Raw genomic sequence first — 226,675 nt, 5'->3', positions numbered from 1 at the left:
GCACCGTGCGCTACCTTGGCATCGAAGTCGACGATGCGATCGAGATTGCGGAGAAGATTGACATCTGACGGCCGCTTCACCTCCAAGAGCGGGCCTGGTCGGCGATGGCACAGGGGACGCCGACCATCGGCGGCACGATGGCAGCTATTGGGACCAATCGTTCATCGTTCACTTTGGACAAGAGGCGCGCTGAGCGTCAGACGCGCGCGTCTGCTACCGGGAGCGCTCATCACTCGCTTTGACAGCTGAGCTGTGCTGAGCGACACTGAGGTCCGGCATTGCGTAGCAAACGCGCGCTTCTGAACGGTTACCCAGTGGTGTGCGAAGGCCCCTCGCGTGCGCGAGGGATCCCGCGTCCAGTTCTAGCGCCGGTCGGGTGCTGGCCAAAAAAGAAGACTAAATCGCTTCCGATGTACGCGTTGCTGAGTACGCGGCGATGCTGAACTCTCGACGTTATCGCCGCCGGGATTTTTTCCTTCCGTCGTCTTCATCGTCACCATCATCGAGCTCAGTTGCCCGGAGCACCTGATGGTCGTAGGGCAGCCTATCCATCTTCTCGATAGCGACCTTGATGGGATGATCAGGATCGTCGAGGTAAGTGGACGTCCCAGCGTCTAGATCGAGCGTAAATTCCCTGCCGTCGTCGACGTATGCGCGCTCTCGGTTCGGCTCCTTAGCTTGAAATGCGTTTTCCCGCGAGGCGACGGCAAGATCCAGCGCATCCGCTGCCTCAACGAGCTGGGTGACAGCCTCTGCAACTTTCGGATCACGCGTCTTGAGCCTGTCCAGCGTCGCGTTTAGGCCAAGTTCCTGGATCGAATCGACAATCTCCGACACTGCCTCATGGTCCGGCGCTTTATCGACGGCCTTGGCGAGACTCGCCCGCGCTTGGCGGTAGCGTGCGTGCGCATCATTGCAGGCGGCATGAAGTTGGCTTAGGTCATTATCGGCCATTTCAAATCCGGATTCGCTATGTCTGCTACCGACAGTAATGATGGCAAGAAGCGCGGAACACAAGCGGCGGGCGCCGGCGACGAGAAGCGTAAACGACTCTGCAAAACCAGAGAAGCAGCCGACTATTTGAAACTCAGTCCGCGGACGCTGGAGGATTTGCGCTTCAAGGGTGGCGGTCCTCCCTATTACCGTTTGGGGTCAGGGCGGCGGGGACTTGTCGTGTATGACGAGGCTGACTTGAACAGCTGGCTTGAGATGCGCAAGCGTGATTAAGCGGCTGAGCCTCCTCCGTCATGATCGCTTCGATCGGCCGCGCACTCGAAAGCTATCGGTATGAGGGTGGTGGCCCCGTCTACCTCGGGCGTCGATGGCACAGAAAAATCCAGTATCGGACGATCTGAACGAGTGGCTTGAACGACCGAAAAAACAGGCTCGCGAAAATGTCAGTTACGGTGAGCTACGGCGGCGCACGTTGATCTGCGGCTGTATTCTGATCGCAAAAACAAGAGATTGCGGTCCTAAGCTGTGATGCTCATGCTTTTTGCCATGAGCAAACCGCTTGCCCGATCAGGTCACGTCAGCATCGAGGAACTCGAGGCCTATCGAGTTTTCGCTGCATACATCGTGAGCGAGTTCGGCGAGCAGTACATCGGCGTGCTCGACCGCATCGAGCAGGAGCTGGAGAAGGCACGGCGCGAAGACCCCCTGGCAAGGGCGCGCCGCGTACTGCAAGAGGCAAGCGGGCAGGCTCAGATGTGTGAGGGCAATCGCTTGAAGGCCATTTCGTCCAGCCAGTAGAGGGTGTCTTCCAAAGTTGGCTGGCCATATTTGGGGCGGTTGCCTTTGTGGCCCATCAAGTACGCGTCGACGTCGTCGAGGCAGCGCACCTTCCTCAAGCGGTCCTTGAACGAGTGACGGAGTGAATAGAGCGTCTCGCCGTTCGGCAGTAGCTTATTTTCCCGAAGGAACTTGTTGACCGTGGCCGACACGACATCCGCCTTGTCGTGATAGGTGGGAAAGCCTTCGGGCTGCGCGCGCATCGCCATCAAAGCCACGCCCACGAGCGGAATATCTCGCTCCGACTGATCCGTCTTAAGTTGGCGCCCGTCCGGTCGGATGCGGATGTGCGGGATTTTGTGGTCGAGGATGATGGTCGTCTTGTTGAGGTTGCAAGCCTCCGTGATGCGAACGCCGGTTTCCACCATGAGGTAGAGAATTCGGCGTGCTTCATGGTTGAGACCGTCGAGGCTGCCAGTTGCAAGAAGGTGGTCTTGGATGAAGGCAGGAGCGAATGCGGTGCGGGATTTGGTTTTTTGCCCGAGAAGCCTCAGACCTTGGAAAATATGGGCAAGTTCCAGCCTGTGATGGTCGCTGACGGCCTTCAGCATTGCTGAAATGCGGCCGAAGTTTCTGTTGCATGTGTAAACGTCCACCGCGCCGGTCATGGCTCTGGCCTTCCAATGGTCGCGGAAGGCCATGGCGTGCTGGCGCGTCAGCTGATGGAGCGGAAGGTCGTCGCCGATGATCTCTTTGAAGAGCGCCAGCGCGGTGTCGCGTTCCTGGCGCCATCTCTTGCGTTGGCGGGGCGACTTCTGGAGAAGTTCGGTTTCCACCACCGAAGTGTACTCATCGACAAGCTGTGAAAGCATGATGGCCGGGCGCGAGGCGCCGCCGAGCATGGCTGTCACGGTATCTGAGCGCGTATCCTGTTTCAGGATGCTTAGTCGGTGGATGAGGTCTTGTAGCGGAAGCTGGATGACTTCGTGACGCTCCTTGTAGGGCAGCCCGTGGCCAGTGGTGATCTGGACGGTTCGCGCGAACTGCTCTCGATCGTCGAGGGGTTCATTGGCCAGTGACCGCCACCGCGCATCCAGTTCATCACTCAGGCGCTGCACGGCAGCCCTGGCGGCAATGCCGCGGGGATCATCGGCTATGGCGATGGTGGTGCTGAGGAGGACGACTGAACGCTTGTCGAGGTGACGGTAGCGTTTCGGGACCTTCCTTGCGAGGTACCAATAGCCGCGCCGCTTATGGGGCGCGAGCAGCCGGGCGCGGGGCATGAAAATGTGATCCGGTTGTGCTGCAGGTTGGGTAACGGGTTAGGTCAGCAACGCAGCAAAACGCCCCGGAATCACCGTAGGATAGCAATTCACTCCATAAATACAACGTCGTGAGGGAAAGTCGGGTGGTGCCCAGAAGAGGACTCGAACCTCCACGCCTCGCGGCGCTGCTACCTGAAAGCAGTGCGTCTACCAATTCCGCCATCTGGGCACGGAGGCGATCAGTTAGAGAGCGTTGGGCCGCTTGTCAATTCTTCCTCGTGCGGCCGCGCGCATCCTTCACAGGGAAGGTACCCCTCGTGTATCGGTAGGGGCACTGCGGCCCTATGCGGGGGCCCGGTTTTCGGGAGGCATCTGGGATGGCGGATCGACTCGACGATCGGGGACTGGCAACAGTTTTCGGCGGCTCCGGGTTCGTAGGGCGGTATGCGGTCACGGCGCTGGCCAAACAGGGCTGGCGGGTGCGCGCGGCCGAGCGGCGGCCTGATCTTGCTGGATTCCTGCAAACGGCCGGTTTTGTGGGCCAGGTGGCCCCGGTGCAGGCCAACGTGCGCTTTCCAGATTCGGTGGCCCGGGCCGTTGCCGGCGCCAAGCTGGTCGTCAACGCCGTGGGCGTGCTGAGCAGCAGCGGGGCGCAGACTTTCAAGGCTGTGCACGTGGATGGGCCGCGGGCCATCGCCAGGGCGGCGCGTGAGGCCGGTGCCACGAAGCTCGTACATATCTCGGCGATTGGCGCCGATGCCCATGGCAGCTCGCGGTATGCGCGCACCAAGGCCGAGGGCGAGGCTGCGGTGCTCGAAGAATTTCCCGACGCCATCATCATTCGGCCGTCGGTGGTGTTCGGTCCGGAGGACGAATTCTTCAACCGGTTCGCGGCGATGGCGCGGATGTCGCCGCTGCTGCCGCTGATTGGGGGCGGGCGGACGCTGTTTCAGCCGGTGTTCGTCGGGGATCTGGGAGCGGCGGTCGCCAACATCGCAGATGGGGCAGGCAAGCCGGGTACAATCTATGAGGCGGGGGGCCCCGAGGTGCTGTCGTTCCGCGAATTGCTGGACCTGACGCAACAGTGGAGCGGGCGTGATCGCGGCTATCTGCGCATGCCGTTCTGGATGGCGAAGCTGCAGGCACTGCTCACGTGGCCGCTGCCGAACGCGCTGCGCCCCGTCACCTACGACCAGGTGCTGCTGCTGCAGAAGGACAACGTCGTCAGCGATGAGGCAAAGAGCGAGAAGCGTACGCTCGCCGAGATTGGGATCCCGGCGCCGCATGGGATCGGTGCCATCGTGCCGGCGTACCTCGAGCGGTTCCAGGCGCGCGGTCAGTTCGCGAGCTATCGGACTTGATTGTTTGGTGACACGAGCGGTGAGCGGCGTTGCTCGCGGCTGGTGCCGAACAAGTTGAGAGCCGCGCCATACGGCGCGGGTATTCTTGCGCTGCCGATTCACGGCCTCGCTGATAGGCGCTCGGGCGATCGGAGCGCAGGCGCCTTGCCGCCGGACGGCGGCCAAGAGTGACTGCCCCGGCAACAAAAAAGGCTCCGGTGGGTGCCGGAGCCTTGCATCAATCGATCAGCTCGTAGTGTCAGTGGACGCTGGCGATCTCAAGATCGTCGTCGATGGCGTGGCCGACTGCGGCCTGGCGCGTATCGGTCAGCGCCAGGGGCGTACCGTCGGCTGAATGCAACGAGAACAGGTTGATCCCCTTCGGCAGTCCTTCGATGGCCGGAAACATACGGCTGGCCTCTTCCGAGGTGAGGATCTTGATGTAGGCGACAGCGCCGTCGCCGAGCGTCGCCAGCTCGTGCTCGGTCATGACGCTGCGAGATGCCAAGGTCTTATCGAATTCGGTCATGACGCAACTCCCTTCTCGTTGCCGGGCCCTGCTCCTGCCGAGCCAAATCGGAGTTGGAGCTCTCGGCACCCGGGGAATGCCCCGCTGGCAGAAACGCACAGTGGAGCCAGTCCTTTCCATATGCAACGCTGAGGCACGCTAATTTCTGTCGCGTATCTCGATCGTGCGAACCAGCCGTTCAGGTTCCAGGCGCTTCAAGTCGATGGAGAGAAGCCCATCGGCCAGATCGGCGGATTTTACCTCGATTCCCTCGGCAAGGACGAATGTGCGCGAGAATTGGCGCGCCGCGATGCCGCGATGGAGGTAGTTTTTAGTCTTTTCCTCGACCTGACGCCCGCGAACGATGAGCTGGTTATCGGTCAGCGTGATCTCGAGCTGGTCCCGGGTGAAACCGGCGACTGCCAAAGTGATTCGCAGGGTCTCGGACTCGCCGTTCAGCGGCTCGATGCGCTCGATATTGTAGGGGGGGTAGCCATCGCCTGCGCCCTTGGTGACGCGATCGATCTGACGCTCGATCTCCTCAAAACCCAGGAGCAGCGGGCTGGAAAGCATAGAAATCCGTGACATCGAACGACGGTCCTTCCCTAAGCGACCTTCAATGTAACGCGGAGCCTCTTAACTCTGAGGCCTCCACCGGTCCGGCCTCAATGCGAGCGCCGGTTAACAAGAGAACATATGGGCGACAGAGGGGGAGCGTTCAAGCGGGTCGGAGGGCCACTCGGAGACCCGTTCCTGGCTCAGGAGATGAACACGATGTCATTTGACATGAGGGGGCCGAGCCCGAAGATGACGGCAGGATCACTAACTCGCCGGGGCGCGTGAAGCTTCGGTTCAGCGCCTGACCCACTCGTCCAGGATCAACACCGGGGTTTTATCGATGCTCAAGCTCGGCGCAAGCCGTCTGGCACCCTATGTAATGGCCATGCTCATGCTCGCAACCGCTCCTCACTCTGCTTCTGCCGAACCACGCGCCACCGAGTTCAAGCTTTCCAACGGCATGGAAGTGGTGGTCATTCCCGACCATCGCGCGCCGGTCGTTACGCATATGGTCTGGTACAAGGTCGGAGCAGCCGATGAGCCGCACGGCGTTTCGGGCATCGCGCACTTCCTCGAGCATCTGATGTTCAAGTCGACCGACAAGATCGCGGTCGGCGAGTTCTCGAAGATCATTTCCCGCCTCGGCGGCCAGGACAACGCCTTCACCGGGCAAGATGTGACCGCGTATCACCAGCGCATCTCCAAGGATCAGCTCAAGACGCTGATGGAGATGGAAGCCGACCGCATGACGCATCTGCGTCTCACCAACGACGAGGTTGCGACCGAGCGGCAGGTGATCATCGAGGAGCGCCGCTCGCGCATCGACAACAATCCGACCGCGCGGCTCGACGAGCAGATGAATGCCGCCCTGTACCTCTCGCATCCGTACGGCGTGCCGGTGATCGGCTGGGCCCACGAGATGGCGAAGCTGTCGCGTGACGATGCGCTGCGCTTCTACAAGCGTTATTACGCGCCCAACAATGCGATCCTGGTCGTTGCCGGCGATGTAACGCCGGAAGAGGTGAAGCGCCTGGCCGAAGAAACCTACGGCAAGCTTCCCGCCAATCCGGAAGTCGAGACGCGTTCGCGTCCACAAGAACCGCCGCATGTCGCGCCGCGCCGCATCACGCTGAAAGATCCGCGCGCGGGCAATGCTTCGTTCCATCGCTACTACATCACGCCAAGCTACGTTACGGCAAAGCCGGGCGATGCGGAGGCGCTGGACCTGCTGATGAAGATCCTTGCCGATGGCTCGACGAGCCGCCTCTATCGTAAGCTCGTCGTGGAGGACAAGCTCGCGGCGACGACCGGCGGCGACTATTCCGGCGCCAGCCTCGATAGCGGTGCGATCTCGCTTTATGCGGTTGCCAGCAACGGCGACCTGAAGGCGGTCGAGGACGATGTCGATGCGGTGCTGAACGAGGTGCGCAAGAATGGCGTCACCGAGCTCGAACTCGAGCGCGCAAAGAAGGCGCTCACCGCCAGCTACATCTACAGCAGCGACAACCAGGCGAGCCTGGCACGGCGTTATGGCTGGTCGGTCGCTATCGGACGCACCATCGATCAGGTCGAGGATTGGCCGGCCGCCATCGTGAAGGTGACGCCGGAGGATGTGAAACGCGTGGCGAACGAGTATCTCGACGCGCACAGCTCCGTGACCGGCTGGCTGCTGCCTGAGGCTGATGACAGCAACGGTGCCGGCGAGCAGGTTTCCCAGCCTGTCGTGCACACGCGCTCCTGATCCCGCAATGCGAGGAGACTATGATATGGTCGCAGCCCGTTCCCTGCGCACGTCGATGCATGCCGTTCTCGGACGGTTGAGCGTCGCTTCTCTGGCGGTTCTCTCCGTCGCCTTTCTCGCCACTTTGAGCACGACTGCAAACGCTATGAAGATTCAGACCGTGAAGAGCCCGGGCGGTATCGAAGCCTGGCTGGTGGAAGAGCACGCAGTACCGATGATGGCGATGCGCTTCGCCTTCGATGGCGGCAGCTCCCAGGATCCCGCGGGCAAAGAGGGCGTTGCTAACTTCGTGACGGCGATGCTGGACGAGGGCGCAGGCGATCTCAAATCGCAGGATTTTCAGGAGCGTATGGAGGATCTCTCCATGCGCATGAACTACGAAGAGGCGAAGGACGCGTTCTACGGTAACTTCGAGACACTGACCGAAAATCGCGACGAGTCCGCCAAGCTTCTGAAGCTGGCGCTGACCAAGCCGCGCTTCGACGACGATGCGGTTGAGCGTATCCGTCAGCAGCTGCTGGCTTCGCTCGCCTATGCCAAGCGCGATCCCGACAAGGTGGCCCAGAACGAGTGGTACGCCGTCGCGTTCGCCGGACATCCCTATGCACGGCCGTCGAACGGCACCGAGGAGACCGTCGCCAAGATGACGGGCGCGGACCTCGAAGCCTATCGCAAGCGGGTGTTCGCGAAGGACAAGCTGAAGGTGGTTGCTGTCGGCGACATCACGCCCGAGCAGTTCGGCAAATTGCTGGATGAAGTGTTCGGCGATCTCCCGGCGAAGGCGGACCTGCTGCCGGTGGCGAAGACGGATCCGGTGCATGGCGGTCGGCAGACGGTGGTCGATATGGATGTGCCGCAGTCCGTCGCGGTGTTCGGCCTCGGCGCCATGCCGCGCAAGGATCCGGACTTCATGGCGGCGTTCGTGCTCAACCAGATCATCGGTGGCGGCGGATTTGCGTCGAAGCTGATGGAGGAAGTGCGCGAGAAGCGCGGGCTCGCCTACTCGGTCTACACCTACGTCTATCCCTATCAGCACACCTCGATCTTTTCGGGCGGCGTTGCCACGCGCAACGACATGATGGGGCAGTCGCTCGATATCATCCGCGAGGAATTGCAGAAGATGGCGAACGGCGAGCTCAGCCAGACTGATCTCGACAACGCCAAGAGCTATCTGATCGGCTCGTATCCGCTGCGTTTCGACACCAACGCGAAGATCGCCTCGCAGCTTCTCGGGCTGCAGATGGACGGCTTCGGGCCGGAGTACGTCGATAATCGCAATGCGATGGTCGCGGCAGTGACGCTCGATGATCTGAAGCGCGTTGCCAAGCGGCTGCTGGACACCAATGACCTGATCGTCACCGTGGTCGGTAAGCCTGCCCTGCAGCAGGCGAAGAAGGGCTAGCGCCGGGTTTGCCCTGGTCTGAACCGGGATGAGAAACTCGATTGTGGCCGCTCGCGCAGTGCGCTGGCGGCCACACTTGTTTATGGGCGCGATACCGGTTCAGCGGATCGGCTTCTTGGCGCGCTCGATCGCTTCGACAATGAGGCGGCGGGCCTCGCCTGAATCGCCCCAGTGATCGATCTTCACCCACTTGCTCGGCTCGAGATCCTTGTAGTGGCCGAAGAAGTGCTCGATCTGCTGAACGCTGATCTGCGGGAGGTCGGTGTAGTTGGCGACCTTGTCGTAGCGCATCGTCAGTTTGCTGCTGGGCACGGCAATGATCTTCTCGTCGCCGCCGCCCTCATCCTGCATCACGAGGACGCCAACAGGGCGGCAGTTGATGACTGCACCGGGGACGATTGCGCGCGTGTTGCAGACGAGGACATCGATCGGGTCGCCATCGCTCGACAGCGTGTGCGGCACGAACCCGTAGTTCCCGGGGTAGCGCATCGGCGTGTAGAGGAAGCGGTCGACAAACAGCGTGCCCGAGGCCTTATCGAGCTCGTATTTGATGGGCTCTCCACCTACGGGCACCTCGATCACAACGTTGATGTCGAGGGGCGGATTCTTTCCGATCGGAATAGCGTCGAGCCGCATGTGGTCTCCAGGTTGGTGCAGGACTTTCCCCGCTCGGGGGCATTTGGCGCGGAGAATTGGACAAATTTCGCGTGTTTGGAAAGCTGCACGCCGGTCGCATGCAGCTAATTGATGAATGCCGGGTGCCTAGCTCTTGGCCTTTGGTCGCACAGGGGATTGGGAAAAACGGGGATGAGTGGCCCCTAAGGGCCGCCCGCCGCCGAATCGCGGGGTAGGTTGGCCCCAACAGGAGGCACCCTAGCATGGCGATCCGCCAGCTATCCCCAGAAACGATCAATCGCATCGCGGCCGGCGAGGTCGTCGAGCGGCCGGCTAGTGTCGTCAAGGAACTGGTCGAGAACGCGCTCGACGCAGGGGCCAGCGAAATCGATGTCGTGGCGGCGTCCGGCGGGCTGGCGCTGATCCGCGTTACCGACGACGGTGGCGGCATGCCGGCTGACGACTTGAACCTCGCGGTGGAGCGGCACGCCACCTCGAAGCTCTCCGACGAGGACTTGTTCTCGGTGCGCACGCTCGGCTTTCGCGGCGAGGCGCTGCCTTCCATCGGGTCGATTGCGCGACTGACGATCCTATCGCGCGCGCGCGGCGCGGCTGATGCGTTCGCCATCGGGGTGGATCGCGGCGCGAAAAGCGCGGTGCGGCCGGCGGCGGGGAATGCCGGGACGACCGTCGAAGTGCGCGATCTTTTTTCCAGTGTGCCGGCGCGGCTCAAATTCATGAAGTCGGAGCGTGCCGAGAACCAAGCGATGGGCGAGGTCGTGAAGCGACTCGCCATGGCACATCCGACGGTCGGCTTCACGCTGACGACGGGCGAACGTACAGGGCTCAGGTTTCCGCGCGAGGCGGCGGGAGATGACGGCTTGCTGCAACGGCTCGGGCGCATCATGGGGCGCGAGTTCATGGCAGACGCCGTTCCGGTGGAAGCCGAGCGCGACGGGCTTTCGGTGCGCGGCTTCGCAGGATTGCCGACGCTGCATCGCCCGGATGCGGCGCAACAGTTCCTGTTCGTCAACGGCCGACCGGTGAAAGACAAGCTGCTGGTCGGCGCAGTGCGCGCGGCCTACGGCGATCTCATTCCGCGCGGGCGCCATCCTCTGTTGGCGTTGTTCGTCGCGCTGCCGCCGGAGGAAGTCGACGTCAACGTGCATCCGGCGAAGGTGGAAGTGCGGTTTCGCGATGCGGGGCGGGTGCGCTCGCTGTTGATCAACGCGCTGGCTGCATCGCTGCACATTGCGGGGCATCGCGCGGCGGCGGCGAACGGTGTTGCGGCACTTGACGAGCTGCGCCCCAACATCGTGCCGTTCGAGCGGCCGCGGCCTACCTATTACGCGGCTCCGCGTCCGTCGGGCATGCCATTCGGGCTCGCCGAAGCGATGCAGGCGCCGCTTGATGTCGCTGATGCGCCGAGTGCGGACACGCGGGCGTTTACCGCGCCGATGGTCGAGGAGCTGCAGGACCGGCCGCTGGGCGCGGCGCGGGCGCAGCTGCACGAGAATTACATTGTCACGCAGACACGCGATGGCATCGTCATCGTCGATCAGCACGCGGCGCATGAGCGGCTCGTCTACGAACGGCTGAAGAAAATGCTGAGCGAGGGCGGCGTGGCGCGGCAAGGACTGCTGGTGCCGGTGGTCGTCGACCTCGGTGCCGACGAGGCGGCGGCGGTCGCCGAGACGGCGGACGAGCTTGCCGAGCTTGGCCTCGTCGTCGAGGCGTTCGGTGCGGGTGCGGTGATCGTGCGCGAGGTGCCGGTGCTGCTGGGCAAAGGTGACGTGACGACGCTGGTGAAGGATATCGCGGCAGATATCCAGCGCGAGGGGACGAGCAGTGCACTGCGGGAGCGGCTGATGTCGGTGGTGGCGACGATCGCCTGTCACGGCAGCGTGCGCTCGGGGCGACGGCTGACGCCGGACGAGATGAATGCGCTGCTGCGCGACATGGAAGCCACGCCCTACTCGGGTCAATGCAACCACGGGCGCCCGACCTACGTGGAGCTGAAGCTCAACGACATCGAGAAGCTGTTTGGCCGGCGATGATGTGGCGGTTTCGTCACCTGGGGGCGGCTGCGAGATTGGTCTGGCGGCATTCGCCACCAAGGTTGCGATAGTGGTTGCTGCGGATGCCCGCTTCCACCGGCCAGATGCCGGCCGTGCCGAGCTTCAGTCCATAGAGCACGATGCGCTCGCCGCCGTCCGGCGACGTGATCATAGGCTTGCCGTCGTCATCTAGGCTATAGCTCCAGGCAGGGCGATCATCGCCCGCGAAGTTCGTGCGTGTGCCGTTTTCGGCGACGATAGCGCGCTCATAGAAGCGGGGCGCTTCGTTCTCAGAAACAGTGACGTCGAAGTAGTAGGAGACCACGGCGTGCGTGCGCATCATGTCGTGGAAGGCGCAGTCGAGCGACGGCGCAAGGGTATGCTCCTCCGGCATTTCTGCCTCGTGGACTTCCTCGATCAGCGGCGGTGTGGCGGCCGGGCTGACAATATGCATCGCGCCCAGGCCTGCCAGCCCCACGACCGCGATGCCGACTAGGATGAGCAGAATGGATCGGCCGGATGGGGATCTGCCAGAAGGGCGCGCATTCATCGAGCGGCTCCGGTTATTGATTATCGCAGCGCATAAAATGCTGATCGCCGCATCGGATCAACGCCCGAGAGTGGCAATCTTTCTACCGTTGTTTGGGAGATCGAGCCTTGTTTGGTGGCCCGGTTGTGCCCGGCTCGGCCGGCCTCTAGCGAGGGGGCTGCGCCTCTCATTATGCGTGGCGATGCAACTCTTTATGGATTTCCGCGGCAAATCATTGTTATAGCCTCTCAGGCCTATACTGCGTCGCTGCCCGTGCGCCGGGACAAAGTGCTGCTGGTGCGATCGACAAGAACCGGCTAGTAGGCGTGCGAATCACGAAATTCTTGGCAGCCTGCTGCGGCAGCTCCGCTTCCTGGAGCCGCAGGCCGTTCCCGCTCCTCCTTTCGAAAAGCAATTCCAATCATGACCTTCACGTCCGCTCACCCCGCCCTCGGCCGCGCCCTTGCTGCGCGCGGATACGCTGTGCCCACGGCCGTGCAGCTCGCTGTGCTCGAGGAGGACAAGGCTGGGCGCGACCTGCTGGTGTCCGCGCAAACCGGTTCGGGCAAGACGGTGGCGTTCGGCCTCGCCATTGCGCCAACGCTGCTGGGTGATGCAGAGCGGTTGCCTCCGGCTGCCGAGCCGATGGCGCTGATCATCGCGCCGACGCGCGAACTTGCGATGCAGGTGCAGCGCGAGCTCGACTGGCTATACAAGGATACCGGCGCGCGGGTTGTTACCTGCGTCGGCGGGATGGACGTCCGGGCTGAGGCGCGGCAGCTCAATCTGGGTGCCCATATCGTGGTGGGGACGCCGGGGCGCCTGCGCGATCACCTCGAACGTCAGCGCCTTGATCTCAGCAAGCTCGTGGCTGTGGTGCTGGACGAAGCGGACGAGATGCTGGATCTCGGCTTTCGTGAAGACTTGGAGTTCATCCTCGACGCGACCCCGGAAGGGCGGCAAACGCTGCTGTTCTCGGCGACCATGCCGCGCGAGATCGAAACGCTTGCGGGCCGGTATCAGCGCGATGCTGCGCGCATCGAGACGCTGCGGCGGAACGAGCAGCACGCCGATATCGAGTATCGCGCGATCCGTGTGGCGCCGAGAGACGTGGAGCATGCCGTCGTCAACGTGATGCGGCTGCACGAAACGCGGGCGACGCTGGTGTTCTGCGCGACGCGCGAAGCCGTGAAGCGGATGCACATGCGGCTTGTCGAGCGCGGCTTCTCGGCCGTGGCGCTGTCTGGCGAGCTGACGCAGAGCGAGCGCACGCATGCGCTGCAGGCGCTGCGCGATGGCCGTGCGAAGGTACTGGTGGCGACCGACGTGGCAGCGCGCGGGCTCGATCTGCCGGAGCTGGCGCTGGTCATTCATGCGGATTTGCCGAACGACGCCGAGACGCTGCTGCACCGCTCGGGGCGCACGGGGCGCGCGGGCAACAAGGGTATCTGCACGCTGATCGTGCCGTTCAATCGCCGGCGCAAGGCGGATGCATTGCTGGGCGCAGCGAAGCTGAAGGTGACGTGGGAGGAGGCGCCGACGGCGGAGCAGATCCATGCGCGCGATCAGGAAAGGTTTCTTTCCAGTCCGCTGTTCACCGATGCGGCAAGCGATGAAGACGTGAAGCTTGTCGATGCGCTCAAAGCCGGGCGCAGCGCGGACGAGATTGCGCTGGCGCTGGTGCGCATGCATCGGGCTCAGTTGCCCGAGCCGGAGGACATCGCAGAGGATACGGGGCCGCCACCGCGGCGTGATGATCGGCAGCGCGCGCCGCGTGAAAGTTTCCGGGAGCGGGGCGAGCGCCGGTTCGGCGACAGGGAACGCGGTGACAGCGCACGTGGCGATGATGAGCGCCGCACGCGCGCGGTAAAGGATCATGGGCGGGACATGGTATGGTTCCGCGTCGACATAGGGCGCGAGCGCAATGCCGATCCGCGCTGGCTTTTGCCGCTGCTGTGCCGTGCCGGCGATGTGACGAAGTCCGAGATCGGCGCGATTCGCATCTTTGACCGCGATACACGGTTCCAGATCGCTGCAGAGTTTGCCGACAAGTTCGCCGACGCTGCGAGCGACATGAAGCCCAACGAAGGGCGCATCACGCGCCTCGGTGCGTCGATGGGCGATGATGCAGGTGCTGCGGGGCGTGCTGATGCTGGGCCGCGTGAACGCACATTCCGCGAACGTGCGCCGCGCGAGCGTGGGCCGCGCGCATTCGAAAAGCGGAATGGACCGTCTGGGGATCGAGAGCATCGCGGGCCGCGTGCACCTAAAGAGGGAACTGCGGAGCACAAACCGAGATGGGCCAAGAACGGCGAGCGCTCTTTCGAGCGTTCCGAGCGCTCCGGTGAGCGACCTGCCGAGCGGTCGTCGAAGGATCGGCCGCCGCCGCGCGAGCGCTCAGGTGAGCGGTTCGGCGCAAAGGCCGAGGGACACAGCAAGCCGAAGTGGCAGGACAACAAGAAAAAGAAGCCCGGCGGCTTCATTCATCCCAAGGGCGATGAGCCGAGGCGTCATCGCAAGGGGCCGCGGCCGCAGGGCGACAACCATGGTCACGGGGCTGGACGTGGACACGCGGCCGCGGGCGCGCACAAGCCGGCAAAGCCAGCGTTCAAGAAGAAGCATCGCGAGGGCCCGAAGGCGTGAAGCGCAGCCTCGCCTGAGAGCTATTGATGGCTCTCAGTGCATCGCTTCAGCTCACCTTCAAGTTCGGCGATGCGATCGCGAAGCTGCTGCAACGCGGCCTCCGCGGCCTCGATTGGGACGAGCTGCGGGATATGCTGCGGGCAGTTACGATCCCACGCCTCGATCGTGAACAGAATGACCCTTTCGGCCTTGGCATTTCCGCTTGGCGGGCGCATTTGCGCGAGCAAGTCCGCATCGCCTTCGATGATGCGCGCGGTACCCCAGAGCTTCACTCTCCGGCGGTGTGCGTAGTCCATGATGAAGATGAAGGCGCGCGGGTTTTCTGCCAGATTGCCGGCCGTGATGTACTGCCGGTTGCCGGCGAGATCAGCAAAGCCGAGCGTGCGGTCATCGACGATCTTCAAGAATCCCGATGGGCCGCCCCGGTGCTGGATATAGGGCTGACCGGCCGCGCTCGCCGTGCCCAGATAGAATGAGCGCGTGGTCGACACAATCGCGGCGAGGTCGGGCGTGATCGTGGTTGGCCAGCCGCGCGAGCGCTCCATGGCCTCGTACTGATGGCGGGAGCCGCGGCGTGACTGCTCGGCTTTTACGGCAGGCGTGAATGCGATGTCGGATGCAGGGTGGCGGTTCATCTCGCACCTCGTCGGATGTGCGCTGAGATCAAATTGCCGGCATGCCGATGAAGCCCGGCAATGCCTTGATGCGGTCGACCCAGGCCTTGATCGCTGGGAAGTTATCGAGGGGGACGCCACCCTCGTGGCCGAGGGCCACGTAGGGCATGCAGGCGATATCGGCGATGGTCGGTCTGCCGAGGACGAGCCACGACTGACCCGTCAAATGTGTTTCCATGAGAGCGAGGATGCGTTGGGCCTTGTCGCGGGCCGCCGCGACGTCGAGCGCGTAACCGAATTTGTCGTGCAGGCGCGCGTCACCCGGGCCGCGAGCAATCTCGTTCTCAGCGGTCAACAGCCATTCGCAGACGCGCGATAACCCCACGGCATCCGTCGGCAGCCAATTTTCGCCGCCCCACTTGCGCGCCATGTAGACGAGGATGGCCTGACTATCGCGCAGCACCACGTCGCCGTCCTGCAGGATGGGGATTTCGCCTCGCGGGTTGAGGTCGCTCAAAGGCGGTCGCTTGTGCTCTCCGGCGAGGAAGTCGACCGGGATGATCTGCAGCGGAACGCCCAGAAGGCTGGCGAACAGGCGCACCTTGTAGCAATTGCCCGAGAGCTCGAGGTCGTAAAGCTTTGCCGCCATGGTTTTGGTGTCCTTTGCCGGGAATTGATGCCGGAGACAGACAGACTCCCGCATCGCGGCATCTTCTGCTAGTCAGAAAGATCAGCAAACATGCTTCCGTTTTTCGGAAGGATAAGATGGACCGACTTCGCGCCATGGCCGCCTTCGTAGCGGTAACGGAAGCAGGAAGCTTGTCGGCTGCGGCACGCGCGCTGGGGGAGCCGCTTACGAACATCAGCCGGATGCTGGCTCAACTCGAGGCCCACCTCGGGTGCGCGCTGCTGCATCGGTCGTCGCGGCATATGGTGGTCACACCTGCGGGCAGCGAGTACTTGGAGACTTGCCGGAGTGTTCTGGAAAGCGTCGCAGCGGCGGAGCGGCGCATTGCCGGACAGGTGGACGAGCTTTCGGGCGACCTGGCGATTACGGCCCCGGTTCTATTCGGCCGAATGTTTGTGGTGCCGCTGCTCGCACGCTTCTTGGCTGACTATCCGCGTATCGACGCGCGGCTTCTGCTCGTCGATCGCGTCGTAGAAATTGCAGAAGAGGGCATCGACATAGCGGTGCGCATCGGCGAATTGCCGGACTCGGCACTTCTGGCGACGCGAGTTGGCTCGTTGCGTCTGGTAGCCTGCGCGGCGCCAGCGTATTTGGAACGAAGCGGTACGCCAGCAATGCCTTCCGAACTGACGCGGCACGACTGCGTGACGTTTGCCAATCTGCCCGGCGGGACTCGCTGGATCTTCCGAAGCCGTCGGAACGGCCGCAAAGCCGTGCGCGTGCGCTCGCGGCTGTCCGTCAACACGGCGGATGCAGCCGTCGCAGCGGCCATCGCCGGAGTGGGGATCACGCGTGTTCTCTCCTACCAGGCCGAGGAGGCGCTGAAGGCAGGCAAGCTTGTGCCCGTGCTGGAGCGTTTCGAGGACACAGCTGTCCCGGTGCATCTCGTGTACGGGGCAGCCCGCTCAAGCAATGCACGGGTGCGCGCCTTCGTGAAGTTCGCCGCCGGAGAGTTGCGGCTGTTGCCCGAGACTTCGTCGGGCAAACAAGCGAGAAGGAAACTCAGCCCTTCTTGAGGATCAGCGTCAGCCCGCGCAGCGAGCTGTTGAAGAACTGGATCTCGACGATCTGGCGATCGTTCATCACGATCACGTCCATGTTGGCAGTGAGGTCGCCGCCCTTTACGGAAATGCGGAAGCCGCGCTGGGTGACTTCGCCTTTGAGGTCGCCGCCGAGATTGTAGACCAGCTCGTTCCAGGTGCCGGTGAGCCGCCCCTGGTTGGCGATGACGTTGCTCTTGACCTCAACCTTGCCGCCCGATGAGGCGCAGCGGATGTTCTGGCGCAGCTCCTTGCCGGCGCCTTCGACGAAGTAGGTGGCGCGGCACTTCACGCTTTCGACCTTGCCTTCGCTCATGCCAATCCGTCCCTCGCCAACCCAGCGGCCGGCGAGTTCCTTGAATGGGGCATCCTTTTGCACGGGCGCGGGGCGCGGTTCTTCCGTGGCGCTGCCGCTCTGTTCGGGTGCCGACTCTTCGCCCGACTCGATGATCGCGTCCGCATCACCGGCCCGCGCGGGATCGTCGTCCTGGGCGAGGGCTGGGGGGCAGCAAAGCAGGATGGCGGCAAGGGCAAAATAGGCAAGCTTCATGTTCGACCGTGCGGTTGCTTCGTCCGGCGCGCATTTCCCACAGCACCCCGGGTGAGGTCGAATGTCGTTGCGATTGCTGACAATTCCTAGTGCGGCGGGGACACACGCTTACCCACTTAGCACGCTAGCTGCGACAAATCTTGACTTTGGTCACCCAGAAATAAAACGCGCCGGCGGTCAGGCTACTGACGGCCAGCGCGCGCAGGGCGGGTGCTTCAGGCGACGCGGGCGTCGGCAGCCATGGCCTGCGGTCCGCGTGGGGGCGGACCAATGCGATCCAACTCGTCGAACTCGTCCTCGGTGAAGACGCGGGAGCGGGTAAGGAAGCGCAGCCCTTCGGGGGATTCGATCGAGAAGCCGGAGCCCCGGCCAGGAACAGCGTCGATGATCAGCTGGGTGTGCTGCCAATATTCGAACTGGGGGCCCGAGATGTAGAGTGGACAGCCCGCGATGGCGCCAAGGTAGACGTCGCGTTCGCCGATCTTGAACTCGCCGCGCGGGTAGCACATCGGTGCGCTGCCATCGCAGCAGCCGCCGGACTGGTGGAACAACAGCGGCCCATGCTGGGCGATGAGCTTTTCGATCAGCGCCGTGGCTTCGGGGGTGACTTTCACTCGCTCGACCATTGCGTTTCTCCGGGCTGTTGCCGCCTTATGTGGGGATCGCGCCTTGTGATGGTACCACGACCGCAAATATATCGGCCAATGCTGCGAGGGCGCCGGTGTGCACGGCCTCAGCCGAGAGGGTGCCGCCGAGCGGGTTGGGAAGCGCGCGGGTGGCCGTGGCACCGGCGACGACGGTCGGGCGGTAGCCGTGGTTGAACGCGGCTCTCGCGGTCGAGTTCACGCAGATGTGCGTCATGAAGCCGGCGAGCACGAGATCGGCGACGCCCAGCTTCTTCAGTTCGGCGTCGAGGTTCGTCTGCTCGAAGGAGCTCGGATATGCCTTGACGATGACGGTCTCACCGGCCTTCGGAGCAACGATGTCGGCAATGGCTCCGATTTCGGCGCGCACGTCGTAGGGGGTGCCCGGGCCGGCGTCGTGCTGGATGTGGATAACCGGCGTGCGGTTGTCGCGGGCGCGCTGCAACAGGGCGGCGCACTCCTTCAGTGCAGGCTCGACGCCTTCGAGCTGCATGATGCCTTCGCGATAGGTGTTCTGGCAGTCAATGAGGACAAGGGCCGACTTCGACAGCGGCGCCGGCGCATCTGGCAGGGCGAGCAGGGCGCGCAAAGTGGGGCGGGCTTCGGTCATTTCTCGTTTCTCCCGGTTTATTGTTGTTGCCGATAGCAAAGCAGCGCGGCAGTTGAATGCCGCGCTGCAAGCTTCAGTGCGTTATGGCGCCTGATAGTGCGTGTAGATCAGAAGAAGCCGAGCGCTTTCGCGCTGTAGCTCTGCAGGACGTTCTTCGTCTGCTGATAGTGGTCGAGCATCATCTTGTGCGTCTCGCGGCCGATGCCCGACTGCTTGTAGCCACCGAAAGCGGCGTGTGCCGGGTAGAGGTGGTAGCAGTTGGTCCAAACGCGGCCGGCCTTGATGCCGCGACCCATGCGGTAGCAGGTGTTGGCATCGCGCGACCACACGCCAGAGCCGAGGCCATAGAGCGTGTCGTTGGCGATGGCGAGCGCCTCAGCTTCGGTCTTGAACTTCGTGACCGACAGTACCGGTCCGAAGATCTCTTCCTGGAAGATGCGCATCTTGTTGTGGCCTTCGAACACGGTCGGCTCGACGTAGAAGCCGTTTTCGAGTCCGGAGTGCTGAGCGCGCTTGCCGCCGGTGAGCAGCTTGGCGCCTTCGCCCTGGCCGATGTTGATGTAGGCAAGGATCTTCTCGAGCTGGTCGGAAGAAGCCTGGGCGCCAACCATCGTGTTCGGGTCGAGCGGGCTGCCGAGCACGATCTTCTTCACGCGCTCGACGGCGCGTTCGATGAAGGCGTCGTAGATGCTCTCCTGCACGAGTGCGCGCGAGGGGCAGGTGCAGACTTCGCCCTGGTTGAGGGCGAACATGGTGAAGCCTTCGAGAGCCTTGTCGAAGAAGTCGTCGTCCTCGTTGAAGACGTCGGCGAAGAAGATGTTCGGCGACTTGCCGCCGAGTTCCAGCGTCACCGGGATGAGGTTCTCGGAGGCGTACTGCATGATGAGGCGGCCGGTGGTCGTCTCACCCGTGAAGGCGATCTTGGCGATGCGCGGGTTCTGGGCCAGAGGCTTGCCGGCCTCGACGCCGAAGCCATTGACGATGTTGAGCACGCCGGGCGGAAGCAGGTCGCCGACCAGCTCGATCAGGGCCATCACGGAGAACGGCGTCTGCTCGGCAGGCTTGAGGACGACGCAGTTGCCGGCCGCGAGGGCGGGCGCCAGCTTCCAGACCGCCATGAGGATCGGGAAGTTCCAGGGGATGATCTGGCCGACGACGCCGAGCGGTTCGTGGTAGTGGTAGGCAATCGTCGTTTCGTCGATTTCGGAGAGCGCGCCTTCCTGGGCACGGATGCAGCCAGCGAAGTAGCGGAAGTGGTCGACGGCGAGCGGAAGGTCGGCTGCCATGGTCTCGCGGATCGGCTTGCCGTTGTCGATGGTCTCGACAGTGGCGAGCGCCGCCAGGTTGGCTTCCATGCGGTCGGCGATGCGGTTGAGGACTGCGGCGCGCTCGGCGGGAGCGGTCTTGCCCCACTTCTCGGCGGCGGCATGGGCGGCGTCGAGCGCCTTCTCGATGTCCTCAGCGGTGGAGCGGGCGATCTCGTTGATGATTTCCCCAGAGATCGGGGTACGGTTCTCGAAGTACTGGCCCTTGGTCGGGGGCACCCACTGACCGCCGATGTAGTTATCGTAGCGGTTGCGAATCTTGATGGTCTGTCCGACACGTGCCAGAGCGGCGGACGGAGTTTCTGGCTTCACGATCAGCTGCATGAGTGTAGTCCTCCCAGGGGGGATGAATGACCCTATTTTTTGTGGCCTGGACGTTACTCCATGTATCGCGGCGACCAAATACGTAGGCGTATTGGAAATTAGTGCAAACGGATCGTTGACGGTATTTGACGTCGATCACAGGAATGGGCTGGCGCCGACCACTACGGGCGTGTAGCCGGCGGCTTGGGCGCGGATATGACAAGGAAAGTTTCAGGGCCGGAGATCGAGCGGGTTATCCAGCTTCTGGGCAGATTGCCGGGGCTCGGGCCACGTTCGGCGCGCAAGGCGGCGCTGGCGCTCATCAAGCGGCGCAACGATCTGCTCGTGCCGCTCGCCGAGGCTCTGACGGATGCGGTGGCGAAGATCGTCGAATGCTCCAACTGTGGAAATCTCGATACCGTTTCGCCCTGTAGCATCTGCCAGGACCCCCGCCGGGATCGCTCGCTGATCGTGGTTGTGGAGGAGGTGGGCGATCTGTGGGCGCTGGAGCGTGCCGGGGTCGTCAACGGGCTCTATCACGTCCTGGGTGGACACCTGTCGCCGCTCGACGGCATCGGCCCCGACCGGCTCAACATAGCGAAACTGATAGAGAGGGCGGCGGCCGAGGGCGAGGCGAAAGAGATCGTGCTGGCGTTGAACGCCACCGTGGAGGGGCAGTCGACGGCTCACTATTTGACCGAACAGCTGGCCCCGACGGGGATCGTCGTCTCGCGGCTTGCCCAGGGTGTGCCGGTTGGCGGCGAGCTGGACTACCTCGACGAGGGCACGCTTGCTGCGGCAATCAAGTCACGGCGGCGGATGTAGTTCACCACGTCGAAGCATGTGATTGGCGACGCTGCAATAAAAGCGGTGATAAGCTCGAGATTGAGGGCGCTCCTCGATTTAACTCATTTGATTGCCTGATTATATTCGCCGATTGCTGGACAAGGGGAGCGCTGAGGCCAGCTGGGCGTCGATGGCGCGTGCCGGGGGCATTATGAGCGAGCGTGATGCGGAACATCAGGTTGCGGGTGAATGGCGCTCGCGTCTGTTGGAACTCCCGCGGTTCAACAAACGCATCATCCTCATATCTTTTGACTTCTTGTTGCTGACGCTGGCGCTGTGGATTGCGTTGTCGATCCGCTACAACGCAGCATTCGTTCCAACGTCGTGGCCGAACACGCTGGCTCTCATCGCTGGCCCTGCCATTTCGGTGGCGACGTTCGCGGCGTTCGGGCTCTACAGATTTGTCACCCGGTATCTCGGCTATCGCGGTCATACGCGGATCATCGGCTGCATATGGCTGTCGGTGCTGATCTGGTCGCTGGTGGTGTTCATGTCCGGTCAGCTCGGTGTGCCGCGCTCGGTGGTGCTGGGCTACGGTGTGCTGGCGTCTCTGCTGATCGCCGGCAGCCGCGAAGTGGCGGCGATGATTCTCGAGAGCGCCGGTGTGTCGCTTGCGGATCTTCCGGTCAGCGTCGAGCGTAAGCCGGTCATCATCTTTGGCGCCGGGCAACTGGGCGTGCAGCTGCTCGAAGCGCTGCGCCGGAGCCACAATCGCAATGTCGTCGCCTTCGTCGATACCGAGCCGTCTCTGTGGCGGCAGTACATTTCCGGTGTGAAGGTGCACCGTCCCGACAGACTAGCGGGTCTCATCGAGCGGCATCAGGTGAGCGAGATCCTGGTGGCGCTTCCCGATGACCGGCGCCGCGAGCGTCGGCGGGTGTTGAAAGACTTACAGGCGCATCCCGTCGAGGTGCTGATCCTGCCGGGCGTCGAGGATGTCACGTCGGGACGTATCAGCGTGACGGATCTGCGTCCGGTCGATGTGAACGACCTTCTCGGGCGTGACAAAGTCCCTCCCCACGGGGAACTGCTCAACCGCAAGACGCTGGGCAAGTCGGTGCTGGTGACGGGCGCGGGCGGCTCGATCGGATCGGAGCTGGTGCGGCAGATTCTGCGCAATGGTCCGCGGCGGCTGGTGCTGCTCGATGTTTCGGAAGCTGCGCTCTACCGCATCGAAGACGAGATTCAAGAAACGGTGAAGACGTTGCGGCCCGATATGCCGCGTCCGGAAATCATCGGTGTGCTCGGCACGGTGCTCGATCAGCCGCTGCTGCGCGAGGTGATCTTGGGCAACGAGATCGAGGTCATCTACCACGCGGCGGCGTACAAGCACGTTCCCATCGTCGAACAGAACCCGGTCTATGGGTTGCGCAACAACACGCTCGGTACGGCAGTGCTGGTCGAGTGCGCGAAGGCGGCTGGTGTCGAGCTGGTGGTTCTGATCTCGACCGACAAGGCCGTGCGCCCGACGAACGTGATGGGTGCCAGCAAGCGACTTGCGGAGCTGGTACTGCAGGCGGCGGCCGCGAACGGCGGCCCGACCATTTTCACGATGGTTCGCTTCGGCAATGTGCTCGACAGCTCGGGTTCGGTGGTGAAGAAGTTCCGCCGGCAGATCCGTTCGGGCGGGCCGGTGACGGTTACGCACCCCGAGATCATTCGCTATTTCATGTCTATTCCCGAAGCGGCGGAGCTCGTCATCCAGGCCGGCGCCATGGCGGAAGGTGGCGACGTGTTCGTGCTCGACATGGGCGAGCCGGTGCGGATCGACGATCTGGCGCGCCTGATGGTGCGGTTGTCGGGTTTCGATGTGCGGAGCGCGGAAAACCCCGATGGCGATATTGCCATCACGTACACGGGCCTGAGGTCGGGCGAGAAGCTCTATGAGGAGCTGCTGATCGGTGCCAACACCAAGGCGACCGAACACCCCCGCATCTGGCGCTCGGACGAGCCGTTCTTGCCGGCAGAGGAACTGGAGAAAGAGCTGGTGAGACTGAAGGCGGCACTCGACGTTCGCGACTATGCGGCTATGCAGGCGGTGCTGCTGCGCACGGTCGAGGGCTATACGGTGAAGGGTACGGAAGAGCCGAGCGAGGCGACCGACAGGCCTGCCGCCTCGTGGACGCCGCCGACACGGACGCTGCACTAACATGGCAGTTGTCGCTCCTCAGTCGTCTCCAGCGGTGCAGCGCATCGCGTTCGTGGGCCCGTCGGGCTCAGCGATGCGGCAGTGGCGTGAACTGCTGTTTGCGGATGTGATCACGCGCGGCCATCGCGTGCTGGCGATTGCGCCTGAGTTTGCCAGTGTTGATCTGGCATCACTCGATGAGATCGGAGCCGAGCACGCGCTGATGGCGCCGGAGTCGCATGGCCCGAAGCTATTCGCGGACTGGAAGGCGATCGGCGCGCTGAAGGCGACGCTGGCGGAGTGGGCGCCAGATGTCGTTGTCACCTTCGGGGGGCAGATGATGGTGCACGGGGCGCTGGCCGCGAAGGGGATTGGCGCTGGGCGCATCGTCGCCGTGGTCGATGGATTGCCCGAGCACCGCTTCGCGGGGGCGCTCGCCGCCGACGAAATGCCGGCGTGGCGGTATGGGCAGGCGCTACGCGCCGCGCACCAAGCCGTGTTTCACAATCGGGACGACCTGGCGCTGCTAAAAAAGCTGGGGCTCGTTCCCGCTTCGCTGCCGACGATCGTGGTGCCTGGCAGCGGCGTCGACCTTGAGCGCAACGCGTCCTTGCCGTTGCCACCACTCGATCACGGCCTCGTGTTTCTCATGATCGGCGGGCTCGATCGTCGGCGCGGCGTGATGGAATACTGTGCGGCGGCGGCGAAGCTGAGGGAGCGCTCGCCGACGTCACGCTTTCTGCTCGCGGTGACTCCCGACGAGGGTGCGCAAGCGATCGACATCGCCGAGCTGCAGCGTAGCCCGGATGTGGAGTTCCTCGGCCTTGCGGAGGAAGAGGGCGAGTTGCTGACGGAGGCGCATGTCTTCGTCTATCCGGGTTATGCCGAAGGCATGCCGCAGCCGATCTTGCGCGCCTTGGCTGCGGGGCGTCCGGTGCTGGTGGCAGATGCGGCGGGCTGCCGCGAGGCCGTCGATACGCGCGTCAACGGATGCCTGGTCGAGCCACGCAATCCGGGTGCGCTGGCTGACGCGATGGAAAGTTTCTTGCGCCGGCCGGATCTCATTCCGGCGATGGCGCGCGCCAGCCGGGCCAAGGCGGAGCGCTTCGAGAGCGTTGCCGGCGTGCGCGGGAAGCTGCTGCAAATACTGCAGCTGGCATAACTTCAAAAAACTCGGCTTCAAAGACTGGCGTAGAGCCGATAGCTGAGCCTGGGCTGGCAGAACGAGACTGCGCAGTCGACCAGCATGTCGGAGCGGATCGCCTGGCGCCCGATGAGCATGCGGGAGGTCATGTGTTCGCGGTTGGTGAGCGTCACTTCGATCGGCCAGGTGCGGGGGCCGAGACAGAGGTTGGTCTCGATGACATAGCGGAGTTCGCTCACACCGTTTGAGCTCATTACTTCGCGGCGATCGATGATGTCGGCGACGGCCTCAACCTCGAGATCAGTGCTGCGATTGGGGCGGACTCGGAAGCGGACCTTGGGTTTGCGAGATGATCCGAAGGGCTCGATCAAGGTGGTGCTAAGCGCCGAAGTCTTAGCCCCAGTGTCGATCTTTGCCTTGAGCGCCGGCAAGCCCAGGTCAGGCAGAGCGACCCACTCCTGCCAGCCGACAATCAGGCGTGAAGCATCTCTGAGCACGGCGGTCAAATTCCCGACCAAGCCTGTAATATAGGATCGATGTTAGCGCCTTCCTCGGCGTTTCGCATCAGTTCCATTGACGCGGAAAGAGTAGCGCGCAAGCTTAGTGTAAAAATCTTCGCAATCGGGGAGCGGCGCAAGGGTGGCTCCGCTCCGTGGCCAGGGGGATGAAGAATGGTTCGAAGGCTCGTGCTCACCGTTGTGCTCGCTGCCGCGTGCCCGTTTGCGGTCCAGACGAGGGCGCTGGCACTCGATCCATCGGTGACCGGTCCCAACGCGGGCGATGTGCCCGCGGACCCCACCCCGGACGGGGGCGCGACGGCTGATCCCGGAAGCGGGGCAGCCGAGCCGGCCATGCCCGATCCCGGCGACGTCGAAGGCGAGCCATATCCGCCGGACGGCGTCACCGATCCCAACGTCACCTATCCGACCGATGGGCCTGGCGAAGAGCAGGGGGAGGCGGGGGCGAAGGCGCCCGATGGAGCCCCCAAAAATGCTGCCGCCGCCGGAGAGCAGCCCGACTGAACCTGCGACTCTCCCCGCGGCTGCGGGGCAATTGACCGGGACTGCGTACTTTCTTATTTCAGAGCGATGGCCAAACTTCCTATCGTCACGCTCCCAGACCCGATCTTGCGCAAGATATCGGCCCCCGTCGATCGCATCGACGATGCGGCGCGCAAGCTTGCCGACGACATGCTGGAGACGATGTACGACGCGCCGGGTGTCGGGCTGGCGGCGATCCAAGTGGCTGAGCCCATTCGCCTTGTCGTGATCGACGTTGCGGATGAGGAAGACGGGCGCCAGCCGCTCGTGTTCTTCAATCCCGAGATCGTCGAGCTGGGTCCGCAGACTCGTGTGCACGAGGAAGGCTGCCTTTCGATTCCCGATGTCCGGGTGGAGATCGAGCGCCCTTCGACGCTGACGCTGCGCTATCTCGATCGCGACGGAAAGCAGTGCGAGCTCGAGGCCGATGGGCTGCTCGCGACGGCCATTCAGCACGAGGTCAATCACCTCGACGGCAAACTGATCATCGATTTCCTGTCGTCGCTCAAACGTGACATGGTCGTGCGCAAGTTCAAGAAGTTGGCGCGCACAAACTCGCTCTAGTTCAGCATCTCAATCGCTTTCAGCTCCGGCGGTAGCCATGACCCTGCGCATCGTTTTCATGGGAACGCCGGACTTTTCCGTGCCGACGCTGGCCGAGATCATCGGCGCGGGACATGAGGTGGTCGCCGCGTATTCGCAGCCGCCGCGCGCTGCTGGACGCGGCATGGCCGAGCGCAAATCGCCCGTGCACACGTTCGCCGAGTCGGCAGGCATTCCGGTGCTGACACCGACAAGCTTCAAGGGCGAGGCCGAGCGAGAGGCATTCGCCGCGCATGAGGCCGATGCCGCGGTGGTTGTCGCTTACGGACTGCTGCTGCCGGCGGCGGTGCTCGATGCGCCACGCCTGGGCTGTTACAACCTGCATGCGTCGGCGTTGCCGCGCTGGCGCGGCGCAGCGCCTATTCAGCGCGCGATCATGGCCGGGGATACCGAGACCGCGGTGATGGCGATGCGCATGGAGGTCGGCCTCGACACAGGTCCGGTATGCCTCGGCGAGCGGGTCGAGATCGGTGCCGATCAGACCGCCGGCGAATTGCATGACGTTCTAGCGCAGCGCGGGTCGACGTTGATGGCGCGGGCGCTGTCGGCGCTGGAGCGCGGGTCGCTGGATTGTCAGCCGCAGCCTGAAGACGGCGTCACCTACGCGCGGAAGATCGAAAAGGCGGAAGCCCGCATCGACTTCGGTGCCGATGCCGCCGGCGTGCACAATATGATCCGCGGGCTGTCGCCGTTCCCGGGGGCGTGGTTCGAGATCGGGCCGGAGGGCCGGCGCGAACGCATCAAGGTGCTACGCGCGGTGCTGGCGAAGGGACAGGGGGCGCCGGGTGAGGTGCTCGACGACAAGCTGACAATCGCTTGCGGGAGCGGCGCAGTGCGGCTCACCGAACTGCAGCGCGCAGGCAAGAAGCCGATGCTGGCCGAAGAGGTGCTGCGCGGCTTTGCTGTTCCTGCCGGCACCCGCCTCTAGGGACATCCGGCTCGCAGTCAGACGGTCACGAGTTCCTGGTGGCCGAAGCCTTTCGAGTAGTCGAGCACGGAAATGACGCTGGGCGTGACGCGGAAGATGGCTGTGTTTGCCTGGTCATCGGCCGACATTCCGGCGAGCTGGGGAAACTTCGCAAGAAACAGCGACTGGACTTTTGCGAGTTCCTCGGAATCTGAAACGCGCGCGGCGATGCCGCCGAGAGAAATCCCCTCGATCTCATTCCAATTGGCGTGGTCGGTATCGATCGCGGCGGAGACACGCGCGTCGCGGGCGATATTGACGGCTTTCTGAGAGCCGATGCCGCAGCCGAAATAGATGATCAGCCCATCGCTGGCGTAGCCGACGGTGGTCGCCTGCGGGTACCCGTCAGGACGGAGGGTCGCGTGGGTCATGTTGTTGTGGCGGGCGAGAATGCTGAGGATCTTTTCGCGCAGCTGCGGGGGCAAGGGCGTCCTCCTATGGCTGTCGCCTATGAAGCCGCAGAGTTCGCTCGTTATCCTTGATGGGCATCAATCGGGGACGCGTAGTTGACCAGCCGGTAAGTTATGCCGTTAACATTTCGTTAGTAATAGCGGTCCGGCAAAGGGTTGGCGTATGCGGTTCAGAGCGGCTCTGATTGGTCTTTTTGTTGCCGGGTCCGGAGGCGCCGTCCTGGCGCAGAGCGCGCATACAACCCGCATCGAGACGCGTCCCTACTACGGGGCGGTGGTCACCATCGAAAATGGCGTGCGGGTCTGGCGTCCGGTGCCGCCGACGACGCATATGATCATCAACCCCGATGGCGCGACGCCGCTGAGCATCGGGGTCGGCACCTCTGCCGTCGCGGTGCCGCAAACCGATGGCGGCTCCAGCCGCTGAGGCGTGCAGCAGGGTTATTGGGTGCGATGTCCTGTTGAGCGCAATGCCCTGGCCGGATAGGGAAGGGCGACGCGCACAGCAGCGTGCAGCAGCTAACGGCCCTCATGCCTCGCTATCGCATCACCATCGAATATGACGGCACGCCGTTCTGCGGCTGGCAGCGCCAGCCCGACGCTGCGTCGGTGCAAAGCACTCTGGAGGATGCGCTCGGGCGCTTCACGGGCGCCAGCGTGAGCGTGCGCGGCGCGGGGCGAACCGATGCCGGCGTGCATGCTCTGGGGCAGGTCGCGCACTTCGATCTGGAGAAGGTGTGGGAGCCCTTCAAGGTTCGCGAGGCACTGAATTATCATATGCGCCCGGCGCCGGTTTCAGTGCTCGACTGCGAAGAGGTCAGCGACGACTTCGATGCGCGGTTCAGCGCGTGCGCGCGGCACTACCGGTTTCGCATCCTGTCGCGGCGCGCGCCGCCGGCGCTCGATCGCAACCGCGTGTGGTGGTTGCCAATGGCGCTCGATGCGCGCGCGATGCACGAAGCGGCGCAGTATCTGGTGGGGCGGCACGACTTCACGACGTTTCGCGCAGCGCAGTGTCAGGCGAAGTCGGCGCTGAAGACGCTGGATAGGCTGGACGTGTCGCGGTGGGGCGATGAGATCGTTATCGAGGCCTCGGCACGCTCGTTTCTGCACAATCAGGTGCGCTCGATGGTCGGAAGCCTGAAGCTGGTCGGCGAAGGCAAGTGGCGGCCGCGCGATCTTGATGATGCGCTGAAGGCATGCGACCGCGCTCGGTGCGGACCAGTGTCGCCGCCGGGCGGGCTTTATCTGGTGCGGGTCGATTACGCAGAGCGCGGCGCCGAGCTGATGACGGAGCCCGACGCCGACGAGGAGTAGACCTACTCGATCATCGAGAGGAATTCCTGGCGCGTTGTCGGGTTGTCGCGGAAGCACCCGAGCATGCGCGAGGTGACGAGGTCTGTGCCCGGCTTCATGATGCCGCGCGCAGTCATGCAGAAGTGCTCGGCCTTGAGGACGACGGCGACACCCTGGGGCTGCAGCACTGCGTCGATCGCGTTGGCGATCTGCGCGGTCATCTTCTCCTGAATCTGAAGCCGCTTGGCGTAAACCTCCACGACCCGAGCCAGCTTTGAGATGCCGACGACGCGCCCATTAGGAATGTAGGCGACCCAGGCGCGACCGATAATCGGCGCCATGTGGTGTTCGCAGTGGCTTTCAAAGCGGATGCCGCGCAGCACGATCATCTCGTCGTAGCCGGCAGTTTCCTCAAAGGTGGTGGAGAGGATCTCTTCGGGATCCTCGTGATAGCCGCGGAAGTACTCCTCGAAAGCCTTGGTGACACGCTTGGGCGTATCGCGCAGACCGTCGCGGTCCGGATTTTCGCCGGTCCAGAGCAGGATGGTGCGTACCGCTTCCTCTACTTCGGAGCGGCTGGGGCGGTCATGTTGATCCACGAGGGAGTCTTTGTGCTTTTTTTGCAAGGTAAGCTCTTGGTGTTGGCGGCTCTTAGGCGTTTGCGGCGCGGGTGGCAAGACAACACCCTGTGGCGACAGGGCGCAACTCCCGGAGACTACGTGGAGGCGAAACTTTGCCTCGTTCCCTCATATGGGGCGTTTGGGCCGCAATCGGAAGCTGGCCCGACGGGCTATGCAACCTGTGCTGGAGGGCAAGTGGCATCGGAATGCCACTTGGGGAGCAAATTTGCGAGGTGACCTGCCGCAGCCACAGTCGGGGCCAGGGACATGCGCTAAAGTGTGTGCATGGCACATATTCGCATTCTGCTGCTGGCCTCAGTCGCCGCCAGCGTCATCTTAGGCGCCGATATCGCAGCGGCTGGCCCGCTCATCGACGAGCTGAAACTCGGCGTGCTGTGGCACGATGTGCCAGGCCTGTGGAGCGGTTTCCAGGCCGAGCCCAACTCTGCTGATATCAACGTCGAGGCGCTGCTGTCGCCGTCCGTCGCATTTCTGGGTGGAACGATCCGACCGGCAATCGGCGGTTCGATCTCGACCGTCGGGGCTACCAGCGATGGCTATATCGATGCGCGCTGGCAATACGAGACGCCGAGCGGCATTTTCTTCGGCCTTGGCCTTGGTGCTGCGGTGCACAATGGGCAGCTGAAGCTCGAGGACTGGGACCGCAAGGCGCTCGGCTCGCGCGTGCTGTTCCATATCCCTGCCGAAGTCGGATACCGGTTCGACGATCACAATAGCCTGTCGGTCTACTTCGAACACATGTCGAACGCTTATACGGTGTCGCCGAACGAGGGGATGGACCGACTAGGTGTCCGATATGGATACCGGTTCTGAACTGACCCGCCTCAGACCCAACTGACAAATTCATTCCTGAACTGCCAAGTGTTCACTTGTTGTCGCGGTTGCGAATCGCCGAGCTTGCAACGACTCGGGGAAACGGGGGCGACAATGGACGGGAAGCAGTTGCGGTGGCGGTGGGCCACTATTGCTGTTCTTGGGTCTGCATTAGCCGGCGGCGCTAGTGCAGACGGCTATCAAGCTGTGAAGACGGCTGAGCCATTGCCCATCGTTAAAGGTGTGGAGGTCGAAGTCGGCCTTGGCATCATGCAGGGCGAGGCGAACGAGTTCGTCTATCGCCGCGACGGCTCGAGGCTCAGCCAGCTCGTTTGGGCGTTTGACAACAATCTGGTGTTCAAGGGCGGCGTCGCGGTACGGCCGTGGAACTGGCTCGCGGTCGGCGCGCGCTTCGTGACCAACGTCACCGACGGCTCCACGATGGATGACTATGATTGGTACAGGCCGAGCGAGCCGGACTATGCCGATTGCCCAAACGGCTACTGTCATTCGCATCACCCGGACACGACACTTGAATCCTATCTTTCGGTCGATGCCTACGCCGCGGCCACATTCTATCGCACGCAGTCGATCGCGCTGACTGCGCTGGCCGGCTACAAGCGTGATAGCCAGTCATGGCAAGCCATGGATGGTCCGAGCAATTACACGTCCTTCACGCCTGGACGGTTGTCGATCAGCTACGATCAGGTGTGGGAGGCGCCTTACCTCGGCGCTCAATTCAACGGCGAATGGGGACGCTGGGCGCTGCAGGGGCGCGTCATCGGATCCTGGTGGGCACAGGGGCAAGACGAGGACGACCATCATCTGCGAACGCTGCTCTTCACTGAGAAGTTCGGCGAGAGCAACATGATCGGCGCCAACGCGCACCTTGGATACCGGCTGACGGAAAACCTTCTATTGAAGGCGGAATACGACCTGCAGCAGTGGCAGCTCGGCAAAGGCCCCTCGGCCGACGTCAACTATACAACCGGCACTGAACGCTACCGCGGCTGGAACGCGGGGGGCGGCGAGAGCATCACCCAGACGATCTTCATGGGTGCGGCGCTGGAATACTGACGCCATAGTGAAAGGTGCGAATTACAACGAAATCTCTATGGCATTCGTTTCAATTGTCAGCGCTTCGCGAGCGGAACTTTAGGGGTTGTCAGCCTATGTTTTGCGCATCGGACGGTGGCACGTTCGGGGCGCTTGGGAGACAGGCGTTCGAGAAGTGACAGGTAGCTTTTTGGTGGAGTTGAAACGTCATGTCGACCTCTAAGATCATCGCAATCATTGCTGCTTCCAGCATGCTGGGCGCTCTTTCTTTCGCACCGGCTTTCGCCGAGTCGATCCCGCAGGAAGAAGCTGACCAGTACAGCGGTTCGGCCCAGCCGGACGTTGATGCCGGTGCTTCGCGCGGTCCCGACCGCTCGATCGTCGATCAGGAGCAGAACCAGTTCGGCAACAACCCGGCTCCGGACCTCGGCCCTGAGCTGCAGGAAAAGGGCGGCGAGAGCCTCCCGCAGATGGAAGAGCAGGGCATCCCTGGCGGCGACCGCTAATCCGGCACTCCGTTGAGTTGACTACGGCCGCCGTGGCGATGAGCCCGGCGGCCGTTTCGCGTTCGTCGCCTGCGTGGGCCGGCCGCGGCAGCTGGGGATCGAGGCGCGTGCTATGGTGCTGAAAAGCCAATCAGATCGGTCATAATTTCTAGGCGGCCACGTTCCAAGCGGGGGCAGCGCGTTTTGCGCCTTGCCAGACTGCTCCGCGCCGATTACACCGGCAGCGCTCTTGCTGTCCGCCGTGGCGGGCCAGGGTCATCCAATCGCTGCGGTAGCTCAGTGGTAGAGCACTCCCTTGGTAAGGGAGAGGTCGAGAGTTCAATCCTCTCTCGCAGCACCATATCTCCGAAGCACGAAGCGGTTCGCTCGGGGACTTGCAGGTGCACGGCGTTAAGCGGCCGCTAACGGCTCCGCCCCCGCCCCCATAACTTGAACCGTGGCAGGTGGTCGCCATGCACCCATCGGCAAGAAAACTTTCGCGGCCGATGTATGCGGTTGTCGCAACGCTCGTCGCAGCATTGGCTTGGCTCTGTGCAGGCGAGGCGGCCGCATCGCCGGCAGCGGAGCGCATCGCCGACACCATCGTATCGGCGCGCCAAGAAAAACATGCGTTCGACGTCCCGCGTGCGACCGCGGTGGTGCGGCTGTCGGCGGCGATCGGGCGGGACGCGGGCAAGGTTCCTTCAGCTCCAGAGCACTCTGGAATTGAACCCGGCTGGTACGTCGTGCTTTGCGACGTTTCAGGTGAGCAGACCGCCACATCGATTGACGCACGCGTTGAATGCGTGATGCCGGGGTGTCGTGCCCGGGCGCCCCCGCGCGGCTAAGCAACCGCCTTACTCAATTCACACTCGATCCAGCCCTAGCCTGCGGGACGATCCTGCACGCACGGGCTTGCTGTAGCACGTCGCCGGCTCCGTGAGCCGCGCGCGATATGCAGGACTCTGCAATGTTCTTCATTCCCGACTTCAAAGGCTTCGACTTCTTTCCGCACGGCACGCGGATCAACTTCATGCGCGTCAAAGGACTGTCATTGGCGCTGTCGTTGATCTGCATGGTTGCATCCTTGCTCGCCATGGCGGTCTTGGGCTTCAACTACGGCGTCGACTTCAAAGGCGGCACAGTGATCGAAGTGCAGTCGCTCGACGGGCCGGCTGACATTCCGGATCTGCGCGGCAAGCTCGGTGAGCTTGGCCTGGGAAGCGTGCAGATTCAGGCCTTCAGCGAGCATGACGTCTTGATCCGCGTTGAGACGCAGCCGGGCGGCGAGGCGGAACAACAGGCGGCCATGCACGCCATCATCGATGTGCTCGGCCCGGGGTTCGAGCAGCGGCGCGTTGAAGTGGTGGGACCGGCGGTGTCGGGGGAGTTGCGGCGGAACGGCATCCTGGCGGTGTTCGGTTCGCTCATTGCCATCGTGCTTTACGTGTGGGTGCGCTTCGACTGGCAGTTCGCATTCGGAGCGATCGTTGCGCTCGTGCACGACGTGCTGCTGGTCGCCGGCATCTTCGCGCTGTTTCAGTTGGAATTCGATCTTTCGATCGTGGCGGCGCTACTGACGGTGCTGGGTTATTCGGTGAATGACACGGTCGTTGTCTCTGACCGCATCAGAGAGAATTTGCGGCGCTACAAAAAGATGGAGATCAACGATCTGATCAACACCTCGATCAACGAGACAATCTCGCGAACCGTTCTGACTGGTGCGACGACGTTGGCGGCATTGATTGCGCTGTTGCTGTTCGGCGGCGATGTCCTTTTCAACTTCTCGCTGGCTATGGTGCTGGGCGTCGTGATCGGCACCTATTCGTCGGTCTTCCTCGCGGCGCCGCTGCTGGGCTATCTCGGCGTGCGACGTGACGGCCTTGCGTCCCGTGATGCGGCGCCGGCGGGCGAGAGAGCAGAAACGAAGAAAATCGAGCGCGTCGGCTGACGGGAGGGGGCAGCACGTCCGGCGCGATACCCTCGGCGCTGACAGCAGGCGCCGAGGGGCGGCGGTGCTGCGGATGATCGACGCCGGCGCGCGGGCGCCGTTCACGGGGGCGCCGCTGACGCTCGACACGGCGATGAGTGATCTAAATTCCAAGAAGATCGAGGCCCTTCCGTCAGTGGTGGAGGCCGTTACTTCCCAGGGGCAAGTTATTAGCGCCCCATGCAACCGTTGTTCACAAGTAAATAACAGGCGGCTGTTGAGCGATTCACTGCCTCTTCGTAAGGCTTTTTAGCCTTGGGGAGCGCAGCACATGACAAGCAACGTCGGGTCCATCGTCGTGCGGAGTATTCCGGGCACACGATCCGTGACGGCAGCATGTCTTCTATTGTCAGCGTCTGTCCAGGGGGCGATGGCTGGCGGGTTCGGCATAGAGCAGTCCGCCTATTACCAAGGCATGTCGTTTGCGGGAGCCGCAGCGGGCGGTCCGAGCTTGACATCCATTGCGTGGAATCCGGCAACTGCAAGTTTCGCCGGCAAGGGGCTCGAGTTCGAGTCGAGCTACACCGTGGTCCTGATGTCCGCGGGGCTCACCGTCACCAATCCCCAGGACCAACTCGTCACCGGACAAGCTGACACCGACATCGGTCGCAATGCCATCGTGGGCGCGAGCTTTGCCACATGGCGTCTCGATAGCAAGACGGTGTTGGCCTTGAGCCTTACCGCGCCGTTCGGGTTGGGAACGAAGGTTCAGGATGCCGACTGGGTGGGGCGGTATCAGGGGCTGACGACGGAAGTCTTCAATCTCAGTGCGGCGCCCATCATTTCCTATGAGATCGCGCCGGGGCTCAACGTGGCGGCGGGTTTGCAGGTCAACTACTTCGACCTGAAGCGGCAAACGGCAGATACGCCTTTCGGCACTGCCGCTCTGAGGGCTGACGATTTCGGTCTTGGATACGTTCTGGGCATCAACTATGCGCCGACGTCATGGACATTGATCGGGCTCGGCTTTCGGTCCGCAGTCGATCACACCGTCAAGGGGCATCTTACACTGACGGGGCTTGACGAAGCGCCCATTAAGGCATCGCTGACTCTGCCAGAGATGCTGTCACTGGGTGTGCGCCAGTCGATCTCGCCAACGACGCGGCTTCTGGCGGAAGTGGAATGGGTAAACTGGAGCCGGCTGGGTGTCGTACCCATTGAGCTTCAGGGCGCATTCCTCGGGTCGCCGTCTGGCGCGACCGCGTCGACTCTCGATTTCAATTGGCGCGACGGCTGGCTGTTCGCGCTCGGCGGCGAATACGATTGGTCGCGGTCCATCACTCTGCGGACAGGTGTCGCCTACGAGATTTCCCCGGTCGACGGTCCAAAGACGCGCCTGGTGCAGGATCCGGACAGCAATCGTGTGTGGGCGAGCATCGGCGCCTCATACATGATCAGCCCATCGACGCGCTGGGATGTTTCCTACAGTCACGTGTTCTTCGAGGACAACGCCCCGTTCGATCGCACCGGCGCGTCGACGCAGTTCGCGACGCCGTCGCTGCTCGGGACTGCCGACGTCAGGATGGATGTGCTCTCGTTCGGCTTCAAAACCGTGTGGGGTGCAGACGAATCTCCGTCTGCCTTGAAATAGCGCAGAAGCGCTTCATGAACGTCGCGCCGCATTAAGACGCTGGGGCGTTGGGGTCGCTGACGAGATCTCTTCGTTCTGCGCACGAGTGGTCCGGATCCGATGACGCGATCGTGAAACGCGCAGGTGCGTCGAAAACCCCTTTGTTTGCGGGATGTTTTCGTCGTTCGGGAATGAAGTGCAATTCGATAAGGCGAACATTGCTTATGCCAGCGGGAATGCCTCCACTGGCAGCAGACGCAGGCATTTCATACGCTTTGGGTGCCACGCTTTGCGGCCGGGCGCCGAGATGACCGTTACCTTCATTTAGGGTCTTCTGGGCGCCTGGCCGCTTCTTTTTTTGCGTGCGTGCTTCGCTGGAAGCAGCCGAAAAGCTCGCGGTTTACGGCATATTTCAATCCCTCGATGCCCGTCGAGCGCTGCCATTTCTGGCAACGCGGCATGCTCAATCAAGACATTGTGAAGGGGAAAAAATTGTCGATTGCGGCGGGAAGTCATCCCCTATCGGGGGGTAAACGCGGCAACTAATGTCAAAACGCCGCGCTACCTGAGCGGGAGTGAATTGGCCAGGCTTCTGGTCGCGAGAGTCTCTCCGCATTTTTCAAGTCGCAGTCCACGGGCATGCGGCTGGGGGTGGAGCTGCTGGACGAGCTGAATGCTGCAACGGAGGCCATCGAGCCTGCGAACAGCGGAGCTTTGCTCGCCGCAGTTCATCGGGAAGCGCGAATAAGCGTGGATACGGAGGAAGCGCAATGCATATCACGAGGAAAGGGGCCATCCGCCTAGTCGGCGGAGTGATGGCCGCCTTGATCGGACTTGCCGCACCCGGCATGGCCAACGAGGAAATCGAGAAGCGGGCTCAAGACCCGAACACTTGGCCGGCGCCAGGCCGCGACAACAAGCTGACGCGTCACAGCCCGCTGAAGGACATCAGCACCGACAACGTCGGCAAGCTGCAGATGATCTGGTCGCAGTCGACCGGCGCACTGCGCGGACACGAAGGCCAGCCGCTGTTCATCGAAGACGTCGGCGGCAAGCCGATGATGTTCTTCATCTCCGGCTGCCCCAACATGGCTCAGTGCAACATTGCGCAGGGTCTCGATCTGACGGATCCAGACAACCCGAAGCAGGTCTGGAACTACGTGAAGAAGGACGACCGCGATGAATCGGCCGTGCCGCGCGCATGCTGCGACACTGTCAATCGTGGTGCTTCCTACGCTGATGGCAAGCTCGTTTACGGCACGCTCGATGGCTACGTGATCGCCCTCGACGCGCAGACGGGCAAGGAAGCCTGGGTCGTCAAGCACGCTTATCCCGAGCATGGCGAGACCATCACTTCGGCTCCGCTGATCGCTGAGAACCTCGTCATCATCGGCTTCGGCGGCGACGAGTTCGCAGCCCGCGGCCGCGTGACGGCGTACGATCTCAAGGATGGCAAGAAGGTTTGGGACTGCCATTCGACCGGTTCGGACAAAGACGTGTGCCTCACGCCGGACACCAACAAGGCCAACCCGCACTACGGCACCTATGGCCAGGATCTCGGCATCAAGGGCTTCCCCGGCGAAGACTGGAAGATCGGCGGCGGTTCTGCTTGGGGCTGGTACAGCTATGACCCAGACCTGAAGCTCGTCTACTACTCGACCGGCAACCCCGGTCTGTGGAGCCCGGCCTATCGCTGCCCGGACAAGAGCCACGAGGAGTGCAACGACGGCACCCACGACAACAAGTGGTCGATGACGATCTTCGCTCGCAAGGTCGACACCGGCGAGGCCGTCTGGGCGTACCAGATGACTCCGTTCGACCAGTGGGACTATGACGGCGTCAACGAGAACATCCTGGTCGACATGAAGGTCGACGGGAAGGATCACAAGGCGCTGGTTCACTTCGATCGTAACGGCTTTGCCTACGTTCTCGACCGTGCGGACGGCACGCTGCTGCGCGCCAACAAGTACGTCACCGTGGATTGGGCCGAGAAGATCGACCTGAAGACCGGTCGTCCGATCAAGGTGCGCGAGCACTCTCCGCTCGAGCGTGGCCGCAACGTCTCTGCCTGCCCGTCTGCAATGGGCGGCAAAGACCAGCAGCCTTGTGCGGTCGATCCGAAGGATCCGGCCAAGTTCTACTGCCCCACCAACAACTGGTGCATGGAACTGGAGCCGCAGGAGCGCACGCACACGCAGCAGGGCACGGTGTACGTGTTCGCCAACGTGTACATGTATCCCGAGAAGCCTGGCACGACGGGCAAGATCAAGAAGTTCGACGTGCTGACGGGCAAGGCGGACTGGGAGATCCCGGATCCGTATCCGAACTGGGGTGGCACGATGGTCACCGACGGCGGCCTGATGTTCTACGGCTCGCTCGGTGGTGACTTCCGCGCTGTCGACCGCAAGTCGGGCAAGATCCTTTGGCACCGCAAGCTTGCCTCGGGCATGATCGGCAACCCGATCACCTACAAGGTCAAGGGCAAGCAGTACGTATCGATCCTCGTCGGCATCGGCGGCTGGATCGGCGTGCCGGTGACCGCAGGTCTCGATCTCGACGACAAGTTCGGCGCGATCGGTGCAACCGCGATGACCAAGGCTGCCAACCTGGACAAGATCCCGCAGGCGGGCACCTTGTTCACCTTCCGCGTCATGGACTGACGCCAGTGACAGTGACGGCGCTCCTGCTGAAAGGCAGGGGCGCTGTTGTCACGCGCGGGCTGCGCTCACGACAGGCGCTATCCGCACATCCTTTGGAATGACCGGACAGTCATGGAAAGTCGCGTGGTGAAGAGTGCCCGAGCCTTGCTGCTCGCTGCTGTCGTGGCGTCGGCGTTTATCGTACCCGCGCAAGCGGCCCGAGACGCAGAGAAGGAATACGACGAGCTGACGGCGGCGGAGAAGACCGCTGCCAAACGCGCCGGCAAGGAGATGTTCGAGAAAAAGACGCTGGGCAAGCTCAACGTCTGTGCCGATCCCGGCAACATGCCGTTCTCGAACATCGCGCGCGAAGGCTATCAGAACAAAATTGCCGAGGTGATCGCCAAGGCGATGGGGGCTGACCTCATCTATTTCTGGCGGCCGTACCTGGAGCGCGGACTGACGCGCGAGACGTTCGAAACCAACATGTGCGATGTGCTGCTGGACCTTCCAGCCGATTATGCACTCGCGCTGACCACCTTCCCGATCTATCGCACCGCCTACGTGTTCGCCTATCGCGCGGACCGTGGTTACGATTTCAAAGGTTTCGACGATCCCAAGCTCAAGGATCTGAAAATCGGCGTGTTCCAGACATCGGGCGTGCGCGAGGTGCTGACCAAGCGCGGACTTGCTCCAAACCTGAAGCTGCACACGCTCAGTCATAATGCCGACCTGCAACCTGAGAACCAGCCGTGGCGGCAGGTGCAGGACGTGGTCGACGGCAAGCTCGATGTTGCGGCGGTGTGGGGGCCGTTCGCCGGTTGGGTGCAGAAGATGCGCGGCGAGCCGATCGTCGTGCAACCGGTGAACTTGTGGGAAGACTACATCCCGCTCGAGTTCGATCTTTCGATCGGTGTGCGCAAGCGCGACGCGAAGCTGAAATACGCGCTCGAATATGCGCTGGAGGCGACGAAGCCGGAGATCGAAAAGATCCTCACCGACTATGGCGTTCCGCTGGTTCAGTGCAGCCGCTGCCTCATACAAGGGACGCTGCCGGCGCACGGCGGCTATACGGTGCTGCCAAATTCCGTGTTCGCGCCCAAGCCCGAGAAGGCAACGCCCGATCAGGTGGTAACTCAGGAAAAGGTCGAGCACTGGCTGGACGAGGGGGCGGACCCCACGCAGGAACTCGCCAACGCGGTGCTTGCGGCCGACGTTGCGCGCATCAAGTTTCTGGTCTCGAAAGGGGCGGATATCAATGCGCGGGATCCGCAAGGTTATGCGCCGGTGCATACCGCGGCGCGCAACCGGCATCCAGAGCTGATCTCCGCGCTTGCCGATCTCGGTGCCGATCTCAATGCCCCTGATAGCGACGGCATGACGCCGCTCATTCACGCCGCCATGCGCAATCACGTGCCGACCGTGAAGATGCTGCTTGAGCGCGGTGCGGACATCGAGCGCGCGAATGCGCAGGGCTATTCGCCACTGGCGCTGTCGATTGCCGAGAACAAATTCGAGGTGGCGAAGGCGCTGATGGAGGCTGGTGCTGCCATCGACAAGCCGGCCGGGCCGGAGGGGCTGACGCCGCTGATGGTGGCGGTGAGCCAGGTCTCTCCCGGCGAAGGCGGCATCTTTCTGCCGGGCAGCACCAGGCCCATCGACGTTGCGCGCGAGTTGATCACCCGTGGTGCCAACGTCAATGCGCAGACAGAGCACGGTGTCACGCCGCTGATGATCGCGGCTGCGCGCAACGTGACGCCGATGATCGGACTGCTTTTGCAGTCGAAGGCCGATCCGGCGATGAAATCGAAGGAAGGAAAGACCGCACTTCAAATCGCCGAACAGAACGGTTCAGAGCAGGCGGCGAAGGCGCTGCGCGTGATCGGAAGGGTCGGTGAAGGGGGCAGTAACTAGTGCGCGGTCGCGATGGCCTGCTGACGGTGGGAAGGTCCAAGGCGGATGGCAGGTACTTTGCCTGCGCCCTACTTCGCAAGTTTGGAAGCCAAGGCGGCTTTTATTCGATCCCTTATTGGCTTGATGCGAAGACGAAATTAGTAACCGCCGGCAGCGTGGCGCCAATCGACCGACTGCACGGCGGCGAAGACAAAGCGGCAGCAGAACCGCGATGCGATGTCGGCAACGTTGCCTACGACATCGTCGACTGAAGTTTGGGGAAACAGAACAGGGACTCTCAATGCAAAGGTTAGTTCGCATAGTGGCGGCTGCACTGGCGCTCGGTGTTGTCGTCGCTTACGTCAATCCGATTTCCGCGGCTGACACTTCAGCTCCGCCGGTTCCTCCGAAGCAGGCCGAAGGCGCTGCGCCCGAGCCGCTTGCGATGGACGAGCTCAAGAAGCCGATGAAGCCATTGGACCGCGTTGCCATGGCTCCGAAGGGTACGCTGAAGAACCCCTATACCGACAATGCCGAGGCGATCGCCGAGGGCAAGAAGCTCTTCTTTGGCAAGAGCTGCAACGGTTGCCATGGCGGTGGTGGCGGCGGCGGCATGTGTCCGCCACTGACGAACACGGTTTGGGTGTACGGCGATGACGACGACACGCTGTTTCGTCTGATCTCGCTGGGCTCGGATGATCTCAAAAAGGCCGGCTATCACCGCAAGGGCACCGAAGGCGTGGTGGGTCCGATGCCTGCGTTCGGCGAGCTGATCGACGAAGATCAACAGGTCTGGAAGATCATCGCCTGGATCCGCACTCTGTTCAAAGGCGGCCCCGAGCGGCGGCACTGGTAACAAGCGCTGCGCAGGTCCGCCTTCTTGCGCGGGCCTGCGCGCGAACCTGTGATTTGACCCGTCGGCGCGGGGATGGCTTACAGGGGTTATGAGAGGTTATAACATATCATGAAAATGCCTCCCTCGACCCTCTACCGATTGCTGTGCGGATGTCTCGTTGCCATGGCGTTGTGCATCGGCTCGGACCTGCGCCTCGCGAAGGCCGAGCTGAAAGCTGGCGAGCAAACGCCGGCTTTGACGACGACGATCGTCTATCTGACGAAGGATTATCAGGAGCCACCTCCGCTCTCGCTGGTCGATAAGGAGGTCAAGGACAAGGGCATCCAGGGCGCGCGTATTGCGCTCGATGAGGACAATCGCACGGGGCGGCTGCTCGGCCAGCACTATGACCTCATGGAGGTTCTGCTCGGCAAGGATGCGAGCCCGGTCGAGAAGGCGAAGGAGCTTCTTGCCGCGGGGCAACGGATCATCGTTGCCGATCTGGAGAGCGCCGATCTTCTGGCCGTTGCCGATCTGCCGGAAGCGAGCAACGCGCTGATCTTCGATGTGCGCACAAGCGATGACGTGCTGCGGCAGGAGCAGTGCCGTGCGAACATTTTTCACGTCCCGCCGAACTGGGCGATGCGCGCCGACGCGCTGGCGCAATACCTGATGTGGAAGAAGTGGCGGCATTGGGTGCTGATCGTCGGCAAGTCGCCGGCGGATGAGGGATATGCCGCTGCGATACGCCGGGCGGCGAAGCGGTTCGGCGCCAAGATCGTGGCCGAGCGTCCATACGTGTTCGAAGCCGGCTCGCGACGCACCGATACGGGGCATCAGCAGATTCAAACGCAGATGCCGATGCTGACTCAGGGCGTCCCGGATCATGACGTCATCATCGTCGCGGACGAGTCGGATGTCTTCGGCGATTATCTGCTGTTCCGTACGGCGGAGCCGCGGCCGGTTGCCGGCACGCACGGCCTTGTTGCAGTCGCGTGGCACCGCGCGTTCGAGGAGTACGCGGGAACGCAAATGCAGAACCGCTTCGAACGCAAGGCAGGCCGCATCATGACGGAGCGTGACTATACGGCGTGGCTTGCGGTGCGCATCGTCGGCGAAGCGGTGACGCGCACCGGTAAAAATTCGCCCGACGTGCTGCGCGACTACATCCTGTCGGAAAAGTTCGAGGTGGCCGGCTTCAAGGGCCAGGGCATGAACTTCCGTTCCTGGGACCTGCAATTGCGGCAGCCGCTCTTGATCGCCGGGCCGCGGGCGCTGGTGTCGATCTCGCCGCAGGAGGGCTTCCTGCATCCGAAGTATCTGACCGATACGCTGGGCTTCGATCAGCCTGAAACGAAGTGCCGGTTAACGGCCAAGCACTGACAGGGGAGGAGTATCATGCGCAGGCTTCTCGTGACGCTCGTTCTGCCGTGCGCGCTTTGTGCGCCGGCGATGGCGGACACCATCTTCATCAGCAACGAGAAGGACAACACTGTCACCGTTCTCGACAGCGACAGCCTCAAGGTGGTGAAGACGATTCCGACCGGCAAGAGGCCGCGTGGCATCGCCATTACGCCAGACTTCAAGGAAGTGCTGGTTTGCGCTGGCGATGACGACCGGCTCGACGTGATCGACACGACGACGCTGGAAGTGGTGCGCACGATGGATACGGGCCCCGATCCGGAATTGCTCGACGTCGACCACAAGGGCGAGCGGATATACGTCGCCAACGAAGATGATGGCTACGTCACGGTGCTCGAGCGTGCGACCGGCAAGGTGCTGGCGGAAATCGAGGTTGGCGTCGAGCCGGAAGGCATGTCGGTTTCCCCGGACGACAAGCTCGTTGCGGCAACGTCCGAAGCGACGAGCATGGCGCACATCATCGATACGACGAACTTCGAGGTGAAGGCGAACATCCTCGTCGACACGCGGCCGCGCGTTGCCATGTTCACGCATGACGGCAAGCATGTCTGGGTGTCGGCGGAGATCGGCGGCACGGTGGCGGTGATCGATGCGGACACGTTCAAGATCGTCAAGAAACTGCACTTCGAGATCCCAGGCGTGCGACCAGAGCTGATCCAGCCGATGGGCATCATATTTTCTAAAGACGGCAAGCGGGCTTTCGTCGCCATCGGGCGCGCGAACCGCATCGCGGTGATCGACACGTCAACGTACGAGACGACGGGCTACATCCTAACCGGGCAGCGGCCGTGGCACATGGCGTTGTCGCCGGACGGAAAGAAGCTCTATTCGGCGAACGGGCTCACCAACGACCTGACAGTGATCGACATCGAGACGCTGAAGGCGGAGAAGTCGGTGCCGGTGGGCCGGCTGCCGTGGGGCGTCGTGGTCAAGCCCGCTTCGGCTGGCTAAAAAAAAGGAGCGGCGCTCAAGGCCGCTCCGATCCGTCTGCTGTGGCTTCGCTTACTGCACCATCAGCTTGGTGCCATCGGTGCCCATGGCCTCGCCGGCCTTTAGCTCGCCGCAGGACTCACCAAGGTACTTTCCCTTCTGCTCGATCAGGCGCTTGATCGAAATAGACTGGGCTTGGTGAATGCCCGACGTCGTCGAGTCGATCTTGACGTCGAAGGCGTTCTGAAAGTCGCCGCTCATCTCGGTGCGGCTGTCCACGTCGCGACCGTTCATTTTGCAGGTCGCGTCGATCACGACTTTGTCGCCGTCTTTCTTGATCTCGTACTTGGAGCAATGCTGGGCGTGCTCGGCGCTGCTGGCTGCTGCGGTGTTGCGTTCCATGTCGGCGTCGATGCAGATCGTCAGCGTCTGTTCGTGCTTCTTGCCGCCCTCTTCCATGACGGTGACCTGCTCCCACTTGCCGGCCTTGCGCAGCGGCAAGCTGACATCTGCCGCCATCGCCGAGGCGGTGGTCACGCCAAGGCAGACGGTCGACGCGAGAATTACAGCGGTACGCTTCATCGTTTCCCCTCACTGTTATGTTGTTGCGGTCATATTCAATGGGTGGGAACTCATGGCAAGCCACGTTGGCTCGCGTGCCGCGGTGCTCACGCGATGTTGATGTGTTGATCCGCTAAGTCTTTGTTGAGGCGGGAATTTATCGGATCGGCGGCGGGAAAAACGCCCGCTCCTTGTTGAAGGGGTCACGCCCGGGCGATATCGTCGATACAGCGATTGCGAGGCTCGAGGCGGAGAGGGGAGCGCCGACACATCATGACCGACGGGGAGCGCAAGAAGGGCGGCGGCAACAATCGCGCTGCGCGTCTGGAAGCTGAGCTGCGGGCGAACCTCAAGAAGCGCAAAGAGCAGGCGCGTGCACGATCGCGAACGACGCAGGCCGGAAAATCAGAGTGCGGTGTCGGCGGCACTGCTGCAAATGAGAGCACGGAATAGGCCCGGCTGCTCGACGGCGTGGATGGCAACTTTGATGCACCTCGGCAGGCCGCTGATTTGCATCACGAGTGGGCTCTCGGAGAATCGGACGCTATTGCGCACAACCATCGCGATCTTCGGCCCCGAAGTGATGGATGGTTTTCAGTGTAGAGCGCAGTGACGCAAGTCAGAAACCGCGGAGGTTTGTGCGCTGTATACTGGAGAATACACCGTACGGAAAAATTCACATCTCGTGCGTCAAGTCGTGTTCGGACAGGGCCACTGCTATAGTGCCGTGGGCGAGAGGAGGCACACTTGAGCGAAGCGTCCAAAAAGACCAAGCGAGTGACCCCGCGCACGGCTGTGAAAGCCATCCCGAAGGCGAAGCGGAAGTCAGAGCGAGCATTTCCGCGCGTACGCATTCTTATCGGCGATGGCATGGTGCTCGGGCCCGGCAAGGTGGACCTTCTCGAGGCGATCGGGCGGACGGGCTCGATCTCGGCTGCGGGGCGGGAACTGGGCATGTCCTATCGCCGCGCCTGGCTGCTCGTTGACGCTCTCAACCATATGTTCCCCGATCAACTCGTCAGCGCGGCTCCCGGAGGCGCGAAGGGTGGGGGAGCCAAGCTCACCGACTACGGCCGGGGGGTGGCAGCGGCGTATAGGCGCGTCGAGGCCAAGGCGCGGGTGGCGATGCGCGAAGAGCTCGCCCCTTTCAACGTGAAGGTCGATCAGGACTGAGCCAAAAGAATGCCGCGCTCTGCCCTTACTTGAGGCTCGCGCGAAGGCATTAACCGTGCGAACAGGTGCACGCGGTAAGGTCGCGGGCTGCGGCCCGCCAGCCGGCGAGTATTTGCGTCACACTTGCTGGCAGAGGCGCGAAGCGCTTAATCATTCATTTGAGGTTGCCGGTACCATCCGGCGCATGAGGGGCACATCGAATGGATCGCATCAGGATCGTCGGCGGCGAGAAGCTCAACGGCAGCATTCCGATTTCAGGCGCCAAGAACGCCGCTCTGCCGCTGATGATCGCCAGCTTGCTGACGCCCGATCGCCTGACGCTGAAGAACGTTCCCAATCTGGCTGACGTCAACCTGTTGGCGCGCATCCTGCGCAATCACGGTGTCGACCTCGCCGTGGACGGAAAGCGTCCGGGCCCGGCTCAGCACATCGGTGAGACGTTCCACCTTTCTGCGCGGGATATCGTCGATACGGTCGCCCCCTACGAGATGGTGAGCCGCATGCGCGCCAGCTTCTGGGTGCTGGGGCCGCTGCTTGCCCGCTGCGGGCAGGCGAAGGTGTCGTTGCCTGGCGGCTGCGCGATCGGCACGCGCCCGGTGGACCTGCATCTCATGGGCCTCAAGGAGCTCGGGGCGGAGATCGAAATTGAGGCCGGCTACGTGCTTGCAAAGGCCAAGGGCGGCGGGTTGCGCGGTGGCCGCGTGGTGTTCCCGAAGGTTTCGGTCGGTGCCACGCACAACGTGCTGCTGGCGTCGGCGCTGGCGCGCGGCGAGACGGTGATCGAGAACGCGGCGCGCGAGCCTGAGATCGGCGACGTTGCCGAGTGCCTCGTCAAAATGGGCGCGAAGATCGAAGGCATCGGCACGTCGACGCTGCACATTCAAGGCGCGGATCGTCTCGAAGGCGCGGTGCATTCTGTACTGGCCGACCGCATCGAGACGGGCACGTTCGCCATGGCCGTGGCGGCGACGGGCGGTGACGTGACGCTGGAAGGCGCGCGTCCGGAGCTGCTGAAGACGGCGCTCGACACGCTCGCCAAGACAGGCGTCGAGATACTCACGACCAATAGCGGCATCCGCATCAAACGCAACGGGCACGGGATTGAGCCGGTGTCGGTTGAGACGCAGCCGTTCCCAGGCTTCCCCACCGACCTGCAGGCCCAGTTCATGGCGTTGATGACCATGTCGAAGGGTACCAGCGTCATTCGCGAGACGATCTTCGAGAACCGCTTCATGCATGTGCAGGAATTGGCGCGACTGGGCGCCGATATCCAGCTGCACGGTGATACGGCTACTGTGAAGGGCGTCAAAGGGCTCACAGGCGCGCCCGTAATGGCGACGGACCTGCGCGCATCGGTTTCGCTGGTCATCGCGGCGCTGATGGCCGACGGCGAGACGATGATCAATCGCGTCTATCATCTCGATCGCGGTTTCGAGCAGCTCGAGCAGAAGCTGTCGCGCTGCGGCGCGCAGATCGAAAGACTGACGGGCTGATCTAAAGGCTTTCTGACACGAGTGGAGAGAGGCTTGTCGTGCGGCGCTCGCCGAGCGAGCTGTTGGCCGCGCCACTTGGCGCGGGGCGCCTTGCGCCCTGGCCGCTTCGCGGCGTCGTCTTGGACGAGTGGCGCGCCAAGAGGTTCTCGGGCGGTCGGAGCGACGGTGCTGGGCGCCCTTGGCGCCTTGCCGCTTCGCGGCCGAGGGGGGCGGTTCGGGTTCTCTACCCGTTTGACAGCGGGTTCTCGTGCTGCGTAACGCGGGGAACAGCGGGGCTCAGCGCAGCCGCGTATCAACTCCATCAGGCAACAACGCATTGATGGAGTGCTCCGATGAAAATCTTTCTCACTGCCGCAATCGTCACGGCCCTCCTGACCTGGGCCGGCACTTCCGTCGTCTTCGCCAAGGGCGGCGGCAAGGAATTTTATTCGCAGGATTACCAGTTCAATCAGCCGATGAAGGGCTACGAGGGGCAGGCCGGTAACTACTACTGCTCCTACCAGCGGCTGCCGAACCGCGTGTGCACCACGGATGGTAGCGGCAACGAGCGCTGCCGCGTGAAGGGCTGGACGCTGCGCCAGTACTGCTACTGACAATCCCGTCGGCGCGTTGCGGGCATCTCAGCTCCATCCCGCTCATGCGCTTGCAAGGCGAGCCTCGGTTTCGACCGGGGCTCGTTCTTTTTGCGCTGCCGCTATTTCTCCCCGGTTTGGGCTTATTCGCGTGGTTGTTTCCGACGGAACGGCCGGCGGTGTTTCGTTCCCCTAGTCATAAGCCGGGACGGCGAAATGATTACGAGCGAAGACATAATGCAGACGCAAATTCTCAAGGTCGCCATGATGGCCGCATTGCTGGCCTGTGCGATCGGTATCGCGGCCTTTGCACGCGGCGCGTACGAGTTTTCTCTGCGCACAGCGGCTATCGATTCAGTCGGAGCAGCCACGCGCTGAGCACTATCGGGCTAGGCGCGGCAGGCGCATTGTCCCTCCCCTGAAGGCCGTTTTGGCGTGTCTGTTAGCCTGTCGGGCGCCTGCGCAACTCGTCTGTGGCCCCTGCGGCATTCCCTCTACCCGGACAGGCTGGTTGCGTGGCCGCGGCTCGGCCGCTATCAACGCCTTGAAAGTTCGTGGCCAAAAAGGCTCACCAGCGGCCCCAGGGACACCGACATGGAAGATCTGAAGCTGATCGCCCTCGATCCGGAGGACCTAAAGGTCCTGTCCTGCCACTTGCAGGATGCGGTGGTGCGCGTCGGCGATATGGCTTTCATCAAGTCGGAGATGCGGTTTGCGGCGATTGCCAATCGTTTCGACTGGGAGGGCGCGGCCAAGGCCGGGGTCAACCAGCGCCGGCGGACGGGACTGCGCTTCGAGCGGGTGAAGGCTGCGCGGGTGCAAGGCTTCGACCTCAAGCAGAAGGACCATGCCCTAGCACTCCTGGCGGTGACATTCGAAGCAGGCGATGAGCCCTCGGGCGCCGTGATACTGCACTTTGCCGGCGGCGCGGCGGTTCGGCTCGAGGTGGAGTGCATCGAGTCCGAGCTGCGCGATTTAGGGTCGGCGTGGATAACGAGCAGCAGGCCGGCACACGCCATCGACGAATAACTGGAATTTCTCAAGGAGACGGCCGCTGGCGGCCGATGATGACTATGCCCAAGCGGCTGCAAACGCGCGATCCCGGCTTCGAGGCGGCATTTGCCGCGTTTCTCGGTGAGAAGCGCGAGGCCTCGCAGGATGTCGGGGATGCCGTAGCGGGCATTCTTGCCGATGTGCGCGCGCGCGGCGATGAAGCCCTGATCGATCTGTCGAAGAAGTTCGACCGCGTGGATCTGGGCAAGATGGGTCTGCGTGTCAGCAAGGCCGAGGTGGAACAGGCGCGCGCGGCGTGCTCGCAGGAGACGCTCGATGCGCTGCAGGTGGCGGCGGATCGCATCGCCGAGCATCACGAGCGTCAGATGCCGATCAACGAGCGCTATACCGATGCGATCGGCGTCGAACTCGGCTGGCGCTGGACGGCGGTGGAGTCGGTCGGGCTCTATGTCCCGGGCGGTCTTGCCTCGTATCCCAGCTCCGTGCTGATGAATGCCATCCCGGCGAAGGTTGCTGGCGTGCCGCGCATCGTGATGGTGGTGCCATCGCCGAACGGCGAGCTGAACCCGCTCGTGCTGGCAGCGGCGGAGCTTGCCGGCATCGAAGAAATCTATCGTGTGGGTGGTGCGCAGGCCGTCGGCGCGCTCGCTTACGGCACTGAGACGATTGCCCCGGTGGTGAAGATCGTCGGGCCGGGCAATGCTTACGTGGCGGCTGCGAAGCGGCTGGTATTCGGCACGGTCGGTATCGACAGCATCGCCGGCCCGTCGGAAGTGCTGGTGATCGCCGACAAACACAACAATCCCGAATGGATTGCCGCTGATCTATTGGCGCAGGCCGAGCACGATACGGCAGCGCAATCGATCCTGATGACGGATGACGCCGAGTTCGGGCGTGCTGTCGAGGCGGCAGTGCAAAGGCAGTTGCAGACATTGCCGCGCGGGAACATCGCGGGTGAGAGCTGGAATGTGTACGGTGCCATCATCGAGCTTTCGTCGCTGGCGGAAGCGCCCGCGCTGGCAGACCGGATCGCGGCGGAGCATCTCGAAATCGCAACGCAGAACTCGGAAGACCTGAGCAACAAGATCCGCAACGCGGGTGCGATCTTCCTCGGATCGCGCACGCCGGAGATGATCGGCGACTATATCGCCGGGTCCAACCACGTGCTGCCGACTTCGCGCACGGCTCGGTTCTCGTCTGGTCTCGGCGTGCTCGACTTCATGAAGCGCACCTCGCTGTTGAGGCTCGACGCGAAGTCGCTTGCTGCGCTGGCGCCTGCCGCCATGGCTCTCGCCCGTGCAGAAGGACTTGAAGCCCACCGGCTTTCGGCCGACATTCGCCTTAATACGCCGCCTGGTCCCTAGATCATGAGTGAAGCCGAAGCCCCGGCTAAAATGTCGAAGTCTCGCCTCGTCGCGATCACGCTCGACGAAAAATCGACGGCTACCTCGAACTCGAACATCGAGCACGAGCGCGAGGTGGCGATCTTCGACATCCTGGAGGGCAACTCGTTTGCCATCGACGGTCGCGAGGACGGGCCATACAAGCTGAACCTCGGCTTGTCCGAGGACCGGCTTGTGCTGCAAGTGACCGATGAGGGGGATGCTCCGGTCGTCACGCATATGCTGTCGCTGACGCCGCTGAAGCGCATCATGAAGGACTACTTCATGATCTGCGAGAGCTACTACGAAGCGATCCGCACGTCGCCGCCCTCGCGCATCCAGGCCATCGACATGGGCCGGCGCGGGCTGCACGACGAAGGCAGCCGCACGCTGCTCGAGCGTCTGTCGGGGAAGATCACGGTCGATCTCGACACGGCTCGCCGCCTTTTCACTCTGATCTGCGCGCTGCACTGGAAGGGGTAGCGCCATGTCTCGCGACGTCGCGAGCGTCTCGGGCGGTGAGGTGCGGGAGACCCCGCCGGCCGGTGCGCCGCCACCTGTGGGTGAGCTACCGGGCGCCGTCCTCTTCGCCTGCACGCAAAATGCCGTCCGCTCGGTGATGGCGGCGGCGATCCTGCGTCACCTCGCCGGCAACAGAGCGTATGTGGCTTCGGCGGGCGTGCGCGCAGGGGAGACCGATCCGTTCGTGACCGCGGTGATGGACGAGATCGGCATCGATGTGTCGAAGCATACACCCAATACGTTGAAGGAGCTGCACGACACCTCGTTCGATCTGATCGTGACGCTGTCGCCGGAAGCGCATCACCAGGCGCTGGAGTTGACGCGGACGATGGCGGTGGATGTCGAATACTGGCCTACGCTCGATGCGACGGTGACCGCTGATCAGGGCAGCCGCGAGCAGGTGCTGGCGCAATACCGCGGCGTGCGCGATCAGTTGTTCGATCGCATCAGGAAGCGGTTCGGGTTTGACGGCGGCCCATCGGTGTGAACACCGGGCTCGATAGCGGATCATCCGGGCGGCGTTCGCCGACCAGGAACCAGGCTTCCTGAGAGCCGATGCCCTTGATGTCGATTGCCTCGCGCGCTTCGTAAATGAAGCCCTCGCCGAGTTTCGAACGGCACTGCGGGCAGATGAGGATGCGGCCGGGTATCGACTGGCCTTCGAGGCGGCTCGCCAGATTTACCGGGTCACCCCAGACGTCGTAGCTGAACTTCTTGGTGCCGATAACGCCGGCCATCACCGGCCCGGACGCCATGCCGATGCGCAGGGCGATGGGGAGGCCGTTCTCGGTGCGCAGGCGCTCGACGGTCGCCAGCATGTCGAGACCCATGCGGGCGAGACGCGGGGCGTGATCGGGGACGGGCTCGGGAAGCCCCGCCACGACCATATAGGCATCGCCGATGGTCTTGATCTTTTCGACGCCGTGATTGACCGCGAGGGCGTCGAACTCGGAGACGATGCGGCCGAGCATGTCGACGGTGGCGTGTGCGCCGAGGCTGCGGGCGATGGCGACGAAGCCGGAAATGTCGGCGAACATGACCGAGGCATCGTCGATGGAGTCGGCGATGACGGCGTTGGGAGTTGCCTTGAGGCGCTCAACGATGGAGTCAGGCAGCACGTTGCGCAGCACTGCGTCGGTCTCGGCCTTGGCCTGCTCGGCGAGACTGAAGGCGTAGTAGACCGAGGCGGCGATGAGCGCGAACGTGGTGATGGCGCCCTGCGTGTAAAGGGAATCCATAACCGCCTGCTGATCGGCGGTGACTGGGCCCGCGATGGGGAACGCGTACCAGACGTAGAGATGCAGCACGACGGCGAGGATGATGACGCCGGCGACCAGCCAGATGCGCTCGAGGCCGAAGATGACGAACGCGGCGGCCGCGGCGATGAGATATTGCAGGTGGCCGCCGCCTTCGCGGCTGAAAAAGGCGGCGAAACCGATGAGAGCTGCATATTCGACGGCGACGAGCAGAAGGCCGCCAGCGATGTCGTTGATGCGATGTGCGAAGGGCACCAGAAGCACGAGCGCGACGATCGCCAGATTGAGGTGCACCATCGGCGCGAAGCGGTCGTAATCGGTCAGCGCCTGCTGGATCGCGTAAAGCAGCGTCGTCGCCGCGATCAGGTAGCACATGACGTTTAGGATCTTGAGGCGCGGGCGGATGTTCGGTGGATGGCCCGCGGTGCCGGCGGCGGCGAGGCGGCGGCCGAAGAGGCGTAGCTGCTTGACGAATGCGTTGTCGAGAAGCGGGCGAAGCAGGCGCGCGAGAAACGCGCGAAGCGCCAATAGCGCGCTCAACGCCAAACGGCAAACGGCTCCCATTCGGGCGCACAGGCGTGCGAAGCCCGATGGGTGATCAGACCGATCTCGATCCGATGGGTGCGTCATTGCTATTCTGCGCCGGCTATCGCCTGCAGTTCCTCAAGATCGCAGATAATGCGCGATCCGTTGCGCTCGAGCGCGCCGCTCTGTTCGAGCATGGATAATGCGGTGTTCACCTTCGGCCGGCTTGCACCAATGAGAAGCGCCAGCTCGCTTTGCGACATGGGCAAATCGATGGTGACGCGGCCCTCTTCGAGGTCGGGTGCCTTGGTTCGCGCGGCGGCGAGGAAGAAACGCGCGAGACGGCCTTCGATCGGGTAGAGCGCGATGCCCTCCAGCTGCTGGTCGGCGTCGCGGATGCGCGCGCACAGAAACTTGACGGCGGCTTCGGCGACGGGCGGCTCCGTTTCCATCAGGCGCTTGAAAGCCGGCTTGGAAAGGCTGAGCGCGGACACCTTGCCGACGGCGGTTGCGTCGGCAGAGCGCGGCCCTCCATCCAGCATGGCGATCTCGCCGAAGATGGATCCGGGCTCGGCATGGGCGAACGAGAGTTCGCGGCCTTCCGCGGTCAGCACGGAGATGCGCACGCGGCCGGAGACGACGAGGTAAATTTCGCGGCCGGCGTCGCCTCTGGCGAATATCACCTGACCGGGGTCAAACGTGACCTCGCGCATCTCGTCGGCAATGGTGCGACGCTCTGCTTCGTCCAGCGAGCCGAAAAGCGGCGTGCGGCCGAGAAGTTCGACAATCGCAGACTTGGCAATCATGTTAGAAGCCCTTGTGGCCCCGTCGCCGGGCGATTTATCCAGGAATGGGCGACCTCTGGCAACGGCGGATTGGCCACTTGCTTTTCAGGCGCCGCCTTTGCAATGTCAGAGTGTCCCGTAGCAATGCGTCAGCAACTGAGATGCAGTTCATGGCTCCCATTTGGCAGAGCCGGGCATTGCCGCCAGTATCCATCGTAACAGCCCATCTTTTCCAGCCTTAATCCGCAAGGTGACGTCGCGATGATCGCCAAGGCCGCTTTCCTTACCGCGCTTAACCGGACCGATACGCCACGGCGGGAGACGCTGCGGCGGGAGCTGGCCCGGCAGAACGCCGGACAATCGGCCGATGCGGCGCGCCCGACGCTGGTGCTGGCCAGCGCCAGCCCGCGGCGGCTGATGCTGCTGGCACAGGTGGGGGTGGAGCCGGACGCGCTGCGGCCGTCGTCGATCGATGAATCGGCGCGCCGGGGCGAGATGCCTCGCGCCTATGCCGCACGCATTGCCCGCGCCAAGGCGGAGACGGCGCGCGACCAGATCGCCAACGACAAGGACATCGCCTCCGCCTACGTTCTGGCGGCGGATACCGTGGTGGCGGTGGGGCGGCGCATCCTGATGAAGCCGTCGAACATCGAAGAGGCGGCCAACTGCCTGCAGCTTCTGTCGGGGCGCGCGCATCGCGTGCTGACCAGCGTCTGCCTGATCACGCCGGATGACCGCGTGCGCCACAAGATCGTCGACACGCGCGTGCGCTTCAAACATCTGTCGCGCGAGGAGATCGAAGCCTACATCGCGTCGCGCGAATGGCGTGGCAAGGCGGGCGGCTATGCCATCCAGGGGCTGGCCGGTTCGTTCGTGCAGAAGATCGTCGGATCTTACACCAGCGTCGTCGGGCTGCCGCTGACCGAGGTTGTGACGATGCTGGCGGGCGAGGGCTTCCCGATCCATTTCGCATGGGTGCGCGCGGCGGAACTCGACCCGACCTGACCCTAAGTGGAGTGATGCGTTTCGATGGCGGGTGAGGATCCCAAACCGAAAGGCTATAGCCGCTGCCCGATCTGCGGCGAGCCCACCGACATGGCCTATCGCCCGTTCTGCTCGAAGCGCTGCCGCGACGTCGATCTGGCGCGCTGGCTGGGTGATGGCTATGCAATCGCGGGCGGGGCGGCCGATGCCGACGAGGATGGCGAGGACGCAGCCGCGGCGGGTGGGCGCGGGGGCGCCTCCGAGGGCGATGACGACCTGCCTTAGGCCTTGAAATCCCGGGCTGAAAGTCGCTTTGGAAAGAGCTGCGTTATGCGCTGGACAGGCGGCAGAGCGCTCACTATAACGGCCGGGCTCTGGGCTTGATGGTCCATCGTTCGGAGCGTTGCCCAGGTAGCTCAGTTGGTAGAGCACGTGACTGAAAATCACGGTGTCGGTGGTTCAATTCCGCCCCTGGGCACCACTTCCTTCCGATAACCATCAGTATTCTAGACGGTGGCAGGCTCAACTGTTCGAGGTTGAGAGCGACTGTATGTGGCCGAGAGGTTTATCTCGCTCGCGTGCAGCAAGGGGTGAGAGGCGGAGCCCGCCTACTGTGAATTTTCAAAATTGCGGGCAGAAAATCGTACGCAGCCATAGTTGAGCCTATATGGAATGCGCAATCTGTGTACGGATCGCCTTGGGGAAGACCTAGACAGGACTGACGCGGCCAATCGGAGCTAGAAGCGGGCGGCACGAGTTGCTCGCAGCCCATTGTGTTGTGCCTGGAGCGTCTCCCTGTGCGTTTGAAGATCGAGAAGCTTTCTCTTGAAATCTATGATCTGCGCTGGTGGCACATCGTGCTAGCGGCCGTTCTTGTCGTCGTCGTCAGATGGCTGGCCTAAGGCGAAGCACCGTGTCCGCCCTACCCAATGGATCGCATCAAGGTAGATTTGCCTCCGTAGGGACTCCCGCAGTGTCATCTGCTGTGGGGACAGATGAATAACATGCCCAGACGGCAGGACTACGACCTGAAGCGCGGGTGGGGGTAAGCTGTCCATCGGTAAAACCTCTCTAGAGCTAAGAGCCAATAGAGACAGAAAACAGAAGCTAACGGATTTTCGTGCTCAAATGATTTTTGTTCTAAGGGAATCTTCTCATGGCCACCGAAGAACTCTGGCAAGAAAAAGTCGGCTTTCTGCTATTGGGTTGGGCGCTGGGCACAATCAGCCCAATGATAGCTGATTTTATCACGAAGGGCCAAGCTCGACGGAAGTTGAAAACGGCGCTACGCACAGAGCTCGAGGAACTTCGGTATCGACTGGCAATCACTGTACACCAGGTGAATACCTCGCTTGGAACCATAAACAAAAGCACGCCTAGAGTGGTTTCAGCACATAGTTTCCAGATACGAGGGCGCGCAAAAAAGCGCAAAGCTCCCCGAAATTATGGCCAAGCTGTCGGCCCTGTCTGACACGGAGATTTCGACGCTCGCGCAACACGGAGCGGCGCCACCGGACGTGGGCCTATCAATGAAAACCAATGCGGCGCCACTACTGGAAGCTAGCCTAGAGCACATTTCGTCTTTCAACGTCGATTTGCAGGCACAGCTTCTGCAAGTTCGAGCATTCCTTTCTATGTTCAACGAGGAAGTGGAGCAATCCCGATTCTATTTTAAGCTCACATTCGATCCCGACATTACCGGAGAAGCGCGCATTAGAGTGGAGCAATGCCTGAGGGACAGCTACAAGAATGCGGCGTCAAGGGCTAGAGTCTTAACTGACCACATTGGCGCAATTAAATGGTAGTCGCGCGGACCACAAATGCGGTCCGGTCAGCCGGGTGCTGAGCCCGCCTCACCCGAAGATTTTTTCGCCGGCGACCCAGGTCTGAGAGACCTTGATGTCCATGATCGCGTCGGGTGCGACTTTGAACGGGTCCTGCTCGAGCAGAACCAGATCAGCTTCCTTTCCCGCTTCCAAGGTGCCGATGCGATCGCCCTGGCCGATCTGGATGGCGGCCTGCGAGGTGATGGCCTTGATCGCGTCCTCAACTGAGATGGCCTGGTCGGGGCCGACGACGGAGTTGTCGACGATGCAGCGGCGGGTGACGGCCGTCTGCACGAGACGCAGGGGCCCGAGCGGAGAGCATGGGCCATCGGTGTGCAGTGTGAACGGCAGCCCATCGGCGACGCAGGCGCCGGCCGGATCCATGAAGGCGGCGCGCTCGGGCCCGAAGAGCTGATCACGATAGGCGGCGCCGTAGAAGAACACGTGATTCATCAGGAACGTCGGCTCGACGCCGAGCGCCTTCATGCGCTTCAACTGATCGGGCCGCGCCATGGTCGAGTGCTCGATGCGGTTGAGGCCGGTGGGCGGATTGGCGCCGTAGGCCGCTTCGATGGCGTCGAGGGCATAGTCGATGGTGGCGTCGCCGTTGCAGTGGATCTGCACGGGCCAGCCTTCTGCCTTGATGGCCGCGACCATCTCCTTCAGCTTCTCGGGCGGATAGTTCGGCGCGCCCTTCTGGTCGGTGTTGAGATAGGGAAGAGTCTGCGCGCCGGTCTCGGTCTGGTTGGAGCCGTCGCCGATGATCTTGATGCCGAACAGCGAGAAGCGCGAGTTCGGGAATAGCGCGGCCTTGGCGCCGCGGCCGTACTGCTTGTAGGGGTCGGCGCCTTTCATCTCATCGTATTGCAGGCTGGCGCTGAGCCGGCCGGTGCCGGAAGCGGTGAGCTTGACGAGGCCTTCGATCCAGTCGGGCTGGATGGTGCCGGGCTCGTGCGTGGTGGTGTTGCCGAGCGCTGCGCTCATTTTGAAGTAGTCGGTGAGCGCTTTTTCGAAGATCGCCGGGGTGATCTTCGGCATGGCGTGCGTGACGAACTTCAGCATGGCGCTCTCTTCGTAGACGAGGCCATTGAATTTGCCGTCGGGGCCGCGGCCGAAGTGTCCGCCGCCGGGCAGCACGCCGACGTCGTCCGGAATCTGCGCGATCTTGAACGCGGCCGAGTTGGCGGCGCCGTCGTGCATGTTGATGTACCAGACGAAGATCGGCCGGTCCTTGGAGATGCCGTCGAGTTCGGCCATCGACAGGTCGCCGCCCTGAAGCAGATTGTCGAAGTCGTAGGCGAGGAGCCATTCGCCGGGTTTCAGCTTGGCGTCGAGTGCCTTGAGGCCAGCCATCAGATCGGCGCGCGTCGGATACTTCACGTAACCGACGTCGGCGAGCAGCTCTGCGAACAGCGCGACGAAGCAGGTGTGCTGGTGCGGGTCGATGAACCCGGGAAGAAGCGTGCGGCCGTCGAGATCGATGATCTTCGTGGCGCTGGTCTTGAGGCCGGCGATATCCGCCTCAGAGCCTAACGCGAGAATCTTGCTGCCGCGGACGGCCAATGCCTCGACGCGCTGCCGGCCAGTCGACGCGACTGGTATGATCGTCCCACCACGGAAGATGAAGTCGGCGCCGGCTTGTGCTTGCGCGCGCGCGTCGCGGGGATGGATGGCGAGACCCGTCGCGCTGGCGGCGGCTCCGGCGAGCGCCATGAAGTTGCGGCGCGAGGGAGAGGCTTGAAGCAGACCGGTGCCTGCGGCGCCGTTCGGGTGCGCTTTAGGCCAACCGGTGTAAAGGCTCTTGTGGGTGAAGAGGGTGCCTACGCAGAAACGGCACATGGGCTTTTCTCGCCTGGAATTGGTTTTGTTGGGGCGACACTGCGCCTGCGAGTATGAAAGTTCGGTTTCGGGGAGACACCCAGTTAGGTGTGCAAAGGCTGCATTCCGCCTCTTGGGGCGAATATGACCGGGAACCTGCACGCCGGGATGCGGGTTTAGTCTCCCGGCCAGCGGCGGCGCGGTTGCGGTTCTGGAATTGCAGGACCGGCGACATCGTCGCCGCTGGCCGTAGGCGGACATACAAAGCAGATGCATGAGATCGACGCGCGAACCGCACAACCGGCTGCTGCTGGCCCTCCCCCGACGAGAATACGATGACTTGCGGCTCGACCTGGAAACGGTCGAGACGCGGTACCGGGAGGTTCTTGTCGATGACGAGGACACGCTGGAGCGGATCTATTTTCCCAATCGTGGCGTGATCTCGGTGCTCGGGGTCTATTCGGACGGCGCGACCTGCGAGATGGCAACGGTCGGCCGTGAAGGCATGACCGGCTTTCAAGAGATACTGGGTGCGCGCGTTTCGACGGTGCGTCTGCTGACGCAAATCGAGGGCAACGCCGTCAGGATGACGCGCAAGAAGTTCGACGCGGCGCTGGTCAAGTTCCCAACGTTTCGCAAGCTGATGAACCTCTACCTGCAAGTGCTGCTCGATCAGGTGATGCTGTCGGGCGCATGCAATACCGCGCATTCGGTGAAACAGCGGCTGGCGCGATGGCTGCTGATGATGCTCGACCGACAGGATGGAAACGAGCTTGGGATCACTCAGGATTTGATCGCGGAGATGCTGTCAGTGCACAGGCCGACCGCTACCAAAGCCCTGCGGATTTTACAGCGGGCGGGTCACATCCAGGTCCGGCGGGGCGGGATTGAGATCAAGGATCGCGAAGGTTTGATGACGGTTTCGTGCGAGTGCTACCAGCTCAACCGGGCCCGCACCGCGGCCCGATTGCCAAAAACGTACCCAGGGTAATCCAGATTACCGACGCGAAGCGCGCCGCCCATTATGTCCTTGGAGACAATATGGGAGTGCGCATCGGAATGAACGTACGCAGGCTGGTCGAAGGCAGCTCCTTCGCCTCCGAAACCCTAACCGTCATCTTTCAAGCTTTCGACGAGGCGTGGGCCAGTGTGGCGGCCGAGTTTACCGATGATCCGCTGGATGCGCGGGAGCGGCTGGCTCATGCCGTGCTGCTCGTCGCCAGGGAAGATAGCCGCGATCCCGACCAGCTTAAGGAAGAGGCGCTTAGAATCTTCAAGCTGGCTGCTGCGCGTAACTATTAGGCTTGCCTCAGCGCATCTCACGCTCTGCTGCAATCGACAGTCGGAGCGGCTTTGCCCTCGTTGGGCCTCACTGTTGCTCGCTCCGGCTGCTGAACGACCTTGAATGTCGGCTGGCGGACCTGCAATTAGGAGGAGTGCTGCAGCAGAGGCAAGCGGGGGAGCCGTGACCGAATATCTGACTCTTTTGGCGGGGGTGGTCTGCGCGGGAATAGGCGGTGAGCTGTTCGTGCGCGGCACGGTCGGTATAGCGGGCGCGCTGCGTATTTCTCCCGGCATCATCGCGGCGACGGTTGCGGCGTTTGCCACCTCCAGCCCCGAACTCACTGTTTCGATTACGTCGTCGCTGCAAGGTACACCAGAGATCGCGCTCGGCGATGCGCTCGGCAGCAATGTCGTCAACGTGGCGCTGATCCTCGCGCTGGCGGTTCTGATCGTGCCAGTGAAGGTGCCGCGCGACATCATCCGGCGAGATTTTCCGGTTGCGTTGCTCGTGTCGGTCATCGTGGCGGTGCTGCTGTTCGATGGCAGCCTTTCGCGCATCGACGGATTCGTTCTGATCGGCCTGTTTGCGGGCTGGCTGTTTGCGGTGATCGGCGAGGCGCGGCGTCAGCGGAGCGCGGCGGTCGAGGTGTTGGGTGAGCACAAGCCGGCGCGAGCTGTCATAGAGAGCGTCATCGGGCTTGCCTTCTTGATTGCGGCTGGCAAGCTGATCGTCTCGGGCGCGAGCAGCATCGCCGCTTCGTACGGTATCGAGCCATTCATCATCGGTGCGACCATCGTTGCCTTGGGCACGTCGGTTCCGGAATTGGCGACGGCGATCATCTCGGGCGTGCGCGGGCATGAGGAAGTCGGCGTCGGCACCATCCTCGGCAGCAACATCTTCAACGGCTTACTGATCGTCGGAACAGCAGCCAGCATCACGCCAATTCACATCGGGCTGATGGAGGTTGCGCCGGCGCTCGTGCTTGGCACCGCGGCCGTGGCTCTGACCTTCCCGTTTGCCTCCGGGGTGATCGGGCGGTGGCGCGGCGTGCTGCTGCTCGGCGTCTACGCGGCTTACCTCGCCGTGATGGCGCAGTGGGGTGCCGCTGCCTAGCGTTGTGCGGCCGCAATGGGCGTGCGAGCCTCAATTCGCTGCTTGCTGAGAGGCGGCCTCAAAGGGTGCGCGAAGGGTAGTCGGGGCCATAGCGTCTCTGATGCGGCTGGTGATCTGCGCAAAAAGCTGCGCCCGCTGTTCGAGTGGGAATGTCGTGCCCACATCGAAGATTGAGGCCGGTCCGACGACGGTGCTACCCACCGATTGCGCAGTAAGGCACCGGCTGTCATAGCCAAATAAAAGCGAGGGGACGCCGAAGGCTTGGGCCAGGGCGGCGGCATGAACTCGGTTCGTCACCACGTGACTGTACAGTTGGAGAACCTCCGCCAACTGGCGGAAGTTTGCAATTCCAAGTCGCCCCTTCTTTTCGATGCTGCGATAAGGCTGATAGTCGGCGTCGTCGTCGTCCGCCCAAAGGAACAGATCGTAGCCATCGCGGACCTTTGATTGCACCAGCCCATCCCATTCTTCGAGAGTGCCTTTCGCGAAGTATTTGCGAAGAAAGTGCGTGGTTGGAGGCGTCGCGACAACCATTCCGCGTTTGCGCTCGCGGTTGGGATCTAGCGGACGATAGCCAGCTGTGCTGCGGCTAGGCGTCAGGGCAGCAGGAACGAAGAACGTAGGATCGGGCATATGCAGGGCGTCGATGCCTCGCCGGCGCAGGAGTTCGTGTGCGACGCTGTCCCTCACGATAACTAGATCGAACTGACTGAAAACCTTGGACACGCAACCGGCGACAAACTTTTCATCTGTCGCCATTTGCTTCAAGCTGGGCAGCAAGCAGGATCCGGCTCCAAGCGCGATCTTAATTGCGCGAGGGTATCTGTCGACGATCTCAGCGAGCCAACGCAGTTTTTCGGAGCTTGCGGCCTGGTCCCAAAACCAGGGCGCACCGGCGACGACAATGACATCGATCGTTCCGTACTCGCGGAGCGACTGGTCTGTTGGCCTCCGCGACAAGCTTAGCGAGGCTTCAGCCGCGACCGCCATGCTATTCGTGATGCAGTGGCGGGCTCCCACGTAGACGTAGCCGTCCCCGGGGTTCGCGAATCCCTCATGAACATAGAGGACATTGACTGGGGGCCGCCAGGTCGCTGTCTGAGACTTATGCACGGCTTCCAATTGAGTTCCTCGCAAGTTGGCGGAAGAACCGGTCGATCGGCTGATCCCCAAACCGCGCAAATTGCTGTTGGCGCAATCCAGTATCGCCGAAGCGGAGCGGCATGCAACCCTGGATTGCAATTATGTGTTGATTGTTGGTCCAACGAGTGTGGGATGGATAGCTTTGCGCCGCTGTGGCGATCCGAGAGCTATGCCTTGCCGTTGGTCAACCTAGGCACTGCCAGACAATTGCACATCCGGAACGAAGAAACGCGCATGGCTCACCGGGGCAGTTGCGCCGCGATCAGCGCTCATGGCGGCCGGGGCCCGGAAACCCTCACTCGCTTTCATTAGCCGAGCGTAAAAGTTGCTGCGATTTGTCGTGCGGGCGTTTCATTTCTGGAGTCGCTTCGGGCTTTACACCGCGTTGCCCCAACTGCCGCGCAAGGCTTGGCGGGCGGACGTTCGCATCGGCGCGAGCGATCTTGCGTTGTTCAGCATCGTGAGGACACCATGGCGGACAAATCGAATTTCACCCCTGAAGAATGGAAGCTTGTTCTCTCCAGCCCCATGCTGGCGGGCTTGGCGGTCACCATGGCGGAGCCAAGCGGTATCTGGGGGATGTTGAAGGAGAGCATGGCCAGTGCAAACGCGGTGGTCACGGCGGGCAAGGCGGAGAACGCCAGCCCGCTGATGAAGTCGTTGCTGGCGGACATGGAAACATCGGAGGGGCGAACGGCGGCTCGCGACGAGATTACCGAGGGCTTGAAGGGAAAGTCGCCAGCGGAAATCAAGATGATGGTGATCACCAAACTGGGTCAGGCTGGGAAGGTGCTGGACGCCAAGGCGCCGGCCGACGCAGCGGCATTCAAAAGCTGGCTCAAGTATGTGGCCGATCAGGTGGCCGAATCCGCATCGGAAGGTGGGGTGCTGGGTTTTGGCGGCACCAAAGTGACGGATTCGGAAAAGGCGACGATTGCCGAAGTCGGACGGGCGCTGAACGTGGCGTAAAGGGGCCGGGCGCGGCCATGCGGTGTCGACTGGTGCTAGCGCAACTCAGCCAGGGTCGATCCAGGTCGGCCCTTTCTGCTCGGAATGAGCCCTTTTCACGGGCCTCGCCCGCATAGAAACAACAATGAGTTAAGCATTGGCGGGTCTAATTGGCGCACCAGCAGACCTGGAGCGTCGGTGTGCTATCGAAATACGTGGGGGAGTGGCGCTCATTCCTGCGCCAAACAAAAGATAAAGGACTGCCGCAGGTGGACAGCTCACTTGCCGGCAATGCTCCCTCGTCGTCTGCGAGCCCCAACAGAGTTCCACTTACGGACCGGCGCGCGGGATATCAGCAAGCGCTGGAAGAGCACTTCTGCATCACGGTGACCGATGTCGAGGGAAAGCTGCTCGAGGTCAACGACCGTTTTTGCGAGGTCATGGGGTACACCGAGGCCGAACTTCTCGGGCAGCACTACGAGCTATTGAGTTGCGGCTGGGCCGACGGCAGCCTCGAGACTATGTGGGCGGCGGTGCAGGCAGGCAGGACGTGGCGCGGACAACTGCGCGACCGCGGCAAATCGGGCAAGGAATACTGGTTCGAGTCGATCGTGATCCCACGCTTCAATGGCGAGGGAAAGATCGAGCAGTTCATCACGATCAGCACGGATATAACAAGCATTCGCGAGCAGGCGGGAACGCTGCACGCGATGATCGAATACTTTCCCGGCGGCTTGGCGCTGATCGACCGCGACTTCGTGGTGGTCGCCACGAACAAACTCTATCGCACACTGCTGGATATTCCCGAGGAGCTGTTTGCGAACCCGCCGGTCAAACTGGAAGATCTCGTTCGCTTTCGCGCCGAACGCGGGGACTATGGACCGCTGCCTGTCGAGGAGGCCGTGGCGCAGCGAATGCGCACGCTGTTGAGCCCGGTTCCCCTCACGACGGAGCGCAACGAGCAGACGGGGCGGACACTGGAAATCCGCTGTGTGCCAGTCGAAGGCGGCGGGCATCTTAACGCGTACCTCGACGTGACGGATCGTAGGCGCGTTGAAAGCGAGTTGAAGCGCGTCAATTCTACCCTGCAGGCGTTCATCAAGCACGCACCCGCGGCCGTAGCGATGTTCGATACGGATATGCACTACATTGCCCACACGGATAGGTGGCTGCACGACTATAACCTGCAGGACCAGTCACTCATCGGGCGCAGTCATTACGACGTGTTTCCCGAAGTTCCCGATCACTGGAAAGCGAAGCACAAGCGGATCCTCGCCGGTGCGACTGAGATCTCGCCCGAAGAAGTATTCAACCGGGCGGACGGGTCCACGAACGTCATTCGCTGGGAAGTCCGGCCCTGGCATCTCACCGACAACAGCATCGGCGGCATGATGATGCTGACCGAGGAGATTTCCGAGCGGAAGCTGCTAGAGCGCGAGCTGTGGAAGCTTGCCAAAGAGGACAGCCTGACGCGCCTGCCCAACCGGTTGCAGTTTCACGAGCAGCTCGAAGCGATGCTCGACAAGGCGCGCAAGGAAGGCATCCGCTTTGCGGTCGGCCTGATTGATGTCGACCGCTTCAAGGAAACGAACGACATTCTCGGTCACGCGGCGGGCGACGAACTGCTCAAAGAAGTGGGCATAAGATTGCAGACTGCGTTGGCGCCCTATGGACGCGTTGCGCGCATCGGTGGCGATGAGTTCGCGGTCCTCATCGAGACGAGCGGCTCGTCGGGTGCGCTGAGCGGGGCAATCGATGCGATGTTCGGCGCGCTGCGCCCGCCCATCCTCGTTGCGGGCGTACAGCACCAATGCACCATAAGCTTGGGCATTAGCCTCTATCCCAGCGATGCGACAGGAGCGGGTGAGCTTCTCAAGAATGCCGATCTGGCGCTCTATCGCGCCAAGGATCTCGGGCGCGATAGGTTTCAATTCTTCGTTCCGGAGATGCGTGCCTCCTTCGAGCGCGCGTATCAGCTGCATCGCGACATCCAGCGTGCGCTACACGGCGGCGAGCTAGAGCTCTTCTATCAGCCAATTTTGTCGCTCGACAATCACAGGCCGGTCAGCTTCGAAGCGCTGTTGCGCTGGAACGACCCGAAGCGAGGGCTTCTAACGCCGGCTGAGTTCGAGATCATATTCGATGATCCGAAATCGGCCGCGGACGTGGGCAAGTGGGTGGTCGATCAGGCAGTGAGGCAAGCTGCGTGCTGGATCGATCGCGGCGTCGAGTTCGACCGGATTGCTGTGAATGTGACGTCGGCGGACTTCGCGCTCGGTAAGTTTTCGGATTACGTTCGCACGCGCTTGCGCGAGGCAGGTGTCGGGCCCGAGCGGCTGTGCATCGAGGTTACGGAGCGCGTTTTCCTTGAGCGGAGTGGAGGCGGCGTTGCAAGCGCGCTCCAGTCTCTGCATGACATCGGCGTCGAGATCGCGCTGGATGACTTCGGAACCGGGTTCGCCTCCCTGTCGCATCTGAAGAAGCTTCCCATAGACCGATTGAAGGTCGATCGCTCCTTCGTGCGCGATATGGAGACCAACTCAGACAACATGTCGATCGTGCGTACGATCGCGCATCTGGGGCAGAGCCTTGGCATCAAAGTGACGGTGGAAGGCGTCGAGACGCGCACGCAGATGACGCTGCTGCGTGCCATGGGTTGTGGCACGATGCAGGGGTACCTTTTCGCCAAACCCATGCGCAGCTGCCAAGTGCCCCACTTTCTAGATAACGACCTTGCTCTAATCGCCTGATCTCACTTCCGAACAGATTTGATGCCGATCGCGGGTGGCTCCGGCGCCCGCGACTTGACGTACGCTGCGGCGTGACCATTCTGCCGGCCGAGTGACAGACGGAGTGATGCAATTGGGCACGGACAGCGCGTGGATCAGGGTAGAGTGCCCGAGGCCCTCGGCGTCGCACTTTGCCGCGGCGGAGAAGCGGCAGCAAGTTTTGACTAAGCCGCCGGGTTCGCTGGGAATCCTCGAGACATTGGCGATACGCCTGGCGGCGATGCAAGGGCGTGACAAGCCGCGTGCCGACGTTGCGCGCATCGTGCTGTTTGCCGGCGACCATGGCGTCACAGCGCAAAGTATATCGGCCTATCCGTCCGCGGTGACTGTAGAGATGTTGCGCAATTTCGCGCATGGCGGCGCGGCAATCGCAGTGCTGGCACGCGAGCTTAACGCGAGCCTCGATGTGGTCGACGTCGGCACACTGGCGCCGAGCGAGATGGAAGGCGTCGTTGCCGACAAGACGCGGCGTGGGACGCGCGATTTCGCTATAGAGCCGGCGATGACGCAGGGCGAGCTGGATGCGGCGCTGGCTGCCGGGCAGCGTGCTGTCGCTCGCGCCATTGCACCGGGTGCCGATGTCCTCATTCTCGGGGAAATGGGGATCGGCAACACGACCTCCGCGGCGGCGGTTGCGGCGGCTGTTCTCGGCGTGCGGGCCGCGGATATCGTCGGGGCAGGAACGGGCCTCGACGCTGAAGGCGTCAATCACAAGGCTGGTGTCATCGAAGCGGCTCTGGCTCTGCATCGCCTAGACAGTGCGCGGGCCGATGCAATGCAGGCTCTTTTGGCGGTCGGCGGTTTCGAGATCGCGGCGTTGGCTGGCGCGATGATCGCATCGGCGCAGGCGCGTGTTCCGGTATTGGTCGATGGTTTCATCGTGACTGCGGCAGCATTGGCGGCGGTGGGGATCAATCCCTCGTGCGCGCCCTGGCTGATCTATTCGCACCGGTCGATGGAGCGAGGGCATCGGCTGCTGCTCGATGCGCTGGAAGCCGAGCCGATCCTCGACCTAAAGCTGCGCCTTGGAGAAGGCTCGGGCGCGGCGGTGGCGCTGCCGTTGTTGCGGCTCGCCTGTGCGCTGCATTCGGGGATGGCGACGTTCGATGAAGCGCAGATTTCCGGTCCGGGTGAACTCTGATGCTCATCGATTTTCTTCGTCACGGCGAGACGGTGCTGCCCGGCCATCTTCTGGGGCATACCGATGCCGCGCTGGCAGATGCGGGCTGGGTGCAGTTCGAGCGCCAGACCGAAAGGCGTTCGTTCGATGCCGTCGTAGCGTCGCCGTTGAAGCGGGCGCGCCTTGCCGCGGAAGCGGTGGCGGCTGAGCGTGGCGTGCCGTTTTGTGCGGATGCCGACTGGAGTGAGCTCGATTTCGGCGCGTGGGATGGCCGTGCGCTGGCGGATCTCAATGCGGACGAGGCGACGGCGGCAGCGCTGGCGGCGATCTACACGTCGGCGGACGCTGCGGGTGCGCCGGAGGGCGAGAGCTGGCGCGATCTGGAAAGGCGCGTTATCCGGGCGATTGACCGGCTGATGGCCTTCGGCGCAGACTCGCGCGTACTCGTGAGCTCACACGCTGGTCCGATGCGTGCCGCGCTTGCCGTGGCCTGCGCGATGCCATTCGAGGCGCTATGGGCATTCCGTATCGATTACGGCACGCGGTTGACTTTGCGGGTCGGGCGGGATGATGGCGGTGCGCTGTGGGGCGAGGTGATCGAAATCGTGCAGCCATGAGCATACAGCCATGAGCATCCCGGGACACATCCGCTCGTTCTCTCACGCGCTGCAGTTCCTGACGCGGCTGCCGGCACCGCCGATCGCGGTCTTCGATCCGGCGGAGCTTTCGCGCGCGTCGATCTGGTTTCCGTTCGTCGGCGCAATCGTAGGGGTGCTGGTCGGCGGGGCCTTGTGGCTCGGCGGGATGGCGTCGCCGTGGATCGGAGCGGTGCTGGCTTTGACAGTCTGGGTGCTGGTCACGGGCGGACTGCACCTCGATGGGCTCGGCGACGTGGCGGATGCGCTCGGCGCCTCGCATCGCTCACCGGATCGATTCCTGGAGATTTTGCGCGATCCGCACGTGGGTGCTTTCGGCGTGATGGCGATCTCGATGCAGCTAATGTTCAAGCTGGTGCTTCTGGCCGGCATCGCCGCAATTCCGGCCGTCCTTCCGCTGATGCTGATGGCCGCGTGGGCGCGGCTGGGGCCGGCGGTGTGGGCCCTTGCGGTGCCGCCATTGGCGCCCGGATCGGGCGAGAGGTTTGCCAAGCAGCTCGATCCGCGGATGGTGGCCGTCCAGGCGGCGGTGCTGGCGCTGCTGAGCGCATGGCTGGCGCCGGTGTTGCTCAGTGCAGTGCTGGTTTTGCCGGGGATTGCGCTTTACTGGCGCTATCGGCTGGGGGGGGTGACCGGCGACTGCCTAGGGGCGGGCGTCGAAGTGTCCGAGACGATCTTGCTGCTTCTCTTCGCTGCTCGAATGGCATAGCTTCCGGCCAAGCTGGCCGCGCGCCACGAGAACTTTCTGGGATAGGGGATCGGGAAATGGAATCTTCCGCCAACGGCGCCGGGCGCCGCCTGTTGTGGATTGGCCTGCTGACGGCCGCGACGCTGATGATGACCGGCGTTTTCGCCTGCGCGGTGCCGTTCGCGGCGCTGGCAGCCCTCGCGGCGTTCGATACGGAGCGCAACGACGGATTGCTGCTGATCGGCGCAGTGTGGCTGGCGAACCAGGCGTATGGCTTCCTGGTGCTCGGCTATCCGCATGAGGCGCAGGCCTATGCCTGGGGCGTGACGATGGGCATCGGCGCTGTGATCGCATACTACGCGGCGCGTGCCGCCATCTCGATGATCGCTCCGCAGAACAAGCTGATCGCCGTGCTCGCAGCGCTGCCGATCGCGTTCGCCGCTTATGAAGCGGTGATCTACGTTGCGACGCAGTTCCTCAGCCGCGGCGAGGGCGCGTTCAACACGGACGTCGTGCTGTACGTCGGCACGGTCGAGGTCGTGGCGTTCCTGGCGCTGCTCGTTGCGCACCGCCTGGCGGTCGCTGTCGGCCTCGTTGCTCCGAACGCCGTCGAAGGCGCCGCCTGAGGCGAGTCTACTTCAAGATTAGCGGCAGGCCGGCCGCCATGAAGACAACGCGGTCGGCCGCCGCTGCTACCTTCTGATTGAGGCGCCCTTGCGCGTCGCGGAAGGCCCGTCCGAGCGGGGTCTCGGGCACCAGCCCCAGGCCGACCTCATTGGAAACGGCGATTAGCGGAGCGGGTGCCTCGGCGAGCGCGGCCAGCAGTGCCCCGGTTTCAGCTTCGACATCGCGTCCCGCCAGCATCGTATTGCTGAGCCAGAGCGTCAGGCAATCAATCAGGCTTGGCCTTTCGAGGGTGGGGATCGTCGCGGCGAGCGCCAGCGGGGCGTCGAGCGTCTGCCATCGCTCATCGCGGCGGGCGCGATGGTGGGCGATGCGATCGCGCATTTCGTCGTCAAAGGCCTCGGCCGTCGCGACGTAGGTCCACGACGGAGGAGCGCGCATCAGGAGTTCCTCGGCGTAGTGACTTTTGCCGGAACGGGCTCCTCCAAGTACGAGTGTGAGGCGCGGCAGCTCGGACATTGTGCGGCTCGCTGATGGGCGGATGGCAAATCCGGTTGACGGGGGAAGTGGCCAGCTCTTATCAAACCGGCGTCCCCTCCCGGCAAGGGAAAAGAGACATTTTGTTGCAATGTCCGTGGTTTAGCGCACGGCGTCGTACCCCAAACAGGGATTGGTCATGCGCGTAGCCCCCCGCGGTCTGATCATCGCGGCTCCCGCTTCGGGGGCGGGGAAGACGACGCTGACGCTTGGCCTGCTGCGGGCGCTGAAGCGCCGGGGCGTCGCCGTACAGCCGTTCAAGTGCGGCCCTGACTACATCGACACGGCATTTCATTCGGTAGCTGCCGGCAGGTCCAGCATCAACCTCGATACCTGGGCGATGAGACGCGCGTTGATTTCCCAACTCGTGCGCGCACAGGGCGATGCGGACATTTGCATCTGCGAGGGCGTGATGGGGCTCTACGACGGTGCTGGCGCCGATGGCGTGTCGGGGCGCGGCGCAACGGCAGATCTTGCGGCGTTGACAGGTTGGCCGGTCGTACTGGTGCTCGACGTTCGTGCGCAGGCGGAGACTGCGGCGGCGGTGGCGCTGGGACTAATAAGCTACCGCAAAGACATTGCGTTTGCCGGAGTCGTTCTCAATCGCGTGGGCAGCGGCAACCATGCTCGGCTGGTGTCGGAGCCGATGCAGCGTCTCGGCCTCACGGTTCTGGGGGCGATGGAGCGGCGGGCGGACGTCTCGCTGCCTGAGCGGCACCTGGGGCTGGTGCAGGCCGACGAGACTGCTGCGCTCGATGCGCGGCTCGATGCGCTGGCGAATATGGCCGAGGCGGGAATCGACGTCGACGCGCTGATGGCATGCGCTGTCCCGCTGGCGCTCGATGAGCCGGCGGGTGTTCGCGGCATCGCTCCGCCGGGGCAGCGTATTGCCCTGGCGCGCGATGAGGCTTTCTCGTTCGTCTATACGCATGTCCTTGCAGGCTGGCGGCAGGCCGGCGCGGAGGTCATTCCGTTTTCACCGCTCGCTGATGAAGCGCCCTACGGCGACTGCGATGCGGTCTGGCTTCCAGGCGGCTATCCGGAATTGCACGCCGGGCGGATTGCGGCAGCTGGCCGGTTCCGGGCAGGGATGGAGCATGTGGCGCAGCGCGGGGTGCCGATCCATGGCGAGTGCGGTGGATACATGGTTCTTGGCACAGCGCTCGAGGACAAGCAGGGTGAGCGCCATGCCATGCTGGGATTGCTCGGCGTCGAGACTTCGTTCGCGCAGCCGCGCATGCATCTCGGCTACAGGCGGGCGCGGGTGCTGCATTCGGGTCAAGAGCTGGTGGGGCACGAGTTTCACTTCTCCAGCGTGACTGCTAATGCGGACGAGCCACTAGCCGACGTCTATGATGCTGCCGGCAACGCGGTGGCCGAGCGCGGCTCGCGGCGCGGGTGCGTCACGGGCACGTTCTTTCACGTTATCGATGGCGCAGCATGACAGATCGATCTGAATGCCGGCCGCCGCAGTTCGATGAGGCATTTGCGCGGGCGCTCGAAGACCTCATCTATTGGCGCCGTGACGTGCGGCGCTTCAAACCCGATCCTGTCGATGACGCGTTGGTGCTGTCGCTGATCGAGCTGGCGGCGCATGCACCTTCCGTCGGGCTCAGTCAGCCGTGGCGGTTCGTGTTCGTCGAAGACGCCGACCGGCGGGCGACGGTGCGGGCATCGTTCGAGCGTGCCAACGCGGATGCGCTGGCGACGTATGCGGGTGAACGGCGCGGCCTTTATGCCAAGCTGAAGCTGGAAGGGCTGCAAGTGGCGCCTGTGCACCTTGCGGTTTTTGCCGACGTCGAGACGGATGTCGGCGCGCGGCTCGGCACGCGCACGATGCCGGAGACCTTGTGCTACTCGGTGGTGGGTGCGGTTCAGACGCTGTGGCTTGCGGCGCGAGCGCGCGGACTCGGTGTCGGGTGGGTGTCGATCCTGGAGCCCGACGTCGTCACACAGGCGATGGACGTTCCGGATACTTGGCGGCTGGTCGCATACCTATGTCTCGGGTGGCCGGCGGAGGAGCACCTTGATCCGGAGCTGGAGCGGCACGGATGGCAGCAGCGTATGGATGTCGGGTCGTTGATCGTGCGGCGTTGAGCCATGACAAGGGCTTCGCGCTTGCTTTGAGGATATCGTGCCGGCTTGATGGCAGCGTGGGCCAATGACGATGCAACCGCAGGATATTGTTCCGCGCGCGCCATCTTACTGGGCGTCGAGTGCGGCTGATCTTCTGGTGGCGTACGCCTCGACGAAGGATGGCCTTACGCAGGACGAGGCTGAGCGCCGGTTAGAGAAGGTTGGCGAGAACAGTATCGTCGCGCAGCGCGAGAAGGGTGTTCTGAGGCTGCTGTTGCGGCAGTATCAGAGCCCGCTGGTACTTATCTTGATTTTCGGCGCCTGCGTGTCGCTGGCCCTGGGTCAGTGGACCGACGCCAGCATCATCCTGGCGATCGTGCTCGGCTCGACGCTGTTGGGATTTGCCCAGGAGTACCGTGCATCTGCGGCGCTGAAGCAATTGCGCAGCCGGCTCGCCTTGCGCGTGAAGGTGATGCGCGACGGGGAGGTGCGCAGCGTCGAAGCACAAAAGATCGTCCCGGGCGATGTGCTTGTGCTGTCGGCGGGAAATCTCGTTCCCGCTGACGGGGTGGTGCTGGAAGCGCGTGACTTTCTCGTTTCGCAGGCGGCACTCACGGGAGAATCGTTTCCAGTCGAGAAGACCGTTGGCACGTGCGCGGCGGAGGCGACGTTGCCGGAACGCTTCAACACGGTGTTCCTCGGGTCATCGGTGCGCAGCGGTACGGCGCGCGTGCTGGTGACGTGCACGGGCAGCGAAACGCAGTTTTCAGACATTGCCAAACGGCTGGCCGGCGCGGAGCCGGTGACCGATTTTGAACGCGGGGTGCGCCGCTTCGGCTACATGCTGACGCGCATCATGATGGGGATCGTCATCTTCGTCATTGCGGTGAACCTCTATTTCGATCGCCCTCTGGTATCGTCGCTGCTGTTTGCAGTGGCACTCGCGGTCGGACTGACGCCGGAGTTGCTGCCGGCCATCGTCAGCGTGACGTTGTCAGCGGGTGCGCGGCGGATGAGTCAGCGCGGCGTCATCGTGCGGCGGCTGGAGGCGATCGAGAACCTCGGCAGCATGGATGTGCTGTGCACCGACAAGACCGGCACGCTGACGCGCGGGGTGGTGGAGCTGTCGGGATGCCTCGACGCAGCGGGGAATCCGGCGAACCAGGTTTTTCGCTACGCGGCGATCAACTCGAACCTCGAGACCGGCATCGAGAATCCGCTCGACGAGGCGATTGTGCGCGAGACGACGCGCCGGGGCGTCAGCGTCGATGGCTTGAGCAAGATCGACGAGATTCCCTACGACTTCGTGCGCAAGCGGCTGACCATCGTGGTGGACGACGGGGCGGGCGACGGACAGCACCTGATGGTGACGAAGGGTGCGTTCGACAACGTGCTGGAATGCTGCTCGGTGCTGGGTGGTGCGGGGGTGGGGAAGCCGCTGGATGATGCGGCCACTACCCGGCTGCGTGCGATCTACGAGGCGCACGGGGCTGAGGGGTATCGCGTGCTTGGCGTCGCCAGCCGGCGAATGGCGGCGAAGGCGCAGTATACGCGCGGCGATGAGAGCGGCATGGCATTCGAGGGGTTCTTGCTGTTCTTCGACCCGCTGAAGGACGGCATCGAGGATACGCTAGGCGAACTGGCTCAGCTGGGCATAGCGGTGAAAATCATTACCGGCGACAACCGGCACGTTGCCGCGCACGTTGCCCAGTCGATCAAGCTCGATGGCGCCCGCGTGCTGACAGGCGCGGAGCTGCATGAGGCGAGCGATGAGGCTCTATGGCATCTGGCGGAGACGACCGACGTTTTCGCCGAGCTCGACCCGCAGCAGAAGGAGCGCGTGGTGCGCGCGCTGCAGCATCGCGGGCATTCGGTGGGCTACATGGGCGACGGCATCAACGATGCGCCGGCGATGCATGTGGCGGACGTCGGCATTTCCGTCGATCAGGCGGTCGATGTGGCGCGGGAAAGCGCAGACATCATCCTGCTGCAGCAAGATCTCAACGTGCTGAAGGACGGCATCGTCGATGGGCGGCGCACGTTCGCCAATACGTTCAAGTATGTCGCTATCGCGGTCAGCTCTAACTTTGGCAACATGATCAGCATGGCGCTGGGGACGTTGCTGGTACCGTTCCTGCCGTTGCTGGCGAAGCAAATACTGCTCAACAACTTCCTTGCCGATTTTCCCGCGGTCGCGATTGCCAGCGACAACGTGGATGCGCAGTCGGTCGAGCGGGCGCAGCGATGGGACATTGCCAGCGTTCAGCGCTTCATGGTGGTGTTCGGGCTGTCGAGCACGCTGTTCGACCTCGTCACCTTCTGGCTGCTTCTCAGCGTCTATCACGCGGGCGAAGCGCTATTCCATACAACATGGTTCGTCGTGTCGCTGCTGACGCAGCTCTCGGCGCTTTTGATCCTGCGGACGCATCTGCCGGCCTGGAAGAGCCGACCGAGCCAGCTGCTGGCGATGACGGCGGCGATTGTTGCGGTGATCGCGCTGGCGCTGCCGTACGTGTGGTTTGCGGGCGATCTCGGCTTCGTACCCCTGCCGTTTCACTTGGTGCTTGGCGGGTTCGGTATCGTTGCTGTCTACGCGGTGTTCATCGAGGTGGCGAAGCGCTGGTTCTATGCGCGGCTGGCGCAGCGCCAGAGGTGAATCTATTCGCCGGGGACGTGAGCGACCGCGGGCGCGGCTTTCTTGTGCTTCGAGAAGCGGCGGATGACGACGTAGAATACGGGCGTGAAGATGAGCCCGAAGAATGTGACGCCGATCATGCCCCAGAATACACCGGTGCCAAGGGCGATGCGCATTTCCGCGCCGGCGCCGGTGGCGATGTAGAGCGGCACTACGCCGAGCGTGAAGGCGAGCGAGGTCATCAGGATGGGGCGCAAGCGCAGCTTGCAGGCTTCGACCGCGGCCGAGATGGTGTCGCGGCCCTGGTCCTCGAGCTGCCGGGCGAACTCGACGATGAGAATGGCGTTTTTCGCCGCCAGTCCCAACAGCACGATGAAGCCGATCTGGGTAAGGATGTTGATGTCCTGACCGTGCAGCTTGACGCCGAAGAGCGCGCTCAAGAGGCACATCGGCACGATGAGAATGATGGCTATGGGCATCGACCAGCTCTCGAACTGGGCGGCCAGCGTCAGGAACACGAAGACGACAGACAGCAGGAAGATGTAATAACCCGAGCTGCCGGCCTTTACTTCCTGATACGTGAGGTCGGTCCATTCGTAGGTGATGCCGTCGGGCAGCTCCTGCTTTGCGAGCGCCACCATCATGGCGATCCCTTCGCCGGTCGAAACTCCGGGCTGCAGTGAGCCGTTGACCTCGATGGTGGGGAAAAGATTGTAGCGCGGGACGCGGTCGGGGCCGGCGATGTTGCGGAAGGTGACGAGATTTCCAAGCGGAACCATCTCGCCCATCTCGTTGCGCACGCGAATGCGAGAAACGTTCTGCGGATCAGTGCGGAATTTCGAATCGGCCTGCGCGGTGACGCGGAAGGTGCGCCCGAACATGTTGAAGTCGTTGACATAAGCGGAGCCGAGATAGACGCGGAGCGCCTCGAAGATGGCATTGAGGGGCACCTTCAGCATCTGCGCCTTGTCGCGGTTGACGTCGACGTAGAGCTGCGGCGTGCCGGTGGAGAATGTGGTGAAGGCGTTCTTGATGCCGGGCAGCTTGTTGGCGGCGGCGATGAAATCGTCGGCGACGTCCTGGAACTGCGTCGGGGTCATGTTGGCGCGGTTCTGCAGACGCATGGAAAAGCCAGTCTGCCCACCCATGCCGCGCACCGGCGGCGGGATGAAGACGGAGGTCTTCGATTCCTCGATGCCGTTGAGGCGGGCGCTGATCATGTCGGCGACCTTGTCGATCGGCAGGTCTTCCTTGGCGCGTTCACGTGCGCCCTCGACGATGGCGAAAATGGTGCCGACGTTGCTGGAGTTTGAGCCAGTGGAGCCGGAGCGGCCAGTGTAGCTGGATGTGTGCGCAACGCCGGGTGTTGCGAGGACAAGAGCATTGGCGCGTTGCACGACCTCGTCGGTCCGGGCTATCGAGGCGCCCTGAGGCAACTGCAGCGAGACGATGATGATGCCGCGGTCCATCTTCGGGATGAAGCCGGTGGGTGTGTGGAACAGCATCCATCCCGCGATGCCGATCAGTGCCGCGTACAGCCCCAACATGAGCGCTGAAATTGAGATGAGCTTGCGAATGAGGGCCGCATAGCCGGCGGCGAGCAGATCGAAGCCGCGGTTGAACAGGCGGAAGGCGGCGTGGATGGGCCGCATTAGCAGGCTGTCTTTGGCGTGGTCGTCATGCGGCTTCAACAGGATGGCGCACAGCGCCGGGCTCAAGGTGAGCGAGTTGAAGGCGGAGATGATGGTCGCGGTCGCCACGGTGACGGCGAACTGGCGGTAGAACTGCCCGGTGATGCCGCCGATGAAGGCCGTCGGAACGAACACCGCGGTCAACACCAGAGCAATGGCAATGAGCGCCGCGCCGACCTCGTTCATGGTGACGTGCGAGGCTTCGAGCGGCGAAAGTCCCTCCGCCAGCTTGCGCTCTACGTTTTCGACCACGACGATGGCGTCATCGACGACGATGCCGACCGCGAGGACGAGGCCGAATAGGGTCAGCATGTTTATGGAGAAGCCGAGCCCCTGCATCACGGCGAAGGTGCCGATCAGCGAAACCGGAATAGCGACGAGAGGAATGATCGTTGCGCGCCAGGTCTGCAGGAAGATGAGCACCACGATGATGACGAGCGCCACGGCCTCGGCAATCGTCAGGTACAGCTCCGAGATCGATTCCTCGATGAACTCGGTCGGATTGTAGACGATGCGGTACTCGAGCCCTTTGGGGAAGCGCTCTGAGAGGCGCTTCATCTCCGCCTTAATGGCGTTGGTGGTGTCGATGGCGTTGGAGCCCGGCTGCTGCGTAACGATGAGGACGGTTGCGGGATATTCGTCCTGGTAGCCATACGTCGTGTAGCTCAGCGCACCAAGTTCGACGCGGCCGACATCCTTGACGCGCACGACGCGGCCGTCGGCGCCGGTCTTGAGGACGATGTCCCCGAACTCGGTGGGCTGTAAAAGGCGGCCCTTCAGCTGCAGCGAAAGCTGGAAGGCACCCATGTTCTGCTGCGGCGGCTGTCCAAGGGCACCGCCGGCAACCTGGACGTTTTGGGCGCGCAGGGCGGCGAGCACTTCGTCAGCGGTCATGCCGCGCAGGGCGATGCGCTCGGGGTCGAGCCAGATGCGCATGGAATATTCGCGAGACCCGAACAGCGTGACGTCGCCTACGCCTTTGATGCGTGCCAGTTCGTCGCGAATGTTGAGCAGGGCGTAGTTGGAGATGTAGACCGAGTCATAGGTGTTGTCGGGCGAGATGAGGTGCACGACGAGCAAAAGGTCGGGCGAGCGTTTGTTGACGGTGACACCGTTGCGGCGCACCTCTTCGGGAAGACGCGGTTCGGCGGCGGAGACGCGGTTCTGTACCAGGACCTGCGCTTTATCGATGTCGGTGCCGATTTCGAAAGTGACGCTGAGCGACAGGGAGCCGTCGTCGGTCGATTGCGAGTACATGTAGATCATGTCCTCGACGCCGTTGATCTCCTGTTCGAGGACGGTGGCGACAGTATCGGCGACCGTTATGGCATTGGCGCCGGGATAGGTGGCGTTGACCGAAACGGTGGGTGGCACGATTTCGGGGAACTGCGCCACGGGAAGGGCGACGTAGGCGATCGAGCCGACGATCAGGATGATGAGCGAGACGACGGACGCGAAGATCGGGCGGTCGATGAAGAAATGGGAAAAGCGCATGATGGTGTCCGCCGCCTCAGCGCTTGGTTGCCTTGTCGATGTCTCCGGTCGCGTCGGATACCGCAAGCGGCGTACGTCGCGGCACGATTTTCTGACCTGGGCGCACGCGCTGCTGGCCACGCAGCACGACCCAGTCGTCAGGCTTTAGCCCGTCGCGGATAATGCGCATGCCGCCATCGAGCGGGCCGAGCTCAACGGGGCGGCGCACGGGGATATCGTCGTCGCCCACGACGTAGACGAATCTTGTCGCCTGGTCGGTGCCGATGGCTTCGTCGGGCAGGAGCAGGGCGGAATACTGGGGCGAGCCTTGCAGGCGTACGCGCGCGAACATGCCGGGCGAAAAGAGGAAGTCGGCGTTTGCGAGGACGGCCCGCGCGCGCAATGTGCCTGTGCCCTGATCCAGGCGGTTTTCGAGGAAGTCGAGCTTGGCCTCGTGCGGGAAACCTTCCTCATCGGGAAGGCCGACGCCGACCTGAGCGCCGATCATGCCGTTTGCGCCTTTGCCGGCAGCTTGCGACATGCGCTGATACTTGAGAGCGTTGTTCTCGCTGACGTCGAAATAAATGTAGATCGGATCCTGGCTCACGATCGTCGTCAGTACCGTGGAAGCGTTGTTCGATCCACCGCCGCTGACGAAGTTTCCGGGCGTCACGAGCGTGCGACTGATGCGTCCAGAGATCGGTGCGGTGATACGGCAGAAGCTCAAATCAAGCTCAGCGCTCTTTACACGTGCTTCAGCGATGATGACGAGCGCTTGCGCGTCGCGAAGCAAGTTCTCCCGGTCATCGAAAGCCTTACGGGAAATGTAATCGCTCTTCAGCAGCGGGCGGCCGCGCTCCACGTCGAGCTTGGCGTTGCTGACGCTGACCTTGGCCTGGTTGAGCTGGGCCTGGGCTTGCTCGAGCGCACGCTCGTAAGGGCGCGGGTCGATCATGAAGAGCAAGTCGCCGGCCTTTACGGTTTCGCCGTCGGTGAATTTTACCTCGGTGAGATAGCCGGAGACGCGCGCACGGATTTCCACTGCTTCCACCGCGTCGAAGCGGCCGGTGTATTCGTCCCATTCGATGACGTCGCGCTTGACGGGCTGGCTGACGGTCAATTCGGGAGGCTTGGGCGCCTGCGGCGCACTCGCGGGAGCATCACCGCTGAAGCGTGCGAGCGTCGTCTTCGTCGCTTCGAGTGCGTCGGCGACGCCGGCTTCAATGCTGCGTCCGCGCATCGGTCCGAGCGCTGCTGCGGCGAGTGCCGTGCAGAGGGCAACGAACAGAACGATGTAACTCGGACGCATTGGGTACTCGAACACCTTTGGGGTGGAGTTGCACCCCTGGATTGCCAAACTTTCTGCGTGGCAATCCGGCAGCTTAGCCTGACAATGGTAAACCCTGCCTCTTTCAGGAGCAGGTAAGTGCCGTTTGCGGCAGTCTAACGGACGTTTTGAGACGTCCGTTAGCGAGATATTCAGCGACTACTTTGGTGCGCGCGCGCCATCGAGGCTGAAAGCGCCGGGGCCCGCAGCAACGAGGTAAAGAAAAATGAAACAGAAGAGGATCGCGGCGTCGCCACCATTGAGCGCGGGATAGATGCTCTGCGGGGCGTGGGCCATCCAATAGGCGACGGCCATCTGACCGGAGAGGATGAACGCGACCGGCCGAGTGAAGAGTCCGATCAGCAGGAGGAAGCCACCGAAGACCTCGAGCACGGCAGCGAACCAGAGCAGCGTGAAGGCTTCGGGCATGCCATGGGCCGGTGTCGGGACGCCAAACAGCTTTTGCGTTCCGTGCTCCATGAAAAGAATCGCGGCGACGATGCGCAGGATGCCCAGCAGTCGCGGCGCCCACACGGTTTCCAGTTCGGCGCGGTCCATATGATTTTCCCCTAGGTTGCACGTTGTTGTTGTCACAACGGCGAGCCTAGCTTGAACCTGTCGGGGGTCAATCAGAAAGCCCTTACCAGCGCAGCAGTCGTGCACCGAGGATTGCGCCGATGCTGGCGACTATGACCGTCGATATGATGTACCAGGCGGCGAGAAAGAGCGGACTGTCGTTCTGGCAATGCGTGGCATAGAAAGTTGCTGCAATGCCAACGGCGATGACGCCCGCTACAGCGCCGGCAGCTGCGGGACGCGCGGGTGCGCCACGTCGCAGCGCTACGATCATCAGCGCGAGCGGCAGTCCAGACAGCAAGGGCACATATACGAGGCAGGCGATAGGCGCAGTGCCGACCATAGTCGGCATCCAGTCGCTGGCCGGAAGCGAGATCAATTCGGCGACGACGCCGATGGCAAGAATTGCCGGCCCGGTCAGCAGGAGAAGCAGCTTCGAACTCGGTGACCACTGCGGCCGGGCGAGGCTGATCGCCATGGCAATTCCCGTCAGCAGCAGACTAAGACTGAACGCCCACTTCATCAGGAAACGCCAATCGCCCATGGCAGCGCCCATGTCGCCGCGCACGGGAAGCATCGTCCAGAACAACAGTCCGGTCGCGATAATGCCGATGCCGGCCGCGAACAAAACCGTCGTGCTGATCGGGATGCTTGGTGCTTTGGCATCCGCAGCAATGGCGTTGATGAGCTGGTTCGTCTTCATTCGTCCTGGTCTTTCCGGTGCTGCGCGCCGAGAGTTTTCAGACCTCGATGCAACGCGACGCGCACAGCCACCTCCTTCATGTTCAACCGCTCGGCCACCTCTCGGATCGACTGACCCTCGAGACTTATGGCCCGCACGACATCGCGCTGGCGGCCTGCGAGGCCGTCGACCAGACGTTCGGCGTCCTGGCGGTCGACGCCGGAGTTGTCCTCCTGAACCGACAGCGTATCGAGCACGCTATCGATCGGAATTTGGACGCGGCGACCGCGCCGACGCAGAGCGTCGATCAACTTGTGCCGTGCGATGGCACGTACCCAGGGGCCCAGGGGCTGGGACGGATCCCACGTATTACGCTTCAGGTGTAGCGCCAGGAGAGTTTCCTGGACGACATCCTCAACATCGCCCAGCGGTGCTCCGGCTTGGGCAAACCCCCGGCGCACGCTCGGTCGCAACACGTTGGACAACGATTGGAGCAACGTTTGGTAGGCGGCGCTGTCGCCGCCTATGGCTGCGCGCATGAGTGTCGCCCACTCCTCCTCGTTCTGTCCTTGAGCCACAAAGCTCCTCGTAGATATGTACGCGGCTGGGGCGGGTTTGTTACACGGCGATTGTCGCAGGCCATTTGGGCCAACAACAGCACTTAACGGCCGTTTTGGGTAGCAGGACCGGGCTCGAACGGCAATCAGGGCGGGCTAAGGGCTTGGAGAGGCTTGCACCTCGGCAGGGGGTGCCGGGTCGTCGGCATCCTCGTTACGCCGGGCCCCGCCAAGGCGCCGATGCAATTTGTCGAGCATCAGATAGATGACCGGCGTCGTGTAGAGCGTCAGCATCTGTGAGACGATGAGGCCGCCGATGATGGTGATGCCGAGCGGGCGGCGGATCTCCGATCCGGGTCCTATGGCAATGGCCAGGGGGATGGCGCCGAGCAGGGCAGCCAGGGTCGTCATCAGAATGGGACGGAAGCGGGCAAGGCACGCTTCATAGATGGCGGTCGCGGGCTTGAGGCCGCGCTCGCGCTCTCCATCGAGTGCGAAGTCGACCATCATGATCCCGTTCTTCTTGACGATGCCGATCAGCAGGATCACGCCGATGAGCGCGGTCATCGACAGCTCCATGCCGGAAACGTAAAGGGCGAGCAGGGCCCCGAGCCCGGCCGATGGCAGTGTCGAGATGATCGTCAGCGGGTGGGCGAGGCTCTCGTAGAGTACACCGAGCACGATGTAGACGGCGATGAGCGCGGCGAGAATCAAGAGCGGCTGCTGGGACGATTGCTCGACGAAGGCGCGGGCGTCGCCGGCCATTTCACCGCGCAAGCCGGTGGGGGTCTGGATTTCGGCCATCGCCTTGTCGATGTCGCGCAGGGCCTGATCCAGCGTCGTCCCGGCCGCGAGATTGTAGCTGATGGTCACGGCAGGGAATGGCCCCTGGTGATTGACGACAAGCGGCGTGGTGCCCTTCTGAATGCGGATGACGCTGGTGAGCGGCACCTGCTGACCTTGGGTGCTCGGAACGTAGATGTTGTTGAGGTCGGAAGGTTCGCGCTGCAGGCGCGGGTCGATCTCGAGGATGACGCGATACTGATTGCGCTGGGCGTAGATGGTCGAGACCTGACGCTGGGCGAAGGCATTGTTTAGAGCGGAATTGATATCGGCGATGCGCACGCCCAGGCGCGAGGCGGCGTCGCGATCGATCTTGATGTCGAGCTGCAGTCCGCCTGCCTGACGGTCGTTGGCGACGTCGACGAGGCCCGGAATCTGCTTCATGCGCTCTAGGACCTTCGGCGCCCACTCGTACAGCTCGTCGATGTCGGGATCCCAGAGCGTATATTGGAACTGCGAAGGGCCTTGGCGGGCGCCGACGCGGATGTCGCGCGAGGCGAACATGCGCACCTGCAACCCGTCGATGCTGGCAAGCTTGCCGCGCATGCGGTTGATGACGCGGTTGGTCGGCTCGTTGTTGCGTTCGGCCAGCGGCTTCAGGTTGATGAACATGCGGCCCTGATTGCCGCCGCCGGGGCCTGGGCCCGATCCGCCGAGAGAGGAGCCCACGTGCGCAACAGCGGGGTCACTCAGGACGATATCCAACGCCTCTTTCTGCAGCTTCAGCATCGCCTCGAAGGAGACGTCTGCAGACGCTTCGGTGGAGCCGATGATGAGGCCGGTATCGTCCTCGGGGAACATGCCCTTGGGGATCTGCATGTAGAGATGGCCGGTGAGCACGATGACGCAAAGCAGCGAGAACAGCGTCACGACCTGATGGCGCAAAGCGACGCGCAGCGTGCGGGCGTAGGCGGAGACCATCCAGCCGATGACGCTCTCGACGATGCGATCGAACCGCGTCGGCTTCTTGTCGCGCTCGTCTTTGAGGAAGTGGCCGCAGATCATCGGCGTGACCGACAGGGAGACGACGACCGAGACGGCGATGGCCACCACAAGGGTGACAGAGAACTCGCGCAGCATGCGGCCCATGACGCCGCCCATGAAGAGCACGGGGATGAACGCGGCGATGAGCGAGATGCTGATCGAGATGACGGTAAAGCCGATCTGCCGGGAGCCGACGACGGCTGCCTGCATCGGGCCCATGCCCTTCTCGATGTTGCGATAGACGTTCTCCAGCATGACGATGGCGTCATCGACGACGAAGCCGACAGCGATGGCAAATGCCATGAGCGTCAGGTTGTTGATCGAGTAGCCGAGCGCCCACATGACGGCGCACGTGCCGGCCAGCGAGAGCGGCACGGTTATGCCGGCGGCGATGGTGGGCGTGGAACGGCGCAGGAAGACGAAGACGACCAGCATGACGAGCGCGATGGCCAGCACGAGCGTGAACTGCATGTCGTGCACGCTGGCGCGAATGGTCTCCGTGCGGTCGGTCAGTACGGAAATATCTATCCCTGCGGGAATCCAGCGCTCGAGGTCGGGCAGCAGCTCCTTAACGCCGTCGACGGTTTCGAGAACGTTGGCTTCGGGCTGCTTGCGGATGATCAGCAGCACGCCCGGCTGGCGGTCGACCATGGCGACGGAGCGGTTGTTGCGCGTGCCATGCTCGATGGTGGCGACACTGGAAAGGCGGACGACGTTGCCATCGCGCGATTTGAGGACGATGGCGCCGTAGTCTTTGGGATCGCGCAACTGGGTGTTGGTGTCGATGGTGATTGCCTGCTTGTCGCCGTCGACGGCGCCAACGGGAGCGACTGCGTTGGCCTCGGAGATGGCGGTGCGCACCTCCTCCATGCTGAGGCCCATGGATGCGAGCAATGTCGGGTTTACGCGCACGCGAATGGCGGGCTGCTCGGCGCCGCTGACCTCGACCTGGGCGACGCCCGGGACCTGCGAAATGCGCTGGGCCACCACCGTGTCGGCGGCATCGTAGATGTCGCTCGGCGTCAGGTTCTTGGACGTCATCGCGAGGATGAGCACAGGTGAGGCGGAAGGATTGTATTTGCGGAAAGTGGGCACGTCCGGCAGGTCGCCGGGCAGGTCAGCGGTCGCGGCGTTGAGGGCGGCCTGCACGTCGCGGGCGGCGCCGTCGATGTCGCGCGACAAGTCGAACTGCACCGAGATGCCGACGGAGCCTTCCTTGCTGGTGGATGTCAGCTCGGTGACGCCGGCAATCTCGCCGAGGCGCTTTTCGATCGGGGCGGCGATGGTGGAGGCCATCGTCTCGGGATCGGCACCAGGGCGGCTCGCCTGCACGCGCAACGTCGGGAAGTCGACGGCCGGCAGGCTGGCGACGGGCAGCTCGTAGTACGCCGTGGCGCCAAGCAGGAACAGGCCGATCGCGAGGAGCGTGGTGCCGATGGGACGCTTGATGAAGGGAGCCGAGAAGTTCATGGCGGCTACTCGGCTGGGGCGCTGGCGCCGGTAGAGACGTCATGCTGCGGCGTCGGCGTCGAGGACAGCCGCGCGCGCAGGCGCTCCATGGCAAGATAGATGACCGGCGTGGTGTAGAGCGTCAGAAGCTGGCTCAGCAGCAGGCCGCCGACGATGGTGATGCCGAGCGGATTGCGCAGCTCGGAGCCGACGCCGCTCTCGATTGCGAGCGGCAGGGCGCCGAACAACGCGGCGAGCGTGGTCATCATGATGGGGCGGAAGCGCAGCAGTGCGGCTTCGACGATCGAGTCACGCGGGGAGAGGCCGCGTTCGCGCTCGGCGTCGAGCGCGAAGTCGATCATCATGATGGCGTTCTTCTTGACGATACCCATCAACAGCACGATGCCGATCAGCGCGACGAGCGACAGATCGAGGCCGGCATACATCAGTGCGAGCAGGGCTCCGATGCCGGCGGACGGCAGCGTCGTCAGAATGGTGAAGGGGTGCACGAAGCTCTCGTAGAGCACGCCCAGCACGATGTAGATCGTCACGACGGCGGCGAGGATGAGCCAAGGCTGGCTCTTGAGCGATGAAGCGAACTCGCTGGCGTCGCCGAAGAAGCTGCCGGTGACCGAGGACGGCATGCCGATCTTGGCTTCGGCTGCGCTGATGATGTCGACGGCATTGCTCAACGCTGCGCCGGACTTCAGATTGAAGCTGATGGTCTCGGAGGGGAACTGGTCTTGGTGGCTCACGGCGAGCGGGGCGGTGGTGTAGGTGATCTTGGCGATCGCCGTCAGCGGCACCTGTGCCCCGCTGGACGAGGGGATATAGAGGCGGGTGAGCTGCGAGGGGTCGCTGCGGTATTGCGGCATCGCTTCCAGCACGACGCGGTACTGGTTGGCCTGGGCATAGATGGTCGAAACCTGCCGCTGGCCGAACGCGTCGTTGAGCGCGTCGCTGACCGCCTGCACGGTAACGCCGAGGCGGCCGGCGACATCGCGATCGACATCGACGCGCGTCCTGAGGCCGGTGTCCATCGTCTCCAGGTTCACCTCGCTCAGCATGGGCGACTGGGAAAGCTCCGCGGCGAGCTTGGTCGTCCATTCGCGCACTTCGTCGGCGTCGGTGCTGACGAGCGTATATTGATACTGCGCGCGGCTGGAGCGGGTGGCGATCTGGACGTCCTGCACCGCCTGGAAATAGACGACAATGCCGGGAATGGACGAGACCGCCTGTTGCAGCCTGTCGATGATGGCGGGTGCCAATGCGCTGCGGTTGTTGCGCGGCTTCAAGGTGATCTTCAGATGCGAAACGTTTGGTGTCGGGTTCAGCTGCCCGACGCCGACGACAGAAACGACGCCCTGAACGTCGGGGTCCTTGCGCACGACAGCAGTAACTTCGGCCTGCAAGCGGCTCAGCTCGGTGAAGGAGACCTGAGGCTCGGCTTCGAGGGCGGCGGTGATGAGACCGGTGTCCTGAGGCGGCAGGAAGCCCTTGGGGATGATGATGTAGAGCCAGATGGTAATCACCAGGGTCGCTACAGTGGCGAGCAGCGTCAGTGTCTGGTGGCGCAGCACAAGTTCAAGCGTGCGGCGGTAGCCCTCGATCACCATGTCCATCAACCAATTGAAGGCGCGGCCGAGCCAGTTGCCGCGTCCCTCGGGCTGATGCTTCAGCAGCTTGGCGGCCATCATCGGGGTCAACGTCAGCGAGACGATGGCCGAGACGACGACGGCGATGGTGAGGGTCAGGGCGAACTCGCGGAACATGCGGCCGACGAGGCCGGTCATGAACAGCAGCGGGATGAACACGGCGACGAGCGACAGCGTCAGCGAGATGACGGTGAAGCCGATCTCGCGCGCACCATCGAGGGCGGCGCGCAAAGGCTTTTGTCCCTTCTCGATGTGGCGGACGATGTTCTCGATCATGACGATGGCGTCGTCTACGACGAAGCCCGTGCCGATGGTCAAGGCCATCAGCGACAGGTTGTCGAGCGAGAAGCCGCAGAAGTACATCACCGCGAACGTGGCGATCAGCGACACAGGTAGCGCGACGCCGGCGATAATGGTGGCGCGGACGGAGCGCAGGAACACCAGCACCACCATGACAATGAGTGCGACGCTGAGGACGAGCGTGAACTGCACGTCGTGGATCGAGGCGCGGATGGTCTCGGTGCGGTCGTGCACCAGCGTCAGCTTCACGCTGGTGGGCAGTGCGCGTTCCAGGCGGGGCAGCTCGGCCTTGAGGCGGTCGACGGTGTCGATGACGTTGGCGCCTGGCTGGCGCTGGACGTCGATGATGACCGCGGGCGTGCCTTGATACCAGCCGCCGACGCGCGAGTTTTCCAAGCCCTCGGAGACTTCGGCGACGTCTCTCAGGCGAACCGGTGCGCTGTTGCGGAAGGCGACGACGATATCGCGATATGCTTCGGCGGACGAGATCTGGTCGTTGGCCGAAATGGTGTAGCTCTGGTGCGTGCCGTCGAGCGAGCCCTTGGGGCCGGCGACGTTGGCGGTGGTGATCGCGGTGTTGAGGTCGAAGATCGACAGGCCGTAGGCGGCGAGGCGGCCGATGTCGGCCTGGATGCGGACCGCGGGGCGCACGCCACCTTCGACCGAGACGTGGCCGACGCCCGTCACAGTGGAGAGCCGCTGGGCGATGAGCGTGTCGGCGAGATCAGAGAGCTCGCGCATGGGCACGATGTCGGAGGTGATGGCGAGCGTCACTACGGGCGCGTCGGCCGGGTTCACCTTCGAATAGGTTGGTGGATAGGGCAGGTTACGCGGCAGCGTCGAGCCGGCGGCGTTGATCGCCGACTGCACGTCCTGTGAGGCAGCGTCGATGTCACGGCCGAGGTTGAACTGCAGCGTTATGAGGCTGAGCCCGTAAGAGCTCGTGGATGTCATGGTCGACAGGGCCGGGATCTTGCCGAACTCGCGTTCGAGCGAGGCGGTGACCAGCGTCGACATGGTCTGCGGGTTGGCGCCGGGAAGCTGGGTCGAGACCTGAATGGTCGGGAAGTCGACCTGCGGAAGCGAGGAGACCGGGAGCCAGAAGTAGCCGAGGGCGCCGCCGAGGATGGTGGCGAAGGCGAGCAGCGAGGTCGCGATCGGCCGCGTGATGAAGGGGGCCGAGACGCTCATGGCGTGGTGCCGGACGGATTACCGGCTTCCCTCCGCGGTCCGCGTTTGCCGGCGCCGCGCTTGCCGTCCTTGTGACGACCTTCGCCGCGCTTCTTGCCCTGGCGGAACTCACCGCGCAGGTCGCCCTGCATGGCGGGCGTCGCCGTCATGATCGAAGATGTCTCGCCGCCGTTCGCATTGATGGCCTGCGGCTTGTCGCCGTTGGCCGAGGGTGCTGTTCCGGCGGGCGGCGCTATGGTGACATCCGCGCCGTCTTTCAGTCGCGCAAAGCCGGTGGTGACGACTGGCTCGGCCGCCGCGAGACCTTTGGTGATGACGGCGATCTTCTCGTCCTGCTGGCCCAGGGCGACGCTGCGCACGGCGGCCTTTCCGTCCTTGATGACGTAGACGAAGGCTCCATCAGGGCCGCGCTGCACCGCGGACGTGGGCACGACGACGACCTGTTGCAGCGTGTCGAGCAGCAAGCGCACGTTGACGAACTGACCGGGCCAGAGCTGCAGGTCCTTGTTGGGGAAGTCGGCCTTGAGGCGAATGGTGCCGGTGGTCTGGTCGACCTGATTGTCGATGACCTCAAGCTCGCCAGTGTCGAGCACGTTCTTGGAGTCCGTTTCGAGGGCTTCGACTCTCAGCGCGCGCTGAGCAACCGCCTTGTTGATCTCTGGGAGATCCTGCTGTGGCAAGGTGAACAGCACCGAGATCGGTTGCACCTCGGTAATGACGACGATGCCGGCGTCGGAAGCGCGGACCAAGTTTCCGACATCGATAAGACGCATGCCAGTGCGGCCGCTTATCGGCGCCACGACAGTGGCGTAGCCGAGGACGGCGCGGGCGTTCTCGATAGCTGCGTCGTCGGATTTGATCTGGGCTTCGAGCTGGGCGACGAGCGCGCGCTGGGTGTCGACCGTCTTCGCTGCGATCACGTTGGAGGAAAGCTGGTCGTAGCGTTCGAGATCGCGCTTGGCGTTGGCGAGCTGGCTCTCGTCGAGCGCCTTCTTGGCGACCGCCTGGTCGAGCTGGGCCTGAAACGTGACGGGATCGATCTGAGCCAGCAGATCACCGGCTTTGACGTCCTGGCCTTCCTTGAAGTTGATCGAGAGGATCTTGCCGTCGACCTGCGGGCGCACGGTGACAGTGTTGCGTGCTTTGGCGGTGCCGACCCCCTCGAGCCACACGGGTACGTTCTCAAGCCGGGAGTTAGTCGTGACGACAGGCACCGGGCCGTCCATGCGGCCGAAACGACCTTGCCGCTGGTTCTGGACCGTACCGGAAGAGAAGTGAACGGCGGCGGCCGTAAGTCCTCCAATAACGAGGATCGCAAATAATGATTTGAATAACTTAAGCACTTTTGCGACCCTGTCCCGTGAGCCCGACCAGACCAGGCGCCGCAAAGAGGCAACAGTGCGGCGTCTAGGGTGAAAACGAGCGGTACGGCTAAAAACCGTCGCGACCGTTCACCGTGATTGTGACAGGCATCCGCGGTTCTGGCTGCTCAGTCGGCGAAAAAGTCCGCTACCGATCCAGGTGGGCGACGGCCGCTCGCTACAAGCAGCCGGAATTTGCTGCATTCGGCGCGACTAGCGGGATCGCCTGGCAGTCCGGCGTGTGGTGATGCTGCAACTATAGGGCTAAAGAACGTCCGCGGCCAGCCCGGGTGGGCTCAAAGCAGTGCGAAGCGCAGCACGAAGATGGCCGCGAGCGCCAAGACTGCGGCCGGGACCTCGCGCCAGCGGCCGGCGAGCAGCTTGATGCCGGCATAAGCGATGAAGCCGAAGCCGATGCCGTCCGCGATCGAGAACGTGAGCGGCATGGCGATGATCGTGATTGCCGCGGGCACGAACTCGGTGGCGTCGTCGAAGTCGATGTCCCTGGCGCCGGCGGTCATCAAGCAACCGACGAAGATGAGGGCGGGGGCGGTGGCGAAGGCCGGGATCGAGCCAGCGAGGGGTGCGAGGACGAGCGTCATCAGGAAGAGCGCGGCGACGGTGATGGCGACCAGTCCGGTGCGGCCGCCAGCGTTCACACCGGCGGCGCTCTCGATGTAGCTCGTGGTGGTGGAGGTGCCGAGGGCGGCGCCGGCCATGGTCGAGGCGGAATCGACGACGAGTGCGCGCTCGAGGCCGGGGAACGAGCCGTCGGGGCGCGTCAGACCTGCCGCCCGCGCCACGCCGATGAGGGTACCTGTGTTGTCGAACAGGACGATGAACAGGAACGTCAGCACGATAGGAAGCATCGCGAGATTCCACAGCGCAGGGAAGTCGAGCTTCATGAAGACGGGTGCGATCGACGGCGGTGCGGAAGCGATGGCCGATACAGGCGTGAGGCCGAAGAGCAAGGCAGCGAGATAAGCGAAGATGATGCCGATAAGGATAGCGCCGGGCACGCGGCGAGCATCGAGCGCGGCCATGAGAATGAACGCTGTTGCGGCGATGGCAATGCCGGGCGATTTCAGGTTGCCGAGCTGGACCAGCGTTGCGGGATCGGCGGCGATGAAGCCTGCGGCCTGCAAGCCGATGATGATGAGAAAGAAGCCGATGCCGACGGAGATGGCGAGCTTCTGGGATTTGGAAATGCTGTCGATGATCCAGCGGCGCAGCGGCGTCACGCTGATGATGAGGAATAACACGCCGGAGGCGAACACCGCTGCGAGTGCAGCCTCCCACGGGATAGCCTCACCCTTCACGACGGAGTAGGTGAAGTAGGCGTTGAGGCCCATGCCCGGCGCAAGGGCGATGGGGAGGTTGGCGTAGAGTCCCATCAGCGCAGAGCCGAAGGCGGCGGCGAGGCAGGTGGCGACGAATACAGCACCGTGGTCCATGCCGGCGTCAGCGAGGATCGCCGGATTGACGAAGGCGATGTAGACCATCGTCATGTATGTCGTCACGCCGGCGAGCAGTTCTGAGCGGACGTTGGTGCCGTGCTCCTTTAGCTTGAACATTGCCCCACATCCCCCTCTGCGAGGCACCGCTATGAGGGTGCCCGGTGCGCTATTGTTGTGGCGGCGTCGTACCGCTGTAGAAATCGCGCGGCATGCCGATGGGCCCTGCACCCTGCGCCTGGGCGCCCTGCTTCTGCTTTTGCATCTGCATTTGCATAGCGCGCTTGCGGGCGGCGGCCTGAGCCTCCTGCACGGCCTTGCGCTCTGATGAATCTGGCTTGCGCTTGACGCAATAGAAGATGGCATCCTTCATGGACGTCTTCTTGCGGAGCTTCTGCGCTTCCTGCTCGCACATGGCGACAGTAGGGAACTTCTGCGTCGTCATCCGCTTGGGGCCCGAGGCCAGGCTCATGACGGCGTAGAGTGTCGCGGCATCCATCTCTGTTTCCCTCGCGTATCGCCGGGTGGCGATGCTGGTGCGCTCGCGGGCGCTTGTTCGTGCGCCATGGCGGTCGCACTCGACGGAGAAGCCGCAGTACCTACCTTACGCGATTGCTGTTTTTCAAGTCGTCAGGACGCCGGAGGGCTGAAAGGTCGCTATGCCGCGTCGACGGACCCGCGGTAGCGGCGTGTGCGCATGGGGTTGGCGGCCTCGGAGCGATCATCAAACCATCTTGGCGTGGTTGTCTCGACACTCCAACCATCGAATTGGCTGGGATCGGATGGCGTCACGGACTGCACCCGGTTGCGCCCTGCCAGCTTGGCTGCATAGAGGGCGCCGTCCGCGCGATGGAACAGGCTGCCGATGTCGCATAGGGCGTCATTGGACGCGGCGACGCCGATGCTCACCGTGCCCGACACCTCATGGCCTTCCACAACCGTTGCAGCGGCGGCGAATGCCAGCCGGACGTCCTCCGCCGCCTCGGTGGCTGCGCGCAAACCGGCGCCCGGGAGAATTGCGGCGAACTCCTCGCCCCCCAGGCGGCCAACGATGCAGTCCTCGTCGAGCGTGTCGAGCAGGGTCTCGGAAAAGAGCTTCAGCACCTGATCCCCGAGGCGATGGCCGTAGGTGTCGTTGATCTTCTTGAAGTGATCGAGGTCGAAGACCAGGACGGAGATGGACATGGCTTCGCCGTTGGAAAATCTCTGCTCCTCGGTGAGCGCGTCGGCGGCATCGAACAGGGCACGGCGGTTGGGCAGGCCGGTCAGGGAATCGGTCAACGCGAACATGCGCTGGCGGACTTCCTCACGCTCTTTGACGATAGCGAGCACAACAAACGCCAGCGCAATACGGCCGAGGAGGGCTATGAGAACGACGGCTGGCATCCAGGCGCTGGCGTAAACGAGACCGGCTTCGCGCACGGGCATGGTCAACGTTAGTGGCATCCAAGCGAGGTAGCTGAGGCCGAGCACGGCCAGCAGTACGATCGCAGGCCAGCGTGCGACGAGGCGCTCATTATGCTGGCGCGTGAATTCGGCGGCTGCGAAGAGGTAGAGGATGCCGAGCAGCGTGCTGGCGAGGATCAGGCGCTGATCGAACGAGACTGCAATGCTCGCGCAGAGGATGATGAAGGTGCAGGGCCAAACCGCGACCAGAAGCGGGTTTAGCGAGCGCCCCGCGAATTCGCGTATGGCCATCCATGAGATGGCTGCCGAAAGAACCATCAGCGACTGGCCGAACGCCGACAAAGCCTGATCGTTGACGAAGGAAGAGGCGGCAGCAAACGCGATGCCGGATGCCATCAACAGTTGGCCCACACCCCACCAACCGATGAGAGGGTTGCTGCGTTCGCGCCACCAGACGAAACACAGCAGCAAGCCGACGAGCGTCGTTGCCGACAGGGACACGAGCGAAATGGTCGGCATATCGAGAATCATTGTCAGCCCAAACGGACGATCCGGTGTCGGATCATTGCGATCGGGGCATAATCACAGAGGGCCGTTGCTGGGGTTTGTAGAAATTCGGTGAAATTGTACGCAATCAGCGCTGCCGCAGCAGACCCAGCAGAAACAGAAGGATCACGGCGCCGAGCGTCGCGGCGACAAAATTAGCGCCGGTCGATTCCGGAACGATGCCGAGCTTGGGCAGAATGAGGCCGCCGATGCAGGCGCCTAAAATGCCAATGACGATGTTTCCAACGAAGCCATAGCCGTAGCCGACCACGATCTTGCCGGCGAGCCAGCCGGCCAGGGCGCCGATGATCAGCCAGCCCAGAAAAGACATCGGTGCAAGTTCCATGGTGCCACGTCCCGTTCAGGAGGATCGAATTGCCTGCACGTTAGCACAACCTTCGCCCGGCTCACCGCCGGATGAGATTGGCGCGGGGGATGTCGGCGAGGGTAGCGCACCCCGTCAGCGCCATGGCAATGGCGAACTCGTCGCCGAGTAGACGCAACACGTGCGCGACGCCGAGCGGACCGGCGACGGCGAGCCCATAGACGATAGGACGACCGACGAGAACGGCGCTGGCGCCGAGGGCCATCGCCTTCAAGACGTCGGTGCCGCGGCGGATGCCGCCGTCCATCAGCACGGGGATGCGCCCTTCGATCTGGCTGACGACCGAGGGCAGGAGGTCGAGGGTCGGCGGGATGGTGTCCAGGGTGCGGCCGCCGTGGTTGGAGACGATGATGCCGGCCGCGCCGCTGGCAACGGCAAGCTCGGCGTCGTCAGAATGGAGGATGCCCTTCAGGACTACGGGAAGCTTGGTCTCTCCGATGATCCATTCGACGTCCTCCCAGGTTGGGGCGAGCGCCATGAGCTGCTCAAGGCCACCTGAGGGGAGCTGCGCGTAGCGAGCGAGGTTTGCGGCGGCGATGCCGGTCGGGAGAGCAAAGGCGGCGCGACGCTCGTGATCACGTACGCCATTGATCGGGGCGTCGACGGTGAGGACCAGGGCCTCGTAGCCGGCGGCCTCGGCGCGGCGGACAAGGTCGAGCGTGTCAGCGCGCTGGGGCTGCAGATAAAGCTGCAGCCAGCGGCGCGGTCCGGCCACCGCGGCCACGTCCTCCAAGGTCTCCGAGGAGAGCGTACTGAGCACGAGGCCCGCTTCCTGCGCGGCCGCAGCGGCGGCGGTGCCCAGCTCTCCATGCGGGTGTGCGAGCCGATGGTAGGCGACTGGGGCGAGAAGGATCGGATGGGAAAAGGCGCGGCCGAACAATTCCAGCCGGGAATCGGCGCTGGCGGCTCCGCGCAGCACGCGCGGAAGAAGCTGGAGCCGGTCGAACGCCTCGCGGTTCCAGCGCATGGTGATTTCATCGGCGGCGCCACCGGAGAGAAATGCCCAGGCCTTGGGATGGAGACGCTCCGATGCGAGGCGCTCGTAGTCCGCCAGGCTGACGGCTCCGGCAGGGATTTCGTTGTGAGATTGATCAGTCACGGCCGCCCCTGCACGCCCTACGCCTGTGCTTCAAGGAGGCAGAAGACAGTTTTGCGTCGCATTCGCAAGCTCTGTCACAAATAGGCGTTAAGCACATAGGTATTGTACTCGGGGTGCGGCTGCACTAATTCCCTCGCCTCGGAGCGGCATGGGCGTGCTCCAGGCTTCCATCCTTGTCAGCGGGAGATGCGAATTGGAAGGTGTCCTCATCATCGGCGCCGGCGCGGCGGGTTCTGTTACCGCACAGAAGTGCGCGATGAACCGCGACGTGTTCAAGCGGGTGCATCTGGCCTCGCGCCGGATTGCCAGCTGCGAAGCGGTGGCCAAGCGCTGCGTCACGCCGATCGAGATCAGCCAAGTCGATGCCGATAACGTCGCCGAGACGGTGGCGCTGATCAACAAGGTCAAGCCTGACCTGGTGATCAACATGGCGCTGCCGTATCAGGACCTGCCGATCATGGATGCCTGCCTGGAAGCGGGCGTGCACTATATGGACACCGCCAACTATGAGCCGCGCGACGTCGCGAAGTTCGAGTACTCGTGGCAGTGGAAGTATCAGGACCGCTTCAAGGACAAGGGGATCATGGCGATCCTCGGCTGCGGGTTCGATCCCGGGCAGTCGAACATCTATTGCGCTTACGCGCAGGAGTTCCTGTTCGACACGATCGAGACGATCGACATCATCGATTGCAATGACGGCAGCCACGGCAAGGCGTTCGCCACCAACTTCAATCCGGAGATCAATCTCCGCGAGGTGACGCAGCGCGGCAAATATTGGAAGAACGGCGAATGGATCGACATCGATCCGTTGTCGATCTCGGCGATGATCGACTATCCGGAGGTCGGTCCGCGCAAGAGCTACCTCATCTATCACGAGGAGGAAGAGAGCCTCGTCGAGAACATCCGCGGCCTGAAGCAGATCCGCTTCTGGATGACGTTCTCGGACAACTACATCAAGCACCTCGAAGTGCTGCAGAACGTAGGCATGACGCGCATCGACCCCGTCATGTACAAGGGCAATCCGGTCATTCCGATGGAGTTCCTGAAGGAGCTGCTGCCGCCGCCGTCGTCGCTTGGCGAGGGCTATACCGGGCGCACGTCGATCGGCTGCATCTTCACCGGTACGAAGGACGGCAAGCCGAAGCGCGCGATGATCTACAACGTTTGCCATCACGAGCAGGCGTTCAAGGAGACGGGCGCGCAGGCGGTGTCGTACACCACGGGCGTGCCGCCGGTCGTCGGCGCGATGATGCTGTTCAACGGCTCCTGGAAGAAGCCGGGCGGCGTCTACAACGTCGAGCAGCTTCCGCCGAAGCCGTTCATGGATGAGATCGGCAAGCAGGGGCTGCCGTGGCACGTGCGCGAGCTCGATACTGCCGAGCAGGCCGAGCTGTTCGCCGTGAAGACCTGATCCCTGTTTTTCTGAGCAGCGGGTTGCAATTAAAGGGTGGCTCATGCCACCCTTTTTTGTTGTCATATTTCGTCCGGCATCATGGGGGAAACGTTGCCGAGCGACCGCGTACCGGCGGAGGATCATGTCTCAAGCCAGCGAGCCGTCGGGGGCCGCGGAGCCGCCGAGCGCTCCCGCAGCACGCCACGTCGTGGTGACGGTTCACGGCACTAACAGTCAGCATGATGACGATGCCGGTGAGCGCTGGTGGCAGAGGGGTTCTGAGTTTGCCAATCAGCTGACCGAGGCGCTGGCAAAGCGCGGGATCGGCGACGTCGAGATCCTGCCGGTGCATTGGACGGGCAAGAATTCGGATTTCGACCGGCTGCTGGGTTCGCTCAATCTGGCGCGGACGCTCGCCAAGCTGGAGAAGTCCGGCGCTTCCTATTCGATCATCGCGCACAGCCACGGCGGCAACGTGACCGCGGAGGCGCTGGCACTGATGCCGCCTTCGCCGCTGCGGGGCGGAGTGGTGACGTTCGGCACGCCGTTCTTCAAGCGGCGCCTCAAGACGGTGCCGTGGCTGATCGCGCTGTTCCAGGCGGTGATGGGGTTCGTCATCGCGCCGATCATGGTCTGGTACCTGGTGACGATCCTGGGCTCGGGCACCAACAAGATCATCGAGACGCTCGTGTTCTTCGGCGGCCTGCTGGCGCTTTCTCTCTGGAGCGCGTGGCGCGGCCTGCGCACGCTACTATGGCGTCGCCGTAATCGCGCGCGCTGCAGCCGCGGCATCCGCGACGAGCAGTGGCTGGTGATCCACAGCCCGCGCGATGAAGCGATGCGGCTACTGGAGACGGCCGCGGCGATCTCGCCGCAATACGTCACCGTCGCCAGCGCGCGGCGCTCGCTGACGGCATTTGCGCGGCTCGCTGGCGTAGTCGGCACCGTCGTCTTCTTTGCGGCGACCGCGGGCTACTTCTTCACGCCACTGATCGAGAAGTTTCGCGCGGGCGAATTCGGCCTCGGCGCTGCTGCGGACCTGACATTTCTGCTGCTGGTTCCGCTGGTTTATGCCGCTATTTTTGGCGCAGTTGTGCTGATTGCGCGGATGGGCGGGGCTTGGCTGTGGGCGAAGACGCTTACGGGGGCAATTCATGGCGGCGTGGTGGGCGCTGCTTACGGCGGGGATGGCGCCTATGTGCTGACGGGCGTCGGCCACCTGCCGCCGTACGTAAAAGTGGTGCGCGAGGCGCGGCTCGAGGTCGTCAATCTCGGCGGCATCGACGACGAGGCAATCTTCGTTGCTGCGCACAAGCTCTATTCATCGGTGGTTGCCGCCGATGGGCCGGAGGGCGGCCTCGCCGACCCCGATACGATGTGGAAGCACCTGAGCGATGCGCTGTACCACAACGCCTATATGCGCGATGAGCGGGTGATCGAGACCGTCAGCAATCATCTGGCTGACATGCGCGGGCGCTAGGGCCTTTCCGCTACGCGCTGTCACTTTCAACTGGCGCGCGGCAATGCCATATAGCTGGCCCCGGAAGATGGTCTGCCGGCACCTTGGGATTTTCTGCCATGACGTTGAAGCTGCCCGCCGAGATGGCGACGCCTGCCTATGTGCTGGATGTTGCTGCGCTGAAGCGCAATCTCGAGACCGTCGCGCGCATCCGCCGCGAGGCCGGCTGTAAGATCCTGCTCGCCACCAAGGCGTGGGCGATGCCGGCGGCTTTCCCGCTGATGCGCGATGTGCTGGACGGCTCGACGGCGAGCGGCGAGTTCGAGGCGCGCATGGGGGCGGAGGAGTTCGGCAAGGAGGTGCACGTCTACGCGCCGGCCTACTCGCCAGGTGAGGTAGAGCGCCTGGCGGGCATTGCCAACCACATCTATTTCAACTCGCCGGAGCAGATGGCGCGGTTCGGCGGTATCGCCAAAGCTGCCGGTGCGAAAATCGGCGTGCGCATCAACCCGGGCTATTCCAATGCGACGCTGGGCGGGGCGCTGTATGATCCGTGCGCGCCGTGCTCGCGTTTTGGCACGACGCGCGAACAGATCGACGAATTGCCGTGGGGCGAGATCGATATCTTCCATGCGCACGCGCTGTGCGAGAGCATGGCTGATGGCTCCGTCGGGCTGATCGAGCGGGTTGCGCGCGATTTCGCGCCGTACATCCGTCAGGTAAAGGCGGTGAACTTCGGCGGCGGCCACTTCATCAACAAGCCGGGCTATGACGTCGACAAGCTGATCGCGGCGATCAAGGCGTTCCGCGCGGAGTTTGGCGTGGAGGTCATTTTAGAGCCGGGTGGCGGGATCGTGGTCGATACAGGCTACCTTGTTGCCTCGGTGATCGGACTGCACTGGAACGCGAAGAACATCGCCATTCTCGACACGTCGGCGAGCTGCCACATGCCGGACGTGCTGGAGGTACCGTATACGCCGCAGGTGATCGGAGCGGACAAGGCTGGCGTTCACGCGCACGACTACATCCTCGGCGGCAAGACGTGCATGACGGGTGACATCATCGGCGAATATTCATTCCCCGAGCCGCTCGAGGTGGGGAGCCGGATCGTGTTCACGGACATGATGCAGTACTCGTTCGTGAAGAACACCACGTTCAATGGGACACCGAGGCCGGACCTCGCCATTCTCGACGAGGACGGCAGCTATCGCGTGGTCGGCACGTTCGGGTACGACGACTTCCGCCACACGCTCGGCGCCAAGGCGGCGGCGAAGGTTTAGTCGCGCGGGCGGCGCTGCTTGGCGAGGTGCCGGCGGAAGGCTTCGAGCGTCGTTTTGCTGACGTGATGCTCGATGCCTTCGGCGTCGGCCTCGGCGGTCTCGGGATCGATCCCCAAAGAGATCAGCAGGTCGCGCACGACCAGGTGGCGCTCGCGTGAGGCGGCGGCCAGCTTGCGTCCCTTATCGGTGAGGAAGATGGCCCGGTAGGGCTCGCTGGTGACGAAGCCGTCGCGCTGCAGGCGCTGGATGGTGTTGTTCACGGTCGCCTTGGTGACACCGAAGCACTCGGCAAGATCGACGAGGCGCGCTTCGCCCTTCTCGCCGATGAGCTCGGCGATGATCTCAACATAGTCTTCGGCGGTTTCCGACTGATGCGCATCGCGCACGCGGCGAAAGCGCTCGGCGTGGTCGGCCGGCGCGCGCGGCTGGGCTGTCGAGGTTCTTTTGCGTGGCGAATCCATGCCTTGCGTTTTAGCGCACTCCCGGCTTGACAACAAAAGTTAGCGCAACCTAACTTAGCTACAGCTAACTTAGTTGTTGTGGGCTGACTGACGTTCGTCGGCTGGGTGAGGGGACGAGCCGGTGAGTGCGTCGACAAGCAGAAGTGCTGCCGTGGGGTTTGCTCTGGCGTTGGCGGGTGCTGCCAATGCGGGCGACAAGGCGCAGTACAACCTTTTCAATCCGACTCCGCGCTCGATGATGCGCGAGATGACGACCGACCGCCCGGACACTACCGAGGTGCCGTTTACGGTCGATGCGGGTCATTGGCAGACAGAGACGACCGCGTTCGGATACGCGCGATCGAGGCCAGATGCGGATGGGATCGCAAGCGATAGCTATGAGTTCGCCGGAACCAACTTGCGCATAGGTCTGACGAACGACGCGGAGCTGAGCCTCGTGTGGCAACCGTATGGGCTGCTGCGAACGGGAGGCGGGGACGGTGCCGTATCCGAGCGCAGCGATGGGATCGGCAGTGTTGATGTCCGCGCCAAGATCAATCTATGGGGCAATGACGATTTTCAACAGCGCGGTTCGGCAGCGGCGCTCTTGCCGTTCGTGACGCTGCCGACCGACGCTGACAATGGCATCGGCGCGTCGGACGTCGAGGGTGGGTTGGTAGCGCCGATTGCATTTTTGCTGCCGGCGCAGTTCGACCTCGGCATCAACATCGGCGTGCTCGCCGTTAAGAATGAAAGCGGGCGAGGGTATCACGCGGAATACATTACGACGTCTGCGCTGTGCTATGACTGGACCGACAAGTTCGACACCTATGTCGAGTTCGTTGGCGTGTTCGGCACCGATGATCCGCGCGGGGATGAGGTGATGGTGGGCGGCGGCTGGACATATGCGCTGACCGACAACGTGCAGCTCGATGGTGGAATCAACTTCGGGCTGACCGCCGCCGCCGACCGCTACAACCCGTTCTTCGGCATATCGGTGCGCCACTAGGCTTACGGCTTCGGTTTGCGGTCCGGAATCAGCGCGAGGAAGGCGGCTTCGGCGCGGCTCACGTGGCGCTCCCGGTGGCGAAGCACCTGGAACGTGCGCTCTGAGAGGGGCTCCTTCGGCGTTGCGAGCTCGCCGAGGCGCAATCCGGCGTCGGCGACGAGTGCGGATACGACGGTGGCGCCGGCGCCTGCCGCAACGGCTGCGAGCACGGCCTCGTTGGAGGGCAGCTCCAGTGCGATATCGAGGTCGGCGGGCGAGATGCCGAGGCGCTGCAGGGCCAGCTTGAATTCGGCGCGGGTGCCCGAGCCCTGCTCGCGCAGCACCCAGCGGGTTTTCTTCAGATCGGCAACCGAGAGCTTCGATTTGCGGGCGAGCGGATCGGCCTTGGCGAACACGGCGATCATCCTGTCGGTGGCGACCACTTCGCCTGAGAGCTGGGGATCGTCGATGGCGCCCTCGACGAAGCCGAGGTCGGCGAGGCCTTCGCGCGTCGCGGAGGCGACCTGCTGCGTGTTGCCGGCAATGACGTTCAAAGTGATGCCTGGATAGCGCGCGCGGAAGCGGGCGATGAACTGCGGGAGCCAGTAATTGGTGATGGTCTGGCTGGCGTAGAGCGTGAGCGCGCCGCGCTTGATGCCGGCAAGGTCGGTCAGCGTTCGCTCCGCTGCCGTTGCGCGCGCCAGCACCGCACGCGCTTCGGGGAGAAATTCCTCGCCGGCTTTGGTGAGGGCGATGCGGCGGCCGATGCGGTCGAACAGGGCGACGCCGTAACGGCCCTCCAGTGCGGCAATGGCGGCGCTGGCGGCGGACTGGGTGATGTTGATCGCTTCGGCTGCGCGCGTGACGTGCTGACGCTCGGCAACGGCAACGAAGATGCGCAGTTGCTCGAGCGTCATGGCGTTAAGCTCCGGGGGTGGATCAGCCCGCGAGAAGAATGAGCGTCAGGCTGAAAGCGGCGATAAACAGCGAGGCGGTGGCACCGAGGATCAGCGGCCGGGCACCCTTGGCGCGCAGCTTGGCGATGTCGGTTTCGAGCCCCATGGCGGCGAGCGACATCGACAAAAGGAACGTCGTGGTGCCGGCGGTCCATGCCTTGGCGTCGGCAGGGATGGCGATGAAGCTGTTGATGCCGATCAGCGCGATGAAGCCAAGCACGAACCAGGGAATGGGCGGGCGACCGGCGCGGCGCTCCGCGGATGCACTGGCGCCGAGGGTGGTCGCTGCCTGGCGGGCGGCGATGAGGCCCAGCGTGATCACAACGGGTGCGAGCAGCATCACGCGGCTGAGCTTGGCAATGGTTCCGAACTCGCCCGACGCGGTGCCGCCCTGGAAGGCCGCGGCAACGACCTGCGCCACCTCGTGAATGGAGGCACCGGCCCAAAGGCCGAAGGCGTGCGGGTTCAGCTGCAGCAGCGACGACAGCAACGGATAGCTGATCATGGCGATGGAGCCGAAGATCGTCACGCAGGCGATGGCGTAGGCGACGTCCTCGTCCTCGCCTTGAGTCACGGTGTTGGTCGCGATCACGGCCGAGGCGCCGCAGATCGAGGTGCCGGCGGCGATGAGCTGCGTCAGCTTGCGGTCGACGCCCATCATGTGGCCAAGCCAGGTGGTGAAGGCGAAGGTGACGATCAAGCTGGCCGCGATGATGAGGAGACCGCTGGGGCCGACTTCCACCACCTGTCCCGCGGTGAGTTGCAGGCCGAGCAAGATCACGCCGAGGCGCAGCACGCGGCGCAGTGAGACCTTCACGCCCGGCTTCGCCCATGCGGGCGTGCCGATGATGTTGTGCAGGGCAGTGCCAATGACGATGGCGAGGATCAGCGGGCTCAGAGCGGAAATGCCGGGAACCTGATGGGCGAGGAAGGCTGCACCCGCGATGCCGACCGTCAGTCCGATGCCGGGCAGCGCCTGCGTGAAAGCGTGGAACGGCGACTGGGCCGTCGCCTGTGATGGCGTTGAGGGCTGGCAAAGCGCGGGGCCTTCGGCTGCGGCAGTGGTGGGCATCGGGATTCTCCTTCGATGCGCACCCTCCAACAAAGCGAATGATCGATCCAACGCATTATAGCGATGGAATCAATCGAATTCGTTTATGAATTGAAGCGGAGGCCGGTTCAGTAAGGCGGGGCCTTGGCGGCTCGCTGGGCTTTGGCGGCCGCGGTCCACCAGGCAAGGTCGTCGGCAAAGCGCGGGAAGCTGTCGGCCAGGGCCTTGCCGCCGTCCCCAGTCGGATTGCCGCTGCCATCCAGCGCGGCGCCGATCGGTCCGACGGTGAGCGTGCTGGAGATGACCGCCATGCCCATCTCCGACAGCGTGCCGTGCCAGAGGAAGTTGGAGCGCGCGCCGGCGAGGCGGCCCGCGGAATAGCTGGCGATGGCGGCGGGGCGCCAGAACCATTCTTCGAGGAAGTGGTCGGTGAGGTTCTTGAGACCGGGCTGGTAGCCCCAATTGTATTCGCCGACGACGAAGAGGAACGCATCGGCCGATTTGATCTTTTGCGCCAGCGCTTCCATTGCGGGCGGCGCGGTGCCGGGATCGTACTCCTTGTACATGCGGTCGAGCATCGGCAGGCCGACGGCTTTGGCGTCAATCAGCTCGGCGTCTTCGCCGCGTGCCTTCAGTTGCGCGACGAGATAGTCGGCGAGGCGGATGCCCATGCGATCGCGGCGGTAGGAGCCGTAGAAAACAAGGATCTTGTTCGGCATGGGGGTGGTCCTCGCGTTCTGCGTTGGCTCTGGCAGTGTGTGGCGGGCAGGTTCAACAATCCGTAAGGCGGCGGAAAGTTGCGGTGGGGCGGAGGGATTCTTAGGTCGAAGGTATGCGGCGCGGGGAGCTCCTAAGCTGTTCACCGTCTCTAATGGCGCGCTGCTGGGCACGGCTGGGTCGAGGCCCTGCCGCCCTTCCTCTCTCTCAGGAGGCAGACAATGAAATCATCTGCAAAATTTGCTCGCATGCTGCCGGTCGTCGGAATGGTGCTCGCCATGGCGAGCGTGGCGCACGCGGAAGATATTCTCCCCTCCGTCACGGCGCTCAATCAGAAGCCGAAGAACGATGCGGTATCGATCACCTACGCATACCTGCCGCAGAACGGCAGGCTGGTGATCCTGTCGGGTGATCCGGCCGAGAAGTCGTCGGCTTCGTTGATCGGGGCAACGGACCTCGACGCCGGTGACCACCGCAATGTCGCGGTGAAGCTGACCAACGAGCCGAAGCCGGGCGCGCATGTGTGGGCCGCGGTGGAAGAGTCGAAGGCGAACAAGGTGTTCCCGGGTAGCGATGAGCGCGCCGAGCAGAGGTTCATGATCATGTGAGGCAAGCGCGTGAGGCCGGAGAGCTTACGGCCTCATGCGTCGACGAGAAGGAGCGCGCGCGCGGGCTTGCGGCGTGCCGTTGCCCTCGTGGGGCGCAGTGCTGTCGCCAGCAGGTTGCGAATGGCGAGCCACTCCATCTCCTGTTCGAACAGCCGGTCGAGGTGCTTTGCGAGGATGTCATCGGCGACGACATCCTTGCTGGCGCCGACGGTCATGGCGCGCCGCTCGTTGAGGATTTCGGCGAGCGCCTGCGTTGCGTCCTTGCTGAGCTTATCGACGGCGATAACACCAGCTGCAAACTGATCCTGCGGGTGCGCGGCGTCGATGATGGGCTGTTGCTCGGCATGCTTGCGCAGCGCGTCCCAGACAATCTTGTGCGCGGCCAAGCGGATGGGCAGGCGCTCAATGATCGTGTAGCGCGGCGCCGCTGCCGGGTCGGACTTTGTGCCTTTGGCTTTGCGCTTTGCAGGCGGGTCGTGCTGGGCGAGGCAGAGCAGCTTGGCCATGGCTCAATCCCTCCCCGGCCCGAGAGCAAGGGTGACGCGGACCGGATCACCGGCACGGTTCTTTAGGGATGCGCGGTCGTCGTTGTAGTCGGCAACAGCGCTTTGCGCCGTCTTTGCCGCGCTGGGCGCCCGGATAATGACCTCGCGCACATCTGCCCGCGTATGAATGGCCGCTCCGGCGATCTGCTGCACCATCGGACGCGTGACGCGTCCGCTCTTGAACTCGATAGCAATCTCGTAACTCGGCATGACACAACTCGACTGTTGAACACTACGCGGACTGTTGGGCGCTACTCGTATTTCTGGCTGACGATCATCTTTCGGATGCGGCCGGCGACGATGCGGGCGCCGTGCTCGGTTGGGGTGATGATGCGCACGACGACATCGATGCCGCCGTCGGCGCTCTTGGGGAGGTCGTCGACGGATTCGATGGGGAGGCCGTGCGTGGTGATGAACTCGACGGTCGGCCAGCGCTCGAGGGCGTCGAAGAGGCGAGTGAACTCGTCGCGATGGAAGCGCACGCCGCGCTCGCGCGGGGTCAGGGCATTGGCGGCTTCGTCTTGGCGTTTCAGGAAACGGAGGATGGCAGAGGCGTCGCGGACGACGGGAACATCGACGGCAATTGCGGACGATCGCGTGGCGCCTGCCAGCCAATCGACGACGAACCGCAACATCGCGTACCCCATGCAACAGTTACCACATGGTTAACGTAAGTGCCGCCACAACTCGCGCAAGTGCTTGTTTTTAGAGGCATATGCATCGTTTTTGGGGTGCGAGTCGTTTTTGTTTGGAAATTATGGCCTTAGCTTTCGCGAAAAAATTCGATTGGAAATGAAAAAGGCCGCGCGAAAAGCTTTCGCGCGGCCCGAATTGCCCAGAAATTGCCTTGATCAGGCGAGGCGTCGCTCCAATGCGTCGAGTTCGTCATTGAGCTGGCGCGGCAGCTTGGCGCCGAAGGTTGCGAAGTGCTGGCGGATGGAAGGGATCTCCGACTTCCAGCCTTCCTTATCGACGCTCATGAGGTCCTTGAGGTCGTTCGGATCGACTTTGCAGCCTCTGGTGTCGAGCGAAGATTCTGTCGGCAGGCGGCCGATGGGAGTCTCGACGGCTTCCGCTTTGCCGTCGCAGCGGTCGAAGATCCACTTCAGCACGCGGCTGTTGTCGGAGTATCCGGGCCACATGAATTTGCCATTGGCGTTCTTGCGGAACCAGTTGACGTAGAAGATCTTCGGCATGTTGGCGCCGCCCTTCTCGCCCATCTTCAGCCAGTGGGCGAAGTAATCGCCCATGTGGTAGCCGCAGAAGGGCAGCATCGCCATCGGGTCGCGGCGCAATTCGCCGACCTGTCCGGCGGCGGCAGCGGTTTTCTCGGACGCCATGATGGAGCCGAGGAAGGTGCCGTGCGCCCAGCTCAGCGCTTCCATGACCAGCGGGACAGTCGAGGCGCGGCGGCCGCCGAAGAGGATGGCGTCGATCGGTACGCCGTTCGGGTCCTCCCACTCCGGCGCGATGACCGGGCACTGGCCGGCAGGTGCTGTGAAGCGGGCGTTGGCGTGGGCGGCGGTGCGGCCGCATCCTGGCTTCCAGGAGCGGCGCATCCAGTCGACGAGATGCTCGGGCGCCTTTGCTGTCGCGCCCTCCCACCAAGCGTCGCCGTCGTCGGTGAGCGCGACGTTGGAGAAGATGATGTTGCCGGTGAGCGTCATCATCGCGTTGAAGTTGGAGTCGTTGCCCGTGCCGGGGGCAACGCCGAAGAAGCCGGTTTCCGGGTTGATGGCGCGCAGGCGGCCATCGGGGCCGAACTTCATCCAACAGATGTCGTCGCCGATCGTCTCGGCCTTCCAGCCGGGGATGGTGGGCACGAGCATGGCGAGGTTGGTCTTGCCGCACGCGGATGGGAAAGCGGCGGCGACGTACTTCACGCGGCCCTGGGGATTGGTGAGCTTGAGGATGAGCATGTGCTCAGCCATCCAGCCTTCATCGCGCGCCTTGACGGTGGCGATGCGCAGGGCGTGACACTTCTTGCCGAGCAGGGCGTTGCCGCCGTAGCCCGAGCCGTATGACCAGATCTCGCGCGTTTCGGGGAAGTGGGAGATGTACTTGGTCTTGTTGCACGGCCAGGGCACGTCAGCGCTGGTGGGGGATGAGAGGGGGGCGCCGACAGTGTGCATACCGCGGACGAAATCGTCGGAGTTGCCGAGCGCCTGCCAGACCTTGGAGCCGACGCGGGTCATGATGTGCATGTTGGCGACGGCGTAGGCGCTGTCGGTGACCATGACGCCGATGCCGGCGATGGGAGAGCCGATGGGGCCCATCGAATAAGGGACGACGTACATGGTGCGGCCGGCCATGGCGCCGTCGAACAGCTGCGACAGCGTCGCCTTCATCTCGGCGGGGTCGCGCCAATTGTTCGAGGGGCCGGCATCTTCCTGGGATTTCGAGCAGATAAAGGTCTGGTCCTCGACGCGGGCAACGTCGGCGGGGTCGGAGCGGACGAGGATGGAGTTGGGGCGTAGCTCTTCGTTCAGGCGGATGGCCGTGCCGCTGTCCACAAGCGTCTTAACAAGCGCCTGATATTCCTCAGGAGATCCGTCACACCAGTAGACGCTTTCAGGCTTGAAGAGGGCCTTTGCCTCTTCGACGAACGCCAGGACTTTCGGATTGGCGGTGGGAGCCTGACCGTAAGCAGTACCTGCACTGATCTGGGTCTGAACGTTCATCGGCGGGTTTCCTCGAAGCTCGTTTTTTTGAGGCTAAGCTTTCGATCCCAGCGTTATCACTTAATACGAATGTGTTTCAAGCAATTGGACGCGAAACGCGGGTAAGTACCTGCGCTTGCCGCACCGCACCCAAAAGGGTGGACGACTGACTTAGGTCAGCGTGGGTGGCCAATGGGTAGTGTCACGGTGTGACGGAGAGCCGTGATCACGAGGCCAGATCGATGCTCTGGCACGATTATCAATGATCCTTCCCGCTCTGAGCTGTCGATTGTGGGTAGGTTTATGTGACTTTGTCGTTACCCAAATGGGTAGGTTCATTTTCGTTTCGTCGGTCGTGCGGTGCAGCATGTAAGGCCGTATGAAATGGAGAAGTGCAATTGGCCGAGACGGCAAATAGGCTCCCTGAAATAGTCAAATGTATTCCGCCAATTACAGCCCATTGCTGTCGTTCTGAATTGGCTTACTCGGCACGCTATGCGGCGGATGGAAAGTGGCTTGCGAGGATCTCATTCGTGCCGGTGGGGTGCTGAAGGTTTTTCCGTCATCCTCGCGCCGCCGCTCCCTTCCCCTGGGGGTTGACGCAGCTTCTGCAAAGACCCTTATTCCCATCGTCAGCTGGCCGGACGGCCGCTGCCGGATTGCGGGCGTCTATGGTCCATCAAGCAACGCCGGTGGAGGAAAGTCCGGGCTCCATGGAGACACGGTGGCGGCTAACGGCCGCCGGGGGCGACCCCAGGGAAAGTGCCACAGAAAGCAAACCGCCCGGCGAAGCTTCGGCGAAGCGGGGTAAGGGTGAAAGGGTGCGGTAAGAGCGCACCGCGCCGGCGGCAACGTCGGTGGCAGGGCAAACCCCACCGGGAGCAAAACCAAATAGGGGTGGCCGGGCGCGCCGAAAGGTGGCGCCAGGTCCGTCTTCAGACCCGCCGCCCGGGTTGGTTGCTCGAGGCACTCAGCAATGGGTGTCCCAGATGAATGGCCGTCGCGGAGCCTTTGGCCAACACCCGGCAAGCCGGTGTTGGGCTAGCTCCAGACAGAACCCGGCTTACAGGCCAGCTGACACTTTCCTATCTCAAATTAGCTGTTGCGCCGGCATCGCGAGAGGGTGCGCGCCGGTGATGTCCCGCAATCGGGCAGGCGCCAACTGCACTTTAATTTCTTGTGTCTTAGTATTTGATTTTGCAGTCAAAATTTCAATCCGGCAGTAAGCAATCGAAGTTAGCTTCGCATGAGGGTTCAAGGAGGGTTTCATGCGTAAGCTGCTCATGTCATTGCTGTGCGCCGTAGCGGCTGTCACGGCGTTCGGCGTCACCGCCGACAACGCGGAGGCTCGCGCGTACCGCTGGTATCGCGACTACGCTCCGCTCTATCCGGAAGTCTACTACGGCCCGCCCGTCGTCTACGTGGTGCCGCCGTCCTATTCCTACTATCCGCGCAAGGTCTATTCGGGCTGCTGCGGCTATGTCGTCGGTCCGGCCTACACCTACTATCCGGCTCCGGTGTACGTGCCGCGTCAGCGCTACGTGCAGCCCTACGTCTACGCACCGCGTCAGCGCCGCTGCTGCTGGTAAGGGCCGCGCTCTATTTCGCGTTTCCACCTGCGACGAGCCAGTTCGGATTGAACCATCGATCCGCTGGTCCGTCGTAGGGAAGGCGATTGATGTCCCAGTGATGGATGTATTTGGCATAGACGTCCCACACCGGGGGACCGCCGCCGATGTAGACGACGCGGCCAGGAAATTTCGCCAGCGTCTCTTGCGGGTGCATGTGCGAACGCAGCTCGACGATCGTCATGTAATTGCGCTCGTGATCGGGGACAGCGCGCGCCGTGGTTGGCCCGGCGAGAAGAACATGGCCGCGGGTCTTGGCGAAAAAGTTTGCGACGTCCTCCTTGTATTCCGGCCCCGGGTTGCCCTCCCAGGGGAGGTGGCCGTTGAGGCCAAGCTGGCCAGATAGACCAATCGCGATCATCGAGCGCACGTCCGGCATTCGCATCGTTTGAAATCCTGCAGTTGAGGCGGGAAACGCTTGTTGTCGTCCCTAGGTGCACCCGCAGGGAAGTGCAAGCTGCGTCCGCGAACCCACAGCGGGTGCTGCAACCCAAGTTTGCCCAGGGATAATCCTTAACAAACCATTGACGCCCATTTGATCCCATGCGATCCCATGAATGCCCGACCGCACCGGGCAGGGTCCCGTGGCAGGGCGCCGGTCTCGAATGAGGGCTCGCAGACAGCGAGCGACCGCCACGGCCCCCCGGCCGGTGCATTGGGTGAAGGGAGCGAGGCTCCACATGTGCGGTTGTTTTCGAGTGAAGTGCGCGAGGCTGCGAAAAGGGGATGGACCGCTTTGTCTCGACATTCACAAACAAGATCGATGCTAAGGGGCGCGTCTCCGTGCCAGCACCCTTCCGTGCCGTTCTCGAGCGCGATGGATATGCCTCAGGAGGCGCAGGCGGCATTTACTGCTACCCCGCGCTTGAGGCTCCTGCGCTCGATGCAGGCGGCGAGAGACTTGCAAAAAAGATCGATGGGCTTCTCGCAGGCCTGCCGGACTATTCGGACGAGCGGGACGAGCTCTCTGTCGCACTCTACGGCGACGTTCAGGTCCTCACGATCGATGGGGACGGCCGCATCAGCCTTCCTGAGAGCCTGCGCGCCCATGCGGGGCTTTCATCCCAGGTCACTTTTGTCGGCCTTGGCGACAAGTTTCAAATGTGGAGTCCGGAGCGCTTCGCCGAGCGGCGTGAGCGCGCGCGGGCAAAAATCCACGAGACACGTAAGCTCTTCGGCGCGGGGAGTCGTTTATCCTCGGATGAGGATGACGGCAGCGAAGGAGCACGGGGATGACGGCGCGCCGCCGGTCAGGAAACTCAACTGACGCTGGTCGTGCGCGCCACATCCCCGTGCTGCTCGCCGAGGTGCTGGCGAGCCTGAAGCCCGCAAGTGGTGAAACGTACATCGACGGCACGTTCGGGGCGGGCGGCTATACGCGCGCCATCCTCGAAGCGGCAGACTGCAGCGTGCTGGCGCTCGACCGCGATCCTTCGGCGATCGTCGGCGGGCAGCCTCTGAAGCAGCAGTTCGGCGATCGGCTGACACTGCTGGAATCACGCTTTTCCGAACTGGAGGATGCTGCGCGCGAGCAGGGCGTGGCGCCGGTCGACGGCGTGGTGCTCGATATCGGCGTCTCCTCGATGCAGATCGACGAGGCCGAGCGCGGATTCTCGTTCATGGCGGATGGGCCCCTCGACATGCGGATGTCGTCGGCGGGGACGTCGGCGGCCGATGTCGTCAATCGGGCCGAGGAAGAAGAACTGGCCGACATCATCTTTGCGCTGGGCGATGAGCGGCGGTCGCGCGGAATAGCCCGGGCAATCGTGCGGGCGCGGGGCGAATCACCCATTGCCACGACGCGAGCGCTGGCGGAGATCGTCTCGCGCGCCGTGGGTGGCCGGCGCGGCGATGACCAGCACCCGGCGACGAAGACATTCCAGGCGCTGCGCATCTACGTGAACGATGAGCTGGGTGAGCTGGCGCGGGCGCTGGGGGCGGCCGAACGCTGCCTGAAGCCGGGCGGGAGGCTGGTGGTGGTGACTTTCCACTCGCTGGAGGACCGCATCGTGAAGCGGTTTTTGCAGCAGCGGGCCGGTAAGGAATCCCAGGGATCACGGCACCTGCCGCCGCAATCGGTAAAATTGAATCTACCCAGTTTTGAGATTGTTAACCCGCGTCCGTTAACTCCTTCGAAAGAAGAACTTGCGGTAAACCCCCGCGCCAGATCGGCACGGTTGCGGGCGGCGCTGCGCACGGAAGCGCCGGCCTGGCCACTTGAAGAAGATCTGCCGGGGGTTCCGTCGTTGCGAGGCTAGGCGGGTATCAGGGAGGCAAGCGATGCGGTTCGTCATTCTCGCTGCACTGATGGTTACCCTCGCCAGCGCGTTCGTCCTCTACTCGAGCAATTACGATACCCGCCAGCTGGAGGTGCGCGTCTCCGAACAGGAGCGTGCGATCGAGAAGGCGCGCGGTGACATTGCCGTGTTGAAAGCGGAGCGCGCGCATCTGGCCCGACCGGAGCGCATCGAGCCGCTGGCGCGGGCGATGGGTCTTGCACCAGCCTCGGAACAGCAGCTTGCCGTCAGTCCGGATGCGGCTCTGTCGCGCGTGATGGCGACCGGCAGCACCACCTCGCAGAAGAGGGGTGACTGACTTGGAGCGGGGCGCCAGCAACAGCCACGTTGAGCATGAAGCGGCCGGCGAGGTCGCAGCGGAGCCGCGCTCGGCCAATGGGCCGCTGCGTACGCTGATCGCAACGGTGGGCGTGGCTCTGTTCTTCATGGCGATCGGCGCGCAGCTCGTACGCCTCGCGCTGATGGGGCTCGGCGATAGCTCAATCTCCATGAGCGAGACGGTGGCGCAAAGCTTCGCGCGGCCGGATATCGTCGACCGCAACGGGCGGCTGCTGGCTACCGACGTGGAAGCTTATTCGCTGTTCGCCGATCCGGCACGCGTGATTGATCGCGACGAGGTGATCGAAAAGCTTGCGCTGGTGTTCAACGATCTCGATCGCACCTCGCTGCGTAAAGACCTTTCGGATCGCACCCGCCGTTTCGTCTGGGTGCGGCGCGGTCTGTCGCCGCGGGTTGCGCAAGCCGTGCACGACCTGGGATTACCTGGGCTCGATTTCCGCCGCGAGCTGCGTCGCGCGTATCCGGGCGGCAAGCTGGCCGGGCATTTGATCGGCTACGTCAACATCGACAACAAGGGCGTCTCCGGCATCGAGCGTTACGTCGACGACGTCGTCGGCGTCGAATCGGTGCAAGGGGCGACGCTGGCCGAGCGGCCGCCCGTGCGCCTTTCGATCGACATCGGCGTGCAGCATGCCGTCGAGGCTGAGCTGCAAGAGGCGATGAAGCTCTACGAGGCCAAGGGCGCGGCCGCCATCGTGATGGATGTGAACAGCGGCGAGGTGCTCGCATCGGCATCGCTTCCCGGCGTCGATCCCGCGTTTCCCAACACCAGCCTTGAGCCCGGCAATCTCGACAAGATCGCTGGGTCGACGTTCGAATTGGGGTCGGTGTTCAAGACGCTGACGGTCGCCATGGCGATCGATGCGGCGCTGGTTACGCCCGACACGATCGTCGATGTGCGCAAAGAGCTGTCGGCCGGGGGGTTCACGATCAAGGACCTACACCCGCTGCGCCGTCCGCTGAGCGTCGCGGAAATCTTCCTGCATTCCTCGAACGTGGGCGCTGCAATGCTGGCGATGCAGGCAGGGCCGCAGCGGTTCCGGGACTTCCTGCGCCAGATGCAAGTGCTGGACCCGATGCGCACGGAGGCGGGGCCGATTGCGCCGCCACAGCTGCCGCAGCGCTGGGGCGACATCGAAACGATGACGATTGCCTACGGTCACGGCATCGCGGTGGCGCCGCTGCAATTTGCGGCGGCGGCGGCGAGCGTGGTCAACGGCGGTCGCAAGGTCACGCCGACGTTCGTCAAGCGACCGGCCGACTCGGGCGTGGCAGTAATTCCGCTGATCGATACGGCGACGAGCGCGAAAATGCGCGATCTGATGCGCCGGAACGTCGCCGAACGCGTCGGGACGGGAAAGCGCGCAGAGGTTGCAGGCTATCAAGTGGGCGGCAAGACCGGCACGGCCGAGATGCCGGGCGTGGGCGGCTATCGCGAGAAGTCGGTGATTTCGTCGTTTCTGGCGGCGTTTCCGATGGATAACCCGCGCTACCTGGTGTTCGTAATGATTTTCGAGCCGCAGGGAACGAAGGCGTCGTCGGGAGAAGTGCTGGCTTCGCTCAATGCCGCGCCGACGGCGGGCCGGGTGATCGGGCGCGTTGGTCCGCTTCTGGGCATATTGCCGACGCAAGCCGCAGCGGCGGGCGCCCCAAGCGTAGCGTTTGACGCTCGTTCCGGCGCAAAATATGAAACGCGGTGAGGATCTGCTCACCGGCAAGTCTGTCGATGCGTTGCGTTCCATAGCACTAGTGTGATGATCGTATAGTCCGCCACATCATCCGCGGCAGGGTCGCGGTCAGGACACTAGGAGAACCATGCTTCTGTCCTCACTCATCGGGGCCGATGCCATCGCTCCGGCGGGCGCCGGAAATGTCGAGGTCGCCGGCCTCACATCCGATAGCCGCAACGTGCGTCCCGGTTTCGTGTTCGCGGCCATCGCCGGATCGAAAGCCGATGGAGCACGCTTCATCGCGGATGCGGTCAGCAAGGGTGCGGTTGCAATCCTTGCAGGGCAAGACGCCGAAGCCACGGAGGCTGGCGATGTGCCGGTCGTGCGGGCGGTGGAGCCGCGGCGCGCTCTGGCGCTGATGGCGTCACGCTTCTACGGACTGCAGCAGCCGGACACGACCGTGGCCGTGACAGGCACCAGCGGGAAAACGTCGGTTGCGGATTTCACGCGGCAAATCTATGCGGCACTGGGGCACAAGGCGGCTTCGCTCGGTACCATCGGCGTGGTCAAGCCGGATGGTGCGGTCTACGGCTCGCTGACGACGCCTGATCCAGTATCGCTGCACAAGACGCTGGCGGAGCTCGCGGCGGAAGGCATCACGCATCTGGCGTTCGAGGCATCCTCGCACGGGCTCGACCAGCACCGGCTCGACGGCGTGCGTATCAAGGCGGCTGCTTTCACAAATCTCGGCCGTGATCATCTCGACTATCATCCGACCGTCGAAGACTATCTGGCGGCGAAGCTGCGCCTGTTCACCGAGCTGCTGCCGGAAGACGGCACGGCTGTCGTCAACACGGATGCCGAGGGCGGCGACCGTGCCGTTGCCGCTGCCGAGGATGCGGGCCGGCGGGTATTCACAGTGGGACGCACGGGCGAGGGCTTGAAGCTGGAGCGTCTGGTGCGCGAGGGATTTGCGCAGCGCATGTCGGTAGCGCACGAAGGCCGGGTGTTCGATGTTCGCCTGCCGCTGCTCGGCGACTATCAGGCAGCGAACGCGCTAGTGGCGGCTGGTCTCGCCATTGCCACGGGCGAAGTTGCCGGGCACGTGCTGCCGGCGCTGCAGGGCCTGAAGGGCGTCAAAGGGCGCCTGGAGATCGTCGGTGAGGCGCGTGGCGGGATGGCTGTCGTCGATTACGCGCACAAGCCGGAGGCCCTGGCTGCGGTGCTCGACGCCCTGCGCCCGTTCGCGACCGGAAAGCTCATTTGTGTGATGGGCTGCGGCGGCGACCGCGATAAGGGCAAGCGGCCGATCATGGGCTCGATCGCGGTGGAGAAATCGGATGTCGTCATCGTCACGGACGACAACCCGCGCACGGAGAAGCCCGAGGCGATCCGTGCGGAGATCCTGATTGCGGCTCCGGGCGCGATGGAGATCGGCGACCGCGCCGAGGCGATTGCCCGGGGCGTTGCCATGCTGGGGGCTGGCGATGTTCTCGTCGTCGCCGGCAAGGGCCATGAAACCGGTCAGATCGTCGGTGACAGGATATTGCCGTTCTCGGACCATGATGAGGTTCGCAAGGCGCTGGAGCGCGATTGAGAGATGAGCGGATCCTTGTGGACGTGGGACAATCTCGTGCCGGCGGCCATCGGCGTGGCCGACGGGACGCCGAATGTGCCGATCACCGGCTTTTCGCTCGACACGCGAAGCTTGCAGCCAGGCGAAGTGTTCGTGGCGCTGCGCGACGTGCGCGACGGGCATGACTTCGTGCTGCAGGCATTCGGGCAAGGCGCGGCGGCGGCGCTGGTGTCTACGAGCTACAAGCGGCGCGATGGCGATGGTGCGCTGCTGCGCGTCGCCGATACGCTGCAAGGGCTGCGCGACATCGCGGCGGCGGCTCGGCGGCGGACTGACGCGCGCATCGTGGCGGTCACTGGCAGCGTCGGCAAGACGGGTACCAAGGAAGCGCTACGGGCATGCCTTTCGCGGCTCGGGGCCACGCACGCGGCGGAGAAATCCTTCAACAATCACTGGGGCGTGCCGCTGACGCTCGCCCGCATGCCGGCGGATGTACGCTTCGGCGTGTTCGAGATCGGCATGAACCACGCGGGCGAGATCATTCCGCTGACAGCGCTGGTGCGCCCGCACGTCGCCATCGTCACGACCGTCGAGCCGGTGCACCTGGAATTTTTCGGCACGACCGAGAAGATCGCCGAGGCGAAGGCGGAGATTTTCTCTGGTCTGGAACCGGGCGGGGTCGCCATTCTAAATCGCGACAACGAGCATTTCGAGCTGCTGGCGCGGCGTGCGCGCGAGCACGGGGCGCGCGTTGTCTCGTTCGGCCGCCATGAAAACGCCGACGTCCGGCCGGAAGTGTTCTCGCTCGAAGCCGATGGATCGGAGATCGTCGTCAGCATTGGGGGGCGGCGGATCGCCTATCGCGTCGGCGCCCCGGGGGCCCACATTGCACAGAACTCTCTCGCCGTCGTCGCTGCGCTGGACGCGCTGGGTGTCGATGTCGAACGGGCAATTTCGGCACTCGGCGACGTCAAAGCCCCGAAAGGGCGCGGGGAGCGTCGGGAGGTGAGCGTTCCGGGCGGGTCAATTCTTGTCATCGATGAGAGCTACAACGCCAATCCCGCCTCGATGCGCTCGGCGCTGGCTGCCGTGGCGACTGTGCCGCGGGCGCGGTTTCCGAGGCGGATCGCGGTGCTCGGCGATATGCTGGAACTGGGCGAAAATGCCGGAGATCTGCACGCTGCGCTCAACGAGCCCGTTGACGCGGCCGAGGTCGATCTGGTCTTTGCAAGTGGGGACAACATGCGGCGCCTCTACGAGGCGCTGCCGGAAAGGCGCCGCGGGGCTTGGGCGCCGACATCGGAGGGGATTGCCGCCGCGCTCCGTCAGGCAGTGCAGGCGGGCGATGTTGTGATGATCAAAGGTTCACTTGGCTCGCGCATGGCGCCGCTCGTCGACGCGCTGCTGGCGCAGGGCGATCAACAGGTTACGGCCTCGGCCAGCCGCTGACAGGGCGCCGAGCCATTCGGAGAGTGGAATGCTTTATGAGCTTGTGAACTTCAGCGACCAGATCGGCGTGCTGAACGTCTTCAAATACATCACGTTTCGCACGGGCGGAGCGATCTTCACGGCGCTGCTGTTCGTCATGCTGTTCGGGCCGGGTATCATCGACCTGTTGCGCGTGAAGCAGGGCAAGGGCCAGCCGATCCGTGACGACGGCCCCAAGACGCACCTTGCCAAGGTCGGCACGCCGACCATGGGCGGGCTCATGATCCTTGCGGGCGTCACGGTGGCGACGCTGCTGTGGGCCAACCTTGCCAACCCGTACATCTGGATCGTGCTGGGCGTGACGCTCGGCTATGGCGCGATCGGCTTTTATGACGACTACCTGAAGGTAACGAGGCGCACGTCCTCCGGCTTCTCCAGCCGCATGCGTCTGGGCTTGGAGCTGCTCATCGCCGCGATTGCAACCGGCCTTGTGATGTATCTGGGGCCGCCTGAAATCAGCCAGGTGCTGACGCTGCCGTTCTTCAAGAACCTGGTGCTGGAGATGGGGCCGTTCTTCATCCTGATCGGCGTGTTCGTCATTGCGGGTGCGGGCAATGCGGTGAACCTCACGGACGGTCTCGATGGTCTCGCCATCGTGCCGGTGATGATCGCGGCGGCCACGTTCGGCCTCATCGCGTACCTGATCGGTAATGCCAAGTTCGCTCAGTACCTGCAGATCCACTACGTCGCCGGCACGGGCGAGTTGTCGGTGATCTGCGGTGCGCTGATCGGCGCGGGTCTCGGATTCCTGTGGTTCAATGCACCGCCGGCCATGATCTTCATGGGCGATACGGGCTCGCTGGCGCTGGGTGGCGCGCTGGGTGCCATCGCGGTGGCAACGAAGCACGAAATCGTACTCGCCATCGTCGGCGGTTTGTTCGTGCTGGAGACGCTATCGGTGATCATCCAGGTGGCCTCATACAAGGCGACTGGCAAACGCGTGTTCCGAATGGCGCCGTTGCATCACCACTACGAGCAGCAGGGCTGGCAGGAATCGACGGTCGTTGTGCGCTTCTGGATCATTTCCGTGATCTTAGCGCTCGTTGGCCTCGCCACGTTGAAGTTGCGCTGACGGGCAAAGCCGCAGCGCCATTCCGGCTCCAGTTGCGTTAGTTTAGCGGCCATGATTCGCATCACATCGTTTGCCGGCAGGCGGGTTGCCGTGTTCGGGCTGGGGGCATCGGGCATTGCCACCGCAAAGGCGCTTGTCCAAGGCGGTGCCGACGTCGTCGCCAGCGACGACAGCGCTCAGGGCATGAAGGCGGCCGCCGAAGCCGGGCTAAAGACTGCAGACCTTAAAGAGGCCAACTGGGCCGTGTTCTCGGCGTTGGTCGTGGCGCCGGGCGTACCGCTGACGCATCCCGAGCCGCACTGGGCGGTGCGGGCGGCGAAGCTGGCGGGCGTCGAGGTGATCGGCGATCTGGAGCTGTTCTGCCGCGAGCGGCGCAAGCAGGACTTCGACGTGCCGCTCATCTGCATCACGGGGACGAACGGCAAGTCGACGACCACGGCGCTGACAGCGCATCTGCTGAAGGCGGCAGGCCGCGACACCCAGGTGGGCGGCAATATCGGCACTGCAATGCTGCTCCTGGAGCCGTTCGCGCCCGGGCGGCATTACGTCATCGAGTGCTCGTCCTACCAGATCGACTTGGCACCGAGCGTCGATGCGTCAGTTGCGGTGCTGCTCAACGTGACGCCGGACCATCTCGACCGGCACGGTACGATCGAGAATTACGCGGCAGTGAAGGCGGGCTTGGTCTACGGCGCGCAGAAGGGTGTCGTCGGCGTCGACGATAAATACTGCCGCGCCATTGCGGACAAGCTGATCGCTGCAAAGGGCGCTGAGAACGTCACACGCATTTCGGCGCGACCGGACGCGGATTGCGACGTCGGCGTTGCGGGAAGCAAAGTGGTGCAGCGCAAGGGCGGTGCGGCCACGGTGATCGCAGACCTTGCCGGCATTGGCTCACTGCGCGGCTCGCACAACGCCGAGAATGCCTGCGCTGCGAGTGCGGCGCTGATGGCGCTGCCGCAACCGCTTTCCGCCGATGAGATCGCGAGCGGGCTCAAGTCATTTCCGGGGCTGGCACACCGGATGGAGGAGCTGGGTCGCGCAGGGCGCACGCTGTTCGTGAACGATTCCAAAGCGACGAATGCCGACTCCACGGAGAAGGCGCTGGTCTCGTTTCCCGGCAACATCTTCTGGATTCTCGGCGGCAAGCCGAAGGCTGGCGGTATCGCGGCGCTGACGCCATATTTCGACCGGGTGGCGAAAGCCTATCTGATCGGTGAGGCGACGGAGGAGTTCGCGGCAACGCTCGACGGCAAGGTCGTCTTCGAGCGCTGCGGGACGCTGGATGCGGCAACGGCCGCTGCTGCGCGCGATGCCGCAGGCGCAGATGGTGCCGAGCCCGTCGTGCTTTTGTCGCCCGCGTGCGCGTCGTTCGACCAGTTCCGTAATTTCGAGGTTCGCGGTGATCATTTCCGCGCGCTGGTGAAGGCGCTTCCCGACATCGAGATGAAGCGGGGCGATGCATGAGGCTATCGCGCGCCGACCGAAGCCGTGTTGCCGACTGGTGGTTCACCGTCGATCACGTGCTGGTCGGTGCGATCCTCGCCCTCATCGTTGCCGGTCTCGTTTTCTCGCTCGCCGCCAGTCCGGCGGTCGCCCTGCGCAAAGGGTTGCCGACTTACTATTTCGTCGAGCGGCACTTTTTCTTCTCGGCATTGGGCGTCGTCGTCATGCTGGCGGTGTCGCTATTGTCGCCGCGCGGCGTGCGGCGGCTGGCGCTGGGTCTCTTCGCAGTATCCGTCGCGGGCATGATCGCGGTGCACTTCATCGGGCCAGAGATAAACGGTGCACGGCGGTGGCTGTCGATCGGCGGGCACTCGATCCAGCCGTCTGAATTTGCCAAGCCGGCATTCATCGTGCTTTCGGCATGGCTGTTCGCGGAGAGCCAGCAGCGGGAGGACATGCCGGCGCTGCCGCTCGCAATCCTGCTCGGGCTTTGCTTCACCGGGCTTCTCATTTCGGAGCCCGATATCGGCCAGACGCTGCTGGTCAGCATCGTCTGGGCAGGTCTCTACTTCCTGTCCGGGCAAGCGATGCTTGGTGCGGGCATCATCGGCATGGTCGGCGCGATGGGGCTGGCGTTCGCCTATTCGAGCTTTACGCACGTGCGCTATCGCATCGACAAGTTCCTGGCACCGACACCGGGCGATTATTCGCAGGTCGACCGGGCGATGAAGTCGTTCTCGGAGGGTGGCTTCCTCGGGCGCGGCCCGGGTGAGGGTACGATCAAGAACGCGCTGCCGGACGCGCATACCGACTTCATCTTCGCGGTTGTTGCCGAGGAATATGGCGTCGTCGCCTGTCTCGTGCTGCTGGGGCTATTTGCATTCATCGTGATGCGGGGCCTCATTGCAGCGGCGCAGGAGAAGACGGCGGCGACGCGGCTGTCGATCCAGGGCCTGGCTCTGCTGTTCGGGCTGCAGGCGCTGATCAACATGGGCGTCAACGTTGGACTGCTACCGGCCAAGGGCATGACGCTCCCGTTCATTTCGTCGGGCGGATCGTCGATGCTGGCGGTATCGATTACGCTCGGGATGTTGTTGGCGCTGACGCGGCATCGCCCGCACGTGGCGCGGGTGAAGCGGCCGCCGGTGCTCAACGACGTCGTTGGAATGCCGACTACCAGTCAGGTGCAGAAGTGACGAAACAAACGAAATCGGTGTTGCTGGCGGCGGGTGGCACGGGCGGGCATCTGTTCCCGGCGCAGGCACTGGCGGAGGAGCTTGGCCGGCGCGGGGTGCCGGTCGATCTCGCGACCGACATGCGCGGCGACCGCTACGGCATGGGATTCCCGGCGCGGAGCGTGCACCGGCTGCCGTCGGCGACGCTGGGATCGAAGTCGCCGATCGCGATCGCGCGCACGGGCTGGCTGCTGACGCGCGGGCTCGTCGCCGCGCTCGGACTCGTCGGCAAGCTGAAGCCCGGGATCGTCATCGGTTTCGGCGGCTATCCGACGTTCGCGCCCATCAAGGCGGGCCAGCTTCGCGGCGTGCCGACCTTGCTGCATGAGCAGAACGCGGTGCTGGGGCGGGCCAACAAGATGCTGGCACCAGGCGTCACAGGCATCGCCACCTCTTTCGCTTCGACGAAGTACCTGTCGCCAGAGCTTGCTTCGAAGGCGCGGCTGACCGGCAATCCGGTGCGCACGGCGGTGATCGAGGCGGCGCGGCGGCCCTATTGGCGCCCGCAGCCCGAAGGGCGTTTGTCGCTGCTGGTTTTCGGCGGCAGCCAGGGCGCGCGGTTCTTCTCCGAGGCCGTGCCGCCGGCTTTGGCATTGCTGCCGATGGAACTGCGGCACAGATTGGACATCGTACAGCAGGCGCGTGAGGAAGATGCCGAGGGCGTCTCGGCGGCCTATCGGCGGCTGGGGATCAATGCCGAGGTGTCGCACTTTTTCACGGATCTGCCCGAACGGATGGCGCGCTCGCATTTGGTTATCGCGCGGTCGGGTGCATCAACCGTGGCGGAGCTGACCGTCATCGGACGCCCGTCGATCCTGGTTCCGCTGCCGCACGCGCTTGACAATGACCAGCTGCAGAACGCCACGAGACTTGCCGAATCAGGTGCGGCTTGGTGTATCGAACAGAAGGATTTATCTGCTGAGCGCCTTGCGAACGATATCGGAACATTGTTGGGTGATGCTGAGGCGTTGGTGAAAGCTGCCGATGCCGCGAAAATGCTTGGGCGGCCGGATGCGGTGGGGCGTCTGGCGGACATGGCTCAGGAATTGATGCGTTGAGGTGCGACAGTCGTTGTGTAGCCGGGGGGCAGCCGTCGCCATAAGCGGGCCACGAAGGTGGCGGCATTGGTCGACGGTATAGGACGAGGGACCAAACCATGCAGATGCCCCGCGAAATCGGGACCTTCCACATCATCGGTATCGGCGGCATCGGCATGAGCGCCATAGCCGAAATCCTGATGGCGAAGGGCTATCCGGTACAAGGCAGCGACCAGAAGGACAGCGCCAACGTGCGCCGGCTGCGCGCCAAGGGCGTGCGCGTGTTCATTGGGCATGATGCGGTCAATCTCGTCGGGGCGCGCTCGGTGGTGATCTCCAGCGCGGTGAAAGCAGGCAATCCGGAACTCGAGGCGGCACGCGCCAAAGGTATTCCCGTCATCCGCCGGGCCGAGATGCTGGCCGAGCTGATGCGGCTCTATTCGACCGTTTCGGTAAGCGGCACGCACGGCAAGACGACCACGACATCGCTGATCGCGCACATCTTCACGTCAGCGGGCGTCGATCCTACCGTGATCTCAGGCGGCATCATCCAGGACTGGGGCACGAACGCGCGCCTCGGCAAGGGCGAATGGATGATCGTCGAGGCGGACGAGTCGGACGGCACGTTCGTCAGGCTGCCGACGCAGATCGGTATCGTCACCAACATCGACCCGGAGCATCTCGACCACTTCAAGACGGTCGAGAACATGCACCGCGAGTACGAGACTTTCTTCCGCAACATCCCATTCTACGGTCTCGCCGTCACGTGCATCGATCATCCGGTGGCGCGTGACATGATCGGCCGACTGGAATTGCGCCGCGACGGGCGGCGGCTGCTCACCTACGGCACCACGCCGGGTGCAGATCTGACGCTGGTGGGACTGGCGCAGGAGCGTGACGGCATCGTCATCGACGCCGACCTGTCCGCCCGCGTGCGCGGCGGGGAGCGGCAACTGCGTGGCTGGACCATTCCGGTTGCGGGCCAGCACAACGCGCTCAATACCCTGGCGGCGATCGCCGTGGCGAGCGAGGCTGGCATTCCCGACAACGCCATTCGCGCCGCGCTGGCGACGTTCACGGGTGTGAAGCGCCGCTTCGAGTTGACGGGCACGTGGAACGGGGCATCGGTCTACGACGACTATGGGCACCATCCTGCGGAGATTGCTGCCGTGCTGGCAGCGGCACGCGGGCGCTCGCACGGGCGCATCGTCGCCGTGTTCGAGCCGCATCGCTATTCGCGCGTCAACGACCTTTTCGGTGATTTCTGCACCTCGTTCCGCGATGCCGACAGCGTCATCGTCGGCCCGCTCTATTCGGCGGGCGAGGCCCCGATCAAGGGCATCGACCAGCGCACGCTCGCAGAAGGCATTCGCGCCACCGGCCATCCTTCCGCGATGTCGATCGACGCCGTGCGCGATCTTGCACCGTTGTTGCGTCATCACGTCGGTCCAGGCGACATGGTGATCTGCCTGGGGGCGGGCACTTCCACCGAGTGGGCGCACGGCCTGCCGCAATGGCTGGCAGCCGACGAGCCGCGTCGCGCCAACGCGTGAGCTTCTACATCAAGAACCAATAAACCGGAGGCGCCAGCGTGACGTTTCCCGATCTCAGCGCTGATCTTGCAGCGAAGCTGCCGGAGCTGCGCGGCCGTCTCGCGTCCGGCACCAACCTCGCCGATATCACGTGGTTTCGCGTCGGGGGGCCGGCGCAAGCGCTGTTCTCGCCGGCCGACGAAGCCGATCTTGCCTATTTCCTCGCGAACATCCCTGCCGATCTACCGGTGACGGTGGTGGGCCTCGGATCGAATCTGCTGGTGCGCGACGGCGGTGTCGAAGGTGTCGTCATTCGCCTCGGCAAGGGATTCGCCAGCGTTACGGCGGAACCGGATGCCCGCGTTCGCGCAGGTACTGCGGTGCCTGACGTGAAGGTTGCGCGGGCGGCGGCGGATGCGGGCATTGCCGGCCTTGCGTTCTATCGCGGCATTCCAGGCTCGATCGGCGGCGCGTTGCGCATGAACGCTGGTGCGCACGGGCGCGAGACGAAAGACGTGCTGATCAGCGCAAGGGCGGTCGATCGTGCGGGCCAGATCTACGAGCTGTCGCTCGCCGACATGGGCTTCACATACCGGCACAGCGAAGTGCCGGCCGATTGGATTTTGACCGAAGCGCTGTTTCAGGGGACGCCCGGCGATCCGGTTGCGATCCTGAAAGAGATGGAAGAGGTCGCCGACTATCGCGAGAAGAACCAGCCGACGCGCGAGCGTACCGGCGGTTCGACGTTCAAGAATCCACCGGGCATGAGCGCGTGGAAGCTGATCGACGAAGCGGGCTGCCGCGGCTTGCGCGTGGGCGGCGCGAAGGTGTCGGAGAAGCACTGCAACTTCCTCATCAACGATGCCGGCGCCACCGCCGAAGACATCGAGCGGCTGGGTGAAACCGTGCGTGCGCGAGTGAAGGCGCGCTCGGGCATCACGCTGCATTGGGAGATCATCCGGATGGGGCTGCCGTTGCCCGGCTGCCCGACCGGAGAGGCGTTGGCAGAGGCGGAAGCAATACAACCTTAAGCGCGGGTGCGCCTGCTGATCGCGCAACGAATTCCCACCCCAGGCAGGGAGGGGAACTGCATTGAAGCCGGGGGAGGGAAGTTCCGTGAGTTCGATCGGGAAGGCGCCGGAGCGCACCTATGACCATGTCGCCGTGCTCATGGGGGGCTTGTCGGCCGAACGCGAAGTGAGCCTGCGCTCGGGCGCGGCTTGCGCGCGTGCGCTGGAGAGCCAAGGCTATCGGGTGACGCAGATCGACGTCGATCGCGACCTTGCCCAGAAGCTGAAAGAAATCTCGCCCGACGTCTGCTTCAACGCGCTGCATGGCCGCTACGGCGAGGACGGCTGCGTGCAGGGGGTGCTGGAGTGCCTCGGCATTCCCTATACGCATTCGGGCGTGCTGGCGTCGGCGCTGGCGATGCACAAGGAGCGCGCAAAGGACGTGATGCGGCCGGCGGGCGTGCCGGTGGCGGATGCGGAAGTCGTCACGCGGGCCGAAGCCATGAGCCGCCACGTCCTGGCGCCGCCCTATGTCGTGAAGCCGGTCGCGGAAGGGTCCAGCGTCGGAGTGATCATCGTCGATCGCGGAGCCAATGCGCCGCCGCAGAAGCTGGGCGAGCTGGGCGGTCCGGAAGATATCGTGATGGTGGAGCGCTACATCCCGGGGCGGGAACTGACGTGTGCCGTACTCGGCGACTTCGTCACCGACATCATCGAGATCATGCCGCTCAAGGGCCTGGAATTCTACGATTACGAAGCGAAATACGCTCCCGGTGGCTCCCAGCACGTGCTTCCGGCCGATATTTCACCAGATGTTTACCAGTTGGTCCGGAAATACACATTGGCGGCGTATCGCGCATTGGGATGCCGGGGCGCCGCGCGGGCTGATTTTCGCTACGACGATACGACCGACGGGGTGGGGGAATTGATCTGCCTCGAGGTCAATACGCAGCCGGGGATGACCGAGACTTCACTGGTACCCGAGCTGGCGCAGTATGCGGGCTGGTCCTTTGGCCAGCTCGTGCGGTGGTTGGTTGAGGACGCGAGTTGCAACAGGTAGGGGGAGCGTCTGAAATCGAGCAGCGGGTGCCGCAGGCACTACCGCTCGATCCGAATGCGACCCTTCACTCGGCACTAAATTCACCACCTACGACAGACACTCCGCCTCCATTTGCCGGGGCCATGCAGCCGCGCCGGCGTTCTTCGGCCTCCGGGCGACATGCGAGCGTCGGCCGCAAGCTCGGCCTCACGCTTTTCATGGGATTGTCAGGCGCGCTCGCCTATTCGCTGCTGACGAACGGCGGCCAGCATACGACGGCGTTCGCCAGTCTGCTGCCGGAGACGGATCAGGTCGCCTACTGGACCGGATTGCGGATCGAGCAGGTTGCGCTGACTGGACAGCGCTTCACCAGCGACGCGGACGTGTTCAATGCAATCGACTTGCCGCATTCAGGCTCGCTGCTGACTTTCGATGCGGCCGCTGCCCGTGCGCGCATCGAGCAGCTCGCTTGGGTCAAATCGGTGCGCATCAGCCGGATTTATCCGTCGTCCCTGGAGGTGCGCATCGTCGAGCGGCGGCCCGTGGCGGTGTGGGCGAGCGACGGCCGCGACTATCTCGTCGACGGTTCGGGGCGTGTGCTTTCGGCCTTGAAATCGGGCACGAACGTGCGGCTGCCGCGTCTCAGCGGCGTTGGCGCGCCTGATCGTGCAAAAGCGCTGCTGGAGCTGATCGTCCGATTCCCGAAGATCGCGGAGCGCTTCCAGATGGCGGAGCGCGTCGGAGACCGTCGCTGGACACTACATCTCAAGGATGGCGTCACCGTGCATTTGGGGGCCGATCGCGAGGCGCAGGCGCTGGCCGCGCTCTCGGCACCCGATGAGCTCGGCAAGTTTCTCACCGCTCAGAACGTAATCGTCGATCTGCGCGTTGCCGGCCGCATAGCTGTGCGCTCGGCCCCGCAGGAGACACCCCCAACGCAAACGCAGAGCTAGTCGAGGATAGCCGCCATGCTGAGCCGCGACAGGACAGATACCCGGAATTCGGAAATCGTTGGCCTGCTCGATATCGGTACCACGAAGGTCGTGTGTGTGATCGCCGCGCTCGATGCGCCGGAGCAAACGGGCGCCGCGCGACGCGTTCGGGTGCTGGGTATCGGTCATCAACGTTCGCGCGGTCTGAAGGCCGGGGTCATCACCGATCTTTCCGAGGCGGAGGCTACCGTTCGCTCCGCGATCGCGCAGGCCGAGCGCCAGGCGCACGTGACGATCGAGGAAGTGTTTCTCGCGGTTTCCTGCGGGCGGCTGCATTCGGCGAACTTCTCGGCGAGTGTCGACGTGCAGGGCGGCGTCATTCGTTCGGACGACATCGACCGGCTGATGGCGGGTGCGCACGCCTATGCCGAACGTGACGGGCGGATGCTCGTACATCTCAACCGCGTCGGCTTCCGCGTCGATGGCGCGCCGGGCGGACACGACCCGCGCGGGATGGCCGCTGCGAAACTCGCCGCCGACCTGCATACCGTTGCCGCCGACGAAGCGCCGGTGCGCAATCTTATGGTGGTGGTCGAGCGCTGCTACCTGTCGGTGCGTGCGCTGATCGCTACACCCTATGCCAGTGCGCTCGCCGCCACCACGGAGGAAGAGCGCGGCCTCGGCGTCGTTTCGATAGACATCGGTGGCGGAACAGCCACGGCGGCTGCATTCGTCGATGGGCACTTCGTGCATGCCGCAACTGTGCCGGTCGGCGGGCACCACATCACCATGGATATCGCGCAAGCCTTGCAGACACCACTTGCGGAGGCTGAGCGAATCAAGACGCTATACGGGACGACCATCGTCGCGCAGTCCGACGAGCACGAGAGCTTTCCCTATGCCCTTGCAGGCGCAGAGGAAGGTGCTCGCGGAGAGGCGACGAAAGCGCAGCTTGCCGGGATCATCCGTCCGCGCGTGGCGGGTATTCTCGGGCTGGTGCGCGAGCGCCTCGACAAGGCGGGGATCATGGATCTCGCCGGCGGGCGCGTGGTTCTGACGGGGGGCGCAAGCTCTCTCGTCGGGCTCGGCGAATTTGCGGCCAACATTCTTGGCCGCCCGGTTCGAGTATCGCGGCCGCAGCCTTTCGAAGGCTTGCCGCAGAGTGTGTGTAGTCCGGCGTTCTCGACGGTTGCAGGGCTTCTGGCCGTCGCCGCGTCGGGGAGTGGGGACGTTCCGGCGGTGCGGGGCCGCGAGGCGCTCGGTGGGGGATACCTCGAGCGTGTAGGTGAATGGCTGAGGACTGGCTTCGCGTAATTCGGCCGATGGCCGCAACGAGAATGCCGGGAGCCAAGGCTTGAACGGCGCATAGGGGAGCGCGGACGCGATGAGCATTAAGCTGCAGCTTCCAAAGCTAACCGATCTGAAGCCGCGAATAACCGTTATCGGTGTCGGCGGCGCCGGCTGCAACGCCATCAACAACATGATCGGCTCGGGGCTGACGGGGGTCGACTTCGTCGTCGCCAACACGGATGCGCAGGCGCTTGCCGCATCGAGTGCGGAGCACCGCCTGCAGCTTGGCGTCAATCTCACGGAAGGACTGGGCGCTGGCTCGAAGCCGGAAATCGGTGAGGCGGCGGCGGAAGAGGCGATCGAGGACATCCGCTCGCAAATCGCCGGATCGCATATGGTTTTCATCGCCGCCGGCATGGGTGGCGGTACGGGTACGGGCGCTGCTGCGGTGATCGCGCGCGCTGCCAAGGACCTCGGCATTCTCACTGTCGGCATCGTGACGAAGCCGTTCCACTTCGAGGGTGCGCGCCGCATGCGCATCGCCGAAGGCGGCATCGGGGAGATCCGCAAATACGTCGATACGCTGATCGTCATTCCGAATCAGAACTTGTTCCGGGTGGCGAACGAGAAGACGACGTTTGCCGAAGCCTTCGTGCTGGCCGACCAGGTGCTCTACTCGGGCGTTGCCTGCATCGTCGACCTGATCATCAAGGAAGGTCTGATCAACCTCGACTTCGCCGACGTGCGCACCGTGATGAGCGGTATGGGATCGGCAGTCATGGGCACGGGCGAGGCGTCGGGCGAACGGCGTGCATCGGTCGCTGCCGAAGAGGCCATCGCCAATCCGCTGCTCGACGATGTCTCCCTGAAGGGAGCGCGCGGGCTGCTGCTCTCCATTACCGGCGGACCCGGCCTCACCCTGTACGAGGTGGACGAGGCTGCGAGCCGGGTGCGGCAAGAGGTCGATCCGGAAGCCAACATCATCGTCGGCGCAACATTCGACGAGACGCTCGGCGATAAGGTGCGCGTGTCGATCGTTGCATCCGGCATGGGGCATCCGGTCGATATGATGCCGATGCCGCCGCCTGTCGATCACCGCGGAGCACCACGGGGGAGAGCTACGCCTCCGATGCCGCCGCCTCCGCCGCAGGCACGTCACCGGGCCGAATCTCAGTCCTACGCGCCGCAGCGTGACGACGATGTGCAACGGCGCCTGAGCGAAGCGATCGGCGCCCGCGCAGAGGCTCCTCGGTCGCACGAAGCGGGCAACGGCTCACGCGAGACGTGGCGTGCGCCCGGAAACGTCGTCATCGAGGAAGGCTTCTCGCATCTGGCGTGGCCGCCTCAGTCCAATGCGAAGTCTCCGGCGTCCGAGCCGGGCAGCCGCTCGTCCGAGTCGTTCGTGCCGGCGCCGCCGGTCGATGCGCGCCGGTCGGGTCGACGCATGCCAGAGGTGGAAGACTTTCCGCCGGTCGCGCAGCGCGAGTATCGCGCGAAGGCTGGCTATGCAACAGAAGCGCCGCCGATTCCGCCTGGTGCGGGCGGTGGTGCGGATGAGCAACCGCGCCGGGGCATCCTGCAACGGATCATGGGCCGCTCGCGGCGCCATGAGTTCGAGGATCAGCCGACCAGCAATGCGGCTCCCGACCCTCTGCGCGTGGATGATTCTTCTCCCGAAGATTGGTGGGCGGGCGATTCGCAAACGAATGGCGAATCCAGTCATCCAGGGCCGCTGCCGGAGTTTTTCAATCGGCAGCGTAAGTAGCCCGCGGTTGGCCAAAAAGTGCAAAAAGTAAGGCAAAACGGGCCCTGTACCATCGCGGTAACACAAAGTAAGAAACCGTGATTTGGCGCTGCGGCGGGCCTGAGCGTATCTTTCCAATTGTTAACGACAAGCGTTCGCTAAGTCCCTGCACTACCAAGGGCGCAGACCGAAACGACGCCCCGGCAAGTTAACGGTTATCGCGGTTTGGGACGCGGACAATTGTTGGGGGTGGTGACTATCAGGACACACTGATAGTTGCTGAAAAGTCATCGAGGGACGGGCGCATATGTCGAATCGATTCATCGGTGCGCGGCAAACCACGATCGCGCGCGAAATCGAGGTGACAGGGACGGGGGTCCACAGCGGAGCGCCAGTTTCGGTCATTCTGCATCCGGCAGCAGCCGATACTGGCCTCCGTTTTCTTGTCACCAAACGCGGCCGCGTGGTCGCTGAAATTCCTGCCAGCGTCGAGCACGTCAAGAATTTGACGCTGTGCACCGTCATCGGGAACGATGCCGGGATTACGGTTGGAACCGTAGAGCACCTCCTGGCCGCGCTGCGCGGTCTCTCTGTCGACAACTGCATCATCGAGATCGACAGCAAAGAAGTTCCGATCATGGACGGGAGCGCGGCTCCCTTCGTCGAAGTGATCGATGACGTCGGCATCCGCGAGTTGTCCTCGCCGCGCCGCTACATCAAGGTTCTCAAGCCGGTTCGGGTGCAGGAAGGCGAGTGCTGGGGCGAGCTGACGCCGCACTCCGGCTTCCATCTCGATGTCGAGATTGACTTCCCGACCGACCTCATCGGCAAGCAGCGTCTCGCCGTAGAAATGACCCCGGGCGTGTTTCGCAACGAAATCTGCCGGGCTCGCACCTTCGGCTTCATGAGCGACGTGGAGCGCCTCTGGAAGGCGGGTCTCGCTCTCGGTGCCAACCTCACCAACACGATCGCCATTGGCGAGGGCAAGATCATGAACCGCGAAGGCCTGCGCTATCCGCAGGAGTTCGTGCGCCACAAGCTGCTGGACGCCGTGGGCGACCTGACGCTGGCTGGCAAGCCGTTGCTCGGTGCCTATCGCTCGGTGAAGGGTGGCCATCGCCTCAACTCGCTGGTCGTGCAGGCGCTGCTGGCGGACACTGAAGCCTGGACGGTGGTGCAGGGGCCGCGCGTTCGCGAAGCAAAGCCGATCGATATGGGATTTGCGATCGCCGCCGGCGAGTGAGCCGGACAACCTTTCGATTGCCACGCGCGCGACCTTCGGGTCGCGTTGTCGTTTCAGGGTTGTGATTGAAGGGGTTGTGTGGCCCTAAAGGCGCGGGCCGGTCCCACAACAACCATAATCCTCCCCTAGCCGATTGGGCGGTGCAGGAGCTGGTTGGCGTAGTATCGCGGCCTTTGCGAGATGTGCTAGGGGTTGGGGGACGCGGGCGCTATGCGCAGCGTCCAAGGAAAGCAGGCATATGCCGCAGGTGGGGAAGGTCAGAACTGTCGTGAGTGTTCGTCAGCTCCTGCAGGGGATGACCCTCGCTGCTGCCACTGTGCTCGTCGCGGGCTGTGCGTCATCCGGTGATGCCGCGCGCATGCTGAACCCCGACCCGCCGTCGAAGATGTTCGCCGATGCAGATGCTCTGCAGTCGAAGGGCAAGTTCGAGGATGCGGCGAAGAAATTCGAAGACGTCGATCGCGAGCATCCCTATTCCCCTGAGGCGCGCCGCTCGATCGTGATGGCCGCGTACGCCTACTACAAGGCCGGCAAGCTGCCGGAAGCCATCGCCGCCGCCGAGCGCTACACGACGATGCACCCGGGCACCAAGGAAGCGCCGCTCGCGCATCACATCATCGCGCAGGCCTACTTCGAGCAGATGAAGCAGCCGAACCGCGATCAGGACGCGACGCGCAAGGCGCTGGCTCAGCTCAAGACGTTGAAGACGCGCTATCCCGACAGCACCTACGCGCAGAAGGCGGACAACCAGATCCGCCTGTGCGAGGACACGCTCGCCGCGCAGGAGATGGAAGTTGGCCGCTACTACCTGAAGAGTGGCAACCACGTCGCGGCGATCAATCGATTCAAGACGGTTGTCAGCGAGTATCAGACGACCGCGCACGTCGAAGAGGCGCTGTACCGCCTGACGGCGTCGTACCTGTCGCTCGGCATCACGCCTGAAGCGCAGAACGCTGCTGCGGTGCTGGGCTACAACTTCCCGAACTCGTCCTGGTACAAAGATTCGTATGCGCTGCTGCAGAAGCAGGGTCTGATGCCGCAGGTCAGCCAGGGCTCTTGGATGACGGACGTGCTGAAGGCGCCGAAGAACCCGGCTCCGCCGCCGGCTTCTGCGCCGGCTCCGGCCGCGCCGGCGCCGCCTGCAACCTCGACGCCGGACTGGGGCACGACCACAAACCCGCCTCCTCCGTCGACGCTGGGCGGTCCGCGCCCGTCATCCTGATCGGTGCGCTTGGAGGCGCGCTAGGGCGCCTCCTGATGCAAGCAGAAGGGCAATCGCCAGTGATGGCAGTTGTGGGTGGCGTTGCGCTGCTGTTTGCGGCGCCTGCTGCATCCGATATTGCTGACGCATGAGCGAGAAAGACTTCAGCGCCGTTGCTGTCGATGAGCTGACGCGAACGCAGGCCGAGGCCGAGCTACGGCGGCTGGCGGCACTGATCCGTCATCATGACGAGCTATATTACCGTCAGGATGCGCCGGAGATTTCCGACGCCGAGTACGATGCGCTGCGGCGTCGTAACGATGAGATAGAAGCGCGCTTCCCCAAGCTCATCCGTCCCGACAGTCCGTCGAAGCGGATCGGTGCGCCGGCGGCCGATGGCTTCGGCAAGATCCGTCATCGGGTGCCGATGCTGTCGCTCGGCAATGCCTTCGCGGCAGTAGACGTCGAAGATTTCGTCGAGCGTGTGCATCGCTTCCTGAAACTGCCCGAAGATGCGCCGCTGGCCTTCATGGCGGAACCGAAGATCGACGGTCTTTCCATCTCGCTGCGCTACGTCAATGGCGAGCTGATCGAGGCGGCGACGCGCGGCGATGGCATGGAAGGCGAGAACGTCACGCGCAACGTGATGACGATCAAGGAGATCCCGCACCATCTGCATGGCCGCGACGTGCCCGAGATCATCGATGTGCGCGGCGAGATCTACATGACGCGCGAGGAGTTCGCGCAGCTGAACGAGAAGCAGGCCGACGCGGGCGGCAAGGTGTTTGCCAATCCACGCAACGCGGCAGCCGGGTCGCTGCGCCAGCTCGATGCGTCAATCACCGCGTCGCGGCCATTGCGCTTCTTCGCCTACGCGTGGGGCGAGGCTTCGAAGCTGCCGGCCGATACGCAGTCGGGTGTCGATGCGGCGTTCGCCAAGTGGGGCCTTCCGGTCAACAAGCGCGCGCGTGTGTGCGAAGGCGCGGCCGAGCTGCTGGCGTATTACGAGGGCCTTGCCGAAGAGCGCGCAGATCTGCCCTACGATATCGACGGCGTCGTCTACAAGGTGAACCGGCTCGATCTGCAGGAGCGGCTCGGGTTCGTGTCGCGCTCGCCGCGGTGGGCGATCGCGCACAAGTTCCCGGCGCAGCAGGCGATGACGGTGCTGAACGGGATCGACATCCAGGTGGGGCGAACGGGCGCGCTGACGCCGGTTGCGCGGCTCGAGCCGGTGACAGTGGGCGGCGTGGTCGTCACCAACGCAACACTGCACAACGAGGACGAGATCAAGCGGCGTGATGTGCGCATCGGTGACACGGTGATCGTGCAGCGCGCGGGCGACGTCATTCCGCAGATTCTGGGCTATGTGCCCGGCAAGCGTCCGAAGGGCGCGAAGGAGTATATCTTTCCTGATCGCTGCCCCGCGTGCGGCAGCCATGCGGTGCGCGAGACGAACGAGAAGACCGGACGCGTCGATGTCGTTCGGCGCTGCACGGGCGGTCTCATCTGTCCGGCGCAGCGTGTGGAACGGCTGAAGCACTTCGTGTCGCGCAACGCCTTCGATATCGAGGGGCTGGGCGAGAAGAACATTCAGGCGTTCTACGATGACGGCTTGATTCAGTCTCCGGAAGATATCTTCACGCTTGCGGTGCGCGATGCGCGCTCGGCGACGAAGCTGGAAGACCGTGAGGGTTGGGGGCCGCAGTCGGCGACGAAGCTGTTCAACGCGATTGCGGCGCGACGCGACATCGCGCTCGATCGCTTCATCTACGCGCTTGGTATTCGCCACGTCGGCGAGACGACGGCGAAGTTGCTGGCGCGCTTTTATGGCTCGATCGAGAATTTCCGCGCGGCAATGATCGAAGCTGCCAAAGGAAAAGACACCGAAGCTTATAAAGAACTCGACAATATCGAAGGGATCGGCGACGTCGTCGCGGAAGCAATCGCCGACTTCTTCGGTGAACCGCACAATATTCGCGTGGTCGATGAGCTGCTGAAGGAAGTTTCTCCGCAGCCGCTGGAAGCTGTCGACAATACTTCGCCGGTGGCCGGCAAGACGGTCGTGTTTACCGGAACATTGACGCTGTTGACGCGTGGCGAAGCCAAAGCGCAGGCCGAAAGGCTGGGTGCGAAAGTCGCAGGCTCGGTGTCCAAGAAGACGGATTACGTGGTCGCCGGAGCCGATGCGGGTTCAAAACTTGCTAAGGCGCGTGAGCTAGGTGTCACAGTATTGGATGAGGAGGGATGGCTGCGGTTGACCGGTGCGACCGATCGCGGCTAGTTGCGGGGTAGACATACAACGTTGATTCTCCCACATACGCGGGGGAAGAAACGCCAACAACTGGAAAGAGCGAATGCTGGGCAGTCGCCGTCTATCATCCGGGGTGCAACTCGGACCTCCCCTGCCGCTCCGTCTGCTCAACAAGCTCGGCCCGATGGTGAAGGCGCTCGGCCTGTGGCCGAGCATCGACATCGAAAAGCAGATGCGCGCCACCGAGAAGAAGTACGGGCGCAACAACTGGACGCCGGAGCTGAAGCGCGCTTTGCCGCCGCGCGCGAAGGCGTTCAACGAGGATGCCGATCTTTCGCTGTTCGGCGCGCTGGTGATCCGCGGACAGTTTCTCAAGAGCATGGACAACGCGATGGCGCTCGAAGCGCTCATTGCTGAGCATCCGGAAATTCTCGAAGAGAAGATCGAACGGCCGCTGTTCGTGCTGGGCCTAGCGCGCACAGGCACGACGCTGTTGCAGCGCTTGCTGTCTCTGCACGAAGGCGCGCGCTACCTGCCGTTCTGGGAAGGCTATTCGCCGTATCCGCGCAAGCTCGGCAATCATCAGGGCGGCAAGGATGGTCGCTGGCGCGAAGCGTACGGCCGCCTGAAGCTGCTCGACTTCGTCGGGCCGGAGTTCAACAAGATCCATCCGATCGAGGCAGATGACCCGGAGGAGTGCTATCACCTCTTCCGCAATCACTTCCTGGTGTCGCCGGGCTTCGACTTCGCCTACGTGCCGAGCTATTGGAATTGGTGGGACGAGACGGCGTACCGCGACCTATATCGCATGCATAAGCGCCAGCTCCAGGCGCTGCAGTGGCTCAATCCCAAGCAGCACTGGGTGCTGAAGTGCCCGAACCATCTTGCGGGATTGAAGTATCTGCTGGAGGCGTATCCTGACGCGCGCATCGTCTATACGCATCGCAGCCCGGACAAGACGGTGCCGTCGCTCTGCTCGCTGGCGGCGGTGACGTGGTGCATGACGTCGGACACGGTCGACCTGACGAAGGTCGGCGACTTTGTACTCGATCTTGCCGAGCAGTGCGAAGCGGCGGGACAGGCAGCGATGCATCTGGTGCCGCCGGGCCAGATCGTGCGCTCCGAATACGATGATCTGGTGCGCGATCCGGCGGCGATGGCGGCGTCGATCTATGATCGGCTGGGCTATCCGACTGATCCCGGGTTCAAGGCGCGCGCGCAGAAGTGGCTCGCCGAGCATCCGAGCGACAAGCACGGCAAGCACAAGTACGCGCTCGAAGACTTCGGCCTCACGCCGGAGATCATTCGCAAGCGCCTCGAAGTGCCGTCAGTGCTATCCGCCGCAGGCGAGTGATCGTCGCTGCTGCAGCGCGGGACTTCGTGAATGGCCGCCTCGTGCGGCCATCACTTTTTATGGGGTGCGCCGCGTCAGAGCGGGGCGGTGGCGGCTTTGAGCCAGGCGCGCGTGTCGTTGTCGAGATCGGGTGAGATCGTCTCCGCGACGCGCGCGTGGTAATCGTTGATCCACTCGATTTCAGCGGGCGTCAGAAGCTCTTTATCGATCAGGCGGCGATCCATCGGCGCGAGCGTCAGTGTCTCGAAGCCCATGGTCTCGCGGTCGGCGCCCTGGAGCTTTTCCAGTGGCGTGACGAGAACGAGGTTCTCGATGCGGATGCCGTAGGCGCCCTCTTTGTAGTATCCGGGCTCGTTGGAAATGATCATGCCCGGCTCCAGCACGGCCATGCCCGCGCGCGAGATCGAAGCTGGTCCCTCGTGCACGGAGAGATAGCTGCCGACGCCGTGACCGGTGCCATGGTCGTAGTCGAGCCCCGCATCCCACAACGCGCGGCGCGCGAACGGATCGAGGTCGATACCGCGGCTGCCTTTGGGAAAGCGCGCGGTGGCAATGGCGATATGGCCCTTCAGCACGCGCGTGAAGCGGTCGCGCATTTCCGGAGACGGTTTGCCGATAGCAACGGTGCGGGTGATGTCGGTGGTGCCGTCGAGATACTGCGCGCCGCTGTCGACGAGGAACAACTCTCCGGGGCGCAGCTTGCGGTTGGTCGCCTCGGACACGCGATAGTGCACGATGGCGCCATTGGGTCCGCTGCCGGAGATGGTGTCAAAGGAGATCTCACGCAACTGGTTGGTGGCGCGGCGGAAGCCTTCGAGCTGACGCACGGCCTCGATCTCGTCGACGGAGCCCGACGTGGTCGCGTCGTCGAGCCACGCGAGGAAGCGGGTGACGGCAGCGCCGTCGCGCACGTGGGCGGCGCGTGAGCCTTTGATCTCGGCGGTGTTCTTGATGGCCTTGAGGCCGATTGTCGGGTCGGCGCCGCGGGCGATCTTCTTGGTGCCGCCGAGTGCGCGCGCAAAAGCGAAGCTCGCTGTGTTGGGATCGAGACGCACACTCTTGCCGGCTGTGCGCAGAGCCTTGAGGCGTTCATCGAGCGCCTTGGGCGGCAAAATCTTGGCGAAGGCTTCGAGGTGCGTGCGTACGGCCGGCTCGATCTTCTCGGGCGCGATGAAGAGCTCCGGCTTGCCGCTGACGGGCACGATGGCGAACGCGAGCGCAACGGGCGTGTGGGGAATGTCCGAGCCGCGGATGTTGAAGGCCCAGGCGACGCTGTCGCTGAGCGTGAGCACGACGGCGTCGTGGTGGTCGGCTTTGAGGCGCTTTTGGATGTCGGCAATCTTATCGGGTGCGGAGCGGCCTGCGTACTTCTGGGGGTGCGCCCAGATCGGGTCTTGCGGCGGCGCCGGGCGCTCCTTGCCCCAAACGCGATCGACGAGGTTGCGCGACACCGGCACGAGCTTGATGCCGTGCGGCTCGAGCACGGCTTCGAGGCGCTCGACCTCGGCGATGGTGTGCAAGCGTGGATCGAAGCCGACGCGCGCGCCGCGGCTCAGAGGCTCGGCGAGCCAGGTGCCGATGTTGCCCCGCGCGATGAGCGATACGTCGACGAGGCCGGGCTCCACCTCGGCACGGGCCTGCACGGGGTAGCGGCCATCAACGAACAGGGTCGCCGATCGCTTCAGGATAATGGCGATACCGGCCGAGCCGGAAAAGCCGGTGATGAAATTCAGGCGTGCGGCCGAGGGTGGCACATATTCGCCCTGGTGCTCGTCAGCGCGCGGGACGAGATAGGCGTCGAGCTTTGCTGCAGCCATCAGGCGGCGAAGCTCTTTGATGCGGCCCGCAGTGGCGCCGCGCTCGGACTGGCTTTCGAAGGTCTGGAACATGGATGACTGTTTAAGCCTCCCGGGCTGGAACGGCAATTCGCAGAAATGCCGAGCGTGCATCAGTGTCGGCGGCGCAGCGTCAACGTCGTCCATTCGCCGATGCGGCGGTTCTGGATGAGGGCGAAACCGTGGGCCAGGTAGGTGGCGATAACCGCGGGCGCTTCCGGGTTGAGAATGCCCGACAGCACGATGAAGCCGCCGGGGCGGAGCGCCGAGGCCAGGCTGCCCGACAGTGCGCGCAGGGGACCGGCGAGAATGTTGGCGATGATCAGATCGTAGGGCGCGGCATGGCGAAGGGTCTGGTGGTCGAGCCCCATGGCGCATGCAAACGTAATGCGCTTTGCGCCATTGGCGGCGGCGTTGGCGCGGGCAACATCAACGGCGATGGGGTCGTTGTCCGAGGCGAACACGCGCGCCGCTGGCAGGGCGCGGGCGGCAGCGATGGCCAGTACGCCCGAGCCGCAGCCGAGGTCGAGCACGCGCTTGAAGCCGCCGCGGCGCGTGAGGCGGTCTATGGCGAGGAGGCAGCCGAGCGTCGTGCCATGGTGAGCGGTGCCAAAGGCTTCGCCGGCATCGACTAGGATGGCGCGGGGGCCATAGGGAATGCGGTCTTTGTCGTGGCTGCCGTGAACGATGAAGCGGCCAGCGTGCACGGGCGGAAGGGCGGCCTGCGAGATCGCCACCCAATTGAGGTCGGGGAGTTCTTCGATGGTCGCGGGCGCGCCGAGGCTTGCAGCGGCGGTTTCGGCTTCCTCGCGGCTTTGGGCATAGGCTTCGACGATCCAGGCGGCGGGGCCGTCCTCGAACAGGGTCACGGCGTCGAGCGGGGGATCATGCTCGGCGAGGGCGGCCTCGAAGGCTTGCGCGGCGCTGAGATCGCTCGTGCGCACGGAGAGTTTGGTGCTGGCCATGACCTGTTGCTGCGCCTCGCCTGAAAAAGAGGCGCAAGCTCTGCCTCAAGCGGCGGGCGCTGACAAGGGCAGGTCGTCGGCGTTGAATTCCATGCCTTCGGCGCTGACAAGCTCGGGCAGCTCGTCGAGGAAGCGGTCCCACTTCTCGTCGATGTGGAGGGCCGCCTCTTTGGGGGGCATGGTGCGCAGGGTGCCGTCCGCCTCCTCGATGACGAGGCCGTCGGCGATAAGCCGATCGAGGGCGTCGGTGATGTCGAAATCGACGCTGACGCCGAAGCTGGCGGCGAGGTACTGCTCGATGGCGACGTCGATCTCGGGGATGTCCTGGCGGCGCGCAACGGTCTTGGCGAGCACGGCGTAAAGGAGCATTTCCTCCTTGATGTCTTCCTCGGCGGCGCGGGCGGCCAATTTCAGCATGACGCCGCGGTTGTCGGCCATGGCATGGAAATAGAGGTTCTGCGCCATCACGACCATGTAACGCTGCTTCTGGTTCATGAAGGCGATGGCCTGACGGAAGGCGATACCGCCGAGACCGACCAGGGCGCCAGCGGCGGCGAGCGGATTGGTGGCGAGCAGTGCGATCTTTCCGGCGGCGCTGACGGTGCCGAGCGTGAGGCCCCCGCCCGCGGTCGCGCCGAGGCGGAGCTTGTCGTAGAAGCGGAAACGCACGCGCGTGTTCGGGAACACCATCTCAAGATCGCTTCTCGGGATGTTCTTGAACAGCTTCATGTAGATGCAGCTGTCCTTGACCTCGGAGGGTATGGTCTCGCGCTGGCGCTTCACAGTCTTTTCGGCGTCGCGGCGGGAGATGCCCTTCTTCTCCATCACCTCGCGCACATGCTTTTCGATTGGTTTCAGCTTGAACAGCAGGAAGAGGCGCTGAAAGATGGCAACGTCGAACTGCTCGCGCAGATAGAATTTGTTCCAGCGGCGACGCTGGTCGCGCTTGGTCGATGCGCCGCGGTAAAACAGCAGCACCTCTTCGAACACGTCGAGGTCGACGTGCAGATCGAGCCCGTAAGCTGAATCGCGCGTCAGGATCTGTTCGACGTCGGTGTGGTTGATCTGCACGTAGTTCGCCTGCGTGAGGATGCGTTCCATCCCCTTGATGACGCGGCGCTGCATGACGGCGGATTCGGCAGGCGAGAACGCGCGCGTCAGCAACAGGTCGCTATCTGGGCTGAACGGCTCGTAGGTTTCCTCCAGCTCGTGCAGCTCGGCATTGTATTGCTGGCGGCGCCAGTGATCGAGGTAGCGGAAGAAACGGCGGGCATCGCGCGCCTCCTCTGCTGCCGGCCAGGCGGCCGGCGAGGTCAGGCGGTCGAGCAGGGCAAACCGGGTGACAGGGATGAAGCGCTCGCGGCCGCGGTCTTCTTCCGGCTTCACGGCATCGAAGGCGGAAACCTTTTCGGGCGCGTCGGCCGTGGGCGCGGGACTGGCACTGCTCGCGGTCGAATAGAGAGGCTCCGTTGCGGCCGGCGGCGCAAATTGCACGTCGGTCGATGACATGGTGGCCCTCCCCTCAATACGCAGCGCAGTCAAATGTCGGTCGTGTGCGTGCTCAAAAAAACTGCACACGCAACCCAGCTTTTCTAGAGTCGATCTGCTTTCATTGTCGAGACATGGCGCCAGCTGCTGGCGATTTTTTGGCCATCGCCGGAAACATGCAGCGTGACGGCCACAGCAGTCGCTGCCGGCACGGCCTAAGGGTCACATGCAACAGATACTTTGCGTTGATAAACCGCTTAATCGCCACAGTCGCGCCCTTGTTCACCATAAGAACAAAACCATGCGTACCAACATGAGAGGGCATAGCGGTGCGTCGTATTTCCCGCCTTTCCTGGTTTCTAAGCATTGCCTTATTGCCGGCTTTACCTGCCGTGGCGCGTGAGCGGCTGGTCATGCCGTACGACTGCCGCATCGAAGGCGGGGACGTCCGGCTCAGTCCCGCAGGCGATACCAGCTATTCCATCGTTGGCGGTCGGCGCGACGAGCAGACCGTCACCACGTGCCTGCCGAACAGCTCAGCCGCCTGCCGGACGGTGATGGTGCATCGCTTCGATATCGCTTGCGCGGGCGCCGCCGTTCCCTGGACGGAGGTGGTGGCAACGATCGGCAGCGCTGGGGCCAACCGGGTGTGGCTGGAGGACGGTCATCTCAATCTGGTGATGCCAGCGCGCGATGCGGCGTTGGCGGAGGGCGGTTGCGGCAGCAGAGATGGAGCCGAGCTGCAGCGTAAGGTCGTGCTGAGTGGCGACTGTCTGCCCTGGCCGCGCAAGGCGGCGTTCGAACATCTGGTTCTTCCGGAGGGATATGCCCCCGTCGGCGAACTTGGCGCGCGGCTGATGATCGGCGCTGCTGCGGACGAGGCCGAAAGCACCGCCGGTGAGGGCGCCCTCGCGGTTACTCAAGTTGCCGCCAGCTACGAAGAAATCGACATCGCCAAGGCGGATCCGAGCGCGACTTTGGAGCCGGCCGGACGGGTGCAGTCGTTCGAGACGGCGCTCGAGCCGGACTTGGCCAATGACGACTGGATCACGGTGGTGCACAGCGGCGAAGACTTGCCGGTTGTCGCAGCCGCCCCGGTGGAGGCTGCCACACAACCGTGGACGTGGGTGGCGGTGATCGGCTCGGCTGGCGTCATCGCCTTGCTACTGGCGCTCCGCTACGCGCCGATGCTGCGTCGGCGGGCCCTCGGCAGAAGTGCGTTCCATTCCGCTCATCGCGACCTGAAGCTTGCCAACGCATCGGGCGCGGTTGCGGCATTGCTCGAACAGACTGAGGCGGCTGCGCGGGGATTGAAATCGGCCGGTCCCCTGCGCGAGGTGCTGCTGATCGAACTCGACAGCGTGCGCGAGCGGCTTGCCAACATCGACAGGCAGGCGGCGAAGGGCGAAATCTCGACGGAGAAATCGTCGCTGCAATTCCGCGCGATGGTGCGGGAAATGGAGCGCATCCGCCGCATCGTCGACAGCGCTCTCGCCAGCATGTCGGACACGCGCCAAGCTACGGCGCTGCCGCGTACGACAAGCGAGGCTTACGAGGTGCTGGGCGTCAATGCCGAGGTGAGCGATGGTGTCTTGAAGAAGATCGTCGATGCCCTGCGCATGAGCTGGCACCCCGATCATGCGCGCGATGAGAGCGACCGCGTGGAGCGTGAAAACCGCATCCGGCAAATCAACATCGCCTGGGATCTGATCAACGGAAAGCGAGAGGCCGCCTGATCGGAGCGGCGGCCGGCTCTTCTTCGCGTGGCATGCTCTATCGAGCAGTTTGCGACCGTGGCCTCACACTCCGGGAATCATGAAGCTGGCGTAGACGGCCGCCTGCGCGGCCGTGCCGAAATCGCGTGTGTAGCCGAGAGTCGATGCTATGCCGTGTCAGCCGTAGGCGCGATGCATCTGCTGCGTTTCGAGCTGCGGTGCGACTTCGGCAGCATTGGCGACCTTGCGGGAGCGGCCATCGAAGCTGGCGCCCTGCTCGATCGTCAAAGATTGCGAGTGAATGTCGCCGTCGACGCGCGCGCTCGGATGCAGCGTAACGTTGGCGCCTAGGATGGCGCCGTGCACGGCACCGAAAACGCGAACCTGATCGGCGGCGACTGATCCGGTTATGATGGCTTCTTCGCCGACCACCAGCTCATTGCAATGAAGGTCGGCGGTGATGACGCCGTTGACGCGCAAGGTGCCCTTGCAGCGCACGGTGATCGACTGACCTTCGATGGACATATCCTTGCCGATGACGGATGCGGCATTGTTTTCATCGCCCGGGGGCAATGCAGCAACCTCGGCTGGAACGACAGTGAGTGTCTTCGGCTCGTGCCTGCGCTGAAACACCATGACTAACTCCCACGACGATTGATCCAGCCTCAGGAAGCCGGGCTGGCGTGGTGGAATTATGGTGAATCAGCAGATTCGTCCGCGCGGATATTGGGTTTTTCAAGATGCGCGGCGAGGGCGCGCGAGGCGGGTGGCTATTGCCACGTCCACGTGAGATCGCTCTGCTTGTAGTCGAAGGCGCGCTCGGGAGCCTTTTCATCGCTCATGTCGATCTCTGCACCCTGCTGGTCGTAGAGGCGGAGAGTGCCATCGATGTTGAGCTTCTTTTTGCCGATCTCGCACTCGTAGGGGATCGAGCGCGCTCCGCCGAGTTCGACCCAATGGCCGCCGAAACGTGCGCCGACGCAGATGATGTTCTCCGCGGATAGGTTCTGCGCCTTGAGCTCGGCGTTGATTTCGCCAACGAGCTTTTCGTTGTCCTTCAGCTGATCCAGCACTTCGTCGAGTGTGATGCTGCCGGGAGCCCAAGCCGCAGTTGCGCCGAGCAGCATGAAAGCCACGGTGCCGAAGGCGAGGCGAAGCGTGCGCGAGAGCTGGAGCATCGGGATCGATCCGGAATCGGAAGTTCAGTGTCCCTGAGGCTATCAGATCATGTGGAGCTGCGCCGCAAAGGAAAAGGCCCCGCCGTAGGGCGAGGCCTCGTCCGAAAGCAGTGAGCTTATTGGATCAGGCGACCGAGGAGTTGATCCAGTCTTCGAGCTTCTTCTTCTGGACCAGGGCGCCGGTGTGCTGGGCGGCCGGCTTGCCGTTTTTGAACATGATCAAGGTCGGCATGGCGCGGATGCCGTACTTGCCGGTGACGGCCGGGTTCTGGTCAACGTCGAGCTTCACGACCTTGATCTTGCCCTGCATCTCCTTGGCGACCTGGTCGAGTGCCGGGGCCATGGCCTTGCAGGGGCCGCACCACTCCGCGAAGAAGTCCACAAGTACCGGCTCGGAGGACTTCAGGACCTCCTGCTCGAAGGTGCTGTCGGACACTGCGTCTGCCATATGTTTTCTCCTGTTGAGACAGTCATCTGAGCACCAAGGCCCGCTGCCTCTTCGTGGGCGAAGTTAGGAATGGGCCCCGCCAGCGTCAAGGTTCGTGACGTCGAGAGTCCATAGGCGGCCGGCGTAGTCGTCGAGCAGGGCGTCGGGTACGGGCATGATGCGGGGACCGTCGGTCCAAAGCAGCGCTGCCTTGATTGTTTTTCCTGCATAAATTTCGCGCAGGGCGAGCCGGTATGCGGCGAGCTGGAATAGGTAGGCCCCTGCAACCTGCTCCACCTTCAAAGGCGGCGGACGGTTGGTCTTATAATCAACGATCAGGATCTCGCTGCCGAGATCGACGAGGCGGTCGAGCTGGCCCATCAGCTTCAGCGGCGGGCCCTTGCCCGTGGGATTGGGCAGCAGCGCGACGATGGGCACCTCGGCGCGGCTCTGCGGACTGAACAGGGGCGCGAACTCAGGTGCGGTGAGGATTGCCAGCGTCTCCTTGGCGATGCTGGAGCGGACCTTGGCAGAGAGGGCGCTGCCGCGCGCTTCCAGGAAGCCGGACGCGGCGTTCTTCCATCCGTCGGACGGCAGGGTCGGCAGATGCTGCAGCAGGGCGTGCGTCAGGGTTCCACGGAGGAAGCGGTTGTCGGCGGACTGAGCAGCGGGCGGCAGTGCGGCCGGCTCCTCGGCGGGAGAGCGGGGTTGGGGCTTTTGCTCGATGATCGGCTCGCCTTCGGAGTCGGGCGCGTAGGCTTCGAGCCGCGATGGGGCGAGCGGGATCGACAGCGTTGCCTCGCGCGGTGCGTGGACCTTGGCCCATTCTGGCAAGGTGACACCTGTCGCTTCCTGCTTGTGGGAGGAGTCGCGCGGCTTGGCTGGAACTGCCTGCTGCGCTGTACGACGGCGCACGGTGACGCCGATGCCGTCGTCGGCCTCCTCGAAGCTTGCCGAGAGGGCAGTGCTGATCAGCTCATACCAGCAGCCGCGGGCAGGGCCATTGCGGCCTTCGAAGCCGGCGATGTAGAGCCGATCGCGGGCGCGGGTCATGGCGACGTAGAGCAGGCGGTTGCGTTCTTCCATCTCGCGCTGAGTGCGCAGCGCGCGCGCGGCGGCGATGACAGGGTGGGCGCTCGTTCCTTTGACGCTCCAGACGAAAGGCGTTCCCTCCGCACCCTCGGGCGCGTCTAAATCCTCAATGCCGAACAGCGAATTGATCGGCCCGCCCGATGCGGTGGCGCAAGTGTCAGGCAGGAACACGATCGGCGCTTCGAGGCCTTTGGCGCCGTGCACGGTCATCACGCGCACCTCGTCACGGCCGTGCTCCATGTCGCGCTTCACCTCGCGGTCGGCCTCGCGCAGGTAATTGAGAAAGCCGGTGAGCGAAGGCGCCTCGGCATCGTCGTAGCTGAGGGCGAGGTTGAGGAACTCGTCGATCGGATCGGCAGCTTCGGCGCCGAGACGCGATAGCAGCTTCATCCGGCAACCTTCGCGATCGAGGATCGAGGCGAAGAACTCGAACGGCGGGATGAAGTCGGCGCGCGAGCGCCAGCGCTTCAAGGTTTCCGCCGCGGCGGTGAAACGTTCGTCCACCCGTGCATGCTCGATGAGCGACTTCCAAAGCGTGCCTTTGCGGCCGGCCGCGAGCGTCAGCAGGTGATCGTCGCTAAAGCCAATGAGCGGGCTCTTCAGAACTTCGGCGAGGGCGAGATCGTCCTCGGGCAGGGTGAGGAAGTCGCCGAGTGACATGAGATCGGCGACGGCAATTTGCTCGGAGAGGCGCAAGCGGTCGGCGCCGGCAACAGGAATGCCGCGTGCCTTCAGCGCGGCGACCATGGGCCCGGCGAATGGCCGGCGCTTGCGCACCAGAATGATGATGTCGCCCGCGCGTACGGGGCGGCCTTCGGATGCGAGTATCTCGCCGGTATCGAGCCAGCGGCGGATGGTGGAAGCAATGCGCTCGGCAAGGCGCTCGGCGGGTGCGCGGCCGGATGCTTCTTCCAGCGGTGCCCAGGGATCGCCGTTGCTGACGTCCTCGGGCGCTTCGGTCGGCCAGATCTCCACGATGCCGCCATGGCCGAGGCGGTGCACGGCGTGTCGGACGACGGCGTCCTCGGTGGAAAGGCCGGGCGTGCGGCGATGATCGGAGAACACGCCGTCGACGGCTTCGAGCACCGGCGCCACGGTTCGGAACGACAGGTTGAGTGGAATGCGGCGCCAGGTTTCGTTGCTGCACAGGGCGGCGAAGCGCGTGCCCATCTCGGCGAACTTGTGCGGCGCGGCGCCCTGGAACGAGTAGATCGACTGTTTCTCGTCGCCAACGGCGAACAGCGTGCGGATGACGTCGGACTGGCCGGTGCCGGTGAAGAACTCGCGCGCCAGAGCCTCGACGATCTGCCACTGATCGGGACTGGTGTCCTGCGCCTCGTCGACGAGGATATGGTCTATGCCGCGGTCGAGCTTGAACATCACCCAGCCCGCGAGGTCCTGTCCGCTAAGCAGGAAGACGCTGCGGGCGATCAGGTCGTCATAGTCGAGAGCGGCGCGGCGGCGTTTGGCGAGCGTATAGCGTTGCAGCACGGCGCCGGCGACACGATGCAACGCCATGGTGGCGGTGATCGCGCGGATACCGCGGCGCTGCTCCATCAGGGCGACGAAACGGCGCTGCGCAATGTCCATGCCGTCGCGCAGATCGGGGAATGCGTCGGCGATGGCCTTAGTCATCAGTTTGGCGCGCGGATCGCCATCGGCGCGACAGAAGAACTTCTCAAGCGCGGCGGCGCGGATCGGGCTCGCTTCGGCCTGGAGTGCCGCAGTGATGTGCTGCACGGACTTCTGGTCCGTTACAGTGCCGCCGCTGAGGGCATCGCGCAGGCGCTGCAGCTCGGCGTCGCTGACGACGTCGGCCATATCGCTTTCGATGTCTTCGGGTCTGGTGTCCTCGGGGACATTGAAATGCCGGCGGTAGAGACGTTCGAGGCCGAGGAGTGCATCGTCCTCGTTGTCGCCGAAGTCGATGCGCAGCGCGCTGTCGAGCCATCGGCGCTGGCTCAGCGCTGCGCGCAGCACGTCGTCGAAACGCTCTTCAGCGGCGAAGGGGATGATGATGCCGAGGGCATCCGCCTGTTTTGCCGACGAGCCATCAGTTGCTTCGAGAAGCGTTGCATCGATGGCTTCGCGCAGCAGCGCCGTCGACGTCGTGTCGTCGAGAACGGTGAAGCCCGGCGCGACGCCGGCTTCGAGCGGAAAGCGCTGCAGCAGGCGCTCGCAGAACGAATGGATGGTCTGCACCTTGAGCCCGCCCGGGGTCTCGATGGCGATGGCGAACAGAGTGCGCGCAAGATCTGTTTCGCCGTCGAGTGGGGGGCGGTCGCACAGTTCGGTGAGCTGGCGGGAGAGGTCGGCCTCGGGCATCGTCACCCACTTGGCCAGGGTGTCGAAAACGCGCTTCGACATCTCGGCGGCGGCGGCCTTGGTGTAAGTAAGACAGAGGATGCGCTCGGGCTTGGTTCCGGACAGCATCAGACGCAGCACGCGCTGAGTGAGCACGTGGGTCTTGCCCGTCCCGGCGTTGGCGCTCACCCACACGGAGGCATGCGGATCGGCTGCGTCGCGCTGGCGGCGTTTGGTCTGCTCGAAGTCGTTGTTGGGAAGGCTCGAGGTCATGCGGCGCTCGCCTCTTCCTCGCCCGGCACGGACCATTCGGCCACGCGCGCCAGGTGTGCGTAATCATCAAAGTCGTAGGAGAAGCGCGCACGGCGCAGCGCCTTGTAGGGCGTCGCTTCGTCGTCGAAATGCGAGATCAGTTTCGTCAGGTTCGCGAGCGCGGCGGTCGCCAGTGCATCGATGCTGCCGTTGCCGACGAGGCGATCCTCGCCGGGCGGCTCAGCGCCGGTGGCGCGGATGTAGCGCATGCCGATGACGGGACCGTGCGGCGTGTCGGGGAAGCCGGCTTCACCCATGGCGATGGCGGCTTCGAGCGGCAGCTGTGGCTTCATGCCGTCGGCGATCTGCTTGTCGGTCGGCAGCGTGCCGGTCTTGTAGTCGGTGATGACGATGCCGCGCGGGGTGATGTCGATGCGGTCGGCGCGGGCGGTGAGCGTGAAGGGGCCGCCATCTGCGTCGATGACGAGCCGGCCGCTCACCTCAGCGATGATGCGCTCCACATCGGTGCGGCGGGCGGGCTCGCTGTCGGCGAACCATTCGGCGAAGCGCGCGAACCGCGGCAGCCAGAACGCAGCGATGCGCGGGTTTTCGACGTAATCGATCAACACGGCGCGCGCGATGCTCATGAGTTCTGCGTGCGCGTTTGGTGGCAGATCGCCGGGGTGCGTCACCGCAAAGCGGCTCATGATCTCGTGCACGACGTTGCCGCGCAGCGCCGCATTGGGATCGGTGCCTAGCTCGGGCAGCTTGTCGAGCTTCAGGATATCGCGCGCGAAGATCGCGTAAGGGTTGGCAAGCCAGGTTTCGATGCGCGTAACGGAGAGCTTGCGGGGGCGCAGGGCGAGCGGCGGGCGAGGCTCGGGGGCGCTGATGCGCTCGCGCACCGGTGCGTGGTCGCGAGCGCGGGCCCACCCGAGCCAGGGCTGGTCGGGCTCCAACGCATCAGCGATGCCGAAGCCGGCGAGCAATGCCTGCAAGCGCATGAGCCAGCGCGAAGGCACTGTCGGCACGCCGTCGATCTTCTCGGCGCGGGTGAGATAGACGCGGCTGGCGCCGAGCAGCGAGGTGAAGTCGTGCGCGGCGTGGCCGATGGTTGCCTCGGGCGAGGGCAGGCCGAGTTCGGCGCGCATCGGCCGGTTGAGCCACGGACCGGGATCGGCGGCCTCGGGCCAGGTGCCATCATTTAGGGAGCCGAGAACGATCACGTCGGGCTGCTGCAAACGCGCCTCGAACGGGCCCCAGATAGAGAGGCGCGGGTGCACGGCAACGCGCGGGCGCACGTTCTCCCCGACGATCAGGCTGCGATAGAGATCGGGGTAGTCGCCTGCGGTGATGGCGAGGGTGGGCAGTTCCTCGTTGATCAGGCCGGCGAAGAAGCTAGACGCGGCGGTGCCGGCCTCGCCCTGCCAGAGCGGGGAGCTGTCGTCGTCTTTCGCGCGCTCGGCTTCGGGGAGCTGGCAGAGCGCTTCTGCGGCGGCGATATGCGCCGCGGCGATCGATTGCATCGATTGCGTGCCGCGCTCGGCGAACACGTTGATGAGCGGTTCGTACGCCTCGCGCAGACGGGCGACGAGATCGTGCGCGCCGGCCCAGTCGGCATCCCACAGGCGCTGAACGGCGCGATGCCGCCGCTGCTTGCTTTCATCGGCACGTTCCAGGGCGTCAGCGACGCCGTCGATGCCGCGACCAAGGTAGACGTCGCGGAACACGGCGATTTCGAGTGCGCGGGCGGCGCGGCGTACGGCGAAGGCATCGAGGCCGACGCGGGTCAGCGGATGCTTCAGCAGCGCCATCGTTGCGGCAGGAGAGAAATCCTCGGCAACAGCGGCGACGACGAGATCGAGGAACGTGCCAGGTGGGGTCTTGGCGAACGGACGGCCGGCGGAATCATCGACGCGGATGCCCCAGGCTTCGAGCCGCACGGCGACGCGGCGCGCCAGCAATCGATCGGGTGAGACGAGCGCTGCGGTGCGCCCAGGCGTTTCGGCCGCCTCGCGCAGAATGAGGGCGATGACTTCGGCTTCGTCCTGTGCGGAGGGTGCCTCGATGAGACTGACGTTGCCGAGTGCGTGGCGCACGTCGGCGGGATCGGTGTTCCTGATGTAGCGCTGCCAAAGTCCGGTTTTGCCGGATGGGCGCATGGTTTCCGAAACGAGCACGGCGCGGGCTGCCTGATCGGGGGCCGGTGTCTCACCCGGCAGCATCTCAACGTCGCTGCGCGCCACGCCGAGGTCGGCGAGTAGCTTATGAAAGCCGAACTGCGGATGCTCGGGGTGATCCTTGATCGCGTGCCAGCTTTCTTCGTCGAGGTACAGGTCGAGGCCGGGCAGCACGAGCGCGCCTTGCGGCAGAGAAGCCACCGCGCGCATCAGCTCGACCGTCGCCGGCACGGAGCCGGTGACGCCGGCAACGATGACGGGGCCGGACGGCGGCGACTTCGTCAGGCGCTCGGTGTGGGCGAGGATTGCGCGGTTGCGGCGCGTGGCGGGTGAGAGAAGATTCTTTTCAGCTAAGTGCGCGGGCCAATAAGCGGTGATGATCTGCAGGAAGTTCAGCGTGTCCTGCCAGTGCGCGGAATATTCATCGGGTACGAGCTTGGCGAGGCCGGAGAGCGCGACGTTTTCCGTTTCCACCATGTCCATCAGACGCGCCAACTCGGCGGAAAGATGCACGGCCTGCGCGGGCGTGTTGGCGCCGGCTGCAACGGCAGTCTCACCGAGATGGCTCGACGCGCTGTCGTCCTTGCGGATCGTTTCGGACCAGCGCTGCACCAGCATGGTGAGTGTGAGGCGGCGCTCGATCTCGCTGACAGCGGGCGGCAGCTCCAGCGCGTCGGTGCCGAGCGTGCCGGGGCTCGCGAGGCCGGCGAGCAGAGTGAGGTCCTCCTCGCCAGCGGAAATGGGACGGATCTGCGGCAGCGTCATCGCGCGTCCGCCGGCAACGTTGAGAAATGCTTCCTGCATGACGCGTGTTGCGCGACGCGTGGGCAGCAGGATGGTCATGTCGGGAAGGGCGAGCGGGTCGGGCGCGATGCCCCCTGGGGCAGGGAGATCGCCGCTCAAGATTGCGCGCGTTACGGAAGCGAGAAAGGGAAGGCCGGCCGGTACGGTGAAGACGCGCGCGCTGACGCTCCGGCCTGAGGTCCGGGCGTCCGTGTCGTTGTCAGGCGACATCCTCACTCTCGATCCACCTCTCTGCCTCGACCAAGGCCTCTGGCGTTCCTACGTGCATCCAAAGGCCGTCGAGGCGAATGCCGAAGAGCCGTCCGTTGTCGATGGCTCTGTCCCAGAGCCGATTCATCGAGAACGCCCCATCGGGCGCGCCCTCGAAGATGCGCGGATGGGCGATCGAAACGCCGGTGAAGACGAACGGAACCATCTGCCGTTCACCGCGCCGGCTGAGGCGCCCGTCCTTGTCCATGGCGAAATCGCCCGAACCATCGTAGCCGAGGCTGGTGGCCGCGGAGGCGAGCAGCATCAGGCTGTCCATTGTGTCGGGGTCCCAGACGGAGAACATCCGCTCGAGGTTGGAGCCGACACCTTCGATCCAGACCGAGTCGGAGTTGTGAATCAAGAACGGGTCCGGCCCGAGCAGGGGCAGCGCCTTGGCAACGCCGCCTCCGGTATCCAGAAGCTGTTGGCGTTCATCGGAAATTGCGATTTTAGGGTGTGTGCGCTTCTCAACATGAGCTTGCAGCTTGTCGGCGCAGTAATGCACGTTGACGACCGCCCGGGGGACGCCGGCGGCAGCGATGCGATCGAGCACATGATCGATCAGCGGGCGGCCTTTCAGCACCACCATCGGCTTGGGGATGTCTTTGGTGAGCGGCATCATCCGCTTACCGTAGCCGCCGCCGAGCACCATCGCTGCGGCAGGACGCCAGCTCGATGAGGCAGTCATGGATGAGCTCCGTTTTCAGACGACGGGAATGGCGGCCGGAATGGCGCGGGCGTCGGCAGGGAAGTGGGCGTCGTACCAGCGCTTGAGGGGCGCGAGGCGCGGGTGTGCGAGATCGCGGTCGAGATAGCGCCAGAGCCGTGGGAGGTGCTGCAGATACTGCGGCTTGCCATCGCGCTTGGCGAGGCGAGCGAAGATGCCGACGATCTTGGTGTTGCGCTGGGCGCCGAGCGCTGAGTAGGCGAAGGCGAATGCATCACGGTCGAAGCCGGGGTAGGCGGCAACGCCAGCGCAGTAGCGCTCGAACAGTTCTGCTTCGAGTTCGGGTGCCACATCAACGCGTGCATCCTGCAGCAGAGAGACAAGGTCGTAGGCGGCGGGGCCGCGCATGGCATCCTGAAAGTCGATCACTCCCACGCGCGCAATGCCTTCCCGCTCGGGCAGCCAGAGAAGATTGGGCGAGTGGTAGTCGCGCAACACCCAGGCGGCCGGCATTTTGGCGAGTTCGGTGAAGACATCGGACCAGAGAGCGCTGAACGTCGCGCGATCGTCGGCGGGGAGCTGATCGCCACGCAGCGCCGGCCAGTACCAGTCGGTGATCAGCTCGGTCTCTATGGCCATGGCGTCGGCGTCGTAGGCGGAAACGCGGTGCTCGCCGCCGCCGGGTACGGGCAGCGTTTCGGGAGCCGGCGCGCGCGACAGGGCGACAAGCGCATCGGTTGCGGTCTGCCAGAGCGTTGCCTGATTGGTGCCTATGACCATCTCGCGGCCGAAGACGCGGTCGCCAAGGTCATCGAGGATGAGGAAGCCGTTGTGGAGATCGCGAGCGCGGATGTGGGGTACGGTGAGGCCGGCAGCGGCGAGAGCATCGGCAACGGCGACGAACGGGCGAACATCCTCCGCCAGGTGCGCGAGACGGCTGTAGGGAAGTCCGTTGCGGATGGGCGGACCATCGGGCTGACGCGGCCAGTCCATAAGGATCGCGTCAGGGGCGCCGTGGCGCAGCAGCCGGCCGTAACGGCGTACGGAGGCATCACCCTGGATGTAGCGCAGCTCGCAGTCGCCCCCGTTGCCCGAGCCGTTCGCGCCGCCGCCGCCGATGAGATTGCGCATCGCCATGAAGCGATCGAGGCGCGCGGCCCAGTCGCCGTGGCCGGTCAGCGTCAGGCGGCGGGTGGCGCCAGATGAGCCATCGTCGTCGATGCGTATGTCGAGGCGGTCGGCGGGAAGCAGGTCGTCTGCGCGCTCGGGCCACTCAACAAGTGCGATGCCGTTCTTGAGGGCGAGATCAAGGCCAAGCTCCTCCAGTTCGGCGGCGGCGCCGAGTCGGTACAGATCGAAGTGCGCCACCTGCATGCGCGGGGTCGCGTAGGTCTGGACCAGGGTAAACGTCGGGCTGGGGATTTCCTCGTCCTTGTCGCCGGAGAGGGCGCGGATGACGGCGCGCGCCAGCGTGGTTTTGCCGGCGCCGAGCTCGCCGCTGAGGGCGAAAAGGTCGCCGCGACGGGCTATGAAGGCCAGCGCCTCGCTCAGGCGCAGGAGCTGGCTCTCGGTTACGGCTTCGATGACGTGGGTGGCGGGCATCTACGGTTCACTTCAGGCTCGGCTGCCCCCGGCCGATAGCGAACCCTCGGGGCCTTCTTGGGGCAGACTACTCGGCTGCAATAGCAGGTCGGCCCCGGGCGGGAAGGCGCACAGTGACGCTGGTGCCGTGGCCGGGCTCCGATTCCAGCCAGACGGTGCCGCCGTGCATCTCCACGAGGCTCTTGACGATGGAAAGGCCGAGGCCGGCGCCGCGGTGGCCGGCACCGAGGCTGCGGCTTTCGAAGCGCTCGAACACCCGCGCCTGCTCGTCCTTCGGGATGCCCACGCCCTCGTCGGTGACGGTGAACACGATCATGTCGGCGTCGCGGCGCGAGGTGATGGTGATCTTGTCGCCGGGTTTGGAGAAGCTGACGGCGTTGGAGAGGATGTTGAACAGGATTTGGCGCACGCGCGCCTCGTCGGCGATGAAGTGGGTGGCGTCGTCGGCGACGGCAATGTGCAACGAGAGGCGCGCGCGCTGGGCGGCTTCGCGCACACCGAGGATGGCGGCATCGATGACGGCGGGAACATCGACGTTGGTCTGCTTCAGTTCCATGGTGCCGGCGTCCATGGTGGCGAGCGTGAGGATGTCGTCGATGATGGCGAGGAGTGTCTTCGACGAGGTGGAGATGTCGCCGAGGTATTCCTGCTGCTTGCTATTTAGCGTGCCGATGTGCGGGTTGCCGAGCAGATCGCTGAAGCCGATGATGTTGGTAAGCGGCGTGCGCAGCTCGTACGACACGTGACTGATGAAGGCGTTCTTCATGCGGTCGGCGGCGACAAGCGCTTCGTTGCGCTCGGCGAGCAAGCGCTCGTTGCGCTTGCTGTCGGTGACGTCGGCGAAAGTGACGAGCGTGGCGCCGTCAGGCAGCGGCATCACCACGTAGTCGATGAAGGTGCCGTCGGGGCGCACCATCTGGCCGCCAAGTTCTTCGCGCTGCTCGGAGAAGGACGTGACGGCGCGGCTGAGGCGGCTCCAGGTGACGGGATCATCGCAGTACTCGCGAGCTTGCGCGATGAATTCGTCAATGTGGGGCTCTTCGGCAAGCTGACGAGGCGGCAGCTGCCAGATGTTAGCCAGCGCGGAGTTGAATAGCTTGAGACGGCCGTCAGTGCCGAACACTGCGACGGCTTCCTTGAGGCTGTCGAGTGTTTCGCGCTGCACGCCGATGAGTGCGTTGTAATCGCGCTCGAGAGCGAGGCGGTCGGACTCGTCGACGAACAGATAGGTGACGCCGCCATCGGAGCGCTTCTCGGTGAGTACCTGCAAAGTGCGGCCGTCGGGGAGCAGCCAGGTGTCATCCTCAGGGGTGCCTTCGCCGTAAGCGGAGAGGATCCGGCTCCGCCACTCGGCGTAGTTGACCACTTGGGGCAGGCGCCCCAATTCGCGCAGACGATCGAGAACCGCGCCTTCGGTTGGGCGCGATTTCAGCCAATCCTCGTCAAGCTGCCAGAGCTTGCGATAGGTCTCGTTGAAGAACACGAGCTGTTGCTGCGCGTTGAAGATGGCAACGGCGGTGGCGACACGATCCAGCGTGCGGTCGTAGGCAAGCGCGGGGCGCTCCTCGCCTTGCTTCTCCGTTGCCATGACGTCGATGGCGGCTGCGGCTACGGCGTCCTCGAACGGAATGACAGTGACATCGTGTGTGCGGCGCTCACCGCCGACGATGAGAGGAATGCGGTTTCGGTAGCTCTCGCCGCGCGCCAGCACGCGGGCAGCTGCGCGACGCTGGCGCTGCTCCAGCAACTCGATCTGACGCTCCTGCACCTCGGCGCGGCTGCGTGCTTCGACAGCGCGGACGTAGGCGCTGTTGACCCAGGTGATGCGTCCGTCCTTGGCGCGCAGCCAGACCGGTATCGGCAACGCGTCAAGCAGCGCGCGGCTGGCGCGCACTTCGCGCGACAGACGCTGATGTTGGGCAAGGATGCGCGCGACTTCGGCACGGTGCCCGGCGACGTCGCGAAAGCGCAGCACCGCGCGGCCACCGGCGGTGCGGCCCTCAGCCTCGACGTGGCCGCCGGCGATCGTGCGCACGACGATGCTGAACGGGTGGCCCTGCGTGAAGAGCGCGTCGATGGCCGGCTTGAGGGTGGTGGCGGATGCGGGCTCCAGCCATTGGCCGAAGCGCAGGAACGCTTCAGGCGTGGTGGGCAGGCCGGGAATGCCGCTCAAGGAAAAGGCTGCCACCCGCAGTGGGCTGTCTTGCTCCCAGAAGAGCAGCACCTGGGGCTCGGCACGGATAATCGAATCAGTGGCCGCGAGGCTGCGCTTCAGTTCCCCGGCTTCTGCGAGCGCCCGCTTTTCCTCTCGCTTGGCCCGCACGACGGTCAGCGACAGAAGAGCTGCGATGAAGAGGACAGCGCCGATGATGAAGCCAATTGCGGCGAGGGGCTTCATCTCACCGAAAGACAGCGTCGGCACGCCGCCCGAGATTACGCCCGCGGCGACTACAAGAACGCAGGCGAGGCTCGCAATGCCTAGCGCCAGCAGCTCGCGCGGACGAATTTCGTTTCTTCTTCTGTGGGCAGTGGACTGCATCGGGGTCCATGAAAAAAGTGGGGAACCCGAGGCCAAAGACGCAACGAGCAAAGGACAAAGGCCCGGCGGTTATCGCCCCTGCGAGAAGGCGAATCGTTTTCGATTATGCGGAGCCGATGGGAGGGTTGCCAGCGCCGCAGGGCGCGCGAGGGACCTGGGGGTGCAATTGGTTGATGGGTGCTGCCCGTAAGACGCAGAAGGGCTTCCGAGCCCGGGGTGCCATTAGACGCAAAAGGCGCCCTCCCGCAGCCGGGAAGGCGCCAATTTGAAGCGTCGGGAAGTGGCCGATCAGTAGCGGTAGTGGTCCGACTTGAAGGGGCCTTCCTGCTGGACACCGATATAAGCGGCCTGCTCGGGTGAAAGCTTCGTCAGCTGCACGCCGATCTTCTCGAGATGCAGGCGAGCAACCTTCTCGTCGAGGTGCTTAGGCAACGTATAAACCTTCTTCTCGTACTTGCCGGCGTTGGCCCACAGCTCGATCTGCGCGAGGGTCTGGTTGGTGAACGAGGCCGACATGACGAAGGACGGGTGACCCATGGCGTTGCCGAGGTTCACGAGGCGGCCTTCGGAAAGAAGGATGATGCGCTTGCCGTCGGGGAACTCGATCTCGTCGACCTGCGGCTTGATGTTGTTCCACTTGAAGTTCTTGAGGCCGGCAACCTCGATCTCGTTGTCGAAGTGGCCGATGTTTGCGACGATGGCGCGGTCCTTCATCGCGCGCATGTGCTCGGTCTTGATGACGTCCTTGTTGCCGGTTGCCGTAACGAAGATGTCGGCGCGCGGGGCCGCATCTTCCATGGTGACGACCTCGTAGCCTTCCATCGCCGCCTGCAGGGCGCAAATCGGATCGATCTCGGAGACGAGAACGCGGCAGCCTGCGTTGCGCAGCGAGGCAGCCGAGCCCTTGCCGACGTCGCCGAAGCCGGCAACCATCGCGACCTTGCCAGCCATCATGACGTCGGTGCCGCGGCGAATGCCGTCGACGAGCGATTCACGGCAGCCGTAGAGGTTGTCGAACTTCGACTTGGTGACCGAGTCGTTGACGTTGATGGCGGGGAACAGAAGCGTTCCGGCCTTCTGCATGTCGTAGAGGCGATGCACGCCCGTGGTCGTCTCTTCCGAGACGCCGCGGATATTGGCGGCGATGTTCGAGAACCAGCCTTTCGGCTTTTCGTTGAGCATGCGCTTGATGAGCGCAAAGAAGATCTCTTCTTCCTCGCTGTTGTGCTGGTCGAGGAACATGGTGTCGCCGTTCTCGGCGCGAACACCCTGGTGCACGAACATCGTCGCGTCGCCGCCGTCGTCGAGAATCATGTTCGGTACGCCGCCGTCGCCCCACTCGAACAGCTTGGCGGTGAAGTCCCAGTACTCCTTAAGGCTCTCGCCCTTGTAGGCGAACACCGGGATGCCGGCGGCAGCGATGGCGGCCGCGGCGTGGTCCTGGGTCGAATAGATGTTGCAGGAGACCCAGCGGATGTCGGCGCCGAGGGCTGCCAGGGTCTCGATCAGCACGGCGGTCTGGATGGTCATGTGCAGCGAGCCGGCGATGCGTGCGCCCTTCAAGGGCTTGGCGCTGCCGAATTCCTCGCGCGTCGCCATCAGGCCGGGCATCTCGGTCTCGGCGATCGAGATTTCCTTGCGCCCCCAATCGGCGAGGTTGATGTCTTTGACGACGTAGTCGGTCGGCTTGCCCATGGGCTCTGCTCCTTGCGGCTGGGCGCCCAATGGCGCCTTAGGGGGAGGCGGGCGGCCGGCAATGGAAATGCCTCGGCCACCTCGGCATGCGCCCTTCTAACGGCCGGTGACGGGTCGCGCAACAAAGATATAAACAAGTCCTTATATGTTCTCCGGGGCCGGCGCCGGCATTAGCCTGGCTGCCTGCTAAGTGCGCTAGCGAACGCGCGGCTTCGCAAAGACGTAGCGAGATAAACCCAAGAATAACTTCTGATTAAGCAATACTAATAAATTTTAGCGCTTTTAAGAACTTTCAATATTTGGCCGCCGCATAGTCCTCTCAAACGACAAAAGAGTACTCGCAGGAGTGGCGAAGATGAAGTTGTGGTTGGGGCGTCAGCAGCGGCTCCGGGACGGCCTGCGTCGGTTTCGTGACGACGAGGGTGGCAACGTTGCGATCATCATGGGTCTTACGATCGTCGTGCTGATGCTCTCGATCGGCGCGGCCGTTGACGTTGGCCGCTGGCTGCATGCGCGCAATCAGACACTGTCGGCGATCGACGCTGCCGTTCTTGCGGGCGGTCGGACGCTGCAGCTGACCGGCGATAAGGACTCGGCCGTTGAAGCGGCGACGAATTACTACAACGAGAACGTCAAGTCGCGGCTGCCGGTGACGAACGATACCGTTGCGTTCACTGTGGCCGACAATGGGTTGGGTCTCAGTGCGTCGGGCAATGCGTACATCGACACGCCGTTCCTGCAACTTGCGGCAGTCGATAAGTTGCCGCTGATCAGCTTGGCGCAGACGAAGTTCGGCTCGCAGCTCGGCATGAAGGCTGGGCAGACCGAGATCGCAATGATGCTCGACGTTACCGGCTCCATGTGCATGCCGTGCACGAAGCTCTCCGCTTTGAAGACGTCGGCACAGAAGCTGGTGGATATCGTCACACAGGCGAACGAGAACCAAGAAGATAAAACCACGATCGCTATCGTGCCGTTCTCGGAGGACATCCGTTTGCCTTCGGCGAGCGTCTATGCTGCGGCCACGGGCAGCCCGCCGAAGGTTCTGATGGTGAAGAGCGGATCGACGCAAACGCTCTATAACCGCGCTGAAACATGCGTCGTCGAGCGAATGACCAGCGACCGCTACACCGATACAGAGCCGAGTGCCGACAACTACGTCATGCCGCACCGCGAGCAGGTGGCAGCCATTTCCACCACGGACGGCACGGTGGTCATCGACGGCAAGAGCAGCGCCAGAACCGGCGAGGTGGTGACGATCAGCTGGAAGAAGAACACCAAGCTTTCCACTTCGCAGAAGAACGCGCTGTTGGCAGCCGCGAACAGCTATGCCGATTGCACGGTGCCTTCGAGCGGCACGGTGCAGCCGTTGACGAGCGACACGACGGTGCTATCGGACAAGATCTCGAACCTGACTGCGACTGGCGGTACGGCCGGTCACCTTGGAACAGCGTGGGCGTGGTATACGCTGTCTCCGGAGTGGAACACGTTGTGGGAGAGCGAAAATCAGGCGCGCGACTACTCGTCGGGGACAGGGAAGAACTCGGTGAAGAAGGTGGCCATCCTGATGACGGATGGCGACTACAACACGCAGTATGACGACAATGGTGTCCTGGCCAACTATGGCTACACGTCCTCGTGCCCCCAGGCAGCCAACGGCTGCTCGGCCAAGCAGGCACTAGAGCTGTGCGAAAACATGAAGGCGAAGGGCGTCGAGGTGTGGACGGTGGGCTTCGACGTCAGCACGTCGTCGCTCGCGGCACAAACCCTCAAGGCGTGCGCCACCGACGAAACGAAGTATTACAATGCGGCGGATGCCCTGGAGCTACAGAGCGCGTTCACCGATATCGCGGTCAAGCTGACCACGGTCTATCTGTCAAAATAGCTTGCTCGAGAGTCCGAAAGAGTAAGGGGAGCACCGATGGTGCTCCCCTTTTTTCATGCGTCGTCGATGCAGTCTTCCCCGAAGCCGTCCTCAACGAGGGTGACGAGCGCTTGCAGGGCTTCGGGCCCTTGGGGACCGGTTGCCGTCATATGCAGGGTCGATCCGGGTCCGGCTGCGAGCATCATCAGGCCCATGATCGATGTACCGCCGACGGCCTGGCCGTCACGCGTTACGGTGACGATGGCGTCGTAGCTTTCAGCGCACTTGACGAACTTGGCGGATGCGCGCGCGTGCAGACCCTTGCGGTTGCGGATGGTCACGATCGCTTCCGGACGGGAGCTGTCCTTTATCTCAGGCATTGATCCTTAAACCGAACCGTCGCCAGAAAGCTCCTGGCTAGCCACCTTGATGTACTTGCGGCCGGCCTCCCGGGCGCTGGCGACAGCCTCGGCGAGGGGCATCTCGCTGCGTACACTGGCGAGCTTGACGAGGATGGGCAAGTTGATGCCGGCGATCACCTCGACGTTCGCCTCATCCATGGCGGAAATCGCGAGGTTCGACGGGGTGCCCCCGAACATGTCGGTCAGGACGATCACACCCTCGCCGGTGTCGGTGCGATGGATGGCGTCGACGATCTGTCCACGACGGACCGCAGCGTCGTCGTCGGGACCGATAGAGACGGTCTCGAGCTGCGTCTGGGGTCCCACCACGTGCTCCAGCGCGGAACGAAACTCAAGCGCCAGCCCGCAATGCGTGACGATGACAAGTCCGATCATGAATTAGAGCCGATCTCGTCTAATGCCGGGTCCGTGGTGGAGCCATGGCTTGAGCATGGGGATCGTCGATTGTGCCGTTCCCCGTGCCGCGGGGAGCAAATTGCAGCGCGGCCGAATTTACAAGTGTTCGGCGGTGGCGCAAGAGGAATTGCTGTCATGTTTCCTGCTGGTTGGCCAAGCCTTGCACAACCTGCATGAGCGCAAGCATGAGCTTGACAGGGGTGGAGGCCTCGAATGGGGCGAGGCGCAATAGGGGGATGCCGATTCCTTGGCATTCCCACGAGGGGATTGGATCTGGAAGCCTTTCCACCGCCTGTCGAGCGACCAGCTCGACGGCAAGGACGAGGTCGGCTGCGGGACGGTGCGGGACGGTAATTATCCCTAACCCGCGGACCTCGATCTGGCCGAGGATGGTGGCCGGAGCTCTGACGCGAAGGCGATGGCCCGTGCGCTCAATGAAGACGCGGTCGTCGGCGACGAGGACGGGGGGCTGGGGCAGCATCGGGGTGGGTGCGAGGGCCAGACAACGCAGGGCCAGATCCGACTTTCCCGATCCCGATGGCCCGAGGATGAGGGCGGCGGCGGCGCCGAGGGCGACCGCCGTTCCGTGGAGCGTGTGAGTGTCAGTTGCGTCGCCCAACGGGCGTACCTCCTCGCTGCGCCGAGGCGGCCATGGGTAGCCGAACGGTGAAGCGGGCGCCGCAAGGCTGCGATCCGGGTCCCGCGCCTGCGGCGTAGCGGTTCTCGGCAAAGATCTGGCCACCGTGAGACAACACGATCTCACGCGAGATGGAAAGCCCGAGGCCGGAGTTCTTGCCGCGGCTGGTGTCGGTCGCGGGGCGGTCGGAATAGAAGCGGTCAAAGATGATATCGAGCCGATCCTCGGGAATGCCGGGGCCCTCGTCCTCGACCACGATCTCCACGAACGGGGCCGCGGTGCGCGCCTTCACGGTGACGGTGCCGTGCGGCGGCAGGAACGAGATGGCATTGTCGATCAGGTTGGTCATCACCTGACCGAGGCGTCCTTCATCGCCTTTGACAAAGAAGGCGCCGGGGAAGGATTCATTGCCCACTTCCAGCGCGAGAGACTGGGTGTCGTCGCCGATGATGTCGCGGAAGATGTTTACAACGTTCCGCAGCATGGTGATGACGTCGATGGGGCGCATTTCTTTGCGCGCGAGTTCGGCGTCGAGGCGCGAAGCGTTAGAGACGTCGGTGATGAGCCGGTTGAGGCGTTTCAGCTCGCCCTGAATCTGCGAGACTAGGTGCATGCGCTCTTCCTCGGTCTTGGCGTAGCCGAGGGACTCGGCGGTCGACCGGGCGGCGGTGAGCGGGTTTTTCAGTTCGTGCGCGACGTCTGCGGCGAACTTCTCACTCGCCTCGATGCGGCGGCACAAAGCGCCCGTCATGGCCTGGAATGCCGCGGCCATCTGCGCAACCTCGTCGGTGCGGCCAGCGTACTGCGGCAGCTCAGTGCGCGCGTCGATGTTCTCGCTGACGCGTTCGGCGGCTGCGGAGAGACGCTGGATCGGGCCGGCTACCGTGCGGGCCAGCAGGAGGGATGTGACAACCGAGGCCAGCAGCGCGATCGCTGCCAGGATGAGGATGACGGTCCGTTCCTCTTTCAGGATCTTGTCGATCTGGCCGGGGCGCGTCGAGAGCAGCAGCACACCCTGCACCTCGCCGAAGCGGCGGATGGGCAAGGCGAACGAGACGATCTGCTCACCCTTGCGGTTGAGCAGCAGCATGTTTTTTTCCTCGCCGGTCAACGCGGCTTGGATTTCCTTGTAGGCCATGCCGTTGCCGGTGCCGATCTCCTGATAGACGGGGATCGGCTCGCGGAACAAATAGCGGGTGATGCGGGTCCAGATATTCTGGGTCGGCGGGGCCTCGCGGTCGCTGACACGCGGCTCGTTACGCCAGGTCGCCCAGCGGGCAAGGGTCTGCGACGTGTCGACGATCAGCGTTCCGTCACGGGCATAGATGCGCGCGCGCGTGTTGGTCGGCTGGATCAGCTTGCGCAGGATCGGCGTCACTTCCTCGGGGTGGATCGATAGCTCGAACTCGGCGAGGCCGTCGAACGGGAAGTTGTTCGTATTGCTGTTGCTCGGGGCGTTGTTCTGGCTATCGGGAATGGCGTTGGGGTCGATGATGATGCGCTCGCGCACGACCTTGGCGTTGGCAGCGATGGCATCGGCAATGATCTTGCCCTGCGTTTTCAAGGCGTCGAGCTTGGCGTCGATGAGCCAGGTATGGAACCAGCCGAGATAGAGAATGCCACCGACGAGGATGAAGAACCCCATCAGGTTGGAGATGAGGATGCGGCGCAGAAGGCTGGCAGAGAAGAAGCGCACGATCGCTTGACGCGCGAACCAGTCACGTACGGGGGCAAATGCACGCGGCGTATCTGCGCCGACAGGATCGACGCGGGCGGCAGCATTCTGCGCGCCAAGCGCGATGGCGGCGCCGGTGCGGCGCGTGGCGTCGACAGACCGCCAGAAGGCGGACGTCGTTGCGCCGATCGCTGTTTGTGTTGCTGAGCGCGAAGTCTGCACAGCGCGTGAAGCTGCTACGCCAGTCTTCTGCGTCAGGCGCTTGGCGAGTCCGGCAGCAGCCGAGAAAATGTCACTCGCAAAGCCTTTTATGCCTGCGGTGCCATTCGATAGCTGCTGCTGCGCGGCTCGCTCGGTTCCGAGCGCCATACCCCCTCCGCGCCTCAAGCTTCCTTGAAGCGATAGCCTACACCGTAGAGAGTCTCGATCACATCGAAGTTGTCATCGACCTGCTTGAACTTCTTGCGCAGGCGCTTGATGTGGCTGTCGATGGTGCGGTCGTCGACGTAGACCTGATCGTCGTATGCGGCGTCCATCAACGCGTCGCGCGTTTTTACAACGCCGGGGCGCTGGGCGAGCGCTTGCAGGATCAGGAACTCGGTGACAGTGAGCGTCACCGGTTTGTTGTCCCAGTGGCAGTTGTGTCGCTCAGGATCGAGCTTCAGCTTGCCACGTTCGAGAACATGCGCTGCTTCCATTTCAGGAGCGGCACCGGGCTCCTTGGGCTGGAAGCGACGCAACACGGCTTTGACGCGCTCGACGACGAGGCGCTGAGAGAAGGGCTTTGCAACGTAGTCGTCGGCACCCATTTTGAGGCCGAACAATTCGTCGATCTCCTCGTCCTTGGAGGTGAGGAAGATCACCGGCATGTCGGAGCGCTGACGCACACGGCGCAGCAGTTCCATGCCGTCCATGCGCGGCATCTTGATATCGAAGATACCAAGGTCGGCGGGATCCTCAGTCAGTGCTTCGAGTGCCGATACGCCATCATTGTAGGTACGCACCTTGTAGCCTTCAGCCTCGAGCGCCATGCGCAGCGAGGTGAGAATGTTGCGCTCATCATCGACCAGCGCGATCGTGCTTTTTTCTTTCATCATGTCCCGACCTGCGGCAGAGAACCACCCAGCCGCGCTTTATGGCTCCAAGGTGTATCAATTGTGGCGAAGCCAATTTCGTGATTTCTGTCTGAACGTTATCTGAATAGGATAGATCGAGGAAGCGGGGAGGTCCGCATGTCTGTTGAAGAGACTAAGAAACAGCCCGGAAATTCGCCTGTTAAGGAAACCGCGGCTCTGGCACGGACCATGATTCGCGCCGCTCAGAAGGGTGCGCTCGGTACGGTGCTGCAGCCCACAGGGCATCCATATGCCTCGCTGTTGCTCATTGCAACCGAGCCTGACGGCACGCCTCTTTTGCTGATTTCTAAACTGGCTCTTCATACGAAGAATTTGACCGCCGACCAGCGCGCTACGCTGCTTATCGACGCAACGGGGCTCGATGCCGACCCGCTTTCGGGGGCGCGCATCACGCTGATCGGCGAAGCGCGGCCGACAACGAGTGCGACGGCTCGCCGCCGGTATCTTGAGCGTCATCCCTCGGCGGCGGGGTTCGTGGACTTCCCCGATTTTTCATTTTACGCGTTCGATATCGCCAGCGCGCACTATATCGGCGGCTTTGGCCGCATCATCGATATTCCGGGCAGTGATCTGCTGACTGACGTTGCGGGCGCGGAAGCGTTAATTGAAGCGGAGCCGGGCATCGTCGAGCACATGAACGCCGATCATGCCGATGCGATTGCGCTCTATGCGACGAAGCTGCTGGGCGGAGCGCCGGGCGAATGGCGCATGACGGGCGTCGATCCGGAAGGCTGCGATCTGGTGCTTGGCGCGCGGGCGCTGCGACTGCCGTTCGCGACGCGCGTCGCCAGCGGCGAAGAAGTGCGCAAAGAGCTAGTGCGGCTGGTAGGTGTCGCGCGATCGCAAGCGGCCTAGGCGATCGGCTGCCGCCTGATTCGTAATCTCTGAAGCTGCGGACCGTAACGCGGCTATCGCAGATCCAGCATTAATCAGAGCGCAGCTTCGATAAATCGAGCTGCGCGACACTCTCCTCGATCCCGGTTCTGGGCGCAGGTCGCCGACGTACCGGGTTCACTCCGAAAAGGCATTTCTGCTTTGGACATTCCGCGAATATTCAACGTCACCGAAAGCGCCTACCGCATCCATAATCCGTTCACTGCCGAGAAGCTCGCAACGCTCGGAGCGGCGTTGAGGCTCGAGGCCGGAGCACGCGTTCTTGATCTCGGCAGCGGTTCCGGCGAAATGCTGTGTGCCTGGGCACGCGATTACGCAATCGGCGGCACCGGCATCGACATGAGCCGGCTGTTCAGCGAGCAGGCGAAGCGGCGCGCCGAGGAGCTCGGGGTCGCCGATCGCGTGAAGTTCGTTCATGACGATGCGGCCGGCTATGTCGCCGATGAAAAGGTGGATGTCGCAGCCTGTGTCGGTGCGACCTGGATCGGTGGGGGAGTCGCTGGCACCATCGAGCTTTTGGTGAAGAGCCTTCGCCCCGGGCGGATCATCCTCATCGGCGAGCCGTACTGGCTGCAGATGCCGCCGACGGAGGACATCGCCAAGGGATGCCGCGCGGGTTCGATCGCGGACTTTCTTCTTCTTCCCGACCTCGTCGCGTCGTTCGGCGATCTCGGCTGGGACGTCGTGGAAATGGTCTTGGCAGACCAGGACAGCTGGGACAGATATGAAGCGGCAAAGTGGCTGACGATGCGCCGATGGCTCGCAGCCAACGGAGAAGACGAGTTCGCGAACGAAGTCCGCGCGGAACTGACGTCGGCGCCTGAGCGCTATGCCAGATACGCGCGTTCGTACCTGGGATGGGGCGTTTTCGCGTTGATGGCGCGGTGATGTTGCGCAGCTTGGAGGGACCGATCTGCGCGAATTTCTCCTGGGCTTCCGGTTCTATGCCGGGATGATAGACGTCACTTGAAGTCCTCGAGGGTGAGGATCGGCGTCAAAGTGAGTCCGGCGGCGGCAAGGGCGCCAGCTTGCTGCCGGCGCCCTCCTACAACTTCGAGGTATCACGGGGCCGGCGGTGGCGTGGTGGTCGGCGCGGGCGGCGGCGTGGCCGGTTCCATCGCCGCTGGAGGTGCGGCTGCGGGTGTCGTAACTGTCGCGGGCGGGGGCTGCATCGAGTACCAAATGAGGCCCAGCACGACAACGACGACAAGGGCAATAACGAGCATTCGTTGATCCATGAATTTCTCCTCCGCTAGGGTTGTTTTCTGAATTTCCCTATGCAGACAATTCTACACGGAAATCAGCGTGCGCGCTGCGCGTTCGATCAGCGGCGAGAAAACTCATTAAAACAAGTGGTTCGCTGATTGGGGGCGATCACTTGAAGTCCTCGAGGGTGAGGATAGGCGTCAGGGTGAGGGCGGCGGCTGCAAAGGCTTCGTCTGCGCCTTCCTGGCGGTCGACGATGGTAACGACACCGACGACATCGGCGCCCTCGGCGCGCACCAGTTCGGCGGCTTTGATCGCTGATCCGCCGGTCGTCGTCACGTCCTCGACGATGACGACGCGCTTGCCCTTCAGGCTGTCGCCTTCGGGAAGGCCTTCGATCAGGCTCTTAGTGCCGTGCTCCTTGGCCTGCTTGCGCACGAAGAAGGCATTGACCGGCGCATTGACGGCGTGGCTAACCGCAGTGACGGCGGAGGCGATCGGCACGGCGCCCATTTCGAGGCCACCGACGAGATCGATCTTTTTGTCAGCGATAACGGCGAGGATAAGCGAGGCGATGAGGTGCGCGCCTTCGGCATCGAGCATCGTCGGCTTCATGTTGAAATAGTAAGTAGACGTGCGGCCCGAGGCGAGCTTCACTTCACGCCCTGAACGGAAGGAGCGCTCCTTGATGATGTCGATGAGACGCGCCTTTTTGCCCGCCTCTGTGCTGTCCGCCGACATTCCTTTGCCCTCCGTTGGGATCGCTTTTGCTGGCTTGCGCAATCGCTTAAGTGCGCTATCAGTGTCAAGGCCGCGGCTCCCCGCAGCGGCGATTATCCCTCGGCCCTCAATTGTCCCTCGGCCTTAAGGGCTTGCCAACGCGCATGACTTCTCTGTTCTCGACCATGGACCGCCTGGAGCGCGACAGCGGCGCGCTGTTGAACCGGCTCGCGGCGCAGCCCCGGCTCGCTGCCGCTGCACTACTGCTTCTGGCGCTCGTGACGTACCTGCCGGGGGTGCTGCTGCTGCCGCCGGTCGACCGCACCGAGGTGGTCTACGCGCAGTCCTCGCGCGATATGCTGAAGCGCAGCGACTATCTCGATGCCACGTTCGAGGGGGAGCGCTTCCAGTTCCGGCCGATCGGCATCTACTGGCTGCAGATCGGTGCAGGGAAGGTTCTCGGTCATAAAGCGCAGCATTGGATCACCACGTATCGGGTGCCGTCGCTGGTCGCGGGCATCCTCGCCGTGCTGGCGATGTGGGCGCTGTTGCGGCCGCTGCTGGGAGAGCGGCGTGCGATCATCGCGGCGGGGCTGTTCGCGGTGACGCCGATCGTCGCGCTGCAGGCGAGCCTGTCGATCCCGGAAGGGCCGCTGCTGCTTTCCATCGTTGTCGCGCAGTGCGCGCTGTTGCGGCTCTATTGCGCGCTGCCGGCGGACAATCGCAACGTGGCATGGCTGGCGGCACTGTTCTGGGCGGCGCAGGGTTTCGGCATTCTGCTCAATGCTCTGGCGGTGCCGATCCTGTCTTTGTCGACGATCGTAGCGCTCTATGTGTTCGACCGGAGGCTCGACTGGCTGAAGCGGCTCAGACCATTGTGGGGCGTGCCGCTGATGGTCGCGATTGCGGCGCCCTGGATCATCGTGCGCGCGCACTTCGACGGCGTGCCGTTCTCGGGGCTGTCGTTCGGCGAGCTGATCCGCGCGCTGGGCGGCGCGCAAGACATGAAGTGGAAGGCTGCGCCGCTGACGTTCACGCTGGCGATGCTGCTCGGGTTCATGCCGGGCGCACTCGTAATCGTGCCTGCTCTGCAGGGGATATGGCGGAACCGCGAGCAGGCGCTGGCGCGTGTCCTCTTCTGCTGGATCGTCGGCTACTGGCTCTATCTGGAGCTGATCGCGTCGAAGCCGGCGCTCTACACTGTGCAGGCGATGTTTCCTGCGATGGCTGCTGCGGCCGCGCTGGCGCTGGATCGCGATGGTCGGCTTTCCATCCCCCCGCTGAGCCTGAAGTTGCCTTGGTGGCTCGTGCTGCCGGGGACGATTGCGATTTTCGCGGTCGTGCTCGGGGTGTCGGGCACGATGCCGAGTGCTGCCGTTGTGATGGGCGCGGCGCTGATCACGCTCTTGTTCACGGTGGCGGCGCTGGCGATGCGAACGGGGCGCGCCAATGCGTGGGTGATGACGAGCATCGCGGGGTTCGCGCTGTTCGTCTCGTTCACATTCGGCGTGCTGATGCCGCACATCCAGATGGCTTGGCCTGCGCCGCGCATCGCGGAGGCGATTGCCCCGCTGCGCCGCTGCGTCACGGGCCCCGTGGGTGTCGCTGGGTTCCGAGAGCCGTCGACGACTTTTGTTCTTGGACACAACGCGGACACCAACGTCGAAACGCTGTCGGGCTGGATGGCAGGTGGCGATGATGCCATCGCCGTGGTCGAGGACCGCTGGCAGCCGAACCTCGCCAAGGCGCTGGAGGCGCGGTCGGGGAAGGCGCCGCCGCGGATCGGGTGCGTTGAAGCGTTCAACGTGATGCGCGGGTGCAAGCTCAACTTCTCGATCTATGCCACCGGGTCGGGTCCGCTCGATGCCAACTGCAAGATTGATGAGCGCTTCGCCTGTAAGCATCCGGTCCCGGCGACCTCGGATGAGGCCTCCCGCTGCCGCTAGTTGATTGCTGACACGTGCTGCGAGAGGCTCCGCGCCAGCCGGCGCTTTGGCCGCGGCGCTTTGCGCCCGGGCTGCCGCCCCTTGCCGCTAAATACGCCGCATCTGCTACTTGTGCCGCTCTTGAGAGACCTCACCTAAAGCGCTATGCCGCTTCTCAAGGCAAGCAACGCCCAGCCATCTCACCCCCAGAAAGGTCGCCTCATGGCCGAGACCCAGTTCAATCCCGAGCAGCCGCCCGAGCTCATCGCGTCGCAGTGGTTCAACTCCGAGCCGAAGTCGCTGAAGGAGCTGAAGGGCAAGGTCGTGGTGCTCGTCGCGTTTCAGATGCTGTGCCCCGGCTCGTTGCGCCATTCGCTACCGCAGGCGGGGCGCATCGCGCGCGCATTCTCGACCGACGAGGTGGAGGTCATCGGTCTACACATGGTGTTCGAGAACCATAAGGACATGACGCCGTCGCTGCTGGAGCCGTTCCTCAAGGAGGAGCACATCGAGATTCCGGTGGCGGTCGATACGGTCGATGCGTCGGGCCTGCCGAAGACGATGGAAGCCTACGGCATGCAGGGCACGCCGACGTTGCTGGTGTTCGATCGCCAGGGGCGTCTGCGCCGGCATTATCTGGGCGCGGTCGACGATGTGCGGCTCGGCGCTGAGATCATGGCGCTTTGCATCGAGGACAAGAAGGCGCCGCGCGAAGCTTCGATCGCCATCGAGCAGAAGCTGCACGCCGCGCTGGTCGATCCCAACGAGCATCATCACCACGATCATGGTGATGGTTGCGGTTGCGGGCACGATCACGGTCATGACCATGGGCACGACCATGCGCATCACGCGCACGATCATGACCACGAGGGCGGTTGCTGCGGCGGTCAGGGGAAGCACGAACACGCACACGAGCACGGCGAAGGCTGCGGCTGCAAGCACTGACGCGACTTCCTTCTCCCCGCAGGCGGGGAGAGGGGGCTAAGGCCGCCTTCAATCCGCCCCCCGAATCGCTGCATGGTCGCGCATGCAAGTCGAGGCGGAGCATCAGCGATGAGCGAGCGCGTGGCGGACGAGGATGTCGTGGCGGAAGCCGCGCCCGAGGCGAAGGCGCCCGAGGTCCACAAGACCAAGGCGACGTTCGACAAGAAAACCATCGCCCTCGTCTATGACTTCGACGGCACGCTGTCGCCGCGGCCGATGCAGGACTACGCGTTCCTCCCGCAGATCGGCATCGACCCCGACGCATTCTGGGCGGAATCGAACGCCATCGCGCGGCGCGAGGGGGCGGACGGCCTCATCTCGTACATGCGCCTCATGTATCAGAAGGCGAAGGCTGCCGGCGTGCGCATCGACCGCGCGGACCTCGTGGCGCAGGGCAAGCACGTGGAGCTGTTTCCCGGCGTTGAGGAATGGTTCGACGAGATCGACGGCTACGTGAAGCTGCGCTCGGAGACGCATGGCATCTCGCTGCGGCACTACATCGTATCGGCGGGCCTCACCGAGATCATCGAGGGGACGCGCATCTACAAGCGGTTCCACAACGTGTTCGCGTCGGAATACTGGTTCGACGCTTACGACCTGCCATACCCCAAGCGCGTCATCACCGACACCGGCAAGACGCAATACCTGTTCCGCATCAACAAGGGCATCGAGGATCTCGGCCAGGGCATCAACGAGCACATGGACGAGGGCAAGCGGCCGATCCCGTTCGGGAACATGATCTATTTCGGCGACGGCGACACCGACGTGCCGTCGATGGCGGTGATGCGCAAGAACGGCGGGCACGCGGTGGCGGTGCATACGCCGGGCAAGTCGCGGCGGAAGTGCGTGGAGCTGTTCAAGGCGGGGCGGTGCGATTTCTTCGCGCCGGCGGATTACAGGCGCGGGTCGGATTTGTTCAAGCGCACGTGCCTGTTGCTCGACCGCGTGCTGGCCGACATCCGCGTGCAGGAAGAAGCCTGGCGGCTGAGCCGGGAAGTGAAGTAGTCGCGCTCCCCGCAACACCCCCGTCATCCCGGCGTAGGCCGGGACCCAGTCACGTCACCGCAATCGCGACGGTAGAAGCGATCCGCACCCCGGCAGGCGCGCGTGAACACGGCAGCAAAACAGCGGGTTGAAGCTGGCGCGGGCTCCGACCTTCGTCGGGGTGACGTCGGGGGGGGTGTGTCAGGTGCTCAGCCACAAATGAACCGGAGAAGTAAGGGACGCGCGGGAGACTAGCGCGTTCAGGCAATCAAACTGTGCAGTGATCAATTGCGATGCGGTTGTGGATTGGGCCGGCGGGGCCCACTTGCCGCGCGCCATTTCGGCTAGGCTCATGCAAGCGATTCTGCGTACCCGCAATGATCTGCGCGGCTGATGCCGCAAGCGCCTTCGTCCTGTCTCTCGTGCACGGCGCCGTCAAGAACGCACCTCGGGAGGCCTAAAGAATGTCGAAGCCCGTACTTGTCGCCCTTATCGCGGCTCTTGCCGTGCCTTGCTACGTCGCGCCGGTGTCGGCCACCGACTACTGGGATTGGAGTATGGGGTCGGGTTCACCGACGACGCGCACCAAGAAGGCCCGTGTGCGCCATGCCAAGCGCTACAAGAAGGAAGATCCCACGCGCGTCATGGGTTACGTGAAGCGCGAAGAGGAGATGAAGGCCGCGCGTCCGGAAGTGCAGTGCACCGAGAAGGTGCGCGGGCTCGGCACGCAGTGGATCGGCACTGAAGGCGCGATGGATGCGGCCAAGAAGGATTGGATGGAGCGCGTGCGCTACGACTACGGCGAGTCGTTCCTCGATCTGTCGCATGCGAAGGATTTTGTCTCGCGCTGCGGTCGCACGTCGATCGGCGAGACGATGGGGCAGGTGATGTATCGCTGTGAGATCGTCGCGCGCCCGTGCAAGGGCGTCATGAGCGAGACGACAGCGGCGGTGAAGTAAAGTCTATCTCAGCTGACGAAGACCTCGGGCGGTGTGAGGGAATTCCTCATGCCGCTCTTTTTTTGTCGACGACGTCGCAATGCACGCCGTTCGATTGATCGCGCGCAAAGCCTGTCGCCTGCGGGCACCTCTAGGGTCCGCGCAGACATAGATCAGGGAGGCGACGATGACCAAGGCGGGGCCGCACCACAGAGTGATGTTCGCCGTGCTTGCCACTTGCGCGGTTGCCGCGGGGGTGGCGCATGCCGACGTGATCACGGACTGCAAGACGGCAAAGTCGGGTGAGGCGCGCATTACCGCGTGCAGCCAGATCATCACGTCGAAGACGGTCGATCGGGCCGTGCGCGCTGAAGCGCTGCGGCGGCGGGCGGATGCCTACGCCGAGCGCGCGGCGCACCGCGAGGCGATCGCAGATTTCTCGGAGGCGCTGGGTATCGAACCAGGTTCAGCAAGTGCGCTGGCGGGGCGGGCGCAGTCGCGGCTGGCTGTCGGGGAGACCGACGGCGCGATTTCCGACCTCACCGACGCGATGCGTATTGGCGGGCAATCGGCGGGGCTTTTAATGGCGCGCGGCTATGCGCATCTGCTGAAGGAAAACAGCGACGCTGCGGTGGCCGACTTCACCGCGGTGATCGGCCTGTCGCCGAAGAATGCCAGCGCTTACAACAACCGCGCGCTCGCTTATCGCAAGAAAGGCGATGCCGCAAAGGCGCTGGGCGATTATGCCAGGGCGATCGACCTCAACCCGGCGTTTGCGCAGGCCTATGCGAACCGCGGCTATCTCTACGAGGCGCAGGGCGACAAGCTGGCGGCAGTGGCCGATCTTGCGCGCGCGCTGCAGCTCGATCCGGCGCTGACGGGTGCGGCCGCCGGGCTGAAGCGGTTGGGACAGCCCGCCGATGTGACATCGGGCAGCGAGCGGCTGATCGCGCACGGGCGGGAGCTGGCGCAGAAGAATTGCGCGTGGTGCCACGCCATCGGCAAGAAGGGCGAGAGTCCCAATCCGCGTGCGCCGCGGTGGAGGGATCTGTCGGGGCGGCATCCGGTGCTGGCGTTACGCGAGCCGCTGTCGCGGGGCATTGCGCGTCCGCACGATGAGATGCCGAAGTTCGAGCTGTCGGACGCGGAGGTCGATACGATCATCGCGTACATCAACAGCCTGTCGCCCTAAAACGCTGGGTCGGAAACTTATAGCCGCTTTGAGCGTTTCCCGGTTAGAATCGCGGGAACGCTTGAAGGAGAGCCTGAATGTCGATCGATGATCCTATGCGGCAGCCGCTGATGCGCGTGCGCCAGGGCAAGGTGATCGGTGGCGTGTGCGGAGGCATCGCCAAGTGGTTGGGGTGGGACCCTACGCTGGTGCGCCTAGGCTATGTGGTCCTGTCGGTGCTGTCGGTCGGCTTTCCGGGCGTCATCATCTACATCCTGCTGTGGATCCTGATGCCGCTGGAGCCGGCCTAGGCTTTGGTGAAACGGGCGATGATGATCTGCGTGTCGCCGTAGGTGCGATGGTCGGTCCTGGCAAAGCCGGGCGGCAGCGAGATCAGCGCCCCGGCGCGTTCTTCCAGCACAACCACGGCATCAGGCGTCAGCCAATCGCCTTCCGTCAGCGAGATCAGCGCCTTCTCGCCAAGGCCCTTGTCGTAGGGCGGGTCAAGGAAGGCGAGGTTGAACGGGGCCATCGTGCCGATGGGGCCGAGGTCGGTAGCGTCGCGGCGGAAGATGCGTGAGACGCCGGTCAGCCCGAACGTCTCGATGCTGGTGCGGATGAGGGCGCGGGCTTCGGGATCGCTATCGACGAACAGGGCGAAGGCGGCGCCGCGCGAGATTGCTTCAAGCCCGAGGGCACCAGTGCCGGCGAAAAGGTCGATGACGCGTGCGCCTTCCAGTGCAAAGCCGTCGACGCCGTGGGCGATGATGTTGAACAGGCTTTCGCGTACGCGGTCAGCGGTCGGACGGAGGCCTTCGTGTTGCGGCGAGGCGATCGCGCGCCCGCGTAGAGTGCCGCCAACAATTCTCATTCGTCGTCGTCCTTTTTAGGCTTGTGCGGTTTGCGCTTGTTGCGCGGCTGCTCCTCGTCGGCCGCGTAGAGGTTAAGCTCATCGGCAAGGCGTGCACCGAGCTGGTCGGCTAGCACGCGGCGTTTGATCAGCTCGGCTTCGCCGGGCTTCAGATCGAGCAGCTGGAAAGGGCCGTAGGATATACGGATAAGGCGGTTCACTTCGAGCCCGAGGTGGGCAAGGATGCGGCGCACCTCGCGGTTCTTGCCTTCGCGCAGCGCCATGGTGAGCCACGAGTTGGCACCCTGCACAGTGTCGACCGTGGCCTCGATGGGGCCGTAGCGCACGCCTTCGATCTCGACGCCATCTTTGAGCGCCTCGAGTTGCTCCTGTCCGACGCGACCGTGCGCACGGACCCGGTAGCGACGCAGCCAGCCGGTTGACGGCAGCTCCATATGGCGGGCTAGCGCGCCGTCGTTCGTCAGCAGCAGCAGGCCTTCGCTGTTGAAGTCGAGGCGGCCGACGGAGATGACGCGCGGCATGCCTTCGGGCAGCGACTCGAAGACGGTTGGGCGGCCCTGAGGGTCGTTGTGCGTGGTGACGAGGCCGCGGGGCTTATAGTAGCGCCACAGGCGCGGTGGCTCGGCGGTCGGCAGCGGCTTGCCGTCCACCAGCACCTTGTCCTTCGGGCCGACCTCGAAGGCCGGCGTGTTGAGGACGCGGCCGTTGACGTTGACGCGGCCCTGTTCGATCCAGCGCTCGGCTTCGCGGCGCGAGCACAGGCCGGCGCGCGCCATCGCCTTGGCGATGCGCAGCGGCTCGTCGGGGCCGGCAGCAGCCTTGGGCTGCGGCCGGCGGAGTTTGCCCGTTCCCGCGACGCCCTTGTTGACCGGCTTGCTATGCGGCTTCTGGGCGGCCTTCGGCCCTGGCTTGCGGTTGCCGCCGCGGCCGGGCTTGCGGTTATCGTGCTTTGCTGGTTTGTCGGCGGACATGGAGCTTTCGAAGCAGTTGAGTTGGCCCTTATGACACCAGAGCGCGATCAGAGCCACATGCTGCGTGCGCTGGCGGAGGCCGAGGCGGCAGCGGCACGTGGAGAAGTACCGGTCGGGGCCGTTGTGGCGGGGCCGGACGGGGCAATTCTGGCCGCTGCGGGCAACCGGACGCGGGAGCTGGCCGATCCTACCGCACATGCGGAGTTGCTGGCGATCCGGGCAGCGTGCGCGTTGCTGGGCATGGAGCGCCTGACCGGCTGCGATCTCTACGTGACGCTGGAGCCGTGTCCGATGTGCGCGACGGCCATCTCGTTCGCCCGCATCCGGCGGCTCTATTACGGCGCATCTGACCCCAAGGGTGGAGGGGTAGAGAACGGGCCACGCATCTTCAGCCAGGCGACCTGCCATCACGCGCCGGAAGTCTATCCCGGCATTGGCGAGGCGGAAGCTAGCCTCGTGCTGAAGAATTTCTTTCTGGCACGGCGCTGAATCGGCTCAAGCCTTGGGCGGGCGGCGCTTCAGAATTGGCCGCCGCTGGCGCACGTGCTGGTGCGCAGGCGGGTGGGCGGGTTGATGCTCGATGGCTTCGGGTAGCGTTTCGGCTTCGAGCAGGCGCGAGAGTTGCGCTTTGACGCGCTCCTTCGCGGGCTCGGCAGCGGCGAGGATTTCATCGAGCTTGAGGAAGTCTAGGATCTGGAAGCGGCTGGTTCCGGCGTCGATGTAGAGATCGGGCTGACGGCTGCGCAGCTTTTCGCGGATGATGGTGCGCTCGAAGATGAAGTTTGCCGCGAACAGTGTCTCCCATGCCTTCGGCACCTCCTGGTCGGGGCGGCGAACGGGTGCGCCCGATGCATCGACGGCGACGGTGAGGTCGGCTTCATCGGCGATGATGTCGAAGGGGAGCGGATTGACGAGGCCTCCGTCGATGAGCACGCGTCCATCGATGACCATGGGCTGGAAGATCACGGGCAGCGCCATGCTGGCGGCGACGGCCTGACGAAGCGGACCCGACGTGAAGACAACTGCCTCCTGCGCGTAGAAGTCAGACGCGACGATTTTGAGTGGCGTCGTCAGATGGGCGAAGTCGGGCGAGACGCGCGGCGGCAGGATGATGTCGAGCAGCTTCTCGGCCGAGAGAAATGCCGGACGTGGCGCGAGGGCGTTGAGGAAGCCACGGGCGGCGCGCACCCGTGCAGAGTAAAGATCGCGCACGAGATCGAGGCGCTTTCTCAGCACCTCGTAAGTGTGTTCGCGGATCTGCCTGCCGCTGAGACCGGAGGCATAGGCCGCCGCGAAGATGGCGCCGATCGACGTTCCGGCGATGATCTTGGGGCGAACGCCCAGCTCATCGAAGGCTTCCAGAATGGGGATGTGCGCAAGGCCGCGAGCGCCGCCGCCGCCGAGGGCGAGCGCGATGCTCGGCACGCGCGAGGCGGTTGCCGGAACAGAGGCCTTCGTGGCGAGCGGAGTATCGTTCATTCGAAACGCTATGCCTCAGGTGACGACGTCATTTCGCATGGTGGTGGCACAGGCTCGTGGCGCGGCATCGGCCGGACAGTAGCGCGAATTGATGCAGCCTTGCACGGTACTGCAAGCCGCATCGATCATGATGCCAGCTCAGGCGCGTTCCTTCTCGCGGGCGATGGCGCGCCAGCCGATGTCGTGGCGATAGAAACCGCCCGGCCAGTCGATGCGGCTGATGGCGTCGTAAGCACGCCCCTGCGCCTCGCCGACTGTCTTGCCGCGTGCGGTGACGTTGAGGACGCGGCCGCCATGCGCCAGGAGACGATCGCCGTCTTTGCGCGTGCCGGCATGGAAGATCTGGACGCCTTCCACTTCGGATGCAGCGTCGAGGCCTTTGATCTCGGTGCCGACTTCCGGCGATGCAGGATAGCCGTTGGCTGCCATGACAACCGTCAACGCGGCATCGTCGTGCCAGCGCAAATCGAAGCTGGAGAGAACGCCGTCGGCGGCGGCAAGCAATGCGGGAAGCAGATCGGACTTGAGGCGCAGCATCAGCACCTGCGTTTCGGGATCGCCGAAGCGCACGTTGTATTCGATGAGCTTGGGACCGTCGGCGGTGATCATGAGGCCGGCGAACAACACGCCCTTGAATGGCGTACCGCGCTTCTGCATGGCGGCGACGGTCGGCTCGATGATCTCGCGCATGGTGCGGGCGATCATCTCGTCGGTCATGACCGGGGCGGGCGAATAGGCGCCCATGCCGCCGGTGTTGGGACCGGTGTCGCCGTCGCCAACGCGCTTGTGATCCTGCGCGGCGGCAAGCGCCAGCGCGTGCTTGCCGTCGACGAGCGCGAAGAAGCTTGCTTCCTCGCCTTCGAGGAACTCCTCGACGACAACCTCGCTGCCGGCCTTGCCGAAGACACCGGCGAAGCAGTCGTCGATGGCGGCTTCGGCTTCGGCGATCGTCTGCGCGATGGTCACGCCTTTGCCAGCAGCAAGACCATCAGCCTTGATCACGATGGGCAGCTTCTGGCCGGCAAGATACGCTTTGGCGGTCGTGGCGTCAGTGAAGCGGCCATAGGCCGCGGTGGGGATATCGAATTCGCGGCACAAGTCCTTGGTGAAGCCCTTTGACCCTTCAAGCGCCGCGGCGGCCTGTTTGGGGCCGAAGCACTTGATCCCGGCCGTCGCGAGATCATCTACGATACCAGCGACGAGAGGCGCCTCGGGACCGACGACGACGAGATCGATGGCGTTGTCCTTACAGAAGCGGATGACGGCTGTGTGGTCGGCTACGGCGAGCGGCACACATTCGGCTACGTCCGCAATTCCGCCGTTCCCGGGCGCACAATAGAGTTTCGTTAACAGTGGGCTCGCTGCCAGCTTCCAAGCGAGGGCATGCTCGCGGCCGCCGGAGCCGAGGAGGAGTACGTTCATCCTGCTGCTTCTCTCGAAAGATCGGGGACTTCTGCCAGGGCAGGCCTTGCCTGAGCGCGGACTGATGTATCATCGAATCGGAATGCCACAAACGCCGAGCGAACATTGAGCCAGACAACGATCCAGGGGCAGAGCGGCGGCAATGTCGCCGAGTACACGGTTTCGGAGCTTTCCGGCGCGATCAAGCGGTCGCTGGAGGAAAACTTCGGGTTCGTGCGGCTGCGCGGTGAGATCTCCGGGTTCCGCGGCGCGCACGCCTCGGGGCACTGCTATTTCGCGCTGAAAGATGACAAGTCGAAGATTGAGGCTGTCATCTGGAAGATGACCTACGGGCGCCTCAAGGTGAAGCCCGAGGAGGGGATGGAGGTCATCGCGCAGGGGCGGGTGACAAGCTATCCCGGATCGTCGAAGTATCAGATCGTCATCGAGAGCCTGGAGCCCGCGGGGCTCGGCGCGCTGATGGCGCTGTTGGAGGAACGCAAGCGTCGCTTTGCGGCGGAAGGGCTGTTTGCCGAAGAGCGCAAGCGGGCGCTGCCGTATCTGCCGTATCTCGTCGGTATCGTGACGTCGCCCACAGGCGCCGTTATTCGCGACATGCTGCACGGGTTCACCGAGCGCTTTCCGACGCGCGTGATGGTGTGGCCGGTGCGCGTGCAGGGCGAGACGTGTGCGATGGAAGTTGCGGCGGCGATTACCGGCTTCAACGCGTTCGGGATCGATGGTCCGATGCGGCGGCCGGATGTGCTGATCGTGGCGCGTGGCGGTGGCAGCCTCGAAGACCTTTGGGGCTTTAACGAGGAAATTGTCGTGCGCGCGGTGGCGGCGAGTGCGATCCCGGTTATCTCGGCCGTTGGCCATGAAACGGATTGGACGCTGATCGATCTCGTTGCGGACGCACGTGCGCCGACGCCGACGAAAGCTGCCGAATGGGCGGTACCGAAGTACTCCGATCTGGCGCAGAGCACGGACAGCTTTGGCGCGCGGCTCAGCATGGCGGCTCGGCGTGCGCTACAACATTCTCGCACGCATCTGAAAGCTGCTTCCCGCGGTTTGCCGAGGCTCGAAGATCTCCTGGCGATGCCGCGCCAAAGGTTCGATGCATGCGAGAAGCGTCTTGGGCGCGCGCTGCTCGCCAACACACGTTCGCATCACACGCGTTACGTGCGCGTTGCCGGACGCTTCAGTGCGCGGCCCATTATGCAGCGCATCTCGCTGTGCCATGAGCGTGCCGCGGTGCTGCAGTCGCGTGCGGCGCAGGCACTCCGCAACGGGGTCGGAAACCGACGGCGGCAGCTCTCAAGCTTCGATAAGCTGCTGACCACGTTGAGCTATCAGAGCGTGCTGCAACGCGGATTTGCACTGGTGCGCGATGGGGCAGGACGGCCGCTTCGCGGTGCGGCATCGGTGGCGGCCGGCGAGCGTCTGGAGCTTGAATTCCACGATGGCCGGGTGGAGGCAGAAGCGCTCGGCGGGGTGGTATCGGACAAAAAGGATGCCTCCGCGGCACCTTCGCAGGCGCAGCCGAGCCCGGGATTGCGCAAACCGCGCAACCGCGGCGGCAGCGATCAAGGCTCACTCTTTTGAACGAATTCCTGCTGCAATGCTTGACGCGACGGTTGCGATTGGCATTGTGGACGGCTGACATCGGCTAGAGATACGCATGAACAGGATCGACAGGTTCTTCGGCCTCCGCGGAGAGGCGAAGGTGAAGTTCCTTAATGGAGAGTTTCAGGTTCTCTCTCCTGGGGATTTTGTGCGCTGTGCCGTGACCGGCGAGCCGATCATGCTGCCCGATCTGCGCTACTGGAGCGTTGACCTGCAAGAAGCCTATTCGACGCCTGAAGCGTCCATGCAGCGCTTTCTGGAACTGCGCGACAAGCAGGCGACCGAAGGGCTTTAAGCCGACCCCGTTGGCGGTGGCCGGTGACGGCGCGATGAGCCCTTCAGTGCTGCCTCTATCAGCGAGTCCAAGCGGGCCAATTCTTTTTCACTGATTTTGATTTCGATCGGCAGCACGCGCGTTTGTGCGGCCAATTCCGCCAGTGCTGCGCTTCCCGACAGTCGCGCGAAATCCTTCTCGGTCGTCACGAGGTGAGCACCGGACTTGCGTGCCTTGGCGAGCAGCTTCGTGGCATCGGCAGCCGTGAACTGATGATGATCGGCGAAGGAGACGACGTCGGCCAGCGTGGCACCAAGCTTCTCGAGCAGGCGATAGAAGCGGCGCGGATTGGCAATGCCTGAGAAAGCCAGCAGCGGCGTCTTTGCAATCCACGCGTTGTCACCGGCGGGCACGATGTGCGCGGTGAGTACCGGGCCGGGAAAGCCTTGGCGCAGAATGCCGAGCACGCTGCCATCGCTGCCGGAGTCGGGCGGATCGCGTACGATGATGGCGTCGACGATACCAAGCTGGAAATCGATGGGCGCGCGCAATGGGCCGGCGGGTATCACCTCGCCGTTGCCGATGCCGCGCTTGCCGTCGACGAGCGCGATGGAGAGATCCTTGGCGAGCGACGCGTTCTGCAGGCCGTCGTCCATGATGACGACGGTCGGCGCTTCGCTGTGGTGTTCGATGGCGATGATGCCGGCGCGGCGGTCGCGAGAGACGAGTGTCGGGGCAACGGCTGCAAGCAGCAACGGTTCGTCGCCGAATTTGCGCGCGGCAGCGGGGCCGTTCTGAACCCACGCGGGGCCGGCCTCGCGTCCGCCGTACCCGCGCGTCAGGAACACGGGGCGCTCGCCTCGCGCTATGAGATGGCGGGCGATGAAGAGCGACAGCGGTGTCTTGCCCGTGCCGCCAGCGGTGAAATTGCCGACGCAAATGACGGGCAGGCGCGAACGATATGGCGTGCGGCGAAGATACTGGCGCTCGGCGAGCCAGCCGTATAAACGGCTCAGCGGCAATAGTGCCCGCTGGCGCATGTCGTCAGCGCCGCCGTACCACCAGGACGGCTCGTCAAGACGCACGCTTCAATCTCTCGTCTGGGAGGTAGCGCAGCAGGGCTTCGACGGTCTTGTCGAGGGCGCCGGACAGTGTGTCGAGTGCTCTAGTCGCGCCATCGCGCATGTTCTGCATGTCGATGGGGTTGTCGAGCAGCTTCAAGACAGCGGCGGCGATGTCGGCCGACGACTTCACCTCGATAGCCCCCTCGTGGCGCAGCAGCGTGCGATAAGCGTCGCGGAAGTTCTGCCAGTGCGGACCGGTGAGGACGGCGGCACCGTGGCGTACCGCTTCGATGGGGTTCTGTCCGCCGCGTTCAACAAGCGATCCGCCGATGAAGGCGATGGGGGCCAGCGCGTAGAGCGTGCCAAGCTCTCCGATGGTGTCGGCGATATAGATTTCGGTGCGTGGGCCCGGCAGCGCTCCGGTCGAGCGCTGTGCAACGGTGAAACCGAGGTTCTTGAGCATTTCGGCGAGCGCGGTGCCGCGCTCGGGATGGCGCGGCGCGATGATGGTGCACAGCCCTTCAAAGCTGCGGGCGAGCGCGCGATGGGCGACGGCAATGCTTTCTTCTTCGCCTTCGTGCGTGCTGGCGGCGGCAAACACGGGTCGGTCGCCGAGTGCGGCCTTCAATCGCTCGAGTTCGTTGAGGTCGATTGGGGGCGGCGGAGCGTCGATCTTCAGATTGCCTACCGAGACGACGTTGCGCGCGCCGAGGGCGGAGAAGCCGAGCGCCATGCGGTCGTTCTGCGCCAGGATGATGTTGAATCGGCTGAACAGTGGCACGGCCATCGACTTGTTGCGCTGCCAGCGGCGGCGGCTGCGATGCGAAAGGCGCGCGTTGACCAGTGCGATGGGGATTTCGCGGCGAGACGTTTCGAGAATGAGCGACGGCCAGATCTCGGATTCAGTGAACACGGCAAGGTCGGGTCGCCAATGTTCGAGGAATCGTGCGGCGTACTGCGGGGCGTCGAGCGGTACATATTGATGAATGGCATTGGGGCCGAGGCGACGCTCGGCCAATCCGGCGGAAGTGACAGTGCCGGTCGTGAGCAAGAAGTGGAGGTCCGGGCGTGCCGCGCTCAGCGTTTCGATGACGGGGAGCACGGCATTGGTTTCGCCGACGCTGGCGGCGTGCACCCAGCACAGCGCGCCGGTGGGGCGCGCAATACTCGCATGTCCGAGACGTTCGCCGCGGCGGCGCGGATCTTCTTTGCCGCTGCGTTCGCGCACTTTGAGGATCAGCGGCGCGAAGGGGCGCAGCATGCTCATCGTCGTGCGGTATGTCTTGAGGCGGAAGTCAGGGTCTGCGGGCGGGGCGTCGGGCTCGGTCAGGCTCAGCGGTGTGGCGCGGCGAATGTCGGCGCCGACGATCTGATAGGCACGCTTGGTGACAGCGTTGAGGGATCGCTCCACCTGCTGGCGGGCGAACTCGAGTTCGGCTTCGCCAGCGTCGGCAGAGACCCAGATGGGGTCGCCCGCGACGTAGGCGATCTTGGAGGCGGGCAGGTTGATCGTCAGGCGGCTCCAGGTGTCGAGCGAACGGAAGCGGGAGCTGGCGACCGCACATGGGACGATGGGGCGGCCCGACATGCGGGCGATAGTGACGATGCCCTCCCCGGCGCGGCGGGCGGGGCCAGGCGGCACGTCGGCGGTCATGACGAGGGAATAGCCGTCCTTCAGCGAGCGGACAGCTTGCCGCAGGGCATGGACGCCGCCGCGGTCCTTTCGGCGGCCGCCGGCGCCGGCGCCGCGAATCAGTTCCACGCCGAGGCGTTCCATGGCGGCGCCGATCAGCTCGGCATCGCCATGGCGGGCCACCATGGCTGCGACCTTTACGTCCGGTCCTGGGCGGAATCCGGATGTCAGCATGAATTGGCCGTGCCAGACGGCGACGATCAGCGGGTGGTCGGCAGCGAGCTTCTGGAGCGCGTTTTCAGGCTCATAGACGATCTTCGAGGTCCGGCGGACCAGCGAAATCATGCCGGCCAAAGCGCGGCCGGCGAGTTGATTCAGTCTGTGCGTGGTGTCAGGCGAACGTGCCATCCTCTAGGGTGCCTCGGCGCCAGATCGCCTCGTCAATCAAGCGGTTCTCCGCGAACCACTTGCAGGTGGTTCCTATAGCGAATATTTAGCGATGGCAAACTGGGACGTTCGGGCACACACCGACAATTTTTGGTGGTTGCCCAGTTACGTGCGGCCCGCGCCCCTAACTTTTTTCAGCGGACGTTAATGGCCGGATTGGTGAAGCGGGCGAAACGCTCCTGGCGGCGCGTTGGACGGGGGGCTCGCCAGCGGTTCGTGCGCGCCATGCCGCCATGGCTGCGGCGCCGGGCGCTGCCGCCTGCGTCCTACATGGATATGCTGTTCGTGGATCACGGGATATTCCGGATGGTCTACCTGAACAGCCATCGGATGTCAGCCAAGGCCTGGCGTTCGGCGCAGCCAGCGCCGCATCACATCCGCCGCTTTGCGCGGGCTGGCGTACGCACTGTGATCAACCTCAGGGGGCCGCGCGAGTGCGGCAGCTACTGGCTGGAGCGGCGCGCGTGCAAGCGGCACGGGCTGAAGCTGGTCAACTACCAGATGCGCTCGCGCGCGGCGCCGACCAGGGAAGAGCTGTGGGGCGCCAAACGGCTCTTCGAGGAGGTCGAATATCCGGTGCTGCTGCACTGCAAGTCAGGCGCGGATCGCGCCGGCATCATGAGTGTTCTCTACCGCCACATCCAGGAGGGCGTGCCGATCGAGGAGGCCAAGCGCGAGCTTTCGCTGAAGTACGGCCACATCCGTCAGGCGCATACGGGCATCCTCGACTATTTCTTCGAGCGGTACATCGCAGACAACGCCGTGCGGCCGATGCCGTTCTTCGAGTGGGTCGATACCGTTTACGACCCCGATGAACTGCGCAACTCGTTCCGCTCCAAGGGCTGGGCGAATCGGATCGTCGACAGCATCCTGGTGCGCGAGTAGTCGCGCTTCGCTACGTCAGTTCGGCTTCGGGGAGTGGGCCAGCAAGCGCCTGTGAACGCACGAGGCGCGCGTAATATCCGTCTGCAGCCAGAAGCTCGCGGTGGGTTCCCGTCTCGACGATGGTGCCTTCGTCCATAACGCAGATCAGATCGGCGTTCTGCACCGTCGAGAGGCGATGGGCGATGACGAGCGTCGTCCGGTTCTTGGTGAAGCGCGCCAGGGCCTCCTGCACAAGACGTTCCGACTCGGTGTCGAGCGCGCTGGTCGCCTCGTCGAGCAGAAGGATCGGTGCGTCCTTGAGGATGGCGCGTGCGAGGGCCAGACGCTGGCGCTGGCCACCTGAAAGGCGCAGGCCACGATCGCCGATCTCGGTGGCGTAGCCCTCGGGTTGGGCGAGAATAAACTCGTGCGCGGCGGCAGCTTTGGAAGCGGCGATAATGGCATCCTGCGGCGCGCCGAGACGGCCGAGCGCGATGTTGGCGCCGATGGTGTCGTCGAACAGGGTGACGTCTTGGGAGACGATGGAGATGGCGTCGCGCAGCGATGCCAGCGTGACGTCGCGGATGTCCTGGCCATCGATGGTGATGCGGCCGCTGCCGACGTCGAACAGGCGCGGCACTAAGTTAAGCACCGTGGACTTGCCAGCGCCGGAGCGGCCGACCAGCGCAACCGTCTTGCCCCCAGGTACGGCAATCGTGAAATCGGAGATGGCCTGGATATCGCCCGCGTCGTAGCCGAATGAAATGTGGTCGAAGCGGATGGCTGCCTTGTCGATGGCGAGGGGTTTGGCGTCCGGCTTGTCGACGATGTTCGGCTTTTCGTCGATGAGGCCGTAATAGCTCTCGGCTGCGGCCAAACCCTCGTTGATGCGGCCGGACAGGTTGCCGAGCGCGCGGATGGGCTGGGACGCCATCAGCAGGGCGGTGATGAAACCCATGAAGTCGCCAACGGTCGAAATGCCGCTGGCGATGCGCCAGTAGGCGAATGCGATGACGCCGGCGACAGCAATGCCGCCGAGGGCTTCGAGCAGAGGATCGATGCGGGCGCGGTTGCGCACCGCCTTCATGCGCAGGTCGTAAACGTCCTCAAAGCTCTTGTTCAGCTGCCCGGTCGCGTAGTCTTCAAGGCGGAACGATTTGATGAGGCGAGCGCCCGACAGCTTCTCGGTGAGCTGCGAGGTCATGCCGCCGAGCTCGTTCTGTGTCCGTTTGGCGACGCGGCGCAGACGTTGCGACAGATGCGCGACGGGAAGCGCGGCGATGGGATAGATGCCGAGGACGATCAACGACATCACGGGATCGAGGTAGATCATCGAGGCGACGAGGGCCACGATGGTCAGCGAATCTCGGATCGCCGTGTTCAGCGCGGCCTGGGCTGCGGTCTGGATGAAGCTGATGTCGTTGGTCAACTTGGAGACGAGGCGTCCGGGGGTTTCGCGGGCGAGGCGTCCAAAGTCGGAGGTCATCAGGTGCGCGAAGGCCTGCCGCTGCATGTCGGTGGTGAGGCGCATGACAATGCGGCTGGTTTCAACGGTCTGCGCATACAGCAGGATGCTGCGCAGCATCGTGGCCCCGACGATGGCGCCCAGCACGTAGATCAACATGCCGGACTGGTCCTTCATCAGCATGTCGAAGGACGCTTTGATGATCATCGGGTACGCGCCGGTGATGGCTGCCAGCAGTCCGGTGAGGACCATGGCTGCCGCCAGCTCACGCCAGCGTGGATAGATCCACTCTTTGAGGAAGCGCAGCAGCAGCCCGCGGTTGTGCGCGTCGAGGCCGAGCGCGCCGGAGCTGCCTTTGCCTGGCGTGGATGGGCGCGGCTTCACGGGGACGCCTTCACGATGGCGTCGTCCGGTTCGAGCAGGCGATGGATGTGCACGACGAAGTAACGCATCATCGCGTTGTCGACCGTGCGCTGCGCGGCTGCTTTCCAGGCGGCGTGCGCTTCGGCGTAGTTGGGGTAGACGCCGACGATGTCGAGGTCCTTGAGGTCACGGAACTCGACGCTATCGAGCGATGTCAGCTCGCCGCCGAACACGAGGTGCAGCAGTTGTTTCGGCGTCTTGTCGGTCATGAAGCATTATCCCCCGTGCAAAGCTTTGATGATGAGTTACTAACATCGGCCGGAACAGGCCGCGAAGTTACGGCGAATTTACGCTATCTTTTAAGGCGGCAGGAAGCCGGATGTGTCATTCTGCCTTCACGGTCGCACAAGACGGCTGGCTCTGAAGACAACGGCGAGGCTTCCCATTTCGGCTTGAATCCGCGGCACGGGTTCAAGCCGAAATTGCTTAACGCTTGCGACATGCTTAACTGAGGCCCGCCATCCACGACAGGATCGTGTCGGCGGCCAGGCCGATGAAGATGACGACCCCCACGTCGCGGTTGGAGCGGAAGCGGCGCAGGCAATTCTCGCCATCGTTGATGTTGAGCGTCGTTACCTGCCAGGCCATCTGCAGAGAGGCCAAAACCACAGCGGTAAAGTAAATTAGGTGCGTGCCGGCCATGTAGCCGGCGGCCAGCCACAGCACGACCGCGGCAGCATAGAAGCCGCCGACCCAGGTCATAGTGTTGTCGCCAAAGCGGATGGCGGTGGAGCGCAGGCCGAGAAGAAGATCATCCTCGCGGTCTTGATGGGCATATATCGTGTCGTAGCCGATGGTCCACAGCACCGAGCCCGCATAGAGCAACAGTGCGGGGAGGCCGAGCGAGCCCGTGACGGCCGTCCAGCCGACCAGAGCGCCCCAGTTGAAGGCAAGGCCGAGTATGAACTGCGGCCAGTGCGTGAAGCGCTTCATGAACGGATAGAGCGCGACGAGGAACAGGGATGCCGCGCCGAGCTTGATGGTGAATGCGTTGAATTGGATCAGAACCAGCAGGCCGGCGAAGGCGCAGAACGTGGCGAAGGCCAAGGCCTCGGCGGGCGTGACCTGACCTGAAGGAATGGGGCGGCCGGCCGTGCGCGGGAGCTGGGCGTCGTAGTTGCGGTCGACGTAGTCGTTATAGGCGCAGCCGGAAGCACGCATGGCAAGGGCGCCCACGGCGAACAGGATCAGCAGCCATGGGTCAGGGTAGGGCTGGTTGAGGCTTACGCCTGCGAGGCCGACCGACCACCAGCACGGCAGCAGCAGCAACCAGAAGCCGATGGGGCGGTCGAGGCGCGCGAGACGCAAATAGGGGCGCATCGGTCTGGGAGCGTAGCGATCCACCCAGTTGTTGAGCGGGGCATCCGCAACTCGTGTGCTCTGCTGCACTGTGGTTGAATCGGCCTGCATGTTCCCGCGTGTCCATCGCTGCCCGGCAGACCCTAGCTGGCGCCGGAGATGGGAGCAAATATGGCGTTGCGGTGCTTGGTTCCGGATCAGCCGACCCGGGCCTCTACCCGGTGTGGCGGGCCAGGATTTTGCGCACTTCGGAAATAAGGTCGGTGGCAGGCACGGTGACCTGGGCGGGCCGCTGCTCCTTCCACTCCTTGTTGTCCTTGATGGCTGCAGCGGCCTTGGCGCCCTCGACGAGGTCCTTGAGGGTGACGTTGCCGGCGGCATGCTCATCAGAGCCCTGGATGACGACGCAGGGGGAGTTACGCTTGTCGGCGTACTCGAGCTGCTTGCCGAACTTCTTGGGGTTGCCGAGGTAGAGCTCGGCGCGGATGCCGGCGGCGCGCAGGTCCTGAACCATCTTCTGGTAGTCGGGGAGGCGCTCCTTCTCCATCACAGTGACGATGACGGGGCCGTCGGGTGCGGCTTCCTTGTCCTTGTGGAGGGCGAGAAGAGCGGCCTGTAGGCGCGAGACGCCGATGGAGAAGCCGGTTGCGGGCACCTTCTGACCGGTGAAGCGAGACACGAGGTCGTCGTAGCGGCCGCCGCCGCCGACGGAGCCGAAGCGGACGGGGTTGCCCTTTTCGTCCTTCACCTCGAACGTCAGCTCGGCCTCGAATACGGGGCCGGTGTAATATTCGAGGCCGCGGACGACCGAGGGATCGATGGAGATTCGTTCGGGGCCGTAGCCGGCGCCGCGCACGAGGTCGGAAATTTGCTGCAGCTCGTCGCGTCCGGCGGCACCTGCGGCGCTTCCCTCGAGCGTCTTTTCGAGCTTTTCGAGCTTGTCGCCGGACGCCGTTTCGAACACGCTCATGATGGTGTCGATGGCCGAAGCTTCGAGCTCGGCGCCGGTGGTGAAGTCGCCGCTTTCGTCTTTGCGGCCTTTGCCGAGCAGCTCGCGCACACCGGCCGGACCGAGGCGGTCGAGTTTGTCGAGCGCGCGCATGGCGATGAGCCAGCGCGCATCGTTATCATCGCCGCTGAGGCCGACGATCTCGCGCAGGCCGTCTAGGATCTTGCGGTTCGATACTTTGACAACGTAGTCGCCGCGCTTGATGCCGAGCGCTTCGAGCGTGTCGGCGGCAAGCATCAGCATTTCGGCGTCGGCGGCGACGCTTTCAGCGCCCACGGTATCGGCGTCGAACTGGGTGAACTGGCGGAAGCGCCCGGGGCCGGGCTTTTCGTTGCGGAAGACGCTGCCGACCGCGTAGCGGCGGAAGGGCTTGGGCAGAAATTGGAAGTGCTGGGCGACGTACCGGGCGAGCGGCGCGGTGAGATCGTAGCGCAGGCTCATCCATTGCTCGTCCTCGTCCTGAAGCGAGAACACGCCAGCGTTGGGGCGATCCTGGTCGGGGAGGAACTTGCCGAGCGCATCGGTATATTCAAAGACCGGTGTTTCGAGCGGCTCGAAGCCGTAGCGCTCGTACACCTCGCGGATCTTCGACAGCATCGCCTGCTGCTGGCGCAGCTCGGTGGCCTCGATGTCGCGCAGACCGCGCGGGAGGCGCGGCGTCGGCCGCTGATCTTTCTTTTGCTTGCTCATTGTGTGCTTGCTCGGCGCCGGTGTGCGCGGGTTTTGCGCGTTATAGCGGCTTAAGACTGTTACGCAATCGGATCAGCGCTCAGAGGGCTTAGCCGGGCGTGCTGGCGGGTGACCGAAGGGGCGCTTCAACTCGGCGTAGGTGCCGAGGGCCGGCACGGAGACGATCTGGCGCTCTGGCCAGCGCAGGGCCGTCAGCTTGCCGCCAAAAACGCAGCCAGTATCGATGCACAAGGTGTTGTTCAGCCATTGTGCCTCGGCGACCGGCGTGTGGCCATAGACTATGGCGGTATTGCCACGGTAGTCGGCTGCCCAGTTGAAGCGCTCGGCGAGGCCATCGGGGCCGACGCGGCCCGAGGTGTCGCCGAATAGTCCGAACTCGTGTGCGCGCGGATATGTGCGCCCGAGCATGCTTTCCTTGATGCCGGCGTGGGCGATGGCGAGGCGGCCCGCGTCTAGCCAGGCGTGGCTGGGCAAGCGGTTGAGAAATTCGAGCGTGCGCGCCTTGAAGGCATCGGGTTCGCCTTCGAGCTGGGCGATGGTGCGCTCGAGGCCGCTACTGATCTTGACCTTGTTGCCCTTGAGCCAACGCAGGAACTTGTGGTCGTGATTGCCGGCGACGGTGTGCGCATGTCCGGCGGCCGCCATATCCATGACGAGGCGCAGCACGTCGGGTGAATTGGGGCCGCGGTCAACGAGATCGCCGACAAACAAAACGCGGCGTCCGGCCGGTGTGCTGGTCACTGCGCGGCGGTCGTTTCCCGTGCCCGCGAAGCGTACGCCGTATCCGAGCTGTTGCAGCAGCGTCGTCAGTTCATCGATGCAACCGTGCACGTCGCCGATGATGTCGAAGGGGCCGGACTGGTGGCGGGAATCTACCTTGATGAAGTGTGCTTCTTGATTTTGCATTTCAGGCAAATGGCATCAGCCCCTGCGTAGCAGAGCCGCAGTTGAGAGACAGGCCACCTCAGGCGTGGATGAAGTCCTCGGCGCGCCGTTGCTTTGGCTCGGGGACGTTGGAAACGAAGCGCGCTAAGGGCTCCAGACCGCGCGGCACAGGACCGCCGTAGGCCCAATCCAACAGCTCCACCGTATGCACCACGGGGACGTCGACCTGTCCGGAAAGCTGCGAGATGCAGCCGATGTTGCCCGCGGCGACGAGGTCGGGCTTGATGCGCTTGATGTTCTTGGACTTGCGGTCGCGCAGGGCGCCGGCGATCTCTGGCTGCATGATGTTATAGGTGCCGGCCGACCCGCAGCAGATGTGCGACTCAGGGATGTCGACAACGCTGTAGCCGGCCTTGGAGAGCAGATCGCGCGGCTGTTCCTTGATGCGCTGCCCGTGCTGCAGCGAGCACGCGGGGTGATAGGCAACGCGCAGCGACGACCAGCGCTTGGGCGGTCCAAGCTCGTAGGCGCCGAGGAATTCGGACACGTCGCGGGCGAGTGCGGAAATGCGCGCAGCGCGGGCGGCATATTCCGGCTCGCGCTTCAGCATGTGGCCGTAGTCCTTGATCGTAGTGCCACAGCCCGACGCGTTGGAGATGATGGCGTCGACCGGGCCCTTGGCGAGTTCCTTCGTCCAGGCATCCACATTGCGCTTAGCGAACTCGATGGCGCCGGCTTCGTCGCCGAGGTGGTAGGTGAGCGCGCCGCAGCAGCCCGACCCTGATGCGACGACGACATCGACACCACGGCGGGCCAGCAAGCGAATGGTGGAATCGTTGATGCCGGGGCGCAGCACCTGCTGCGCGCAACCGGCCAGCATGATGACGCGTGCGCGGCGCTCGTCCTCGGTTGCGGCGGTGCCGGGGCCCTCGAACTTCGGCGATGGCGGCAGGACGGCGGGAGCCAGATCGATCATGGCGGCGAGCTGCTCGAAGCCGAAGCGGCGCAGCATCTTGGTCCATGGGCGACCGAGCGGAGCGAGGCGGATGGCGAAGCGGAAGCGCTCGGGGTAGGGCAGGATGCCGGCCAACAGGCGTCGGACGAGACGCTCCTTGAATGGGCGCGACGCGGTCTGCTCGACATAGGCGCGGGCGAGGTCGATCAGGTGCATGTAGTCGACGCCACTGGGGCAGGTCGACATGCACGACAAGCACGAGAGGCAGCGATCGAGGTGATGCTGCACTTCCTTGCTGGCGGGCGCGTTGTCCTCCAGCATGTCCTTGATCAAGTAGATGCGCCCGCGCGGGCTGTCGCGTTCGTCGCCCAGCAGCACGTAGGTGGGGCACGTGGCGGTGCACAGGCCGCAATGCACGCAGCGGCGCAGAATGGACTCGGCTTCCGCGATGCGCGCGTTGCTCAGTTGCTCAGGCGTGAAGTTCGTCTGCATGCGCTGGGCGTGCCTTCACAAGTTGGCGTACATGCGGCCGGGGTTGAGAATGCCGGCCGGATCGAAAGCGGCTTTGAGACCACGGGTAAGCCGTTCGAGCGGCGGGCTCAAGGGCTGGAAGACTTCCACCGCTGCGCGGACGGCCGGTTCAGCGCGGATTAGCATGGCGTGACCGCCATGGATGGCGGTGACGCGGCGGATTTCGGCGGTGCCGGCGTCGGCGGCGGACGGCACTTCGAGCCAGATGAGGGAGCCGCCCCAGTCGTAATAGGCTTCGGCGGGCATATAACGCTTGATGGCCGAGACGAGCTTGGGAGCGGTCGTTGCTTTGGTGGAGATGCGCCAGAGGAGCGTCTGGCGATTGTGGGGCATGACCGACAGGCGCCGCAGCTCGTTCCAGAACTCGAGCGTCTCGCGATGCTCGAGCTCGAGCGCCTTGCCATAGACCTTCAACGTCTCTTTCAGGCGCTGCTTGCGGCCGGCGACTGCGGAGGCGAAGTTTTCCAGGCGCAGGGCGGTAATGGATTTATTGAGGGTCTTGAGACCCGGGTGGTTGAGACGTGCGGCGACCGGGGCGGGGAGGTGCACGGCGCCCGAGACCTCGACGGGCATCATCATCGCGGCTGACAGCAGCTCGATCGCGAGATTGTCCGGCAGGCCGAGGTAGATGATTGTTACGGACGTTTCCGGCCAGGGAATGACCTTGAAGGTCACCTCGGTGAGCGCGGCGAGCGTGCCCCAGCTTCCCGTGAGACCGCGGGTGATGTCGTAGCCGGTGACGTTCTTCATCACGCGGCCGCCGGCCTGGAACAGCTCGGCGCGGCCGTTGACGCCTCTGACGCCGAGGAGGTGATCGCGCGCGGCTCCGTAAAGGACCCGGCGAGCGCCGGACATGTTGGTTGCAAACACGGCGCCGATTGTTTGTGAGCCTTGCGGGCCACCGGTCGTGGGGCCGAGGTCGATGGGCTCGAAGGGCAGCATCTGCCCGCGCGCGGCCAGTTCTGCCTCGATCTGCGATAGCGGCGTGCCGGCGCGCGCCGACATCACCAGCTCATTGGGCTCATACAACGAAATACCGCGCAGCGAAGCTGTAGTGATGGTGACGACGCCGTCGACAGGGCGTCCGATCGCGCGTTTGCTGCCGGAGCCGACAATCTCGATCGGCAGGCGCTTTTCCACGCAGCCTGCGATGACAAATTGAAGCTCCCAGTCGGCGCCGGGGCGTTGCACGTCGCTCAATTCTCTCTCCTCAGGCTGCCTGATCTGCAGCCGGACGCTCGCCGCTGGCTTCGAGCACGCTGAGCGGGAAGACCTTACCCGGGTTCAAGAGCCAGCCCGGATCGAAAACACTTTTAATGCGCATCTGGACCGCGAGATCGGATGGGGAAAACTGCACTTCCATCAAATCGCGCTTCTCGATGCCGACTCCGTGCTCGCCCGTAAGGCAGCCGCCGACTGCTACGCACAGTTTCAGAATCTCGGCGCCGGCCAACTCAGCCCGGTTCGACTCGTCCTGATCGTTGGCATTGTAGAGGATGAGCGGATGCAGGTTTCCATCGCCGGCGTGGAAAACGTTGGCGACCTTGAGGCGATGCTCGGCGCAGATCTGGGCGATGCGGCTCAGCACCTCCGGCAGGCGCGCGAGCGGAATGGTGCCGTCCATGCAGTAATAATCGGAGATGCGGCCCATCGCGCCGAACGCGGCTTTGCGGCCCTTCCAAATGCGGGCGCTGTGCTCGGCCGAGGTGCTGGCCTCAATGACCTGCGGATCGAACGATCGGGCGATGTCGACGATGTCGCGCAGCAGGCGCGTGGTTTCATCCTCGTAGCCCTCGACCTCGACGATGAGCAGGGCTTCGACGTCGAGTGGATAGCCGGCCTTGGCGTAAGCCTCGCAAACAGCGATGGCTGGCCGGTCCATATATTCGATGGCGACGGGGATAATGCCGGAGCCGATGATGGCGGCGACGCATTGGCCGGCAGCTTCGCACGAGGAAAATCCGAGCATGACTGGGCGCGCGGACTCGGGTTTGGGCACGATCTTCAGCGTTGCCTCGGTGACGATGCCGAACTGGCCCTCCGATCCGACGACGAGGGCGAGGAAGTCATAACCTTCAGAGTCGGGATAGGCGCCGCCGATCTCTACGATCTCGCCATCGACGAGCACCATCTTGAGGCCGAGCACGTTGTTGGTCGTTACGCCGTACTTCAGGCAGTGGGCGCCGCCGGAGTTCATGGCGACGTTGCCGCCGACGGTGCAGGCGAGCTGGCTCGATGGGTCGGGCGCGTAGAAGAAGCCTTCGGCGGAGACCGCGTCGGTGATGGCGAGATTGGTGATGCCGCACTCCACGGTGATGGTGCGGTTGATAAAATCGGTCTCGATCACGCGGTTCATGCGCGAGGTGCCGATGACGATCGAGTCGGCGGTCGGAAGCGCGCCGCCGCAGAGCGAGGTGCCGGCGCCGCGCGGTACGACGCGCACGCCATTCTGATTGCAGTACCTCAGGATCTTGGAGACGTCCTCGGTGGAGCGCGGAAGGGCGACGGCGAGCGGCGCCTGGCGATAGGCGGTCAGCGCATCAGCCTCGAACGCGCGACGGCCCTCCTCCTCGGAAATCACGCCATCGACACCGATGAGCGCCTCCAGGTCCTTGACGATGGAGTCTCTCCGGTCGAGCACAGCCCGGTCTGGTTCCGGCATCCTCGACAGCGTCATGCGTTTCTCCGGCGTGGCAGTTCCAGTAACGGCGATAGGCATACACGTATGTGACTTACGCGTACCGCAGTTTGGCGGCCACTGGCTTTCAGCGGCGGCCTTTGGGCTTTGAGCGATCTCGGGCTGACACTACAGCTTTTCGCCCGATGAACCGATACCTTATCACTAGCGTCCAATGATAACCCAATTCGCTTGCTACCCAATAGCTTGCTCTTTCTTTGGCCGGCTGGACTGGTGCTGTCGGCCGCTGATAGGGCGTCAAATGGCCTTGATCGCAGGCTGCGCATTTGCTGATCTGCGTGGAACGGGAGGACGGCATGACGTGCAGGGGACTATTTGCAGCGGTGGCGTTGCTTGTCGCTGGCTTGCCCGCCGCCGCGCAAGACGCCTCCAAGGGTGAAGCGGTGTTCAAGCGGTGCCGCGCGTGCCACGCCATTGGGCCGGACGCCAAGAATAAGGCTGGTCCTGCGCTAACTGGCGTGGTGGGGCGTAAGGCCGGGGCTGCACCGGGCTTCAATTATTCAGATGCCATGAAGGAAGCTGGCAGCAAGGGCATCGTCTGGACGGAAGATAATCTGTCCAAGTACCTCGAAACGCCGGACAGGTTCGTGCCCAACAATGTGATGGCGTTCCCCGGCATCAAGAACGAAGCCGAGCGCAAAGACCTCATCGCGTTCCTGAAGCTCCACAAATAGCGGCGCGGCTTGCGCGACACCAAACTCGAAGCCCGAGCAGACGAAGCCTGACGGGCGTCGCGTGCCAGCTCTCCTGCGAGATCGTGTTGGGCGCGCATGCACCGCGGCGGCTAGTCGTGGTCCCCATGTGTGTGGGGGGATCGGCAAAGCGGGCTATTTGCGGATGCAAGCCTGCATGCAGCGCGTGAAGGCGATCTCGCAGCTCGGCGAGCCCTTGGTCGAGATTCGGCACTGATTGTATTGGTTCTTGCAGCTGGAGCCGCACTGGCCCGCCGCCACGCGATCGCTAGAGCCGACACCGATGGCGATAAGGGTGGCAAGGGCCACCAATACAGTCATGAGCGCCCAGTTCAACTTGCGTCCGAGCACGTTAGTTCTCCCGCCGCTTGCCCGCTTCGGCCCGTCAGAACGGATGCCTCAGAGAATGCCCCATAGTGCCCTGTGGTCGAGTAAACGTCGCCTAGGATGAACACAACCTGAACCAGGGCGCCAGTGGGTCAGAACGCATATTCTTCAAAGACATGATCGATCTGGCGGTGCCAGGGGCCCTCGAAGCGCTCGATGAGCCGATCGGCCAGTGTACGGCCCGAGTGGGCCACTTCGTCGAGAAGGTCGAGATAAACCGATTCATCCTGACTGGCCGCGTTGATGCGACGGCGCGCGCGCAGTCCGCGGCGGGCGATGCGGAGCACTTCGCGGGAGATCTGCTGAACGGTGGTGTCGCGGAATTTGGTGGTGAGGGCGGTTCTGGGGACGGCGTTGCGTAGTGCCTCGCGCTCCTCTGCGGTCCAGTCTTTGACGAGGTTCCAAGCCGCATCGAGTGCCTGCTCGTCATAAAGAAGGCCGACCCAGAAGGCGGGAAGTGCGCAAATGCGCTGCCAGGGACCGCTGTCGGCACCGCGCATTTCCAGGAAGCGCTTCAGACGGACTTCCGGGAACAAGGTGGTGAGGTGATCGGACCAGTCGTCGATGGTCGGGCGCTCGCCTGGGAGCTGGGGCAGCTTGCCGTCGAGGAAGTCTTGGAAGGAGGCACCGGACGCGTCGATGTAGCGGCCGCCGCGGTAGACGAAATACATCGGCACCGACAGGGCGTAGTCGACGTAGCGCTCGTAGCCCATGCCTTCCTCGAATACGAAGGGAAGCATGCCGGTGCGGCGCTTGTCGGTGTCGCGCCAGACCTCGCTTCGCATCGACTCGAAGCCGTTGAGCTTGCCCTCCGTGAAGGGAGAGGCGGCGAAGAGGGCCGTCGCGATTGGCTGCAGTGCAAGGGAAACGCGCAGCTTCTTGACCATGTCGGCTTCGCTGGCGAAATCGAGGTTCACCTGGATCGTTGCCGTGCGGTACATCATGTCGAGGCCGCGCGAGCCGACGGTCGGCATGTAGCGCGTCATGATGTTGTAACGCTGCTTGGGCATGTGCGGGGTTTCCGCCAATGTCCACTTGGGCGAGAAGCCGAGCCCGATGAAGCCGATGCCGAGTTGCTCGCCGACGCAAAGGACCTCGCGCAGGTGGGCACGGGTTTCGACGGCGGTCTCGTGCAGTGTCTCGAGGGCGCCGCCCGACAGCTCGAACTGACCGCCGGGTTCCAGGCTGATGTTGCCACAGATCTCACAGCCTTCCCGCTTCAGGGCGATGATCTTGTCGCCCTCCATGATCGGGTCCCAGCCAAAGCGCGTTATCAGTGCTTTGAGCAGGGCAGAGATGCTGCGGGCGCCTTCGTAAGGGACGGGCGTGAGGGTGTCCGTGTGGAAGACGAACTTTTCGTGCTCAGTGCCGATGCGCCACGCGGCCTTAGGCTTTTCACCAGCGGCTATCCAACCCACGAGATCATCGCGCGAGCGGATGAGCGGGCTTGGCGCGCCATCTTCACGGGTGGACATTCAGCAGGCCTTCAAAAGGTTCGACTGGCTCTTGGGATCCGTGGGTTGACGGCCTACAGGACCTTCCGAATGTATTCTAGCGTGGGTGGGTTGCTGCATTCGGAACGGAGCCTCTAAGGCCTCGGCCCCGCGAGTGCAACCCGGAGGGCCCCCTCGGGAGGCTCAATGCAGCTACCACAAAAAAACACTATTGCACGCCAGGAATCGTGTGCCGGATTGTCCTGCTGGGCCGACGGCTTTGTCTGCTCGCCGACGTTCTCAGTTTCGGATATGCACTGATGGGTCGAGGACCGCTCATGCAAGTCGCCGCTAAGCATCAAATTTGCTCACAACCCTATGGGAGAACACAATGAATAAGTACTTGGCCGCCTGCGCCCTCTGCGGCCTTCTTGCCTCACCGGTGCTTGCCGCCAATGCGGCAGTGGACTCTGCCGTCAAGACCTTTGAGGCCGTGGGCAACGATGCAGCAAAGCTGAAAGTCTACTGCGAGATGAGCAAGGTCATGTCCTCGGCGGACGCCGAAGACGACAGCAAGGCGGAAGAGCTCGACAAGCAGATGGACGGCTTCATGAAGCAGCTGGGCCCCGAGTTCCAGACCGCCTTCGAAGCGGGTGCCGATCTCGATCCGGAGTCCGAGGACGGCAAGGCTTATGATGCCGCCATGGACAAGCTCGACGGCAAGTGCGGCGGCTGACGTAGCCCAATCACCGCCGGCGTGATCGGGAGGCCACCGTTCGGTGGCCTCTTTTGTGTTTGCGCGTCTGTAGAACGAGTCAGCGCCAGTCGCCGAGCGCGGCATTGACAAGGGCCAGCGCTGCGACCGCTGCGGTGTCAGCGCGCATGATGCGGGGCCCGAGTGATATCGCGAGAGTAAATGGCTTCTCGCGGAGCAATGCGCGCTCGGATGGATCGAAGCCTCCTTCGGGCCCGATCAAGACGGCGAGTGGGCCGGGCGGGACCGCGGACAACGCGTCGAGCGGGCTCGCGATGTCGGCAGCCTCGTCACAAAAGACCAAGCGCCTCGCCGGATCCCACTGCGCCAAAATCTGCTCGAGCTTTGCCGGCTCGACGACTTCGGGGACACGCAGGACGCCGCACTGCTCGGCCGCCTCGATGGCGTTTGCACGCATGCGCTCGAGGTTGACGCGGGCGGCAATGGTGCGGCGGGTCAGGACCGGCTGCAGGCGTGCCACGCCGAGCTCGGTCGCCTTCTGTACCATGTAGTCGAGGCGAGCGTGCTTGAGCGGCGCGAAGATATAGTCGACGTCCGGGCCATCGAGTTGAGGACGCGTCTGGCCAACACACTCAAGCGTGCAGCGGCGCTTCGCAGCGTCAGTGATCCTGGCCCGCCACTCTCCCTCGCGTCCGTTGAAGACGAGGATTTCGGCGCCGACGGCGAGGCGCAGCACGTTGACGAGGTAGTTGGCTTGATCGGGTGTGCACGAGATCGAAGCGCCCGCGGCGAGCGGTGCATCGACGAACAGCCTCACCCCGGGCAGCGAATTCGGGTCCATGGCGCTATTAGCCGGGAACGGGCGCGTTGTGCAATCTTCGCAATCTCAAAGCTGGACGGGGGCTTTGGGCTTGGCCTTATGGTCAGGCTCGACGTGGATGACGACATCCGTGTTGGCGAGCTCTTGCTCCAGCGCGTACTCGATGCGGTCGCAAATCCCGTGGGCCGTCAGCACCGTCATGTCGCCGGGGACTACGAGGTGAAACTCGATGAATGTCTGCGGTCCGGCGGTACGGGTGCGGATATCGTGGGCCTGCAGTGCCCCCTCACCGTTGGCGCGGATTGCAGCGAGAATGCGCGCCTGGATTTCGGGCGAGGCTGCCTGGTCGAGAAGCTGGCTCATCGATTCGACGGCGAGATTGTAGCCGATGCGCAGAATGTTGAATGCGACGATGGCGGCGAGGAGGGGATCGAGCACGTTCCAGCCGGTGATTGTCGCCAGGATAAGGCCGATCAGCACGCCGACCGAGGTGATAACGTCGGACAGAAGGTGTCGCCCATCGCCGGCCATGGCGGGCGAGTTCCAGATGCGGCCCCGGCTCATGAGGACCCAGGCCCAGGCCGCGTTGATCGCCGTGGCGAAGGCGTTGACCATCAAGCCGGCGACAGGCTGATTGAGGCTGCGCGGCTCGTAGAAGGCGAAATAGGCCTCGCGGAAGATCATAAAGGCCGCGACGATGATGAGCGCGCCTTCGAGCACGGCGGCGAAGTATTCCGCCTTGTGGTGGCCGAACGGATGCGAACGGTCGGGCGGCTGTGCGCCGATACGGATGGCGACGAGCGCGGCGATAGCCGTCAGCACATTGACGATGCTTTCGAGCGCGTCGGAGAACAGCGCGACGCTGCCCGTCATCAGATAGGCAATGTACTTGATGCCCATCACAGCCAGCGCAACCGCAATGCTGCTGGCGGCGATGAGCTGATGCTGGCTGCGCTTATTGTCGGCGATCGACGATTTCATGCGCGCCATTAAGCGGTTATGCGGCGGGAGGGCAAGAGGCTCCAGACAACTGGGGCCGCGGTATGTTTTCCACATACGGCATGGCGCCCTCTCTCCCGCTGGGGCCAAGAATCTGATGGGGAGTGGTGTTTGCCGGCTCGCGGGCCGCGCTGGGAGAGGTGGAGGCACAATCCATGGCAAACTTCCCTACGCATATCGTCGTTGGAACGATCGTTGCCGGTTCGTTGGCCACGCTCACACTGGCGGCTGACGTTATTGCGCCGGAGAACCTCGTTGCGGTGACCTTGGCTGGTTCGCTCGGCTCGGTACTGCCGGATATCGACCTGAAGGACTCGCGTCCCAGCCGTGCGCTGTTTGCGGGGCTTGCCGTGTTCTTCTCATTTGCGCTGCTGTTCCACTTCGCACCGCATCTGTCGATTGCCGAGATGTGGATACTGTGGCTCGGCTCGCTTCTCTTCGTGAGGTACGGCCTGCACACGACGTTCCACCGGCTAACGAACCATCGAGGCGTTTGGCATTCCTGGATCGCCGGACTGGCATCGGCCTTCGCGACCGTCATCATCTTCTACTACGTGTTTGACCGGCCGGACGGGGTGGCGTGGCTTGCAGGCGGCTTTCTGCTGATCGGCTTTCTGACGCACTTGATCCTGGACGAGATCTATTCGGTCGACGTTCTAGGCAACTACATCAAGAAGTCGTTCGGCACGGCGTTCAAGCCATACGACAAGCGGAATCTTCCCGGCTCGGCGCTGATGGCGGCCGCGGCGGTAGGGCTGCTGTTCCTCACGCCTTCGTTCAGCACGTTCTACGATGGGATCACGTCGCGTCCGATGTGGACGGCGCTAAATTCGCGGCTGCTGCCGACGGATGGCTGGTTTGGCGTGGTCATGGATCGCAGCCTGATTGCGCGGCGCCAGTCGAACGATCCGGGCGCACCGGTAACAGGCTCGTTGCCTGCCGCTTCTACGGCGGCGCCTGCTGCAGGCGCTGCGAGCGAGCCGCCTCCTTCGGACGTCCCCGCCCCCTGAGTGTGGGCTTGCGATCAGGAATGGGCTGACCGGGCAGGGGTGCGCTTCTCCAGGCCCGCAAGGTAAGTCTGCACGAGGTCATCGACCAACGAGCGGCCGATGTGCGCTGTCACATGGGATAGCTTATCGGCGGTGGAGATCGAGGTCATGCCGTGCACGCTCGCCCAGAGTGTGCGTGCGTGCTGGCGGCGGGTACTGGGATCGCTGTCAAGCAACAGCGGGGTCATCGCCTCATCGAGCGGTGCGAGGAGCTTGTCTAGTTTGGCTTGGTACCATTCGGGAACGGTTCGTCCAGCGGGCATGCGATGCTCGTTGAGCAGGTTCCAGAGTTTTGGGCGCTCCTGGGTGAAAGCGAAGTACGTGCCGACGAGGCGGCGCAGCCGTTCGGATGGCGAGCCGGATGTATCCGTGCCTTCGAGGCGGAGGGCCAGTTCATCCAACAGACGAGCTTCGATGATCAGCAGCAGGTCATCGAGGTTCTCAAATACATTGTAGAGCGTGCCGGGCGAATAGCCGATGCGTTTGGCAATCTCGCGCGCGGAAAGTCCCTCGAGGCCTTCCTGCTCGACGATGGTCGTGGTGGCGTCGATGATCAGCTCCCTCAATTCCTCGGGAGTGTGTATGGAACGTCGTCCCATGTTTTTTGACTCGCGCGCTAAGTCGTTTGAAGGCTGACGATCTGCCTAGAATAGGCCTGCCGCCGGCGGTAGCAAGCGATTTAGGCTGCGCACGTATCAAAATGGCGGTGGAAGGGCTCGTCTGCTCCCGCCGTATTTTGCATTGTCAGCATTTGCTGATGCAATTATCGCCCTCGACCAAATCTACGCAAGAATTCCTCGGGCTGTAGTAGGATTTCTCGGTCCATTGCATGCTGGGGCTCATGCCCGGGACGTAGCTACCGAAGAGGGAGGTAAAAGTATAAGCAGCATCCACCACTATGACGCTTCCACCGGCCGAGACAATATCGTCAGGCAGCGTGTAGTCAGAACATTGAGCTGGAGCTTCCATGCCGTTGTAGGAGTAGGACCACTCCACTTTCGCCTTTTTCGCGTCGCTGTCGGATGCCTTGACGGAGAAGACCGCGAGCTTAAGCTTGCTGGCGTCATAGGGGGCGAGCATGTGCTTTGTCGAGAGCATGATCCCACCGAGGTTCGATTCAGCCTCGCTGGCGGACGCGCCGAGATATTCCTCGCGCGAGACGAGGTCGCCTGCTGTCGTGACCGCAGCGACGAAGTGGCGATTGTTGGCGATGGCGCGGCCGAACTCTATGGTGCCGAGCAGCATCAGCATCAGCAGCGGCGCAAGCAGGCCGAACTCGATCGCAGCGCCGCCGTGCGTGTCGGCGCGAAGACTCCGCAGCGAAGCTCTGTGCAGTTTGGTGCGCATCGTTGCCTTGTCCATCAGCTATAGGGCTCGCTTTTGAAGGCCATCGCAGCCTGCATAATGGCGGGGCCGGATCCATCGGCGCCGCTGCCGAGCTTCAGGAAGCTCATGGTGTTTGCCAGTTCCCAATTGTAGCACACAGTCACCAGAACGACTTCGCTGGCTTCGCCGGAATACTGAGAGAGAAGATCTCCGCTTTCTCCGGTCGATCCGGCCATGTTGCCTTCTTCGTCGATGCATGATTGTGGACTGAGACTGCTCCAATCGGTCGCGTGCTGGACCATCACGCTCAGCTTGCTGCAATCAATGACGGGCTCGGAGGCGTCGCACACCAGCTTGCGAAACTCACCGATGGTCATCGGGTTGCCGTCGGTGCCTGCCGTTCGCAGCTCGCCAGTGAGGATCTTGCGCGAGGCGGTTTTGACACCGTGCTCGAGATACGTCGAGGTGAGGAAGTACAGCCCAAATCCAATGATCCCGAAGATGAAAAGCAGAAAAGGCAGGCCGACGAGCGCGAACTCGATCGCGGCGGCGCCGTCCTCGTTCGCGGCGAGGCGGTGCCTGGTGCTGGAGGTCGGCTTTGGAGTTGGAAAGCGAGCCAAGCGCATGGGGTCCTCGGTGTAGGTTACCGGGACCGTAAGTTCTCGCTTCTAAAGTAGATGTTACTTCATCTGCAATTTGCGGCACCTGCGTTGATGCGCAGTTAACGCGTGTACCAGATTGATCTATTCGCCAGCGGGCTGCTGCTTGGCAGACGCGGATGCAGCGCCGCTCTTCGTGTTGGCTGCTTTGGCGACCGTGTCGAAGTACTCGGGATCATCGCCGATGATCAGCGTAGGCGAGCACGTCGGTGCGCAGGTGTAGGTCTGGCGCAGCGGGCCGCGGAACAAAGCCACGGTGCGACGGTCGTCGCGGTCAACCACGACACGCTGGTCCTGGATGACATTCCGGTCGGCGTCGAGCGCGATGATATTGGTGACGCCGAACGACTTGCCCGTGACGACGAGTAGATTTCCACCCTGTACGGCGACGTCGGCGATCGAAGGATTGCCGATGATGACCTCGGCGACCGGTCGCGGGAGGCGCAGGAGCTGCGACTGGTCGTAGGCGACGACCAGGTCGGCGGCGGGGGAGGCCGAGATACTGAGAATGAGCGCCAGGGCGGCGACGGCTGAGCGACAAAGGGCGTTGATCGGCATGTCCTCGAGGTCCGGCGGATGCAGCCTCTACAATTTGAGAGGCATTACCTCAGCAATTGGTGAAGAAACCGGAAACCCGGGTTCTGAAACTCAGCGGTAGGTCAGTCGGAGGAGGTCTTGTCTCAAGCTTGGCGTGGTCGGCGAGTGGGCGTTTTTAAGTATTCGAACTGATCTCTGTCTTTCGTCGTGGCATATTTTTTTGTCAGCTGAACTTATGCTGCGGCGCTTTGGTCATGCTGGAGACAACGGCCGTCGGGCGGCCTCGCGCCTAATCTGCAATATTGCTTGGTGTCTACTTTAGTTATTCTGGTACATATTGAAAAACATCAATCCTTAGCGAATATTTTAACGGGTCGTTATGACGTATTTATGAGCAAATTAGTTCGTTTTACTTAGGTTTAAGAGATGGGGTTCCATAACCGGATCAGTCCCGCGGCAATGTCTGACGGGCTCCGGCTCATGCGGGGCATGGGCCGATCCAAAAAATGGGAGTTGCTGTCAAATGAAGACGTTCCTTTCTCGTTTCGCCCAGGATGAGTCCGGCGCAACCGCTATCGAGTACGGCCTGATCGCCGCCCTTATCGGCGTTGCCATCGTTGGCGCTGCAGGTGAAGTCGGTACCCAGCTCAAGACGCTGTTTGGCACCATCAAGTCCAAGCTGGTGACCAGCTGATCGACGCATGCTCGCGCCGCCCGGCACAATGCCGGGCGGCTTTCTCCTTTTCAGCCGGAGACAATCTCCCTAGAGGGTCCAGGTGGCTACCTCTGCGCTGTTACTCGTATTTCCATCGCTGATGATTTTTGCAGCGGTCAACGACGTGTTCACGATGCGCATCGCCAATTCGGTGTCGCTCGGGCTCGTCGTATTGTTTGTCGGCGCGGCGTTGATCGCCGGGATGCCGTTGCAAGTGATGCTGCTACATTTCGGCGTAGGGTTCGCCGTTCTGCTTGCCACGATGGTTCTGTTTCAGTTCCGGCTCTTCGGTGGCGGCGATGCCAAGTTGCTCGCGGCTGCATCCACTTGGATCGGGTATCAGCAACTATTTCCGTTTCTCATCTGGGTCACCATATTCGGTGGCGTGCTCGCCATTGTGATGCTCGCTTATAGAAGCGTGCCCGCGAGCGCTCTGCCGCTGCCCGCCTGGGCGCTGCGCTTGCACAAACGCGGCGAAGGTATCCCCTACGGGGTGGCAATCGCAGCCGGCGCTCTCGTCGTCTACCCGACGACCATCATTCCCTTGCTTCTCGGTCCTTAATCGGGCGAGGCCGACGACACACTCAGCCTCAATTCGTTACGGCAGTTAACTTTGCGTTGACGATTGTTCGGCAGTGTCGGGAGCGTAGGGTTTTGCACCGCGGATAAGGACGCGTCGGCAGTGAAGCGAGGACAATTGATTGGCATTGCGATTGCGGGCGGAGCCGGGCTCCTCGCCTTCATTCTCATGCGTTCGATCGTCAACGAGCCGAGCGCGCCGAAGCAGGTGGCTATGCAAGTCGATGCAACTGAAGTGCTCGTTGCACGGCATGACATTCCGCTTGGTCAAGTGACCAAGCCGACCGACTTCCGTTGGCAGACATGGCCGAAAGAGGCCGTGACGCCGTCGTTCATCACCGAGAGCAGCGGCGGCGGCATGAAGCTGGTCGACGGTGCTATTGCCCGGGCGCCATTGCTCGAAGGCGAGCCGGTAACCAGCCAGAAGCTCATCAAACCAGGGCAGGGCGGCGTACTCGCTGCGATCCTGCCGAGCGGTATGCGTGCGATCTCGACGAAGATCAAGGAAGAGACGGCGGCTGGCCGGCTCATTCTTCCGAACGATCGGGTCGATGTGATCCTGACGCGCCGCGAGCGCAGTCCGACGGGACAAGACGAGGCCGTGTCGGACACTTTGTTCCAGAACGTTCGGGTGCTAGCCATCGGGCAAAGCATCGGCGCGAAGGAAGGTACAAAACTGTCCGAGGGCAACGCCAGTACGGCAACCTTGGAACTCAATCCACGGCAGGCTGAGTTGTTGGCACGCGCCAACTCTACCGGTGAGATCAGCCTTGCCCTGCGTAGCGTTGTCGACGGCGATCTCAAGGGTAAGGGACCGACCGCGGCCATGAACGATCAACGCGGCAGCACCGTGCGGGTACTCCGCTACGGCGTTCCCTCGCGTGCGTACGGCGTAAACTGAGTTGGCGTCACCAGTTTTCGGCTGTTCGAAAAAGGTACATCTAACATGCGATCGACCCTAAAGTGGGCGCGCGCCAGCATGGCTGCAGTTTTCTTCGTCGTCAGCAGCTTCGGCAACGTTCACGCGGCGGATTTCAGTGGCAGGCCTGCTGCGCGGGGGCAGTCGGGGGGGGATTCCGTTCTGCGCATTCCTGCGAATGCCGCGTTTCCGCTGACCAAGCGCCTCGATCTGGGAATCGGCCGTTCGGTGGTCGTGCAGTTTCCCGTTCCGCTGAAGGACGTGCTCGTCTCCGATCCGAAGGTGCTCGATGCGGTCGTACAATCGTCGGACCGCGTGTTCCTGATTGCCAAGGGGACCGGGCAGACGAACGCCTTCTTCTTCGATGAGTACGGGCAGCAGATATTGACACTCGATGTTGCCATCGGTGCGGACTTGTCGGCGCTCGACCAATTGCTCGCGCGCCTTATCCCCGGCTCGAACGTGCACAGCGAGATCGCGGGACGCGCGATCGTGCTGACGGGCACGGTGCGGACGCCGATAGACTCGGATCGCGCGGCGCAGATTGCGGCGCAGTTTGCGCAGGCGAATGCCCAGGTAGGCAGCATTATCAATTCGAGCGCGCCGAGCGCTTCGACCAGCTCGACGACCACCAGCAACACGACCATAGGCGGCAGCTATCAGTCGGCCACGACGGATGCAGGCGGCGGCTCGAACTCCGATGCGGCCGACGTCTACGGCTCCAAACCGATCATCAATCTGATCAGCGTCGAGGCGGAAGAGCAGGTGATGCTGCGCGTCAGCGTGGCAGAGGTGCAGCGCACGATCCTGAAGCAGTTCGGCATCAACGTCGGCGCGCTCGTCAACTCCGGCAACTTCACCACCGCCGTGCTGTCCGCCAACGGGTTGCCTCTGACAGCATCCTCTCTGGGCACGTTGCCAACGGCAGGTATCGGCTCGGAGGGGGCACTCGCCGGTGCGATGAGCTTTTTCAACAGTGGCCCTTCGTACGGCAGCGACCTGACCGCCTTCGGCAACTCAGGCGTCGCGAGCGTGTGGCAGTCCGGTAACCAGGCGGTCGGCGGTGCGCTTCGCGCTCTGGAGCGCGATGGTCTCGTCAAGACGCTCGCCGAACCAAACCTGACGGCGGTTTCGGGCGAGCCGGCTAAGTTCCTTGCCGGTGGCGAATATCCGGTGCCTGTCGTCGACAGCCTTGGACAGGTGAGTGTCTCCTATAAGGAATACGGCATCGGCCTCGCCTTTACGCCCGTGGTGCTTTCGGAAGGGCGCATCAGCCTGAAGATCGAGAGCGAGGTCAGCGAGCTGACGCTGCAGGGCGCGGTTGTGCTCTCGAACATTCAGATTCCCGCATTGAAAAAGCGCAGTGCGAAATCAACGGTTGAGCTGCCGTCTGGTGGGTCGATCGCCATTGCCGGTCTTCTGTCGGAGGACACGCGCCAGAACATCGATGGTTTTCCCGGCCTCAAGGATCTACCGATCCTCGGCACGTTGTTTCGTAGCCGTGACTACCAGCGAGACGAAACAGAACTCGTCGTGATCGTGACGCCCTACTTAGTTCGTCCGGTTGCGCGGCAGGAACTGGCGCGTCCGCTCGATGGTCTTGCCGATCCGACCGACCGGAAGGCGAACTTCCTTGGGCACATCAATCGCATCTATGGTGCCGGCCGGCCTGCTCCCGTCGGCGACCTCAAGGGCGATTACGGCTTCATCGTGGAATAGGACGGAAGGTGTCATGACAATGAAGCATGCGATGCGCCTTTCTGGATCACGAAGCAGCCGGCTCCTCGCGGCAAAGCTGCTGGCGATCTCTCTGGCGAGCCTCGGCATGGTGGGCTGCAAGACGACGGACGATCCGACCCGCGTTGCGGGCTGGACGCTCATCGATTCTTCGCAGCGGCATCCGATCCTGGTGTCACAGGAACCGACGACGCACCTTATTCGCGTGGCGCGCGGGGCGCATGGACTGACGTCGTCGCAGCGGGCGCAGCTCATGAACTTTGTCGATCACTTCCGCGCAACGGATTCTGGTAACAGCCGGCTGGTGGTGACCGTGCCGAGCGGCGGCGCGAACGAAGTCGGCGCAATGTACGCGGTGCAAGAGATCCGCAACATCCTCAGCGACCAGGGTTTCGGCAAGTCGGATATCTCGGTCGAGGCCTACAACGCCGAGGGCGCGGGTGATCCGCCGATCCGGGTGTCGTATCTGCGCTACGTGGCCGAGCCGCCGCAGTGCGGAGATTGGTCGACCAACCTCGCGTATGAGCCGACGAACCTGCCGTATCCCAATCTCGGGTGCGCGCAGCAACGCAATCTGGCGGTGATGGTCGCCAATCCGGCCGATCTTCTCGGGCCGCGCAGCGAGACGGCGCGCTCGGGCGAGCGTCGCGATCAGGTTTGGGGCAAGTATGTCACCGGTCAGCCAACCGGCGCGCGCAAGAGTGTCGATGAGCGCGTGAACAAGGACACCAGTAACTAAGGTAACCAAGGTCGACTTCGTCATGTCAAATCAAGCCAAGCCCTTTGCTGGCGAGCCGGAAGAAATGGCCGGTGTCGGTGCGCCGCTGGCTGAGCTGGATGAGCCGGCGGTGCCAGCGCCGTCGACACGCGCGCGGCCGATCCCGCGCATTTCCATCCAGGCATTCTGTGAGAACGGCGCGACCGCGGAGATCATCCAGATCGCTGCCGAGGATCGGCGACTGGCGAAGGCGCATGTCAACGTGCACATGGGTGGCATCGAGGCGGCTGTCGTCCACTATCAGCAGAACCCGACGCCGAACCTCATCGTGCTCGAGAGCAGTTTGCCGCGAGATCATTTGCTGGCCGAACTGGACCGGCTGGCGGAGAATTGCGATCCGGGCACGAAGGTGCTGATCATCGGCCAGGTCAACGACGTGATGCTCTACCGCGAGCTTCTCCGCCGCGGGGTCAGCGAATACCTGGTTGATCCGGTTGAGCCGCTGCAGCTGATGGAGGCCGTCTCCCAGCTCTACAACAATCCCGATACCGAGCCCGTTGGGCACGTCTACGCGTTTGTCGGGGCGAAGGGGGGCGTTGGGTCCTCCACGGTGTGCCACAACACTGCGTGGGCATTGTCGGAGGCTCTGAAGGCCGACGTCGTCATCGCGGATCTCGATCTGGCGTTCGGTACCACGGGCCTGGACTTCAATCAGGATCCCATGCAGGGGATTGCCGACGCGCTATCGACGCCGGAACGGCTGGACGAGGTGCTGCTCGACCGCCTGCTGACGAAGTGCTCGGAGCACCTGTCGATCTTTGCGGCCCCGGTGGCGCTCGATCGGGACTACGACATTTCCGTCGAAGGCTGCGACCAGGTCATCGACGTGGTGCGCCAGAACGTACCCTACGTGGCGGTAGACCTGCCGCACGTGTGGACGCCCTGGGCCAAGGGCGTATTGCTGCAGGCTGACGAGGTGGTGATTACGGCCGTTCCCGATCTCGCCAACCTGCGCAATGCGAAGAACATGGTCGATCTTCTGCAGCAGATCCGGCGCAACGATTCCAAGCCGCGTCTGGTCATCAACATGGTCAATATGCCGAAGCGACCAGAGATCAGCGTGAAGGAGTTCGAAGCTGCGGTCGGGCTCAAGGCGATCGCTGTCATCGACTTCGACAGCGAGGTGTTCGGCCAGGCAGCCAACAACGGGCAGATGATCGAAGAGCTGAATGCGAAGGCGCGTTCGGCAAGCGGTTTCCGAGACATCGCGCTGGCGATCAGCAACCGGCGTGATGCGCAAGCGACCAAGAAGGCGTCAGGGTTCGCGCCATTCCTCGAGAAGTTGAAGCTCAAGCGTTAGGGAATGTAGATGTTCGGTAAGCGTAGCAGCGAAGCTCCCGCTCAACGTGTTCAGCAGCCGGTTCTGCCAACGATGCAGCCCGCCGCGACGGAGCCGCGGCAGCCGCCAGCGAAAGTCGCGCCGCCGAAAGCTCCGCCGATACCCGCAAGCTCGAGCGATCAGCGGCGGCATTCGGAAGAGTACTACGACGTAAAGACGACGGTGTTCAATGCGCTGATCGATACGATCGATCTGACCCAGCTCGCCAAGCTCGAGCCCGCATCGGCGCGTGAAGAAATCCGCGACATCGTCTCAGAGATCATTCAGATCAAGAATGTCGTCATGTCTATTGCCGAGCAGGAAGAGCTGCTCGAGGACATATGCAACGACGTGCTCGGCTACGGACCGCTGGAGCCGTTGCTTGCGCGCGACGACATTGCCGACATCATGGTCAATGGTGCGGACACCACCTACATTGAAGTTGCCGGCAAGGTGCAGCGTACAAGCGTGCGGTTTGCAGACAACCTGCAACTCATGAATATCTGCCAGCGCATCGTCAGCCAGGTTGGCCGCCGTGTAGATGAGTCGAGCCCGATATGCGACGCGCGTTTAGCCGATGGCTCGCGCGTCAATGTGATTGCGCCGCCGCTCGCCCTCGACGGCCCGGTGCTCACCATCCGAAAGTTCAAGCGCGACCGGCTCAATCTGGAGCAGCTGGCGAGGATGGGATCGATCTCTGCGGAGGCTCGGACCATACTCGATGTCATCGGGCGCGTCCGCTGCAACGTGCTGATCTCTGGCGGTACCGGTTCGGGTAAAACGACGCTCCTCAATTGCCTAACGGGCTCGATCGAGGACGATGAACGCATCATCACCTGCGAAGACTCGGCGGAGCTGCAGCTGCAGCAGCCGCATGTCGTGAGACTGGAAACTCGACCTCCTAACCTCGAGGGCGAGGGCGAGATCAAGATGCGCGATCTCGTCAGGAACTGCCTGCGTATGCGTCCGGAGCGGATCATCGTGGGCGAGGTGCGCGGTCCCGAAGCGTTCGACCTGTTGCAGGCTATGAATACCGGCCACGACGGTTCGATGGGTACGTTGCACTCCAATAGCCCGCGTGAAGCCATCGGCCGTCTTGAATCGATGATCATGATGGGCGGCTTCCAACTACCGTCGCGCACCATCCGCGAAATGATCACCGGGTCGATCGACATCATTGTGCAGGCGGCACGTCTGCGCGATGGCTCGCGCAAGGTGACGCACATCACTGAAGTGGTGGGCATGGAAGGCGATGTCGTGACCCTGCAGAATCTCATCGTCTACGATATCACTGGCGAAGATGCGAATGGCCGCATCCTTGGGCGGCACCGGTCCACGGGCATAGCGCGGCCGCGGTTCTGGGAGCGGGCCGTCTATTACGGACAGGAGGGACGTCTCGCCGATGCGCTGGCTACGGCCGAGGTGCTTGATGAGAACGGCAATCCGCTGGGAGATGTGAATGTCTGATCCCGGCTTGCTTTCGTTCGGCGCAGCGCTGTTGGCTGCGCTGGCATTTGGTGGCCTCGCCTACGCGCTGCTCTATCCGTACTTCTCGGCGGACAAGGAGCAGAGTTCGCGCGTCAAGAGCGTTGTCGATTCCAAGCGGACGGTGCTTACGCCGCTGGAGCAGGCGGCCGCGCGCCGCAAGCCGGTCGCAGAGACCTTGAGGGAGATCGAGGAGCGGCAGAAGGCGGCTAAGAAAGTTTCGCTGCGGCTGCGGCTGCACCGGGCCGGTCTCAAAATAACAACGCGCGTGTTCTGGCTGGCGAGCTTCGTCTGTGGCGGCGTGCTTGCAGCTCTCGTCAGCTTGTCGCTTCCTCCGAGCCCAACTCGCATGTTTCTGGTGGTCGTCATCGGGTTGATCGGTGTGTTCGGCGTGCCGCGGTGGGTCGTGAACCGGATCACCTCGCGCAGGCAGCAGAAGTTCACGCTGGAGCTGCCGAATGCGATCGACATCGTCGTGCGCGGTATGAAATCGGGCCTGCCGCTCAACGAGTGCCTGGCTATCGTCGCGCGCGAGAGCGCGGAACCATTGGCAAGCGAGTTCCGCGAAGTGATGGACCAGCAGCGTGTCGGTGTGCCGCTTGGCGAGGCGCTGGAAAAGCTGACGGGACGCATGCCTCTGCCGGAGGTCAAGTTTCTATCGATCGTTATCGCCATTCAGCAGCAGTCGGGCGGCAACCTGTCGGAAGCGTTGGGCAATCTTTCGGGTGTGCTGCGCGACCGCGTGCGTCTGCAGATGAAGATCAAGGCGTTGAGCGCGGAGGCCAAAGCATCGGCGATGGTGCTGGCGGCGTTGCCGCCAACGGTGATGTTCCTCCTCTACATGTCGTCGCCTGACTATATCCGTCCGCTGTTCGCAACGCGTGTGGGCAACCTAGCTCTCCTGGGATGCGGCCTTTGGATGCTGACGGGCGTGTTGGTGATGAAGAAGATGATCAACTTCAAGTTCTAACGATAGCGAGCAGCGCACGCGTTCGAGGTACACGGCCATGGATCTGATTCAGCTTTTCACCGACCCGACGTTCCTCGTCACCATTCTGGTGGCGATCTGCGCATTTGCGACGGTGCTGACGATTGCCATGCCGATCCTTGCTGAGGATCGCATGAACCAGCGCATGCGCACGATGGCCGTCGATCGCGACAAGATGCGGGCAGAGCGCATGGCGGAAATGGCAGCCCGCGACAAGCAGGGCCGGCTGCGGCGGACCCCGACCGGCTACATGCAGCAGATCGTCGATACCCTCAACCTGCGCAAGATGCTTGATACCGAGGACTTGCGCGACCGTTTAAAGCGTGCGGGCTTGCGTGGGCAGGCGCCACTGGTGGCGTTCATGTTTTTCCGCGTCGCTGCGCCTTCCGTGTTTTTTCTGGTGGCAGCGTTCTACTTATTCGTGCTTGGCGTGGTCAATTATCCTGCGACCGTCAAGCTAATGATGTGCATCGCAGCGGCGTTCCTCGGCTCCTATGCGCCGAGCATCTTTATCGAGAACCTCATTCAGAAACGCCAGCAGTCGATCCGGCTGGCATTTCCCGACGCGCTCGACATGCTGTTGATCTGCGTGCAATCAGGCATGTCGGTCGAGGCAGCATTCGGCAAGGTGTCGAAGGAAGTTGCGAACCAGTCGCTCGAGCTCGCGGAAGAGCTGAGTCTGACCACCGCGGAGCTGTCATACCTTCAGGACCGCAGGCAGGCGTTCGATAATCTTGGCAAGCGCACTGGTTTGCCGGGCGTGAAAGCGGTAACGACAGCGCTGGTGCAGGCGGAGAGGTACGGCACGCCAGTTGGGCAGGCGCTACGCGTGATGGCGAAAGAAAACCGCGAGATCCGTCAGTCGGAGGCGGAGAAGAAGGCTGCTGCGCTGCCGCCGAAGCTTACCGTGCCGATGATCTTGTTCTTCCTGCCGGTGCTGTTCGTGATCATCCTGTTTCCGGCGGCGATCCGATATTTCCAGTGGCAGTGAGACGGCTTGCACTGACCGGCCCCCGCGGCAGGTCGTGCGGCTATCTCTTTATCTGGGCGACCACGGAGTTTTTATGCTCCGGCTCCTTGGCAGGCGTCTCTGCAGTGGCATCGTCCGCTACGGCAAATTGCGCCGCCATTTCCGAGACCGACAGAATCTTTGGATGAGCCGAGGACGGTGCGGCGGCGACGGCTGCCGGCGCTACCGGCTCCGAAACTACCCAACCGTGGTCATTGGCGGCGGCAGGATCGCTCACGGGCGTGCTAGAGAGGCGAGCGACGTTCTCGACGGGTACCGCGTCGACCGTGGGCAACTGGGCGATCATCTTGGATTCAGTGTTCCATTGCGCCGGCTCAGAGTCGGGCACCGACTTTGGATCGAGCTGCACCACCTGACGCAGATAGTCGGCGTTCTCGGTGGCGTTGTTCATGGGCATGTCGCGTGCGGCGACGAGCTTGGCTTCGTCGTACTTGCCTCTCAGGCCGAGCACGAGAGCAAGGTTCTGGCGAATGCGCGGTGAGGTGTCGTCGGAGGCGGCGGCCTGGCGCAACATCGTTTCGGCTTTGCCGGCGTCGCCGTTCATTGCGTAGGCGAGCGCGAGGTTGCTCATGACCGACGGCTGGTCCTGCGAGAGGACGCGGGCGCGCTCGAAGTATGGAATGGCGTCATCATACTTGCCTTCCTTGGCAAGGGCGGCGCCGCGCGCGGAGATGACTCGCCAGTCCGGGCGCGCCGGGTCGTCGGCAACCGCGAGAAGCTGCTTGGCGACCGACACCTGGCCGAGATCGAGGGCAAGGCGACCATATTCGCTGGCAAGCTCACGATCTTGTCCGTGATAGATCGAGGCCTGTTGCAGCACCACCAAAGCGCGGCGCTTCTCACCCATCGCTTTAAGATTGCGGGCGTAGCTGAGAGCGGGCTGAAGGTCGCGCGGGTTTTTGGCGTAGATCTGCCCCCAATAATCGGTGGCCTTGAGAAGCTCAGTGCTGACGCCGCCCGAGGCTGCGGGGTCTTGCGCCTGGGGCGCGGGAGCAGGGGACTTCTGGGGAAGAGCGGCCGTCTGGTCGCTATTGGCGACCGAAAACAGTCCGGTCGAAGTCTTGAGCGTCTGGCCGCACGCGCCAAGCATCAGCGAGGCTGCGAGGGCGGCAATTGTTCCGCCCTGGCGGAGCCGGCGGGGCGAAGAGATCAGCATTTAAGTCTCCCTGACAGTCAAGCGAGACGGGTTCGCCCCGAATCTCTGTCCTTTGACCGTCAGGGTGTGAGACAGTTCTCAATAAACGATTAAGCCTCGCTAAGAGTACGTTAAGGGCCGCGATGGCTATGGCGCGGCGGCCACTTGAGCCTCGGCGCCGGCGATCCATTCGGACATTTCCGGCATCGCGAGAATGGCGTCGACGTAGGCCGCGGCGGTACCGTCATCGCCGAAGCGTGCAAGGTCGGGAATGTAAGTGCGGAAGCGCGAGGCGACTGGCGCATACATCGCATCGGCGGCCGTGAAGCTGCCGAACAGGAATGGGCCACCGCTTCCGTACTGTGACCGGCACTCGCGCCAGAGCGCTACGATGCGCCGGACATCGGCTTCGACATCCTCGGGGACGGGATCGAGGGGTGCCACGGCAAGGATATCCATGGAACAGGTGCGGCGCAGGGGCATGAAGCCGGAGTGCATTTCCGCTGCCGCACAGCGGGCGCGAGCGCGGGCCTGAACGTCGGCGGGCCAGAGAGCCTTCTCGGGGTGCCGATCTGCCAGGTATTCGAGGATGGCGAGGCTATCCCAGACTGGAAAATCGCCGTCGAGAAGCAACGGGACCATGCCGGAAGGGCTGAATTTCAGGATTTCGGCTTTGGAATCAGGTTGCCGGAGGCGAACGTTAATCTCCTCGAACGGTAGCCCCAACCGGCGCATGGCGAGCCAGGGCCTAAGGCTCCAGCTAGACCAGCTCTTGTTGCCGATGACCAAGCGGTAGCGTTGTCCGGTCATGCTCTTGCCTTGCCCTCTGTGATCTTGTCTTGTGCCCACGAGTCGATCGGGGTCCCCTATTAGATGCCCGATCAGGTCATGGCTTGCCAGCAGCGAGCAGCAACAGATGAACGACGAAACATTGCCGCGCGAACTCGCCTCCGGGGAAGACATCTTCGTCGCGGATGGGGCGGGCGGAATAGAGATCCCGATCTTCGCGGTTGGCCAGGACATGGCGGTGGAGGGCCTTCCGCTTTCGCCTGAACAGCTGAACTGGATCAAGGCCGTCGGTTTCAAAGGGGCAGCAAAGCAGCAGACGTTGGTGCCCGGGCCGGACGGCGGCATCGCGGCGGTTTTGCTGGGACTTGGCGGCGGGACCTGCGGGGAGCCATCGGGCACATCGGAACTGCTTCTGGGGCTACTGCCGCAGTCTTTGCCGTCGGGCAGCTATCAGCTTTCGCTGCCGGCTCAGGATCCGACGCTCGCGGCTATCGCCTGGGGCCTCGGCAGCTACCGTTATGGCCGATACAAGACGAAGTGCGGAGGTCCCCGTTGTGTCAGCCTGCGCCTGCCGGAAGGCGCGGACCGTTCGCTGGTGCTCGGCACTATCGAGGCGGTGCGGCTGGGTCGCGATCTGATCAACACACCGGCATCTGATCTTGCACCTGCGGACATCGAGGCGGCAGCGCGCGAGCTGGCGCTGAGGCACGGCGCGCAGATCGATGTGACGGTGGGCGACGATCTGCTCGCTCAGAATTTTCCGATGATCCATGCAGTGGGCCGTGCGAGCCCGCGGGCGCCGCGGCTGATCGACATGCGGTGGGGGCGTGAGGGCGCGCGCACGGTTACGCTGGTCGGCAAGGGCATCACGTTCGACACGGGCGGTCTCGATATCAAGCCGCCGAGCGGCATGCTGCTGATGAAAAAAGACATGGGCGGTGCGGCCACGGTGCTGACGCTGGCGCACATGATCATGTCGCAGAAACTCGATGTGCGTCTGCGGGTGCTGATACCGACGGCGGAGAACAGCATCTCGGGCGATGCGTTCCGTCCGAGCGACGTTCTGAATTCGCGTGCCGGGATTACGGTAGAGGTCGGCAACACAGACGCAGAGGGGCGACTGGTGCTGGCCGACGCGATCGCTCTGGCCGACGAGGAGGCACCACAGTCGCTTTACGTGTTCGCGACGCTGACAGGTGCAGCGCGCAGCGCGCTCGGTCCCGACCTGCCGGCAATGTTCACCAACGACGATGTGTTCGCTGCCGATATGATGAGCGCGTCGGTTGCGATCGGCGATCCGGTGTGGCGCCTGCCGCTGTGGGCGGGATATGATGCGAAGCTTGAAAGCTCTGTGGCCGACATGAACAATGTGTGGGACACGCCAATGGCCGGCTCGATCACCGCCGCGCTGTTTCTGAAGCGTTTCTCGACGAAAGCGCAGCGCTTTGCACACTTCGACATTTATGGCTGGCGCCCGTCAGCGGGGCCTCTGGGTCCTCGCGGAGGTGAGCCGCAAGCAGCGCGTGCTCTCTATGCGATGCTGGCAAGGGAAGCTTGCCAATGAGCAATAGCGACGAGGACGTGAGCATTGCAAGCGCGCCGGCGGCGACGCCGCGGCTCGATCCGCGACGAAATCCGTTCCGTCCTGATCTCGCGGCTGAAAGCCTTTACGGCAAGGTGAGCGTGCCGCGCTACGTGGAAGGATTTCCAGGGCAGGTGGTGCGCGCCTCAGTGCCGTTGCGCAGCCGCCCGACCGCGACCTTCGGGTTCGAGACCGAGGCGCTGTTCGGCGAGCGCGTGACTGTATACGACGAACGCGACGGCTGGGCGTGGGTGCAGCTCGATCGCGACAAGTACGTCGGCTATGTGCCGTCGGAGGCGTTGTCGCCGGAAATCGAGGAGCCGACGCACAAGGTGCGTTCGCTCGGTACGTTCGTGTACCCAGTGCCGGATATCAAATCGCCGCCGTTGATGCACCTCAGTCTCAACGCGGAATTGAGTGTCGTCGAGGGCGATGATCGCTTCGTGATGCTGAAGGGTGGCGGGTTTGTCGTCAGCCGACACGTAGGCGAAATCGGTAGGATCGAGCCGGATTTCGTGGAAATCGCCGAACGCTTCATCGGCACGCCGTACCTATGGGGTGGGCGCACGCGGCTTGGCATCGATTGCTCGGGACTGGTGCAGATGTCTTTGGCGGCGGCGGGCATTGTGGCTCCGCGCGATACGGACATGCAGCAGGCCGAGGTGGGTACGCTGGTGGAAATTCCAGACGTGCTCGAGGGCATGCAGCGCGGTGATCTCATTTATTGGAAGGGACACGTCGGCATCATGGCCGATAGCGTCACCCTCGTTCACGCCAACGCGCATCATATGCAGGTTGCGGCGGAGACGCTGCCGGAGGCTATCGAACGCATCGCCAAGCTTGGTGCGGAGATCGCTGCAGTGAAACGCCTGCCGGGGCTGTCGGCAAAATCAACTGCCTAGCGGCGGTAGGGAAGGAAGCGCTTTTCGCGTAGCTCGGTGCCGTCATCGTCGAGGGTCGGTGCACGCAGGTCCCAGGCGCCGCGGGTTTCCTTCCAAATTGCCCCGCCTGGCAGCATGACGATGGTTTCTACGGCGCGCTCGAGGCCGGTAAGCCGGCTGATCCAATGCCGCTGTACGATCGAACCGTCGGCCACCGCGTTGGCAAGGGGTACGATCCACTCGAAGGTTTCGATGGGCCGGCTCTCGTAGGTTTCGCCAGCGATCGACAGATCATAGTTCTGGTCGGCGTGCAGGATCAGTTCGAACGGGCAAGCGCTGGCAACCATCGGGGCAACGTCGATGCGCCAGAAGTCGCTCGTCTCGGTTTCCTCTATGCGCGCGGCGTCCGCGACGGAGGGTGCCCAGTATCGCAGGGCAGTGATCGTCGATTGAAGCCGTGAGCGGAAGACGTCGTCAGGTAGCATCGTTCCAGCGGGGCTGATCGCAGATGGCAGCTACGATGCCGCAAACCAACCCGGAGCGGAACCACTTTTACGCGGTTATCTGCTGCTCGATGGACGCGTCGTAGGCGAGCTGCCGCTGCAACGCGGGTCGCTGGTTCAGCAAATCAACGTACGCGACGAACTCGGGAAGGTCGGGCAGGAGCTTGAATTGAATGCCCCAACGTAGCGCAGAGCCGATGACGATGTCGGCGGCCGTGAAGCGCTCGCCGAGCAAATATGGCGATGCCTTTGCTACGGCGTCGCGCACCACGGAAATCACAGTGTCATAGTCGGCCCAGCCGGACGTGGTGCGCGGTGCGGCTGTGCGGCTGAGCGCCTTGTCGATCATGACCGGCTCGATGCAGCTCGGGGAATAGAACAGCCATTTGAGATAGGGGCCGCGCAGTGGATCGTGCACGGCGGGGGCGAGCCCGGCTTTGGGATAGGCGTCGGCCAGGTAGCAGCAGATGGCGGAGACTTCGCTGACGATGGTATCGCCGTCGACAAGGGTGGGCACTTTTCCCATCGGGTTGATGGCGAGGTATTCAGGCTTGCGCTGATCGCCCTTTTGCAGTGTCAGCAGTTCGATGGAGAACGGCTCGTCCAGCTCTTCCAGCATCCACAGCGCCATGGCGGCGCGGGTGCGTGCGGCGTGATAAAGCTTCAGCTTGGCGTTCTGCACTAGCGGCATGGAATCCTCCGGGAGGCAACTGAGCCTATTCAGCCGGCAAGCACGTTCGCGTGCTCGACGGAGATGTTGAACGCCGCGGCGAACAGGGCCTTGGTGTAGTCTTCCTTCGGGTTAGCGAAGACCTCCGCGGCGGCGCCTTCCTCTACGACCTTTCCGTTGCGCATGACGACAACATAGTTGCACAACGCGCGGATGACTTTCAGGTCGTGGCTGATGAAGAGGTAGGCGAGATCGCGCTTCTTCTGCAGGTCGCGCAACAGGTCGACGATCTGCGCCTGCACCGACATATCGAGTGCGCTGGTCGGCTCGTCGAGCATGATGAACGGCGGCTGCAGCACCATGGCGCGGGCGATGGCGATGCGCTGGCGCTGGCCACCGGAAAATTCGTGCGGGTAGCGATCCTGCGCATCGGGGTCGAGGCCGACTTCCTTCAACGCGGTGCTGACCCGCGCGCGGCGCTCGGCGGCGCTGAGCTCGGGCGCCTGGATGGTCAGACCTTCCTCGATGATCTGGCCGACGGAGAGACGCGGCGAGAGCGAACCATATGGGTCCTGGAAGACGATCTGCATGTCTTTGCGCAAGGGGCGCATGTCGCGGCTGGTGAAGCCGTCGATGCGCTTGCCCATGTAGACGATGGGCCCTTCGGAGGAGATCAGACGCAGGATTGCAAGGCCGAGGGTGGTCTTGCCGGAGCCGGACTCTCCGACGACGCCGAGTGTCTGACCTTTGCGCAGCTTGAGTGAGAGCCCATCGACTGCCTTCACGTAGTCGACGGTTCGACGCATGAGGCCGCGCTTGATCGGGAACCAGACCTTGAGATTTTCAGTCTCGACGACGACCGGCGCGCTGTCGTTGGCGGGAGGCGGGTCGCCCTTAGGCTCGGCGGCGAGAAGCTGCTTGGTGTAGGCGTGGCGAGGCGCTGTGAAGATTTGCTCGGTCTCGCCTTCCTCGACGATGTGGCCGCTCTTCATGATGTAAACGCGCTCGGCCATTTTGCGCACGATGCCGAGGTCATGGGTGATGAGCAGCATCGCCATGCCCATCTCGCGCTGCAGCTGCTTCAGCAGCTCGAGGATCTGCGCCTGGATCGTGACGTCGAGCGCTGTGGTGGGCTCGTCTGCAATCAGCAGGTCTGGCTCGTTGGCAAGCGCCATGGCGATCATCACGCGCTGGCGCTGGCCTCCGGACAATTGATGAGGGTAGGCGTCGAGGCGCTGCTCGGGGTCGCGGATGCCGACCTTGTGCAGCAGCTCCAGCACGCGGGCGCGCACAGACTTCTCGTCCATGTGCTTGTGGATGCGCAGCACCTCGCCGACCTGCCGCTCAATGGTGTGGAGCGGATTGAGCGAAGTCATCGGCTCCTGAAAGATCATCGAGATGCGATTGCCGCGCACGCGCTGCAGTTGCTTCTCGGAGAGCTTGAGCATGTCGCGGCCCTCGAACCAGATCTCGCCGGCGGGGTGCGAGGCGGACGGGTAGGGCAGCAGGCGCAGGATCGACAGGGCGGATACGGTCTTGCCGGATCCGGATTCGCCGACGAGGGCGACGGTCTCGCCCTTGCCGATGCGGAACGAGACATCTTCGGCGGCGATGGCGGTGCCGCGCGCGAATGCGACCGACAGGTCGCGGACGTCAAGCAGGGCGCGATGATAATTGTGCGCTGTCATCGCGGTCTCCTAACGGAACGTCTTGCGCGGGTCGAGCGCATCGCGCACGGCCTCGCCGATGAAGATGAAGAGCGACAGCATGATGGCGACGGAGAAGAACCCGGTGAGGCCGAGCCATGGGGCTTCGAGGTGGCGCTTGCCCTGAAGCAGCAATTCACCCAGCGACGGCGATCCGGGCGGCAGGCCGAGGCCGAGGAAGTCTAGTGCGGTCAGCGCGGCGACGGCGCCGGATAGCTGGAAGGGCAGGAAGGTGAGCGTCGCCACCATGGCGTTCGGGAGCATGTGCTTCCACATGATCTTGCGGTGCGACAGGCCGAGCGCACGAGCGGCTTTGACATACTCGAAGTTGCGCGCGCGCAAGAATTCGGCGCGCACGACACCGACGAGGTTCACCCATTCGAACAGCAATAAGATGCCGAGCAACGTCCAGAACCCGGGGATCAGCACCGAGGAGATGATGATCAGCACGAACAGCGATGGCACGGACGACCAGACTTCAAGGAAGCGCTGGAAGATGAGATCGGTCTTGCCGCCGAAGTAGCCCTGTACGGCGCCCGCCGTGACGCCGATCATGGCGGAGAGGACGGCGAGCAGGAGGCCGAACAGCACCGAGATACGGAAGCCGTAAATCACGCGGGCGACGATATCGCGTCCCTGGTCGTCGAGGCCGAGCCAGTTGGTGTTGCCGAACGCGTTGAAGCGGGCGAGCTGATCGGGCGGGGCATCGCACAGCGGCAGACTCGAGGCCCAGGGCGGCGGGGCCGGATAGCCGAGACAAAGCCCGTCGGACGACTTACGGCCCGGGTAGTCCTTGTTGATCGTGTCGTAAGAATAGCGGATCGGTGGCCAGATAGCCCAACCGTTGGCGTTGATCTCGTCAAGGATCACCGGGTCCTTGTAGTCGGTGACGGCGAGGAAGCCGCCGAACTTCTCTTCCGGGTAATCGACGAGCACCGGAGACAGCCACTCGCCCTTGTAGCTGACGAGCAGCGGGCGATCGTTGGCGATGAATTCGGCGAACAGCGACAGCGTGAAGATGACGAGGAAGATGCACAGGCTGCGATAGCCGCGCCGGTTGGCCTTGAAGTTGGCGAAGCGGCGCTGGTTGAGCGGCGAGAGCTTGTCGGTGGAGGGCATCCGCCGGCGCAGCCATTCTGGCATCTGCGCGCGATGTTCTTCCTCGGGCGGTGGCTGCGATTGCGGCAGCGGCGTTTCGAGAGCTCTCAGATCGTCCATCGCTAGACCTCCCGGCTCTCGAAGTCGATGCGGGGATCAACGAGCGTATAGACGAAGTCGGAGACGATGTTGAGCAAAAGGCCCATCAGCGAGAAGATCCAAAGCGTGGCGAAGACCACGGGATAGTCTCGCTTTTCGATCGACTCGAACGACAGGAGGCCGAGACCGTCGAGCGAGAAGATGGTCTCGATCAGCAGGGCGCCGGAGAAGAACGCCGAGATGAAGGCGCCGGGGAAGCCGGCGATGATCAGCAGCATGGCGTTGCGGAAGACGTGCCCGTAAAGCACGCGACCTTCAGTGAGGCCCTTGGCGCGTGCGGTGGTCACATACTGCTTGCGGATCTCGTCGAGGAACGAGTTCTTGGTGAGGAACGTCATGGTCGTGAATGCGGTCAACGACATGGCGATGATAGGCAACGTCAGATGCCAGAAGTAATCGACGACTTTGCCGAACAGGGAGAGCTGATCGAAGTTGTCGGAGGTCAGCCCGCGCGAGGGGAACCACTGGACGAAAGCGCTGCCAGCGAATAGCACAAGCAGCAGCACGGCGAAGAGGAAGCCGGGCACGGCGTAAGCAATGACCAGGATGGTGCTCGACCAGGTGTCGAAGGGCTCGCCGTCGTGCACGGCTTTGCGGATGCCGAGCGGGATCGAGATCATGTAGGAGAGCAGCATCATCCACAGGCCGAGCGATATGGAGACGGGCAGCTTTTCCTTGATGAGCTGCAATACCGAGACGTCGCGGAAGTAGCTCTTGCCGAAGTTGAAGGTGAGGTAGTTCTTCATCATCAGGTAAAAGCGCTCGTACGCGGGCTTGTCGAAGCCGAACTGCTTTTCGAGGCTCTTGATGAATTCGGGGTCGAGGCCCTGGGCGCCGCGGTACTTCGAGGTGATGGCGTCGGCGCCGCCCTGACCCAGTGCTGCCTGATTGCCGCCGGAGAGCGTTTCGCTACCGCCGCCGCCGATGCGGGAGACCAGGGATGAGTCATTGCCGCTGAGCTGAGCGATGATGCGATCGACGGGGCCGCCTGGTGCAAACTGAATGATGATGAAGCTGATCAGCATGATGCCGAATAGCGTCGGGATGATCAGCAGCAGGCGCTTGAGGAAGTAGGCGACCATGGTGCGGGGCTCAATTCTGCTTCAGCTTGGCGGCTTTGTCGGGATCGAACCACCAGGTGTCGATGACGCCCTCGTCGTATTTGGGCATGACGGCTGGACGTGAAAACTTGTTCCAGTACGCAACGGTATGCACGGGCTTATACCACTGCGGCACCCAGTAATTGCCGGCGCGCAGTACGCGATCCAAGGCGCGGGCGGCTATCGTTAGATCGGCGCGCGTCTTCGCTTCTATCATCTTTGTCATCAGAGCGTCGACAACGGGATCGGAAATGCCGGAAAGATTGAAGCTCCCATCCATCTTGGCCGCGTCCGATCCCCAGTAGGATTTGACCTCGACGCCGGGCGTGAGGCGCAGCGAGTAACGCTGGATCGCCATGTCGAAGTCGAAGCTCTTGATGCGGCGCTCGTATTGCGCGGGGTCGATCATACGCAGACTGGCGTTGATGCCGACGCGTTTCAGATTGGCGACGTAGGGCAGGATGATGCGCTCGAAGCCGGATTCGAAGCTGAGGATCTCAATGTCGAGCGGCTTGCCTCCGGCGCCGTAGCCGGCAGCGGCGAGAAGATCGTGAGCTTTCTTGAGGTTGTCGCGGTTGCGCCCTGAACCATCGGTGGCGGGCGGCGTATAGGGTTCGCCGAAGACTTCGGGGGGGAGCTGTTTGCGATAGGGTTCGAGTAGCACCAGCTCCTCGGCGCTCGGCGGGCCGACGGCCTTCATGTCCGAATTTTCAAAGTAGCTCTGCGTGCGCGTATAGAGCTCGAAGAACAGGTTCTTGTTCGACCATTCGAAGTCGAAGGCGAGATCGAGGGCTTTGCGTACGCGCGGGTCTTTGAACTTGTCGCGCCGCATGTTGATGAAGAAGCCCTGCGCGCCGGACGGGCGGCCATCGGGCAGTGTCTCGCGGACGAGGCGGCCTTCTTTGATCGAGGGGATGTTATAGGCAGTCGCCCAGTCGATAGAGGTGAACTCCTCGCGATAGTCGAAGTTGCCGGCTTTAAGGCCTTCCAGCTCCAGCGTGCGGTCGCGATAGTATTCGTAGCGCAGCTCATCGAAATTGAAGCGGCCGCGGTTCACCGGCAAGTCCTTGGCCCAATAGTCGGGGCGGCGCTTGTAGGTGACGTATGTACCCGGCTTGTAGTCGGCGATCGCGTAGGGACCTGAGGCGAGCGGTTTTTCGAGCGAGCTCTGATCGAATGGGTGTGCGGTGTAGAAGGCTTTTGACAGCACCGGCAGCTCGGCGACGACGAGGGGCAGGTCGCGCACGAGATTGCCTTTGAATGTGTAGCGTACGGTGTGCGGATCAACCGCTTCGGCCTTCTCAACGTCGCGTAGCGTGAGCTGATAGTTCGGATGGCCTTTTGATTTCAGCGTCTCGAACGAGAAGACCAAGTCGTCGGCGGTGACGGGCGTGCCGTCAGCGAACTTTGCTTCGGGGCGGAGCTTGAAGACGACCGACATTTTGTCAGGGGCGAGGTCAGCGCTTTCCGCGATGAGGCCATAGACCGCGTCGGGTTCATCGACAGCGCGGGCCATCAGGCTGTCGAACAGATACTCGAGGCCCTGGGCAGCGTCGCCCTTGAGAATGAAGTTGTTAAAACTATCGAAGGTGGTGCGGCTGGCCGTGCCGATCATGGCGAGGCGGCCACCCTTGGGGGCGTCCGGATTTACATATTCGAAGTGCTTGAAGTCGGCCGGGTACTTCAAGTCGCCGAAAGCCGAAAGGCCATGGCGGGGTTCGGCCGTTGCCTTGGAGATGAGGGCCCCCGGGGCGATGACCCCGGAGGCGAGAGCGGCTGCGGCGAAGGCGAGTGTGGCGAAGCGGGTGAGCATATCGGGCTGTCGCACCGGTCGTGCCTCCTGCTGGATCGCCATCACTGGCCCCGCTGTGCTGCTAGGGCCTTTTCCTTTTCGGCGTCGAACCACCACGTCTGTGTGAGGGCGGAGGTTTGAGACGGCGTCTTGGCTGGGCGGCCGAACACATCCCAGTAGGCGATGCGCTCATAGGGGTAATGCCACTGCGGGACGACGTAGTAGTTCCACAATAGCACGCGATCGAGTGCACGCGTCGCTGCGACGAGGTCGGCGCGGTCCTTGGCAAAGACGACCTTGTCGATCAGCTTGTCGATCGCCGGGTTCTTGATGCCGGCGGTGTTCTTGGTGCCGTCGCGGTCGGCTGCCGCCGAGCCCCAGAAGTCGCGCTGCTCGTTGCCGGGCGATTCCGACTGCGGGAAGCTGTCGATAATGATGTCGTAGTCGTGCGAGTCCTCGCGGCGCTTATATTGCGCGCTGTCGACGATGCGCACCGAGGCATTGATGCCGAGTTTCTGGAGGTCCTGGATGTAGGGCAGGACGATGCGCTCGAACTCGGGCTGGACGAGCAGGAATTCGGCATTGAGCGTCTCGCCCTGCGCATTCTTCAGCTGTCTGCCGTCGAGCTTCCAGCCGGCTTCGTTGAGAAGCTTAGAAGCCTCGCGCATGTGATTCCGGAAGTCGTCGGTGCTGTTGTTGACAGGGTTCTTCCACTCGGTGGTGAACACATCGGGTGGCACCTCGTCCTTGACCTCGTTGAGGATCTCCAGCTCGCGCCCTTCAGGGAGGCCCTTGGCGGCAAGTTCGGAATTGTCGAAGTAGCTGCCGACGCGCACGTAAGAATTATAGAACAGCTTCTTGTTGGCTTCCTCGAAGTTGAAGGCGAGCGCGAAGGCTTTGCGTACGCGCGGATCCTGGAACTGCTTGCGGCGCTGATTGAAGACGAACGATTGCATCGGAGCGACGCGCTTGACGGGGATCGCCTCCTTCTTCACCCAGCCTTTTTCGATGGCGGGGAAGTTGTAGGCCGTGGCCCAGCGGTTGGCGACGCTCTCTGCCCAGTAGTCGATCTTGCCCGACTTGAACTGCTCGAAGCCAGGCGTGCGATCGAGGAAGTAGGTGTAGTTCATCTCGTCAAAGTTATACTGGCCCTTCTGAACCGGCAGGTCCTTGGCCCAGTAGTCCTTGACGCGCTCGTAGGTGATGGAGCGGCCAGGATCGAAGCTCTTGATGCGGTAAGCACCGGAGCCGAGCGGCACTTCGAGGCTCGATTTGGTGATGTCGCGGGGCTGGCCGTCGGTGCCATTCGCTTCCCACCACTTTTTGGGAAGTACGGTGAGCTGCCCGACGATCTGAGGAAGCTCGCGGTTGTTCTTGGTGTCGAAGGTGAAGGTCACCTCGTTGGGGCCGGTCTTCTCGGCCTTCGCGACGTTCTTGTAATAGAACGCCATACGCGGGTGCGCTTTCTTCTGGGCATCGAGCGAGAAGATCACATCTTCGGGCGTTATCGGCGTGCCGTCGTTGAAGCGCGCATTTGGGTTAAGGCCGAACGTGACCGAGGAATAGTCGGCGGGGTAGGAGACCCACTCGCAGATAAGGCAATACTCGGTCGACGGCTCGTCGGGGCTGCCGGTCATCAGGGAATCGTAGATGAGGCCAAGACCGGCGGCAGGGTCGCCCTTCACGCTGAAGGCGTTGAGGCTGTCGAATGAGCCTTCGGCGAAACCACGCAGCGTGCCGCCCTTGGGGGCATTGGGGTTGACCCAGTCGAAATGGTCGAATCCCGCCTCGAACTTGGGCTTATCGACAAGCGATAGGGCGTGATGGCGCGGGGGTGATGGCGGGGAGACCTGCGGATCCGTCGCGGGGGGAGAGGCCGGCTCCTGCGCGAAAGCGGGGCCGGCGGCGAAGCAGATCAGGGCTGCAAGGCATGCGGCGGGGACGTCGAGACGCAAGCGCATCAGGCGTTTTCCCTTTTACTGGTCTTGGGATTGAAGAAGGTGTGGCTCTGGGGCGAGTGGAGTTCGAACGGCATCGCGCTCCGCAAGTGACCTTCTAGACATGACAACGCCCCGAGCCTCGCAAAATACGGGCCGCGGGGCGAGTTAACTTGCTGTCATTTTGGCTCCGGATGGCCGGAGCGCTGTTATTTCAGAGTGTTGAGGTAAGCGAGCAGGTTGCTCAGGTCGCCCGTATCGGCAACTCCCGGGAACAGCATCTTAGTGCCGGGGACGAATTCCTTGGGCTTGTGGATGAAGTGCGCGAGGTCTTCCAGCGTCCAGTCACCACCCTTGGCCTTCATGGCGTCGGAATAGTTAAAGCCTTCGTGGCTCGCCTTGGCGCGGCCGACGACACCCCAGAGGTTGGGGCCCACTTTGTTGGGGCCGCCCTTGTCGCCCGAATGGCAGGCGGCGCACTTGCTGAAGACCTTTTGGCCGGCGGCGGCATCACCTGACGCGGCTGCGTCAGCTACGGCCTTGGCGTCGAATGCAGGAGCGGCCGGTTCGGCGGGAGCGGCTTCGCCATTTGCAGCCGGTGCGGCCGCCGCTTCTGGCAGTGGCAGGACATAACCGGGCTTTTCCGGCGCCTTATCGTGGGCGGCAATTTCGAGCGCCGTGCGGAACCCGACTATGACCAGCAGGGCACACAAAACTGCCCCGGCAATCTTCGACAGCTCGAAGGAATCAAGCATTCCACGGCTCCGCACCTGTTACGTCCGGCTCCCGCCGAACAATCGGGGCGACTATAGAAATTCCGCATCGGCTTGCAACCGAGGGCGACGACGTTCTATGTGCGTGCGCCCGGGACCAATTGCCTCGGCTCCACCATTCCAAGGTGTCTCACGTGTCTAACGTCCTGATCGTTATTCCAGCCCGCATGCAGGCTACGCGACTGCCGGGCAAGCCAATGGTGGATATCGCCGGGGCGCCAATGATCGTGCAGGTGTGGCGGAGAGCGATGGCCGCCGAGGCAGGCCGCGTGGTTGTTGCAACCGATTCTGACGACGTTATTGCGGCGGTGACCGCGGCAGGCGGCGAGGCGTTCATGACGCGGGCCGACCATGCGTCGGGTTCGGACCGCATCTTCGAGGCGATCAATAGTGTCGATCCGTCTGGGGCCGCCGACGTGATCGTCAACCTGCAGGGCGATCTGCCGACCCTGGAGCCACATCTCGTTGCGGCGTGTGCGGCACCTTTGGCGGAGGCGGGGCCGGATATCGCGACGCTCGCTGCCGAGATCAGCGTCGAGGAAGAGAAGACCAATCCCAACGTCGTCAAAGTGGTGGGCTCGCCGCTCGATGTGGCCGGGCGGATGCGCGCGCTCTACTTCACGCGGGCGACGGCGCCTTACGGGGATGGCCCGCTCTATCATCACATCGGCATCTACGCATATCGGCGTGCGGCGCTGGCGCGGTTCGTTTCGCTGCCGCCTTCGCCGTTGGAGAAGCGTGAGAAACTGGAGCAGTTGCGCGCGCTCGAAGCGGGCATGCGCATCGATGTAACTGTCGTCGATACAGTTCCGCTTGGCGTCGATACGCCTCACGACCTGGAACGCGCACGGCAGTTGCTGGCGTAGCTGCGTCCTGCGCAGTTGGCGACGGCGCGAGCTAGCCAATTCGGCATCGCAGGTCGCGCCGTCTCAACTGACTGCTGCTGCTATCGACTAGGCGACGGCCTCGGCATTCAAGTGCGCTTCGGCAATTTTCGTCAGCTTGGAATCGGCGCCGTACTCTTCCTTCAGCGTCTTCCCGAGCAGCTTCGAGGCGGAGTTGTAACCCAGCAGATTTGCCCAGGCTACGAGTGTGCCGTAGCGGGTAATCTCGTAGTGCTCGACAGCCTGAGCTGCGGCGATCATAGCCGCGTCCTTCGTGTCAGGATCCTTGATCTCACTCATCAATTCCTGAGCTTCTTCGAGGATGCCATCAATAGCCGGGCATTTGGTGGCCTTCGGCTTTTGATCGAGCATGGAGAATACTTCCTGAAGCCGCGTCACTTGCTCCTTGGTCTGCTCCAGATGATCGGTGAAAGCCTTGGCGAGCTCCTTTGAATCGGATGCCTTGATCATCTTCGGCAAGGCTTTCACGATGTGGTTCTCGGCATAGTAGATATCCTGCAATGTGTGCAGGAAGAGGTCGCTGAGTTTTTCGATTTTCATGGGCGAGTTTCCTGTCCATTTGGCTGATGCGGCCACGCGATAGAGGGGCCGGTTTGGGATGCCGGTCCTGGTGCGCGTGCCGATCGGCAGCAAGTTCTGGTTCAGAGATTGCGATTGATCTCGTCGGCAGCTTTGTTGGCGCCGTCCTTGACGGTTTCCTTCACATCGCCGACGGCGACCTGGGCCTTGCCTTTGAGGTTCTGCACAGAACCTTTGACTTCCAGTTCTTCCGAGCCGGTGGCCTTGCCAATACCGCTCTTGATATTGCCAGCGACCTGGTTGGCGTAACCTTTGATCTTGTCCGTAGCGCTGCCCATGAGAGTGCTCCTCTGATGCGTTCCGCAGTTCGGTGCGGGTAATCATCAACGTGGCACTAAATGCCTGGGTTCCACGCGACCTTAAAAAGGTGCGCATGGAGAGCTTTGCGGATCGTCGCCTGCGGCGACGGATTCATAAAAATGCTTGGTTACGCGCGCGCACGCCTGGCTGGCGATTGAGTTATTTGCGGAATGCTTCGAGGCGCTCGCGCGTGGATACGTCGGTGGGGTCGATGCGCAGGGCGTTGCGATAGTCGGCAGCGGCACGGAATTTATCGCCTTCAGCCTCGTAGAGTTGGCCGCGGCGCACATAGGCCGATGCCGTTTCTGGATCCTGATCTATTGCTTTGGTGAGGTCGGCGATGGCGCCGTCAGAGTCGCCGGCGTCGGCGCGCGCCATGCCACGCAAGTAGACGAATGAAGGGTCTGAAGGATCGATGCGCATCGCCTCGTCGAAGTCGGCGACGCAGCGCTTTATGTCGCCCGTGCGGCAGTAGGCTTCTCCGCGCTGGGCAAACGCGATGGCGTTGGCCGGGGCCATGCTGACAGCCTCGGTGCAGTCGGCAATGGCGCGATCGAAGGTCTTGCGCTGTAGGTGCGCCAGGCAGCGGTTGGCGTAAGCGGTGGCAAGCTTGTCCTTGCCGAGCTTGCCGGAGCCGATCACGGCGGTGCAGCCGGTGATGGTCTCGTCGTCGGTGCGCTCCTGGTCGGAGAAGCACCAGTCCTCGTTCTGGCCGCTTTGTGCGGTGTTTGGGTTGGTGGCGGATATGATTGCGATCAGGGCGGTGAGCGCCAGTGTGCGGGGGACGATCCAGCCTTTGTCCATCATCGTCGTGTCCTCGGCCTGGCCCTACGCCGGCATCATGCCTGGTGGACTTTAGCACCAGTTGTCCGTGGGACATCGGATTGTCTTGCCTGGGCGGGAGTGGCTTTCGGATTTTGCAATTGCACACGAACTGGGGCTTCGCAGGCTCGGGTCAGCGGTCGCGATGGGCAGCTTGCGGTCTGCCGTCTCTAGAGGCATAGAACGGCCTCCGGTCCACATGGGGCTTTCGATATCTGGAGCCCCCACTCTCAGGCAACACCCCGATGACCAATCCTGCAAGGCCCGCCGCGGAGCGCATCGTCTATCAGGGCGAGCCGGGCGCGAATTCGCACCTCGCTTGCCGTGAGGCGTTTCCGGACATGGAGGCGGTTGCGTGCCCGACGTTCGAGGATGCGCTGCAGGCGGTGAAGGCCGGCGAAGCACGGCTGGCAATGATCCCGATCGAGAATTCGGTGGCGGGGCGCGTTGCCGACATCCATCACCTGCTGCCGGATGCCGACCTCTACATCGTCGGGGAGCATTTCCTGCGCGTACGGCATCAGCTGCTGGCGACGCCAGGGGCAACGCTCGAGACCGTGAAGCGCGTGCTGAGCCACACGCAGGCGCTGGGCCAGTGCCGCCGCAAACTGATCGAGATGGGGCTGAAGCCGGTTCCGGAGGCGGACACGGCTGGGTCGGCGCGTATCGTTTCGGAGGCGAAGGATCCGGCACAGGCGGCGATCGCATCGTCGCTCGCGGCCGAAATCTATGGTCTCGAGACGCTTGCCAGCGACATCGAGGACGAGGTGCACAACACGACGCGCTTCGTCGTTCTGTCAGCCGAGGCAGATGACGCGGAGCCCGAGGATGGACCGGTGATCACCACGTTCATCTTCCGCGTACGCAACGTGCCGGCGGCGCTCTACAAGGCGCTGGGTGGGTTTGCGACCAACGGCGTCAACATGACGAAGCTTGAAAGCTATCAGCTCGAAGGCACGTTCAACGCGACGATGTTCTATGCCGATATCGAAGGGCACCCAGCAGACCGGATGGTTCGTCTGGCGCTGGAGGAATTGTCGTTCTTCTCGTCGGAGAAGCGCGTGCTCGGCACATATTTGGCGAGCCCCTATCGCGCCGAGGCCGCGCGGCTTGCGGCTGAAGGTATGATCCCGATCCGGCGGCGCTAAGTAGGGAGGGCTGCATGCAACTCGCGGGTAAGGTTGCGATCGTCACCGGTGCGGCTTCCGGGTTCGGGCGAGGGATCGCTGAGCGATTTGTACTGGAAGGCGCACGCGTCATTGCAGCCGATATCAACGGTGAGGGCGTGCGGGCGCTGAGCGCCGGCTTCGGCGACAAGATGCACCCGGTGCAAGTGGACGTGTCGCGGAAAGCGGACGTCGATGCGATGGTGCGCGCGGCGACGGAGGCGTTCGGCGGGCTCGACATCGTCGTCAACAATGCCGGCGTCACGCATCGTAATCAGCCGCTGATGGACGTGAGCGAAGCGGAGTTCGACCGCATCTATGCCGTCAACGTGAAGTCGATCTATCTGTCGACGATCGCTGCTGTTCCAAAGATGGAGAAGCGTGGCGGCGGTTCGATCATCAATGTAGCTTCGACGGCCGGTGTGCGGCCGCGGCCGGGCCTTACCTGGTACAACGGATCGAAGGGCGCGGTGATCACGCTGACGAAGTCGATGGCGGCGGAGCTGGCGCCGAAGAACATTCGCGTGAACGCCATCAATCCGGTGATGGGCGAGACGGGGATGCTGACGCAGTTCATGGGGATGGAGGACACGCCGCAGAACAGGGCGAAGTTCCTCGCAACCATTCCGCTGGGAAGGCTATCGCGCCCGCACGACATCGCCAACGCCGCCCTGTTTCTGGCGGCGCCGGATTCATCGTTCATCACCGGAGTGGCGATGGAAGTCGACGGCGGCCGCTGCGTTTAACGCGTGGCGCCGGTTGCGGTCGGGGGCGTGGGCGAAGGTGCTGCGCCGGCCATCGGCTCAGACGGCTGTGGGGCATAGTTGGGTATCGTCTGTGGAGTTTCGGCGCCAGCTGGCTTCACAGCTTCCTTGACGGCCTCCTTTGCCCCTTCGACGGCGTCCTTGGCTTCAGCGATCGGACCTTCCGGTAGTGTCTCCCAGTACTTCTTGTCGCTCATGCCAGCGTAAGGCTGCGCGCGGAAGACCTTGCCGTCGGGGTCGCGTTTGCTGGGATCGCCGGAAGGCTTGCCGGTGATGACGGTCTGGATGTCGTTGAGGATTGTTTTGTCATCGACATAGTCGGCGTGCGTGTACGTGAAAAACTTCCAGAAGTCGTACTCGGGCGGTGTCTTGTCGACGACGTAGACGTTGCTGGCGTTGACGTGCAGCGGATCGCCCCACGGGGTATGCCCGCCGGCGCGATCGTTGAAGCCGCGCAGGAACGATGACAGCCAAAGCACCCAGTCGCCGCCGGACGTGTAGATCGTCACGCGCTGGGCGAGCTTGGCCCAGGTAAGAATCTTGGTGTTGAAGACAGCGGCTGAGACGTCAGGAGCGGCGAACACCACCTGGCCCAAGCGTAGCATGCCTTCGTCGTGGCGGCGGCTGTCGAGAATTTCGCGGATCGAGCCCATCACGCGCATGAGCTGCTGGGAGCCCATGGAGTGGGCGACGACGTCGAGCGTGCGGACGTTGTTGTCTCGCAGGATGGCCGCCAGGAATGCTTGCAATGCGCCTTCGGCTTCCTCGGCGTTGTCGGCGTCCTGCAGGTAGCGCAACGACATGCGCACGCTGGGCCAGCTGAACATGTAGACGCGGCCCTTGTAGTCGGCGCCACCCGCGATACGGGCGGCGGCCTGCATCGCCTCCTGGAAGGAGTTGTTGTAGCCGTGGATGACAAGGAGGGCGTGCGTCGCGTCCTCCGAGGCCGAAGTGTCGATGATGCGGATATAATTCTCGTTGGTGCGGTCGATGGGGTCTTCAAGCAACTTGATGCGTGCATTGGCAGCCCGGGCTGCTCCGCGCCAGGCGCCTCGGTAGGAGCTATCGCCGCGCGAGATGCGCGGGTTCACCTGCACGCAGCCGAAGGTGATCTTGTCGCTCGGGGCGTTGCCGAACATGGTGCTCATGTCGCCCTCGCGGTCGACCATCGCCCGCGTGGTAGCAAAGACAATACGGACGCCGCCGCGGCGGGCGCGACGGGCCGAGCCGAAGACGCAGTTTTTCGTCGTCAGCTCGCGCCAGCCGTTCTGGTCATAGAAGTCAGACGCGACGATGTTGAATACGGCGCGGGCAATGAGGGCCCAGGCGATCTCGTTCTCATTGGGCGGCGTGGCGCCGGCGACTCCGCCGGTGAAAAGCTTGGTGACGGCCTTCTTCGACTTTTCGAGGCGAGCGGCGGCGAGTATTTCCGGCGGCGGGACGAAGTTGGCCGGTGGCTTCATGTCGAAGCGCAGGTAGATACCGCGCTGGCCACCCTGATACTCGAAGTTGAGGTTGTGGAAATAGTAGCGCGAGCCCCAGCGGTTACCGGCGCCCTCGGCGATCATTTCGGAACCCGAGTTGTGGACGAACGTCAGGGTCAGGGCGCTATAGGACTGGTAGCCGCGGGCGAAGGAGCTGTTGGAGGATTCCCGGCCTGAGACGCGAAACACGTCGATGCCGACGCGGCTCACGGCGGGGTTCTCGTATTCCTGCCAGCTCAAGTTAGAGGGTTTTGCCTCAGGTGGCAGAAGGGCGGCAGGGAAGGTCATCTTCAGGCTGTTGACAGGATTGACCACCTGCTTGAAGCCGATGAACGCGTAGACGGCGTCGTTGTTGTGCTTGAGGGTGTCGCACTCGGCTTCGGTGAGGAGGTCCTGGTCGGTGCCGGGAAGGGCGTTCGCAGCACGGAAGTCGGCCACGGCGGTGCGCAGCATCTTTTCGTTGGCACGGCCGATTTCGGCACCGAGTACGCCCGACAGAATGAGGTGGCGCTGTAGCTCCTTGTCGCGAAGCTGGATGTCGAGGTCATCGCCGGCCGGGCAGGCCGCCATCGCTGGCATTGCCGCCGCGATTCCCGCCAGCGCGCAGACGGACGCCAATAGCGACGCAAAATGCCTCATGTGCAATCGGTCCCCCCGGAATGAATGCGCAGCCAACCTATGGTTCGGGCCCGCGGAGTGTCAAATTCGCGCTAATTCGATGCGGGCATCTTCTTGCCGGGAAACCTAGAGCGGAAAAATGACGGGCCGTAAGAAGGGTGTGGGCTTTCAAAGGGGGTGGGCGCGGGGGAGGGTTGTAACGCGGGGCGTGAGCCATCATAATCAGATCGGGAGACTGGCGGCGGACGTATCCCTCGCCAACCGGGTCAGGTCCGGAAGGAAGCAGCCCTAACGATCAGGACGCGGGTCGTTCGTCAGTCTCCTCTTTATTTCGCTCACGGGCGCTGATCGCATCGCTCC

General features: G+C 63.5%; 206 protein-coding genes, 3 tRNA genes, 2 other RNA genes and 1 pseudogene (1 of these 212 running past the window's edge). 113 read left to right on the top strand and 99 right to left on the bottom strand.

Annotated elements, in window-relative coordinates; all coding sequences use genetic code 11:
• On the top strand, window positions 1–68 hold the end of the coding sequence (locus NDB2M4_RS08810; RefSeq protein ID WP_072373217.1) for a tyrosine-type recombinase/integrase. The gene continues 571 nt to the left of window position 1, outside the view; only the last 68 of its 639 coding nucleotides appear in the window; its start codon lies off the left edge, out of view; it ends in the stop codon at window positions 66–68.
• Window positions 69–453: 385 nt separating this feature from the next.
• Here NDB2M4_RS08810 and NDB2M4_RS08805 read toward each other — a convergent pair whose 3' ends face one another.
• Window positions 454–954, bottom strand: coding sequence for a hypothetical protein (locus NDB2M4_RS08805; RefSeq protein WP_072373214.1), 501 nt, complete (start codon window positions 952–954; stop codon window positions 454–456).
• Between the two features lie 18 nt (window positions 955–972).
• Here NDB2M4_RS08805 and NDB2M4_RS08800 point away from each other — a divergent pair, with 18 nt between their 5' ends.
• Complete coding sequence (locus NDB2M4_RS08800; protein ID WP_072373211.1) at window positions 973–1,227, top strand: helix-turn-helix domain-containing protein; 255 nt, start codon at window positions 973–975, stop codon at window positions 1,225–1,227.
• Between the two features lie 273 nt (window positions 1,228–1,500).
• Window positions 1,501–1,752, top strand: a complete 252-nt coding sequence (locus tag NDB2M4_RS08795; protein WP_139247154.1) for a hypothetical protein — start codon at window positions 1,501–1,503, stop codon at window positions 1,750–1,752.
• On the opposite strand, the gene NDB2M4_RS08790 is transcribed toward NDB2M4_RS08795, so the two are convergent.
• Both NDB2M4_RS08790 and NDB2M4_RS08785 read right to left on the bottom strand, forming a co-directional pair.
• On the bottom strand, window positions 1,704–3,014 hold the full coding sequence (locus NDB2M4_RS08790) for a site-specific integrase (protein WP_072373205.1): 1,311 nt from the start codon (window positions 3,012–3,014) through the stop codon (window positions 1,704–1,706). The genes NDB2M4_RS08795 and NDB2M4_RS08790 overlap by 49 nt on opposite strands.
• Before the next feature lie 126 nt (window positions 3,015–3,140).
• A tRNA-Leu gene (locus NDB2M4_RS08785) sits at window positions 3,141–3,225 on the bottom strand.
• A 148-nt stretch (window positions 3,226–3,373) separates the two neighbouring features.
• Here NDB2M4_RS08785 and NDB2M4_RS08780 point away from each other — a divergent pair.
• Window positions 3,374–4,357 carry a complex I NDUFA9 subunit family protein gene (locus tag NDB2M4_RS08780; protein ID WP_072373202.1) on the top strand — a complete coding sequence of 328 codons (984 nt, stop codon included), beginning with the start codon at window positions 3,374–3,376 and terminating at the stop codon, window positions 4,355–4,357.
• Window positions 4,358–4,595: 238 nt separating this feature from the next.
• Here the strand turns inward: NDB2M4_RS08780 and NDB2M4_RS08775 are convergent, their stop codons facing one another.
• Entirely contained in the window at window positions 4,596–4,865 is a 270-nt protein-coding gene (locus NDB2M4_RS08775; protein WP_072373199.1) for a BQ00720 family protein, read from the bottom strand.
• Between the two features lie 138 nt (window positions 4,866–5,003).
• Entirely contained in the window at window positions 5,004–5,432 is a 429-nt protein-coding gene (locus NDB2M4_RS08770; RefSeq protein ID WP_072373196.1) for an Hsp20 family protein, read from the bottom strand.
• Window positions 5,433–5,742: 310 nt separating this feature from the next.
• Between NDB2M4_RS08770 and NDB2M4_RS08765 the strand changes: the two genes are divergently transcribed.
• Window positions 5,743–7,143 (top strand): M16 family metallopeptidase, encoded by a 1,401-nt coding sequence (locus NDB2M4_RS08765; protein ID WP_072373193.1) that lies wholly within the window; start codon window positions 5,743–5,745, stop codon window positions 7,141–7,143.
• A 25-nt stretch (window positions 7,144–7,168) separates the two neighbouring features.
• The gene (locus NDB2M4_RS08760; protein ID WP_083556056.1) at window positions 7,169–8,545 is read left to right on the top strand and encodes a M16 family metallopeptidase; all 1,377 of its coding nucleotides are present in this window, start codon (window positions 7,169–7,171) and stop codon (window positions 8,543–8,545) included.
• 99 nt (window positions 8,546–8,644) lie between these two features.
• On the opposite strand, the gene ppa is transcribed toward NDB2M4_RS08760, so the two are convergent.
• Entirely contained in the window at window positions 8,645–9,181 is a 537-nt protein-coding gene (gene ppa, locus NDB2M4_RS08755) for an inorganic diphosphatase (protein WP_072373190.1), read from the bottom strand.
• A 242-nt stretch (window positions 9,182–9,423) separates the two neighbouring features.
• On the opposite strand from ppa, the gene mutL reads away from it, so the two are divergent.
• Window positions 9,424–11,217 carry a DNA mismatch repair endonuclease MutL gene (gene mutL, locus NDB2M4_RS08750; protein WP_072373187.1) on the top strand — a complete coding sequence of 598 codons (1,794 nt, stop codon included), beginning with the start codon at window positions 9,424–9,426 and terminating at the stop codon, window positions 11,215–11,217.
• A 13-nt stretch (window positions 11,218–11,230) separates the two neighbouring features.
• Here the strand turns inward: mutL and NDB2M4_RS08745 are convergent, their stop codons facing one another.
• Complete coding sequence (locus NDB2M4_RS08745; protein WP_072373185.1) at window positions 11,231–11,767, bottom strand: hypothetical protein; 537 nt, start codon at window positions 11,765–11,767, stop codon at window positions 11,231–11,233.
• A 402-nt stretch (window positions 11,768–12,169) separates the two neighbouring features.
• Between NDB2M4_RS08745 and NDB2M4_RS08740 the strand changes: the two genes are divergently transcribed.
• Window positions 12,170–14,389 carry a DEAD/DEAH box helicase gene (locus NDB2M4_RS08740; RefSeq protein ID WP_072373182.1) on the top strand — a complete coding sequence of 740 codons (2,220 nt, stop codon included), beginning with the start codon at window positions 12,170–12,172 and terminating at the stop codon, window positions 14,387–14,389.
• 20 nt (window positions 14,390–14,409) lie between these two features.
• Here NDB2M4_RS08740 and NDB2M4_RS08735 read toward each other — a convergent pair whose 3' ends face one another.
• Window positions 14,410–15,024 (bottom strand): pyridoxamine 5'-phosphate oxidase family protein, encoded by a 615-nt coding sequence (locus tag NDB2M4_RS08735; protein ID WP_072373179.1) that lies wholly within the window; start codon window positions 15,022–15,024, stop codon window positions 14,410–14,412.
• A gap of 28 nt (window positions 15,025–15,052) precedes the next feature.
• A complete protein-coding gene (locus NDB2M4_RS08730) occupies window positions 15,053–15,652 on the bottom strand; it encodes a glutathione S-transferase family protein (RefSeq protein ID WP_072373176.1) in 600 nt (199 codons plus the stop codon).
• A 116-nt stretch (window positions 15,653–15,768) separates the two neighbouring features.
• Between NDB2M4_RS08730 and NDB2M4_RS08725 the strand changes: the two genes are divergently transcribed.
• Window positions 15,769–16,707 carry a LysR family transcriptional regulator gene (locus tag NDB2M4_RS08725; protein ID WP_072373173.1) on the top strand — a complete coding sequence of 313 codons (939 nt, stop codon included), beginning with the start codon at window positions 15,769–15,771 and terminating at the stop codon, window positions 16,705–16,707.
• Here NDB2M4_RS08725 and NDB2M4_RS08720 read toward each other — a convergent pair.
• The 4 genes from NDB2M4_RS08720 to adh all read right to left on the bottom strand — a co-directional run bounded on the left by NDB2M4_RS08720 (window position 16,694) and on the right by adh (window position 20,184).
• Window positions 16,694–17,281: a hypothetical protein gene (locus NDB2M4_RS08720; protein WP_244536098.1), complete on the bottom strand. Its 588-nt coding sequence runs from the start codon at window positions 17,279–17,281 to the stop codon at window positions 16,694–16,696. The genes NDB2M4_RS08725 and NDB2M4_RS08720 overlap by 14 nt on opposite strands.
• 215 nt (window positions 17,282–17,496) lie before the next feature.
• Window positions 17,497–17,907, bottom strand: coding sequence for a DUF779 domain-containing protein (locus tag NDB2M4_RS08715; protein ID WP_072373170.1), 411 nt, complete (start codon window positions 17,905–17,907; stop codon window positions 17,497–17,499).
• Between the two features lie 25 nt (window positions 17,908–17,932).
• Window positions 17,933–18,535: a cysteine hydrolase family protein gene (locus NDB2M4_RS08710; protein WP_072373167.1), complete on the bottom strand. Its 603-nt coding sequence runs from the start codon at window positions 18,533–18,535 to the stop codon at window positions 17,933–17,935.
• 107 nt (window positions 18,536–18,642) lie between these two features.
• Window positions 18,643–20,184: an aldehyde dehydrogenase gene (adh, locus tag NDB2M4_RS08705; RefSeq protein WP_083556054.1), complete on the bottom strand. Its 1,542-nt coding sequence runs from the start codon at window positions 20,182–20,184 to the stop codon at window positions 18,643–18,645.
• A 195-nt stretch (window positions 20,185–20,379) separates the two neighbouring features.
• On the opposite strand from adh, the gene recR reads away from it, so the two are divergent.
• From recR to NDB2M4_RS08690, 3 genes are all read left to right on the top strand, one after another.
• On the top strand, window positions 20,380–20,988 hold the full coding sequence (recR, locus tag NDB2M4_RS08700) for a recombination mediator RecR (RefSeq protein ID WP_072373164.1): 609 nt from the start codon (window positions 20,380–20,382) through the stop codon (window positions 20,986–20,988).
• A 172-nt stretch (window positions 20,989–21,160) separates the two neighbouring features.
• Window positions 21,161–23,158 carry a polysaccharide biosynthesis protein gene (locus NDB2M4_RS08695; RefSeq protein WP_072373464.1) on the top strand — a complete coding sequence of 666 codons (1,998 nt, stop codon included), beginning with the start codon at window positions 21,161–21,163 and terminating at the stop codon, window positions 23,156–23,158.
• A 1-nt stretch (window position 23,159) separates the two neighbouring features.
• On the top strand, window positions 23,160–24,299 hold the full coding sequence (locus NDB2M4_RS08690) for a glycosyltransferase (RefSeq protein ID WP_072373161.1): 1,140 nt from the start codon (window positions 23,160–23,162) through the stop codon (window positions 24,297–24,299).
• Window positions 24,300–24,316: 17 nt separating this feature from the next.
• Here NDB2M4_RS08690 and NDB2M4_RS08685 read toward each other — a convergent pair whose 3' ends face one another.
• Window positions 24,317–24,778, bottom strand: a complete 462-nt coding sequence (locus NDB2M4_RS08685; RefSeq protein ID WP_139247153.1) for an ATP-dependent zinc protease family protein — start codon at window positions 24,776–24,778, stop codon at window positions 24,317–24,319.
• A gap of 174 nt (window positions 24,779–24,952) precedes the next feature.
• Here NDB2M4_RS08685 and NDB2M4_RS08680 point away from each other — a divergent pair, with 174 nt between their 5' ends.
• The 3 genes from NDB2M4_RS08680 (at window position 24,953) to fmt (ending at window position 26,852) form a co-directional block, all read left to right on the top strand.
• A complete protein-coding gene (locus NDB2M4_RS08680) occupies window positions 24,953–25,303 on the top strand; it encodes a hypothetical protein (protein ID WP_139247152.1) in 351 nt (116 codons plus the stop codon).
• A 66-nt stretch (window positions 25,304–25,369) separates the two neighbouring features.
• A complete protein-coding gene (def, locus tag NDB2M4_RS08675) occupies window positions 25,370–25,885 on the top strand; it encodes a peptide deformylase (RefSeq protein ID WP_072373151.1) in 516 nt (171 codons plus the stop codon).
• Between the two features lie 43 nt (window positions 25,886–25,928).
• The gene (gene fmt, locus NDB2M4_RS08670) at window positions 25,929–26,852 is read left to right on the top strand and encodes a methionyl-tRNA formyltransferase (RefSeq protein ID WP_072373462.1); all 924 of its coding nucleotides are present in this window, start codon (window positions 25,929–25,931) and stop codon (window positions 26,850–26,852) included.
• Window positions 26,853–26,869: 17 nt separating this feature from the next.
• On the opposite strand, the gene NDB2M4_RS08665 is transcribed toward fmt, so the two are convergent.
• Window positions 26,870–27,316, bottom strand: coding sequence for a pyridoxamine 5'-phosphate oxidase family protein (locus tag NDB2M4_RS08665; protein ID WP_139247151.1), 447 nt, complete (start codon window positions 27,314–27,316; stop codon window positions 26,870–26,872).
• 148 nt (window positions 27,317–27,464) lie between these two features.
• On the opposite strand from NDB2M4_RS08665, the gene NDB2M4_RS08660 reads away from it, so the two are divergent.
• Window positions 27,465–27,728 (top strand): hypothetical protein, encoded by a 264-nt coding sequence (locus tag NDB2M4_RS08660; RefSeq protein WP_072373148.1) that lies wholly within the window; start codon window positions 27,465–27,467, stop codon window positions 27,726–27,728.
• A 104-nt stretch (window positions 27,729–27,832) separates the two neighbouring features.
• On the top strand, window positions 27,833–28,618 hold the full coding sequence (gene truA / locus NDB2M4_RS08655) for a tRNA pseudouridine(38-40) synthase TruA (RefSeq protein WP_072373145.1): 786 nt from the start codon (window positions 27,833–27,835) through the stop codon (window positions 28,616–28,618).
• A 2-nt stretch (window positions 28,619–28,620) separates the two neighbouring features.
• On the opposite strand, the gene folE is transcribed toward truA, so the two are convergent.
• Window positions 28,621–29,196 carry a GTP cyclohydrolase I FolE gene (gene folE, locus NDB2M4_RS08650; RefSeq protein WP_244536097.1) on the bottom strand — a complete coding sequence of 192 codons (576 nt, stop codon included), beginning with the start codon at window positions 29,194–29,196 and terminating at the stop codon, window positions 28,621–28,623.
• Between the two features lie 306 nt (window positions 29,197–29,502).
• Between folE and NDB2M4_RS08645 the strand changes: the two genes are divergently transcribed.
• The 12 genes from NDB2M4_RS08645 (at window position 29,503) to NDB2M4_RS08585 (ending at window position 42,892) form a co-directional block, all read left to right on the top strand.
• Entirely contained in the window at window positions 29,503–30,051 is a 549-nt protein-coding gene (locus NDB2M4_RS08645) for an acyloxyacyl hydrolase (protein WP_072373139.1), read from the top strand.
• Window positions 30,052–30,165: 114 nt separating this feature from the next.
• Window positions 30,166–31,128, top strand: coding sequence for an omptin family outer membrane protease (locus NDB2M4_RS08640; RefSeq protein WP_083556052.1), 963 nt, complete (start codon window positions 30,166–30,168; stop codon window positions 31,126–31,128).
• Window positions 31,129–31,316: 188 nt separating this feature from the next.
• Entirely contained in the window at window positions 31,317–31,613 is a 297-nt protein-coding gene (locus NDB2M4_RS08635; RefSeq protein WP_072373133.1) for a hypothetical protein, read from the top strand.
• A gap of 265 nt (window positions 31,614–31,878) precedes the next feature.
• Window positions 31,879–31,953, top strand: a tRNA-Thr gene (locus NDB2M4_RS08630).
• A gap of 145 nt (window positions 31,954–32,098) precedes the next feature.
• A complete protein-coding gene (locus tag NDB2M4_RS08625; RefSeq protein WP_072373130.1) occupies window positions 32,099–32,440 on the top strand; it encodes a hypothetical protein in 342 nt (113 codons plus the stop codon).
• 107 nt (window positions 32,441–32,547) lie between these two features.
• Window positions 32,548–33,543: a protein translocase subunit SecF gene (gene secF, locus NDB2M4_RS08620; RefSeq protein WP_244536096.1), complete on the top strand. Its 996-nt coding sequence runs from the start codon at window positions 32,548–32,550 to the stop codon at window positions 33,541–33,543.
• Between the two features lie 310 nt (window positions 33,544–33,853).
• Window positions 33,854–35,173, top strand: coding sequence for an OmpP1/FadL family transporter (locus tag NDB2M4_RS08615; RefSeq protein ID WP_083556050.1), 1,320 nt, complete (start codon window positions 33,854–33,856; stop codon window positions 35,171–35,173).
• A gap of 749 nt (window positions 35,174–35,922) precedes the next feature.
• A complete protein-coding gene (locus NDB2M4_RS08610) occupies window positions 35,923–37,812 on the top strand; it encodes a PQQ-dependent dehydrogenase, methanol/ethanol family (protein WP_072373121.1) in 1,890 nt (629 codons plus the stop codon).
• 123 nt (window positions 37,813–37,935) lie between these two features.
• Window positions 37,936–39,705 (top strand): quinoprotein dehydrogenase-associated putative ABC transporter substrate-binding protein, encoded by a 1,770-nt coding sequence (locus NDB2M4_RS08605; protein ID WP_244536095.1) that lies wholly within the window; start codon window positions 37,936–37,938, stop codon window positions 39,703–39,705.
• Between the two features lie 280 nt (window positions 39,706–39,985).
• Window positions 39,986–40,540, top strand: a complete 555-nt coding sequence (locus tag NDB2M4_RS08595) for a c-type cytochrome (RefSeq protein ID WP_072373112.1) — start codon at window positions 39,986–39,988, stop codon at window positions 40,538–40,540.
• A gap of 108 nt (window positions 40,541–40,648) precedes the next feature.
• On the top strand, window positions 40,649–41,902 hold the full coding sequence (locus tag NDB2M4_RS08590; protein ID WP_072373109.1) for an ABC transporter substrate-binding protein: 1,254 nt from the start codon (window positions 40,649–40,651) through the stop codon (window positions 41,900–41,902).
• A 15-nt stretch (window positions 41,903–41,917) separates the two neighbouring features.
• Entirely contained in the window at window positions 41,918–42,892 is a 975-nt protein-coding gene (locus tag NDB2M4_RS08585) for a PQQ-dependent catabolism-associated beta-propeller protein (protein ID WP_072373106.1), read from the top strand.
• Window positions 42,893–42,943: 51 nt separating this feature from the next.
• On the opposite strand, the gene NDB2M4_RS08580 is transcribed toward NDB2M4_RS08585, so the two are convergent.
• A complete protein-coding gene (locus tag NDB2M4_RS08580) occupies window positions 42,944–43,453 on the bottom strand; it encodes a DUF3617 domain-containing protein (RefSeq protein WP_072373103.1) in 510 nt (169 codons plus the stop codon).
• Between the two features lie 252 nt (window positions 43,454–43,705).
• Between NDB2M4_RS08580 and NDB2M4_RS08575 the strand changes: the two genes are divergently transcribed.
• From NDB2M4_RS08575 to NDB2M4_RS08540, 9 genes are all read left to right on the top strand, one after another.
• On the top strand, window positions 43,706–43,885 hold the full coding sequence (locus NDB2M4_RS08575; RefSeq protein WP_072373100.1) for a hypothetical protein: 180 nt from the start codon (window positions 43,706–43,708) through the stop codon (window positions 43,883–43,885).
• A 294-nt stretch (window positions 43,886–44,179) separates the two neighbouring features.
• The gene (locus tag NDB2M4_RS08570) at window positions 44,180–44,605 is read left to right on the top strand and encodes a winged helix-turn-helix domain-containing protein (RefSeq protein WP_244536094.1); all 426 of its coding nucleotides are present in this window, start codon (window positions 44,180–44,182) and stop codon (window positions 44,603–44,605) included.
• Between the two features lie 200 nt (window positions 44,606–44,805).
• Complete coding sequence (gene murA, locus NDB2M4_RS08565) at window positions 44,806–46,098, top strand: UDP-N-acetylglucosamine 1-carboxyvinyltransferase (RefSeq protein ID WP_072373097.1); 1,293 nt, start codon at window positions 44,806–44,808, stop codon at window positions 46,096–46,098.
• Between the two features lie 332 nt (window positions 46,099–46,430).
• Entirely contained in the window at window positions 46,431–46,691 is a 261-nt protein-coding gene (locus NDB2M4_RS08560; protein WP_072373094.1) for a hypothetical protein, read from the top strand.
• 216 nt (window positions 46,692–46,907) lie between these two features.
• Window positions 46,908–47,048 (top strand): hypothetical protein, encoded by a 141-nt coding sequence (locus NDB2M4_RS20190; RefSeq protein WP_171988057.1) that lies wholly within the window; start codon window positions 46,908–46,910, stop codon window positions 47,046–47,048.
• A gap of 216 nt (window positions 47,049–47,264) precedes the next feature.
• On the top strand, window positions 47,265–47,699 hold the full coding sequence (locus NDB2M4_RS08555) for a DUF2948 family protein (protein ID WP_072373092.1): 435 nt from the start codon (window positions 47,265–47,267) through the stop codon (window positions 47,697–47,699).
• Between the two features lie 44 nt (window positions 47,700–47,743).
• Window positions 47,744–49,048, top strand: coding sequence for a histidinol dehydrogenase (gene hisD / locus NDB2M4_RS08550; RefSeq protein WP_072373089.1), 1,305 nt, complete (start codon window positions 47,744–47,746; stop codon window positions 49,046–49,048).
• A gap of 30 nt (window positions 49,049–49,078) precedes the next feature.
• Window positions 49,079–49,549, top strand: coding sequence for a UPF0262 family protein (locus tag NDB2M4_RS08545; RefSeq protein WP_244536092.1), 471 nt, complete (start codon window positions 49,079–49,081; stop codon window positions 49,547–49,549).
• A 4-nt stretch (window positions 49,550–49,553) separates the two neighbouring features.
• Window positions 49,554–50,075, top strand: a complete 522-nt coding sequence (locus NDB2M4_RS08540) for an arsenate reductase ArsC (RefSeq protein WP_083556048.1) — start codon at window positions 49,554–49,556, stop codon at window positions 50,073–50,075.
• Here the strand turns inward: NDB2M4_RS08540 and NDB2M4_RS08535 are convergent.
• Window positions 50,035–51,390 (bottom strand): adenylate/guanylate cyclase domain-containing protein, encoded by a 1,356-nt coding sequence (locus NDB2M4_RS08535; RefSeq protein ID WP_244536091.1) that lies wholly within the window; start codon window positions 51,388–51,390, stop codon window positions 50,035–50,037. The genes NDB2M4_RS08540 and NDB2M4_RS08535 overlap by 41 nt on opposite strands.
• 86 nt (window positions 51,391–51,476) lie before the next feature.
• Window positions 51,477–52,175 (bottom strand): Crp/Fnr family transcriptional regulator, encoded by a 699-nt coding sequence (locus NDB2M4_RS08530; protein WP_072373080.1) that lies wholly within the window; start codon window positions 52,173–52,175, stop codon window positions 51,477–51,479.
• 240 nt (window positions 52,176–52,415) lie between these two features.
• Here NDB2M4_RS08530 and NDB2M4_RS08525 point away from each other — a divergent pair, with 240 nt between their 5' ends.
• The 4 genes from NDB2M4_RS08525 (at window position 52,416) to NDB2M4_RS19940 (ending at window position 54,609) form a co-directional block, all read left to right on the top strand.
• A complete protein-coding gene (locus NDB2M4_RS08525) occupies window positions 52,416–53,159 on the top strand; it encodes a Maf-like protein (protein WP_072373077.1) in 744 nt (247 codons plus the stop codon).
• Window positions 53,160–53,183: 24 nt separating this feature from the next.
• A complete protein-coding gene (yacG, locus tag NDB2M4_RS08520) occupies window positions 53,184–53,423 on the top strand; it encodes a DNA gyrase inhibitor YacG (RefSeq protein WP_072373074.1) in 240 nt (79 codons plus the stop codon).
• 120 nt (window positions 53,424–53,543) lie between these two features.
• Window positions 53,544–53,619 (top strand) — tRNA-Phe (locus NDB2M4_RS08515).
• 675 nt (window positions 53,620–54,294) lie between these two features.
• Complete coding sequence (locus NDB2M4_RS19940; protein ID WP_139247150.1) at window positions 54,295–54,609, top strand: hypothetical protein; 315 nt, start codon at window positions 54,295–54,297, stop codon at window positions 54,607–54,609.
• Window positions 54,610–54,991: 382 nt separating this feature from the next.
• Here NDB2M4_RS19940 and NDB2M4_RS08505 read toward each other — a convergent pair whose 3' ends face one another.
• Complete coding sequence (locus NDB2M4_RS08505) at window positions 54,992–56,803, bottom strand: amidohydrolase (protein ID WP_072373069.1); 1,812 nt, start codon at window positions 56,801–56,803, stop codon at window positions 54,992–54,994.
• A gap of 253 nt (window positions 56,804–57,056) precedes the next feature.
• On the opposite strand from NDB2M4_RS08505, the gene NDB2M4_RS08500 reads away from it, so the two are divergent.
• The 3 genes from NDB2M4_RS08500 to NDB2M4_RS08490 all read left to right on the top strand — a co-directional run bounded on the left by NDB2M4_RS08500 (window position 57,057) and on the right by NDB2M4_RS08490 (window position 59,180).
• The gene (locus NDB2M4_RS08500; protein ID WP_072373066.1) at window positions 57,057–57,773 is read left to right on the top strand and encodes a Crp/Fnr family transcriptional regulator; all 717 of its coding nucleotides are present in this window, start codon (window positions 57,057–57,059) and stop codon (window positions 57,771–57,773) included.
• Window positions 57,774–57,823: 50 nt separating this feature from the next.
• On the top strand, window positions 57,824–58,084 hold the full coding sequence (locus NDB2M4_RS08495) for a hypothetical protein (RefSeq protein WP_072373063.1): 261 nt from the start codon (window positions 57,824–57,826) through the stop codon (window positions 58,082–58,084).
• Window positions 58,085–58,247: 163 nt separating this feature from the next.
• Window positions 58,248–59,180: a calcium/sodium antiporter gene (locus NDB2M4_RS08490; protein ID WP_072373060.1), complete on the top strand. Its 933-nt coding sequence runs from the start codon at window positions 58,248–58,250 to the stop codon at window positions 59,178–59,180.
• Between the two features lie 30 nt (window positions 59,181–59,210).
• Here NDB2M4_RS08490 and NDB2M4_RS08485 read toward each other — a convergent pair whose 3' ends face one another.
• Window positions 59,211–60,170, bottom strand: a complete 960-nt coding sequence (locus NDB2M4_RS08485) for a polysaccharide pyruvyl transferase family protein (RefSeq protein ID WP_139247149.1) — start codon at window positions 60,168–60,170, stop codon at window positions 59,211–59,213.
• 624 nt (window positions 60,171–60,794) lie between these two features.
• Here NDB2M4_RS08485 and NDB2M4_RS08480 point away from each other — a divergent pair.
• The 6 genes from NDB2M4_RS08480 to NDB2M4_RS08455 all read left to right on the top strand — a co-directional run bounded on the left by NDB2M4_RS08480 (window position 60,795) and on the right by NDB2M4_RS08455 (window position 67,150).
• On the top strand, window positions 60,795–61,292 hold the full coding sequence (locus tag NDB2M4_RS08480; RefSeq protein ID WP_072373054.1) for a hypothetical protein: 498 nt from the start codon (window positions 60,795–60,797) through the stop codon (window positions 61,290–61,292).
• A 179-nt stretch (window positions 61,293–61,471) separates the two neighbouring features.
• A complete protein-coding gene (locus tag NDB2M4_RS08475; RefSeq protein WP_171988056.1) occupies window positions 61,472–64,021 on the top strand; it encodes a sensor domain-containing protein in 2,550 nt (849 codons plus the stop codon).
• Window positions 64,022–64,127: 106 nt separating this feature from the next.
• Complete coding sequence (gene cobT / locus NDB2M4_RS08470; protein WP_072373049.1) at window positions 64,128–65,201, top strand: nicotinate-nucleotide--dimethylbenzimidazole phosphoribosyltransferase; 1,074 nt, start codon at window positions 64,128–64,130, stop codon at window positions 65,199–65,201.
• A complete protein-coding gene (locus NDB2M4_RS08465; RefSeq protein WP_072373046.1) occupies window positions 65,201–65,797 on the top strand; it encodes a histidine phosphatase family protein in 597 nt (198 codons plus the stop codon). Before cobT ends, NDB2M4_RS08465 begins: the two co-directional genes overlap by 1 nt.
• A gap of 10 nt (window positions 65,798–65,807) precedes the next feature.
• On the top strand, window positions 65,808–66,545 hold the full coding sequence (gene cobS / locus NDB2M4_RS08460) for an adenosylcobinamide-GDP ribazoletransferase (protein ID WP_072373043.1): 738 nt from the start codon (window positions 65,808–65,810) through the stop codon (window positions 66,543–66,545).
• A gap of 56 nt (window positions 66,546–66,601) precedes the next feature.
• Entirely contained in the window at window positions 66,602–67,150 is a 549-nt protein-coding gene (locus NDB2M4_RS08455; protein ID WP_072373040.1) for a hypothetical protein, read from the top strand.
• Between the two features lie 7 nt (window positions 67,151–67,157).
• Here the strand turns inward: NDB2M4_RS08455 and cobU are convergent, their stop codons facing one another.
• The gene (gene cobU, locus NDB2M4_RS08450) at window positions 67,158–67,667 is read right to left on the bottom strand and encodes a bifunctional adenosylcobinamide kinase/adenosylcobinamide-phosphate guanylyltransferase (RefSeq protein ID WP_072373037.1); all 510 of its coding nucleotides are present in this window, start codon (window positions 67,665–67,667) and stop codon (window positions 67,158–67,160) included.
• Window positions 67,668–67,824: 157 nt separating this feature from the next.
• On the opposite strand from cobU, the gene NDB2M4_RS08445 reads away from it, so the two are divergent.
• The 3 genes from NDB2M4_RS08445 (at window position 67,825) to mgtA (ending at window position 72,417) form a co-directional block, all read left to right on the top strand.
• Window positions 67,825–69,129 carry a cobyrinate a,c-diamide synthase gene (locus NDB2M4_RS08445; RefSeq protein WP_072373034.1) on the top strand — a complete coding sequence of 435 codons (1,305 nt, stop codon included), beginning with the start codon at window positions 67,825–67,827 and terminating at the stop codon, window positions 69,127–69,129.
• The gene (gene bluB / locus NDB2M4_RS08440) at window positions 69,126–69,782 is read left to right on the top strand and encodes a 5,6-dimethylbenzimidazole synthase (protein ID WP_072373031.1); all 657 of its coding nucleotides are present in this window, start codon (window positions 69,126–69,128) and stop codon (window positions 69,780–69,782) included. The genes NDB2M4_RS08445 and bluB overlap by 4 nt, the downstream gene beginning before the upstream one ends.
• 64 nt (window positions 69,783–69,846) lie before the next feature.
• Window positions 69,847–72,417 (top strand): magnesium-translocating P-type ATPase, encoded by a 2,571-nt coding sequence (gene mgtA, locus NDB2M4_RS08435; protein WP_210186521.1) that lies wholly within the window; start codon window positions 69,847–69,849, stop codon window positions 72,415–72,417.
• A gap of 2 nt (window positions 72,418–72,419) precedes the next feature.
• On the opposite strand, the gene NDB2M4_RS08430 is transcribed toward mgtA, so the two are convergent.
• The 13 genes from NDB2M4_RS08430 to NDB2M4_RS08370 form a co-directional block, all read right to left on the bottom strand.
• The gene (locus NDB2M4_RS08430; protein WP_072373029.1) at window positions 72,420–75,581 is read right to left on the bottom strand and encodes an efflux RND transporter permease subunit; all 3,162 of its coding nucleotides are present in this window, start codon (window positions 75,579–75,581) and stop codon (window positions 72,420–72,422) included.
• Window positions 75,582–75,597: 16 nt separating this feature from the next.
• Complete coding sequence (locus NDB2M4_RS08425) at window positions 75,598–76,869, bottom strand: efflux RND transporter periplasmic adaptor subunit (protein ID WP_083556042.1); 1,272 nt, start codon at window positions 76,867–76,869, stop codon at window positions 75,598–75,600.
• A 177-nt stretch (window positions 76,870–77,046) separates the two neighbouring features.
• Window positions 77,047–77,445, bottom strand: coding sequence for a DoxX family protein (locus tag NDB2M4_RS08420; protein WP_072373026.1), 399 nt, complete (start codon window positions 77,443–77,445; stop codon window positions 77,047–77,049).
• Window positions 77,446–77,527: 82 nt separating this feature from the next.
• Complete coding sequence (locus tag NDB2M4_RS08415) at window positions 77,528–78,166, bottom strand: NrsF family protein (protein WP_072373024.1); 639 nt, start codon at window positions 78,164–78,166, stop codon at window positions 77,528–77,530.
• On the bottom strand, window positions 78,163–78,723 hold the full coding sequence (locus NDB2M4_RS08410; protein WP_280173526.1) for a sigma-70 family RNA polymerase sigma factor: 561 nt from the start codon (window positions 78,721–78,723) through the stop codon (window positions 78,163–78,165). Before NDB2M4_RS08410 ends, NDB2M4_RS08415 begins: the two co-directional genes overlap by 4 nt.
• Window positions 78,724–78,858: 135 nt before the next feature.
• A complete protein-coding gene (locus NDB2M4_RS08405; RefSeq protein ID WP_072373021.1) occupies window positions 78,859–81,999 on the bottom strand; it encodes an efflux RND transporter permease subunit in 3,141 nt (1,046 codons plus the stop codon).
• Between the two features lie 5 nt (window positions 82,000–82,004).
• The gene (locus NDB2M4_RS08400) at window positions 82,005–85,124 is read right to left on the bottom strand and encodes an efflux RND transporter permease subunit (RefSeq protein WP_072373018.1); all 3,120 of its coding nucleotides are present in this window, start codon (window positions 85,122–85,124) and stop codon (window positions 82,005–82,007) included.
• Window positions 85,121–86,467, bottom strand: coding sequence for an efflux RND transporter periplasmic adaptor subunit (locus NDB2M4_RS08395; protein WP_072373445.1), 1,347 nt, complete (start codon window positions 86,465–86,467; stop codon window positions 85,121–85,123). The genes NDB2M4_RS08400 and NDB2M4_RS08395 overlap by 4 nt, the downstream gene beginning before the upstream one ends.
• 314 nt (window positions 86,468–86,781) lie before the next feature.
• On the bottom strand, window positions 86,782–88,059 hold the full coding sequence (locus NDB2M4_RS08390; RefSeq protein ID WP_072373014.1) for an NCS2 family permease: 1,278 nt from the start codon (window positions 88,057–88,059) through the stop codon (window positions 86,782–86,784).
• 49 nt (window positions 88,060–88,108) lie between these two features.
• A complete protein-coding gene (locus NDB2M4_RS08385; RefSeq protein WP_072373011.1) occupies window positions 88,109–88,438 on the bottom strand; it encodes a hypothetical protein in 330 nt (109 codons plus the stop codon).
• 158 nt (window positions 88,439–88,596) lie between these two features.
• Window positions 88,597–89,865, bottom strand: a complete 1,269-nt coding sequence (locus tag NDB2M4_RS08380) for a GGDEF domain-containing protein (RefSeq protein ID WP_171988055.1) — start codon at window positions 89,863–89,865, stop codon at window positions 88,597–88,599.
• A gap of 115 nt (window positions 89,866–89,980) precedes the next feature.
• A complete protein-coding gene (locus NDB2M4_RS08375) occupies window positions 89,981–90,223 on the bottom strand; it encodes a GlsB/YeaQ/YmgE family stress response membrane protein (protein WP_210186520.1) in 243 nt (80 codons plus the stop codon).
• Window positions 90,224–90,299: 76 nt separating this feature from the next.
• Window positions 90,300–91,376, bottom strand: coding sequence for an alpha-hydroxy acid oxidase (locus NDB2M4_RS08370; RefSeq protein WP_072373002.1), 1,077 nt, complete (start codon window positions 91,374–91,376; stop codon window positions 90,300–90,302).
• Between the two features lie 193 nt (window positions 91,377–91,569).
• Here NDB2M4_RS08370 and NDB2M4_RS08365 point away from each other — a divergent pair, with 193 nt between their 5' ends.
• The 3 genes from NDB2M4_RS08365 to nspC all read left to right on the top strand — a co-directional run bounded on the left by NDB2M4_RS08365 (window position 91,570) and on the right by nspC (window position 95,508).
• Complete coding sequence (locus NDB2M4_RS08365) at window positions 91,570–92,787, top strand: saccharopine dehydrogenase family protein (RefSeq protein WP_072373442.1); 1,218 nt, start codon at window positions 91,570–91,572, stop codon at window positions 92,785–92,787.
• A 124-nt stretch (window positions 92,788–92,911) separates the two neighbouring features.
• Entirely contained in the window at window positions 92,912–94,249 is a 1,338-nt protein-coding gene (locus tag NDB2M4_RS08360; RefSeq protein ID WP_072372999.1) for a lipase family protein, read from the top strand.
• Between the two features lie 98 nt (window positions 94,250–94,347).
• The gene (nspC, locus tag NDB2M4_RS08355; protein ID WP_072372996.1) at window positions 94,348–95,508 is read left to right on the top strand and encodes a carboxynorspermidine decarboxylase; all 1,161 of its coding nucleotides are present in this window, start codon (window positions 94,348–94,350) and stop codon (window positions 95,506–95,508) included.
• Here the strand turns inward: nspC and mntR are convergent.
• Entirely contained in the window at window positions 95,505–95,969 is a 465-nt protein-coding gene (gene mntR / locus NDB2M4_RS08350) for a manganese-binding transcriptional regulator MntR (protein WP_072372992.1), read from the bottom strand. The genes nspC and mntR overlap by 4 nt on opposite strands.
• 151 nt (window positions 95,970–96,120) lie before the next feature.
• On the opposite strand from mntR, the gene NDB2M4_RS08345 reads away from it, so the two are divergent.
• Entirely contained in the window at window positions 96,121–96,957 is an 837-nt protein-coding gene (locus NDB2M4_RS08345; RefSeq protein ID WP_139247148.1) for a transporter, read from the top strand.
• A 2-nt stretch (window positions 96,958–96,959) separates the two neighbouring features.
• Here NDB2M4_RS08345 and NDB2M4_RS08340 read toward each other — a convergent pair whose 3' ends face one another.
• The 3 genes from NDB2M4_RS08340 to NDB2M4_RS08330 form a co-directional block, all read right to left on the bottom strand.
• Window positions 96,960–97,853, bottom strand: a complete 894-nt coding sequence (locus tag NDB2M4_RS08340; protein ID WP_072372986.1) for a LysR substrate-binding domain-containing protein — start codon at window positions 97,851–97,853, stop codon at window positions 96,960–96,962.
• A gap of 22 nt (window positions 97,854–97,875) precedes the next feature.
• The gene (locus tag NDB2M4_RS08335; protein WP_072372983.1) at window positions 97,876–98,964 is read right to left on the bottom strand and encodes a YeiH family protein; all 1,089 of its coding nucleotides are present in this window, start codon (window positions 98,962–98,964) and stop codon (window positions 97,876–97,878) included.
• A 107-nt stretch (window positions 98,965–99,071) separates the two neighbouring features.
• Entirely contained in the window at window positions 99,072–99,662 is a 591-nt protein-coding gene (locus NDB2M4_RS08330) for an NADPH-dependent FMN reductase (protein WP_072372980.1), read from the bottom strand.
• 219 nt (window positions 99,663–99,881) lie between these two features.
• Here NDB2M4_RS08330 and NDB2M4_RS08325 point away from each other — a divergent pair, with 219 nt between their 5' ends.
• Entirely contained in the window at window positions 99,882–100,268 is a 387-nt protein-coding gene (locus NDB2M4_RS08325; RefSeq protein WP_139247147.1) for a DUF7282 domain-containing protein, read from the top strand.
• Window positions 100,269–100,300: 32 nt separating this feature from the next.
• On the opposite strand, the gene NDB2M4_RS08320 is transcribed toward NDB2M4_RS08325, so the two are convergent.
• The 4 genes from NDB2M4_RS08320 to NDB2M4_RS08305 form a co-directional block, all read right to left on the bottom strand.
• Window positions 100,301–100,774 carry a hypothetical protein gene (locus NDB2M4_RS08320; protein ID WP_072372973.1) on the bottom strand — a complete coding sequence of 158 codons (474 nt, stop codon included), beginning with the start codon at window positions 100,772–100,774 and terminating at the stop codon, window positions 100,301–100,303.
• A gap of 3 nt (window positions 100,775–100,777) precedes the next feature.
• Window positions 100,778–101,023, bottom strand: coding sequence for a hypothetical protein (locus tag NDB2M4_RS08315; RefSeq protein ID WP_072372970.1), 246 nt, complete (start codon window positions 101,021–101,023; stop codon window positions 100,778–100,780).
• A gap of 41 nt (window positions 101,024–101,064) precedes the next feature.
• On the bottom strand, window positions 101,065–101,448 hold the full coding sequence (locus NDB2M4_RS08310; RefSeq protein WP_072372967.1) for a hypothetical protein: 384 nt from the start codon (window positions 101,446–101,448) through the stop codon (window positions 101,065–101,067).
• 216 nt (window positions 101,449–101,664) lie between these two features.
• A complete protein-coding gene (locus NDB2M4_RS08305) occupies window positions 101,665–103,494 on the bottom strand; it encodes a phosphoenolpyruvate carboxykinase (GTP) (protein WP_072372964.1) in 1,830 nt (609 codons plus the stop codon).
• A gap of 611 nt (window positions 103,495–104,105) precedes the next feature.
• Here NDB2M4_RS08305 and rnpB point away from each other — a divergent pair.
• Both rnpB and NDB2M4_RS08295 read left to right on the top strand, forming a co-directional pair.
• Window positions 104,106–104,555: RNase P RNA component class A (rnpB, locus tag NDB2M4_RS08300), an RNA gene on the top strand.
• Window positions 104,556–104,741: 186 nt separating this feature from the next.
• Complete coding sequence (locus tag NDB2M4_RS08295) at window positions 104,742–105,062, top strand: hypothetical protein (RefSeq protein WP_072372961.1); 321 nt, start codon at window positions 104,742–104,744, stop codon at window positions 105,060–105,062.
• 10 nt (window positions 105,063–105,072) lie between these two features.
• Here the strand turns inward: NDB2M4_RS08295 and NDB2M4_RS08290 are convergent, their stop codons facing one another.
• Window positions 105,073–105,480: a diacylglycerol kinase gene (locus tag NDB2M4_RS08290; RefSeq protein ID WP_072372959.1), complete on the bottom strand. Its 408-nt coding sequence runs from the start codon at window positions 105,478–105,480 to the stop codon at window positions 105,073–105,075.
• A 347-nt stretch (window positions 105,481–105,827) separates the two neighbouring features.
• On the opposite strand from NDB2M4_RS08290, the gene NDB2M4_RS08285 reads away from it, so the two are divergent.
• The 20 genes from NDB2M4_RS08285 (at window position 105,828) to NDB2M4_RS08190 (ending at window position 130,857) form a co-directional block, all read left to right on the top strand.
• Window positions 105,828–106,337, top strand: coding sequence for a division/cell wall cluster transcriptional repressor MraZ (locus tag NDB2M4_RS08285; RefSeq protein ID WP_072372957.1), 510 nt, complete (start codon window positions 105,828–105,830; stop codon window positions 106,335–106,337).
• Entirely contained in the window at window positions 106,334–107,359 is a 1,026-nt protein-coding gene (rsmH, locus tag NDB2M4_RS08280; RefSeq protein WP_072372955.1) for a 16S rRNA (cytosine(1402)-N(4))-methyltransferase RsmH, read from the top strand. Before NDB2M4_RS08285 ends, rsmH begins: the two co-directional genes overlap by 4 nt.
• Window positions 107,360–107,381: 22 nt before the next feature.
• Complete coding sequence (ftsL, locus tag NDB2M4_RS08275) at window positions 107,382–107,696, top strand: cell division protein FtsL (protein ID WP_072372953.1); 315 nt, start codon at window positions 107,382–107,384, stop codon at window positions 107,694–107,696.
• Window positions 107,689–109,437: a peptidoglycan D,D-transpeptidase FtsI family protein gene (locus tag NDB2M4_RS08270; RefSeq protein WP_139247146.1), complete on the top strand. Its 1,749-nt coding sequence runs from the start codon at window positions 107,689–107,691 to the stop codon at window positions 109,435–109,437. Before ftsL ends, NDB2M4_RS08270 begins: the two co-directional genes overlap by 8 nt.
• Window positions 109,438–109,552: 115 nt before the next feature.
• Window positions 109,553–111,004, top strand: a complete 1,452-nt coding sequence (locus NDB2M4_RS08265; RefSeq protein ID WP_072372949.1) for a UDP-N-acetylmuramoyl-L-alanyl-D-glutamate--2,6-diaminopimelate ligase — start codon at window positions 109,553–109,555, stop codon at window positions 111,002–111,004.
• A gap of 3 nt (window positions 111,005–111,007) precedes the next feature.
• Window positions 111,008–112,432, top strand: coding sequence for a UDP-N-acetylmuramoylalanyl-D-glutamyl-2,6-diaminopimelate--D-alanyl-D-alanine ligase (locus NDB2M4_RS08260; RefSeq protein WP_072372947.1), 1,425 nt, complete (start codon window positions 111,008–111,010; stop codon window positions 112,430–112,432).
• 28 nt (window positions 112,433–112,460) lie between these two features.
• Window positions 112,461–113,543 (top strand): phospho-N-acetylmuramoyl-pentapeptide-transferase, encoded by a 1,083-nt coding sequence (gene mraY / locus NDB2M4_RS08255; protein ID WP_072372945.1) that lies wholly within the window; start codon window positions 112,461–112,463, stop codon window positions 113,541–113,543.
• Between the two features lie 51 nt (window positions 113,544–113,594).
• Window positions 113,595–115,010 (top strand): UDP-N-acetylmuramoyl-L-alanine--D-glutamate ligase, encoded by a 1,416-nt coding sequence (murD, locus tag NDB2M4_RS08250; protein WP_072372943.1) that lies wholly within the window; start codon window positions 113,595–113,597, stop codon window positions 115,008–115,010.
• Window positions 115,007–116,185: an FtsW/RodA/SpoVE family cell cycle protein gene (locus NDB2M4_RS08245; RefSeq protein ID WP_072372941.1), complete on the top strand. Its 1,179-nt coding sequence runs from the start codon at window positions 115,007–115,009 to the stop codon at window positions 116,183–116,185. Before murD ends, NDB2M4_RS08245 begins: the two co-directional genes overlap by 4 nt.
• A complete protein-coding gene (gene murG / locus NDB2M4_RS08240) occupies window positions 116,182–117,282 on the top strand; it encodes an undecaprenyldiphospho-muramoylpentapeptide beta-N-acetylglucosaminyltransferase (RefSeq protein WP_072372939.1) in 1,101 nt (366 codons plus the stop codon). The genes NDB2M4_RS08245 and murG overlap by 4 nt, the downstream gene beginning before the upstream one ends.
• A gap of 98 nt (window positions 117,283–117,380) precedes the next feature.
• Window positions 117,381–118,814, top strand: a complete 1,434-nt coding sequence (gene murC, locus NDB2M4_RS08235; RefSeq protein ID WP_072372937.1) for a UDP-N-acetylmuramate--L-alanine ligase — start codon at window positions 117,381–117,383, stop codon at window positions 118,812–118,814.
• A 38-nt stretch (window positions 118,815–118,852) separates the two neighbouring features.
• Complete coding sequence (gene murB, locus NDB2M4_RS08230; protein ID WP_072372935.1) at window positions 118,853–119,824, top strand: UDP-N-acetylmuramate dehydrogenase; 972 nt, start codon at window positions 118,853–118,855, stop codon at window positions 119,822–119,824.
• Window positions 119,825–119,909: 85 nt separating this feature from the next.
• Window positions 119,910–120,863, top strand: coding sequence for a D-alanine--D-alanine ligase (locus NDB2M4_RS08225; RefSeq protein ID WP_072373440.1), 954 nt, complete (start codon window positions 119,910–119,912; stop codon window positions 120,861–120,863).
• 122 nt (window positions 120,864–120,985) lie between these two features.
• Complete coding sequence (locus tag NDB2M4_RS08220) at window positions 120,986–121,795, top strand: cell division protein FtsQ/DivIB (protein ID WP_072372932.1); 810 nt, start codon at window positions 120,986–120,988, stop codon at window positions 121,793–121,795.
• A gap of 15 nt (window positions 121,796–121,810) precedes the next feature.
• Window positions 121,811–123,088 (top strand): cell division protein FtsA, encoded by a 1,278-nt coding sequence (ftsA, locus tag NDB2M4_RS08215; protein WP_072372929.1) that lies wholly within the window; start codon window positions 121,811–121,813, stop codon window positions 123,086–123,088.
• 70 nt (window positions 123,089–123,158) lie between these two features.
• Window positions 123,159–124,829: a cell division protein FtsZ gene (gene ftsZ / locus NDB2M4_RS08210; protein WP_072372926.1), complete on the top strand. Its 1,671-nt coding sequence runs from the start codon at window positions 123,159–123,161 to the stop codon at window positions 124,827–124,829.
• Window positions 124,830–125,115: 286 nt separating this feature from the next.
• Window positions 125,116–126,051: a UDP-3-O-acyl-N-acetylglucosamine deacetylase gene (lpxC, locus tag NDB2M4_RS08205; protein ID WP_072372923.1), complete on the top strand. Its 936-nt coding sequence runs from the start codon at window positions 125,116–125,118 to the stop codon at window positions 126,049–126,051.
• A 238-nt stretch (window positions 126,052–126,289) separates the two neighbouring features.
• Window positions 126,290–127,273, top strand: coding sequence for an outer membrane protein assembly factor BamD (locus NDB2M4_RS08200; RefSeq protein ID WP_083556039.1), 984 nt, complete (start codon window positions 126,290–126,292; stop codon window positions 127,271–127,273).
• Between the two features lie 127 nt (window positions 127,274–127,400).
• Complete coding sequence (gene ligA / locus NDB2M4_RS08195) at window positions 127,401–129,533, top strand: NAD-dependent DNA ligase LigA (RefSeq protein ID WP_072372920.1); 2,133 nt, start codon at window positions 127,401–127,403, stop codon at window positions 129,531–129,533.
• 73 nt (window positions 129,534–129,606) lie between these two features.
• Window positions 129,607–130,857 carry a sulfotransferase family protein gene (locus NDB2M4_RS08190; RefSeq protein ID WP_083556037.1) on the top strand — a complete coding sequence of 417 codons (1,251 nt, stop codon included), beginning with the start codon at window positions 129,607–129,609 and terminating at the stop codon, window positions 130,855–130,857.
• A 74-nt stretch (window positions 130,858–130,931) separates the two neighbouring features.
• Here NDB2M4_RS08190 and NDB2M4_RS08185 read toward each other — a convergent pair whose 3' ends face one another.
• From NDB2M4_RS08185 to NDB2M4_RS08175, 3 genes are read right to left on the bottom strand one after another with little or no spacing between them, the layout of a single operon-like run.
• Complete coding sequence (locus NDB2M4_RS08185; protein ID WP_072372914.1) at window positions 130,932–132,746, bottom strand: aminopeptidase P family protein; 1,815 nt, start codon at window positions 132,744–132,746, stop codon at window positions 130,932–130,934.
• 59 nt (window positions 132,747–132,805) lie between these two features.
• Window positions 132,806–133,657, bottom strand: coding sequence for a 50S ribosomal protein L11 methyltransferase (locus NDB2M4_RS08180; protein ID WP_072372911.1), 852 nt, complete (start codon window positions 133,655–133,657; stop codon window positions 132,806–132,808).
• A gap of 45 nt (window positions 133,658–133,702) precedes the next feature.
• Window positions 133,703–135,166, bottom strand: coding sequence for a TMEM143 family protein (locus NDB2M4_RS08175; protein ID WP_072372908.1), 1,464 nt, complete (start codon window positions 135,164–135,166; stop codon window positions 133,703–133,705).
• 353 nt (window positions 135,167–135,519) lie between these two features.
• Here NDB2M4_RS08175 and NDB2M4_RS08170 point away from each other — a divergent pair, with 353 nt between their 5' ends.
• Window positions 135,520–136,881 (top strand): J domain-containing protein, encoded by a 1,362-nt coding sequence (locus tag NDB2M4_RS08170; RefSeq protein WP_139247145.1) that lies wholly within the window; start codon window positions 135,520–135,522, stop codon window positions 136,879–136,881.
• A 156-nt stretch (window positions 136,882–137,037) separates the two neighbouring features.
• Here NDB2M4_RS08170 and NDB2M4_RS08165 read toward each other — a convergent pair whose 3' ends face one another.
• From NDB2M4_RS08165 to ahcY, 9 genes are all read right to left on the bottom strand, one after another.
• The gene (locus tag NDB2M4_RS08165) at window positions 137,038–137,496 is read right to left on the bottom strand and encodes a bactofilin family protein (protein ID WP_072372902.1); all 459 of its coding nucleotides are present in this window, start codon (window positions 137,494–137,496) and stop codon (window positions 137,038–137,040) included.
• A gap of 134 nt (window positions 137,497–137,630) precedes the next feature.
• Window positions 137,631–138,038: a hypothetical protein gene (locus NDB2M4_RS08160; RefSeq protein ID WP_072372899.1), complete on the bottom strand. Its 408-nt coding sequence runs from the start codon at window positions 138,036–138,038 to the stop codon at window positions 137,631–137,633.
• Window positions 138,039–138,162: 124 nt separating this feature from the next.
• On the bottom strand, window positions 138,163–138,486 hold the full coding sequence (trxA, locus tag NDB2M4_RS08155; RefSeq protein ID WP_072372896.1) for a thioredoxin: 324 nt from the start codon (window positions 138,484–138,486) through the stop codon (window positions 138,163–138,165).
• Between the two features lie 63 nt (window positions 138,487–138,549).
• On the bottom strand, window positions 138,550–142,134 hold the full coding sequence (addA, locus tag NDB2M4_RS08150) for a double-strand break repair helicase AddA (RefSeq protein WP_139247144.1): 3,585 nt from the start codon (window positions 142,132–142,134) through the stop codon (window positions 138,550–138,552).
• The gene (gene addB / locus NDB2M4_RS08145; RefSeq protein ID WP_072372890.1) at window positions 142,131–145,307 is read right to left on the bottom strand and encodes a double-strand break repair protein AddB; all 3,177 of its coding nucleotides are present in this window, start codon (window positions 145,305–145,307) and stop codon (window positions 142,131–142,133) included. The genes addA and addB overlap by 4 nt, the downstream gene beginning before the upstream one ends.
• Window positions 145,297–146,034 carry a nucleotidyltransferase family protein gene (locus NDB2M4_RS08140; RefSeq protein WP_072372887.1) on the bottom strand — a complete coding sequence of 246 codons (738 nt, stop codon included), beginning with the start codon at window positions 146,032–146,034 and terminating at the stop codon, window positions 145,297–145,299. The genes addB and NDB2M4_RS08140 overlap by 11 nt, the downstream gene beginning before the upstream one ends.
• Before the next feature lie 15 nt (window positions 146,035–146,049).
• Window positions 146,050–147,615 carry a tRNA (adenosine(37)-N6)-threonylcarbamoyltransferase complex ATPase subunit type 1 TsaE gene (tsaE, locus tag NDB2M4_RS08135; RefSeq protein WP_072372884.1) on the bottom strand — a complete coding sequence of 522 codons (1,566 nt, stop codon included), beginning with the start codon at window positions 147,613–147,615 and terminating at the stop codon, window positions 146,050–146,052.
• A 67-nt stretch (window positions 147,616–147,682) separates the two neighbouring features.
• Entirely contained in the window at window positions 147,683–150,154 is a 2,472-nt protein-coding gene (locus NDB2M4_RS08130; protein ID WP_072372882.1) for a sensor histidine kinase, read from the bottom strand.
• 288 nt (window positions 150,155–150,442) lie between these two features.
• Complete coding sequence (gene ahcY, locus NDB2M4_RS08125; RefSeq protein WP_072372879.1) at window positions 150,443–151,849, bottom strand: adenosylhomocysteinase; 1,407 nt, start codon at window positions 151,847–151,849, stop codon at window positions 150,443–150,445.
• Window positions 151,850–152,204: 355 nt separating this feature from the next.
• On the opposite strand from ahcY, the gene NDB2M4_RS08120 reads away from it, so the two are divergent.
• Window positions 152,205–153,734: a vWA domain-containing protein gene (locus NDB2M4_RS08120; RefSeq protein ID WP_072372876.1), complete on the top strand. Its 1,530-nt coding sequence runs from the start codon at window positions 152,205–152,207 to the stop codon at window positions 153,732–153,734.
• 53 nt (window positions 153,735–153,787) lie between these two features.
• Here NDB2M4_RS08120 and NDB2M4_RS08115 read toward each other — a convergent pair whose 3' ends face one another.
• From NDB2M4_RS08115 to NDB2M4_RS08095, 5 genes are all read right to left on the bottom strand, one after another.
• The gene (locus NDB2M4_RS08115; RefSeq protein ID WP_072372873.1) at window positions 153,788–154,093 is read right to left on the bottom strand and encodes an HPr family phosphocarrier protein; all 306 of its coding nucleotides are present in this window, start codon (window positions 154,091–154,093) and stop codon (window positions 153,788–153,790) included.
• Window positions 154,094–154,099: 6 nt separating this feature from the next.
• A complete protein-coding gene (locus tag NDB2M4_RS08110; RefSeq protein ID WP_072372870.1) occupies window positions 154,100–154,510 on the bottom strand; it encodes a PTS sugar transporter subunit IIA in 411 nt (136 codons plus the stop codon).
• Between the two features lie 154 nt (window positions 154,511–154,664).
• Window positions 154,665–155,150 carry an HPr kinase/phosphorylase gene (locus tag NDB2M4_RS08105; protein ID WP_072372867.1) on the bottom strand — a complete coding sequence of 162 codons (486 nt, stop codon included), beginning with the start codon at window positions 155,148–155,150 and terminating at the stop codon, window positions 154,665–154,667.
• Window positions 155,134–157,212 carry a stimulus-sensing domain-containing protein gene (locus NDB2M4_RS08100; RefSeq protein ID WP_072372864.1) on the bottom strand — a complete coding sequence of 693 codons (2,079 nt, stop codon included), beginning with the start codon at window positions 157,210–157,212 and terminating at the stop codon, window positions 155,134–155,136. Before NDB2M4_RS08100 ends, NDB2M4_RS08105 begins: the two co-directional genes overlap by 17 nt.
• Window positions 157,213–157,226: 14 nt before the next feature.
• A complete protein-coding gene (locus tag NDB2M4_RS08095; protein WP_072373437.1) occupies window positions 157,227–157,937 on the bottom strand; it encodes a response regulator transcription factor in 711 nt (236 codons plus the stop codon).
• A 138-nt stretch (window positions 157,938–158,075) separates the two neighbouring features.
• Here NDB2M4_RS08095 and NDB2M4_RS08090 point away from each other — a divergent pair, with 138 nt between their 5' ends.
• Together NDB2M4_RS08090 and NDB2M4_RS08085 are read left to right on the top strand one after the other, a co-directional pair.
• Entirely contained in the window at window positions 158,076–158,834 is a 759-nt protein-coding gene (locus NDB2M4_RS08090) for a HugZ family pyridoxamine 5'-phosphate oxidase (RefSeq protein WP_072372861.1), read from the top strand.
• 180 nt (window positions 158,835–159,014) lie between these two features.
• On the top strand, window positions 159,015–159,761 hold the full coding sequence (locus NDB2M4_RS08085) for an SAM-dependent methyltransferase (RefSeq protein ID WP_072372858.1): 747 nt from the start codon (window positions 159,015–159,017) through the stop codon (window positions 159,759–159,761).
• A 173-nt stretch (window positions 159,762–159,934) separates the two neighbouring features.
• On the opposite strand, the gene NDB2M4_RS20185 is transcribed toward NDB2M4_RS08085, so the two are convergent.
• Window positions 159,935–160,111 (bottom strand): hypothetical protein, encoded by a 177-nt coding sequence (locus NDB2M4_RS20185; protein ID WP_171988054.1) that lies wholly within the window; start codon window positions 160,109–160,111, stop codon window positions 159,935–159,937.
• A gap of 136 nt (window positions 160,112–160,247) precedes the next feature.
• Window positions 160,248–160,820 (bottom strand): orotate phosphoribosyltransferase, encoded by a 573-nt coding sequence (gene pyrE, locus NDB2M4_RS08080; protein WP_072372855.1) that lies wholly within the window; start codon window positions 160,818–160,820, stop codon window positions 160,248–160,250.
• 143 nt (window positions 160,821–160,963) lie between these two features.
• On the opposite strand from pyrE, the gene NDB2M4_RS08075 reads away from it, so the two are divergent.
• The 6 genes from NDB2M4_RS08075 to NDB2M4_RS08050 all read left to right on the top strand — a co-directional run bounded on the left by NDB2M4_RS08075 (window position 160,964) and on the right by NDB2M4_RS08050 (window position 167,112).
• Window positions 160,964–162,745 (top strand): ArnT family glycosyltransferase, encoded by a 1,782-nt coding sequence (locus NDB2M4_RS08075; protein ID WP_072372853.1) that lies wholly within the window; start codon window positions 160,964–160,966, stop codon window positions 162,743–162,745.
• Between the two features lie 201 nt (window positions 162,746–162,946).
• Window positions 162,947–163,669, top strand: coding sequence for a TlpA disulfide reductase family protein (locus NDB2M4_RS08070; RefSeq protein ID WP_072373434.1), 723 nt, complete (start codon window positions 162,947–162,949; stop codon window positions 163,667–163,669).
• A gap of 108 nt (window positions 163,670–163,777) precedes the next feature.
• Window positions 163,778–164,713, top strand: a complete 936-nt coding sequence (locus tag NDB2M4_RS08065; protein ID WP_072372850.1) for an HAD family hydrolase — start codon at window positions 163,778–163,780, stop codon at window positions 164,711–164,713.
• Between the two features lie 443 nt (window positions 164,714–165,156).
• On the top strand, window positions 165,157–165,651 hold the full coding sequence (locus NDB2M4_RS08060; protein WP_072372847.1) for a hypothetical protein: 495 nt from the start codon (window positions 165,157–165,159) through the stop codon (window positions 165,649–165,651).
• Window positions 165,652–165,817: 166 nt separating this feature from the next.
• The gene (locus NDB2M4_RS08055) at window positions 165,818–166,822 is read left to right on the top strand and encodes a c-type cytochrome (RefSeq protein WP_083556035.1); all 1,005 of its coding nucleotides are present in this window, start codon (window positions 165,818–165,820) and stop codon (window positions 166,820–166,822) included.
• 77 nt (window positions 166,823–166,899) lie between these two features.
• Complete coding sequence (locus tag NDB2M4_RS08050) at window positions 166,900–167,112, top strand: PspC domain-containing protein (RefSeq protein WP_210186518.1); 213 nt, start codon at window positions 166,900–166,902, stop codon at window positions 167,110–167,112.
• Here NDB2M4_RS08050 and rsmD read toward each other — a convergent pair.
• Window positions 167,109–167,672 (bottom strand): 16S rRNA (guanine(966)-N(2))-methyltransferase RsmD, encoded by a 564-nt coding sequence (gene rsmD, locus NDB2M4_RS08045; protein ID WP_072372841.1) that lies wholly within the window; start codon window positions 167,670–167,672, stop codon window positions 167,109–167,111. The genes NDB2M4_RS08050 and rsmD overlap by 4 nt on opposite strands.
• Window positions 167,673–167,755: 83 nt before the next feature.
• Window positions 167,756–168,643: pseudogene (locus NDB2M4_RS08040) on the bottom strand (pseudouridine synthase); the annotation flags it as partial.
• Window positions 168,644–168,673: 30 nt separating this feature from the next.
• On the opposite strand from NDB2M4_RS08040, the gene NDB2M4_RS08035 reads away from it, so the two are divergent.
• Window positions 168,674–169,132 carry a nucleoside deaminase gene (locus NDB2M4_RS08035; protein WP_072372838.1) on the top strand — a complete coding sequence of 153 codons (459 nt, stop codon included), beginning with the start codon at window positions 168,674–168,676 and terminating at the stop codon, window positions 169,130–169,132.
• Between the two features lie 6 nt (window positions 169,133–169,138).
• On the opposite strand, the gene NDB2M4_RS08030 is transcribed toward NDB2M4_RS08035, so the two are convergent.
• Both NDB2M4_RS08030 and purD read right to left on the bottom strand, forming a co-directional pair.
• A complete protein-coding gene (locus tag NDB2M4_RS08030) occupies window positions 169,139–170,122 on the bottom strand; it encodes a patatin-like phospholipase family protein (RefSeq protein ID WP_072372835.1) in 984 nt (327 codons plus the stop codon).
• A 138-nt stretch (window positions 170,123–170,260) separates the two neighbouring features.
• The gene (gene purD / locus NDB2M4_RS08025; RefSeq protein ID WP_072372833.1) at window positions 170,261–171,544 is read right to left on the bottom strand and encodes a phosphoribosylamine--glycine ligase; all 1,284 of its coding nucleotides are present in this window, start codon (window positions 171,542–171,544) and stop codon (window positions 170,261–170,263) included.
• A 105-nt stretch (window positions 171,545–171,649) separates the two neighbouring features.
• Between purD and xseA the strand changes: the two genes are divergently transcribed.
• Together xseA and NDB2M4_RS08015 are read left to right on the top strand one after the other, a co-directional pair.
• Window positions 171,650–173,128, top strand: a complete 1,479-nt coding sequence (gene xseA, locus NDB2M4_RS08020; protein WP_244536090.1) for an exodeoxyribonuclease VII large subunit — start codon at window positions 171,650–171,652, stop codon at window positions 173,126–173,128.
• Window positions 173,129–173,204: 76 nt separating this feature from the next.
• Window positions 173,205–173,444, top strand: coding sequence for a DUF2093 domain-containing protein (locus NDB2M4_RS08015; protein WP_072372829.1), 240 nt, complete (start codon window positions 173,205–173,207; stop codon window positions 173,442–173,444).
• On the opposite strand, the gene lpxK is transcribed toward NDB2M4_RS08015, so the two are convergent.
• The gene (gene lpxK / locus NDB2M4_RS08010; protein ID WP_083556031.1) at window positions 173,441–174,508 is read right to left on the bottom strand and encodes a tetraacyldisaccharide 4'-kinase; all 1,068 of its coding nucleotides are present in this window, start codon (window positions 174,506–174,508) and stop codon (window positions 173,441–173,443) included. The two genes, NDB2M4_RS08015 and lpxK, sit on opposite strands and share 4 nt — an antisense overlap.
• Window positions 174,498–176,528 (bottom strand): glycosyltransferase N-terminal domain-containing protein, encoded by a 2,031-nt coding sequence (locus tag NDB2M4_RS08005; protein ID WP_072372827.1) that lies wholly within the window; start codon window positions 176,526–176,528, stop codon window positions 174,498–174,500. Before NDB2M4_RS08005 ends, lpxK begins: the two co-directional genes overlap by 11 nt.
• A gap of 186 nt (window positions 176,529–176,714) precedes the next feature.
• On the opposite strand from NDB2M4_RS08005, the gene NDB2M4_RS08000 reads away from it, so the two are divergent.
• Entirely contained in the window at window positions 176,715–177,452 is a 738-nt protein-coding gene (locus NDB2M4_RS08000) for a fused DSP-PTPase phosphatase/NAD kinase-like protein (protein WP_072372824.1), read from the top strand.
• A 10-nt stretch (window positions 177,453–177,462) separates the two neighbouring features.
• Here NDB2M4_RS08000 and NDB2M4_RS07995 read toward each other — a convergent pair whose 3' ends face one another.
• The 8 genes from NDB2M4_RS07995 to NDB2M4_RS07960 form a co-directional block, all read right to left on the bottom strand.
• Window positions 177,463–179,280, bottom strand: a complete 1,818-nt coding sequence (locus tag NDB2M4_RS07995; protein WP_244536088.1) for an ABC transporter ATP-binding protein — start codon at window positions 179,278–179,280, stop codon at window positions 177,463–177,465.
• Window positions 179,277–179,528: a DUF4170 domain-containing protein gene (locus tag NDB2M4_RS07990; protein WP_072372821.1), complete on the bottom strand. Its 252-nt coding sequence runs from the start codon at window positions 179,526–179,528 to the stop codon at window positions 179,277–179,279. The genes NDB2M4_RS07995 and NDB2M4_RS07990 overlap by 4 nt, the downstream gene beginning before the upstream one ends.
• A 235-nt stretch (window positions 179,529–179,763) precedes the next feature.
• Complete coding sequence (gene ubiA / locus NDB2M4_RS07985) at window positions 179,764–180,729, bottom strand: 4-hydroxybenzoate octaprenyltransferase (RefSeq protein ID WP_072372819.1); 966 nt, start codon at window positions 180,727–180,729, stop codon at window positions 179,764–179,766.
• A 103-nt stretch (window positions 180,730–180,832) separates the two neighbouring features.
• Entirely contained in the window at window positions 180,833–182,317 is a 1,485-nt protein-coding gene (hisS, locus tag NDB2M4_RS07980) for a histidine--tRNA ligase (RefSeq protein ID WP_072372816.1), read from the bottom strand.
• A 72-nt stretch (window positions 182,318–182,389) separates the two neighbouring features.
• Window positions 182,390–183,223: a metallophosphoesterase gene (locus NDB2M4_RS07975; RefSeq protein WP_072372813.1), complete on the bottom strand. Its 834-nt coding sequence runs from the start codon at window positions 183,221–183,223 to the stop codon at window positions 182,390–182,392.
• Window positions 183,224–183,281: 58 nt separating this feature from the next.
• Window positions 183,282–184,649: a glycolate oxidase subunit GlcF gene (gene glcF / locus NDB2M4_RS07970; protein ID WP_072372811.1), complete on the bottom strand. Its 1,368-nt coding sequence runs from the start codon at window positions 184,647–184,649 to the stop codon at window positions 183,282–183,284.
• Between the two features lie 15 nt (window positions 184,650–184,664).
• Complete coding sequence (glcE, locus tag NDB2M4_RS07965) at window positions 184,665–185,879, bottom strand: glycolate oxidase subunit GlcE (RefSeq protein WP_244536102.1); 1,215 nt, start codon at window positions 185,877–185,879, stop codon at window positions 184,665–184,667.
• A gap of 19 nt (window positions 185,880–185,898) precedes the next feature.
• Window positions 185,899–187,365 (bottom strand): FAD-binding oxidoreductase, encoded by a 1,467-nt coding sequence (locus tag NDB2M4_RS07960; RefSeq protein WP_072372805.1) that lies wholly within the window; start codon window positions 187,363–187,365, stop codon window positions 185,899–185,901.
• Window positions 187,366–187,682: 317 nt separating this feature from the next.
• Here NDB2M4_RS07960 and NDB2M4_RS07955 point away from each other — a divergent pair, with 317 nt between their 5' ends.
• Window positions 187,683–188,060: a c-type cytochrome gene (locus NDB2M4_RS07955; RefSeq protein WP_072373417.1), complete on the top strand. Its 378-nt coding sequence runs from the start codon at window positions 187,683–187,685 to the stop codon at window positions 188,058–188,060.
• Window positions 188,061–188,213: 153 nt separating this feature from the next.
• Here NDB2M4_RS07955 and NDB2M4_RS07950 read toward each other — a convergent pair whose 3' ends face one another.
• Together NDB2M4_RS07950 and NDB2M4_RS07945 are read right to left on the bottom strand one after the other, a co-directional pair.
• Window positions 188,214–188,429: a hypothetical protein gene (locus tag NDB2M4_RS07950; RefSeq protein WP_072372803.1), complete on the bottom strand. Its 216-nt coding sequence runs from the start codon at window positions 188,427–188,429 to the stop codon at window positions 188,214–188,216.
• 128 nt (window positions 188,430–188,557) lie between these two features.
• Window positions 188,558–189,940, bottom strand: coding sequence for a glutamate--cysteine ligase (locus NDB2M4_RS07945; RefSeq protein ID WP_072372800.1), 1,383 nt, complete (start codon window positions 189,938–189,940; stop codon window positions 188,558–188,560).
• Between the two features lie 349 nt (window positions 189,941–190,289).
• Between NDB2M4_RS07945 and NDB2M4_RS07940 the strand changes: the two genes are divergently transcribed.
• Entirely contained in the window at window positions 190,290–190,634 is a 345-nt protein-coding gene (locus tag NDB2M4_RS07940) for a hypothetical protein (protein WP_072372797.1), read from the top strand.
• A 79-nt stretch (window positions 190,635–190,713) separates the two neighbouring features.
• On the opposite strand, the gene NDB2M4_RS07935 is transcribed toward NDB2M4_RS07940, so the two are convergent.
• Together NDB2M4_RS07935 and NDB2M4_RS07930 are read right to left on the bottom strand one after the other, a co-directional pair.
• Window positions 190,714–191,454, bottom strand: a complete 741-nt coding sequence (locus tag NDB2M4_RS07935; protein ID WP_072372794.1) for a 16S rRNA (uracil(1498)-N(3))-methyltransferase — start codon at window positions 191,452–191,454, stop codon at window positions 190,714–190,716.
• A gap of 45 nt (window positions 191,455–191,499) precedes the next feature.
• Entirely contained in the window at window positions 191,500–192,423 is a 924-nt protein-coding gene (locus NDB2M4_RS07930) for a cation diffusion facilitator family transporter (RefSeq protein ID WP_244536087.1), read from the bottom strand.
• A 164-nt stretch (window positions 192,424–192,587) separates the two neighbouring features.
• On the opposite strand from NDB2M4_RS07930, the gene NDB2M4_RS07925 reads away from it, so the two are divergent.
• The gene (locus NDB2M4_RS07925; protein WP_083556074.1) at window positions 192,588–193,442 is read left to right on the top strand and encodes a metal-dependent hydrolase; all 855 of its coding nucleotides are present in this window, start codon (window positions 192,588–192,590) and stop codon (window positions 193,440–193,442) included.
• Window positions 193,443–193,456: 14 nt separating this feature from the next.
• Here NDB2M4_RS07925 and NDB2M4_RS07920 read toward each other — a convergent pair whose 3' ends face one another.
• The 4 genes from NDB2M4_RS07920 to NDB2M4_RS07905 form a co-directional block, all read right to left on the bottom strand.
• Window positions 193,457–194,080, bottom strand: coding sequence for a TetR/AcrR family transcriptional regulator (locus NDB2M4_RS07920; protein ID WP_072372792.1), 624 nt, complete (start codon window positions 194,078–194,080; stop codon window positions 193,457–193,459).
• A 145-nt stretch (window positions 194,081–194,225) separates the two neighbouring features.
• Entirely contained in the window at window positions 194,226–194,843 is a 618-nt protein-coding gene (locus tag NDB2M4_RS07915; protein ID WP_072372789.1) for a TadE/TadG family type IV pilus assembly protein, read from the bottom strand.
• Entirely contained in the window at window positions 194,843–195,433 is a 591-nt protein-coding gene (locus tag NDB2M4_RS07910; RefSeq protein ID WP_083556028.1) for a TadE/TadG family type IV pilus assembly protein, read from the bottom strand. Before NDB2M4_RS07910 ends, NDB2M4_RS07915 begins: the two co-directional genes overlap by 1 nt.
• 117 nt (window positions 195,434–195,550) lie before the next feature.
• Window positions 195,551–196,024 carry a pilus assembly protein N-terminal domain-containing protein gene (locus NDB2M4_RS07905; RefSeq protein WP_072372783.1) on the bottom strand — a complete coding sequence of 158 codons (474 nt, stop codon included), beginning with the start codon at window positions 196,022–196,024 and terminating at the stop codon, window positions 195,551–195,553.
• A gap of 502 nt (window positions 196,025–196,526) precedes the next feature.
• Here NDB2M4_RS07905 and NDB2M4_RS07900 point away from each other — a divergent pair.
• The 9 genes from NDB2M4_RS07900 (at window position 196,527) to NDB2M4_RS07860 (ending at window position 205,513) form a co-directional block, all read left to right on the top strand.
• On the top strand, window positions 196,527–196,697 hold the full coding sequence (locus NDB2M4_RS07900) for a Flp family type IVb pilin (protein ID WP_072372781.1): 171 nt from the start codon (window positions 196,527–196,529) through the stop codon (window positions 196,695–196,697).
• An 82-nt stretch (window positions 196,698–196,779) separates the two neighbouring features.
• On the top strand, window positions 196,780–197,280 hold the full coding sequence (locus tag NDB2M4_RS07895; protein WP_139247143.1) for an A24 family peptidase: 501 nt from the start codon (window positions 196,780–196,782) through the stop codon (window positions 197,278–197,280).
• A 120-nt stretch (window positions 197,281–197,400) separates the two neighbouring features.
• Complete coding sequence (gene cpaB / locus NDB2M4_RS07890; RefSeq protein WP_072373410.1) at window positions 197,401–198,198, top strand: Flp pilus assembly protein CpaB; 798 nt, start codon at window positions 197,401–197,403, stop codon at window positions 198,196–198,198.
• Between the two features lie 45 nt (window positions 198,199–198,243).
• Window positions 198,244–199,935: a type II and III secretion system protein family protein gene (locus NDB2M4_RS07885; protein WP_072372776.1), complete on the top strand. Its 1,692-nt coding sequence runs from the start codon at window positions 198,244–198,246 to the stop codon at window positions 199,933–199,935.
• Between the two features lie 13 nt (window positions 199,936–199,948).
• Window positions 199,949–200,692 carry a CpaD family pilus assembly protein gene (locus NDB2M4_RS07880; protein ID WP_072372773.1) on the top strand — a complete coding sequence of 248 codons (744 nt, stop codon included), beginning with the start codon at window positions 199,949–199,951 and terminating at the stop codon, window positions 200,690–200,692.
• Window positions 200,693–200,714: 22 nt separating this feature from the next.
• Window positions 200,715–202,031: an AAA family ATPase gene (locus tag NDB2M4_RS07875; RefSeq protein WP_210186517.1), complete on the top strand. Its 1,317-nt coding sequence runs from the start codon at window positions 200,715–200,717 to the stop codon at window positions 202,029–202,031.
• 9 nt (window positions 202,032–202,040) lie between these two features.
• Window positions 202,041–203,516 carry a CpaF family protein gene (locus NDB2M4_RS07870; protein ID WP_072372770.1) on the top strand — a complete coding sequence of 492 codons (1,476 nt, stop codon included), beginning with the start codon at window positions 202,041–202,043 and terminating at the stop codon, window positions 203,514–203,516.
• The gene (locus tag NDB2M4_RS07865) at window positions 203,509–204,504 is read left to right on the top strand and encodes a type II secretion system F family protein (protein WP_072372767.1); all 996 of its coding nucleotides are present in this window, start codon (window positions 203,509–203,511) and stop codon (window positions 204,502–204,504) included. Before NDB2M4_RS07870 ends, NDB2M4_RS07865 begins: the two co-directional genes overlap by 8 nt.
• Window positions 204,505–204,541: 37 nt before the next feature.
• The gene (locus tag NDB2M4_RS07860; protein WP_072372764.1) at window positions 204,542–205,513 is read left to right on the top strand and encodes a type II secretion system F family protein; all 972 of its coding nucleotides are present in this window, start codon (window positions 204,542–204,544) and stop codon (window positions 205,511–205,513) included.
• 40 nt (window positions 205,514–205,553) lie between these two features.
• Here NDB2M4_RS07860 and NDB2M4_RS07855 read toward each other — a convergent pair whose 3' ends face one another.
• On the bottom strand, window positions 205,554–206,708 hold the full coding sequence (locus NDB2M4_RS07855; protein ID WP_072372761.1) for a tetratricopeptide repeat protein: 1,155 nt from the start codon (window positions 206,706–206,708) through the stop codon (window positions 205,554–205,556).
• Between the two features lie 126 nt (window positions 206,709–206,834).
• Window positions 206,835–207,497 (bottom strand): glutathione S-transferase family protein, encoded by a 663-nt coding sequence (locus NDB2M4_RS07850; protein WP_072372758.1) that lies wholly within the window; start codon window positions 207,495–207,497, stop codon window positions 206,835–206,837.
• 106 nt (window positions 207,498–207,603) lie between these two features.
• Here NDB2M4_RS07850 and NDB2M4_RS07845 point away from each other — a divergent pair, with 106 nt between their 5' ends.
• A complete protein-coding gene (locus NDB2M4_RS07845; RefSeq protein ID WP_083556026.1) occupies window positions 207,604–209,040 on the top strand; it encodes a leucyl aminopeptidase family protein in 1,437 nt (478 codons plus the stop codon).
• Window positions 209,037–209,960 (top strand): C40 family peptidase, encoded by a 924-nt coding sequence (locus NDB2M4_RS07840; protein ID WP_072372755.1) that lies wholly within the window; start codon window positions 209,037–209,039, stop codon window positions 209,958–209,960. Before NDB2M4_RS07845 ends, NDB2M4_RS07840 begins: the two co-directional genes overlap by 4 nt.
• Here NDB2M4_RS07840 and NDB2M4_RS07835 read toward each other — a convergent pair.
• From NDB2M4_RS07835 to NDB2M4_RS07800, 8 genes are all read right to left on the bottom strand, one after another.
• Window positions 209,957–210,424, bottom strand: coding sequence for a hypothetical protein (locus NDB2M4_RS07835; RefSeq protein ID WP_072372752.1), 468 nt, complete (start codon window positions 210,422–210,424; stop codon window positions 209,957–209,959). The genes NDB2M4_RS07840 and NDB2M4_RS07835 overlap by 4 nt on opposite strands.
• Before the next feature lie 67 nt (window positions 210,425–210,491).
• Window positions 210,492–211,133, bottom strand: a complete 642-nt coding sequence (locus NDB2M4_RS07830; protein ID WP_072372749.1) for a glutathione S-transferase family protein — start codon at window positions 211,131–211,133, stop codon at window positions 210,492–210,494.
• Window positions 211,134–211,162: 29 nt separating this feature from the next.
• Window positions 211,163–212,800: an ABC transporter ATP-binding protein gene (locus NDB2M4_RS07825; RefSeq protein ID WP_072372746.1), complete on the bottom strand. Its 1,638-nt coding sequence runs from the start codon at window positions 212,798–212,800 to the stop codon at window positions 211,163–211,165.
• A gap of 9 nt (window positions 212,801–212,809) precedes the next feature.
• A complete protein-coding gene (locus NDB2M4_RS07820) occupies window positions 212,810–213,961 on the bottom strand; it encodes an ABC transporter permease (RefSeq protein WP_072373401.1) in 1,152 nt (383 codons plus the stop codon).
• A 77-nt stretch (window positions 213,962–214,038) separates the two neighbouring features.
• Window positions 214,039–215,157 carry a microcin C ABC transporter permease YejB gene (yejB, locus tag NDB2M4_RS07815; protein ID WP_072372744.1) on the bottom strand — a complete coding sequence of 373 codons (1,119 nt, stop codon included), beginning with the start codon at window positions 215,155–215,157 and terminating at the stop codon, window positions 214,039–214,041.
• Window positions 215,158–215,167: 10 nt separating this feature from the next.
• Complete coding sequence (locus NDB2M4_RS07810; protein ID WP_348533037.1) at window positions 215,168–217,003, bottom strand: extracellular solute-binding protein; 1,836 nt, start codon at window positions 217,001–217,003, stop codon at window positions 215,168–215,170.
• A 26-nt stretch (window positions 217,004–217,029) separates the two neighbouring features.
• Window positions 217,030–218,928, bottom strand: a complete 1,899-nt coding sequence (locus NDB2M4_RS07805) for an extracellular solute-binding protein (RefSeq protein ID WP_072372741.1) — start codon at window positions 218,926–218,928, stop codon at window positions 217,030–217,032.
• Between the two features lie 185 nt (window positions 218,929–219,113).
• Window positions 219,114–219,659 (bottom strand): c-type cytochrome, encoded by a 546-nt coding sequence (locus NDB2M4_RS07800; RefSeq protein ID WP_072372738.1) that lies wholly within the window; start codon window positions 219,657–219,659, stop codon window positions 219,114–219,116.
• 152 nt (window positions 219,660–219,811) lie between these two features.
• On the opposite strand from NDB2M4_RS07800, the gene NDB2M4_RS07795 reads away from it, so the two are divergent.
• Window positions 219,812–220,543 (top strand): 3-deoxy-manno-octulosonate cytidylyltransferase, encoded by a 732-nt coding sequence (locus NDB2M4_RS07795; protein ID WP_072372735.1) that lies wholly within the window; start codon window positions 219,812–219,814, stop codon window positions 220,541–220,543.
• Between the two features lie 87 nt (window positions 220,544–220,630).
• Here NDB2M4_RS07795 and NDB2M4_RS07790 read toward each other — a convergent pair whose 3' ends face one another.
• The 3 genes from NDB2M4_RS07790 to NDB2M4_RS07780 all read right to left on the bottom strand — a co-directional run bounded on the left by NDB2M4_RS07790 (window position 220,631) and on the right by NDB2M4_RS07780 (window position 222,268).
• Window positions 220,631–221,122: a YciE/YciF ferroxidase family protein gene (locus tag NDB2M4_RS07790; RefSeq protein WP_072373395.1), complete on the bottom strand. Its 492-nt coding sequence runs from the start codon at window positions 221,120–221,122 to the stop codon at window positions 220,631–220,633.
• 101 nt (window positions 221,123–221,223) lie between these two features.
• Window positions 221,224–221,439: a CsbD family protein gene (locus tag NDB2M4_RS07785; protein ID WP_072372732.1), complete on the bottom strand. Its 216-nt coding sequence runs from the start codon at window positions 221,437–221,439 to the stop codon at window positions 221,224–221,226.
• A 181-nt stretch (window positions 221,440–221,620) separates the two neighbouring features.
• On the bottom strand, window positions 221,621–222,268 hold the full coding sequence (locus tag NDB2M4_RS07780; RefSeq protein WP_072372729.1) for a tetratricopeptide repeat protein: 648 nt from the start codon (window positions 222,266–222,268) through the stop codon (window positions 221,621–221,623).
• A 260-nt stretch (window positions 222,269–222,528) separates the two neighbouring features.
• Here NDB2M4_RS07780 and NDB2M4_RS07775 point away from each other — a divergent pair, with 260 nt between their 5' ends.
• Both NDB2M4_RS07775 and NDB2M4_RS07770 read left to right on the top strand, forming a co-directional pair.
• Window positions 222,529–223,431, top strand: a complete 903-nt coding sequence (locus NDB2M4_RS07775; protein WP_072372726.1) for a prephenate dehydratase — start codon at window positions 222,529–222,531, stop codon at window positions 223,429–223,431.
• Window positions 223,432–223,445: 14 nt separating this feature from the next.
• The gene (locus NDB2M4_RS07770) at window positions 223,446–224,195 is read left to right on the top strand and encodes an SDR family oxidoreductase (protein ID WP_072372723.1); all 750 of its coding nucleotides are present in this window, start codon (window positions 223,446–223,448) and stop codon (window positions 224,193–224,195) included.
• On the opposite strand, the gene NDB2M4_RS07765 is transcribed toward NDB2M4_RS07770, so the two are convergent.
• Window positions 224,192–226,336, bottom strand: coding sequence for an alpha/beta hydrolase (locus NDB2M4_RS07765; RefSeq protein ID WP_083556018.1), 2,145 nt, complete (start codon window positions 226,334–226,336; stop codon window positions 224,192–224,194). The two genes, NDB2M4_RS07770 and NDB2M4_RS07765, sit on opposite strands and share 4 nt — an antisense overlap.
• A gap of 209 nt (window positions 226,337–226,545) precedes the next feature.
• On the opposite strand from NDB2M4_RS07765, the gene ffs reads away from it, so the two are divergent.
• Window positions 226,546–226,641: signal recognition particle sRNA small type (gene ffs, locus NDB2M4_RS07760), an RNA gene on the top strand.
• Window positions 226,642–226,675: the final 34 nt, after the last annotated feature.

Source organism: Hyphomicrobium sp. NDB2Meth4 (assembly GCF_900117445.1).
Lineage (GTDB): Bacteria > Pseudomonadota > Alphaproteobacteria > Rhizobiales > Hyphomicrobiaceae > Hyphomicrobium_A.
This window is presented reverse-complemented; position numbering and strand designations above follow the sequence as displayed.

Excerpts from the sequence above, each read along its gene's own strand:
- NDB2M4_RS08425 (WP_083556042.1), bottom strand. The coding sequence starts at position 76,869 with ATGCGTCCGAGTTACATCGTTCTGTTCGTTGCCCTCTGCACGGCACTC.
- NDB2M4_RS08760 (WP_083556056.1), top strand. The coding sequence starts at position 7,169 with ATGGTCGCAGCCCGTTCCCTGCGCACGTCGATGCATGCCGTTCTCGGA.
- NDB2M4_RS08380 (WP_171988055.1), bottom strand. The coding sequence starts at position 89,865 with ATGCCGACCATTTCGCTCGTGTCCCTGTCGGCAACGACGCTCGTCGGC.
- NDB2M4_RS08005 (WP_072372827.1), bottom strand. The coding sequence starts at position 176,528 with ATGGCACGTTCGCCTGACACCACGCACAGACTGAATCAACTCGCCGGC.
- mntR (WP_072372992.1), bottom strand. The coding sequence starts at position 95,969 with ATGGATTCGCCACGCAAAAGAACCTCGACAGCCCAGCCGCGCGCGCCG.
- trxA (WP_072372896.1), bottom strand. The coding sequence starts at position 138,486 with ATGGCAGACGCAGTGTCCGACAGCACCTTCGAGCAGGAGGTCCTGAAG.
- NDB2M4_RS08140 (WP_072372887.1), bottom strand. The coding sequence starts at position 146,034 with ATGACTGCCTCATCGAGCTGGCGTCCTGCCGCAGCGATGGTGCTCGGC.
- NDB2M4_RS07835 (WP_072372752.1), bottom strand. The coding sequence starts at position 210,424 with ATGCTACCTGACGACGTCTTCCGCTCACGGCTTCAATCGACGATCACT.
- NDB2M4_RS08075 (WP_072372853.1), top strand. The coding sequence starts at position 160,964 with ATGACTTCTCTGTTCTCGACCATGGACCGCCTGGAGCGCGACAGCGGC.
- nspC (WP_072372996.1), top strand. The coding sequence starts at position 94,348 with ATGACGTTGAAGCTGCCCGCCGAGATGGCGACGCCTGCCTATGTGCTG.
- NDB2M4_RS07780 (WP_072372729.1), bottom strand. The coding sequence starts at position 222,268 with ATGATGGACAAAGGCTGGATCGTCCCCCGCACACTGGCGCTCACCGCC.
- NDB2M4_RS07860 (WP_072372764.1), top strand. The coding sequence starts at position 204,542 with ATGGATCTGATTCAGCTTTTCACCGACCCGACGTTCCTCGTCACCATT.
- NDB2M4_RS08560 (WP_072373094.1), top strand. The coding sequence starts at position 46,431 with ATGAAAATCTTTCTCACTGCCGCAATCGTCACGGCCCTCCTGACCTGG.
- NDB2M4_RS07840 (WP_072372755.1), top strand. The coding sequence starts at position 209,037 with ATGAGCAATAGCGACGAGGACGTGAGCATTGCAAGCGCGCCGGCGGCG.
- NDB2M4_RS08050 (WP_210186518.1), top strand. The coding sequence starts at position 166,900 with ATGTCGATCGATGATCCTATGCGGCAGCCGCTGATGCGCGTGCGCCAG.
- NDB2M4_RS08100 (WP_072372864.1), bottom strand. The coding sequence starts at position 157,212 with ATGGCGCTCGGAACCGAGCGAGCCGCGCAGCAGCAGCTATCGAATGGC.
- cobT (WP_072373049.1), top strand. The coding sequence starts at position 64,128 with ATGCAATTGGGCACGGACAGCGCGTGGATCAGGGTAGAGTGCCCGAGG.
- NDB2M4_RS08375 (WP_210186520.1), bottom strand. The coding sequence starts at position 90,223 with ATGTCTTTTCTGGGCTGGCTGATCATCGGCGCCCTGGCCGGCTGGCTC.
- NDB2M4_RS08220 (WP_072372932.1), top strand. The coding sequence starts at position 120,986 with ATGCAGCCGCGCCGGCGTTCTTCGGCCTCCGGGCGACATGCGAGCGTC.
- NDB2M4_RS08555 (WP_072373092.1), top strand. The coding sequence starts at position 47,265 with ATGGAAGATCTGAAGCTGATCGCCCTCGATCCGGAGGACCTAAAGGTC.
- NDB2M4_RS08720 (WP_244536098.1), bottom strand. The coding sequence starts at position 17,281 with ATGAAGCTTGCCTATTTTGCCCTTGCCGCCATCCTGCTTTGCTGCCCC.
- NDB2M4_RS08800 (WP_072373211.1), top strand. The coding sequence starts at position 973 with ATGTCTGCTACCGACAGTAATGATGGCAAGAAGCGCGGAACACAAGCG.
- NDB2M4_RS08610 (WP_072373121.1), top strand. The coding sequence starts at position 35,923 with ATGCATATCACGAGGAAAGGGGCCATCCGCCTAGTCGGCGGAGTGATG.
- NDB2M4_RS08340 (WP_072372986.1), bottom strand. The coding sequence starts at position 97,853 with ATGACGCTCGAGCAACTGCGCATCTTCGTTGCCGTTGCCGAGCGTCAG.
- NDB2M4_RS08400 (WP_072373018.1), bottom strand. The coding sequence starts at position 85,124 with ATGAGCGTCTCGGCCCCCTTCATCACGCGGCCGATCGCGACCTCGCTG.
- cobS (WP_072373043.1), top strand. The coding sequence starts at position 65,808 with ATGAGCATCCCGGGACACATCCGCTCGTTCTCTCACGCGCTGCAGTTC.
- NDB2M4_RS08180 (WP_072372911.1), bottom strand. The coding sequence starts at position 133,657 with ATGGCCAGCACCAAACTCTCCGTGCGCACGAGCGATCTCAGCGCCGCG.
- NDB2M4_RS07830 (WP_072372749.1), bottom strand. The coding sequence starts at position 211,133 with ATGCCGCTAGTGCAGAACGCCAAGCTGAAGCTTTATCACGCCGCACGC.
- NDB2M4_RS08660 (WP_072373148.1), top strand. The coding sequence starts at position 27,465 with ATGCGGTTCAGAGCGGCTCTGATTGGTCTTTTTGTTGCCGGGTCCGGA.
- NDB2M4_RS07955 (WP_072373417.1), top strand. The coding sequence starts at position 187,683 with ATGACGTGCAGGGGACTATTTGCAGCGGTGGCGTTGCTTGTCGCTGGC.
- NDB2M4_RS07875 (WP_210186517.1), top strand. The coding sequence starts at position 200,715 with ATGTCAAATCAAGCCAAGCCCTTTGCTGGCGAGCCGGAAGAAATGGCC.
- mgtA (WP_210186521.1), top strand. The coding sequence starts at position 69,847 with ATGACGATGCAACCGCAGGATATTGTTCCGCGCGCGCCATCTTACTGG.
- NDB2M4_RS20190 (WP_171988057.1), top strand. The coding sequence starts at position 46,908 with ATGCAGACGCAAATTCTCAAGGTCGCCATGATGGCCGCATTGCTGGCC.
- NDB2M4_RS08110 (WP_072372870.1), bottom strand. The coding sequence starts at position 154,510 with ATGATCGGACTTGTCATCGTCACGCATTGCGGGCTGGCGCTTGAGTTT.
- NDB2M4_RS08000 (WP_072372824.1), top strand. The coding sequence starts at position 176,715 with ATGGCCGGATTGGTGAAGCGGGCGAAACGCTCCTGGCGGCGCGTTGGA.
- NDB2M4_RS07945 (WP_072372800.1), bottom strand. The coding sequence starts at position 189,940 with ATGTCCACCCGTGAAGATGGCGCGCCAAGCCCGCTCATCCGCTCGCGC.
- NDB2M4_RS08305 (WP_072372964.1), bottom strand. The coding sequence starts at position 103,494 with ATGAACGTTCAGACCCAGATCAGTGCAGGTACTGCTTACGGTCAGGCT.
- yacG (WP_072373074.1), top strand. The coding sequence starts at position 53,184 with ATGGCGGGTGAGGATCCCAAACCGAAAGGCTATAGCCGCTGCCCGATC.
- glcF (WP_072372811.1), bottom strand. The coding sequence starts at position 184,649 with ATGCAGACGAACTTCACGCCTGAGCAACTGAGCAACGCGCGCATCGCG.
- NDB2M4_RS08095 (WP_072373437.1), bottom strand. The coding sequence starts at position 157,937 with ATGAAAGAAAAAAGCACGATCGCGCTGGTCGATGATGAGCGCAACATT.
- ubiA (WP_072372819.1), bottom strand. The coding sequence starts at position 180,729 with ATGCAGGCCGATTCAACCACAGTGCAGCAGAGCACACGAGTTGCGGAT.
- NDB2M4_RS07785 (WP_072372732.1), bottom strand. The coding sequence starts at position 221,439 with ATGGGCAGCGCTACGGACAAGATCAAAGGTTACGCCAACCAGGTCGCT.
- yejB (WP_072372744.1), bottom strand. The coding sequence starts at position 215,157 with ATGGTCGCCTACTTCCTCAAGCGCCTGCTGCTGATCATCCCGACGCTA.
- NDB2M4_RS08525 (WP_072373077.1), top strand. The coding sequence starts at position 52,416 with ATGATCGCCAAGGCCGCTTTCCTTACCGCGCTTAACCGGACCGATACG.
- murC (WP_072372937.1), top strand. The coding sequence starts at position 117,381 with ATGCAGATGCCCCGCGAAATCGGGACCTTCCACATCATCGGTATCGGC.
- NDB2M4_RS08445 (WP_072373034.1), top strand. The coding sequence starts at position 67,825 with ATGCGCGTAGCCCCCCGCGGTCTGATCATCGCGGCTCCCGCTTCGGGG.
- NDB2M4_RS08035 (WP_072372838.1), top strand. The coding sequence starts at position 168,674 with ATGACACCAGAGCGCGATCAGAGCCACATGCTGCGTGCGCTGGCGGAG.
- NDB2M4_RS08790 (WP_072373205.1), bottom strand. The coding sequence starts at position 3,014 with ATGCCCCGCGCCCGGCTGCTCGCGCCCCATAAGCGGCGCGGCTATTGG.
- NDB2M4_RS08160 (WP_072372899.1), bottom strand. The coding sequence starts at position 138,038 with ATGCTCCAGCTCTCGCGCACGCTTCGCCTCGCCTTCGGCACCGTGGCT.
- ftsZ (WP_072372926.1), top strand. The coding sequence starts at position 123,159 with ATGAGCATTAAGCTGCAGCTTCCAAAGCTAACCGATCTGAAGCCGCGA.
- NDB2M4_RS08455 (WP_072373040.1), top strand. The coding sequence starts at position 66,602 with ATGGAATCTTCCGCCAACGGCGCCGGGCGCCGCCTGTTGTGGATTGGC.
- NDB2M4_RS08060 (WP_072372847.1), top strand. The coding sequence starts at position 165,157 with ATGTCGAAGCCCGTACTTGTCGCCCTTATCGCGGCTCTTGCCGTGCCT.
- NDB2M4_RS08540 (WP_083556048.1), top strand. The coding sequence starts at position 49,554 with ATGTCTCGCGACGTCGCGAGCGTCTCGGGCGGTGAGGTGCGGGAGACC.
- NDB2M4_RS08480 (WP_072373054.1), top strand. The coding sequence starts at position 60,795 with ATGGCGGACAAATCGAATTTCACCCCTGAAGAATGGAAGCTTGTTCTC.
- NDB2M4_RS08265 (WP_072372949.1), top strand. The coding sequence starts at position 109,553 with ATGCTTCTGTCCTCACTCATCGGGGCCGATGCCATCGCTCCGGCGGGC.
- NDB2M4_RS08505 (WP_072373069.1), bottom strand. The coding sequence starts at position 56,803 with ATGTGCCGTTTCTGCGTAGGCACCCTCTTCACCCACAAGAGCCTTTAC.
- NDB2M4_RS07900 (WP_072372781.1), top strand. The coding sequence starts at position 196,527 with ATGAAGACGTTCCTTTCTCGTTTCGCCCAGGATGAGTCCGGCGCAACC.
- tsaE (WP_072372884.1), bottom strand. The coding sequence starts at position 147,615 with ATGCCCGCCACCCACGTCATCGAAGCCGTAACCGAGAGCCAGCTCCTG.
- NDB2M4_RS08185 (WP_072372914.1), bottom strand. The coding sequence starts at position 132,746 with ATGTTCCAGACCTTCGAAAGCCAGTCCGAGCGCGGCGCCACTGCGGGC.
- NDB2M4_RS08640 (WP_083556052.1), top strand. The coding sequence starts at position 30,166 with ATGGACGGGAAGCAGTTGCGGTGGCGGTGGGCCACTATTGCTGTTCTT.
- def (WP_072373151.1), top strand. The coding sequence starts at position 25,370 with ATGGCCAAACTTCCTATCGTCACGCTCCCAGACCCGATCTTGCGCAAG.
- NDB2M4_RS08315 (WP_072372970.1), bottom strand. The coding sequence starts at position 101,023 with ATGCCGAGTTACGAGATTGCTATCGAGTTCAAGAGCGGACGCGTCACG.
- NDB2M4_RS07920 (WP_072372792.1), bottom strand. The coding sequence starts at position 194,080 with ATGGGACGACGTTCCATACACACTCCCGAGGAATTGAGGGAGCTGATC.
- NDB2M4_RS08580 (WP_072373103.1), bottom strand. The coding sequence starts at position 43,453 with ATGAAGCGTACCGCTGTAATTCTCGCGTCGACCGTCTGCCTTGGCGTG.
- NDB2M4_RS07990 (WP_072372821.1), bottom strand. The coding sequence starts at position 179,528 with ATGACCGACAAGACGCCGAAACAACTGCTGCACCTCGTGTTCGGCGGC.
- NDB2M4_RS08465 (WP_072373046.1), top strand. The coding sequence starts at position 65,201 with ATGCTCATCGATTTTCTTCGTCACGGCGAGACGGTGCTGCCCGGCCAT.
- NDB2M4_RS08190 (WP_083556037.1), top strand. The coding sequence starts at position 129,607 with ATGCTGGGCAGTCGCCGTCTATCATCCGGGGTGCAACTCGGACCTCCC.
- NDB2M4_RS08500 (WP_072373066.1), top strand. The coding sequence starts at position 57,057 with ATGAGATCGACGCGCGAACCGCACAACCGGCTGCTGCTGGCCCTCCCC.
- NDB2M4_RS08065 (WP_072372850.1), top strand. The coding sequence starts at position 163,778 with ATGAGCGAGCGCGTGGCGGACGAGGATGTCGTGGCGGAAGCCGCGCCC.
- NDB2M4_RS08260 (WP_072372947.1), top strand. The coding sequence starts at position 111,008 with ATGAGCGGATCCTTGTGGACGTGGGACAATCTCGTGCCGGCGGCCATC.
- NDB2M4_RS08430 (WP_072373029.1), bottom strand. The coding sequence starts at position 75,581 with ATGCGCTTTTCCCATTTCTTCATCGACCGCCCGATCTTCGCGTCCGTC.
- NDB2M4_RS07845 (WP_083556026.1), top strand. The coding sequence starts at position 207,604 with ATGAACGACGAAACATTGCCGCGCGAACTCGCCTCCGGGGAAGACATC.
- addB (WP_072372890.1), bottom strand. The coding sequence starts at position 145,307 with ATGTCGCCTGACAACGACACGGACGCCCGGACCTCAGGCCGGAGCGTC.
- NDB2M4_RS08295 (WP_072372961.1), top strand. The coding sequence starts at position 104,742 with ATGCGTAAGCTGCTCATGTCATTGCTGTGCGCCGTAGCGGCTGTCACG.
- ligA (WP_072372920.1), top strand. The coding sequence starts at position 127,401 with ATGAGCGAGAAAGACTTCAGCGCCGTTGCTGTCGATGAGCTGACGCGA.
- NDB2M4_RS19940 (WP_139247150.1), top strand. The coding sequence starts at position 54,295 with ATGGCCACCGAAGAACTCTGGCAAGAAAAAGTCGGCTTTCTGCTATTG.
- mraY (WP_072372945.1), top strand. The coding sequence starts at position 112,461 with ATGCTTTATGAGCTTGTGAACTTCAGCGACCAGATCGGCGTGCTGAAC.
- NDB2M4_RS08795 (WP_139247154.1), top strand. The coding sequence starts at position 1,501 with ATGAGCAAACCGCTTGCCCGATCAGGTCACGTCAGCATCGAGGAACTC.
- NDB2M4_RS07775 (WP_072372726.1), top strand. The coding sequence starts at position 222,529 with ATGACCAATCCTGCAAGGCCCGCCGCGGAGCGCATCGTCTATCAGGGC.
- NDB2M4_RS08130 (WP_072372882.1), bottom strand. The coding sequence starts at position 150,154 with ATGCAGTCCACTGCCCACAGAAGAAGAAACGAAATTCGTCCGCGCGAG.
- NDB2M4_RS08680 (WP_139247152.1), top strand. The coding sequence starts at position 24,953 with ATGGTTCGAAGGCTCGTGCTCACCGTTGTGCTCGCTGCCGCGTGCCCG.
- NDB2M4_RS08695 (WP_072373464.1), top strand. The coding sequence starts at position 21,161 with ATGAGCGAGCGTGATGCGGAACATCAGGTTGCGGGTGAATGGCGCTCG.
- NDB2M4_RS08735 (WP_072373179.1), bottom strand. The coding sequence starts at position 15,024 with ATGAACCGCCACCCTGCATCCGACATCGCATTCACGCCTGCCGTAAAA.
- NDB2M4_RS08175 (WP_072372908.1), bottom strand. The coding sequence starts at position 135,166 with ATGTCATCGACCGACGTGCAATTTGCGCCGCCGGCCGCAACGGAGCCT.
- ftsA (WP_072372929.1), top strand. The coding sequence starts at position 121,811 with ATGCTGAGCCGCGACAGGACAGATACCCGGAATTCGGAAATCGTTGGC.
- NDB2M4_RS07850 (WP_072372758.1), bottom strand. The coding sequence starts at position 207,497 with ATGACCGGACAACGCTACCGCTTGGTCATCGGCAACAAGAGCTGGTCT.
- NDB2M4_RS08165 (WP_072372902.1), bottom strand. The coding sequence starts at position 137,496 with ATGGTGTTTCAGCGCAGGCACGAGCCGAAGACACTCACTGTCGTTCCA.
- NDB2M4_RS08360 (WP_072372999.1), top strand. The coding sequence starts at position 92,912 with ATGTCTCAAGCCAGCGAGCCGTCGGGGGCCGCGGAGCCGCCGAGCGCT.
- NDB2M4_RS08015 (WP_072372829.1), top strand. The coding sequence starts at position 173,205 with ATGAACAGGATCGACAGGTTCTTCGGCCTCCGCGGAGAGGCGAAGGTG.
- secF (WP_244536096.1), top strand. The coding sequence starts at position 32,548 with ATGCAGGACTCTGCAATGTTCTTCATTCCCGACTTCAAAGGCTTCGAC.
- NDB2M4_RS08495 (WP_072373063.1), top strand. The coding sequence starts at position 57,824 with ATGGGAGTGCGCATCGGAATGAACGTACGCAGGCTGGTCGAAGGCAGC.
- NDB2M4_RS08775 (WP_072373199.1), bottom strand. The coding sequence starts at position 4,865 with ATGACCGAATTCGATAAGACCTTGGCATCTCGCAGCGTCATGACCGAG.
- NDB2M4_RS08770 (WP_072373196.1), bottom strand. The coding sequence starts at position 5,432 with ATGTCACGGATTTCTATGCTTTCCAGCCCGCTGCTCCTGGGTTTTGAG.
- NDB2M4_RS08420 (WP_072373026.1), bottom strand. The coding sequence starts at position 77,445 with ATGGACCGCGCCGAACTGGAAACCGTGTGGGCGCCGCGACTGCTGGGC.
- addA (WP_139247144.1), bottom strand. The coding sequence starts at position 142,134 with ATGACCTCGAGCCTTCCCAACAACGACTTCGAGCAGACCAAACGCCGC.
- NDB2M4_RS08120 (WP_072372876.1), top strand. The coding sequence starts at position 152,205 with ATGAAGTTGTGGTTGGGGCGTCAGCAGCGGCTCCGGGACGGCCTGCGT.
- NDB2M4_RS07910 (WP_083556028.1), bottom strand. The coding sequence starts at position 195,433 with ATGCGCTTGGCTCGCTTTCCAACTCCAAAGCCGACCTCCAGCACCAGG.
- NDB2M4_RS20185 (WP_171988054.1), bottom strand. The coding sequence starts at position 160,111 with ATGGATCAACGAATGCTCGTTATTGCCCTTGTCGTCGTTGTCGTGCTG.
- NDB2M4_RS07805 (WP_072372741.1), bottom strand. The coding sequence starts at position 218,928 with ATGCGCTTGCGTCTCGACGTCCCCGCCGCATGCCTTGCAGCCCTGATC.
- NDB2M4_RS08070 (WP_072373434.1), top strand. The coding sequence starts at position 162,947 with ATGGCCGAGACCCAGTTCAATCCCGAGCAGCCGCCCGAGCTCATCGCG.
- truA (WP_072373145.1), top strand. The coding sequence starts at position 27,833 with ATGCCTCGCTATCGCATCACCATCGAATATGACGGCACGCCGTTCTGC.
- NDB2M4_RS08725 (WP_072373173.1), top strand. The coding sequence starts at position 15,769 with ATGGACCGACTTCGCGCCATGGCCGCCTTCGTAGCGGTAACGGAAGCA.
- rsmD (WP_072372841.1), bottom strand. The coding sequence starts at position 167,672 with ATGAGAATTGTTGGCGGCACTCTACGCGGGCGCGCGATCGCCTCGCCG.
- NDB2M4_RS07765 (WP_083556018.1), bottom strand. The coding sequence starts at position 226,336 with ATGAGGCATTTTGCGTCGCTATTGGCGTCCGTCTGCGCGCTGGCGGGA.
- NDB2M4_RS07770 (WP_072372723.1), top strand. The coding sequence starts at position 223,446 with ATGCAACTCGCGGGTAAGGTTGCGATCGTCACCGGTGCGGCTTCCGGG.
- NDB2M4_RS08485 (WP_139247149.1), bottom strand. The coding sequence starts at position 60,170 with ATGGCGGTCGCGGCTGAAGCCTCGCTAAGCTTGTCGCGGAGGCCAACA.
- cobU (WP_072373037.1), bottom strand. The coding sequence starts at position 67,667 with ATGTCCGAGCTGCCGCGCCTCACACTCGTACTTGGAGGAGCCCGTTCC.
- NDB2M4_RS07915 (WP_072372789.1), bottom strand. The coding sequence starts at position 194,843 with ATGGACAAGGCAACGATGCGCACCAAACTGCACAGAGCTTCGCTGCGG.
- NDB2M4_RS08330 (WP_072372980.1), bottom strand. The coding sequence starts at position 99,662 with ATGCCGAACAAGATCCTTGTTTTCTACGGCTCCTACCGCCGCGATCGC.
- NDB2M4_RS08615 (WP_083556050.1), top strand. The coding sequence starts at position 33,854 with ATGACAAGCAACGTCGGGTCCATCGTCGTGCGGAGTATTCCGGGCACA.
- NDB2M4_RS08090 (WP_072372861.1), top strand. The coding sequence starts at position 158,076 with ATGTCTGTTGAAGAGACTAAGAAACAGCCCGGAAATTCGCCTGTTAAG.
- NDB2M4_RS08115 (WP_072372873.1), bottom strand. The coding sequence starts at position 154,093 with ATGCCTGAGATAAAGGACAGCTCCCGTCCGGAAGCGATCGTGACCATC.
- NDB2M4_RS08780 (WP_072373202.1), top strand. The coding sequence starts at position 3,374 with ATGGCGGATCGACTCGACGATCGGGGACTGGCAACAGTTTTCGGCGGC.
- NDB2M4_RS07865 (WP_072372767.1), top strand. The coding sequence starts at position 203,509 with ATGTCTGATCCCGGCTTGCTTTCGTTCGGCGCAGCGCTGTTGGCTGCG.
- ahcY (WP_072372879.1), bottom strand. The coding sequence starts at position 151,849 with ATGGGCAAGCCGACCGACTACGTCGTCAAAGACATCAACCTCGCCGAT.
- NDB2M4_RS08245 (WP_072372941.1), top strand. The coding sequence starts at position 115,007 with ATGAGGCTATCGCGCGCCGACCGAAGCCGTGTTGCCGACTGGTGGTTC.
- NDB2M4_RS08200 (WP_083556039.1), top strand. The coding sequence starts at position 126,290 with ATGCCGCAGGTGGGGAAGGTCAGAACTGTCGTGAGTGTTCGTCAGCTC.
- NDB2M4_RS08385 (WP_072373011.1), bottom strand. The coding sequence starts at position 88,438 with ATGGATGCCGCGACACTCTACGCCGTCATGAGCCTGGCCTCGGGCCCC.
- NDB2M4_RS07940 (WP_072372797.1), top strand. The coding sequence starts at position 190,290 with ATGAATAAGTACTTGGCCGCCTGCGCCCTCTGCGGCCTTCTTGCCTCA.
- mutL (WP_072373187.1), top strand. The coding sequence starts at position 9,424 with ATGGCGATCCGCCAGCTATCCCCAGAAACGATCAATCGCATCGCGGCC.
- ftsL (WP_072372953.1), top strand. The coding sequence starts at position 107,382 with ATGCGGTTCGTCATTCTCGCTGCACTGATGGTTACCCTCGCCAGCGCG.
- NDB2M4_RS08530 (WP_072373080.1), bottom strand. The coding sequence starts at position 52,175 with ATGATTGCCAAGTCTGCGATTGTCGAACTTCTCGGCCGCACGCCGCTT.
- murA (WP_072373097.1), top strand. The coding sequence starts at position 44,806 with ATGGATCGCATCAGGATCGTCGGCGGCGAGAAGCTCAACGGCAGCATT.
- lpxC (WP_072372923.1), top strand. The coding sequence starts at position 125,116 with ATGTCGAATCGATTCATCGGTGCGCGGCAAACCACGATCGCGCGCGAA.
- NDB2M4_RS07800 (WP_072372738.1), bottom strand. The coding sequence starts at position 219,659 with ATGCTTGATTCCTTCGAGCTGTCGAAGATTGCCGGGGCAGTTTTGTGT.
- NDB2M4_RS07880 (WP_072372773.1), top strand. The coding sequence starts at position 199,949 with ATGACAATGAAGCATGCGATGCGCCTTTCTGGATCACGAAGCAGCCGG.
- NDB2M4_RS08290 (WP_072372959.1), bottom strand. The coding sequence starts at position 105,480 with ATGCCGGACGTGCGCTCGATGATCGCGATTGGTCTATCTGGCCAGCTT.
- NDB2M4_RS08320 (WP_072372973.1), bottom strand. The coding sequence starts at position 100,774 with ATGGCCAAGCTGCTCTGCCTCGCCCAGCACGACCCGCCTGCAAAGCGC.
- NDB2M4_RS08575 (WP_072373100.1), top strand. The coding sequence starts at position 43,706 with ATGACCGACGGGGAGCGCAAGAAGGGCGGCGGCAACAATCGCGCTGCG.
- recR (WP_072373164.1), top strand. The coding sequence starts at position 20,380 with ATGACAAGGAAAGTTTCAGGGCCGGAGATCGAGCGGGTTATCCAGCTT.
- NDB2M4_RS07855 (WP_072372761.1), bottom strand. The coding sequence starts at position 206,708 with ATGCTGATCTCTTCGCCCCGCCGGCTCCGCCAGGGCGGAACAATTGCC.
- NDB2M4_RS07935 (WP_072372794.1), bottom strand. The coding sequence starts at position 191,454 with ATGGACCCGAATTCGCTGCCCGGGGTGAGGCTGTTCGTCGATGCACCG.
- NDB2M4_RS08545 (WP_244536092.1), top strand. The coding sequence starts at position 49,079 with ATGTCGAAGTCTCGCCTCGTCGCGATCACGCTCGACGAAAAATCGACG.
- NDB2M4_RS07820 (WP_072373401.1), bottom strand. The coding sequence starts at position 213,961 with ATGCCAGAATGGCTGCGCCGGCGGATGCCCTCCACCGACAAGCTCTCG.
- NDB2M4_RS07790 (WP_072373395.1), bottom strand. The coding sequence starts at position 221,122 with ATGAAAATCGAAAAACTCAGCGACCTCTTCCTGCACACATTGCAGGAT.
- NDB2M4_RS07870 (WP_072372770.1), top strand. The coding sequence starts at position 202,041 with ATGTTCGGTAAGCGTAGCAGCGAAGCTCCCGCTCAACGTGTTCAGCAG.
- NDB2M4_RS08590 (WP_072373109.1), top strand. The coding sequence starts at position 40,649 with ATGAAAATGCCTCCCTCGACCCTCTACCGATTGCTGTGCGGATGTCTC.
- NDB2M4_RS08335 (WP_072372983.1), bottom strand. The coding sequence starts at position 98,964 with ATGCCCACCACTGCCGCAGCCGAAGGCCCCGCGCTTTGCCAGCCCTCA.
- NDB2M4_RS08415 (WP_072373024.1), bottom strand. The coding sequence starts at position 78,166 with ATGAAGACGAACCAGCTCATCAACGCCATTGCTGCGGATGCCAAAGCA.
- NDB2M4_RS07905 (WP_072372783.1), bottom strand. The coding sequence starts at position 196,024 with ATGCCGATCAACGCCCTTTGTCGCTCAGCCGTCGCCGCCCTGGCGCTC.
- NDB2M4_RS08805 (WP_072373214.1), bottom strand. The coding sequence starts at position 954 with ATGGCCGATAATGACCTAAGCCAACTTCATGCCGCCTGCAATGATGCG.
- NDB2M4_RS08730 (WP_072373176.1), bottom strand. The coding sequence starts at position 15,652 with ATGGCGGCAAAGCTTTACGACCTCGAGCTCTCGGGCAATTGCTACAAG.
- NDB2M4_RS08645 (WP_072373139.1), top strand. The coding sequence starts at position 29,503 with ATGGCACATATTCGCATTCTGCTGCTGGCCTCAGTCGCCGCCAGCGTC.
- murD (WP_072372943.1), top strand. The coding sequence starts at position 113,595 with ATGATTCGCATCACATCGTTTGCCGGCAGGCGGGTTGCCGTGTTCGGG.
- NDB2M4_RS08740 (WP_072373182.1), top strand. The coding sequence starts at position 12,170 with ATGACCTTCACGTCCGCTCACCCCGCCCTCGGCCGCGCCCTTGCTGCG.
- NDB2M4_RS08310 (WP_072372967.1), bottom strand. The coding sequence starts at position 101,448 with ATGTTGCGGTTCGTCGTCGATTGGCTGGCAGGCGCCACGCGATCGTCC.
- NDB2M4_RS08625 (WP_072373130.1), top strand. The coding sequence starts at position 32,099 with ATGTATGCGGTTGTCGCAACGCTCGTCGCAGCATTGGCTTGGCTCTGT.
- bluB (WP_072373031.1), top strand. The coding sequence starts at position 69,126 with ATGACAGATCGATCTGAATGCCGGCCGCCGCAGTTCGATGAGGCATTT.
- NDB2M4_RS07960 (WP_072372805.1), bottom strand. The coding sequence starts at position 187,365 with ATGACGCTGTCGAGGATGCCGGAACCAGACCGGGCTGTGCTCGACCGG.
- NDB2M4_RS08405 (WP_072373021.1), bottom strand. The coding sequence starts at position 81,999 with ATGAACTTCTCGGCTCCCTTCATCAAGCGTCCCATCGGCACCACGCTC.
- NDB2M4_RS07925 (WP_083556074.1), top strand. The coding sequence starts at position 192,588 with ATGGCAAACTTCCCTACGCATATCGTCGTTGGAACGATCGTTGCCGGT.
- NDB2M4_RS08585 (WP_072373106.1), top strand. The coding sequence starts at position 41,918 with ATGCGCAGGCTTCTCGTGACGCTCGTTCTGCCGTGCGCGCTTTGTGCG.
- NDB2M4_RS08715 (WP_072373170.1), bottom strand. The coding sequence starts at position 17,907 with ATGGTCGAGCGAGTGAAAGTCACCCCCGAAGCCACGGCGCTGATCGAA.
- NDB2M4_RS08595 (WP_072373112.1), top strand. The coding sequence starts at position 39,986 with ATGCAAAGGTTAGTTCGCATAGTGGCGGCTGCACTGGCGCTCGGTGTT.
- NDB2M4_RS08055 (WP_083556035.1), top strand. The coding sequence starts at position 165,818 with ATGACCAAGGCGGGGCCGCACCACAGAGTGATGTTCGCCGTGCTTGCC.
- NDB2M4_RS08390 (WP_072373014.1), bottom strand. The coding sequence starts at position 88,059 with ATGTTCAAGCTAAAGGAGCACGGCACCAACGTCCGCTCAGAACTGCTC.
- NDB2M4_RS08765 (WP_072373193.1), top strand. The coding sequence starts at position 5,743 with ATGCTCAAGCTCGGCGCAAGCCGTCTGGCACCCTATGTAATGGCCATG.
- NDB2M4_RS08325 (WP_139247147.1), top strand. The coding sequence starts at position 99,882 with ATGAAATCATCTGCAAAATTTGCTCGCATGCTGCCGGTCGTCGGAATG.
- adh (WP_083556054.1), bottom strand. The coding sequence starts at position 20,184 with ATGCAGCTGATCGTGAAGCCAGAAACTCCGTCCGCCGCTCTGGCACGT.
- NDB2M4_RS08285 (WP_072372957.1), top strand. The coding sequence starts at position 105,828 with ATGGACCGCTTTGTCTCGACATTCACAAACAAGATCGATGCTAAGGGG.
- pyrE (WP_072372855.1), bottom strand. The coding sequence starts at position 160,820 with ATGTCGGCGGACAGCACAGAGGCGGGCAAAAAGGCGCGTCTCATCGAC.
- hisS (WP_072372816.1), bottom strand. The coding sequence starts at position 182,317 with ATGAGCAAGCAAAAGAAAGATCAGCGGCCGACGCCGCGCCTCCCGCGC.
- NDB2M4_RS07930 (WP_244536087.1), bottom strand. The coding sequence starts at position 192,423 with ATGGCGCGCATGAAATCGTCGATCGCCGACAATAAGCGCAGCCAGCAT.
- ppa (WP_072373190.1), bottom strand. The coding sequence starts at position 9,181 with ATGCGGCTCGACGCTATTCCGATCGGAAAGAATCCGCCCCTCGACATC.
- NDB2M4_RS08690 (WP_072373161.1), top strand. The coding sequence starts at position 23,160 with ATGGCAGTTGTCGCTCCTCAGTCGTCTCCAGCGGTGCAGCGCATCGCG.
- NDB2M4_RS07825 (WP_072372746.1), bottom strand. The coding sequence starts at position 212,800 with ATGACAGCGCACAATTATCATCGCGCCCTGCTTGACGTCCGCGACCTG.
- hisD (WP_072373089.1), top strand. The coding sequence starts at position 47,744 with ATGCCCAAGCGGCTGCAAACGCGCGATCCCGGCTTCGAGGCGGCATTT.
- NDB2M4_RS07975 (WP_072372813.1), bottom strand. The coding sequence starts at position 183,223 with ATGCAAAATCAAGAAGCACACTTCATCAAGGTAGATTCCCGCCACCAG.
- NDB2M4_RS08745 (WP_072373185.1), bottom strand. The coding sequence starts at position 11,767 with ATGAATGCGCGCCCTTCTGGCAGATCCCCATCCGGCCGATCCATTCTG.
- NDB2M4_RS08030 (WP_072372835.1), bottom strand. The coding sequence starts at position 170,122 with ATGAACGATACTCCGCTCGCCACGAAGGCCTCTGTTCCGGCAACCGCC.
- NDB2M4_RS07885 (WP_072372776.1), top strand. The coding sequence starts at position 198,244 with ATGCGATCGACCCTAAAGTGGGCGCGCGCCAGCATGGCTGCAGTTTTC.
- rsmH (WP_072372955.1), top strand. The coding sequence starts at position 106,334 with ATGACGGCGCGCCGCCGGTCAGGAAACTCAACTGACGCTGGTCGTGCG.
- NDB2M4_RS08635 (WP_072373133.1), top strand. The coding sequence starts at position 31,317 with ATGTCGACCTCTAAGATCATCGCAATCATTGCTGCTTCCAGCATGCTG.
- NDB2M4_RS08710 (WP_072373167.1), bottom strand. The coding sequence starts at position 18,535 with ATGACCGAAGCCCGCCCCACTTTGCGCGCCCTGCTCGCCCTGCCAGAT.
- purD (WP_072372833.1), bottom strand. The coding sequence starts at position 171,544 with ATGAACGTACTCCTCCTCGGCTCCGGCGGCCGCGAGCATGCCCTCGCT.